Origin of the sequence: Thiorhodovibrio winogradskyi (genome assembly GCF_036208045.1) — a bacterium.
GTDB classification, from domain to species: Bacteria; Pseudomonadota; Gammaproteobacteria; order Chromatiales; family Chromatiaceae; genus Thiorhodovibrio; species Thiorhodovibrio winogradskyi.
This window is the reverse complement of sequence record NZ_CP121472.1, coordinates 684,829-850,000: the sequence shown is the minus strand read 5'-3', so window position 1 is coordinate 850,000 and position 165,172 is coordinate 684,829. Positions and strand designations below refer to the sequence as shown.

At 62.3% G+C, this 165,172-nt stretch carries 136 protein-coding genes and 1 pseudogene (2 of these 137 running past the window's edge); 76 read left to right on the top strand and 61 right to left on the bottom strand.

What is annotated here, in order from left to right:
• On the top strand, positions 1–1,302 hold the 3' portion of the coding sequence (locus tag Thiowin_RS03840; RefSeq protein ID WP_328986419.1) for a peptidoglycan DD-metalloendopeptidase family protein. It extends 501 nt beyond the left edge of the window; the window shows 1,302 of its 1,803 coding nt (coding positions 502–1,803); the start codon falls outside the window, past its left edge; it ends in the stop codon at positions 1,300–1,302.
• 77 nt (positions 1,303–1,379) lie between these two features.
• Here the strand turns inward: Thiowin_RS03840 and erpA are convergent, their stop codons facing one another.
• The 5 genes from erpA to Thiowin_RS03815 all read right to left on the bottom strand — a co-directional run bounded on the left by erpA (position 1,380) and on the right by Thiowin_RS03815 (position 4,692).
• A complete protein-coding gene (gene erpA, locus Thiowin_RS03835) occupies positions 1,380–1,736 on the bottom strand; it encodes an iron-sulfur cluster insertion protein ErpA (RefSeq protein WP_328986418.1) in 357 nt (118 codons plus the stop codon).
• A gap of 202 nt (positions 1,737–1,938) precedes the next feature.
• Positions 1,939–2,703 (bottom strand): DUF6776 family protein, encoded by a 765-nt coding sequence (locus tag Thiowin_RS03830; protein WP_328986417.1) that lies wholly within the window; start codon positions 2,701–2,703, stop codon positions 1,939–1,941.
• Positions 2,704–2,803: 100 nt separating this feature from the next.
• A complete protein-coding gene (gene argC / locus Thiowin_RS03825; protein ID WP_328986416.1) occupies positions 2,804–3,874 on the bottom strand; it encodes an N-acetyl-gamma-glutamyl-phosphate reductase in 1,071 nt (356 codons plus the stop codon).
• A 130-nt stretch (positions 3,875–4,004) separates the two neighbouring features.
• Positions 4,005–4,373 (bottom strand): HesB/IscA family protein, encoded by a 369-nt coding sequence (locus Thiowin_RS03820; protein WP_328986415.1) that lies wholly within the window; start codon positions 4,371–4,373, stop codon positions 4,005–4,007.
• A gap of 154 nt (positions 4,374–4,527) precedes the next feature.
• Positions 4,528–4,692, bottom strand: coding sequence for a rubredoxin (locus Thiowin_RS03815; RefSeq protein WP_328986414.1), 165 nt, complete (start codon positions 4,690–4,692; stop codon positions 4,528–4,530).
• A gap of 322 nt (positions 4,693–5,014) precedes the next feature.
• On the opposite strand from Thiowin_RS03815, the gene thiD reads away from it, so the two are divergent.
• The 3 genes from thiD (at position 5,015) to Thiowin_RS03800 (ending at position 9,431) form a co-directional block, all read left to right on the top strand.
• Positions 5,015–5,923: a bifunctional hydroxymethylpyrimidine kinase/phosphomethylpyrimidine kinase gene (gene thiD, locus Thiowin_RS03810; protein ID WP_328986413.1), complete on the top strand. Its 909-nt coding sequence runs from the start codon at positions 5,015–5,017 to the stop codon at positions 5,921–5,923.
• Between the two features lie 51 nt (positions 5,924–5,974).
• Positions 5,975–7,261: a glutamate-1-semialdehyde 2,1-aminomutase gene (hemL, locus tag Thiowin_RS03805; protein WP_328986412.1), complete on the top strand. Its 1,287-nt coding sequence runs from the start codon at positions 5,975–5,977 to the stop codon at positions 7,259–7,261.
• A gap of 85 nt (positions 7,262–7,346) precedes the next feature.
• Positions 7,347–9,431: a VTT domain-containing protein gene (locus tag Thiowin_RS03800; RefSeq protein ID WP_328986411.1), complete on the top strand. Its 2,085-nt coding sequence runs from the start codon at positions 7,347–7,349 to the stop codon at positions 9,429–9,431.
• On the opposite strand, the gene Thiowin_RS03795 is transcribed toward Thiowin_RS03800, so the two are convergent.
• The 4 genes from Thiowin_RS03795 to lnt form a co-directional block, all read right to left on the bottom strand.
• Positions 9,346–10,008, bottom strand: a complete 663-nt coding sequence (locus Thiowin_RS03795; RefSeq protein ID WP_328986410.1) for a flavin prenyltransferase UbiX — start codon at positions 10,006–10,008, stop codon at positions 9,346–9,348. The two genes, Thiowin_RS03800 and Thiowin_RS03795, sit on opposite strands and share 86 nt — an antisense overlap.
• A complete protein-coding gene (gene mpl, locus Thiowin_RS03790; protein WP_328986409.1) occupies positions 10,005–11,414 on the bottom strand; it encodes a UDP-N-acetylmuramate:L-alanyl-gamma-D-glutamyl-meso-diaminopimelate ligase in 1,410 nt (469 codons plus the stop codon). The genes Thiowin_RS03795 and mpl overlap by 4 nt, the downstream gene beginning before the upstream one ends.
• Positions 11,415–11,461: 47 nt before the next feature.
• Positions 11,462–11,980, bottom strand: coding sequence for a hypothetical protein (locus tag Thiowin_RS03785; RefSeq protein ID WP_328986408.1), 519 nt, complete (start codon positions 11,978–11,980; stop codon positions 11,462–11,464).
• 178 nt (positions 11,981–12,158) lie between these two features.
• Entirely contained in the window at positions 12,159–13,652 is a 1,494-nt protein-coding gene (gene lnt, locus Thiowin_RS03780; RefSeq protein WP_328986407.1) for an apolipoprotein N-acyltransferase, read from the bottom strand.
• A 522-nt stretch (positions 13,653–14,174) separates the two neighbouring features.
• On the opposite strand from lnt, the gene Thiowin_RS03775 reads away from it, so the two are divergent.
• Both Thiowin_RS03775 and Thiowin_RS03770 read left to right on the top strand, forming a co-directional pair.
• Positions 14,175–15,158 carry an aldolase catalytic domain-containing protein gene (locus Thiowin_RS03775; protein ID WP_328986406.1) on the top strand — a complete coding sequence of 328 codons (984 nt, stop codon included), beginning with the start codon at positions 14,175–14,177 and terminating at the stop codon, positions 15,156–15,158.
• A gap of 214 nt (positions 15,159–15,372) precedes the next feature.
• Positions 15,373–17,109, top strand: a complete 1,737-nt coding sequence (locus Thiowin_RS03770) for a SulP family inorganic anion transporter (protein WP_328986405.1) — start codon at positions 15,373–15,375, stop codon at positions 17,107–17,109.
• Between the two features lie 202 nt (positions 17,110–17,311).
• On the opposite strand, the gene rpsT is transcribed toward Thiowin_RS03770, so the two are convergent.
• Complete coding sequence (rpsT, locus tag Thiowin_RS03765; RefSeq protein ID WP_328986404.1) at positions 17,312–17,578, bottom strand: 30S ribosomal protein S20; 267 nt, start codon at positions 17,576–17,578, stop codon at positions 17,312–17,314.
• A gap of 219 nt (positions 17,579–17,797) precedes the next feature.
• Between rpsT and murJ the strand changes: the two genes are divergently transcribed.
• From murJ to Thiowin_RS03735, 6 genes are all read left to right on the top strand, one after another.
• Complete coding sequence (gene murJ / locus Thiowin_RS03760) at positions 17,798–19,528, top strand: murein biosynthesis integral membrane protein MurJ (protein ID WP_328986403.1); 1,731 nt, start codon at positions 17,798–17,800, stop codon at positions 19,526–19,528.
• A 259-nt stretch (positions 19,529–19,787) separates the two neighbouring features.
• A complete protein-coding gene (gene ribF / locus Thiowin_RS03755) occupies positions 19,788–20,762 on the top strand; it encodes a bifunctional riboflavin kinase/FAD synthetase (RefSeq protein WP_328986402.1) in 975 nt (324 codons plus the stop codon).
• 152 nt (positions 20,763–20,914) lie between these two features.
• The gene (ileS, locus tag Thiowin_RS03750; RefSeq protein ID WP_328988197.1) at positions 20,915–23,785 is read left to right on the top strand and encodes an isoleucine--tRNA ligase; all 2,871 of its coding nucleotides are present in this window, start codon (positions 20,915–20,917) and stop codon (positions 23,783–23,785) included.
• A gap of 47 nt (positions 23,786–23,832) precedes the next feature.
• Positions 23,833–24,318 carry a signal peptidase II gene (gene lspA / locus Thiowin_RS03745; RefSeq protein ID WP_328986401.1) on the top strand — a complete coding sequence of 162 codons (486 nt, stop codon included), beginning with the start codon at positions 23,833–23,835 and terminating at the stop codon, positions 24,316–24,318.
• Positions 24,315–25,220 carry a 30S ribosomal protein S6--L-glutamate ligase gene (rimK, locus tag Thiowin_RS03740; RefSeq protein ID WP_328986400.1) on the top strand — a complete coding sequence of 302 codons (906 nt, stop codon included), beginning with the start codon at positions 24,315–24,317 and terminating at the stop codon, positions 25,218–25,220. The genes lspA and rimK overlap by 4 nt, the downstream gene beginning before the upstream one ends.
• A gap of 21 nt (positions 25,221–25,241) precedes the next feature.
• Positions 25,242–26,276 carry a succinylglutamate desuccinylase/aspartoacylase family protein gene (locus Thiowin_RS03735; RefSeq protein ID WP_328986399.1) on the top strand — a complete coding sequence of 345 codons (1,035 nt, stop codon included), beginning with the start codon at positions 25,242–25,244 and terminating at the stop codon, positions 26,274–26,276.
• Between the two features lie 75 nt (positions 26,277–26,351).
• Here Thiowin_RS03735 and Thiowin_RS03730 read toward each other — a convergent pair whose 3' ends face one another.
• From Thiowin_RS03730 to Thiowin_RS03675, 13 genes are all read right to left on the bottom strand, one after another.
• Positions 26,352–29,189 (bottom strand): PAS domain S-box protein, encoded by a 2,838-nt coding sequence (locus Thiowin_RS03730; protein ID WP_328986398.1) that lies wholly within the window; start codon positions 29,187–29,189, stop codon positions 26,352–26,354.
• Between the two features lie 94 nt (positions 29,190–29,283).
• Positions 29,284–29,940, bottom strand: a complete 657-nt coding sequence (gene bchJ / locus Thiowin_RS03725; RefSeq protein WP_328986397.1) for a bacteriochlorophyll 4-vinyl reductase — start codon at positions 29,938–29,940, stop codon at positions 29,284–29,286.
• Positions 29,941–29,957: 17 nt separating this feature from the next.
• Positions 29,958–31,313, bottom strand: coding sequence for an oxygen-independent coproporphyrinogen III oxidase (gene hemN / locus Thiowin_RS03720; RefSeq protein ID WP_328986396.1), 1,356 nt, complete (start codon positions 31,311–31,313; stop codon positions 29,958–29,960).
• 8 nt (positions 31,314–31,321) lie between these two features.
• Positions 31,322–31,690 carry a hypothetical protein gene (locus Thiowin_RS03715; protein ID WP_328986395.1) on the bottom strand — a complete coding sequence of 123 codons (369 nt, stop codon included), beginning with the start codon at positions 31,688–31,690 and terminating at the stop codon, positions 31,322–31,324.
• 251 nt (positions 31,691–31,941) lie between these two features.
• A complete protein-coding gene (puhE, locus tag Thiowin_RS03710) occupies positions 31,942–32,730 on the bottom strand; it encodes a putative photosynthetic complex assembly protein PuhE (protein WP_328986394.1) in 789 nt (262 codons plus the stop codon).
• An 18-nt stretch (positions 32,731–32,748) separates the two neighbouring features.
• Positions 32,749–33,261, bottom strand: a complete 513-nt coding sequence (gene puhC / locus Thiowin_RS03705; protein WP_328986393.1) for a photosynthetic complex assembly protein PuhC — start codon at positions 33,259–33,261, stop codon at positions 32,749–32,751.
• Positions 33,262–33,289: 28 nt separating this feature from the next.
• Complete coding sequence (puhB, locus tag Thiowin_RS03700; RefSeq protein ID WP_328986392.1) at positions 33,290–34,021, bottom strand: photosynthetic complex putative assembly protein PuhB; 732 nt, start codon at positions 34,019–34,021, stop codon at positions 33,290–33,292.
• Positions 34,018–34,794, bottom strand: a complete 777-nt coding sequence (puhA, locus tag Thiowin_RS03695; protein ID WP_408034157.1) for a photosynthetic reaction center subunit H — start codon at positions 34,792–34,794, stop codon at positions 34,018–34,020. Before puhA ends, puhB begins: the two co-directional genes overlap by 4 nt.
• A 26-nt stretch (positions 34,795–34,820) precedes the next feature.
• Positions 34,821–35,141 carry a PucC family protein gene (locus Thiowin_RS25180; protein ID WP_408034262.1) on the bottom strand — a complete coding sequence of 107 codons (321 nt, stop codon included), beginning with the start codon at positions 35,139–35,141 and terminating at the stop codon, positions 34,821–34,823.
• A gap of 16 nt (positions 35,142–35,157) precedes the next feature.
• On the bottom strand, positions 35,158–35,358 hold the full coding sequence (locus tag Thiowin_RS03690) for a hypothetical protein (RefSeq protein ID WP_328986390.1): 201 nt from the start codon (positions 35,356–35,358) through the stop codon (positions 35,158–35,160).
• Positions 35,355–36,059, bottom strand: coding sequence for a magnesium protoporphyrin IX methyltransferase (gene bchM / locus Thiowin_RS03685; RefSeq protein ID WP_328986389.1), 705 nt, complete (start codon positions 36,057–36,059; stop codon positions 35,355–35,357). The genes Thiowin_RS03690 and bchM overlap by 4 nt, the downstream gene beginning before the upstream one ends.
• Complete coding sequence (gene bchL / locus Thiowin_RS03680; protein WP_328988196.1) at positions 36,060–36,902, bottom strand: ferredoxin:protochlorophyllide reductase (ATP-dependent) iron-sulfur ATP-binding protein; 843 nt, start codon at positions 36,900–36,902, stop codon at positions 36,060–36,062.
• A 155-nt stretch (positions 36,903–37,057) separates the two neighbouring features.
• Entirely contained in the window at positions 37,058–40,861 is a 3,804-nt protein-coding gene (locus Thiowin_RS03675; protein WP_328986388.1) for a magnesium chelatase subunit H, read from the bottom strand.
• Positions 40,862–42,177: 1,316 nt separating this feature from the next.
• Between Thiowin_RS03675 and pufB (Thiowin_RS03670) the strand changes: the two genes are divergently transcribed.
• From pufB (Thiowin_RS03670) to Thiowin_RS03600, 15 genes are all read left to right on the top strand, one after another.
• Positions 42,178–42,321, top strand: a complete 144-nt coding sequence (pufB, locus tag Thiowin_RS03670) for a light-harvesting antenna LH1, beta subunit (RefSeq protein WP_328986387.1) — start codon at positions 42,178–42,180, stop codon at positions 42,319–42,321.
• A 76-nt stretch (positions 42,322–42,397) separates the two neighbouring features.
• The gene (gene pufA / locus Thiowin_RS03665) at positions 42,398–42,628 is read left to right on the top strand and encodes a light-harvesting antenna LH1, alpha subunit (protein ID WP_328986386.1); all 231 of its coding nucleotides are present in this window, start codon (positions 42,398–42,400) and stop codon (positions 42,626–42,628) included.
• Positions 42,629–42,734: 106 nt separating this feature from the next.
• A complete protein-coding gene (gene pufB, locus Thiowin_RS03660) occupies positions 42,735–42,860 on the top strand; it encodes a light-harvesting antenna LH1, beta subunit (RefSeq protein ID WP_328986385.1) in 126 nt (41 codons plus the stop codon).
• A 56-nt stretch (positions 42,861–42,916) separates the two neighbouring features.
• A complete protein-coding gene (pufA, locus tag Thiowin_RS03655) occupies positions 42,917–43,087 on the top strand; it encodes a light-harvesting antenna LH1, alpha subunit (RefSeq protein ID WP_328986384.1) in 171 nt (56 codons plus the stop codon).
• A gap of 156 nt (positions 43,088–43,243) precedes the next feature.
• Entirely contained in the window at positions 43,244–43,786 is a 543-nt protein-coding gene (locus Thiowin_RS03650) for an ATP-dependent zinc protease family protein (protein WP_328986383.1), read from the top strand.
• Positions 43,787–43,830: 44 nt separating this feature from the next.
• Positions 43,831–44,601 (top strand): 1-(5-phosphoribosyl)-5-[(5-phosphoribosylamino)methylideneamino]imidazole-4-carboxamide isomerase, encoded by a 771-nt coding sequence (gene hisA, locus Thiowin_RS03645; RefSeq protein ID WP_328986382.1) that lies wholly within the window; start codon positions 43,831–43,833, stop codon positions 44,599–44,601.
• Positions 44,598–44,921, top strand: coding sequence for a phosphoribosyl-ATP diphosphatase (locus tag Thiowin_RS03640; RefSeq protein ID WP_328986381.1), 324 nt, complete (start codon positions 44,598–44,600; stop codon positions 44,919–44,921). Before hisA ends, Thiowin_RS03640 begins: the two co-directional genes overlap by 4 nt.
• 184 nt (positions 44,922–45,105) lie before the next feature.
• A complete protein-coding gene (tatA, locus tag Thiowin_RS03635; RefSeq protein WP_328986380.1) occupies positions 45,106–45,387 on the top strand; it encodes a Sec-independent protein translocase subunit TatA in 282 nt (93 codons plus the stop codon).
• Positions 45,388–45,417: 30 nt separating this feature from the next.
• A complete protein-coding gene (gene tatB / locus Thiowin_RS03630) occupies positions 45,418–45,756 on the top strand; it encodes a Sec-independent protein translocase protein TatB (RefSeq protein WP_328986378.1) in 339 nt (112 codons plus the stop codon).
• Positions 45,753–46,946 carry a twin-arginine translocase subunit TatC gene (tatC, locus tag Thiowin_RS03625; RefSeq protein WP_328986377.1) on the top strand — a complete coding sequence of 398 codons (1,194 nt, stop codon included), beginning with the start codon at positions 45,753–45,755 and terminating at the stop codon, positions 46,944–46,946. The genes tatB and tatC overlap by 4 nt, the downstream gene beginning before the upstream one ends.
• A 650-nt stretch (positions 46,947–47,596) precedes the next feature.
• A complete protein-coding gene (locus Thiowin_RS03620) occupies positions 47,597–47,977 on the top strand; it encodes a helix-turn-helix domain-containing protein (protein WP_328986376.1) in 381 nt (126 codons plus the stop codon).
• Positions 47,978–48,242: 265 nt separating this feature from the next.
• Positions 48,243–49,583: a lytic transglycosylase domain-containing protein gene (locus Thiowin_RS03615; RefSeq protein WP_328986375.1), complete on the top strand. Its 1,341-nt coding sequence runs from the start codon at positions 48,243–48,245 to the stop codon at positions 49,581–49,583.
• On the top strand, positions 49,583–50,152 hold the full coding sequence (dcd, locus tag Thiowin_RS03610; protein ID WP_328988195.1) for a dCTP deaminase: 570 nt from the start codon (positions 49,583–49,585) through the stop codon (positions 50,150–50,152). The genes Thiowin_RS03615 and dcd overlap by 1 nt, the downstream gene beginning before the upstream one ends.
• A 24-nt stretch (positions 50,153–50,176) precedes the next feature.
• The gene (locus Thiowin_RS03605; protein WP_328986374.1) at positions 50,177–51,949 is read left to right on the top strand and encodes a glycosyltransferase family 39 protein; all 1,773 of its coding nucleotides are present in this window, start codon (positions 50,177–50,179) and stop codon (positions 51,947–51,949) included.
• Entirely contained in the window at positions 51,946–54,666 is a 2,721-nt protein-coding gene (locus Thiowin_RS03600) for a glycosyltransferase (protein ID WP_328986373.1), read from the top strand. The genes Thiowin_RS03605 and Thiowin_RS03600 overlap by 4 nt, the downstream gene beginning before the upstream one ends.
• Here Thiowin_RS03600 and lgt read toward each other — a convergent pair.
• The 3 genes from lgt to nikR all read right to left on the bottom strand — a co-directional run bounded on the left by lgt (position 54,655) and on the right by nikR (position 58,734).
• Positions 54,655–55,518, bottom strand: coding sequence for a prolipoprotein diacylglyceryl transferase (lgt, locus tag Thiowin_RS03595; RefSeq protein WP_328986372.1), 864 nt, complete (start codon positions 55,516–55,518; stop codon positions 54,655–54,657). The genes Thiowin_RS03600 and lgt overlap by 12 nt on opposite strands.
• Positions 55,519–55,995: 477 nt before the next feature.
• Positions 55,996–57,714, bottom strand: a complete 1,719-nt coding sequence (locus Thiowin_RS03590) for a diguanylate cyclase (protein WP_328986371.1) — start codon at positions 57,712–57,714, stop codon at positions 55,996–55,998.
• A 561-nt stretch (positions 57,715–58,275) separates the two neighbouring features.
• The gene (gene nikR / locus Thiowin_RS03585; protein WP_408034156.1) at positions 58,276–58,734 is read right to left on the bottom strand and encodes a nickel-responsive transcriptional regulator NikR; all 459 of its coding nucleotides are present in this window, start codon (positions 58,732–58,734) and stop codon (positions 58,276–58,278) included.
• A 154-nt stretch (positions 58,735–58,888) separates the two neighbouring features.
• Between nikR and cbiE the strand changes: the two genes are divergently transcribed.
• The 6 genes and pseudogenes from cbiE (at position 58,889) to Thiowin_RS03555 (ending at position 64,355) form a co-directional block, all read left to right on the top strand.
• Positions 58,889–60,166: a precorrin-6y C5,15-methyltransferase (decarboxylating) subunit CbiE gene (gene cbiE, locus Thiowin_RS03580; RefSeq protein WP_328986369.1), complete on the top strand. Its 1,278-nt coding sequence runs from the start codon at positions 58,889–58,891 to the stop codon at positions 60,164–60,166.
• A 10-nt stretch (positions 60,167–60,176) separates the two neighbouring features.
• Positions 60,177–60,959: a precorrin-6A synthase (deacetylating) gene (gene cobF, locus Thiowin_RS03575; protein ID WP_328986368.1), complete on the top strand. Its 783-nt coding sequence runs from the start codon at positions 60,177–60,179 to the stop codon at positions 60,957–60,959.
• Positions 60,960–61,095: 136 nt separating this feature from the next.
• Positions 61,096–61,875: a Uma2 family endonuclease gene (locus Thiowin_RS03570; protein WP_328986367.1), complete on the top strand. Its 780-nt coding sequence runs from the start codon at positions 61,096–61,098 to the stop codon at positions 61,873–61,875.
• 67 nt (positions 61,876–61,942) lie between these two features.
• Complete coding sequence (locus Thiowin_RS03565) at positions 61,943–62,575, top strand: precorrin-8X methylmutase (protein ID WP_328986366.1); 633 nt, start codon at positions 61,943–61,945, stop codon at positions 62,573–62,575.
• Positions 62,562–63,323, top strand: a pseudogene (locus Thiowin_RS03560) (precorrin-2 C(20)-methyltransferase); the annotation flags it as partial. The gene Thiowin_RS03565 and the pseudogene Thiowin_RS03560, both read left to right, overlap by 14 nt.
• The gene (locus tag Thiowin_RS03555) at positions 63,306–64,355 is read left to right on the top strand and encodes a precorrin-3B C(17)-methyltransferase (RefSeq protein WP_328988194.1); all 1,050 of its coding nucleotides are present in this window, start codon (positions 63,306–63,308) and stop codon (positions 64,353–64,355) included. The pseudogene Thiowin_RS03560 and the gene Thiowin_RS03555, both read left to right, overlap by 18 nt.
• Before the next feature lie 34 nt (positions 64,356–64,389).
• Here the strand turns inward: Thiowin_RS03555 and Thiowin_RS03550 are convergent, their stop codons facing one another.
• The 7 genes from Thiowin_RS03550 to bchF all read right to left on the bottom strand — a co-directional run bounded on the left by Thiowin_RS03550 (position 64,390) and on the right by bchF (position 72,767).
• Entirely contained in the window at positions 64,390–65,139 is a 750-nt protein-coding gene (locus tag Thiowin_RS03550; RefSeq protein ID WP_328986365.1) for a cobalt-precorrin-6A reductase, read from the bottom strand.
• A gap of 125 nt (positions 65,140–65,264) precedes the next feature.
• A complete protein-coding gene (gene tcuB, locus Thiowin_RS03545) occupies positions 65,265–66,446 on the bottom strand; it encodes a tricarballylate utilization 4Fe-4S protein TcuB (protein ID WP_328986364.1) in 1,182 nt (393 codons plus the stop codon).
• Positions 66,430–67,818, bottom strand: a complete 1,389-nt coding sequence (tcuA, locus tag Thiowin_RS03540) for an FAD-dependent tricarballylate dehydrogenase TcuA (RefSeq protein WP_328986363.1) — start codon at positions 67,816–67,818, stop codon at positions 66,430–66,432. Before tcuA ends, tcuB begins: the two co-directional genes overlap by 17 nt.
• Before the next feature lie 44 nt (positions 67,819–67,862).
• The gene (locus tag Thiowin_RS03535; protein WP_328986362.1) at positions 67,863–69,302 is read right to left on the bottom strand and encodes a BCD family MFS transporter; all 1,440 of its coding nucleotides are present in this window, start codon (positions 69,300–69,302) and stop codon (positions 67,863–67,865) included.
• 45 nt (positions 69,303–69,347) lie between these two features.
• Positions 69,348–70,964 carry a ferredoxin:protochlorophyllide reductase (ATP-dependent) subunit B gene (gene bchB / locus Thiowin_RS03530; RefSeq protein WP_328986361.1) on the bottom strand — a complete coding sequence of 539 codons (1,617 nt, stop codon included), beginning with the start codon at positions 70,962–70,964 and terminating at the stop codon, positions 69,348–69,350.
• A gap of 13 nt (positions 70,965–70,977) precedes the next feature.
• Positions 70,978–72,285, bottom strand: a complete 1,308-nt coding sequence (locus Thiowin_RS03525) for a ferredoxin:protochlorophyllide reductase (ATP-dependent) subunit N (protein WP_328986360.1) — start codon at positions 72,283–72,285, stop codon at positions 70,978–70,980.
• Complete coding sequence (gene bchF, locus Thiowin_RS03520) at positions 72,282–72,767, bottom strand: 2-vinyl bacteriochlorophyllide hydratase (protein ID WP_328986359.1); 486 nt, start codon at positions 72,765–72,767, stop codon at positions 72,282–72,284. The genes Thiowin_RS03525 and bchF overlap by 4 nt, the downstream gene beginning before the upstream one ends.
• Before the next feature lie 662 nt (positions 72,768–73,429).
• On the opposite strand from bchF, the gene ppsR reads away from it, so the two are divergent.
• The 15 genes from ppsR (at position 73,430) to Thiowin_RS03445 (ending at position 95,709) form a co-directional block, all read left to right on the top strand.
• Positions 73,430–74,899 (top strand): transcriptional regulator PpsR, encoded by a 1,470-nt coding sequence (ppsR, locus tag Thiowin_RS03515; protein ID WP_328986358.1) that lies wholly within the window; start codon positions 73,430–73,432, stop codon positions 74,897–74,899.
• Positions 74,900–75,008: 109 nt separating this feature from the next.
• Complete coding sequence (gene chlG / locus Thiowin_RS03510) at positions 75,009–75,911, top strand: chlorophyll synthase ChlG (protein WP_328986357.1); 903 nt, start codon at positions 75,009–75,011, stop codon at positions 75,909–75,911.
• 59 nt (positions 75,912–75,970) lie between these two features.
• Positions 75,971–77,251, top strand: a complete 1,281-nt coding sequence (locus Thiowin_RS03505; protein ID WP_328986356.1) for a geranylgeranyl diphosphate reductase — start codon at positions 75,971–75,973, stop codon at positions 77,249–77,251.
• An 86-nt stretch (positions 77,252–77,337) separates the two neighbouring features.
• Positions 77,338–80,250: an EAL domain-containing protein gene (locus tag Thiowin_RS03500; RefSeq protein WP_328986355.1), complete on the top strand. Its 2,913-nt coding sequence runs from the start codon at positions 77,338–77,340 to the stop codon at positions 80,248–80,250.
• 12 nt (positions 80,251–80,262) lie between these two features.
• Positions 80,263–82,140 (top strand): methyl-accepting chemotaxis protein, encoded by a 1,878-nt coding sequence (locus tag Thiowin_RS03495; RefSeq protein ID WP_328986354.1) that lies wholly within the window; start codon positions 80,263–80,265, stop codon positions 82,138–82,140.
• Positions 82,073–83,224 (top strand): chemotaxis-specific protein-glutamate methyltransferase CheB, encoded by a 1,152-nt coding sequence (cheB, locus tag Thiowin_RS03490; protein ID WP_328986353.1) that lies wholly within the window; start codon positions 82,073–82,075, stop codon positions 83,222–83,224. The genes Thiowin_RS03495 and cheB overlap by 68 nt, the downstream gene beginning before the upstream one ends.
• The gene (locus Thiowin_RS03485) at positions 83,221–84,726 is read left to right on the top strand and encodes a CheR family methyltransferase (protein WP_328986352.1); all 1,506 of its coding nucleotides are present in this window, start codon (positions 83,221–83,223) and stop codon (positions 84,724–84,726) included. The genes cheB and Thiowin_RS03485 overlap by 4 nt, the downstream gene beginning before the upstream one ends.
• 2 nt (positions 84,727–84,728) lie before the next feature.
• Positions 84,729–86,978: a hybrid sensor histidine kinase/response regulator gene (locus Thiowin_RS03480; protein WP_328986351.1), complete on the top strand. Its 2,250-nt coding sequence runs from the start codon at positions 84,729–84,731 to the stop codon at positions 86,976–86,978.
• A 144-nt stretch (positions 86,979–87,122) separates the two neighbouring features.
• Positions 87,123–87,515 carry a response regulator gene (locus Thiowin_RS03475; protein WP_328986350.1) on the top strand — a complete coding sequence of 131 codons (393 nt, stop codon included), beginning with the start codon at positions 87,123–87,125 and terminating at the stop codon, positions 87,513–87,515.
• An 8-nt stretch (positions 87,516–87,523) separates the two neighbouring features.
• A complete protein-coding gene (locus tag Thiowin_RS03470) occupies positions 87,524–88,060 on the top strand; it encodes a chemotaxis protein CheW (protein WP_328986349.1) in 537 nt (178 codons plus the stop codon).
• Positions 88,061–88,080: 20 nt separating this feature from the next.
• Complete coding sequence (locus Thiowin_RS03465; RefSeq protein ID WP_328986348.1) at positions 88,081–88,494, top strand: hypothetical protein; 414 nt, start codon at positions 88,081–88,083, stop codon at positions 88,492–88,494.
• A 79-nt stretch (positions 88,495–88,573) separates the two neighbouring features.
• Entirely contained in the window at positions 88,574–90,301 is a 1,728-nt protein-coding gene (locus Thiowin_RS03460) for a GGDEF domain-containing response regulator (RefSeq protein WP_328986347.1), read from the top strand.
• Between the two features lie 186 nt (positions 90,302–90,487).
• Positions 90,488–91,618 carry a GNAT family N-acetyltransferase/peptidase C39 family protein gene (locus tag Thiowin_RS03455; protein WP_328988193.1) on the top strand — a complete coding sequence of 377 codons (1,131 nt, stop codon included), beginning with the start codon at positions 90,488–90,490 and terminating at the stop codon, positions 91,616–91,618.
• Positions 91,611–93,098 (top strand): RimK family protein, encoded by a 1,488-nt coding sequence (locus tag Thiowin_RS03450; RefSeq protein WP_328986346.1) that lies wholly within the window; start codon positions 91,611–91,613, stop codon positions 93,096–93,098. Before Thiowin_RS03455 ends, Thiowin_RS03450 begins: the two co-directional genes overlap by 8 nt.
• Positions 93,099–93,294: 196 nt before the next feature.
• Positions 93,295–95,709 carry a GspE/PulE family protein gene (locus tag Thiowin_RS03445; RefSeq protein WP_328986345.1) on the top strand — a complete coding sequence of 805 codons (2,415 nt, stop codon included), beginning with the start codon at positions 93,295–93,297 and terminating at the stop codon, positions 95,707–95,709.
• Between the two features lie 66 nt (positions 95,710–95,775).
• Here Thiowin_RS03445 and Thiowin_RS03440 read toward each other — a convergent pair whose 3' ends face one another.
• The 3 genes from Thiowin_RS03440 to Thiowin_RS03430 form a co-directional block, all read right to left on the bottom strand.
• Complete coding sequence (locus Thiowin_RS03440; RefSeq protein ID WP_328986344.1) at positions 95,776–96,627, bottom strand: HDOD domain-containing protein; 852 nt, start codon at positions 96,625–96,627, stop codon at positions 95,776–95,778.
• Between the two features lie 165 nt (positions 96,628–96,792).
• Positions 96,793–98,778 carry a GspE/PulE family protein gene (locus Thiowin_RS03435; RefSeq protein ID WP_328986343.1) on the bottom strand — a complete coding sequence of 662 codons (1,986 nt, stop codon included), beginning with the start codon at positions 98,776–98,778 and terminating at the stop codon, positions 96,793–96,795.
• A 161-nt stretch (positions 98,779–98,939) separates the two neighbouring features.
• Positions 98,940–99,371: a phosphate-starvation-inducible protein PsiE gene (locus Thiowin_RS03430; RefSeq protein WP_328986342.1), complete on the bottom strand. Its 432-nt coding sequence runs from the start codon at positions 99,369–99,371 to the stop codon at positions 98,940–98,942.
• 287 nt (positions 99,372–99,658) lie between these two features.
• Here Thiowin_RS03430 and Thiowin_RS03425 point away from each other — a divergent pair, with 287 nt between their 5' ends.
• Together Thiowin_RS03425 and Thiowin_RS03420 are read left to right on the top strand one after the other, a co-directional pair.
• Entirely contained in the window at positions 99,659–100,345 is a 687-nt protein-coding gene (locus tag Thiowin_RS03425; RefSeq protein ID WP_328986341.1) for a hypothetical protein, read from the top strand.
• A gap of 102 nt (positions 100,346–100,447) precedes the next feature.
• Positions 100,448–101,362 (top strand): alpha/beta fold hydrolase, encoded by a 915-nt coding sequence (locus tag Thiowin_RS03420; protein ID WP_328986340.1) that lies wholly within the window; start codon positions 100,448–100,450, stop codon positions 101,360–101,362.
• Positions 101,363–101,407: 45 nt separating this feature from the next.
• Here the strand turns inward: Thiowin_RS03420 and Thiowin_RS03415 are convergent, their stop codons facing one another.
• The 7 genes from Thiowin_RS03415 to Thiowin_RS03380 form a co-directional block, all read right to left on the bottom strand.
• The gene (locus Thiowin_RS03415) at positions 101,408–102,979 is read right to left on the bottom strand and encodes a GTPase family protein (RefSeq protein ID WP_328986339.1); all 1,572 of its coding nucleotides are present in this window, start codon (positions 102,977–102,979) and stop codon (positions 101,408–101,410) included.
• Positions 102,980–103,033: 54 nt separating this feature from the next.
• Positions 103,034–104,182: a GTPase gene (locus Thiowin_RS03410; RefSeq protein ID WP_328986338.1), complete on the bottom strand. Its 1,149-nt coding sequence runs from the start codon at positions 104,180–104,182 to the stop codon at positions 103,034–103,036.
• Positions 104,179–104,472, bottom strand: coding sequence for a DUF3096 domain-containing protein (locus Thiowin_RS25175; protein WP_408034155.1), 294 nt, complete (start codon positions 104,470–104,472; stop codon positions 104,179–104,181). Before Thiowin_RS25175 ends, Thiowin_RS03410 begins: the two co-directional genes overlap by 4 nt.
• Before the next feature lie 2 nt (positions 104,473–104,474).
• Entirely contained in the window at positions 104,475–105,353 is an 879-nt protein-coding gene (tssL, locus tag Thiowin_RS03395) for a type VI secretion system protein TssL, long form (RefSeq protein WP_328986337.1), read from the bottom strand.
• 10 nt (positions 105,354–105,363) lie between these two features.
• Complete coding sequence (locus Thiowin_RS03390) at positions 105,364–106,122, bottom strand: MotA/TolQ/ExbB proton channel family protein (protein ID WP_328986336.1); 759 nt, start codon at positions 106,120–106,122, stop codon at positions 105,364–105,366.
• 222 nt (positions 106,123–106,344) lie between these two features.
• The gene (locus tag Thiowin_RS03385; RefSeq protein WP_328986335.1) at positions 106,345–111,375 is read right to left on the bottom strand and encodes a transporter substrate-binding domain-containing protein; all 5,031 of its coding nucleotides are present in this window, start codon (positions 111,373–111,375) and stop codon (positions 106,345–106,347) included.
• Between the two features lie 131 nt (positions 111,376–111,506).
• A complete protein-coding gene (locus tag Thiowin_RS03380) occupies positions 111,507–112,649 on the bottom strand; it encodes a two-component system response regulator (protein ID WP_328986334.1) in 1,143 nt (380 codons plus the stop codon).
• A 428-nt stretch (positions 112,650–113,077) separates the two neighbouring features.
• Between Thiowin_RS03380 and Thiowin_RS03375 the strand changes: the two genes are divergently transcribed.
• Together Thiowin_RS03375 and Thiowin_RS03370 are read left to right on the top strand one after the other, a co-directional pair.
• The gene (locus Thiowin_RS03375; RefSeq protein WP_328986333.1) at positions 113,078–115,060 is read left to right on the top strand and encodes a hybrid sensor histidine kinase/response regulator; all 1,983 of its coding nucleotides are present in this window, start codon (positions 113,078–113,080) and stop codon (positions 115,058–115,060) included.
• 33 nt (positions 115,061–115,093) lie between these two features.
• On the top strand, positions 115,094–118,216 hold the full coding sequence (locus Thiowin_RS03370; RefSeq protein ID WP_328986332.1) for an ATP-binding protein: 3,123 nt from the start codon (positions 115,094–115,096) through the stop codon (positions 118,214–118,216).
• Positions 118,217–118,278: 62 nt separating this feature from the next.
• Here Thiowin_RS03370 and Thiowin_RS03365 read toward each other — a convergent pair whose 3' ends face one another.
• From Thiowin_RS03365 to Thiowin_RS03340, 6 genes are all read right to left on the bottom strand, one after another.
• Entirely contained in the window at positions 118,279–120,318 is a 2,040-nt protein-coding gene (locus Thiowin_RS03365; protein ID WP_328986331.1) for an ATP-binding protein, read from the bottom strand.
• A complete protein-coding gene (locus Thiowin_RS03360; protein ID WP_328986330.1) occupies positions 120,318–122,528 on the bottom strand; it encodes a PAS domain S-box protein in 2,211 nt (736 codons plus the stop codon). Before Thiowin_RS03360 ends, Thiowin_RS03365 begins: the two co-directional genes overlap by 1 nt.
• Positions 122,529–122,554: 26 nt before the next feature.
• Complete coding sequence (locus tag Thiowin_RS03355) at positions 122,555–124,210, bottom strand: cobyric acid synthase (RefSeq protein ID WP_328986329.1); 1,656 nt, start codon at positions 124,208–124,210, stop codon at positions 122,555–122,557.
• A 242-nt stretch (positions 124,211–124,452) separates the two neighbouring features.
• On the bottom strand, positions 124,453–127,716 hold the full coding sequence (locus Thiowin_RS03350; protein WP_328986328.1) for an efflux RND transporter permease subunit: 3,264 nt from the start codon (positions 127,714–127,716) through the stop codon (positions 124,453–124,455).
• Positions 127,709–128,869, bottom strand: coding sequence for an efflux RND transporter periplasmic adaptor subunit (locus Thiowin_RS03345; protein WP_328986327.1), 1,161 nt, complete (start codon positions 128,867–128,869; stop codon positions 127,709–127,711). Before Thiowin_RS03345 ends, Thiowin_RS03350 begins: the two co-directional genes overlap by 8 nt.
• 93 nt (positions 128,870–128,962) lie before the next feature.
• A complete protein-coding gene (locus Thiowin_RS03340; RefSeq protein ID WP_328986326.1) occupies positions 128,963–129,274 on the bottom strand; it encodes a hypothetical protein in 312 nt (103 codons plus the stop codon).
• Between the two features lie 281 nt (positions 129,275–129,555).
• Here Thiowin_RS03340 and Thiowin_RS03335 point away from each other — a divergent pair, with 281 nt between their 5' ends.
• The 3 genes from Thiowin_RS03335 to Thiowin_RS03325 all read left to right on the top strand — a co-directional run bounded on the left by Thiowin_RS03335 (position 129,556) and on the right by Thiowin_RS03325 (position 134,319).
• The gene (locus Thiowin_RS03335; RefSeq protein WP_328986325.1) at positions 129,556–130,959 is read left to right on the top strand and encodes an HD domain-containing phosphohydrolase; all 1,404 of its coding nucleotides are present in this window, start codon (positions 129,556–129,558) and stop codon (positions 130,957–130,959) included.
• Positions 130,960–131,007: 48 nt separating this feature from the next.
• Positions 131,008–133,671: a type IA DNA topoisomerase gene (locus Thiowin_RS03330; protein WP_328986324.1), complete on the top strand. Its 2,664-nt coding sequence runs from the start codon at positions 131,008–131,010 to the stop codon at positions 133,669–133,671.
• An 87-nt stretch (positions 133,672–133,758) separates the two neighbouring features.
• Positions 133,759–134,319 (top strand): hypothetical protein, encoded by a 561-nt coding sequence (locus Thiowin_RS03325; protein WP_328986323.1) that lies wholly within the window; start codon positions 133,759–133,761, stop codon positions 134,317–134,319.
• 116 nt (positions 134,320–134,435) lie between these two features.
• On the opposite strand, the gene Thiowin_RS03320 is transcribed toward Thiowin_RS03325, so the two are convergent.
• The gene (locus Thiowin_RS03320) at positions 134,436–135,134 is read right to left on the bottom strand and encodes an HAD hydrolase-like protein (protein WP_328986322.1); all 699 of its coding nucleotides are present in this window, start codon (positions 135,132–135,134) and stop codon (positions 134,436–134,438) included.
• Positions 135,135–135,259: 125 nt separating this feature from the next.
• Here Thiowin_RS03320 and Thiowin_RS03315 point away from each other — a divergent pair, with 125 nt between their 5' ends.
• Positions 135,260–136,000 (top strand): MBL fold metallo-hydrolase, encoded by a 741-nt coding sequence (locus Thiowin_RS03315; RefSeq protein ID WP_328986321.1) that lies wholly within the window; start codon positions 135,260–135,262, stop codon positions 135,998–136,000.
• Here Thiowin_RS03315 and Thiowin_RS03310 read toward each other — a convergent pair.
• Entirely contained in the window at positions 135,985–136,437 is a 453-nt protein-coding gene (locus Thiowin_RS03310; RefSeq protein WP_328986320.1) for a VanZ family protein, read from the bottom strand. The two genes, Thiowin_RS03315 and Thiowin_RS03310, sit on opposite strands and share 16 nt — an antisense overlap.
• A 20-nt stretch (positions 136,438–136,457) precedes the next feature.
• Between Thiowin_RS03310 and Thiowin_RS03305 the strand changes: the two genes are divergently transcribed.
• The 4 genes from Thiowin_RS03305 to Thiowin_RS03290 all read left to right on the top strand — a co-directional run bounded on the left by Thiowin_RS03305 (position 136,458) and on the right by Thiowin_RS03290 (position 140,041).
• The gene (locus Thiowin_RS03305) at positions 136,458–136,889 is read left to right on the top strand and encodes an OsmC family protein (RefSeq protein WP_328986319.1); all 432 of its coding nucleotides are present in this window, start codon (positions 136,458–136,460) and stop codon (positions 136,887–136,889) included.
• 123 nt (positions 136,890–137,012) lie between these two features.
• Positions 137,013–137,633, top strand: a complete 621-nt coding sequence (locus Thiowin_RS03300; protein ID WP_328986318.1) for a LysE family translocator — start codon at positions 137,013–137,015, stop codon at positions 137,631–137,633.
• Positions 137,634–137,678: 45 nt separating this feature from the next.
• A complete protein-coding gene (locus Thiowin_RS03295) occupies positions 137,679–138,446 on the top strand; it encodes a competence/damage-inducible protein A (protein WP_328986317.1) in 768 nt (255 codons plus the stop codon).
• 647 nt (positions 138,447–139,093) lie between these two features.
• The gene (locus Thiowin_RS03290; RefSeq protein WP_328986316.1) at positions 139,094–140,041 is read left to right on the top strand and encodes an Rpn family recombination-promoting nuclease/putative transposase; all 948 of its coding nucleotides are present in this window, start codon (positions 139,094–139,096) and stop codon (positions 140,039–140,041) included.
• Positions 140,042–140,338: 297 nt separating this feature from the next.
• On the opposite strand, the gene Thiowin_RS03285 is transcribed toward Thiowin_RS03290, so the two are convergent.
• A complete protein-coding gene (locus Thiowin_RS03285) occupies positions 140,339–140,464 on the bottom strand; it encodes a hypothetical protein (protein WP_328986315.1) in 126 nt (41 codons plus the stop codon).
• 186 nt (positions 140,465–140,650) lie between these two features.
• Between Thiowin_RS03285 and Thiowin_RS03280 the strand changes: the two genes are divergently transcribed.
• Entirely contained in the window at positions 140,651–141,049 is a 399-nt protein-coding gene (locus Thiowin_RS03280) for a hypothetical protein (RefSeq protein ID WP_328986314.1), read from the top strand.
• A 34-nt stretch (positions 141,050–141,083) separates the two neighbouring features.
• On the opposite strand, the gene Thiowin_RS03275 is transcribed toward Thiowin_RS03280, so the two are convergent.
• The 3 genes from Thiowin_RS03275 to Thiowin_RS03265 all read right to left on the bottom strand — a co-directional run bounded on the left by Thiowin_RS03275 (position 141,084) and on the right by Thiowin_RS03265 (position 143,196).
• A complete protein-coding gene (locus Thiowin_RS03275) occupies positions 141,084–142,265 on the bottom strand; it encodes a Bcr/CflA family multidrug efflux MFS transporter (RefSeq protein WP_328986313.1) in 1,182 nt (393 codons plus the stop codon).
• Positions 142,262–142,741, bottom strand: coding sequence for a hypothetical protein (locus tag Thiowin_RS03270; protein WP_328986312.1), 480 nt, complete (start codon positions 142,739–142,741; stop codon positions 142,262–142,264). Before Thiowin_RS03270 ends, Thiowin_RS03275 begins: the two co-directional genes overlap by 4 nt.
• Positions 142,742–142,833: 92 nt before the next feature.
• The gene (locus Thiowin_RS03265) at positions 142,834–143,196 is read right to left on the bottom strand and encodes a cupin domain-containing protein (protein WP_328986311.1); all 363 of its coding nucleotides are present in this window, start codon (positions 143,194–143,196) and stop codon (positions 142,834–142,836) included.
• A 656-nt stretch (positions 143,197–143,852) separates the two neighbouring features.
• Here Thiowin_RS03265 and Thiowin_RS03260 point away from each other — a divergent pair.
• On the top strand, positions 143,853–145,049 hold the full coding sequence (locus tag Thiowin_RS03260; protein WP_328986310.1) for an RtcB family protein: 1,197 nt from the start codon (positions 143,853–143,855) through the stop codon (positions 145,047–145,049).
• 31 nt (positions 145,050–145,080) lie between these two features.
• On the opposite strand, the gene Thiowin_RS03255 is transcribed toward Thiowin_RS03260, so the two are convergent.
• The 4 genes from Thiowin_RS03255 to Thiowin_RS03240 all read right to left on the bottom strand — a co-directional run bounded on the left by Thiowin_RS03255 (position 145,081) and on the right by Thiowin_RS03240 (position 149,859).
• Positions 145,081–145,305 (bottom strand): hypothetical protein, encoded by a 225-nt coding sequence (locus Thiowin_RS03255; RefSeq protein WP_328986309.1) that lies wholly within the window; start codon positions 145,303–145,305, stop codon positions 145,081–145,083.
• Between the two features lie 530 nt (positions 145,306–145,835).
• A complete protein-coding gene (locus Thiowin_RS03250; RefSeq protein WP_328986308.1) occupies positions 145,836–146,951 on the bottom strand; it encodes a hypothetical protein in 1,116 nt (371 codons plus the stop codon).
• 167 nt (positions 146,952–147,118) lie between these two features.
• Complete coding sequence (locus Thiowin_RS03245) at positions 147,119–149,353, bottom strand: AAA family ATPase (protein ID WP_328986307.1); 2,235 nt, start codon at positions 149,351–149,353, stop codon at positions 147,119–147,121.
• 80 nt (positions 149,354–149,433) lie between these two features.
• The gene (locus tag Thiowin_RS03240) at positions 149,434–149,859 is read right to left on the bottom strand and encodes a hypothetical protein (protein WP_328986306.1); all 426 of its coding nucleotides are present in this window, start codon (positions 149,857–149,859) and stop codon (positions 149,434–149,436) included.
• Positions 149,860–150,464: 605 nt separating this feature from the next.
• Between Thiowin_RS03240 and Thiowin_RS03235 the strand changes: the two genes are divergently transcribed.
• From Thiowin_RS03235 to Thiowin_RS03190, 11 genes are all read left to right on the top strand, one after another.
• On the top strand, positions 150,465–150,710 hold the full coding sequence (locus Thiowin_RS03235) for an antitoxin (RefSeq protein WP_328986305.1): 246 nt from the start codon (positions 150,465–150,467) through the stop codon (positions 150,708–150,710).
• Complete coding sequence (locus tag Thiowin_RS03230) at positions 150,694–151,095, top strand: type II toxin-antitoxin system VapC family toxin (protein ID WP_328986304.1); 402 nt, start codon at positions 150,694–150,696, stop codon at positions 151,093–151,095. Before Thiowin_RS03235 ends, Thiowin_RS03230 begins: the two co-directional genes overlap by 17 nt.
• Before the next feature lie 213 nt (positions 151,096–151,308).
• Positions 151,309–152,244, top strand: a complete 936-nt coding sequence (locus Thiowin_RS03225; protein ID WP_328986303.1) for a hypothetical protein — start codon at positions 151,309–151,311, stop codon at positions 152,242–152,244.
• Between the two features lie 5 nt (positions 152,245–152,249).
• The gene (locus Thiowin_RS03220) at positions 152,250–153,650 is read left to right on the top strand and encodes an RNA ligase RtcB family protein (RefSeq protein WP_328986302.1); all 1,401 of its coding nucleotides are present in this window, start codon (positions 152,250–152,252) and stop codon (positions 153,648–153,650) included.
• Positions 153,647–154,261 carry a peptide chain release factor H gene (gene prfH, locus Thiowin_RS03215; RefSeq protein WP_328986301.1) on the top strand — a complete coding sequence of 205 codons (615 nt, stop codon included), beginning with the start codon at positions 153,647–153,649 and terminating at the stop codon, positions 154,259–154,261. The genes Thiowin_RS03220 and prfH overlap by 4 nt, the downstream gene beginning before the upstream one ends.
• A 119-nt stretch (positions 154,262–154,380) precedes the next feature.
• A complete protein-coding gene (locus Thiowin_RS03210) occupies positions 154,381–154,560 on the top strand; it encodes a hypothetical protein (protein ID WP_328986300.1) in 180 nt (59 codons plus the stop codon).
• Positions 154,554–154,850, top strand: a complete 297-nt coding sequence (locus tag Thiowin_RS03205; protein ID WP_328986299.1) for a type II toxin-antitoxin system RelE/ParE family toxin — start codon at positions 154,554–154,556, stop codon at positions 154,848–154,850. The genes Thiowin_RS03210 and Thiowin_RS03205 overlap by 7 nt, the downstream gene beginning before the upstream one ends.
• A gap of 547 nt (positions 154,851–155,397) precedes the next feature.
• Complete coding sequence (locus tag Thiowin_RS03200; RefSeq protein ID WP_328986298.1) at positions 155,398–156,504, top strand: DUF4214 domain-containing protein; 1,107 nt, start codon at positions 155,398–155,400, stop codon at positions 156,502–156,504.
• Positions 156,468–156,590: a hypothetical protein gene (locus Thiowin_RS25170; RefSeq protein ID WP_408034154.1), complete on the top strand. Its 123-nt coding sequence runs from the start codon at positions 156,468–156,470 to the stop codon at positions 156,588–156,590. The genes Thiowin_RS03200 and Thiowin_RS25170 overlap by 37 nt, the downstream gene beginning before the upstream one ends.
• Before the next feature lie 325 nt (positions 156,591–156,915).
• The gene (locus Thiowin_RS03195) at positions 156,916–157,116 is read left to right on the top strand and encodes a hypothetical protein (RefSeq protein WP_328986297.1); all 201 of its coding nucleotides are present in this window, start codon (positions 156,916–156,918) and stop codon (positions 157,114–157,116) included.
• Entirely contained in the window at positions 157,116–157,370 is a 255-nt protein-coding gene (locus Thiowin_RS03190) for a ParE family toxin-like protein (protein ID WP_328986296.1), read from the top strand. Before Thiowin_RS03195 ends, Thiowin_RS03190 begins: the two co-directional genes overlap by 1 nt.
• Before the next feature lie 140 nt (positions 157,371–157,510).
• On the opposite strand, the gene Thiowin_RS25165 is transcribed toward Thiowin_RS03190, so the two are convergent.
• A complete protein-coding gene (locus tag Thiowin_RS25165) occupies positions 157,511–157,633 on the bottom strand; it encodes a type II toxin-antitoxin system RelE/ParE family toxin (RefSeq protein WP_408034153.1) in 123 nt (40 codons plus the stop codon).
• A 165-nt stretch (positions 157,634–157,798) separates the two neighbouring features.
• Positions 157,799–158,047: a type II toxin-antitoxin system ParD family antitoxin gene (locus Thiowin_RS03180; RefSeq protein ID WP_408034152.1), complete on the bottom strand. Its 249-nt coding sequence runs from the start codon at positions 158,045–158,047 to the stop codon at positions 157,799–157,801.
• Positions 158,048–158,288: 241 nt separating this feature from the next.
• Between Thiowin_RS03180 and Thiowin_RS03175 the strand changes: the two genes are divergently transcribed.
• From Thiowin_RS03175 to recB, 3 genes are all read left to right on the top strand, one after another.
• Complete coding sequence (locus tag Thiowin_RS03175) at positions 158,289–159,305, top strand: helix-turn-helix transcriptional regulator (RefSeq protein ID WP_328986295.1); 1,017 nt, start codon at positions 158,289–158,291, stop codon at positions 159,303–159,305.
• A gap of 77 nt (positions 159,306–159,382) precedes the next feature.
• Positions 159,383–162,631: an exodeoxyribonuclease V subunit gamma gene (gene recC / locus Thiowin_RS03170; RefSeq protein ID WP_328986294.1), complete on the top strand. Its 3,249-nt coding sequence runs from the start codon at positions 159,383–159,385 to the stop codon at positions 162,629–162,631.
• A protein-coding gene (recB, locus tag Thiowin_RS03165; RefSeq protein WP_328986293.1) for an exodeoxyribonuclease V subunit beta crosses the window boundary here: on the top strand, positions 162,628–165,172 show its 5' portion. It continues 1,115 nt past the right edge of the window; only the first 2,545 of its 3,660 coding nucleotides appear in the window; the start codon lies at positions 162,628–162,630; the stop codon falls past the right edge of the window. Before recC ends, recB begins: the two co-directional genes overlap by 4 nt.

The following is a 165,172-nucleotide window of genomic DNA, read 5'->3' as shown; positions in this document are numbered from 1 at the left end:
GCATTGGAGTTCAACAGCGACGCCGCGGCACTGATGCAGCCGCTGGGAATCGACCAAGCCACTTTCACCCAATCGGGGTTTGACCAATCGCCTCGTCTAACCGCGCTTCCGCCGACCCTGAGAGAAGGCCCCTTTCGCTTCGACTACCGGGTTCAGCCGGGCGACACCCTTGGTACCATTCTTGAGTCGCAGAACCTCCCTGGCCGACTGGTTTACCAGATTCTTGACCACGTCTCCAATGAGCATCGCCATCGCCTTGAGCACATCCGCCCCGGCGAGACCATCCGTCTGCATTTTGACCAGGCACTCGATCTGCACCGCATTGAGTTCAAGCTGAGCGCCACCGAACGCCTGCTGGTCTCCCGCGCGGGCAGCATTCTCAGCACCTCGGTTGAATCGGAGCCAACCGAGCCTCGCCGACAATGCCTAACCGCCGTCGTTGATCGCTCTCTCTACGGTGCAGCCAAAACCGCTGGCATTCCTGATCAGGTCACCCAGCGCGCGATTAACATTTTCCGCCACCAGGTGAATTTCGCCCGACAAACACGCAAGGGGGACAAGCTCTCGGTGCTATTCGAGCAGATTTATGCCGGCGACGAACCCATCAAAACAGGCCCGGTGCTCGCTGTGGAATTCACCAACGGAAACAAGCATTATGCCGCTGTCCGCTACACAACGTCCAAAGGCGTGACGGATTACTACTCAGCCGATGGCAAACCCATCGATAAAGGCAAAAACAGCTTCCTGCGCACACCACTTGATTACACGCGGGTCAGTTCCAAGTTTAGCATGAACCGCTTGCACCCGATTCTTCGCAGAGTTCGACCGCATCCCGGTGTCGATCTCGCGGCACCTGCCGGACGTCGCATCCTGGCCGCAGCCGATGGCCGGGTCCATTTCAGAGGCCGCAAAAGTGGTTATGGCAATATTGTCATTCTACGCCACGGCTCACGCTACGAAACGCGATACGCCCACCTCATGCGTTTTGCCACGGGTATTGCAAACGGAAGCGAGGTCAAGCGCGGGCAAACCATCGGGTATGTGGGTCAGACTGGACTCGCGACTGGCCCACATCTGCACTACGAAATCCACATCAATGGTCGGCCAGTCGATCCGCTGACGGCCAAACTTCCCTTCCTGAACGAGTTTGATGATCGCGAAAAAGCGCGTTTCCGCAAGCAGACTCGTCCGTTACTAGCAGAACTCCAACGCACCAAAGATCGCACGCTACTGGCGGATGCACGCAGTTTTACTTTGACGGACAGTGGTCTGCCAACCGCCGAGGGGCAATCGCGACATTAAAGCGGATTTGCGCACTTGGCTTTGGGCCCCGCAGGAGCCCGCACAACAAACAGCGAGAGAATCGGTTGCAAATGCGCTCAGACGCCGAAGGAGGATCCACAACCACAGGTGGTCGTCGCATTCGGATTGCGGATAACAAATTGTGCCCCCTGCAAACCCTCACTGTAGTCAATCTCAGCCCCCATCAGATACTGGACGCTCATCGGATCAACCAGCAGTTTGACGCCATCGGTCACCACTTCCGTATCGCCGTCCTGCACCTGCTCATCGAAGGTAAAACCGTACTGAAAGCCAGAACACCCCCCTCCTTGGATGTAGACCCGCAGCATCAGATCCTCGTTACCTTCTTCCTTGATCAAGTCCGCAACCTTGGCGGCAGCCGAATTGGTGAAGACGAGCGGAGCATCCCCGGTCAGATCAGTTGTCGTTGTCATGGTATGGATCTCTTGAGGTTGGAATAGTCCGGAGCATCCGGAATCGCTTAATAAAGTAAGAGTGCGATCACCGCGGGCACGAATCAAGACCCAAGTAATAGGGTCACTCCCGCCTCAGCCCATCTCTCGGTCACCCTCGCCGCAGAAAATCATCGCGCATCAGTCTTCCTGCTTGCTGCCCCGTTACTCCCCGATTGTCCTTTCACCCTGGCCCCACTCCATCCGGCTGCGTCAATTGGGGCACATCCCCTGGCTCCGGGTTCCAAGGCTCGGGTTCCCAGCCGAAGGTGCGGGATGAAGAAATCAAATTTTTCACTGTTGGCTCAATCTCAACCGTGAGCGTCCGCGGCTGCAGATCCTCCGGTAATTTGATCGCGCCACTGAAGTGCTGGAAAAACTCGAATTGCATCCGATGAACGGCCGGCTTCGCACCTTCGAGCTGGTCGGCGGCCCGCTCAACGGAGTCGTTCTCGACCGTTTTCCCTGCCAGCCGAAGACTCACCCGTCCCAACGTCTGACCGAATTCAGGAATCAGTTGCGTGACCGTGAAGCTGTAACCAAACTCGCGGGACTGGCCGGTCTCCCAGAGCTTGAAGTCCTGAACCTGCACCACACCACCGCCACCTTCGCGAATCAATCGCTCCAGCACCGAAACTTGTTTGGCATATTCATGCCGCTCATGCTGCAGTTCCTCAAGTTGCGCCTGCGCAAGGCGTTTGGCCTCGCGGTCAATCGACTGTGCTTGCTCAAGCCCGGCAATGCGTTCCTCGGCAGTCATCAAAGCCTCGCGCAGTGATTGCCGATCTGCCTTGAGTTGCTGCATCTCGATTAGGGTGTTTTCAGCATCGTGATAAGCAAGCTGGTAGCCGAGAACAAAGGCGGTTCCGATGACCGCGAGCCAGCCAAGGGTGACAAACAGCCGAAAGGCTCCTCCAGATGCGCCAAAGCCCACCCCAGAAGAGCCCATATTTGGATTCCATCCCATCTCGGCGCTTCGCTTTTAGAATCAACTAAGACTGATGTTTTAAACGAACAAATGGATGATCGCGCACTTAAAGAGCAAACTGCTAGGGCACCCAGGCCAAGTGGGACAAGCCGGTGCCCTCGGCCAGACCGAACATCAGATTCATGTTCTGAACTGCCTGACCCGCAGCACCCTTGACCAAATTATCGATGACCGATTGCACCACCAAGGTCTGTCCCCGCTCCGCCGCCTGAGCCATCGGCACAGTCACCGCCAGACGGCACAAATTGGTCCCACGCACGGATCGGGTTTCCGGCGCCGAGCCCTGAGGCATCACATCGACAAAAGACTCATTCTGGTATCGATCTTCAAAAAGAGACTGCAGCTGCTCAGCACCCTGAACTCCCGCACTCGGATCAAGTCGCGCATAAAGCGTTGCCTCAATGCCACGTATCATGGGAACCAAGTGGGGAACAAAGGTCAACTGGATGGCCGGCGCCCCTTTGGGCTGCACTGCGCGCAATGTCTGGCAAATCTCAGGCTGGTGGCGATGCCCCGCCACGCTGTAGGCCTTGAAGCTTTCTCCCACCTCTGCCATGAGCAAGCCGGTCTTTGCCTGCCGGCCCGCGCCGCTGACGCCGGATTTGACGTCCGCCACCAAAAACCCCGGATCAACAAACCCGGATTCGATCAGGGGTAGAAAGCCGAGCGCCACCGCGGTTGGATAACAGCCGGGATTCGCCACCAGACGCGCTCCCGGCAGAGCCGCGCGATTGACCTCCGGCAAGCCATAAACCGCCTCGGACAGCAGGTCGGGGCAGGCGTGCGCCATGCCATACCAGGAAGACCAGAGCTCGGCATCGCGCAGCCGGAAGTCCGCCGCGAGATCGATCACCCGCACACCAGCTTCAAGCAGGGCCGGCGCCTCCAGCATGGCGGTGCCATTTGGCGTGGCGAAGAAGACCAGATCGCAGCTGTTCAGCAGAGGTGAATCGGCGGGCGCGAACTCAAGCGGGCAGACACCTCTGAGCGCGGGGAAGTAGTCGCTGACCGCGCGTCCTGCCTCGGCACGTGAGGTCACGGCGATCAACTCCACCTCCCGATGGCGCAGCAACAGCCGCAAGAGTTCTGAGCCGGTGTATCCCGTGGCCCCAACAATGCCGACGCGAATCATGGGGCCGCGACCCGGAGGCAATCACGCCAAACCACGCCAGGGCCTTGGCTGCATGGCGCACTCCAAGGCGCGCTTGCACGGTTGCTAATCGGGCCTTTGGGTCGGGCAGCGTCCAGACGTAGCCTTTCCATCAGGAGGAACAGCCACCGCCGTTGGATGAACCACAGCTACCACAGCCCCCACCCATGCTCGGCAAGTTATTGAATACGAAAGTTGCATTGCCGTCACCCTGGTCGACAAAATCGATCTCGACCCCGCGCAGGTAATCAAGCGTGCCATCATCAACGACCAGCTTAAAGCTATCGAAATCCCGCACACCATCCTGTGCATTGATTTCGTCGGTGAAGGTCATGCCAAAGCTGACGCCGCTGCAGCCCCCAGGCGCGGCATAAACACGCACGCCCCGCACGCCCTCTTCGACCTGGGCGAAGAGCTCCGTCATCTTCGCGACAGCCGGCTCTGTCAAGTTCACTTCAGATTCTGTCAACGCGGTAGACATGAAGGCTTCTCACTCCAATTCGCTGATTGATTGAATTGCGACCATAGCACGAAGATCGCGGCCAAATCCAGGACGAAAGACAGGGATTCAGCGCCGCGGATCTGCACCTGGGCCTCAGCGCACCGGTCTTAGCAAGCGGGCCACGGGGCTGGCATCAAAGTTCGGTCATCTCGAAGTCATCCTTGCCCGCGTTGCATTCAGGGCACACCCAATCCTCGGGCACATCCTCCCACTTGGTGCCAGGCGCGATGCCATCCTCCGGCCAACCCTTTTCTTCGTCGTAAACCAGTCCACACAACAGACAAACGTATCGCTTCATGATGATTACCTAACAACTTTGGCAAAAAACGAATGTTGGTCGATATTGACAGCTTTGAAAGACCCATCCTGTGATGGGCTTGGAAAATGCATCCGAGATCAACCGGGGAACCACTTGGGGATCGACTGGGCGGATCGACTGGGCGGATCGACTGGGCGGATCGACTTGAGGGATCAACTGAACAAATCAGTTAGGAGGGATGAGCAAGCAGGGCCCAATTGGGCATCGACCGGAAGCGTTGCATGAAATCCGAGGGCAAAAGAAGGCCCGCAGGCCACATCCGCGATTTCGCTTGTTCCCGGATTCGGCGACAATGCCGGTCATGATCAAAGCATCCCCTCGTCTCAGCGATCCCGTCCTGCTCGCCATCGGCGGCCATGACCCCGGCGGCGGCGCCGGCCTGCAAGCCGATATCGAAACCGCCGCGGCCCTGGGCCTGCATTGCTGCAGCGCCGTCACCGCCATCACGGTGCAGACCTCCTGCCGGCTGACGCAGCTGGTCGCGCAACCGGCGGAACAGCTGCGTGATCAATGCCTGGCCGTTTTTGAGGATTACCAGGTCGCGGCTGTCAAAATCGGTCTGATTGGCCACTCGCACCTGGTGCAAACCATTGCCGCCCTACTCAAGACCCATCCCAATCTGCCGGTGGTGTTCGACCCGGTACTTGCCAGCGGGAGTGGCGAGCGCATCGCCGATGCCGCGCTGCTCAATCAACTCAGGCGTCATCTGCTGCGGCGCTGCACGCTGATCACGCCCAACCTGCCCGAGGCGCGGCTGCTGGCCGACGCACCGGGGCGCGATCAAGCCGCCCGGCGGCTGCTGAACCTAGGGGCGAAGGCGGTGCTCATCACCGGCACCCACGACAGCAGCGACCAGGTCATCAACACATTCTACCCCGGCGACGGCGCGCTCAGCCAATGGGAGTGGCCACGCCTGACGGGCAGCTTTCATGGCTCCGGCTGCACCCTGGCCAGCGCCATCGCCGCGCGGCTGGCACTCGGCCAGGAACTCAAGTCAGCCGTGGCCGAGGCGCAGGCTTATGTCATGGACACCCTGCGCCAGGCGCGGGCGCTGGCCCGCTGTCAGCTGATTCCGCGCCGGCTGCCGCCGCCCGCATCCGAACCCGAACCGGAACAATCAACCGAACAAGCCAAAACCCAGCCCCACGCCCTGCGCACCCTGGTTGCGCCGACGGCGACCAAACCAGACAATGAGCGCCAGCCAGACTAAGCGCCAGAGATTTTCTCCGCGTTTGACTTCACCCATCAGGAGAACCCATCCATGAGCCGATCCCATGACCTTTTCGCCGCCGCCCAGCAGCACATTCCCGGTGGCGTGAATTCCCCGGTGCGCGCCTTTCGCGGCGTTGGCGGCGACCCGATCTTTTTCGAGTCCGCCGCTGGTTCCAAGGTGACCGACGCCGATGGCAAAAGCTACATCGACTATGTCGGCTCCTGGGGGCCGATGATCCTCGGCCACGCCCATCCCGAGGTGATCGCGGCCGTGACCGAGCGCGTCGCCAAAGGTCTGTCCTTCGGCGCCCCGACCGAACTCGAAACCCAAATGGCCGACAAGGTCTGCGAGTTGGTGCCGAGCATTGACCTGGTGCGCATGGTTAGCTCCGGCACCGAGGCCACCATGAGCGCCCTGCGCCTGGCACGCGGCTTCACCGGTCGCGACAAGGTGGTCAAGTTCGAGGGCTGCTACCACGGCCATGTCGACTCCCTGCTGGTCAAGGCCGGCTCCGGCATGTTGACCCTGGGCGAACCCAGCTCCCCCGGCGTACCCGCCGCGCTCGCGGAACTAACCCTGACGCTCACTTATAATAATCTCGACGGTGTGCGCGAGACCTTCGCCAAGATGGGATCAGAGATTGCCTGCATCATCGTCGAGCCAGTCGCCGGCAACATGAACTGCATCCCACCACAGCCGGGCTTTCTTGAAGGGCTGCGCGAGATCTGCGATCAATACGGCAGCGTGCTGATTTTCGACGAGGTCATGACCGGTTTCCGTGTCGGCCTCGGCGGCGCCCAGGGCCGCTATGGCATCAAGCCGGACCTGACCGCGCTCGGCAAGGTGATCGGCGGCGGCATGCCGGTCGGCGCCTTCGGCGGACGGCGCGACATCATGGAGAAGATTTCCCCGCTCGGCCCGGTCTATCAGGCCGGCACCCTGTCTGGGAACCCCATCGCCATGACGGCGGGCCTGAAGACATTGGAGTTGATCTCGGCGCCCGGCTTCTTCGACCGGGTCGAGGCCAGCACCACCCGTCTGATCCAGGGTCTGAGCGAGCTGGCCACCGCCGCCGGCGTTGGTTTCAGCACCAATCAGGCCGGCGCCATGTTCGGGCTCTTTTTCACCAACGCAGGCCCCGTGACCAACTACCAGCTGGCGACTGGCTGCGATCAGGACGCCTTCCGCGCCTTTTTCCAGGCAATGCTAGAGCAAGGCGTCTACCTCGCGCCCTCGGCCTTCGAGGCCGGCTTTGTCTCCTCGGCGCACAGCGATGCCGATATCGACGCGACCCTCGACGCCGCGCGCACGGCTTTCGCCAAACTGGCCGGCTGAGCAGAACGCGCGCCACCACTGGCGGCATGCCCGCCAGCGGCGGCACCTTGCGCTGACAGCCAGCGATCGCGACATGCACTGACGCATGGAGGCAGGACTACGCGCGTTGCTCGACACCATCGGCGCCTATCCGGGGGCCGCCTACGCCGCGGTTTTCGCCGCGGCCCTGGCCGAATCCCTGGCGGTCATCGGTGCGGTCATGCCCGGCGTGCTCATCATACTCGTCGCCGGTGCGCTCATTGCCGACGGAGTCCTCGGGTTCTGGCCGGTCTGCCTGCTGGTCATCACCGGCGCCGTCCTCGGTGATAGCTTGAGCTTTTGGCTTGGGCGACGCTACAAACGGCAATTGCGCTCCCTCTGGCCGTTGAATCGCCACCCGGCACCGCTCGAACGCGGCATGGCGTTTTTCGCCCGCCACGGCGCCAAAAGCGTGGCGCTGGGGCGCTTCGTCGGCCCGGTGCGCGCCATGGTGCCACTGGTCGCCGGCATGATGGACATGCCAACAGGGCGCTTTGTCCTCGCCAATGTTGGCTCGGCATTCCTGTGGGCACCAGCCTATCTCGCACCAGGCATTCTCTTTGGCGCCTCGCTGAAATTGGCCAGCGAGGCCGCCACGGGGCTGGTGTTCGTCACCCTAAGCCTGATCGCGCTCTTCCTGGCCACCATTTGGATCAGCCAGCGCCTGGTGCGCTGGGCCAGCGCCCGCGCCAGTGTCTGGGTGGGGGCACTGCTGCGGTGGACCGATCAGCTACAGCGGGGACATCCGCTCATGGCCCATATCGCCGCCGCCCTGGCCGACCCGCGCCACCCGGATGCCGGCACCCTGGCGGGACTCGCCCTGGCGCTGCTGTCCGCCACCCTGGTCCTCGGGCTTAGTTTGGGTTTGGTGCTGCTCGGCCCGGAGAACCTGGGCATCAATCAGTTCGCACGCGACCTTTTCCTCAGCCTGGAGTCGCCCCATGCCGATCAGAGTCTGGCGACCCTCGGCGCACTGGGGGATCCAGCGCTTCTGCTCGTGCTGGTCGCCGTGGTCTTTGTCTATCTGCGCTGGCACGGACGCGTGCGCGACGCCGCCTACTGGCTGGCCGCGGCCAGCTTCGCGCTCATCGCCAGCCCGCTCCTTGGCCTGCTTATCGGCACCACGCGCCCGTCCCCGGCGAGCGCCGCGGACTGGCCACTGCTCTGGCCCTGGTCCTTTCCCACTCCCTCCGTGCTGGGCGCCACGCTGGTCTATGGCTTTCTGGCGCTGCTCATCGCCCGCGCCCTGCCGGGGGCGACCCGCTGGCTGCCCTTTGCCCTGGCCAGCAGCCTGGTTGGCGCGCTCAGCTTCGCACGGCTATATTTTGGTACTGAGTGGCTGACCGACATCCTCGCCAGCTTTACCCTGGCGCTGGTATGGCTCGCCGCCCTCGGACTTGCCTTCGCGCGTCACACCCGCCCCGAGCCCTGCACCGGCACCCTTGCGTCCTTGGTGCTCATCGCATTGCTCGCCTGGTTACCCGGTTATGGTCTGCTGAGCCTTGATGGCCAGACACAGCGGCTCGCGCACCTGCGACCCGAACAACCATTGACCCACATCCCTCCCGCCCAATGGCTGACCGGGGAGCCAAGCACCCTGGCCAGCGTTCGCCAGGATCTGCGCCACCAAAACCACCAGCCTTTCGACATCCAGTACGCCGGACCACTACCGGCCCTGGCCAGCGCCCTGTCCGCCAGCGGCTGGCAAGCCGGCGAGCGGCTCGGCTGGCACAATGCCCCACGGTTGCTCTCGCCCTCGGCGGCACTGTCCGAGCTACCCTTGGTCTCCCATGTGCACCAAGGCCTTCACGAGCAACTCATCCACACCCATGATCGGCCCGATGGCCGACGTTATGTGCTTAGGCTCTGGCCGACTCGCTATCTGATCGACGACATCGGCCCGCTCTGGATTGGCGACATCACCGAAGTCACCAAGGAACGCGTCGCCGGACTCTTTGCCCTGCCCATCACCCTGGCTGGCACCCAGTATGACGAGCGCCGCGCGCTGGTGCGGGAACTTGGCAAGCACGCGGAGATCGCGCTGCATCGCAACGGACTGCTGCGCATCAGTCACCTTGCGCCGGTGGCTCGCCCCAAGGCGGCAGCAGCCGCTGCGGCACCCGCAAGTGATCCAACACCCGCGCCACCATGAAGTCAATCAGCGCATCAATGCTTTGCGGCTGATAATAAAACCCCGGATTGGCCGGCATGATCACCGCCCCGGCGCGCGCCAGGCGCAGCATGTTTTCCAGATGAATGGTCGTGAAGGGAGTCTCGCGCACCACCAAAATCAGTGTCCGACGCTCCTTGAGCACCACATCGGCGGCGCGCTGAATCAAGTCCTGACTCAGGCCGGCGGCCAGGCTGGCCAGGGTTCCCGTGGTGCAGGGGCAGATCACCATGGCCTCCGGCGGATGACTGCCGCTGGCCACGGGCGCCGTCCACTGCTGGCGGCCAAACACCCGCAGCTGTCCCGGAGCAGCCCCGAAACGCGCGCTGAAAAACCGCTCGGCCTCGGCCGGTCGCGCCGGCGCATCAATGCCCGCCTCCATCTTGAGCACCACCTGCCCGGCCTGGGAGATCAGGAGATAGACCCGCACCCCGGAATCGATCAAGCAATGCAGCAGCCGTAAACCATAGTGAATGCCGGAGGCACCGGTCAGCGCCACCGCGATGGTGCGCGGCCAGACCGGCTCGTCACAGCGCTCATCCGGGAGACGCTCGCTCACGCCAGACCCGCGGAAAACCGCGCCGTCAAGGTATCGAGCAGTCGCTGATGAATGCCCTGAAAACCGCCGTTGCTCATCACCAGCAGATGATCGCCCGGCTGGACAGCCTGGCTGATCCTGGCCACCAAGGGCTCGATGGCCTCCATCACCCGCGCCCGCTCGCCCAGGGGTGCCAGGACCGCGGCCGCATCCCAGCCAAGATCCGCGGGCGCGAACAGAAAGACCAGATCGGCTTCTCTCAGCGAGGCGGCCAGGGTGTCGGCATGGACACCGGCGCGCATGGTGTTGGAGCGTGGCTCCAGCACCGCGACAATGCGCGCCTTGCCGACAGACTGGCGCAGCCCGTCGAGCGTGGTGGCGATGGCGGTTGGGTGATGGGCAAAATCATCATAGAGGCGCACGCCGCCGACCTCCCCGCGCAGCTCCATGCGTCGGCGCACGCCCTGAAAACGACTCAGCGCCGCCATGGCCGCTCGCGGCGCCACCCCGACATGGGCCGCCGCCACGATGGCGGCCAACGCATTGGATGCATTGTGCCGACCGGTCTGATTCCAGGACCAGGATCCCAAGGCGGTCCCGTCGCGATGGAGTCGCACCTCGGTCCCGGCCGGGTTGAGCAATTCCGCGCACCAGTCAGCTCCAGGCTGTCGCGGCTGGTCCGCCAACTCAGGCCCGGCGAGCGCCAGCGTCTGCCGTGGCGTCCAGCAGCCCATGGCCAGTACCTGTTCGATACTCTCCACCCCTCGCGGATGGATGATCAGCCCGGAGCCGGGCACAGTGCGGACCAAATGATGAAACTGGCGTTGAATGGCGGCCAGATCGCCAAAAATATCCGCGTGATCGAACTCCAGATTATTGATCACCAGGGTGCGCGGGCGGTAATGCAGGAACTTGGAGCGCTTGTCGAAAAAGGCCGTGTCGTATTCATCCGCCTCGACCACGAAGTAGCGCCCGCCGCCAAGTCGCGCCGACTGGCCAAAATTGCCCGGTACCCCGCCGATCAGAAACCCAGGCTCGAACCCTGCATCCTCCAGCAGCCAGGCCAGCAGACTGGCGGTGGTGGTCTTGCCATGGGTTCCGGCCACCGCCAACACATGGCGCGCACCCAGCAGATGCTCCGCCAGCCACCGCGGCCCCGACACATAGGGCAACCCCTCATCGAGCAGGTATTCCACCGCCGGCACCCCGCGGGTCATGGCATTGCCCACCACCACCACATCGGGCGCCGGCTGCAGATGAGAGGCCGCGTAACCTTGCGCCAGCCTGATGCCGGCCGCCTCCAACTGCGTGCTCATGGGCGGATAGACATTGGCATCGGAGCCCGTGACCCGATGGCCCAGCTCGCGCGCCAGCAACGCCAGCCCGCCCATGAAGGTGCCGCAAATACCAAGAATGTGCAGATGCATGAGATGAAGGGATCCGCAAGACAGAGGCGACAATCCAGGGGCGACGCCTAGCTCAGGCCTTGGGTCAGGCCGCCAATGACAAAAAATGCCAGCACATCGTAAGCAATGGCAAGAAAGACGCCCTGCATCAGAGGAATCTCAAATGCATGGCGCAGAATATGCGCGCTGGCCAGCACGCCCCAGACCACCAGCCCCATGAACAAAAAACCGGCCAGCACCAACAGCCCGCTGGTTTCATCCGCGCCAGCCGCCAGGCTAAGCGGCAGCAGCGCGACCAGGCCAATCAGGGTATCGGCGCCAATGAGCGCGGTGGCGGTTTGCAGAAAGCGCGCGGGCTTATCCACCAATCGCAAGATGACATGAAGCAAAGCCGCCATGAAGGCGATGTCCAGCAACCCCTGCAAAAACCCGACGAGCGCCTTCTCCCCCGCGCTCAGGGCCAGCAGCATGGAACCAAGCGTGCCGGCAACCACCACCAGGGCAAAGATCACCGACGAGGCGGGCAGATCCTGGGGCGCGCGGCGCAACAGGCAAAGATCGATAAAAAAATGAAGTATGGCGAGCACGGACATTCGTCGGCCTTTGGCAGAATATCAAGCCTTGGCATCATACCGGGTGGTGGATGTCGACGCCAAAATCATCCGCCCCACCCAGGCGCGCCTGGGTGGGGATGTTTGCGACTGCTCGCGGGTGGGCGCGGCTGTTCGCGGCTGAAGCCGCTCCCAACGGGCACTAACGCCAGTGTCATGCGCGTCGCCCTAGTCGTCCGAGCAGCAGGGAGGCCAGCAGCATGATCAGAGCAAGACTAATGGGCACCAGGCTGCCGAGGCGCGAGAAGGGCGTCTCGCCGCTAAAAGGCCGCACCTCGCCCACCAGGGCGCCGCGCTCGAAGGCTGGCAGCACGGCGGTCAGGCGCCCTTTCTGATCGATAATGGCGGAAATGCCGGTATTGGTGGCACGCACCAGATAGCGGCCGTTCTCCAGCGCGCGCAGGCGGGCGAACTCCAGATGCTGCGCGGGCGCGAGCGAATCGCCAAACCAGGCATCGTTGGACACATTGACCAGATAATCCGCCGCCGGCAGGGCCTGGCGCACCTGGTCGGGGAAGACATCCTCATAGCAGATGGAGGCACCGGCATGATGTGGGCCGACGCGCAGCAGCGGCTGCTCGGCACGACCGGGACTGAAGGAAGACATGGGCACATCGAACCAGTCCACCAGCGGTCCAATCAGAGCGCGCAGGGGCAGATACTCGCCGAAGGGCACCAAGTGGCGCTTGTAGTAGCTGTCCTCCGCCGTACCGATACTGAGCAGCCCGTTATAGTAACGCCTGTCGCCTTCCATGATGGGCACGCCAATCAGAATCTCCGAGCCCTCGGCGCGAGCACGCTCGGCCAGGGGCTCGATCAACGACAGGCGCACCTCGTGCAGAAAGCTGGGGATGGCGGTTTCCGGCCACACAATCAGGCCGACGCCCAGATGCTGGCGCGTGAACGCCAGATGGGCTTCGAGATTGGGCTCGAGCGCCTCCGGCTGCCATTTGAGCGAGGGGGCGATATTGGCCTGCACCAAGACGGCGGTGAAAGGCTCGCCCGAGGGCTGCGTCCAGTCGATCATCCGCAACAGGCCGCCGCCCGCCCAGATGACAGCCAGCACAATCAGGGCCGCCGGGCGGGCGCGGCACCGTGCCACGGACAGCCACAGCAAACCGGCCGAGAGGGCGGCCAGCAGACTGAGCCCATGCACGCCCAGGATCGGGGCCCAACCGGCAAGCGGCGAATCCACCTGGGTATTGCCTAGCAGCAACCAGGGAAAGCCGGTCAAAACCCAGGAGCGCAGCCATTCGCTCAGCACCCAGACTGCCGGAAGCAGCAGCATGGGCCCGGCCCAGTCGAAGCGCTGCAAAACCGGTTGGACCCGCCCAATCAGCCAGCCCGCCAGCCCGTAGTAAAGTGCCATGGCGGCGACGAACAGCAGCATCATGCCGTTGGCGGCGACGGCTGGCAGATTGCCGAATTCATTCAGGCTGATGCGAATCCAGGCGACACCGACACCCAGGAGGCCCGCGCCATAAAGCCAGCCATGCACAAAGGCGTCGCGCCCGGTGCGCCCGCGCAGACACTGATACCAAAGAACCAAAGCCAGAATACCAAGCGGATACCAGCCGAAGGGCGCGAAGGCCAGAACGGTGGCGGCACCGGCGATGGGTGCGAGCAGCCAGCACCAGGGCGATGCCAACCTGCGGGCTCTCCACTCGCGCGCGCCCTGCCCCTGAGTTGGAGCCAAGGCCGGAGCCGGAGCCGGAGCCGGAGCCAGAACCGAAGTCGGAGTCGGAGTCGGAGTCGGAGTCGGAGTCGGAGTCGAGCTAGTCATGCTTTGATGTTAGCGGCAGGGGAAGGAACCTTGGCCTGATCAATCAGCAGGGGTGATTATGCCACACGCAATGACGGCAAATTGCACCAGCCCTGCTGACACCGCGGCTCCAAATTTGAGTCGCTCGATTTAGTGGAACAACGGGCCGACGACCAAGTACTGAAAAACGGAATTTGGAATTGCTGGCAGCGGACTAATGGATCTCCGGTAGGGAATAGAATCCTCATCTAGGCTAGACTAGCCGAACAAGCCGCCCGCGCGCCGCACCCGAGGGTCCACCATCAGCCACTGGCCTGAAAACCGGCCAAGATGGCGGATCAGTCCGGTATCGGATTGGCGCCGCGAACCAACCCTTAGCCCGCCCGCTTTTGCGTCTGGAGAACCCCAATGTCCGAAAAAGCCCCTTGGATCACCTACCGCCCCGAACTCAAGGTACTTGACTGCACCGTGCGCGATGGGGGGTTGATCAATGCGCATCAGTTCACCGATACCTTTGTGACAGCCGTTTACCGCGCCTGCCTGGCCGCTGGCGTCGACTACATGGAGATCGGCTACAAGAACTCCAAGAAAACCTTCCCCAAGGAGCAATTCGGCCCCTGGCGCCATTGTGACGAGGAGGATATGCGACGCGTCGTGGGTGACCATGACAGTGCCACCAATGGCCTGAAGCTCGCCGCCATGGCCGACGCTGGCAAAAGCGACTGGAAAACCGAACTGCTACCGGCCGCCGACAGTGTGCTCGATGTGATTCGCGTTGCATTCTACGCGCACCAAGTCTCGGAGGCGGTAGAGATGATCTCCCATGCACACGCTATTGGCTATGAGACTACGGCTAATCTGATGGCGGTCTCCAACATCACCGAGTCGGAAATCGACACCGTCCTGGAGGCTATCGCGCCGACTCCGGCCTCCACCATGGTAATCGTGGACAGCTTTGGCTACCTGTACCGCGAACAGGTCGACCGCCTGTACCACAAGTACGCGGCGGCCATGGCCGACAGCGGCAAGGAGATTGGCATCCATGCGCACAACAATATGCAGCTTGCCTTCGCCAACACCATCGAGGCCATCATTCTTGGCTGCAATCGCGTGGATGCAACTATCTTCGGCATGGGCCGTGGCGCCGGCAACTGCCACACCGAGCTGCTGCTGGGTTTCTTGCGGAATCCTAAGTTCGACGTGCGCCCCATCATTGAGGTGATTCAGCACCATGTCATGCCGTTGCGCGGTCAGATCGAGTGGGGTCCGCTGGTGCCCTACAATATTACCGGTCAGCTCAATCAGCATCCGCGTGCGGCGATTGAGTGGCGCGAGGGTTCAACGCCGGACGATTTTCTCGCCTTCTACGACAAGGTAGTGGCCGAGATCTAAGGGGCGCCATCCATCAGCAATCGCTGATCCGGGGTATTGCCAACAGCGATTATTCAGAAACCGCTGAAGTCGCCATACTTACCGTGAATCACATGGATTCATCACCCGGGGTGACCGGGACCATGAGCGTTAGGCCGGTTTCGCCCAAGCCAGAGCCGTTCAAGCCTAGGGCCAAGGCCAGTATCTGGATCAGGATCAGAACAGGGAACTCGTGATGCGCGTACTCAATACCATTGACTTCAACAACCTGCGCGGCGACCTCTTCGGCGGCGTGACCGCCGCCGTGGTGGCCCTGCCGATGGCGCTGGCCTTTGGCGTGGCCTCGGGCGCCGGCGCCGAGGCCGGACTTTATGGCGCCGTGCTGGTGGGCCTGTTCGCGGCCCTGTTCGGCGGCACCCCAACCCTGATCTCCGAGCCCACCGGCCCAATGACGGTAGTCATGACAGCGGTCATCACCAGCATCCTGGCCGCCAATCCCGAAGGCGGCATGGCCATCGCCTTCACCACCGTGATGCTGGCCGGGCTGTTTCAAATCCTGTTCGGCATCCTGAAGCTCGGGCGTTATGTGACCATGATGCCCTACACCGTCATCTCGGGCTTCATGTCGGGCATTGGCTTCATTCTGATCATTCTGCAATTACCCGCGCTACTCGGCCATCCAACGCCGGGCGGTGGTGTGCTCGGTTCTTTACAGGCACTGCCGGAGCTGGCCGCCACCTTTCAGCCCGATGAACTGCTGCTCGGTGGCATTTCACTCGCCATTTTGCTGCTGATGCCCAAACGCCTGCGCCGCCTGCTGCCACCCCAGTTGCTAGCACTGGTCGCCGGCACCCTAATCGCGGTACTGGTGATCGGCAGCGGTGCTTACCGGGAAATCGGCGCCATCCCCTCCGGCCTGCCTTCACTGCATCTGCCGACACTAACGCCTGACCTGTGGCAAAGTGTGCTTGTTGACGCCCTGGTGCTGGCCATGTTGGGCTCCATCGACGCACTGCTCACATCCGTGATCGCCGACAGTCTGACGCGCACTCAGCACGACTCGGACAAGGAACTCATCGGCCAGGGGCTTGGCAACCTGGCCTCGGGTCTGTTCGGTGGCCTGCCCGGTGCTGGCGCCACCATGGGAACAGTGGTCAATATACAGACCGGCGCGCGCACGGCACTCTCCGGACTCACCCGCGCCATCATCCTGGCTGTGGTGGTTCTCTGGGCCACGGGGCTGGTCTCAATGATTCCGCTCGCGGTTCTTGCTGGCATTGCCATCAAGGTTGGCCTCGACATCGTTGATTGGGATTTTCTCGGGCGCGCGCACCGGGTCTCCCCGCGTGGTGCGCTCATCATGTACGGCGTCATCGCCCTGACCGTCTTTGTCGACCTAATCACAGCTGTCGGCATTGGGCTCTTCGTCGCCAACATCCTGACCATTCGCCGCTTGGCGGACCTGCAGTCAGAAGGGGTACGGCTGTTCGGAGGCGGTGCGAACGCGGCGGACATGGACTGCCCCAAGGCAACCAATGAGGAGAAGAAAATCATCGGCGACCCGGACAACGGCATCGCGCTGCTGTGCTTAAGCGGCCCGCTGATCTTCGGCGCGGCCAAGGCTATCACCCGCCAGCAGACCGAGATCGCCAATGCCCGCAGCCTGATCCTCGACCTGACCGATGTGCCCCACATCGGCGTGACCAGCTCAATGGCGATTGAGACCACTGTGACCGAGGCCACCCAGCACGGCTGCCGGGTGTATTTTGCTGGCACCCAGCCGGCCGCGCGCAAACGACTCGAGAGTCTCGGCCTGCTGAAACTGGTACCAGAGGAAAACTGGATCGACAACCGCCCGGATGCGCTGAAAACCGCCATCGCCGACCGCGCTGGGCAGCGTCAAACCCAAACTCAGCCCCAGGCGGACCCGAAACCCCACCCCAGGGCGAGCAATGAAGGATTGACCAGTTAAGTCAAGATCCGATCACCTGACATGAAACAATAGATCCATCAGGCGAACTTGCTTTCACGCTAAGGCAACCAGGGTTTTGCGCCAGGGTTTTGCGAAAGCACAAAAAGCCGATGCGAGAGACCAGCTCGCATCGGCTTTTTTACCTATTACGGCCCGCCCGATCAGCCTTCAGTCAGACTTCAGACTCTGGCCGGGTCTGAAGTCAGGACGCCATGGCACGCAGACGCGCATTGAGCCGGCTTTTGTGCCGTGCGGCCTTGTTACCATGAATCAGTCCTTTGTTGGCAGCCCGATCAATCACCGGCACTGCGGATTGATAGGCAGCGGTTGCGGCCTCCTGGTCGCCCGCACCTATGGCCTTGAGTACTTTTTTCAGGGCGGTGCGAAACTGACTGCGCTGCGCGGCGTTGCGCTGGCGATGTGTCTCGGCCTGACGAGCGCGCTTGCGGGCTTGAGCGGAATTAGCCAAGGGAATCCTCTCGCGAAAGTCTGTTGGATGAGACCGTTATAATCTTCTCGGTCATGTTAGCTGATCAATGCTAATGTGTTGCGCTCACCCTGTCAATCCACAGTTCAACCAAGCAGCAATTCCAAAATTCGTTATCCAGCGCCCGATTGTTGGCCCGTTTATCAGTAGACGCGCCATCTTGGCGCGTCATGAAGCGGCTGGAAGCCGTTTCTACACCAGATGAAACAGCCAGATTTGGAATTGCTGTCAACCAAGCTCAGCTCGACCAAGCTCTCCATGTCTCAAGCCGAGTCCTCCGCATCGCTCGCGGGTGCTGTTGCCCAGGTCGGCGGCGGCACACTCCTCTCGCGCCTGCTCGGATTCGCGCGCGATTTTTTAATTGCGCGTTTGTTCGGCGCCAGTCAGGCGACTGATGCCTTCTTCGTCGCTTTCCGGCTTCCCAATATGATGCGACGGCTGTTCGCCGAGGGTGCTTTTGCCGCCGCCCTGATCCCAGCGCTGACACGCACCGGCGGTCAGGGCTGCGACCCTCATGAGGCCAGGCGCAAGCTGATCAGCGAGTTTGCCGGTTCGCTCACCGCACTGCTGCTGCTGATCACCGGCTTGGGCCTACTCGCGGCCCCGGTGCTGGTGTGGCTGCTGGCACCCGGCTTTAGCGCGGACGGCCAACAACTGCAATTAACCAGCGCGCTCTTGCGCCTGACGCTACCCTATCTGCTGTTCATCGGTCTCACGGCCCTGGCCGGCGCGGTGCTCAACAGCCTTGAGCACTTCGCCGTCCCTGCCCTGACCCCAGCGCTGCTGAATCTCTCTCTGATCGGCTGCGCCTTGCTGCTCGCACCCAGACTCGAGCAACCGGTTTTTGCCCTCGCCTGGGGTGTTCTCTTCGGTGGGCTGGCCCAGCTTGCCCTGCAACTGGCCGCACTGGCGCGCCTTGGGCTGCTAGTCACCCCAAGCATCAGCTGGCACAACCCGGAACTGGCCCGCCTGCTGGCCGCCATGGGCCCCACGCTGATTGGCATGTCCGTGACGCAAATCAACCTGCTGCTCGACACCCTGCTGGCGTCCTTTCTGCTTGCCGGCAGCATTTCCTGGCTCTATTACGCCGAGCGCCTGATGGATTTTCCGCTTGGTATTCTTGGTGCAGCCCTGGGCACTGCCATACTGCCGCGACTCACGCGCATCCACGCGACCGGGCGTTCCGATGACTTCAACACCACACTCGACTGGGCGCTGCGCTGGGTGCTGTTGCTTGGCTTGCCAGCGGCCACCGGCCTGTTGCTGCTGGCCGAACCCATGATCGCAACCCTGTTTTCTTCCGATCATTTCGATGCGGCGGATGTCCACCAGACTTCGCGAGCACTCATGGCCTACGCCTTGGGCCTGCCTTTTTTCATGGCGTACAAGGTGATCGCCCCCGGCTTTTTCAGCCGCAACGATCTAACAACGCCGCTGCGCATCGGCCTGATCAGCCTGGCTACCAACCTAGTTCTGAGTGTCCTGCTGATGAGGCCTTTTGGGCATGCGGGTCTCGCGCTCGCCACATCAGTCGCAACCGCCCTAGGCGTCGGATTACTCCTCCGAGCCATGCTGCGCGCGCAGCATGCCAAGCTACGACCTGGCTGGTCCGGACTGCTGCTGCGCTCAGCCCTCGGCACCGCCGTCATGGCACTGTTGATCGCGTGGATAGTAACAAGAATGCCAGTCTCAAGAGACCCGGGCTTCGCCGACGGCATATTACCGCTGACAGGCCTGATCCTAGTCGGCGCATCAGTCTATCCACTGACGCTTATAGTGCTGGGATTTCGGGGAAAGCATGTCCGCCCGGAACGGCAACCTTGCGCTCTACCCACCCCAGCAGACCAGGATTCAAACAGCAGAGCTGATCAGGCCAGGCCGCGAGACGAGCAAAGTTGGCCTGAGCCAACTCGCTCACGACCTTCACTATGATGCTCTTGAAATCGATGCTCTTGAAATCTCGCAAGACCGACCACGTCTTTGGCCTTGTTTTCCGCTAAAATGTCGAGCTCCATCAAACAAACGTCAAGGCAGGCTTTGGTATTGCGCCCCTGCGGGGACTTAAAATCCGAGGGCGCTGCCCAATTAGAACCATGCCCCCGCATCTCACCGAAGCCGAGTTTCCATTTCAACAAGGCCGACCGCATCACCGGTCCCCAAACTGCCCGCTTCCACCATCTCTCAGACCCCCATGCGCCTAATCCGCGGCCTCCATAATCTGCGTGCCTCCAACCGCGGCTGTGTCGCGACCATTGGTAACTTCGATGGCGTGCATCTTGGCCATCGGGCCGTCTTCCGGCGGCTGCTTGAGCTTGCCCGTGGCCACCAGGTGCCGGCGACCGTGATCACCTTCGAGCCGCAGCCGATGGAGTTTTTCGCGCCCGCGCGGGCGCCGGCACGACTGACCCGGCTGCGCGAGAAGGCGCGAGTGATGGCCGCGGACGGCATCGAGCAATTGGTGGTGCTGCGCTTCGACCGGACGCTGGCCGATCTTGCTCCCGAGGCCTTCGTCTCCCGCCTGCTAGTTGATGGGCTTGGCATGCGTTATCTGCTGGTGGGAGACGATTTCCGCTTTGGCCGTCAGCGCGCGGGCGACTATCACATGCTCAGCGATTACGGCCAAGCCCATGGATTCGAGGTTGCGAATCTCGCCACGGTGCGCGATGGTGAGGAGCGCATCAGCAGCACCCGGGTGCGCGCGGCGCTGGCGGATGGCGATCTGGCCCTGGCGCGCCGGCTGCTGGGACGGCCCTACTGCCTGCATGGCCGGGTCGCCCATGGCGACAGGCGCGGGCGCGAACTGGGTTTTCCAACAGCCAACATTCACCTGCACCGGCATGCCACGCCGCTGAGCGGTGTCTATGCGGTGCTGGTGCATGGCCTGAAGCATGACCTGGCCCATGATCTAAACCATGATCTGACACGGGTACGGGACCGGGACGCCCTGCCGGGCGTGGCCAACGTTGGTGTTCGCCCCACGGTCAATGGCACCAAGGCCCGACTTGAGGTGCATCTGTTCGACTTCGCGCGCGACATCTATGGCGCGCACCTGCGGGTTGAATTTCGCGCCTGGCTGCGCCCGGAACAGAAGTTTTCATCCCTCGCGGCACTGCGCGAACAGATCGCTCGCGACAGCGCGGCGGCCAGGGCGGTTTTCGCGCCCTAGGGCCAAGCTCCTTTACCCATCCACATTCAGCTTCAAGAACTGATTCGCCACGACAAGGCGAATCGACGATAACGACCAAGGACAGCAACCCCGTGACTCAGTCCGACACCGACTACAAAGACACCCTGAATCTCCCCAAGACCGAGTTTCCGATGAAGGGCAATCTCGCCCAGCGCGAGCCAGAGATGCTCAAGCGCTGGGAGCAGAGCGATCTTTACGGCCAAATTCGCGCCGCGCGCGCCGGAGCGCCCAAGTTCATTCTGCACGATGGTCCGCCCTATGCGAATGGTGCCATTCACATCGGCCATGCGGTGAACAAAATCCTCAAGGACATCATCGTCAAGGCTCGCACCCTCGATGGCCTGGACGCGCCCTATGTGCCGGGCTGGGACTGTCACGGGCTGCCGATTGAGCTGCAGGTGGAGAAGAAAAAGGGCAAGCCGGGTCATCGCATCACCGCCACCCAGTTCCGCGATGCCTGCCGCGACTACGCGGGCAAACAGGTTGATGGCCAGCGCGAGGACTTCAAGCGTCTGGGCGTGCTGGGCGACTGGGCCAATCCCTACCTGACCATGGCCCCGGCCTTCGAGGCCGAGATCGTGCGCTCGCTCGGGCGCATCATTGAGGCCGGGCATTTGCACAAAGGCGCCAAGCCGGTGCACTGGTGCATCGACTGCGGCTCGGCCCTGGCCGAGGCCGAGGTCGAATACGCCGAAAAAGAATCCATCGCGGTGGATGTGCGCTTCCCGGTGCAGGAAGACGACGCCCTGTTCGCACGCTGCCATGCGGTCCCAGACGGCCCCAATTCCAAGCGGGGCGAAGGCCCCATGTCAGTGGTCATCTGGACCACCACGCCCTGGACCCTGCCGGCCAATCAGGCCGTCGCGCTCAATCCAGATCTGGAATATGCCCTGGTGCAGGTGGAGGATGGGCCAAACAGCCCCCATGGCGGGCGCGAACGCCTGCTGATCGCCGAGGGGCTGATCAAGGACGCCATGGATCGCTGGGACATCGCCCATTACCGGGTGATTGCCTATGGTCCCGGCCATGCCTTCGAGGGCATGAAACTGGCCCATCCTTTTTATGATCGGGAAGTGCCGGTCATCCTGGGCGAGCATGTCACCCTGGAGGCCGGCACAGGTGCGGTGCATACCGCGCCCGGTCATGGTCTGGAGGACTATCTGGTCGGCAACCGCTACAAGCTGCGGGTGGATAACCCGGTCGGCGGCGATGGGCGTTTTATCCCCGGCACCCCGCTGCTGGCGGGCGAAAATGTCTTTGATGCCAACGAACAGGTGGTGGAAATCCTCAAAGCCCGGGGCGCCCTGCTGCGTGCGTCGCGCTTCAGCCACAGCTATCCGCACTGCTGGCGACACAAAACGCCGGTGATCTTCCGCGCCACGCCACAATGGTTCATCGGCATGGAGCAACGCGGACTCAGGAAGGCGGCGCTGGAGGCCATCGATGCCGTGCGCTGGTTGCCCGACTGGGGCCAGTCACGCATTCACGGCATGGTCGCCAACCGACCCGACTGGTGCATTTCCCGGCAGCGCACCTGGGGCGTGCCCATCACCTTGCTAGTGCACAAGCACAGCGGCGACCGCCATCCACGCACGCCGGAACTGATCGAAGCCGTTGCCAGGCGCATTGAACAGGGCGGCATCAATGCCTGGTTCGAGCTGCAGGCGGGCGACCTGCTGCCGGCGGCCGAGGCGGCGGACTATGTGAAGGTGACCGACACGCTTGATGTCTGGTTCGACTCAGGCGTGACCCACGCCTGCGTGCTCGAACAGCGCGCGGACCTAACGGCCCCGGCCGATCTTTACCTCGAAGGCTCAGACCAGCATCGCGGCTGGTTCCAATCCTCGCTGCTGACATCCGTTGCCATGCACGGACCCGGTACGGGCCCTGGCGTGAATCCTGGTGGAAGCGGGGCACCCTACAAGACCGTCCTGACCCATGGCTTTACCGTGGATCAGCAGGGACGCAAGATGTCAAAGTCCCTGGGTAATGTGGTCAGCCCCCAGCAGGTGGTCAAGACCCTCGGCGCTGATATTATCCGCCTGTGGGTGGCGGCAACCGACTATCGCGGCGAAATGAGCGTGTCCGATGAGATCCTCAAGCGCACCGCCGATGCCTATAGACGCATTCGCAATACCGCGCGCTTTCTGCTGGCCAATCTCGACGGCTTCGACCCCGCGCGGGATCTGGTCGCCCCGGGTGAGATGATCGCACTTGATCGCTGGGCGGTGGCGCGTGCCCAGGAGCTGCAGCAGGAGATCACCGGCGCCTACCAGGAGTATCAGTTCCATCTGATCTACCACCGGCTGCACAATTTTTGCGTGCTCGACATGGGCGGTTTTTACCTGGATGTCATCAAGGACCGCCAGTACACCACGGCCACCGACAGCCTCGCGCGGCGCTCCTGTCAGAGCGCCATGTACCACATTATCGAGGCCATGAGCCGCTGGCTCGCACCCATCCTGAGCTTCACCGCCGATGAACTCTGGCAGTACATTCCTGGTCGGGAGCCGGGTCGCGATCCCCATCGGGAGCCTCCATCAAGCGTCTTCACCGCCACCTGGTATGACAGCCTGTTCGCGCTCGATGACAGCGATCCGCTCGACACGGCGGCCTGGAACCAAGTGCTCGAGTGCCGCGCGGCCATCGGCAAGGCACTGGAAGAGGCGCGCAAGTCCGGACTGATCGGTGCGGCCCTGGATGCTGAGATCGCGCTCTACTGCGCGCCCGAGCTGGCCGGCATCCTAAACCGGCTGGGCGATGAACTGCGCTTTGTCTTTATTACCTCCGAGGCGCGAGTGCATGCCCTCGACCAGGCACCGGCGGACGCGAGCGAAGCCGCCGATGGGCTGCGCGTCCAGGTACGCCCAAGCCCGCACCCAAAATGCGTGCGCTGCTGGCATCATCGCGCCGATGTTGGCGCCCATGCCGAGCATCCGCGGCTGTGCGGGCGCTGTGTCGAGAACATCGCCGGCGCCGGCGAGACCCGGCGCTTTGCTTGATGATGGGCTTGATGATGGGCTTGATGAGGGATCTGATCAGGGGCAGCATGTCTGGATTCAACCCGAGCCGAGCGCATTGGCTGTGGCTGTCCGCCATGGTGATCGCGCTCGATCAGCTCAGCAAAGGGCTGGCCGAGCGCCTATTGCCGCTGCACGAGCCGGTCGCGCTCATGCCCCTGCTCAACCTAACGCTGATGCACAACGAGGGCGCTGCTTTTAGCCTGCTGGCCGACGCCGGCGGCTGGCAACGCTGGCTCTTTGCTGGCTTCGCGGTACTGGTGACCATTGTGCTGGTGAGCTGGCTGCTGCGCCTCAACGCCCGCGAGCACCTGACCGCGGCGGCACTGGCGCTTCTCATTGGCGGCGCCATCGGCAATCTGATCGACCGCCTGCGCACCGGGCGGGTGGTGGATTTCATCGATGTCCATTATGGTGAATGGCACTGGCCGGCTTTCAACCTGGCTGACAGTGCCATTACCCTCGGCGTGATACTGCTGTTGATCGAGACCCTGCGAGCGGGAAGAGACGCATGAAAATCGCCATCCTTTCGCGCAATCCCAGCCTCTACTCGACCCGACGCATCCTCGAGGCCGCGCGCGCGCGTGGGCATGAGGCGCGGGTGATTGATGCGCTGCGCTGCTATATGAACATCACCTCGCACGCGCCCTCGATTCATTATCGCGGCGAATCCCTGTCGGGCTTCGATGCCGTGATCCCGCGCATTGGCGCCTCCGTGACCTTCTACGGCACGGCGGTACTGCGCCAGTTCGAGATGATGGGCGTCTATCCGCTCAATGAGTCCGTCGCCATCACCCGCGCGCGCGACAAACTGCGCTCGCTGCAGTTGCTCTCGCGCAAGGGCATCGGATTGCCGGTGACGGGCTTTGCGCACGCGCCCGACGATGTGCAGGATTTGATCAAAATGGTCGGCGGCGCGCCCCTGGTCATCAAACTGCTGGAAGGCACCCAGGGCATCGGCGTGGTGCTGGCCGAGACCCAGCAGGCGGCCGAGAGCGTGATCGAGGCCTTCATGGGGCTGCGTGTCAACATTCTGGTGCAGGAATACATCAAGGAATCACGCGGGACTGACATCCGTTGCTTTGTTATCGGCGACAAGGTGGTGGCGGCGATGAAGCGCCAGGCCAAGGAGGGTGAGTTCCGTTCCAACCTGCATCGCGGCGGTAGCGCCAACCTGATCCGCATCACACCCGAGGAACGTTCAACGGCCGTGCGCGCGGCGCGCATCATTGGGCTCAATGTGGCCGGCGTGGATATCCTGCGCTCCAATCACGGCCCTTTGGTGATGGAGGTCAACTCCTCCCCCGGGCTCGAAGGCATCGAGGCCGCCACCAACAAGGACATCGCTGGCATGATTATCGATTTTCTGGTCAAGGACGCTATCGCCGGAAAAACACGCACCCGTGGCAAGGGTTAGGCGCGCCCGGCACACCGCGGCATGACTCCCGCGCCTCTGAAGATCTCCGATCAGCTGATCGCCCCAGGTAGTCGCACCCGTGTCGACATCACCCTGCCAAGCCTGTTCACCCAGAACCCCGTTGTCCTTCCGGTGCATGTGTTGCATGGACGCCGTCCGGGGCCGCGACTGTTCGTCACTGCCGCCGTGCATGGCGACGAAATCAACGGCATCGAGATTATCCGCCGGTTGCTCGCCATGACCGCGCTGCGCCATCTGCACGGCACCCTGCTCGCCGTGCCCGTGGTGAATGTCTATGGCTTTATTCGTCTGTCGCGCTATCTGCCTGATCGGCGCGATTTAAACCGCAGCTTTCCCGGCTCCGAAAGCGGCTCCTTGGCCGCGCGCCTGGCCGCCATTGTGCTCAACGAGGTGGTGAAAGACAGCGATCTGGGCATCGATCTACACACCGGCGCCGCGCACCGGGAGAACCTGCCGCAGCTTCGCGCGGCCCTGGATGACATCGGCCTGCTCGACTTGGCCAGTGCCTTTGGCGCCCCGGTGATTATTAATTCTGAACTGCGCGACGGCTCGCTGCGCGCGGAATCCGCCGCGCTCGGCGTGCCGGTGCTGGTCTATGAAGGTGGCGAGGCACTGCGCTTTAATGAATTGGCCATTCGCGCCGGTCTGCGCGGCGCGCTGGGCGTGATGCGCCACCTCGGCATGCTGCGGCGTTCCCGGCGCGCACCATCCACCCAACCAGCGCTGGCGCGTTCGACCCAGTGGGCGCGTGCCGGTCAGAGTGGCGTGCTTGGCCAGGTCAAGCGTCTTGGTGCGCGCGTCGGCCGTGGCGAACAACTCGCCACTATCTCCGACCCCTTTGGCGACAGCGACACGCCGGTCAATGCGCCGGTGAGCGGCATCATCATCGGACGCACCAATCTGCCGTTGGTCACCGAGGGAGAGGCACTCTTTCATATCGCGCGCTTTGGCCAAACGGACGCGGCAGTCGAGTCGGTCGAACAACTCCAGAGCCTGCTTGATCCACCGGATGATCTCTTTGTCGACGCGACCTGAGTCCAGGCGCTAACAGCCCGCGCTGAACCCAGCGCAGAGCAGACAAGTCAATCAGGCCAAATCAGGCCTGCCAAATCAGACAGTTTCACGCAGACGCTCAATGAGAACCTCGCTGACTTCGGCCTTACTGATTGCATCCTCGGCGCCGGCGTCACGCATCTCCGCCGCCCAGCGCTCGTCCTCTTGCACCGAGAGACCAATCACCCGCACCTGCCTCCAGTGCTCGCGGATCAGGCGCGTTGCAGCAGGTCCGTCGAGTTCGGGCATGGTGAAATCCATGATCACCACATCGGGCAGAAGTCGCTGCACCAGCTCAATCGCCTCGAATCCGTCGGACGCCTCGCCCACGACCTGCATATCGGGCTCGGCATTTAGCAAAGTGGCCAGTGCCTGACGGATCATGACATGATCATCCGCGAGCAGAATCCGCAAGCTCCGCGTGGTCCTAGACGCATTAGGTAGCCGATTCGCGCGTGCAACTCCGGCCAAGTGCCGAGGCACAACCACTTCTTCCTGACTGGTCTTGCTCAAAGGCACGCGCAGCGCAACTCTTGTCCCGCGCAGACCCGCCCCGCTCGCGACTGTCAGCCTACCATCGAGCAAGGTCAAACGCTCGTGAATGGCCACCAGACCAAGCCCCATGCCTGCATCGGACGCGCCGTCGTCGAGGCCGAATCCACACCCGGCATCTTCCACTCGCACCAGCACGCCCCCACCCTGTTCGAGCCTGAGCGTCACAACTGCCTCGCTAACCGAGGCATGCTTGACTACATTCAACAAGAGTTCGCGCACTGATTCAAAAAGCAGAATACGCCATTGTTCCTGTTCGAAGCGCAGGTCTAGCTCAACCCGCAGGTGCACCTGCAATCCATGACGAGCACGGAAACGCTCCGCCAACCAGCCCAGGGCAGCGCCGAAGCTCCCGTGATGCAACAGCGGTGGATTCAAGTCGGCATTCAGCGTGCGACCGGTGGATATCGCCTGATCAATCAGCGCAATGGCCTGCGCCAATCCCTCCTGTCCAACCAGACTTGGATTCGCGGCCAGCTTGGCCAGTTGAAACTTGACCGCCACCATGTCCTGCTGCAAATGATCGTGCAACAGGCAGCTGATCCGCAGCCGCTCCTGCTGCTCAGTCAGGGTTAGCTGCAACGTTAGGCGCGCCAGGCGTTCGGCCCGTTCGCGCAACTGATCGCGGGATTTGCGCAATTCCGCCTCCGCGCGGCGGCGCGCACTAATATCCTGCATGGCTCCCACCAGGCCCAACACCTCACCGCTGCTAGCGCGATGCGGCGCGGCTGATACCTGCATCCAGCGCCATTCGCCATCGCGGTCTCGCACCCGACATTGCATCTCGAAGCCCGACGGCTGATGCGCGTTGGCACGCAAAGACTCTTGCAGGGAATGCAGATCCTCGCGATGCAACACCTGCGACCACAGCTGACCAAGCGGCCCAGAGGCTTCTGCGGGCAGTCCAAAAAACTGGCGAAACACGGCATTGGCAAACTCAAGTTCGCCATGCTGATCGGCCACCCACAAAATCATTGGCACACCATCGGCCATGATGCGAAAACGGCGTTCACTCTCGCGCATGGCCAGCAATTCTTGTTGCGCCGCCTCGGCAGACCGGCGCAGGGTAACATCCTCAAGGGCGACGACCACGGCCCGCGCGCTTCCTGGCAAAGGGGCTGCTGTGACATTCAGCCACAGCAGGCTGCCGTCAGCGCGCAGACAGCCGAGAATCTCATCAGCCACCAGACATCGCTCGCGCAACGCGCGCACCATTGGCAAGTAGCTGGTCGTCAACGGCTGCTGATTGGCATCGACAAAGGCCCAGGCTGGATCTTCGATTTGCGGCCCCTGATAGGGACCAAGATAACTGTTAAAGCCATGCTCGAGTAATCGATGCGCAACCGGATTGGCCTCGGCAATATTGCCCAACGCATCAATCAGCAGGATGCCGAGCGGGAAGTGCTCGAAGACCACTCGAAACTTCTCTAGAGCCAGTTCGACTTGATCGCGCGCGCGCCTCAGCGCCGAATTGTCCCGGCCGGTCACCGCGGCCCCTATCACCTTGCCAGCGTCGTCCCGGTAGGGCCGATAGGTCATCGACATAAAGGAACGACTGCCGGGCTGCAGCTCAAACCAGTCATCGAAGGTGACGGTTTCGCCCTCGAAACACCGGTCCAGGCGATGTTTGATCTGGTTGTTGAATACCTTTTCACCAAGGATGTCCGATACCCGGTGGCCCATGATCGCGACACGCGGCTTCCCAATGAGCCGCTCATAGATTGTATTGACGTAGCGATACACGTAGTTGGTATCCACCAGGGATACTGGATCGCCGACGCTGGCCAGAATGGACTCGGTTTTGCGCAGTTCCTGCTCAACGCGTTTGCGTGCGCCAATGTCGCGCCCCACACCAATGATGGACGAAGCCGCCCCCTTGTCAGCGGGCAAACGGGTATAAGACCAGCCAAACCAACACCATCCAGCCAGGGTGAACAGGCGTTGCTCGGAGTAAAGACGCGGGCGCGCGCCCAAAGGTTCAGGCATGAGCCTCTCAACATGCTCGGCGTCGGCGTCCTTCAGCCATTGCAGAACCTCCATGACGGCACTCTGCTCATCTGGATGCACAAAGTCGAGCAGATTGCGTCCCAGCAAAGCGGGACTCTCGATACCAAGGAGTTCCTGAAACGAGGGGGAAGCAAAACGCAGCTCTCCTTCACCGTCCAGCACAATGACCGACTCCGCCAAATGATCGATTAAGCTGGACGACGTCCACAGGGGCGCGTCAGAACGCCCCACGGAAGACAGGTGACTCTTTTGTCGATGGCGTGCGCCCAGCCACAGGCCCGGCAGCAGGGCACCGAGCAGCAGAGCTGTGAACAGAGATGCCAGGGAAGGCAGCATGGGATGCCGTGAATTGAGAAGGACTGGACGTGAGCGGTCGAAACGAGACCCCGAGGAGTGGAGACTGGGGCCAACCGACCGAGGGACGGAATACTCAGCGCCGCCAGTCGATCTCGAACTGACAGGCTGCGGCGCCAAGCGCTTGGCACTGGGTTTCGCGCACTTGCGCACGCGGACTGACCAGGCTTTGGCACAAGCGCTCGAAGGCGCCGGCGTAGAAATCGCAGACCGGAAAACTGGCTGTGGCATCGCGGCAGATTGGACACTGGGCGATGGAAACCCGCACCGGGCGCCCCATCTCAAATCCATAGTGACCGCTGCCGACAAAGGTCCAGGCGTTTTTCGCCACCGCTTTCAGCAGCATGCGGCAGGCCGGCCCCGGAGGGAGCAATTTCAGCACACGCTGGGCCGGCTTGGGGATGCGGTGCGCGAGCAGATAATCCCCGGTGCGTAGCCCGGCATCGCGCGAGACAGCAGCGGCGGCATCAACCGGGAGCTCCGCGCGCAGGGCCTGCTGCAATGCAATCACCTCAGCCTCTGGCACCATCTCCGAGGGCGGAGTCTGACGATAACGGGATAGACCAGCAACGGCGAAAATTCGCTCCGCCACCTCGGCGTTCTCGAGTGCCAAGAGCGCCTCGCCAACACGGATAATCGCATTGGGCCCAATGCGCGCTGGCTGTTCTTTATCAGGCTGTGAGTGCAGCTGGGAATACAACTGGGAATCTGGCTGGAAATCTGACTGGGACATGTGGCTTCACAAAACGCTCACAGGGATCTGGAAAAATGCCAGCGGGCACGATCCCAGGCGAAGTAGGCCTCATGCTCGGTGCACAGGTGGCGGAGCAAATAGCGACCGGTCGGGGTGATGCGCAGCTTGTTATCCTCGACATCGACCAGGCCATCGCTGGCGTAGGCCGCCAGACGCCGGTATTCCTCGTCAAAGCAACCTTCGGCCAGTTCCAGCGGAAGTTCGAGATTGCAGATGAGATAGCCGATCGCCTCGCGACGGCGGCGGTCGGTTGGATTGAGCAGATGCCCACGGGCAATGGGAAATTCTCCACGCTCGATCATCGCTTCCCATATCGCGAGATTAGGCTCGTTCTGGACGCAGTGACCGTGGACTTCACCAGCGGCCCCCGTCCCCAGGCCAATGGTATTATCCGCTTTCATTGTGGTATAGCCGATACAGTTGTGCCCCAGCCGCCCTTCATCCTGAGCGATGGCCAGTTCATCGGTATCGAGGACAAAGGTATCCAGCCCGACCCACACATAACCGGAGGCCAAAAAGGACTTGACAGCCTGTTCGAACAAACGCTGCCGCTCCATGTCATCGGGTAGCCGGTGGATATCAATCGCGTGCTGGTGCATGGCAAGACTGGTTCCACGGGAATAACCGAAGCAGGCCACCCGGTCAGGCGCCATCTCGATCACGGCATCAAGCGTGGACTGAAAGCTCGCGGCCGTTTGCTCGGGCAGACCGTAGATAAGATCAAAGCCAATGGAATCAAAGCCAATCTCGCGCGCCATCCAGTAGACATCACGCACCAGATCAATGGACTGAATACGACCGATGGATCGCTGCACTCTAGGCTCGAGATCCTGCACACCAAGTGTGACGCGCCGAAAACCCAAAGCGTGCAGTAACTCGAGTTGCCCGGCAGAGGTGCGCCGCGGATCGCACTCAATCGACGCATCCGTCTCCGGCAGGATGCGGAAACGGCTGCTAACCAATTCCACCAAGCGCGTGAGTTGAGCATCGTTGAGATAATTTGGCGTGCCGCCGGCGACATGAAGTTGCAGCACATCGCGTCCGGTTCCGATGGCGTCCCCAACCATTCCAACCTCGCGCTCAAGTGCGTCAAGGTAGCTGTCGATGCGTTGGCTATTGTGGGTGACGGTCGTATTGCAGCCGCAGTACAGACAGCGCCCGGGACAAAAGGGAATGTGTAGATAGAGCGCCAGGGTCTCGTCCGGATGCCGCCCCACTTCCTTGAGTGTCCTGCAATAATCCTCCCCACTAAAGCTTTCGGCCCAAGCATCGGGTGCGGGTGGGGGCATGCCGGGACGGTCAAAACGGCTAAATCGGGTCAACAACTCTGGCGAAATTTCAACAGGCATCATGCTAGTCATCAGGCGGCAACCTCGGAGCGGTTCAGCGGCAACATGTTGCCCAAATAGTGAAAACCTTCCGGCCAGGTACCTCGATCAAGATAGCAGCACCACCGAGAAGGGCGCCACCATCCTGTCCTAGCGAAAAGCGCAAAACCAAAGACTTGAGGAGAAGCAGTATTGTCGGAGGAAATAAGACGGGGAAGCAAAGAGCGAAGAGAATGCAGAACCCTGGCACGCAACGCAGCCGCGAGAGCCGGGAAATCAAGACCTGGGTCTCGGAAAACAGAAGCGAGAAAAAGATCCAGCGTACCGGCATCGCGATGGACATATGCGCCGCGTTGAAAAGTTGCCAACCAACTCATAACGTGCACCAATGAGATACGCATGGGCGTCCTCCGAGGCTTCTCCAATGGCGGCATGGCCAGTCAGAAAAAATCACCCATCGGCTGGGAACTTTAACCCAACTCCAAGGCACGGCGTTTGGCTAAGCTTAACCCCCTTTTGGCTGCTTTGCCAGAGTGCCGGACCAGCGGCATCGCAAGCAAGACATTTTTGGTGCATAAGCAGAGCCGACACAGAAACCGTCTAAACAATATGCTCCAAGCAACAGTTATTGCGTAGAAGTCGCTGAGTGGGATTATTCTTGCTCCGTGCCAGCGCGCGACGCATCAACGGGTTCAAACACCCAATCCCATAGCGCGGCATCGGCCACCGGCAACACCAGAAACCAGTGCTCAAGGATGGCCAGCGCAAGCAGACTGGCTGCCAATACAGCCGCCTGCGCGGTAAAGCTACCTGGGGGAAAATCGAGTGCATGCTCGATCAGCAGCGTCATCACCACGGTCGCCACCGTCACCGAGACCGGGAATAGCAGATTCATTGGCCGTTTGGCCAGATAACTGGTCAAAAACCGCAGATGCCCGGGCAGCCAGTCCTCATTCAGATTGGGCACCCCAAAAAACAGATTCAGCTTGGCGCTCCAGCGCATCCACCAAAGCACTGCAAAAGTCCAGGCCGCCATTTGGTTGGCTTGCCCGAAAGTCACAGCAAACAGCAGCAGCCCAACAGCCACAATGGCCAGCTCATGATAAAGGCTGGTCTGAATCGCCAACCAAAAACGCTGCCGACGATGACAGTCGCGCGGACAAGCAACCTTGCGCGGACCTGTGATGGCATTCATGAAATAGGTCATTTCAAGCCAACCCCAGATCAAAACGCCACTGGTAAAGCCGGCATAGGCGCCAAGAGTGTCAGCTCGATCCGCGACCCAAACAGCCACCACCACCGATGCACCACCTAGCAAGGTGGCGCCGAGCAGACTAAAGCGATAAGTTCGCGGCGGCAGGCGGTCCAGAAAAAGGATCACACCAGTACTGAACCACCACAAAAAAAGCGCGTAGAGAATCGCGAGCGCAAGGCTCAGCATGTGCAGAAACGGCTGAAGTTAGCGAGCGGGGTCTGGCTGCCCTGGCAAACCAGTTGCCGGAACCGCCACGGAAGGAGAAGTGGACTCTTGATGCCCGGCTTGCAACAACTCGCGAAAGGCGGAGGCGTTGTCCGCGCCGTAGGCTCGCAGATCAAGTTGTTCACCAGTTGTCGGATCTTCAAGCACCAGGCGCCCATCAACGCGCATGGACACGATATAAGGGCGATCAATATCAGCTTCGCTGACCTTGCGATGATGCCCAAGCCCGCGCAGCACGCCAAAGATAAAGCCATCCTCATTGGAATCAAGCAGAGCAATACGCTGCCCTTCGGCAATCACCTCAATGGTACTCGGATTGATCTCGCGAAAATGCAATTCGCGCTCGGCCGCGATTGCGGCAAACTCGTTTTCGCTCTTGCCGATGCCGGTCAGCCGCACAAAGGCCGCCACGGCAATGGTAAAGCTGATTAGAATGGCCGCGCCAATCAGTACGGGACGCGGAAAACCCCGTCCCTCGAATGGGTCACTCAAGGATCCTACCTCCTGTTGCGCAGTCTGTTCAGGGCGACGGTGATGTCGCCAAGGATTCGGTCGCTCTTGCCTCGGCCCCAGAGGAGGAAGTCACGGACTCCAGTTGTCTTGAGTCGTCATCCTGCCGATCTTTTTCGGAGCCGGACTCGGAGCTATAACCGGACTGTGCATTGGCTTCGGCAGCGGAAGCGGCTTTGAGCGCGTCGGCCAGCAGTTCGGCGACTGATTCGATCTCGGGAAGAGCGCGCAGCATCGGTTGCGCCTTGGAGAAATGCCAGGGCCTAACATTCGGCCACATGATCAGAAAATTAACCTTCTGCGAAGGGACAAGCGCCAGCGGAATATCGCCCGAGCCATCATTGTAAACACGCAGACCGGCACTCTCGATACTTTTGAATGGCAAATTCACCGCCATGGGCACCACCACCCCAAAACGAATCACCACCCGTCGGCTAGTGATGCTATAGATGGTGGAACGTGCATAGAGCCAGGCAAGCAGCGTCAAGATGGAGCCAGCAACCAACCCAAGGAATCCGAGCCAGAGGGCGGATTGCAGCGCAACGACAAATCCATCGCCATCGGCGAGAATGAAAGCGCACCGCAGCAGGATCAATATCCCGAAGTAAATCAGCACCGAGCGAACATAAAACGCCCGCTTGGCAAGCGGCACCCACAGCGGGGTGCCCTGCCAAAGCAGCTCCTCCCCCTCGGGGAGGAGCCCAGGCAAGCCGGGAACCGGCTCGACTTCGTACTCACTCACAGAAAGGGCTCCGCCCGATCAGGAGTAGCATAGAGGGTGCCGCCGCCATAGTAGGCTGTCACCTTGTCCTCTTCAGCCAGGCTAATTTGGTCGTAGCTGGCCAGGGTGGGAGCATCGTTAAAGTGCGCGCCATTGATGGATTGGACTTTCACTTGCTGCTTCTTGCCCTTGACCACGCACATGTTGATTGGCAGCAGCACCTTCTTCTTGTTGCTGGTTTCGAGCTCGAGGTAACGCACCTGAGGCTCGGAGCGATCCACCCAGATTTCGGTGACCTTACCACCAACTTCACCGTCGGCTCCGATCACGGTCATGCCGCGCGGATCCGGATCCTTATCGACCACGGAAAAATGCTTGGCCACTCGCATGGGCACAATGCGCGGCTCGCCGCCGTGGGTAAGGTCCGGCTTATCGGAACGCACGGCATAGGAGCCCGGACCAACGCCAGCCAACATGGGGTTACCAACCGGCCGAAATGCAGCGCCGGGGAAGTTGTCGACCGGCTCCAGCTTAAAATCGTACTGCGGACGATCTGGGCTGGGTTTAACGACCTCACCACCATTGTGTGGCAGCACAAAGGTCTTGGGCTTGGGCAGCGGAGGGAAACCCTCCATCATTTTGATCGCGCCAAACATGCGCTGGGATTCGACAGGATATCCTTCGCGCTTATCCTCGCGACGGATAAAATAGACAACACCAAAAAAGAAAAACCAGAAAGCCCAGAGCGTGAGCTGAGCGACGTCGATATACTGCGTAATAAAACCAGATGGCATCGGATGTCCTCCGTGTGCGGTTTGATTTAGGGAAGCCCAGGCAAGCCAGGCCCCGTTGGTAAAGACCGCGTCTGGGTGGTGCCCATGCGCCGCATGAGCGGCCCCACGGCGATCATTGTAGCGAAAAGTAAGACAGCCTCGAGAGAAGAAACGAACCCATTGCCGACACTTGACCTGACCAAGGCCGGCCCCACCAGCGCACCATCGACCGGCCACTGGAATAAATGATCGCACAGTGCACCGCAGGGCGCGATCAACCACCCAAGCGCGGTCACCTGCACCGCGGCCCAGGTTCCCAGTGCCAGTCCGCCGTGACCGCTAAGCGCACTCCCTATCAGCGCATCCATCATCTCAGCGCATCCATCATCTCAGCGCATCCATCAACGCGGTCAAAGCTCCGACGGCAAACAGCCCGCCGCCGAATCCCATCAGCGCCGTACCGGCGCGTAAAAACAGTGCCGAGCCAAGCGAGCGCCCGCAAGCCACACTATCATCGGCAAAAACCCGATCTCGCGGCATGACCCACAGCCAGCGTAGCGCACTCGGGTGACAGGGACGCATCATGATTTGGCAACCAACTCCAGCCCCTGCGAAGTATAAAAGCCGCGAATGATGCGCTCGGAACGACCGACCCGCCAGTTTTGTAAACCATCATCCTGTTCAATCAGACCCTGCAGCCGTTTCTCCGCGATGGGCACGATGGCCGGGGAGCGATCACTGCGCGGAAAGAACTGACCGACCGCATGCATCAGCGCCAGCGCCGGCGTGCGGGGCGCGAAGGTAAAGATCACCGCGCGCCGCGCTTGGGCGGCAAAACCTCGGATCAACGCCAGCGCATCCTCGGGCTCATAGTGGATGAGCGAGTCCATGGCGACGATGTAATCGAAGGTGCCGCGCTCGGCATCCAGCATGTCGCCCACCGAGAAAGCGACCGAGCCGCTGTTGAGATCGACTGGCACTCGCTCGCGCGCGAGATCAATCAGGGTGGCGGATAGATCCACTGCCACCACCTCCGCGCCACGGCGCGCGGCCGCGACACTGAGCAACCCGGTTCCGCAACCAGCATCAAGCAGGCGGCAGCCGGACAAATCCTGCGGCATCCACTCAAGCAGGGTCTGGCGCATCAGCTCTCGGCCCTGGCGCACCGTCTCGCGAATACGCCCGAGCGGTGCATCAGAGGTCAGGCGTTTCCAGGCATCGGCGGCGGTGCGGTCGAAATAGGTTTCGATCTGGCCGCGGCGCTGCTGGTAGGAGGGATTGGCCATTTAGTCGAATCCTAAAAAGTCGAACAGATCGCGGTCTTTCATCGGGCTGACACATAAGGGATCAACCCCATCCCAAAGGGCTTGCGCCAGATTCATGTACTGCTGTTTGGCTGCTTCGAGTTCGGGCGTGGAGTCCAGCTCAAACAAGGTCGATTTCTTCAGCCGACTGCGGCGAATGATATCGAGGTTGGGCAAATGCGCCAGGGTTTTCAGCCCGACCGCCGCGTTGAAACGATCAATCTCGTCGGTCTGATCACTGCGATTGGCGATCACCCCGGCGAGTCGCACTTTATAGTTCTTTGCCTTGGCAAGGATAGCCGATGCGATGCGATTCATCGCGAAAATCGAGTCGAAATCGTTGGCGGTGACAATGACCGCGCGATCAGCATGCTGCAGGGGCGCCGCGAATCCACCACAGACCACGTCGCCGAGCACATCGAAAATCACCACGTCGGTGTCGTCCAACAGGTGATGCTGCTTGAGCAGTTTGACCGTCTGCCCCACCACATAACCGCCACAGCCGGTACCGGCCGGCGGTCCGCCCGCCTCGACACACATGACCCCGTTGTAACCCTCGAACACAAAGTCATCCAGGCGCAGTTCCTCGGGATGAAAATTGACCGTCTCGAGCACATCGATCACGGTCGGCACCAAGGACTTGGTCAGGGTGAAGGTGGAATCGTGCTTGGGATCGCAACCGATTTGCACCACCCTTTTGCCCAGCTTGGAAAAAGCCACGGACAAATTGGAGCTGGTCGTGCTCTTGCCGATGCCGCCCTTGCCATAGACGGCGAAGACCTTGGCCTTGCCGATCTGGATGCTCGGATCAAGCTGCACCTGCACGCTGCCCTGGCCATCAAGCGGCGGGTGCTGGGTAGAATCCTGGGTGGAATCCTGGCTGGAATCCTGGGTGGATTGTTGCGAGGCTGCATTGGCAAGGGGATCGGCATTGGCGCCGTTTCCGCTGCCAAAGAGTCCCGGGGGAAGGCGATCCAAACTCACGCGGCCGCCACTCCCTCGGTAATGCCCTCAAGCCTATCTTCAAGCTCCTCACCCGCGCGACGCAAAGCCTCCAGGGTGCTGGCATCGGGCGTCCAGTAGTTACGTTCATGGGCCTCGAGCAGGCGGTTGGCGACCTTGGCCGAAGCGGTTGGGTTCAATGCCGCCAGGCGCTCGCGCATTTCCTCATCGAGCACAAAAGTTTCGGTCATGCGCTGATAGACCCATGGTGCAACCTGCCCGGTGGTGGCCGACCAGCCCATGGTGTTGGTGACATGGACCTCGATCTGGCGCACGCCCTCGTAGCCGTGCTTGAGCATGCCCTCGTACCACTTGGGGTTGAGCATGCGCGTGCGGGTCTCGAGCGCCACCTGCTCGGCGAGGGTGCGCACCTGACCGTCGCCACGGGTCTGGTCGCCGATGTAGACCGGCACCTCCTTGCCCTTGGAACGCCCAACCGCGCGGCTGATGCCGCCCAGGGTATCGAAATAGTGATCCACCGTGGTGACGCCGAGTTCGACCGAGTCCAGGTTTTGGTAAGCCAGTTCCACCTCGCCCAGCACGCTTTTCAGTAGCTCGGCCTGGCGCACCGGCTTGCCGGCGCGGCCATAAGCGAAGCACTTGCGCTGGGTATAGGTCTCGGCGAGTTCGTCCTCCTCGTCCCACCGGCTGTTGTCGATGAGATGATTGACATTGGAGCCATAGGCGCCATCGGCGTTGCTGAAAACGCGCAGCGCGGCGGTATCCATGTCGCAGCCGTGCTCCAGCTGATAGGCTAGGGCGTGCTTGCGGACGAAGTTCTGCTCGATAGGCTCATCCGCCGTCGCGGCCAGGTAGCTGGCTTCGGCCAGCAGTTGGGTCTGGAGTGGCAGCAGATCGCGGAAAATGCCCGACAGAGTCATGACCACATCGATGCGCGGGCGGCCAAGCTCTTCCAGGGAAGTCAGCTCGGCGCCGCACACCCGCCCGTAGCTGTCGAGCCTGGGCTTGGCGCCGATCAGGTGCAGCGCCTGGGCGATGGGGCCACCTTCGGTCTTTAGGTTGTCCGTTCCCCAGAGCACCAGGGCGATGGACTCGGGCAGCGGATGCCCGTCCTGACTGTAGCGATCCAGCAACTGCTGGGCGTGGCGTCCGCCCTCCTTGAAGGCGAAGGTGCTGGGAATGCGGAAGGGGTCGAAACCGTGTAGATTGCGCCCGGTGGGCAGAATCTCTGGTGTGCGCAGCAAATCCCCGCCCGGTGCCGGCCTGACAAAACGCCCGGAGAGCGCGCGCAGAATGGCCGGGGTTTCGTGGTCCTCGCTCAGCAGCTTGTTGTAGTTGGCCAATTCGCTGTAGCGGGCGACCTTGTCCTCGCTGGCCTCGAGACCGGCGGCCTTCAGCGCTTGCGCCGGGCTGGCGCCTTCGGTCAGAGCCTGCACGGCATCGCGGCTAACCTCGCCGGTGACGCTGGACTCGGCCACCGCCATCAGCAGATCCAGACGTTCCTGGCCATTGGGCGGCTCGCCGACCACATGCAGCCCATAGGGAATCAGAGTGTATTCGAGCTCGAGGATTTCATCATTCAGGCGCTGCACATGCCCCTCGGCCGCGCTCATCTCCCACTGTGGCTCGGCATCACACAGATCCAACTCGGCCGCCTGAGCCTGAATCAGCTGCGCCAGATCACGGCGTTCGTCTTCCGGGGCTTCTGGCGTCAGTCCACGCCAGTGCTCAATGGAGCCTTTCAGGTCAACCAGGCCGCGATAGAGGCCAGCATTGGCAATCGGGGGCGTGAGATAGCTGACCAGGGTCGCGGCGGCACGGCGCTTGGCGATGGTGCCCTCGGAGGGGTTGTTCGAGGCGTAGAGATAAAGATTGGGCAGGTCGCCGATGAGCCGATCCGGCCAACAGGCCGCACTCAGGCCCGCTTGTTTGCCAGGCATGAATTCCAGCGCGCCATGGGTGCCGAAATGCAGCACCGCATGGGCGGCGAAGTCTTCCTTCAGATAGCGGTAGAAGGCCGAGAAGGCATGGGTGGGCGCAAAGCCTTTGTCGAACAACAACCGCATGGGGTCTCCTTCCCAACCGAAGCTCGGCTGGATGCCGACGAAGACGTTGCCGAAGTGCTCGCCCAGTACAAAAATCGAGGCGCCATCGCTTTGCTGCTTGCCGGGCGCCGGACCCCACTGGCTCTCGATCTCGGCCAGATAGCGCTCACGGCGGACATGGTCGTCGCTCGCGATGCGCGCCGCCACATTGGCATGGGCGCCATGCACGGCGGCATTGCCGTAGATAACGCGCTCGCGCAAGTCATCGGCATTCTTGGGCAGCTCGACCTTGTAGCCGTCGGCCTTGAGCGCCTGCATGGTGCGAAACAGTGATTCAAATACCGACAGGTAAGCGGCTGTTCCCGTATTCCCCGCGTTGGGCGGGAAGTTAAACAGCACGGCCGCGATCTTGCGATCCTTGGCGGGCGTATGGCGTAACCGAACCAGGCGCTCGACACGCGCGGCCAGGGTATCCGCACGCTCGGGCTGGGGCTGCATGTCACGCGCGCGATCCACCGCCGCCTCGGCCGAGCGACCACCGAAAACCATGGGTCCGGTGGAGCCATCCAGCTCCGGGATGGCGACCATCATGGTGGCCTCGACCGGCATCAGGCCGCGATCAGAGGCCTGCCATTGCTCCAGGGTTTGGAACTCAACCGGGTGCGCGGCCAGATAAGGCACGTCCAACCGGGCCAGCAGCTCCTGCGCGGCGGCGGAGTCGTTATAGGCCGGACCGCCAACCAGGGAGAAGCCGGTCAGGGAAACCACCGCATCAACGCTGGGCTTGCCCTTATTGAAGAAAAACTTTTCGATCGCCGCGCGCGCGTCCAGGCCGCTGGCGAAGGCCGGAATCGCCCGCAGGCCACGGGCCTCGAGCGCCTTGATCACGCCATCATAGTGGCCGGTGTTGCCCGCCAGCACGTAGGAGCGCATCACCAGCAAACCGACCTGACCCTTGATCTCGGCATTTTTGGGCAGCTTGGCTGGCAATTTCGCCAGCTTGTCGCTGATGCGACCGCGCAGGCGCGGGTGATAAAGGCCCACCTCGGGATATTCAGTGGGCGCCGGAACCTTGAGCGTGCCGCGCAGCGCCGAGCGCGGGCCATCGGCATAGCGGTCAATGAGTTGGCGCACCAGGTTGGCGACATTCTCGTCCGAGCCAGCCAGCCAGTATTGCAGCACCAGAAAATAGGCCCGCACATCCTGGGCAGTGCCAGGAATAAACCGCAGGATTTTCGGGATACGGCGCAGCATGGCCATTTGTTTGGCGCCGTCGCTGGCGTTGCTGGACGCGCCACCGGAAGACTGGCCTTCCTCCTGCTCGGCCTTGCGCGAACTGCCGCGCAAGCGCTTGAGCAGCGACATGACGCCGCCCTGTTTGGCGGTCATGTCAAACTTACCCATACGGGTCAGCTTGGTCACCTCGCCGGCGGACATGCAGCCAACCAGGGCATCGCAGTGATCGCGCCGTGCCTCCAGTGCCGGCAACACCGCCTTGATATGATCGTCCATGAACAACATGGTCGAGACAATGATGTCGCCCTGGGCGATATCCTGGCGGCAGCGCTGCAGCGCCTCGGGGTCTTGCTCCCACTCGGCCGCCGCGTGCAGCGTCAGGCGCAGACCGGGGATTTCATTTTTTAGTAGCGCTTGCGCGCGCTCGGTGGCACCGGCGAGGTGGCTGTCCAGGGTAACGATCACGACATTGACGGGCGTTTGCGCCGTCACTGACTGACCGCCTAATTTTGAACCCGAAGTCGACGTCTTTGTTGCCATCTTTGCTATTCGATCTCTCTGACCCGCCGCGCATTGGCGTTTGTCGATGCGCGCTGGCATGCATGCTTACCGGGCGAGGCGCGGTTGTTACCGCGGCGCTCCGCCGAACCTTAACCCGCTATATTAAGCCGCTAGGCGCGGAATGCTCAATAAGCAGTCGATCATCGACGGTGGCCGCCGTGCCTATTGCCGAGGATAACGTCCTGACTGCCACCTTGGTACGAAACCGCGGATTCATCCGCCGGGGTGGTGCCGCAGGATGAGAATTTTGGAGCCTGAATCCCGGGAATGACTTCAGCCTGATGGACAACACCTGAGCAACATCATTTCAAGTGATCCACATTGGACGATCCGCGAAGCCAGAGGTGACTTCGGGTCGCTAGGCCCGGCTGAGTCGCGAATGCATCCGCCGGCCAGCTAACTAGAATCTAGTCGGCGACGGGCTATCTGTCAATATTTCTTTACGTTAAGTAGAGTTGACAGTCAGGATCGCAGCCGGGCTCCGCCGACGCCAGGGCGCTTAGATCAATGCCGCATTTGGCCCCACTACCCCCCTAGCCTTCGGTCTTGACAGCCGCGAGATATCGAAATCCCTAGAAACCTGCAGGCGCCCATGAAGCTGACATCCGTTCGAGCACCGTCAGGATGCTTGGTGAATCTGCATGACCCGGCCCAACAGGCGCCCCAAAGTTCCCGCGTCCCTTGCTGATCCGAAGGATCTTAATTTAATGGCAGGCCTGATGGCGCGGGCGCCATTAGGCCGTGCCAATCCGCGGTCACTGGCCCACAAATCCAGATTTCCAGCTGCGATGGCCCTCCCAAGTTCACCTAAGCAGCTCGACGGAAGAGGATTGGAAAAACAATAATTACTATATTAACAAATACTTAGAACTCGTTTTGCCCGCAAGGCAGCGCCGTTCCCGGCACGGGCAAAAGCGCCGACAACCAGCCTAAGACCGCCTTATTAATAACTAAAACAAATGGTTAAGAGACCGCTTGCACCTGATATTGAGGCGGCACGAACGCCGCCAGGGGCATCGAAAAAAAAACTGTACATCAGTGTTGACATTTATTTCTGTCAGGCTAAACTGACACCCATGGATCGAGCAGGGTTAACGGATTAATCGCCCAGTTTCGCCAACAAGCTTCGCCAACAGGCCTTTACCACTTGGTCTTTGCCATCCGGCTCTCGGCTTCAGGTACAGCTGGGCAACGCGGTCATCGCACCAATCAACTCATTAACGAGCCTGGCACGATGAATTACGCCGCACGATGAGCGGCAACCTTACTATTAACTCTTAACGGAGAGTCTACTGATGGCAGAGTCCAAAGGCGTATCTGGTCTGACGCCCGACCAAGCAAAAGAATTCCACGAGCAATTCAAAATCACCTACACCGCATTTGTCGGTCTGGCTGCAGTTGCTCACATCCTGGTCATCGGCGCCCAGCCTTGGTTCTAAAGAAACCGCACCTTAAGGCACCTCCTTCATCGCGAAGGTCGCGTCAAACCAGGCACGGTTCCAAAGGAGATCTCACATGCAAGACGTATTTAATTACAAGCCCAACGAGCAAGACTATCGCATTTGGCTGGTCGTTAATCCTTCGACCTGGCTGATGCCCATCATGCTGTCTCTGCTGGTTCTGGGTATCGCTGTTCACGCAGCTGTTTTCAGTGTCGCACCTGAAGGCATGCTATTCGTGAATGACGCTCCTCCGGCTGTTGCTGCTCCGGCTCCTGCCGCGGCGCCTGCTCCTGCTGCTGAATAAGCAGAAAATTGGCTGAAGTGATCATCGCTCAAGCGGCCTATTCAGTAGCCTAGTTGACAGATCGCGCTCAGCTCTCATACAAAACCTCATATTGGAGGCTTAGAGAATGTCAGGTCTTACCCCCGATCAAGCAAAAGAATTCCACGAGCAATTCAAAATCACCTACACCGCCTTCTGCGGTCTGGCAGCAGTTGCTCACATCCTGGTTATCGCTGGCAAGCCTTGGTTCTAATTGAACCCCCCTTGTTCCTGCGTCCCTAATTTCACTCTTTGACAGAGGACCATATCATGGCCGAAATCGCTAGACCCCAAAACCCCCAAGACGACTGGAAAGTGTGGTTGGTTGTTAATCCTTCCACTTGGCTGATGCCGATGATGTTCTCCCTGCTGGTGCTCGGCATTGCCGTTCACGCTGCAGTGTTCGCCATTGCTCCTGCTGGCATGCTGTTCGTCAACTAAGACGTAGCAGACAGGCAGCGCCAAACCAGCAGCCTCTTCGCGGCTGGTTTGGCGCACTCCTCACCGCGATGCGGTGACTCAACCATCAGATTCCGCTCATCAGGCTCCGCAAGGGGCTTTTTTTATGCCTGATCAATGCGCCAAGATTTCATGCCCATGCCAAGACCTGACGCATCCGCATCCTCGCCTACCGGCTCACCCAGCGGCTCACCCAGCGGCGCGCGGCTCGGCATCCTGGGCTGGCGCGAATGGGCCAGCCTGCCGGAGCTTGGGCTGCCGCTGATCAAGGCCAAACTCGACACAGGCGCGCGCACCTCCGCCCTGCACGCCTTCGATCTGGACACCGAGAGCGACAGTGAGGGCCACCTTTGGGCGCGTTTCGCGGTCCATCCGCTGCAAGACCGCCTGGACCTTGTTATCCAGTGCCGCGCCCTTGTGCTGGACCAGCGCCTGGTGTCGGATTCCGGCGGCCATCGCGAGCAGCGCTTGGTCATTGCCACTCAACTGCGACTGGGTCGAGACTCCTGGCCCATCGAGCTAACCCTGACCAATCGCGATACCATGCGCTTTCGCATGCTCATTGGACGCACCGCCCTAGCCGGGCGGGCGCTGATCGATTCAGGCCACTCCTTCGCGCTTGGTCAGCCCCAGGACGCCATCGGTTATTATCAGTCCTTGCCCGATGAGACCACGAATTAACACAACGAATCCCCAGGAACCTACTCACAGGGAGGCATGAAGCCATGCTGCTCATTCCCGCCATCGACCTCAAGGACGGCGCCTGCGTGCGCCTGCGCCAGGGGCGCATGGACGATGAAACCCGTTTTTCCGACAACCCGGTCGAGACCGCCGGGCGCTGGTCGGCCGCCGGCGCGCGTCGCCTACATCTGGTTGACCTCAATGGCGCCTTTGCCGGCACCCCGGTCAATGGCGAGGCCATTCGCGCCATCGCCACCGCCTATCCAGAGCTGCCCATTCAAGTCGGCGGCGGCATTCGCGATCTCGATACCATCGGCGCCTACCTAAACGCAGGCGTGCAATTCTGCATTATCGGCACCCAGGCGGTGATCGAGCCTGAGTTCGTCGCCCGCGCCTGCCTGTCTTTCCCCGGACATATTTTGGTCGGGCTGGACGCGAAGGACGGCCAAGTCGCCATCCGCGGCTGGGCCGAGACCACCGAACACAGGGTGGAAGACCTGGCGCGACGCTTTGCCAGCGACGGCATCGGCGCCGTGATCTACACCGACATCGGCCGCGACGGCATGCTGACCGGCCCCAATCTCGAGGCCACCGCGCGCCTGGCCGAGGCCATCGAGGTGCCGGTGATCGCCTCGGGCGGCATTACCAGCCTCGAGGACGTGCGCGCCCTGGCCGAGATTGCCGCCCAGCTCACCAAAGGCGGCATCAGCGGCGCCATCACTGGACGCGCCATCTATGAAGGCACTCTGGATTTTACTGAAGGCCAGCGCTTGGCCGACAGCCTGAGCGCCAGCGCGGGAGATTCCCCCTCATGAGCGATCTTCTCGAACGCCTCGCCGAGGTACTGGAGGCACGCAAGCAAGCCGAGCCGGACTCCTCCTATGTGGCCAAGCTCTACGCCCAGGGGCTGGACGCCATTCTGAAAAAAATCGGCGAGGAAGCAACTGAAACCGTGATGGCGGCCAAGGATGGCGATCCCGAGCATCTGACCAAGGAAGTCGCCGACCTCTGGTTTCACAGCCTGGTTCTGCTCGCTCACCAGGGACTGCACCCCAATGCCGTGCTGGATGAGCTCGACCGGCGTTTTGGTCTTTCCGGCCTGAGCGAAAAAGCCGCGCGCAAACCGCCAGCTTAAGTCAAAATAATGCCCTTTGGCCGCACCTGGCTTCATCGCCTTGGCGCGGGCACTGCAGCGCACCGGGCGGTTGCGGTATGATTCGCCGCTGCTTGCATCACAGCTTCAACCACAGACACACAAGTCTGCCCCACTGCCTGGCACTCGCTGCCTGGCGAACTGGACAGACACAGGGGAGGATTTCATGGGAATGGGTGGCATCAGTATCTGGCAACTCCTGATCATTCTGGTCATCGTGCTTTTGCTCTTCGGCACCAAGAAGCTGAAAAATCTCGGCTCGGACCTCGGCGGCGCTGTCAAAGGCTTCCGTTCGGCAATGAACGACGGTGACCGCGCGGGTGATAAAGACGATCAGGCCACGGATCAGGCCGAGGACCAGTCTGGCGCCCAACTCTCGGCCCAGACCGGCGAGCCTGGCTCGCAAGCGGCCAATCAGCCTGCTGGCGAAACAACCAAGACATCCTAACCCAGCCACTAAGCGCGAGAGCACTGTTTCATGTTCGACGTAGGCGCCCTTGAACTGGTGGTGATCGCGGTGGTGGCCCTGCTGGTGGTGGGGCCCGAGCGCCTGCCGCGCGTGGCGCGCACGGCCGGGCGCTGGGTTGGCCGCGCGCGGCGCGCGCTGCTGTCGGTCAAGGACGAGATTGACCGCGAAATCAAGGCCGAGGAATTGCGCGAGATTCTGCGCCGTCAGAACGAGCGCAAGCCGCTTGATCAAATCATCGAGGAACAGCTCGAACCACGCACGCCAGCGCGCCCAGCAGACCTTGCGGCTGACAAGGGATCGCCGACCGACAACAGCGGCACTGAAGCCAAGCGAGACCCCCGCCCATGAGCGCACGCCAGCCGGCCCCGCCACTTGGCGCCGACAACGGCGGCATTGAGCAGCCCTTTATCGACCACCTCATTGAGTTGCGCGACCGGCTGCTGCGCATGGTGGTGGCCATCGCGATCATCTTTGTAGGGCTCTTCCCCTTCGCGAACAACCTCTACACATGGATCGCCAAGCCGATTCGCGCCCAGTTGCCCGAAGGCGCGACCATGATCGCCACCCAGGTGGCCTCGCCCTTCCTGACGCCCTTCAAGCTGGCCCTAGTGGTAGCGGTGTTCATCGCCATGCCCTATATCCTTTATCAGCTCTGGGCTTTTATCGCGCCCGGACTCTACCGCCATGAGAAGCGCCTGGCGGTGCCCTTGCTGGCCTCAAGCATCGTGCTCTTTTACCTGGGCATGGTGTTTGCCTATTTCGTTGTTTTCCCGCTGGTCTTCGGCTTTTTCACCTCGGTCACGCCCGAGGGCGTGCAGCAGATGCCGGATATCGCCTTTTATCTGGAGTTCATTCTCAAGCTGTTCTTTGCCTTCGGCATCGCCTTCGAGATTCCCATCGCGACCATCCTGCTGGTGGCTGCCGGTGTTACCACCCCGGCCGCGCTGAGACAAAAGCGTCCCTATGTCATCGTCGGCGTCTTCATTGCCGGCATGCTGCTCACGCCACCGGATGTCATCTCCCAGACCCTGCTGGCCATCCCGATGTGGCTGCTTTATGAGCTTGGCATTCTGTTCTCGCGTGTCTTCCAGCAAGACACCCGCGCCAAAATGCCAGCGGAACTCGATGCATCGGACGATAGCCCAGCGGCAGAATCGCGGGAACCCGCATCGCCAAGCGGATCAGGCCCCGCTCAAATTGTGGTGGGCCATGAAATTGATAGCGGCGACATCAACGATCCTGAACGCTTCCGTCCGCTCACGGATGATGAAATGGAAGCCGAGCTTGACGCCATTGAAGCCGATGAGTTGCGTGCGCATCAAGACAGCACTGACACCGGCGGGATCAACGCTGATGGTTCTATTGGCTCTGGTGCTGGCTCGATCACAGCCACCGCCGCCTTGCTGCAACAGGCTAACCAGCGTCGTGCTGAAGGTAACCTAGTTGCCGCTCGCCATCTGCTCTACCGCGTCCTTGAAGACGGGAATATCGACCAACGCCGCGTTGCACGCAATATTCTGAGCGACCTCGACAGCTGACTCCCCTCTTTCCCAGGGCACATCTCGCCCGCCCCCGGACACTCGCTCCACCACCTCATCAGCGTTTCCAAAGCGCATGAAGAGCACAGGCGCCTGGATCTTCAGGCGCGCCCACCATACCCGAGGCGCCACCCCTCAAAAAGCAACAACCGGTAGCACGCCAGCTTGGTCCCGCACCCGCAACCCACTGAGCTAAAAGCAGTATCGAAAATCAGCAGCACCAGCGACACAGGAACAGCTCAGCCCTTTTTGTCCGTGACGGGCCTGATTCCTGTCTTTCCGTGATCATTATCCGGCCGCGGCTTTCGGCGCTGGTCAAATCACCCCCAGCATTTCCGCGTCACCAAGGCTCTGTAATGCGCGGCACACCGGAGAAGCCTACACCCAAAACCACGATGAATTCTTAATTCTGCAAGCCCCGCAGTGGTCACCAGCTCACCAATTCTCGCTTCCAAGCACCTCACGTCCTGCGCTCTTCATGCAAGCTAGACCAAGAGGATCGGGACTCGCATCGTTATCGATGAAAAAAAACCCTTGACCTTCGCAGCCTCCAGTGTACGATAGCGCCCAGGGGCATTTGTAGGGGATTTCCTTACAAACGTCCACTGAACCAATCTTCCCACGCCACTGCGAGCTAACAGGAGCAAAAAATGGACGAAGAAAGCATTAACCTCACCAAGAAAATTGGCCAACGCCTGCGTGCCGCGCGCAATGCTCACGGCTATAGCCTGGCCGAGCTGGCCGCGCGCACCAACTCGTTGTCCAAATCGCGCATCAGCAACTATGAGCAAGGCATCCGCCGCATGGGCCTTGAAGAAGCCGCCGAGCTTTCCAACGCTCTCGACGGTCTGACGCCGACCTATCTTTTGTGCCTGGACGACAAATCCCCTCTCAGCAAGACCGAGTGGAAAATGATCGATGCCTTCCGCAATAGCGACGAACGCGGCAAGGACACCATCCTGCGCGTTTGTGAAGTTCAGCGGGAATACTCAGTCCCAGCCATGCGCAGCCGCCTTGAGATGGCCGAATAGGCGATGGCCGAGTAGGCAGCGCAAGGTGCAACCACCGGCGAGTCTTTTCGCCGGTGGCCCACCCCAGTGCCGCTTACTGGCGGACCTCGGCAAAGCTTCTTTTGACGCCATCGTGCATTGACCTTAAAGTTCGCGGTGGCGATGGCCTGCCATGGAATGCGGATCTCAGGCGTCTCCCCCGGCCTATGGAACTGCCATTGGCTCGGTCTTTTGTGCAACACAGCCACCCAGGCCGAACCTCACCAAATCAATTCAAGCTGTCACCATGCGCCACACTATCCGGCAATGGCTGCCAAATCGCGCAGCCCTGCTTTTTGTCACCATCCTCCCGGTGCTGGCCCTGGCACCATCAGGCTGCACAACCCTTGTATCCACGTCGGATTTCTCCGCCACCCAATATTTTCCGGTTCCCGCCGGCCTGGTGCCCAGTGTCGAATTCTGGCGCAAGGTCTATGCCGAATGGAGCCGCGCTCAGGTGGTGGTACATGATGACCGTTATTTGGACCTCATCTACCAGGTCGCCGAACTTCCTGGCCCGATCAAGGCATCCTATACACCGCGACAGCGGGATTTCGTCGATAGCCTGAAGGCAAGTTGGCAGGCGCGTCTGCAGGAACTCTCGCGCAAACTGGCCAGCAAGGCTCCGCTCACCAGCGAGGAACGGGCGCTTAAAAACAAACTCAGCGCGGCCGGTGGCGGCGCGGCCCTGATTGATCCGGCGGCCAGAGTCCGCACCCAGCGCGGTCTGCGCGAGCGTTTTCGACGCGGACTCGAAATCAGCGGGGGTTACGAGCAGGCTTTCCGGGAGATCTTCCGCCGTCATGGGGTTCCGGAGGATCTCGCCTTCCTGCCGCATGTGGAGTCGTCATTCCAACTCAACGCCCGCTCAAGCGCCGGAGCAACTGGCATGTGGCAGTTCATTCGCTCAACCGGTCGGCAATACATGAGGGTGGACAACCAGATCGACGAGCGGCTCGACCCCTTCATTGCCGCCGATGCCGCCGCTCGCTATCTTGCCCAGGCTTACAGCAAGCTTGGCAGTTGGCCGCTGGCAATCACATCCTATAATCACGGCGTCGGCGGCATGAGCAATGCTCGCGCGATCCATGGCGATGACATCGCCAGCATCGTTAAACACTATCGCGGACGCTACTTCGGCTTTGCATCGCGTAATTTCTATGCGGAATTCATCGCCGCCCGGCATGTCGCCAAGCACCCGCAAGAGTACTTCCCAGAAATCCATTACGAAAAACCCATCGCGCAGCGGCGGGTCAGCATGACAAAAAGCCAAAGGGTAAACGAGGTTGCGCGCGAGCTGGGTGTACCCGTGTATGAGCTGATTCGCGCCAATCCAGCCTGGCTTGGCCCTATCCGCGATGGGCGCGCACCCATTCCAGCTGGCAGCACGCTTTGGCTGCCAGGCGGGCAAGCACCAAGCAAGGATAAGCAGCAAAGGGCCATGGATGCCCCCCTATTCGGAGCGCATCCCGCCAGCGACCTGAACCCAGAACTTGCACCAGATCAGAACAAACACCAAACACCCGGGCGTCCACCCCGTTCCGATAGTCACATGCCTGGCAGCTTTTGGCGCCGCACGGAGGCATGATGGCGATAAAATCCGACCGCTGGATCCGCCGCATGGCCAAGGACACCGGCATGATCGATCCTTTCGAGCCAGCCCAAGTGCGCGAAACACCAGAGGGCGGACGCGTCATCTCCTACGGCACCTCAAGCTACGGCTACGATATTCGCTGCGCCGATGAGTTTAAGATTTTCACCAATATCAACTCGGCCATCGTCGACCCAAAAAGCTTCGACGCATCCAGCTTTGTCGATTTGCGCGCCGATGTCTGCATCATTCCGCCCAACTCCTTCGCATTGGCGCGCACCGTGGAGTACTTTCGCATTCCGCGCAATGTGCTGACACTCTGCCTGGGCAAGAGCACCTATGCGCGCTGCGGAATTATTGTGAACGTGACGCCACTCGAGCCTGAATGGGAAGGCCATGTCACACTCGAATTTTCCAACACCACCCCACTTCCGGCAAAAATCTACGCCAACGAGGGGGTTGCCCAGATTCTGTTTTTCGAGTCCGATGATGTCTGCGAGCATTCCTATCGTGACCGCAAGGGCAAGTATCAGGGCCAGCGCGGCGTGACCCTACCAAAGCCCTAGGCCCACGCGGCTCAATCCATTCAAATGCGTAACGCGCCGCGACTGGCCGTCCCGCGACAGCCGGTATCCGCTCGGCGGCACAAGGCTGCCACCCTAGCCGCTATCCTGCCCTGGCTGCTCGCTGGTCTGATACTGGCGCTGAGTCTGTGGCGCCTCGTCGGGCTTGACCACCTGCTAGTCTGGCACGACGAAGTCTTCACCCTGATCCGGGTACTGGGTCAGACCGCGCTCGAGGTCAACCAACGCCTGTTCAGCGCCACCTTGCTGTCACCCGCGCAAGTGCTGGCCTTTCAACAGGGTTCAGCCAATACCTGGACAGCCACCCTGACCGCCCTGATGCGCCATCCCGAGCATCCACCGCTTTATTACCTGCTCGCCCGTGCCCTGATGGCGCTGCCACTCGACCCGGTGATCGCCATGCGCGGCGTCTCGGCCGGCTTTGGCATGCTGCTGCCGCTGGCGGCCTTTTGGCTGATGCAAGAAGTCTTTGGTGCTGGCAAAGGCGAGCGCGCATGGCTACGGCCATTGGTCTGGCCTGCCCCCTGGCTGGCGGCTCTGCTGGTCGCCGCCTCGCCCCTGCACCTGCTTTACGCCCAGGAAGGCCGCCAATACGCACTTTGGACACTATTGGTCGTGGTCGCGAGCGCGACCTTGATGCGCGCCCTGCGCACTCGACAGCAGCTTGCCTGGATCGGCTATGCGGCTGCGCTGTCGCTCGCGCTCTACACACATCTGCTATCCCTTCTGCTGATCCCGCTTCACGCGTTCTATGGACTCCTTGCCAGCACCCGCGAAACGGGCTGGAAAATCGACTGGAAAGCCGGTTGGAAATGGGGCTGGCGGCAGGCAAGGCAGCCTTTGGTCCAGCGCTTCGCGCTGGCTGTCGGCGTCGCACTGCTGCTGTTTTCTCCCTGGCTAGTCCTGATGGTGGTCGCCGCCGATCAGGTCAATCAGTTTACATCCTGGATGCAACGCCCCATCACGCTCGAACAGATCCTTCTCGCCTGGCGTGATCACCTGACGCGGGTCTTTATCGACATTCGGACCATGACCACCGGCTCTGGTGTTCCGACATGGACCGCGCTGATGCTGCTGCCTGTCGCCTTGGCCCTGGGGCATTATCTATACAGGGCGCCACGACCAGCGGCTTGGTTTCTACCGCTGCTGGCACTGGTCTTTATCGGCGTGGTGCTCGGTCCGGACTTGTTGCTTGGCGGGAGCCGCTCGCTGCATCCGCGCTACGCCCTGCCGAGCTTGCTCGCGTTGCAGTTAATGCTGGCCTGGAGCCTTGGCCAGGCACTGACCGGCGCATCCACCCTCTGGCGCGCCGGTGCCGGCATCGCGCTGGCCAGCCTGCTTGGCGCCGGGCTCTGGTCCTTCACCGTCATTCACCATGCCGAGACTTGGTGGAACAAGAACTTCAGCGCCGGTAATCGCGCTGTTGCCCAACGCATCAACCAAGCCCCCGCCCCGCTGGTTTTAGTGAGCCCAAGCAGCGTCGGCACGGGTGAACTTCTCTCGCTTGCCTATCATCTGGCGCCCCAGGTGCGCATCTGGGGTGAACTCCAGACTGGTGATGGGGCGGATACCGGGACTGGCGCCAGCCGGCTTCTTCCCGACGGCTTTGCGAGCTATTTCGCGCTGACCCCTTCAACCAACCTGAAAACCGCCGTGCAACCGCTTGGCCTCAAGCCACTTCCCGGCCACTGGCAATGGTTTCAAGCGCTGCCATCGTCCGCCATGCCTGGCGAGACCCGCAACCTGACACCCGAGCAAGGATCCCGATCCCAAGAATGAAACGCGTCGCGACCCTCCTTATTCCAGTGCTGATGGCGCTTCTGACCATTGCCATCTGGGGGTTATTGAATCAGCCCTCGCAGGAGCCACCCTGGCCGGCGCGCATTCAGGGCTTTTCCTTCTCGCCCATCCGCGCCGACCAGGATCCCACCAAGAAGGATTTCCCAACACCCGAGGAAATCGACAGCGACCTGGCGCTACTTAAAGGCCATGCCCATGCGGTCCGTACCTATTCAGTGGAAGACACACTCGGCCTAGTCCCCAGCCTCGCTGGCAATCATCAACTCAATGTCGCCCTGGGAGGCTGGATTGGCCCTTTTCCCGACGCCAATGAACGCGAAATCGAGCGTTTGATCGGCATTCTGCGCGAAGGACATCGCAGTGTCGTGCGGGTCATGGTTGGCAACGAGAGCCTTCTGCGCGACGATCTGCCAGTGGAGGATCTCATCGATTACATCGAGCAGGTCCGCAAGATCACCGACTTGCCGGTCGGCACCGCCGAGCCCTGGCACATCTGGCTGAAGCATCCGGAACTCATCAAGCATGTCGACTTCATCGCCGTCCACCTGCTGCCCTATTGGGAGGGGCTGCCGATCGACCACGCCGTCAGCTACGCCTTCAATCGCTTCAAGGAGGTACAGGACGCCTATCCAGACAAGCCCGTGATCATCGGCGAGGTTGGCTGGCCCAGCAACGGCCGGCGCAATCGCGGCGCGGAAGCATCGCAGGCGAATCAGACCCGCTTTCTGCGCCGCTTCCTCGCCGAGGCCGAGAAGGGCGGATACATCTACTATGTAATGGAAGCCTTTGACCAACCCTGGAAGGCCAAGATCGAGGGTGCCACCGGCACCTATTGGGGCGTTTACAACGCCGAGCGCGAACCCAAGTTCAACTTCACCCAACCGGTTGTGCGCATTCCTCAATGGCAGGAATTGGCCGCGCTTTCCGTCGGCATGGCCGTGCTCTTGTTGCTGCTGCTCTATCGCGACAGCGCTTCCTTGTCCTCCTCGGGCAAAGGCTTCCTGGCACTCGTTACCTACGCCATTTCAACCGCCGCCGTCTGGATTATCTACGACTACACCCGCCAATACATGACGCCGGCGACCGCCGTGGTCGGCGCCCTGCTGCTGGTCGGGGGCATCGGCGTCATTGTGCTGCTGGTGGCCGAAGCCCATGAATGGGCCGAGGCACTCTGGCTCAAGCAATGGCGGCGCCCCTTTCCGCGTCATGGCAAGAACGACCAGGATCTGCCCTTCGTTTCCATTCATGTACCAGCCTACAACGAGCCGCCGGAACTCTTGATCGAGACCCTGGATGCCCTGGCGGCACTGGATTACCCACGTTTCGAGGTGCTGGTAATCGACAACAACACCAAAGACCCCGAGGTATGGCAACCGGTGCGTGCCCATTGCGCGCGCCTGGGCCAGCACTTTCGCTTTTTTCATGTCGATCCGCTGGCGGGATTCAAGGCGGGGGCGCTCAACTTTGCATTGCGCGAGACCCATCCCGAGGTGGACGTGGTCGCCGTGATCGACGCCGATTATGTGGTCTTGCCCGACTGGCTGCGCGATCTGGTTCCAGCCTTTACCGATCCGGACATTGGCATTGTGCAGGCGCCACAAGACTATCGCGATGGCGATCAGAATGCCTTCAAGGCCATGTGCCTGGCCGAATACCGCGGCTTTTTCCACATTGGCATGGTCACCCGCAACGAGCGCAACGCGATTATTCAGCATGGCACCATGACCATGATCCGGCGCGAAACCCTGGCCTCGGTTCAGGGCTGGGCCGAATGGTGCATCACCGAGGATGCCGAGCTTGGCCTGCGGCTGTTCGAGCAGGGTTACAAGGCGCTTTATATTCCCTGTACCTATGGGCGCGGGCTGATACCAGACAGCTTCGCGGATTTTCGCAAGCAGCGCTTTCGCTGGGCCTATGGCGCGGTGCGCATTCTTGCCCACCACTGGCGCGAACTGCTGGGCTGGCGGCGCACCGAACTCTCCGCCGGGCAGCGCTATCACTTTGTCGCCGGCTGGCTGCCCTGGTTCGCGGACAGTTTTAACCTGCTGTTCAATTTCGCCGCGCTGGGCTGGGCTATCGCGATGGCGCTTTACCCGGATCGGGTCACCCCACCTTATATGACGGTGGCACTCATCCCCTTGGTGCTGTTCGTCTTCAAAATGCTCAAAAGCCTGTTCCTTTACCGCCGCCGCGTCGCCGCCACCTGGCGTCAGAGCCTTGCCGCCGGCCTGGCTGGCCTGGCCCTGTCGCACACCATTGCTCGCGCCATTCTGGCGGGCCTTGGTTCAGGCAAGATGCCCTTTTTGCGCACGCCCAAGCTGGCGAGCTCCCCAGCCTTGATTCGCGCACTGCTCGATGCCCGCGAGGAGGCCTTGTTCGCGCTCGCACTCTGCTTGGGCGCCTTTAGCGCCGCGCAACGCGAGGACGCCTACATGCTGGACGTAAAAGTGTGGATTAGCGTTCTGCTGGTTCAGGCCATTCCCTACCTGGCGGCCGTCCTGGTCTCTTTGATCAGCGCCTGGAACCGGCTACCGGCGGGACTGGTTGGCACCATGACGCAAATGGACGCCGCAGTTGCCAATGCGACCCCAGGCACCAGACTGTCAAAGACAGCCGCGAGCTCGACCCGCTCGACCCAAGACCAACCACCGGCACAACCGCCGGCACAACCACCGGCGCCCAAGTCAGTCGTCTGAGTCCACCCGGACTCTTCCGCGCCAGAGGGCCAAGAGCAAGAGCACAGCCCCACCAAGCAGCATCGGCAAGCTCAGCAACTGGCCCATGGTGAGCCAATCGAAGGCAAGATAACCAATGTGCGCATCCGGCTGACGCAACCATTCGACGCTGAATCGGAACAGGCCGTAGAGCAACAAAAAGAGCCCGGACACCGCCATGGTTGGCCGAGGGCGGCTGGAGAACAGCCACAGCACGACAAAGAGCACCAGCCCCTCCAACACAGCCTCATAAAGCTGGGATGGATGCAGCGGCACCGACCAGATCGCACCCGATGGCAACCCCTGGCAGTATTCAGGAAAACGCGCACAAGGCAGGCGCATGCCCCAAGGCAACGAGGTCGCGTGACCCCAGAGTTCGCCATTGATGAAATTACCGATGCGGCCGGCCAACAACCCCAGAGGCACCAGAGGCGCGAGAAAATCGCTAACTTCGAAAAAGCGCATGCGGTACTTGCGCGCGAACAGCCAGATGGCCAGCATCACGCCAATCAGACCGCCATGGAAAGACATCCCGCCCTGCCAAACTTTGAGCAGGTTCAGCGGATTGTCGAAAATCTGCTCCTGACCGTAGAACAGCATGTAGCCCAGGCGCCCGCCGGCAATGGTGCCAATCACGCCGTAGAAAATCAGATCGTCGACCATCTCGGCCGACCAGCCCGAATCCAGACGGGAGCCGTAATGACTGTGCGCCGCCCGCCAACGCCCGAGCATCCAGGCGAGCGCAAAACCCACCAAGTACATCAACCCGTACCAGTGGACTTTCAGCGGCCCGAGCGAGAGCGCGACAGGATCGATCGTGGGGTAGCTCAACATGGGTCGGCAGTCTAGCACAGAGCTTCGCGAACACGAATATCACAAGAGCGACCGAATGCTACTCGCGATAATACTTGCCACTTCGTGAGGTCGCCGAGGGCGCGACCGCTCGGGTACTGTTTTGCGGGACTCACACCCGGGGACAAGCTTGGCGGCCACCTGTTCCCCCTTAACCGATGCTAGCGCGGCGGTAGGAAAGCCCCGAGACTGTCTCAGTTAGCTATCCTTAATCCTTATCTTTGTCGCATTCGTGTTCGATGCCACCATATCCACCGCTGTCGTTGTCCTCATCTCGGACTTTCCTGCGCGGATCGTCGATGAAGACTCCGATAACGCGGGTGCCTAGTCTCGGCACTTCCGCGGCGATGGGCTAGCCCGCTGGCGCAAGCCATCCAAGAACAGGTTCTCGGGGACGCGAGGGAACAGAAACCTAGCCTTGACGCTGACTAAGGCGGTTACAGTCATGCACCAGGCTCATTAACAGGAGCGTGCCGAATGCGGCCATCTAGGGTCTGTTGGCACGCCGAGCAAGTAGCCTTGCCCCCAGTCCAGGCCGAGATCGACGACCAGATCCAGGGTGCTTGGGTTCTGGATTTGCTTGGCGATGGTGGTGATACCCAAGGCATGGGCGGCCTGTTGCATCCGCGCGAGTGCCGCTCGGGCGCCATCGGACTCCAGGGCTTTCTGCACCAGACAGGGATCGAAGGACAGGAAACTGAAGGCAAGGTCTTGATGCAAAAGCTCCAAGGCGCTGTCGTGATTTCCGTAGCCGGTAATCGAGAGTTTGCAGCCGAAATCGAGCATGGGTTGCAGGCTGTCAGCGACCATTCCGCGGTGCTTGATGACCAAGTGCTCATTCAGCACCAGCACCATGGGGAGCATACCCGATGACCGCGCTGCAAACTCAGGATGCTCGTTGATGGTTCTGACCATTTCATTCAGGGTGGCTGGATGTCGGATGAGATCCTCGGAGATGTGCACGAAGGTGAGCAGGGAACCCGCGTCCTTCCCGGGGCAGACTGCATTGGCTGGCGGGTAAGCGATGCGTTCGAGCGCGGCATCGAACAGCATCTGATCGATGCGGTGCAGAAGCTTGAGTTGCAGCGCGACCTCGATAAACGCCGAGGCATTGAGCAGGCGTGAACCGTTCTCCATGATGCGGGAAAAAGCCTCCTCGGCGACAGGCTGGCGGTCGCGGAGGCGCACCACTGGCTGAAAGACCGGGGTCACGCGCGCCATGCGCACGGCGTCCTGAACCAGAATTGCGAGCGACATGGTGCGGTTGTCGGTGGACAGGCTACTGCCATGGACGCGATTGCAACCATCCTTTTTGGCGCGATAGAGGGCAAGGTCCGCGCGCGCCAGCGCCTGCTCGGCGCTGTCCATGAGAGGACGCGCGGTTGTAACTCCGGCGCTCAAGGTCACCTGAATCGCTTGCCCGTCGATGCGGGGCGGTTCATTGGTGATCATTTGGCGGGCGGCGTCGATGTGTTTTACCAGGGCAGCCTCGTTTGTATCTGTCGCGATGGCAAGAAACTCATCGCCACCCCAGCGCCCAATGGTGATGTTTTGCAGTCGCAAGTGCGCATCCAGGCGCGCGCCCAAGGCCGACAGCAATTGATCACCCACGACCGTACCATGCATATCGTTGATATCTTTCAAGTGATCGATATCCAGCAGGGCTATCGCGCAATCGCGTTGACTTACCTGCGCGTGATGATGCGCTTGCTCGACAAGCCGCCAGATGCCATGGCGGCTAAGCAACCCGGTTAACTGGTCATGAGAGGCAAGCTGCCGCAGCGGAGCGACAACGCCTGTTAGATCAATGTGGACGCCCGCGATCCAAAGTCGTTCCTGGTCGATCAATACCTGTCCGCGGTCCAGCATGGGGACAGACTCGGTGGAACCGCGACAAATGAGAATGCACAGTTCGAGCTGGTCGCTGAGCCGACAGCGGATAGCCTGGAGTGCCGTCTGATAGCGGCGGCGGTCTTCCTGATGGAGTTGCTCCAGAAAAGCCTCAAGCGCGAGTCCGTCTGCCTCTGGCGGGTAACCCAGCAGACGAAAATACCATGCATCCCCAAAAATGCGACCGGCGGACAGATCCAGCCGATAGGTGCCGATTCTCGCGGCGCCCAGAGACTGCCAGAGATGCGTCGCCCCGCGGTTGGATGCCGATCCGCGCTTCTCATCCATGGACGTCTCGCCCATGAGCGGCATGGAGCGCCCCGGATCGGTTGGACCCGGACGGGAAACGACAGGCGACGAAGAGACAGGGGCTCGCACTCCAGATCGCGGAGAGTCTGCGACTTGCTTCCTCATGAATCGCTCCGCCTTTCAATGCAGTCACACTCTGACCCTTCGCGCCAAAGAACCCTTTTGCGCCAAAGAACCCTTTTGCGCCACCTGCCCCTTCGGCCACATGTCGGGAAGAATGCACGAAACAAGACAAGGGCGCGGCCTAGACGCGGGTGAGTGCCTCTCATCTTAATTAGCGCCTAAAAATGCCATCCCACACAATCCGCTATTGTTTCTGGACCGCCCCCTTTCACCTGTTGCATAGGATGACCGGCTCTGATGCGTGTGTCAACTGGTCGAAATCACGCAAAGCCGGCAGGAGCTGGGGTGTCGCCGGGAAACCTTGGCGTCAGATCAAGGAGGGAGCGGACTGAGTTGGGTGGGATTAGATCTGAGGCGGAGATGGAGAAGCCAAAATGACAACAGTCAAATTATCGTCACGGCATTATCAAAACACATTCAAGACATCGGCTCCAAATGTAGATGCCGTGCTGATCCTTCAGCATCGCCATGACCGTGAGCCAACTCGGACGCTCTGACGGGCAGCAGGAACAGCCGCGCGTGGCGCACGCCGGTTTCGGCGCGGATCGCGTCCGCAAATGCGCGCACCCGCTGCGCTAGCCCGCGCAACACCACGGTTTCCAGGCAGTTGTCATGGTCTAGGTGCACGTGCAGGGTAGACACAGACAGATCATGATGCTCATGCGAAAGCCGGGTCATGCGCGCCGCCAGCTCGCGCTGTTGGTGGTTGTAAACGTAGGTCAGAGTGGCGAGACAGTCACTTGCCTCCGGCCGGTCGAGCTCCTCGGCACCGAGCCGGTCGCGGATCAGATCCCGTAGCGCCTCGGAGCGGTTGCCATAGCCGCGACTTGTCCGATAGGTCTCGAATTGCTCGGCCAGGTCATCGTCGATCGTCATGGTGATTCGCTGCATTTGTCGTCGCCGCTCCGTTCCGGCTGTCATTGTCTCAGGTGTCTTGGGTTCTCATTATTCACGATCCATGCGGCTCCTTGGTATTCGGTATCCTTGGATCAACTTGCACATCTGGCGGCACGACAACATCATCTCAGCCATGAAGAGCCCATGCCCCAAAGAGATCCCTACCCCCTGGCTCCGCGTCATCGGTATCGGCGAGGATGGCCTGGCCGGCCTCGGCGAGGCCGCGCGTCAGACTCTGTGCCAGGCGCGCGTGCTGTTCGGCGGCGCGCGCCATCTGGCCATGGTACCGTCACACCCGGATCAGATTCGGCAGACCTGGCCAAGCCCTTTCTCCGCCGCTCATGATGCCCTGCTGGCCTATCGCGGCCAACCGGTGGTGGTGCTGGCCAGTGGCGACCCCATGTTCCATGGCGTCGGCGCGACTCTGGCGCGCTGGTTTGGCGCCGCGGAGATGCGGGTGCTGCCGGCGGCCTCGGCTGCGTCCCTGGCGGCGGCGCGCCTGGGGTGGGCGCTGCATGAGATTAAGGTCATTCCCGCCCATCGCGAGCCGCTGGAAGGCCTTGCCCTGCATCTGGCACCTGGGGCCCGGCTGCTGGTCTTGAGCCGCGATGCCGACACCCCGGCGCAACTGTCCAAGTTGCTGGTGGCACATGGTTATGGCGAGAGCCAGCTGGCGCGCCTGGAGCGTCTGGGCGGACCCGAGGAAGGCATGGCTGAAAGCCGCGCGAACGCCTGGTCCCATCCGCCGGGAGCCGCGCTCAATCTGGTCGCGGTCACTTGTCGGGCAGACGCGGGTGCACGCTGTCTCTCCCGGCGCGCCGGCTTGCCGGATGACGCCTTCGAACACGACGGACAACTCACCAAGCGCGACATGCGCGCCATGGTGCTGGCACGCCTAGCCCCCGCTCATGGCGAGCGGCTGTGGGATGTCGGTGCCGGTTGCGGTTCCATCGGTATCGAATGGCTGCGCACGGGCAACCGCTGTCAGGCCATCGCCGTAGAATCCCACCCCGGCCGCTGCGCGCTGATCCGCGCCAATCGCGCGCGACTGGGTGTGCCTGAGTTGGAACTGATTGAAGGCCGGGCGCCCGCTGCCCTGGCGGGACTGGAGAGGCCGGATGCCATCTTCATCGGCGGCGGTTTAACCCGCCCTGGCGTGGTCGAGCACTGCTGGGAGGCACTCAAGCCCGGCGGTCGCCTGCTCGCCACGGCCGTGACCCTGGAGAGTGAGCTGTTGTTGACCACGCTGTATCAGCGCCACGGCGGGGAGCTAATCCGCGTCGCCCTGGCCCAGGCCGAGCCGCTCGGCGGCTTTCAGTCCTGGCAGCCGGCGCGGCCGCTGACGCTGCTTGCTCTCACCAAGGTCACGCCGGAGCAGACCCCTTGCACCCCGGAAGACGGCAGGCGATGATCCACTCAGCATGAAAACCCTATCTCTGATCGGCATAGGCCCAGGCGGTCCGGACCTCGTTACCCTGCAGGCCATAGATGCCATGCGCGCGGTGGACGTTTTCTTTTTGCTCGACAAGGATGGCCCCGGCAAGGAGAGCCTAATCGCGGCACGCGAGGCGATCATGGCACGCCACCTTGAACCCGGCAGCTATCGCGTGGTGCATGCGCCGAGTCCGCCGCGCGCACGCACCGCCGATGGTTATCTGGAGGTGGTGCGCGACTGGCACGCGCGCAAACGAGCGCTCTTTGCCGAGCTGATCGCGCGCGAACTCACTGACGGCCAAACCGGCGCGTTGCTGATCTGGGGCGACCCCTCGCTCTACGATCAGAGCGTCAGCCTGTTCGCCGAACTGGTCAGCGAACAGCCGGCTGACAGTCCGGACAGGCTTCGTCTCCAGGTCATTCCCGGCCTGAGCGCGGTGCAGGTGCTCACCGCCCGCCATGCCATCCCGCTTAACCGCGTGGGCGAGCCCATTGTCATCACCACCGGCCGCCAGCTCGAACAATCCGATCCGGCCAGCATCGACAACACCCTGGTCATGCTCGATGGCCGGGGCGCCTTCCGCCATTGCCTTGGCCAGGGACTGTCCATCTTCTGGGGTGGCAATCTTGGCATCCCAGAGGAGGTCTTGATCGCCGGCCAGCTCGATGCCGTCGCCGAGAAGATCCTCGCCACCCTGGAGCGCCTGCGCGCCGCACGCGGCTGGGTGATGGATACCTATCTGCTGCGCCGGCTGAAGCCGACTGACTGACAGCGGCAGCGAGCGGGCGGTCTTGTTGCCCCAGCCCGCCTCCTGGCTCGTCCCTCCAGCCCGGCAAAGGATGTCGTTCCTAGCCTCATGCTATGCTGTGCCATCTCTTACCCGTCCGCAATGGAGCGACCCCATTATGTCGGTGACCGCGGAACAATTCGCAGAGCTGATGCCCGCACCCGGACAACTCTTGAGCGATGAACCGGAAATGGAAAGCAGCCTGCATTATCAGCAGCTCGCCTTGCTGGTGAGCTGCCTCGAGTGGTATTGGCGCGAGCGTCAGGACTTTTTCATCGGTGCCAATCTGACGGTCTACTACAGCCAACAGCAATTGAAGCAACGCGATTTTCGCGGACCGGATTTTTTCCTAGTCCGCGACACCGACCGGACCCCGCGCAATTCCTGGGTGGTGTGGGAAGAGGGCGGCCGCTACCCGGATTTGATCATCGAGCTGCTCTCGGATTCCACCGCACGGGTGGATCGCGGCGACAAAAAGGATCTGTATCAGAATGTTTTCCGCACACCCGAGTATTTCTGGTTCGCGCCCGACACCTTGGAATTCGCCGGCTTCCGCCTGCTGCACAAGCGCTACCGGCCCATCACGCCAAACAAGCGCGGCCAACTCTGGAGCAGCGTACTGGGACTCTTTTTAGGCATCGAGGACGGCCAGTTGCGCTACTTCGAGCGTTCAGGCGACCTAGTGCCCAGCCTGCCCGAGTCTATTCTGTGCGAACGCGCGCTGCTCGAGGAAGAGCGCGCGCGCGTTGCCGAGGAACGGGGAAAATTCGAGCGCGAGCAAGAACGCGCCAAACAGGAACACGAGCGCGCCAAGCGAGAAAGTGAGCGCGCTGATAGCGAGCGCCTGCGCGCCGAGCAGCTTGCCGAGCGCCTGCGCGCCTTGGGCGTGAATGTTTAGTTGTTCGTCTTGGCTCCGACACCCAACTAAGCTAACAAACAACGAGCAACTAAAAACCAACCACTCGATGCACTACCAACGCGATCCCGACGCCATCTACCGCGAATCCTTCGCCATCATCCGCGCCGAGGCGGATCTGTCCCGCATCCCGCCCGATCTCAAAACCCTCGCCGTGCGTGTTGTCCATGCCTGCGGCATGCCGGACATCATCGACGACTTGGAATTCTCCACCGATGCTGGCAGCGCCGGGCGCGCGGCCCTGGCCGCTGGCGCGCCCATTCTGTGCGACAGCCGCATGGTCGCCCATGGCATTACCCGCGCGCGCCTGCCGGCGAACAATGCCATCCACTGCACCCTGGATGATCCGCGCGTGCCGGAGCTGGCGCGAACACTGAACAATACCCGCACCGCCGCCGCGCTCGATCTGTGGCAGGAGCACCTGGAGGGCGCCCTGGTCGCCTTCGGCAATGCCCCCACCGCACTCTTTCGGATGCTGGAAATGCTCGACGCCGGCTGCCCACGTCCAGCGCTCATCCTGGGCTTTCCGGTCGGCTTCGTCGGCGCCGCCGAGTCCAAGGCCGAACTGGCCGCCAACAGTCGCGGGGTGCCCTTTGTCGCCGTGCGCGGGCGTCGTGGTGGCAGCGCCATGGCCGCCGCCGCCATCAATGCCTTGGGTCAGGATCCTCATGCCAGTGCCTGATCACCCGCGGGAGGAGAAGACCCGTCTCCAGCCGGCGCCAGCACCAGGCCGCCTGATCGGTCTTGGCGTCGGTCCCGGCGACCCCGAACTGATGACGCTCAAGGCCCTGCGCCTGCTGCGCGCGGCACCCCTGGTTGCCTACTATGCCGCCGAGAACAAAGGCGGCAATGCCCTGACCACCGTGAGCGAGTATCTGCGCCCGGAGCAACGCCTGATTCCGCTGATTTATCCCATCACCGGCAAAATCCCACCGCCCCCCTTCGACTACGAAGGCGTCATGCGCGCCTTCTACGACCAGAGCGCTGAACGGCTCGCCGAGCAGTTGGCCGCTGGCATCGATGTCGCGGTGCTGTGCGAGGGCGATCCCTTCTTCTACGGCTCCTTCATGTACCTGCATGATCGTCTGGTCGGGCGCTTCCCAACCGAGGTCGTCGCCGGCGTCTGCTCGGTCGTGGCCAGCGCCTCCGCGCTGCGCACGCCTCTGGTCTACCGCGACCAAAGCCTGCTGGTTCTCTCGGGCACCTTGCCCGAAGCCGAGCTGCGCCAGCGCCTAAGCGGCTGCGAGGCGGCGGCGGTGATGAAGCTCGGCACCAATTTCGCCAAGGTGCGCCGGGTAATCACCGAGCTTGGCCTGCTGGATCGGGCGCGCTATGTCGAGCGCGCCACCATGGGCGAGGAACGCATCCGCGCGCTGCCGCGGATCGAGCCCGCGAGCGTGCCCTATTTCGCCATGATTCTGATTCCGGGCGAGACCTGGCCGGCCATCGCATCCGGCGCGGCACTGGTTCCGGTGACCAGCCCGGAGGAACAGCTTCCAGACTCTGTCGACGAGCCTCCGATCACGGAAGCTGACCTGAAAGATGATGGAGCAGAGTATCGCGCGACGCACCCGCCCTTCGACTCCCGCGCCCCCCTGGACCCCGTTGCACCAGAGCCCTCGGGCCCGCCTCAATATGCCGGCACGCGCGGCGGTCACCTAGCGGTGGTGGGTCTGGGGCCCGGCGCGCCAGAATGGCTGACACCCGAGGCACGCGCGGCCATCGACCAGGCCGAGGACATTCTCGGCTACGAGACCTATCTGCGCCTGGCCGGGCCCTTCCGCCCCGATCAGCGCGTGCGCCCCTCCGACAACCGCCAGGAACTGGACCGCGCCCGCGCCGCGCTTGATCTCGCCGCCAGCGGCCGTCGGGTGGTGCTGCTGTCTTCCGGCGACCCGGGTATTTTTGCCATGGCCAGCGCGGTGCTTGAAGTGCTCGACCGCGGTCCGCAGTCCGAGTGCGAGCCAGAGCCAGAGCCAGAGCCAGCGACAGACTCACCCTGGAACCCGGCCTGGCAAAAGGTCGCGCTCAAGATTCTGCCCGGCATCTCAGCGGCTCAGGCCCTGGCCGCGCGGGTCGGCGCGCCCCTGGGCCATGATTTCTGCGTGCTGTCGCTGTCCGACAATCTCAAACCCTGGAGCTTGATTGAACGGCGCCTGCGCCTGGCCGCCGAGGCGGACCTGGTCATCGCCCTGTACAACCCGCGCTCACGCGCGCGTCCTGACAGCCTGGGACAAGCACTGGAGATCCTGCGCGCGCTGAAATCTCCGACCACCCCAGTCGCCCTCGGCCATGACGTCGGCCGCGCCGCCGAGCGCACCCAGGTGCTGACCCTGGCCATGCTCGACCCGGACGCCGTTGATATGCGCACCGTGCTGATCATTGGTTCCTCACGCAGCTGCGTCATCGCTCGCGCCTCAGGTGGCAAGTGGTTCTATACACCGCGCTGGAGCGGGGAGTGAATCCCGGGGTGTCTCGGTGAATGGATGCGCTGAATCAGGCGTCACGCGCGAGCCAATCAAGCACGGACTCTACGCTCGCCACCACGGGGACCTTCGGGCGCGGCGGCCGCTCGCGCATGATGACCGCGATTCCCAGCTCGCGCGCCGCCGTCAGCTTGGCGGCGGCGCCCTCGCCGCCGCTGTTGCGGCAGACGATGGTGTCTATTGCATGCCCGCGCAGCAGGTCAAGCTCCTGTTCCAGGGAAAAAGGACCGCGCGCAACCAGCAACTCGGCCGCGGCGAAGGGCGGCATGGGATCGGGGCGGGTCACCGTGCGCGCTAGAAACCAAATATCATCCAACGCGCTGAAGGGTGCCAGCTCGCGCGCGCCCAGTGCCAGCAACACCCGGCGCGCGCCCTGGGTTTGTAATAGCGCCACCGCCTGCTCCCAATCCGCCACCGGATACCAACGATCACCGGGCTTGGCCTCCCAGGCGGGTCGCTCCAGACGCAGCAGCGGCACTTGCGCCTGATCACAGGCCAGGGCCGCGTGCTGGCCCATGGTGTCGGCGAAAGGATGGGTGGCATCCACCACGGCATCGATGGCACCTTCGAGCAGAAAGGCGCGCAGGCCCTCCACACCACCAAAACCGCCGATGCGGGTTTCTCCCACCGGCGGGCGCGGATGCTGGGTGCGCCCAGCCAGTGAGCTGATCGGATGAAAGCCCTCCTGATCGGCCAGCGCCTCGGCGAGGATGTAACCTTCGGTGACACCACCGAGAATCAACACCTTCTTGGTTTTCATACCAGATAGCTCTCCAAAAAACCTGTTCTGAAGCGAATCATGGTCAGTCATCGCCGGGAAAGCCTGTGCCCGAAGCTCGGGCAGGTCATGTCAGATCAGATCAGATCAGATCAGATCAGATCAGGTTAGGTCGGGTCAGTCCTGGCCAAGGCCTTTGGCTCCAGTCGCAACCGCGACACAGCCAGCAGCCGATAACCGGCATGGACGAATTTGCTCGCCGGCAACAGCAGAAAAAACCCATAAACCGCGCCCAGATGAGCCAGTAACAGGAGCCCCATGGCGGGGGTGGCGCGTCCAGCCAAGAGCGCCAGACCGCTCAGCACCACGGCCAGCAGCCACAGGGTCGCCGAGGTCTCGCCCCCTTGCATTTCCGGCGCCAATGTCAGCGGGTTGGTCCGACGCCTGAGCCACCAAAGGCCCAGTCCGGCCGGCAGCATCAGCAGCCCGCCGAGCAGGCCAAGCACCACCGGCAGACTCGCTGCCGCATAGGGCGCGGCCCGCCCCAAACCATGGTGCCAGACGGCGGCCACCAGAGTGGCGGCCAGACACAAGAGGAAGCCGAGCACCAGCAGTTGGTGCAGCCAGCGGCGCATGGGCGCCAGCGGAGTATGGGAGTCGGTGCAACCCGGACCGCCGCCGTCAAGATGCCGCAGGCTGGCGATGTCCCATAGAGCCGCGCGCAGACCGGACCAAGTCAAGCGCGCCGGCGGACGCCCGAGGCTGATTGCGCGCCAGAAGTTGATCAGGCTGATGCCCATGGACAGGAGTGCCCAGCCGAGCGTCAGCAGGCCCAGCCCGACCATGACCGAAAACGGCAGAATACGATAAAAATCCCCTGGAGCCAGCGCCCCTTGCATAAGCCGCGACCAGGGCAACCACCAGAGACCTAGCAGCATCGGCAGCAGCATGGCCAGGGCTGGCGGCAGAAGGGGCAGCAAAAAAGGCGTCGGACCCACCCCGGGCCGCCGCGCACCGACACGGGCGCGGAACAGGGCAGCCAGTGCCCTGGGCCAGGCGAAGTCGGCATAATTCCGCCAACGCAGCCGCTCCAGGGTGCGCGGCACATTCACGCCAAATGCGTGCGGCGGCGCGTACTGGCAAGCATCCAGGCAATTGCGGCAGGCATGGCAGAGATGGGCCAGATAGGCCAGGTCGCCCGCGCGCAAGGCTGGGCGCTCGCGCGCGGCGTCGAACACCGGGCAGAAGCCGTTGCAATAGCCGCAGATATTGCAGATCGCGAGCATCCGCCGGGCCTCCTCGGTCACTGCCCTTGGGTCGGTCGGAAGCGGGTCAGGCACGGGCAACATGCGCGGCCTCCTCGCCGGCGAGGCAGCCAAACACCAGACCGATGGTCAGCATCAGCCCGGACAGATAGCCTTGAGGACAGAGATTGGGCGCCATCAGGGTGCCGGCCGCGAACAGATTGCCGATGGGCTCACCGCTGGCCAGCCGCACCCGCGCTCGGGCATCGACCGCCAGGCCATGGTAGCTAAAGGTCAGTCCAGGGCGCATTGGATAAGCGGCAAAGGGGGGCGTCTCAAGCACGGCCGCTGGCCCTGTCCGGGGCGGGTCGAGCGGCGGCGAATGGAGGGAGGGGCAAGCACGCATGGCCGCATTGTAGGCCAGCCAGGTGGATTCGAGCGCGTCGGCATTAATCCCGGTTTGCCGCGCCAGCCCTTGCACGTCCGGGGCGATCAGCGGCGGATAGAGCGCCGCGGGGGCGGCATTCAGCCCCTTGGCATCCAGCAGCAAATAGCCGATCTGACCAGGATAGTCCGCCAGCCGCTGGCCCCAGAGGGCATAGCGGGTCGAGCCCTGATCGGCGCCCTCGTCATGCCGGCGCCGGCCCTCGCGATCCACCACCAATCCCAGTGGCATCCCGCGAATGCGGGTGACAATGCCGCCATCCTCCGCCGGCGAGCGCGCGTCCACCGCGACCAGGTAAAGCCGCCCCGGATCACCCACCGCTTGGGCGCCGGCCGCCAGCAGTTCGATGAGGATATCTCCGCGCGCATCGGGCGTCCCGCGATTGATGAAGCCTTCCACCCGCTCGCCGCAATGCTGGCGCAGCCAGTGCGCATTCCCCTGGGCACCGCCGCAGGCGAGCACCACGGCATCGGGCGCCACCGTCTCAGCCAGTTGCTGACCCGGATGAGTGGCTTGACAGGCCGAACGCAGATCAATGCCCACCAGCCGGTTGCCGCTCAAGCGCGCTTGACCCGCCGCGCACCCGTAGCGAATCTCCACCCCCAGCCCTTCGGCACAAGCATAGAGCGCATTCACCATCGCCTGGCCGCCACCGAGCAGGAAGGCCGTCTTGGATGAAACCGGCAAGCGTCCCCTGCCGAGCGCTTGCAGCGCCACACCGGCATCGCGCAACCATTGCGGGGCCGCGCGCGAACGCTCGATCAACAAGCGCGAGAGGGCCGCATCCGCGCCACCAGCGGTCGCGCGCGCAAGATCATCGGCGAAGACGTCGGCCGGATAACTCCCGGCCACCAGCGCACTCGGGCGATCATGGCAAAAGCGAAAATTGCGTGCGTGCCGACTGTTACCGCCACGCCGCCAGCGCGGCGCGCTCTCGACCAAGAGCACCCGCGCACCAGCGCGCCGAGCACTGATGGCCGCGCAGAGTCCGGCGATGCCGCCACCAACCACCAGAACGCCCGGGGCTTTCACATCAAGGCTGATGTCTTGATCGCCGCCCTTGACAAAGAGTCCGCCTAGAGCATCTCGGAAATGCCGAACTTCTTGGGTGCGTCCAGATCCGGCTGGTTCTTTTTCCGCATCAGCGGGAAGACCACCACCAGGGTGGCGAGCAGCAGAATGATCTCCAGGTAATAGACCACGCCATAGCTGAAGGCCGGACCGGACATCTCGCTGCCAATCCAACCTTTGTCGACCATCAGACTGACGAGATCGCGAATGGCGCCGCCAAGGAAAATAGCACCGCCCTGGGCCGTGGCCTGCACCGCGCCCCAGGCGCCGAGTGCCAGACCGGTGTGGCCACCTTGCGCGAGCCCCATGGCGGCGGTGAGGGTCCCCACCGCGAACAGACCCCCGCCAAAACCGATTAGACCGGCGCCGCCGCGGAACAGCCAGGGCAGGCTCAGCACGCCAGCAGCGATCACGGCGGCGAAGGCAAAGAGTCCCAAGGCCGCGCCAATGGCGGCCATGCGGTTGGGGTTGCCGCCCTTGGTCAGCAACCAGCCGGCCAGTGAGAAGGCAATCAGGGTGCCACCGGCCCAGATGGCGGTCAGCAGGGTGGTCTGAGACACACTCAGGCCCAACACCTCGCCGCCATAGGGCTCAAGCAGAATGTCCTGCATGCTGAAGGCGGCCGTGCCGAGTCCGACGGCAATCAGCAGGCGCGCGGCATAGCGATCCTCGACGAAGGCTTTCCAGGTGGCGGAGAACTTGGGCGCGCGCACCGGGTTGGCGGCGCGCTTGCGATCAACCGCCTCCTGACGCCAGAGCGCGACGATATTGAGCACAATGGTCGCGGCGGCGGTGGCCTGAATCACCTGAATCAGCTTCACCTGGGTGAAATCGCGCAAAAACAGCCCGTAGAGCACCGCGCTGACCAGCATGCCAAGCAGCAGGGTGACATAAAGCAGCGCCACCACACGCGGCCGGGCCTCCTTGGGTGCCAGGTCGGTGGCCAGGGCCAGACCGGCGGTCTGAGTGGTATGCAGCCCGGCGCCCACCATCAGGAAAGCGATGGCCGCGGCGATATAACCCACCACCGCCATCTGGTTGCCCTCGGCGGACATCAGCAGCAGCGCGAAGGGCATGAAGGTAAAGCCGCCGAATTGCAACAGGGTGCCCCACCAGATGTAGGGTACCCGGCGCAACCCGAAGGCGGAGTGGTGATAGTCAGACCTGTGTCCGATGAGCGCGCGCAGGGGGGCGAATACCAGCGGCAGGGCGACCATCAGGGACACCAGCCACACCGGCATGCCAAGCTCCACCACCATCACACGGTTCAGGGTGCCATTGAGCAGCACGATGGCGGCACCCACCGAGATCTGGAACAGCGACAGCCGCAGCAGTCGTGGCAGGGGCAGATCGTCGGTGGCCGCGTCCGCGAAAGGCAGGAACCGCAGCAACAACTGCATGCCGACCTGTTTGAAATCGTCAAGCGTGGGTTTGTTTGTGGCCATGGGGGTAATCGGTGGTCAATGATTGGTCGTCAGTGGTTGGTGAGGTCAGCGGCCGAAATGGGCTTTCGCGTCGTACAGGGTATCGACGCTGATCAGACTCAGGCCGCGCTCGCGGGCAAAGTTCTCGGTGTTGCGCCTGGCCTTGCCGCGCACGAAAAAAGGAATCTTGCGCAACTCCTTCTCGGCATCGGACTCCCAGCGGACCTCGGTTGCATCGGCGGATTCGCCGGGGGCCGGCGCACCGGCTTCCGCTGGCCTGGGGTTGGGTTCTCCGGCGTCAGCCAGCACTGGCGCCGTGGCTTGCGCTGGTTGAGACGGGCGCTCCGGCACCTCGCCATCATCGAACTCGCTATCCTCGCGAAACATGGTGATCAGGTGCTCTTCGAGCCCCATCATCAGCGGATGCACCCAGGTATCGAAAATGACATTGGCGCCTTCAAAACCCATCTGGGGCGCATAGCGGGCGGGAAAGTCCTGCACATGCACGGGTGAGGAAATCACCGCGCAGGGAATGCCGATGCGCTTGGCGATGTGGCGCTCCATCTGGGTGCCCAGCACCAGCTCGGGGTGCAGCTCGGCCACCCGTGCCTCGACCGCCAGATAGTCATCGGTGATCAGCGCCTCGACACCGATGTCCTCGCCCAGCGCGCGCAGTTCGCGGGCAAATTCGCGGCTGTAGCTGCCAAACCCAACCACATCGAAGCCGAGTTCCTCGCGCGCGACGCGCACGGCGGCCATCACATGGGTGGCGTCACCGAAGATAAACACCCGCTTGCCGGTCAAATAGGTGGAGTCCACCGAGCGCGAGAACCAGGGCAAGCGGGTACGGGCACGCGCCAGCGCGGGCTCGGGATCGAGGCCAGTGAGTCGCGCCACTTCCAACAGAAAGTCGCGGGTGGCGCCAACCCCGATGGGAACGGTGCGCACCCAGGGCTGCTTGAACATGCGCTCCAGCCAGACGCAGGTGCTGTGCGCGATCTCCGGATAGAGGCAAATATTGAAATCGGCCGCGAGCATACCTGTCAGATCGGCCGGCGTCGCCCCGGCCGGCGCGACCAGATGCACATCGACGCCAAGGCTATCGAGCAGCTTGGTCACCTCGGCCACATCGTCGCGACAGCGGAAGCCGAGCGCGCTGGGTCCGAGCAGATTGGCGCGCGGCCGGCGCCCCTCTGCCTGGGCGCGACCAGCGGGGTCGCCAGCGCCCTCGGGCATCGGGCGACCAGACAGGAGCGCGCGCACCAGCTGATGAAAGGTCTCGCTCGCGCCCCAGGACTCCTTGCGCGTGAAGGCCGGCAACTCCAGCGGGATGACGGGAATGTCGAACCCCATGCCGAGCGCTAGGGCGCCGGGCTGATCCTGCAGGAGTTCCGCCGTGCAGGCCTCGCCCACCAGCAGCGCTTGGGGCTTGAAGCGCGCGACCGTCTCGGCCAGACGTGTTTTGACCAGTTGCGCGGTATCGCCACCGAGATCACGCGCCTGAAAGCTGGTGTAGCTGACCGGCGGGCGCGCCGCCGAGCGCGCGATCATGGTGAAAAGCAGATCGGCGTAGCTGTCGCCCAGGGGCGCGTGCAGCACCAGATGCACCGCGTCCATGGAAGCGGCGATGCGCATGGCGCCAATGTGCGGCGGGCCTTCGTAAGTCCAGACGGTCAGTTCCATGTTGCCTGCTCTCCTAAAACCCTAGCCGCTGGCGCCGATTGAGCGGTCGCGCGAACAGCTCGGCCAGATCGGCGGCCTGGTCGAAGCCCTGGATGGGCGTGAAGACCAGCTCAATGGCCCATTTCGTGGTCAGTCCCTCGGCTTCGAGCGGATTGGCCAGCCCGAGACCGCAGACGGTGATATCCGGGCGTTCGGCGCGCAGGCGCTCGAGTTGGGGCTCAAGGTCCTGACCCTCGGTCAGCTGGGTGTCTTTCGGCAACAGGGCCAGTTCGGGCTCCATCAGTCGGCGATCCAGATAGGGCACGCCAAGTTCGCCGAGTTGCATGCCGCACTCGCGCGCGAGAAAACGTCCCAGTGGAATCTCAAGTTGGGAATCGGGCAGGAAGCTCACGCGCTTGCCGCCAAGCTGTTCGCGATAGCGCGCCAGGGCGGTCTTGGCGCGCGCCGCCGGTGCCGCTATGACCTCATCGACCTGTTGGGTCGAGATGCCCCAGGCCGCGGCAATCGCCAGCAACCAGGCGCGGGTCCCCTCGATCCCGAACGGGAAGGGCGCGGTGATGAGCTGGGAACCGCGCTCGCGCAGGGCATCCATGGTCTCGCCAACGAAGGGTTGGGCCGCGATCAGGAAGGTACCCGGGCCCACCGGTGGTAAATCGGCCGCGCGCCTGGGCGGCAGAAAATGCACCGGCCCGATGCCGAGCTTGTCGAACAGCCGCTGGAATTGATCCTCCACCACATCGGCCAGCGAGCCCACCACCAGCAATGAGCGTTGCATGGCCGGCAGCTCCGGCAAGTGCGGCACCAGGGCACGCAGGCAGCTGTCCTCGCCCTGGGTAAAGCTGGTATCCAGCCCGCTGCCACTGTACGCCAGAATGCGCACTCGGCCGCCATGCGCCTGCTGCAAACGGGCAGCGGCGGTGTCAAGATCGAGCTTGATGACCTCGGACGGGCAGGTAGCGACCAGGAACAGGGTGCCGATATCCGGACGGCGCGCAAGGAGCTCTCGCACCACCCGGTCGAGTTCATCGTTGGCGTCGGCCAGGCCGGCGAGGTCACGATCCTGCAGCAGGGCGGTGCCAAAACGCGGCTCGGCAAAGATCATCACCCCGGCGGCGGACTGCATCATGTGAGCGCAGGTACGCGAGCCGACGACCAGAAAAAAACTGTCTTGCATTTTGCGGTGCAGCCAGACGATGCCGGACAGCCCGCAGAAAGCCTGACGCTCACCGCGCTCGTGGCGGACGGCCAAGGAGGAGCCGGCCAAGACATTGGGTGAGGAACTGAATCCAGCGGTGGAGCTGGCGGATGGAATATCCGTCATGCCGCGCCCCCCTCGACCGCCGCTTCACTCGACAGGCGCGCCGCGCGCAGCTTGAGCAGGAACTGGGTCGCATTGACGACATAGGTCGCATAGGCGGCCAGCGCCAACCACATCTGTCCACGCGTATCCAGCCAGCCAGTCAAGAGTGCCGCCAAATAGGCGGTATGCAGCGCCAAGACTAGCATGCTAAACACATCTTCCCAAAAAAAGGCACGAGCGAACAGATACTTGCCAAACACCACCTTCTCCCAGATTGAGCCGGTGATCATTATTGTGTAAAGAAGGAGCGTTTTGATCACAATCGACCAGGTAGCGGCCAACTCACCATTGCCGGTGGCCAAATAGCGCAGCACCAGCACCAGACTGACCAAGAACACCAGAAATTGCAGCGGCGCGAGAATGCCCTGCACCAGGGTCCAGGGTGACTGATCGCGCCGGCGGCGTTCTTCGGGGGTATAAAGAGGTGGAATAGACCTTGGCATGGTGTTTTTTTTCTAAACGCAGGAGGCCGTGGGTTAAGGGGCGCTCGGCGGCAGGTTATCAGGTGGACTGCTCGCAGTGGACGGGAGCTTGAATGCTTACCCATTGCCCGCCTGAAGCGCTTTATCCCGCAATATCGCCTGACACTTCCGCCACCAAATGTCCGACAGAAAAACGCGGAGATGGCGAAACGGCCCATTACTTTACCAGAGGTATCAAGGCGAGGCACCTTGATCCGCGCTCCGGGCGAAAAAATTAAGCCCCTCCCCCGCCTATGTCAACTATACTTAACGTAAACTGGACTTGACATTGATTCTGTCGGGTTTTACTAATTCACGCGATAATCCCTGGCATGGCGACGCGTGCCATCGTCGGCTGAGGCAGCACCAACCGCCAGCGCGTCATCACTGACCTTCGCTTGTTGTCCGCCGGGTCTAACGCCTCGAATTGCCAGCCGGCAGCCAGGCACGCGAGGGTGCAAGGAGTCTCCTCTTACTGGTTCTCGCCTCAGCTGCAACCGGCGCGGACCACGGATCATTCGGAGATCATTCGGAATAGCTCAATGTCGCAGCAAGGGCGCCATGCGCATTCATCACAAGGCGATCACCCCCACCGGCCACTCAGGCCGGCAAGGGCGAGGCGTGCCTGACATTCTGGCGGACTGGTGAAATTGTTCGACGCACCGGAATCGGCCCTGGGAGAGTTGGGCACGGATGCCGCGGCAGAGTTGATCGCCGCGGCATCCGATATTGCGCTTATCATCGACAGCGAGGGGCGGATTCTCGATCTTGCTTTTGGCAACGACGAACTCTCCAACCAGATCGGCGACTGGATTGGCCTAAACTGGGCTGACACGGTCACCAACGACAGTCGCACCAGAGTCGAGCAACTACTTGAACACGCCCGCGCCGAGGAGCAACCACCGCATTGGGAACAAGTCGAACACTTGGCTATCAGCGGCGACGAACTTCCCGTGCGTTATTGCGCGGCCAGTCTCGGCGACCGCCATCGCATCGTCGCCGTCGGTCGCAGCCAGCAGGGCATCGCCGCGCTGCAGCAGCGCCTGGTCGATGCCCAGCAGTCGTTGGAGCGTGACTACTGGCGTCTGCGCCAGCTTGAAACCCGCTACCGGCTGCTGTTTCGCTCCATGTCCGAGGCGATCCTGATCGTCGATCCGGTCAATGGCAAGATTGTCGAGGCCAACCCGGCGGCCAGCCTGCTGCTCGCGACCGATTCCCGCAAACTGGTCGGTCGCCCTTTCCCCGAAGGCTTCGACACTGCCGGAACCGAGGCGATCAAATCCCTGCTCGCCGGCGTGCGCTCGGCCGGGCGCGGCAACGACGTGCGCGCCCGCCTGCGCGAGCCCGAGACCGAATTTCTGGTCTCGGCCGCCCCGGTCCGCCAGGAAAACGCCACCTTGCTGTTGGTGCGCCTGACACCGGTCGAGACCAACACCAATAGCAGCATGATCGGCGAGCCACGCTCGCGCATCTTTAAAATGTTGGAAAAAGCCCCGGACGGCGTGGTCATCACCCGCCAGGACGGGCGCATTTTAAGCGCCAACAATGCCTTTTTGGAGCTCGCCCAACTCTCAACCGAGGAGCAGGCGCGCGGCGAATCGCTTGACCGCTGGCTCGGACGCCCTGGCGTGGACCTGAATGTTCTCATCGCCAACCTGCGCCAGCACGGTGCGGTGCGCCTGTTCGCCACGACAGTGCGCAGTGACTATGGCAGCTCAACCGAGGTCGAGATTTCCGCGGTGGCGGTGCAAAATGCCGACCAATCCAGTTTTGGTTTTATCATCCGCAATGTCGACCGCCGAGTGTCAGCCAGTTCCGGACCCGGGCGTGCCCTGCCGCGCTCGGTCGAGCAGCTGACCGAATTGGTCGGACGGGTTCCGCTCAAAGAGGTGGTGCGCGAGTCCACCGACATGATCGAGCGCCTGTGTATCGAGGCGGCGCTTGAGCTAACCGGCGACAACCGCGCCTCCGCCGCCGAACTGCTCGGCTTGAGCCGCCAGAGCCTGTACGTCAAACTCAGGCGTTATGGCCTAAGCGAATCAGGCAACGAATCAGGGAGCGAATCAGGGAGCGACTCCGGGGTGGAGCCTGGTAGCGAACAAGAATCGAAGTAGGGGCGAATTCATTCGCCCCCAGACTCCCCCCAGACTCCCTCCGGAGATCCCCTCTGGCCAAATTCCCCTATAAAGAACTAGAGCATTCGTCAATGACCGAGATCACCCGATGACCGAGAGCACGAGCAAGGCTGTCCCGCACCGCATCAAACCGGCCGATGTGCTGGAATTCATGCACCCCATCACCTGGTTCCCGCCCATGTGGGCCTTTACCTGTGGCGTGGTGTCCTCCGGTCAGCCCATTCTGGCCAACATCCTGGTGCTGATCGCCGGCGTCATTCTGGCTGGACCGCTGCTGTGCGCGACCAGCCAGGCGGTGAATGATTGGTTCGATCGTCACGTCGATGCCATCAACGAGCCCAACCGGCCGATCCCCTCCGGGCGCATCCCTGGGCGCTGGGGGCTCTATATCGCCATCATCTGGTCGCTCATGTCCTTGCTGTGGTCGCTGTGGCTTGGTACCTGGGTGATCATCGCCACCCTGCTTGGTATCGCGCTAGCCTGGGCCTACAGCGCCCCACCCGCGCGCCTTAAACAAAACGGCTGGTGGGGCAATGCCGCCGTCGGCTTCTCTTACGAGGGACTGGCCTGGGTCACCGGCACCGCCGTCATGCTTGGCGGCATGATGCCGGACTGGCGTAGCCTCACCCTGGCCTTTCTCTACAGCGTCGGCGCCCATGGCATCATGACGCTGAACGACTTCAAAGCCATCGAGGGCGACAAACAGCTCGGCGTGCGCTCCCTGCCAGTGCAGCTTGGCCCCGACCGCGCCGCCTTTCTCGCCTGCCTGGTCATGCTCGTCCCGCAAGCGCTGGTCGTTGCCCTGCTCTATGGCTGGGGCCAATCCTGGCATGGTCTGGCGGTGAGCCTGCTGGTGGCCATCCAGGCCGCCATGATGGTGCGCTTCCTCAAGGCTCCCATCGAGCGCGCCACCTGGCTTAGCGCTTTCGGCGTGACCCTCTATGTCAGCGGCATGATGATCAGCGCCTTCGCGGCGCGCGCGCTGGTCTAAACCGGCCACGATCAATCAAGCCACGCTCATCTCCACCCACTCAATCGCTGGTCATTCACATGTCCGAGATCCAAACCTACGATGTCGTCGTCATCGGCGGCGGCCCTGCTGGCGCCACCGCGGCGACCGATCTTGCCCGCCGCGGGCGTTCCGTGCTGCTGCTTGACCGGCCTGGCCGCATCAAGCCCTGTGGTGGCGCCATCCCGCCCATCGCCATCACCGAATTCGAGATCCCCGAGGAACAGCTGTGCGCCAAGATTCACTCCGCGCGCATGGTGGCGCCGAGCGAGCGGCATGTCGACATGCCCATCAACGGCGGCTATGTCGGCATGGTGGATCGCGGCCCCTTCGATGAATGGCTGCGCGAGCGCGCCGCCGCCGCCGGCGCCACCCGGCGCGACGGCAGCTACAAGCACATCAGCCAGGACAGCGACGGCACCTCCATCGTCCACTTCCAGCCCGAGCCCGAGCGAAAACCGGCGGACGCCCAATCAGGCGCCAAAACAGACACCAAGCCGGCATTGGAGCAGGTGCGCGCGCGCGCCATCATCGGCGCCGACGGGGCCATGTCCAAGGTAGCGAAAGACTGCGTGCCCGGCGCCAAGGAACTGCCCCATGTCGCGGCTTATCACGAAATCATTCGCTCGCCTTCATCCAGTCAAACGGCCGGTCAAACAGCTGGTCAATCGAGCACAGACCACGCCGACTTCGACCCGACCCGCTGCGATGTTTATTACCAGGGCAAAATCTCGCCGGATTTTTATGGCTGGATCTTCCCTCATGGCGAGACCACCAGCGTGGGCGTCGGCACCGAGCAAAAAGGCTTCTCGCTCAAGCAGGCCACGGCCGATCTGCGCAAGGCCGCCGGGCTTGCCGACTGCGAGACCCTGCGCTGCGAGGGTGCCCCCATTCCGCTACATCCGCTCAAGAAATGGGACAACGACCGCGATCTGGTGCTGGCGGGCGACGCCGCCGGCGTGGTCGCTCCCGCCTCGGGTGAGGGGATTTACTACGCCCTGACCGGCGGGCGTCTGGCGGCGGACGCCGTCGAGCAATTCCTGATCACCGGCGATGCCAAAGCCTTGGCCAGTGCCCGCAAGCGCTTCATGAAAGCCCACGGACGAGTGTTCTGGATTCTTGGCATCATGCAGCGATTCTGGTACAAGACCGATAAACGCCGTGAGCGCTTCGTCAGTCTGTGCGATGATCCCGATATTCAGCACCTGACTTGGGAAGCCTACATGCACAAACGTCTGGTGCGCGCCAAACCAGCAGCCCACCTGCGCATTTTCTTAAAAGACACGGCGCATCTCTTGGGGATGACCAAACCCTGGAAATAGCCCGCCCCGCTTAGGCGCCAAGGCCAAGGCACTCGACATCTGACAGGAAAGGGCACTCGCGCGCCCGTCAGCAACAAAGAGACAACATGGACAGTCTTTTCACCAGCGGCCGGATCATTGACCCCATCCTGATCATGGTGCTGGCGGAGGCTGTGCTGCTGTGGTTCCTGCGCCGCGCCACGGGACGCGGGCCAGGGCTAAAACCCCTACTACCCCTGCTCGCCTCGGGTTTCCTGCTGCTGCTCGCGGTGCGCGCCGCGCTGGTCGGGGCGAGCTGGCCGCTGATCGCCCTGCCCCTCGCGGCAGCCTTGGTCACCCATCTTGCCGATCTGCTCCTGCGCTGGCCGCGCGAACCTCCCCCCCCAGCAGTAATGTCTGGTTCAGCCTCTCATACGCTCCCCGCCTCGCACCGCGACAGCGACCAGCGCTTTCGCACCCTGGTGGAAGTCAATCGCGTGGCCATCATGGAGCTTGATACCCGGGGTCGCTTCCGCTACGCCAACCCGGCCGCCTGCCGGATGCTGGGCTATAGCCACGAGCGCCTGACCCAGATGGAGGTCGCGGATCTGCTGCCGGCCGAGGAGGCCGAGCGGTTGCACCGGGATCTGGCCCATTTTGTCGCCGAGCAGCCCGAACCCTTCACCTATACCAACCACAACCGCACCGGGGACGGGCGCTGGATCGAGGTGCAGGTCGACTGGAACTACCTGCGCGATGACAAGGGCGCGGTCATTGGTTTCGTCAGCATTTCCTACGATATCACCGCCTTTCGCTTATCGCAGCGGTTGCTCGACGGGCGCAATGCCGTGCTCGAGCGACTCGCCCGTGGCGCCCCGCTCGAGGAAATGTTGCGGGCCATTGTCGATTACAGTCAGGACATCATGCGCGATGCCTGGATCTCCATCCATCTGCTGGATGCCGAACGCGGTCAGTTGCATTCGGCCATCAGCAGCCGGTTGCCGCCAAGTTACCTGCAGGCTGTCGAGGGCGTGCGCATCGGCCCCAATGTTGGCTCCTGCGGTCACGCCGCCTATACCGGCGAACGCACCATCGCCAGCGACCTGCGCAGCGACCCCAAGTGGGAAGGCTATCGCGATCTGGTCCTGCCGCTGGGGTTGCTCGCCTGCTGGTCGGAACCCATACGCGGGCGCGATGGTCAGGTGCTCGGCACCTTTGCCATTTACCTGCGGGACGCGCGCGCGCCCGAGCAAGCCGACCTGCGGCTCATCGCCTCCGCGGCTGAACTGGCGAGCATCGTCATTGAGCACCAGCAGGACGCCACCGCCCGACGCGCGGCCGAGGAACGCGCCCAACTGCTGCTGAACTCCACGGTCGAGGGTATCTTCGGTATCGACCTCGACGGGCGCATCAGCTTTGCCAATCCATCGGCCGCGCGCCTGCTTGGCGGATCCGGCGACGCTCTCACCACCGATGAATTGATTGGTCAGGATCCACACAGGCTGTTTCACTACGCTACAGCCGATGGCACACCGCTACCACGCTCTGAATGCCGCATCCTGCGCGCGGCACGCGCGGCGCACCAGCAGCATGTAAGTGACGAGGTGTTCTGGCGCCGGGACGGCAGCGCCTTTCCGGTCGAGTACTGGGCCACGCCCACCTATAGAGCCGGGCAGATCGCCGGTGCCGTGGTGACCTTTCATGACATCAGCGAGCGGCGTCGCGCCGAGCGTGAGATCAAGCATTTGGCGTTCCACGATTCCCTGACCGGTCTGCCCAACCGGGCACTGTTTCGCGAAACCCTGAGCCATGCCCATGCCACTTTTCTCCGCCAGGGCCGTCCGTTCGCGCTGCACATGCTCGATCTCGATCACTTCAAGGATGTCAACGACACCCTCGGCCATCCGGTGGGCGATCGACTCTTGTGCGCGGTTGGCAAGCGCATCACCCAACTGTTGCGCGCCAGCGATACCCTGGCCCGTCTCGGCGGCGATGAATTCGCACTCTTGCAGGAGAATATCCAGACACGCGATGACGCCTCGCGCCTGGCACTCAAGATCATCGATGCCCTGAACCAGGAGTTTCAGATCGAGCCGCACCGGCTGCGCATTAATACCAGCATCGGCATCCTGATCGCCAGCCGTGATGAATGCGATGTTGATGAAATAATTGGCCGCGCCGACGCCGCCCTGTACCGGGCCAAGGCCGCCGGGCGCGGTACCCTGGCCTTTTTTGAAAGCGAACTGGCCAAGCACTTGCAACAGGAAATGGACATTGTCAGTGCGCTATCGTTGGCCTTGCAACAGCGGCGCATCCACTTCCATTACCAGCCACAGTTCAACCTGGCCGACACGGCCTTGGTCGGACTGGAAGCACTGATGCGCTGGGAGCACCCAAGCCGCGGCCTGCTAAAGCCCGAGGCGTTTTTTGCCGTGGCGGACAAGCGCGGTCTGCTGCGCGATCTGGCCAACGCCGGCATCCTGGCGGCCTGCGAGCAGGCACGCGCCTGGCGGGATGCTGGTCTGGACTTCAGTCAGATTGCCGTTAATTTGTGCGCGAGCCAGCTCGGCCACCCGGATTTTGTCGCCGATACCACAGGCATCTTCGAGAGCACCGGTGTCGCTCCCGAGTGCTTGACCCTGGAGCTGACCGAAAGCCTGCTTACCCAAGCCGACGCACAGGCGCAACAGAAGCTGCGTGAACTCGCGGCCCTCGGCGTTCGCTTCGCCGTCGATGACTTTGGCACCGGCTTTTCCTCCCTGCGCCATTTGAGCGACCTGCCGGTGGCCAAACTCAAGCTCGATCGCAGCCTGGTGACCAGCCTGCCCGAACGCCGCGATGCCGCCGAGATCGTGAAAGCCAGCATCGCGCTGGGCAAGGCGTTGCACTTCACTATCCTGGCCGAGGGCGTCGAAACCCAGGCCCAAGCTGACTTTTTGCGCGCGCATGGCTGTGATCAGGCGCAGGGCTTTCTGTACGCCGTCCCGGCCCCCGCCAACACCATCGAAAACGACTGGCTGCGCCGCCAGGCCCACGGGTGAGACCGCAACCTGATGTTCAAAAACCAAAGCCTGTCCATTAAACGCCTGTTTCTGCTCTTGGCTGTTGCCGGTGTGCTCTTGGTGCTGCTGTTACTGATCGCGCTATGGACAGCCAGCCAGGCGCAAACCGAACTGGCGCGCGTCTATGAACAGCGCTACCAGTCCTACCTGCTCGCCGATCAGCTGCGCCAAAGCTCGGATGACCTCACGCGCATGGCGCGCACCTATGTGGTCACCGGCGACCCCGGGTTCGAGCGCCAATACTGGGAGGTGCTGGCCATTCGCAATGGCGAGCATCCCAGGCCCGAACATTACGAGCGCATCTATTGGGATTTTGTCGCCGCGGGCGACCAGCAGCCGCGCCCGGATGACGAGACCATCGCCCTGCGCGAGCTGATGCGCCAGGCCGGCTTTACCGAGGCGGAATTCGCCAAATTGGCCGAAGCCCAGGCCAATTCCGATGCCCTGGTCGATACCGAGATGGTGGCCATGAATGCCATGAAAGGCCACTACCGCGATGACAGCGGCGATTTCAGTCAGCGCGACCAGCCCGATCCCGCGCTGGCGCGACGGCTGATGCACGATCAGGACTATCACGCCTTCAAGGCACGCATCATGCGGCCGGTCGATGAATTCTTCGTGCTGCTTGATGCGCGTACCGGCATGGCGGTGGCCGAGGCCCGGGAGCACAGCCGCACCTCCTACCGGCAAGTTATCGTGCTGGTCAGCCTGGGCCTGGTGCTGGGCATTCTGGTGCTCTTTCTGCTCTACCGCTGGCTGCGCGCTCAACTTGGTGGGGAGCCGGCCTATGTGCGCGGCATTGTCGAGACCATTGCCGATGGCGATCTGCAGGCACCCATCAAGCGCCATGCGCGCGACCACGACAGTTTGCTCGCGGCCATGGCCAGCATGCGCGCCAGTCTGGCCAAGATGCTGGGCGACATCGATAACCACACTGAACAACTGACCGACTCGGCCGAGCGTCTGGCCGACACTGCCGGCATCATCGCCCGCTCTGGCGACATGCGCGCGGGGGCCAATCAGTCCATCGCCGCCGCCGTGGAGGAGATGTCCTCCTCGGTGGCCGAGATCACCTCCACCATGGAAGAACTCTCGGCCTCCTCCACCCAGATTGCCGATCATTCCCAAGCCGTGGTGGATGTCGCCAGCCGCACCCTGGACAGCAGCCGCGCCGGCACCCAGGCCATGCAACAACTGCTCGCGCGCATGGCCGAGATTCGCGCCGACAACCAAAAAAGCCTGGATGAAATCCTGGCGCTGGGCACCCGCTCGAAGGAAATCGGCAACTTCATGGACCTGATCGACGCGGTGGCCGATCAGACCAAGCTGATCGCCTTCAATGCCGCGCTCGAGGCCTCCAGCGCCGGGGAGGCCGGCAAGCGCTTCTCGGTGGTGGCGAGCGAAATCCGCCGCCTGGCCGACAGTGTGTCGGAGTCGACGCGCGAGATTGAAGAGAAGATGCAGGACATCCAGGACACCATCTCCCGTCTGGTGGTGGCCTCGGAGAAAAGCTCCACCACTATCGCCGCCGGCATGACCAGTAGCGAATCCACCGCCGCCATTCTCGATGAGTTGGAGCAAGCCGCCGGTCAGACCAGCAGCGCGGCGCAAAAAATCTCCCTGTCCACCCAGCAGCAAAAAACCGCCAGCGCCCAGGTGGTGCAGGCTCTGCATGAGATCGCCGAGGCCAGCACTCACACATCGAGCGCGGTGACCCGTATTTCGGAAATCAGCGCCTCACTGCTGCAAATGGCGACGACACTGCGCACGCTGTTCAAGCGCTTCAAGTTCGCGCGCGGCGATGCTGGCCCAACGACTGGCCCGGAACCCGGCAAGGACACTGGCGGCGGCAACACCCGGGCACGCTGAGCCCATGAGCATCCGGGTGCTGATCGTCGACGACAGCCCGCTCGCGCGCGCTTTGTTGCGCACTATTCTGGAGCGCGAGCCGGATATCGAGGTGATTGGCGAGGCCAGCGATGGTCGCCGCGCTGTTGCACTGGCGCTTGAGCTGCGCCCAAGCCTGGTGACCATGGATCTGGAAATGCCGGGCCTGCATGGCTTGGATGCCATCGCCGAGATCATGCGCACCAAGGCACTGCCTATTTTGGTGGTCAGCAGCGTCGAGGATGCCGCCGTCGCCTGCGAGGCACTTAGCCGCGGCGCGCTCGATGTGATCACCAAACCTGACGACAGCGACGCCAGGATCTCGGCTTTCATCGCCAAGGTGCGCCTGTTGGCTGGTATGGTGGTTGCCACCCGCTGGCGCGCCTTGGGAGCCCAGCGCCCAGCGGGAACACCGGCACCAGAAGCACTGGAGGTAGGAAAACCCCAGACATCACTCCCGCCTCGACCCGCATCCCTTCGCCTCCCCGCCTCTCAACCAGCCAGACTGGTGGCCATCGTCGCCTCAACCGGCGGTCCCCAAGCACTAGCCAGCATTCTTTCGGCGTTGCCGGCGGACTTTCCGGCCACTGTGCTCATCGCCCAGCACATCGCCGAGGGCTTTAGTGCCGGTCTGGCGCAATGGCTGTCGCTGGGTTCGCGTCTGCCGGTGCAACTGGCCAAGGACGGCGAAGCGCCGCGCCCTGGACAGATCTACCTGGCCCCCTCGGAACGGAATCTAGCCCTGAGCGCTCACGGGCGCCTGGAACTGCGTCCGCGCGCCCAGCAGGATATCTACCACCCAAACTGTGATCTGCTGCTGAACTCAGTGGCCGAGACCGTCGGCCGTCGGGCCATCGGCCTGATTCTGACCGGCATGAGCAGCGACGGCGCCCTGGGCATGGCGCGCATCCGCGCCCAGGGTGGCCTGACCCTGGCCCAGGACGAGGCCAGCTCGGTGGTCTATGGCATGAACCGGGTGGCGATCGAGGCCGGCGCCATTGATCGGGTTGTACCCTTGGCCGAGCTTGGCGCCTTCCTGGATCGCGCGGTGCGAGTCGGGTCATGAAAGCGCTTGAACTCGACGCCTTCAAAACCCTGGTGCGCGAGCATTTCGGGCTGGCTTTCGAGCAACAGACCCAACACAAGCTCGCCGGCGCCCTGACCAAGCGCATGGCCGTCTGTGCGCTGCATCTGCCGCGCGCCTACGCCGCGCGCCTGCGCGCCGATACGACAGAACGCCAGGCGCTGGTGAATCTGCTAACGGTGAACGAGACCTACTTCTTTCGCGAGCCCGAGCCACTGCGGCTGCTGATCGAACGCCTGATTCCGCGCCGCCTGGCCGTGCGCGAGGAGGGCGCCCGAGTGCGCTTGCTCAGCGCCGGTTGCTCCTCGGGCGAGGAGGTTTACTCCCTGATCATGCTGCTGTCCGAAGTCCACGGCGAGCACGCAACCGAGCTGTTCGAGGTCCTGGGCGGGGACATCGACAGCGCCATGCTGGAGCAAGCCCGCGCCGGCTGCTATGGGCGCTTTTCCTTTCGCGGTGTCAGCGCGGAACGCCAGAGTCGGTTTTTCGAGCCGCGCGACGCGCACTTTCAGGTCCGAGACTGGATTCGCGCACAAGCGCGCTTTGTGCCTCTAAACCTGAATGCACCGCCCACCAGCCTGGGTCGATTCGACGTCATCCTGTACCGCAATGTCTCTATCTATTTTGATCGGCCCACGCGCGAGCGCGTGTTGCGCCATTTAATCCGCCTGCTAAAACCCGAAGGCTATTTGATCATCGGCAGCTCCGAGACCCTGGGCAACGACATTGGCCTGCTGGAACTGGTTCAAGAAGAGGGGCTGTTTTATTTCATTAACCGACCTCAAAGCGAAGACGACAGCTCGCCACCCAAGAAGGTGCCCCTGGGCGCCGCTCCAGGCGAGGTCAAGCCGCCGCGCCCATCCGGCCTATCCGTCCCATCCGTCACCGAGCGCGCGCCTTCCCCGGATCTGTCCGCCGCCCCCGCCCATCAAGCATCCATCCCGATCACTTCCCAACCGCCCACCGCGTCCTGGTCGCTGGAGCCGGTGCAACAGTTGATCACCGAACAACGTTTCGACCAAGCCCTGGCCGCGGTTGGCGAGCGACTCGCGCAGGCACCGACAGATGCCGATGCCCTGCTGCTCGGTGCCTACCTGCTGCTCGAACGCCGCCAGTTCAACGCGGCCGAGGAACAAGTCCGCCGGGTGCTCGAACCGCACCCCTGGCTGGCGGATGCCTGGCTGCTGCGGGGGCTGATCGCCAAATGGCGCCAACAGACGGACCCGGCCGTGGCGGCTTTCAAGCGCGCCATCTACATTCAACCGGACTGTTGGCCCGCGCATTTTTATCTCGGGGATCTCTACCGTGCCCGAGGTGATGCCCCCTTGGCGGGACGCGCCTGGTCGGCCGCCGCGCGACTGCTGGCCACAGAACCCGCGCCCGCCAGCGGTCTGCGCCTGTGCGTTCTGGAGCCTCCGGCCAAGATGGCCCGCTATCTGTGCGAGCGCCATCTGGCGCCTGACCAAGCATCGAGGCTGGACTAGGCATGGCCATCGACCGGAGCAAATTCATTGGCCGCTTTGTCGAGGAAGCACGCGAGCATCTCGCGCGCCTTGATCGCGGCCTCGCGGACTTGACCCAGAACCCCGGGCGCGTCAGTCAGACTGAGATCGACGCCCTGTTTCGCTCCGCGCACACCATCAAGGGCTCGGCACGCATGCTGAGACTCACGCCCATCTGCGACACCGCGCATGCGCTCGAAGACCTGCTCGGCGCCCTGCGCGGTCGGCAGCTGCAGCTTGATGAGCATCTCGGCGCACTGGTGCAGCAAGGCCTTGATGCCATTGCCAACGCGGTCGAACAACTCGACCGCCAGCCCGATCCGGACGCCTTGCCGCCGCCGGACGGCGAGCTGTGCGCTGCCCTGAGCGCCGCTGCCAAGGGCGCGGATCCTGGCCCGCCTGCCGGGCAGCCGGGCAGCCAATCGTCGGAACAAGCGCGGGAACGGGCGACAGAGCAGGCCATGACACCACAGCCTGATCCAGCGCCGACGGCGACGGCGACGGCGACTCAGGCAGCGGCCACGACCACCACCGAGCCATCGCGCCCGACAGGAACGGAGCCGTCCGCGTCCGGCCTCTCCGGCAGCGACAGTCTGCGCGTGCGCATCGACCAGCTCGACGGCCTGCTCCGCCTGATGGGCGAGATCATCGCCCATCACGAGCGGCTGCGGCAGCACCCGGATGAGGCCCGGCGCCTCGCCCGGCTTGCCGAGCCTGGCATCACCCCGGCCTGTGAGGCTTTCGCCCGCCAGCTGCGCGATGATGTCCAGACCCAGGACGGGCTGATTCGCGAGCTGCATGATCGCGCGCTCGCCCTGCGTATGCTGCCACTGTCGATGCTGTTCGAGCCGGCGGCGCGCAATCTGCGCGAACTCGCCCGCTCGCTCGGCAAGACAGTGCGCTGCACCATCAAGGGCGACAGCATCGCCCTCGACCGCCAGTTGATCGATCAGCTGGCCGAGCCCCTGTTGCACCTGTTGCGCAATGCCGTGGATCACGGGCTCGAACCGCCGGACGAACGCCTGGCCGCCGGCAAGCCAGCCAACGGCTGGGTGCGACTCGAAGCGCGTCGGGATGGGCGCTGGGTGGACATCACCATTAGCGATGACGGCCGTGGCATTGATCTCGCCCGCGTCCGCGACAAAGCGATCCGCAAGGGCCTGCTAAGCGCCGAACAGGCCGCCACGGCCAGCGACAGCGAGATCGTCGATCTGATTTTCACTCCCGGCTTTTCCACCACGGCCCTGATCACCGATATCTCCGGGCGCGGCGTGGGTATGGACGTGGTCAAATCCAGTGTGCTTGACCGCCTGCGGGGCAGCATCCAGGTCGACAACCGCCCCGGCCAGGGCACCCGCTTTCGCCTGCGTCTACCTCTGTCCCTGGCCATGACACGGGTGCTGTTGATCGAAGCCGGGGGCGAGAGACTGGGCTTTCTCGCCCAACATGTGGCGGAGATCCTGCGCGTTTCGCGGGAGAATCTGCTCGAGGTGGCCGAGCGGCGCGCGGTCATCCTGCGCAATGAGTTCGTGCCTGTCATGTCGCTGGCCGAGTTGCTCGATCCCGGGTTCGCGACCACGCCTGCCGCCGCGCCAGCGGCAACCCCCGAGGTCTTGCTGGTCATCCTGCGCGTCGGGCAGGAAAAACTCGCGCTTGAGGTCGACGCGCTCCAGGATGAGCGCGATCTGGTGGTCAAGCCGGTGCCCGAGCATCTGCGCCACCTGCACCTGATTTCCGGCTTCGTCAGCAGTGGCGCGCTGGCCGTGGTCAGCCTGTTGCAGGCACCCGCGCTGCTTGATCTGGCCGCGCGCGCCCGTGGCCAGTCGGTGCGCGCGGGCGCCAAGGCAGCCGCCGAGGCGGGCGAACGCGCCAGTCGTCTGCTGGTGGTGGATGACTCCCTGAACACCCGTGAAATCGAAAAGGACGTGCTCGAAGCTCAGGGCTATCGCGTCACCCTGGCCGAGGACGGCATCGACGGCTTGCATAAGGCAATGCGGGATCCGTTCGACGCGGTGCTGACCGATGTGGAAATGCCGCGCATGGACGGCTTTACCCTGACCGAGCGCCTGCGCGCCCTCGATGCCTACCAGGCCACGCCCATCATCATCGTCACCTCGCGCGAGAAGGAAGAAGACCGCCAGCGCGGACTGCGTGTCGGCGCCGATGCCTATATCGTCAAGGGGGACTTCGACCAGTCCAACCTGATCGCCACCTTGCGCGCCTTGCTTGGTTGAGGCTGATCTCAAAAGGCGGTCCCAAAAGGGATCCTGCAACTGGCTCTCCAGTTGATTCCACGGCGGATTCCACAAGGGCAAAGCCGACATGGTATCTTGCGCTCATCAGCCGCGCCGCCGACTCAGCGCGCAGGAGTCCCCCGCATGCATATTTTGATTGTCGATGATGATCCCCTGGCCGCCGAACTCTCGGCCGCCATCCTCCAGGCCGCGGGCCACCGAACCCTGGTTGCCGAGCAGGCGCTGGATGCGCTTGAACAACTTGAGGCCAACCCGGACCTGGACCTGGTGGTCAGCGACATGCACATGCCGCTGATGAACGGTCTTGAATTGTTTTTGGAAGTTCGCGCGCACGACTATCCCTGTCGTTTTATTCTCCTCACCGGCGACGCGCCCGGGGATCTGCAGGCGCGCCAACCGCGCATCGACGGCTGTTTGTTAAAGGACCACAGCCTTGAGGACAGCCTGCCGCGACTGGTCGCCGACTTCGCCCCCAAAGCTGGCCCCAAAGTAGCTTCCGGTGGTCAGCCGGCCTGATGGCGACAATGTCCGGTCCCAGCCTTGATGACATCCTCGCCGAGCGTCACGCCCGCCTTGGCTCCGGCCAGGCGGGCGAGGTGGTGGATGTGGACGAACCCAGCGTCAAACTGGTGATTTTCACCCTGGCCGAACAGAGATTCGCCTTGCCAGGGGCACAGGTCCGCGAAATCCTCGCCGCCCCCCAGGTCTATCGGGTTCCGGGCGCGCCCGCGACCCTGGAGGGCGTGATCAGCGTACGCGGCGAGATTGAATCCGTGCTGTGCCTGCGCACCCTCCTGCAACTCCCCCCCACGACCGCCGGGAACAAGGCCGTGCTACTAACCCGTGGCGAACGACTGCACACCGGCTTGCGTATCGATGAGGTTATTGATCTTTGCGATCAGCCCGAGAGCGCACTGCAGCCCGCTCCCGATACCCTGCCCGGCAATCTGCGCCCTTATGTACGCCACCTCACCGAGCTTGGTGGGCGCGGTGTCAGCCTGCTCGACCTCGAGGCACTGCTGGCCGCCTACATCGGCTCCGTCGCCCGCGACCCTGCCTGAGCTGAGCCCGCCGCCAAGACATGACAGGCCTTGAATTCGTCTTGTGCCGGGCCGGCGACCATTGCTTCGGCTTCGAGGCCGCCTTGGTGCGCCGGGCCCTGACCTTTGGCTCAGCCGCGGCCACAAGACTCGAAACCTGCCTGGGTCTGTCGGATGATGGAACCCAAGACCGCCATCTGCTGCGCTTGCGGGCCGCGCATGGCGACTGGGATCTGGATGTCGCCGGACCGCTTGAATTGATCTGCCTGCCGAGCAGCCGGATTCAATCCCTGCCGCCGTTGCTCGCCCTGCGATCGCCACTGCCTGGCCTGCGCGCGCTTGCCCTGGTGCCAGCGAATGCGCCGAACGCACCGAACGCGCCTGGGGAAAGCCTGATCTGGCTGCTCGATCCCCGCACTCTGGCAATGCCGGGGAGCGACAATTCGCTACAATGAAGGCTTCACCCATGGCCTGTTCACGACCGCTCCACCCGAACCCTGCCACATCGACCCGGGCCCACCACAGACAATCAGAATGATGGACCAAGATCAACCATCCACTGCTGAGTCACTCGAGGCGGTCAAGGCGCGCCTGCGGCAGAGCTTCGTCGATGGACTGCCAGAGCGCATGGAGCAATGTCGCGCCGATCTGGCCGCGCTGAACGCGGATGACGCCACGGATGAGGACGTCCAGGCGGCGTTGCAGCGTCTGCATCTTAGCTTTCATACCCTCAAGGGCTCGGGCGCATCCCTGGGGCTTGACACACTCGCGCGGTGCGCCGAACCCGCCGAGCAAGCCGTGCGCGAGGCGCTCACGCAAACACCAGAGCAAAGAGCCTCGGCCAAGCAAGGGCTCATCACCACAATGAGCGCGCGGATGGACACCATCGAGCGCGAACTCCTTGACCAGACAGCAAGGCCGCCGAGCGTGCCAGATGCCACGGCCGCCCGGGCCGAGCCTGTCACCAGCTTCACCGAAGCGCACCAGCGCGATCACCGCATGGTCTATCTATGTGACGATGATCCGCATCAACTGCGGCAATTGGCCAATCAACTCGCCTGCTTCGGCTATCCGCTAAAAGCCTTTGACCGGCTCGAGGTGCTCAAAGCCGCGATGCTCGAGCAAACCCCGGCCGCTGTCGTGATCGATATTGTGTTCCCCGAGGGGGAAAACGCCGGCCCCGACATGCTCGCCGCGCTGCGCCAGCGGCTCGACACCCAGGTGCCGGCCATTTTCATCTCCAGCCGCGATGATTTCAGTGCCCGACTGTGCAGCGTGCGCGCGGGCTCAAGCGCCTTCTGTCCCAAACCGGTCAATATCCCGGAGATGGTCGAGTTCCTCGACCATCTGACCAATCCCACGCCACCCGAGCAATTCAACATCCTGATCGTCGACGACGAACCCGAACTGGTTCAGCTGCACGCCGCCACGCTGGAGGCAGCCGGCATGAACTGCCAGGTTGTCACGGCCCCCGAGCAGGTACTTGGCGTCCTCGAGCGCTTCCGGGCCGATCTGGTGCTCATGGATCTGCACATGCCGCGCTGCTCCGGGCAGGAACTGGCCAGCATGCTGCGCCAAATTCCCGGCTACGTTAGCCTGCCGATTATTTTTCTGTCCTCCGAAACCAACCAGGAGCGCCAGTTCCAGGCGCTGCAAGCCGGTGCCGATGGCTTTCTGGTCAAGCCCATCGAGCCCCGGCGGCTGATCGACGAAGTTCGGCTGCGTGCCGAGCGCATGCGCACCCTGCGCTCCCTGATGGTGCGCGACAGCCTGACCGGTCTTTTCAACCACAACACCATCCTGCAATTTCTGGAGCTCGCAGTCGCCAACGCGCGGCGCAACGACAGCCCGCTGTGCTTTGCCATGCTCGATGTCGACCACTTCAAGCAAGTGAACGACACCCAGGGCCACCCCGCCGGGGACCACGTGCTCATGGCGCTCAGCCGCACTTTGCGCTTGCGCTTGCGTGACTCTGACCTCATCGGCCGCTATGGTGGCGAGGAATTCGCGGTGGTGCTGAATGACACCACATTGGAAGACGCGATCAAACTGATCGACGCCCTGCGCACTGATTTCTCCCGCATTCAGTTCCAGGCCAACGGCAGCCACTTTCATTGCACCTTTAGTGCCGGCATCGCCACCTACCCCAACTGCCCCGACCCGCGCCGCCTGACCGAAACCGCCGACCATGCACTCTACAGCGCCAAACATGCGGGGCGCGATCAGGTCGCCAGCCAGGCGTGCGACAGCGCCACTTGGTAAAACCTGCCGTAGTCGACCGCGGAAACCGACACCACTTGAGGAACCGAAGCCGTCTGGCACAAGCAAAGCGCGATCATCCCAAACCCTAAGCATCGCAAAGGCAAACTCTGAACGCATCCGCTTTCCGCACGAAAAGCGCTATGCTCCGGTCGCACAACCAATGAGGAGACCTTCACCCTGTCCTGGCTGATTCGTCCTGCCGAGATCACCGATATTGACGCCCTGCTTGCGCTCGAGCAGGCCGCTTTTGTTAGTGATCGGCTGACGCGCCGGCAACTGCGTCATCTGATCACCCGGGCGCAGGCGGTGTTTTTGGTCGCGGTCCCGGGCGAGGTCGAGTCCCCATCGCCACTGCTGGGAGATGTGTTGGTACTCTTTAACCGCGCGACCTCGGTAGCGCGTTTGTATTCCATTGCCGTGGCCGAGGCTGCGCGCGGGCAGGGTATCGGCCGTGCCCTGGTCGCAGCCGCCGAGCGCGCCACCTGGGCACGCCAGCGCGCCTATCTGCGCCTGGAAATTCGCCGCGACAATCTCCCCTCGCAACGCCTATTCGAAAGTCTGGGCTATCGCCGCTTCGGCGTGCGCGCAAGTTATTATGAAGACAACATGGAGGCGCTGCGCTACGAGAAGACGCTGATGCCCGCGTTGGGGCCAGCCGCGACCGGACCGCGGGTGCCCTTCTACAAGCAGACGCTGGACTTCACCTGCGGCGCCTCCTGCCTGATGATGGCGCTAAAAGCCCTGGATGGACGCCTGCAGCTTGACCGCACCCTGGAACTGCGCATCTGGCGCGAGGCAACCACCATTTTCATGACCTCGGGCCACGGTGGCTGCGGCCCCTTTGGACTGGCGCTGGCGGCGCGCAGAAGGGGCTTTCGCGCCGAGGTATTCGTCAATGATCGGGGTGTCCCCTTGGTCGATTCGGTGCGCAGTCCGGAGAAAAAAGAAGTCATGCGCCTGGTGCACCAGGACATGCTCGCCGAGGTCGAGCGACACTCCATCCCCGTGACCTACGCCACTTTGGATGTTGAAACCCTGCAGGCGCGCTTCACCGCCGGGTCGGTGCCGCTGGTGCTGATCAGCTCCTACCGCATCTATGCCGAGAAATTTCCCCACTGGGTGGTGGTGACCGGCTGTGATGACAGCTTTATCTATGTCCATGATCCCTATGTCGATATCAACAATGGAGAAACCGCGCTCGATTCGATGAACATGCCGATACAACCCAGCGAGTTTCGCCGCATGGCGCGTTATGGCCGTGCTGGGCTCCAGGCCGTGGTCTTGATCTCGTCTCCGGAGTCGCCCGCCCATGGCTGAGCATCTGTTGCTGGTCGAACAGGCGGGTGACTGGAAAGCCCACTTCCCGGCGCTCCCCGTCGTCACGGCGCGCGAGTATCTAAGCCAGGGTGTCGCCCATGGGACTGCCGCGCGGCGGCGGGTGCGCATCATCAACCTGTGTCGCGGTTATCGTTATCTAAGCCTGGGGTATTATTGCTCCCTGCTAGCCGAGGCACGTGGTCACAAGGCCATTCCCGCCGTGGGCACCATGCAGGAGCTATCAAGTCGCAATCTGTATGGGCTGATGACCGACGGACTCGATGCCATGGTTCCGCGGGCACTAAACACGGCACCCACCCCCGGTGCCAGCGCAAGCCGCACCCTGACGCTGATGTTCGGCCAGTGCGCGGAGCGGGAACTTCAGCCCTTCGCTCGGAGAGTGTTCGAGACCTTCCGCTGCCCCATCCTGCGGGTCGAGCTCAAAGCACAACCACAATGGCGCATCACAAGTCTTCGTGCAGTGTCCCTGCACAGCCTGGATGCCGATCAGGAGAGCGCCTTTTTTGCCGCGCTCGAACACTATCTATCACGGCCCTGGCGGCAACCACGAGCACGACCCGAGTACCGCTATGATCTCGCGCTGCTGCATGATCCCAAGGAAGATCTGCCGCCATCCAACCCCCGGGCCTTGCACAAATTCCAGCGCGTCGGTCGTCAGCTCGGCCTGAATGTCGAACTCATCCAGCCACGCGACTTCGCGCGTCTGGCTGAATATGACGCCCTGTTGATTCGCGAAACCACCCGCATCGGTCACCACAGCTTTCGCTTCGCCAAGAAAGCCGCCAGCGAGGGTCTGGTGGTCATTGATGATCCAGACTCCATTCTGCGCTGCACCAACAAGGTGTTTCTGGCCGAACTGCTTGAGGCCAACCAAATACCGCGCCCGCGCACCCTGATTCTGCGCCGCGAGACGCTGCTTGATGCCGAAGCCGCCATCGGCTACCCAGTGGTGCTAAAAATTCCCGAGGGATCATTTTCACGCGGGGTATTCAAGGCCACCAACCGGAATGAATTACTGGAGATGGCGGCACGCCTGTTGCGCGAATCTGATCTGATCCTGGCGCAGGAATTTCTTTACACCGAGTTCGACTGGCGCATCGGCCTTCTCGCCCGGCGTCCGCTCTATGCCTGTAAATACTTCATGAGCAAGGCCCACTGGCAGATCGTCCACCACCATAGCGACGGTCGCCACGACGAAGGCCGGTTCGAGACCCTCGCCGTCGAGCAGGCGCCCACCGAGGTGGTGGCGGTCGCGCTCAAGGCCGCCAATCTCATTGGTGACGGCCTCTATGGCGTCGACGTGAAAGCCACCCCGGGGGGAGCGGTGATTATTGAAGTCAATGACAACCCCAATCTCGACAGTGGCATCGAAGACCGGGTGCTTGGCGATGAACTCTACCGCCGCATTCTCGGGGAAATGATCGCCCGGCTCGAACGCCGGCGCGGTGCTTTAGGCTAAATGACTCGCAGGACAGATCGGCTCTTGCACTTTCAGTACCAGGTCACTGAGCTGATACCGAAAGAGACAGCAGCGAGACGCACTTTCTTGGATAATGGAGCCCATGGCAGCGGGTCGATTTCCACCCAGACACTGCCGGGCGACCAAAAGTCGCGCGACTGGTCAAACCCAGCATCACTGACAGACCGGGAATCCAATGCTCGAGTCGCAAACACAGCCTGGCAACCCTTCCGAGATTCTGACCCATTTTCCCTCGCCATCCCCATCCGCGAGAGAGACCGGCCAACCGGTCCGTCGCGGCGACCATGTCATTGTCAAGCGCGCGGATGGCAGTCAAATCAATGGCCGCCTGATCGACTTCGATCCCGAGCGAGGGCTGCTGCATCTCGAGTCCGATGGCGACCTGCTCGAAATTCAGCTCAGCGACATCAAAATCATGCATCTGCCAAGCTGGCGGCAGTTGTTTCAAGCCACTGCCCGCGGCAACCCTGGAGATCAACCTGTTACCCTCGACTGTCAGCCCTTTGTGGTTCGCTTCAAGGACGGGGAGGAACTTGCGGGGCAGACGGCTGGCTTCCACCATGACCGCAACGGCCTGTACCTCTTTCCCACTCAGAATCAGACCCGTTACCTTCGCGTTTTTATCTCGCGCGGGCAGATTGACCAAGAACGTATCGGGCCATGCACCGAAGAAGGGCCGATGATGGATTCCAGAATGATGAATCAACAGACGGACCAAAGCCAGACGGGCCAGACGACGCAGACCGGGCAACCCTTGGGCGACTTCCTGACGCAAAAGGCGGTCGTCACCGCCACCGACTTGAAGGACGCCTTAAGCAAACAAAAGGAGATGCCATCGGTTCGCCTCGGCTCCATTCTTGTGCAGCAACGGCTGATTACCGAGGATCAGCTCGAGCAGGCCCTGACCGAGCAAAAACAAAGCCGCAACCTCCCGCTTGGCAAGCTACTGGTGGAAATGGGTTTGCTGAAGGAAGCCGATATCCAGCAGGCCCTGGCACGTAAACTCGGTATTCCCTTTGTCGATTTGCGGCGCTTCAAACTCGAGCATCAACTCTTTGAGCTGGTGCCGGAGGAACTCGCGCGAGAACACAATGTTCTGGCCCTCCATGAGCATGGCGACAAGCTCATTATCGCCATCCCCAATCCGCTGGACTGGCACGCGATCGAAGCCGTGCGCTTTGCCACTGGCAAGCAGATCGAGACGGTGATGGCCCCGCAAGGGACCATTCTCGATATCATCGACCACGCCTACGGTTCGCGCGGGCTGGACGAGCTTGCGTTCGATGAATCGCCCGAGGAGGAGGAAGATAACACCAATGACGCGGCCACACAGGACCATGTTGTGGTCAGACTTGTCAACAAGTTGATCCTTGACGCCGTAAGCCTCGGCATCTCCGATATTCACATCGAGCCGCAGCTCGACAAGCGTCCCAGTCGGGTGCGCATGCGCCGGGATGGACAATTGATCCAGCATGCCGAATTTCCAGGCAACTTAAACCGGGCTGTCGTATCACGCATCAAGGTCATGGCCGCGATGGACATGACCAGCAGCATGAAACCCCAGGATGGCAAAATCGATTTCAGCCGTTTCAGCAAAATGAAGCTCGAGCTGCGGGTCGCCACCATCCCGACGGTGAATGGCCGCGAAGACGTGGTAATGCGTTTGCTGCAACGCGGCGACCCCATTCCGCTGTCAGCCATGAAGCTGACGCCAGAAATCGATAAAACGCTAAAAGAACTCATTTTTCGGCCGTTCGGCATGTTTCTGGTCTGTGGACCGACAGGCTCCGGCAAGACCACCACCCTGCACTCGGTCCTGGCCGAGCTGAACTCAACCGAGCGTAAGATTTGGACGGCCGAGGACCCAGTTGAGATAACCCAAGCGGGCTTGCGTCAAATGCCGATCGACACGCGCAAGGGCGTTACCTTCGCGACTGCCCTGCGTGCCTTTCTGCGCGCCGACCCGGATGTGATCATGATCGGCGAGATGCGCGATGACGAAACCGCGCAGATGGCCATCAAGGCATCGCTGACGGGCCATTTGGTCCTCTCCACCCTGCATACCAACACGGCACCAGACAGCGTGGTGCGCTTGTTGGACATGGGGATGGACCCCTTTAACTTTGCCGACGCCCTGCAGGGCATTCTGGCGCAACGCCTGGTGCGCCGCCTGTGCGAGAACTGCCGGGAGTCCTATGCGCCTGGCGAGGATGAGCTGACAACACTGATGGATGTTTATCTCAGCGACTTTGCCCCGAGCGACGATCCGAAGCTGGCGCTTCCGACTCGCAAGGAGCTGATGCAGGATTGGCGGCAAAAATTTGGCGGCGAGGACGGCAAGCTGCACCTCTTCCGCGCCAAGGGTTGCCCGGACTGTAGTGACACCGGGTACAAGGGGCGCCTCGCGGTCCATGAGCTTCTGGCAACCAGCCGGCAGGTGCGTGCCCTGATCGCCATGCGCGCACAGGTCGCCGAACTGCGCACACATGCGATGGGCGAGGGCATGCGCACCCTGCGCCAGGACGGTATCTTCAAGGTGCTATCCGGCATGACCGATCTGGCGCAAATCAAGACGCTGAGCGCTGACTGAGCGCTGACTGAGTGCTGACTGGGCGCCAACCGCGATCCGCTGATCAACCCCGGCCCGCGGCGTACCTCACGAGAGCATGGCATTTGCCTCGGCCACCAGATCCTCGATCATCACTTCGAGTTCCGCGAGCTGGATCTCTTTAAGCCCCAAGGCCTGAGCCTCCGCGGTTGCCGCCAGCACGATGTCCGGATTCGCGTCCTGCCCAACCCCCAACTTGAGGCAGAGGAGATCAAGCAACCGGGTAATGGCCATGAGATGGTCGGTTTCATTGAAGCTGTCCAGGTGATGGTCCCGGGCGGACACCGCGTACAGCTTTGGCAGCTCCCACTTCAGCATCAAGCGGTAGCCAATGTCATTGTGCATGACATCGAGCACCTCGTCGATCAATGCGTCGGTAACCGTCACTGTCACATCGGCGTCCTCCGACAGCCGATCCAGCACCTTGAGCAGAAACAGCTCGCCGATATCGTGCAGCAAACCACACAGGAAGGCCGATTCAGCCTGATCACGGCGCCCGGTTTTCTCGGCAATCCAACGCGAACCTGTTGCACAGACATAGGCCCGCTCCCAAAGCGCGACCAAACGTTTGGCGGTTGTCGCCAGCTTGGACTGATAAGCCATCAGCTGCGCGGCCATCATCGCCAAACTAGCGACCTTATTGACACCCAGCCTCAGAACGGCGCCGCTCAGCGTATCAACCTGCCTCAGCCCACCATAGAAAGAGGAGTTGGCCACCTGCAGAATCCGGCTGGTCAGTGCCTGGTCCTTCATGATGAGGTCGGTGACCTCTTTCATGGTCGCGGTTTCGGACTCCTTGAGCGTCTGCAGATCCAGCGCAACGCGGTTGAATACCGGCAACTGCTGGCTATCGGAGTCGAAACGCTCGTCGATCAGATCCTTTAGGGACTTTTCGCTCATTGTCTTGCTCATTCTCGCGGCGGCCGCGAATGCCCTGGCGCAATAGGACCCAATCCGGATCCATGCGTTGTGATTCGTGACCGCGACATTCAGTGTGTTTGGTTTGCGTCAGCCATGCGCCAACGCGGCGAACCATCCGCCCGATGACGGATCCTTTGGAACTCGCTAACGATTCACCCTGCCCATCATGGCAATAATCTCCCGGCAGGAGCGCGGACGCCCGATGCGCGGCAAATGACCGAGCACCTCTTTCACGCTGGTGAGTCCCTGAGCCGCTTTGGCCAGCCCATCCTCCATCAGCGTCACCAGGCCCGCGGACTCGATACTCAGGCGCCGAATCTCGCCCGAGGAACGCCGATTGAGCACCGCGTCCTTGACGCTATCATTTGGCAGCAGCAATTCGAAGACCCCCACCCGGCCAGCGTAGCCAGTAAAATTACATTGTCGGCAGCCGCGCCCGGTTCGGAACTCGCCGCCCGCGGCATCGGCCTGGGTCCAGCCGATGCGTTGCAAATCATGCGGCGTGGGTTGATAACTCTCCCCACAGTGGTCGCACACCTTGCGCAACAGCCGCTGGGCGAGAACCGCGACCACGGTCGAAGAAATCAAAAAGGTTTCAATGTCCATATTCATCAACCGCAGCAAGGCCCCAATGCTGTCCTCCGTGTGAAAGGTCGAGAGAACCTTATGGCCTGTGAGCGCGGCCTGAATGGCCGATTCGGCCGAAAACTTGTCACGAATCTCGCCTAGCACGATAACATCGGGATCCTGACGCACCAGTGCGCGCAAGGTATCGGCAAAGGTGAGGTTGATTTTCGGATTGACATTACACTGGGCAATGCCGTCAATGACATATTCGACCGGATCTTCCGCGGTTGCAATGCTGGTTTCTATGTCATTGAGCTTGTTGACACAGCCATAGAGCGTGGTGGTCTTGCCCGAACCGGTCGGGCCGGTGACCAGAATGACACCACTTGGCAGTTCGAGCGCATGATCATTGAACCTCTCAAGCATCCGCGGCGCGATGCCGGATTCATCAATATCAAGCAACTCGGCCTTGCGACTGAGCAACCGCAGAACAATTTTCTCGCCAAAAACCGTGGCAAAGAAGGATGCGCGGACATCGCAGCGGCGCCCAGAGCTTGGATCATCGAATCGAAACCCACCATCCTGATGGCGCCGACGCTCGGCAATATCAGCCTTGGCCAGCACCTTGAGTCGACTGGCAATGGCAGGGGCGAGCTCAGGATCAAGCTCAGTGAACACCATCAACACACCATCAATGCGAAACCTGACCCGAAGTGAATGACGCGATCGCTCGATGTGGACATCACTCGCACCCTTGTCGAGTGCGCCAATAATCAATGCGTCAACCTGTCGAGTGATATCCGACTCACTGGTTTCGCTCTTGCGCTGTTTGGCATGCTGCCGACTTGCCTCATAGGCCCGCAGCGCGTCATCAATCGCACGTCGGGTGGCAAAGGCCGGGGTTACACGCCCAAAAACCGTTTCAGCGCCTTGACGCGCCAAGGAATCCAAAGGATCCCCAAACACAACGAGCACGGTATCGCCTTCGCTGCGCAACGGAATGGCGTTCATACGCCGACACCACTCCGGTGTCACTTTTCCCAGGAGCTCTTGGTCAAGCTGCGAGAAGCTTGGCGCCTCGACCTGAAAATCAAGCTGGTCCGCGAGCACTTCAATCAGTCGCTGCTCGGTAATGAGCCCCATGTCGAGCAGGATCTCGCCGAGGCGCTTGTCCTTGAACTCCGGTTCCAGCTGGGCATCCAACGCCGCGCGCAGATCGCGCGGCTTCAGATAACCAAGCTCGACCATCACATCGCCGAGTTGAATTTTCGCTCCGCTGTCGCGCAGCGCCGCACGAAATTGGATGGGATTGAGATACCTCAGTTCGGTCAGAACTCTGGTCAGCGGATAATCCTCACCCAGCTTTGCACGCACACGTTTGGCATGGTGAAGCTGTTCCGGATTGACCAAACCAACATCAAGCAATAGCCGGGAAATCTCTTCCGCGGGTGCGGCGCTTTCCTCTTGTCCCGACTGTGGCTCCTGTCGCCTCTGCAACTCAGTATTCACGGCCAACTCCGATGCTACCAACTTAACATGCAGACGTTCACGACTTGCAGGCATTCATGGTTCCGATCATCCCAGCAGCTGACACTGCTGGTTCAGGTTAACAAGCCAGGCGCTGCAATCTCAATCACCAGCGACGTCCACCGCGCATTCACCATGAGCAGGAACCAGGACTATCGACTGGGCAGATCCGACACGAACACGAAACGGCATGGGCGTTAATGCCGATCTGCCTCGTCAACGCCGGCCTCGGGCCCGGTCGGCGGAATCCGATAACGCTGACTGAAGCGGACCACCAGAATCGCCAGGGATACCAGCAGGATCGCGGCCCCTTCATAAAGCAACAATTCGCCTTCAATTTCCTTGCCCTGCAAGACGACCAGGCGCGACAGGGCGGTCACGGCAATGAACATAGGAAAGGTAAAGGGCACTTCCCGGCGTTGAAAATAAACATTTGCCATGGCCATGATTTCGATAAAAATGAAGATCAGCAGCAAATCCTCAAGGCGAATTTCTCCGCGAGCAGGAATCTCAATGATGATTTGCCCAATTCCAGCCAGCGCCAGCACACCCACGATCAGCAGCACCAACTTTTCGACATAGCCAAAGAGTCGCGAGAGAAAATCATCGATATGTTGATCTGCTGTCATGATGCTTGGAGAATCTAACTTTTCAAAACGACATCCTGATCCGAAGCGCCCGCCAGCGATCCGGTCTCCCGCCTGCCCGAGTCCGGTCGCTGGCGGGTGATGGTATTTAACGGCTTGCGAGCGAGTCCCCGCAGTCTAGCAAAAACGCTTGCAAAGATCGCTTCTCGTGCTGGCGCGTGCCGACCTAAATCATGGCCGCATTGGCAGGTAACGGAAAAGATCATTTTGCCGCAAGCGCGCATTGCTCGATAATAGCCGCCTGACATTCGCTACCCAGACAAGACGTCTTGACGATCGATTCCGCCTGGCTTGCTGAGAATTGCCCTCAACCGGTATTACTGCCGGGGTCGGTATCCGCGCTGGATATCGCCCGGTGGTATGCGCATGATCTGGCCAATTTCCTGCTCGCACCCTCATACTGCGACACCCTGCGCACCTATCTGCCCGTTTGGCGCCTACCGCTGCCGGAACGCTGGTTTTTCGTTCCTCACTCCATCGAGGAAACGGCCATGCACTGCTACCGCTCGGCCATTCGCGAGGCACTTGAGCGCGGTTGCGGCAGCACCGGCGGACATGAGATTGCCCAGGTGCTGGAAGAGTGGGCCGCGGCTCCGGTGTTCAAACACCCCGGGCTCGACGGCATCCTGGCCAGTCTGCTGCCCGACCGCACCTTGGAACTACGCTACCCCGATGCGCTCGATCCCGACCCTAACACCGCCGCCCGCGAGCAATATCGGGTGATTGGGCGGCGGGCGCATCACCGCCGCCTGCCGCCGGATTCAGGCAACGCCTGTTGGGCCAAGGAACCCGACTGGACCCCCTGGATCTGGAATCAGGCCAGCGCAGAGAAGACCGGCGGCAACCAAAAAAGCGGGCAACGGGACAGCTTGACGCAGGGCCGCGAGGATATCGTCAATGCCTTTCTGCGCCACGAGGGCGCCCAGCCCGATGACGCCAATGATGGCAACATCTAGAACACAGACCAGGACAACAGCTGGAGCAGCCCCGGCCCCGGATGCTGCGGCTTCCACCTTACCACGGAGAGCTTGTGCATGACCCTGCCAAAGGACACAACCATGACCGCAACCAATCGCGACTCGCACATCACAGTGGGTCTTGCACCCGCCCTCGATGCCCCGTGCGAACGCATCGCCCTTAGACACCGACCCAGTCTGGCTTATTATTCCGACCAACAGGCCAGCGGCCGCCCACTGGTCTTGATTCACAGCATCAATGCCGCGCCCAGTAGTTTTGAGGTCAAGCCGCTGTTCGAGCACTACCGCCAGCAGCGGCCAGTGTTCAGCCTGGATCTGCCGGGTTTTGGCCAGGCCGGGCGCGGACCCGCGAACTACTCGCCAGAATATTATGCCGAGGTGATCGAAACATTCCTCGCACAGGTACCGGATCAGCCGGTCGATCTGCTCGCACTCTCCTTGAGCAGTGAATTCGCGGTGCGCGCCACGCTGTCGTCACCAGAGCGGGTGCGCTCCCTGGTGTTGATCTCCCCGACCGGCTTTAGCAAGCGCCAGCCACCACCGCGCCCATTCAGCAATTTTATCCACCCGCTGCTGGCCGGACTGCCATGGAATCAACCGCTGTTTGATCTGGTTGCCTCCCGGCGCAGCATCAATTACTACCTAAGCCAATCCTTCATGCAGCAAGCACCTCGGGAGATGGTCGATTACGCCTTTGCCACTTCCCACCAACCCGGCGCGCGCCATGCCCCCCTGACCTTTCTTTCGGGCAAGCTGTTCACGCTCCAGGCCATGACCAAGCTTTACGGCCAGCTGACCACACACCCCACGCTGGTGCTGGCTGATCGCGACCCCTATGTGCGCTTTGAGGGACTGGATAATTTCATCACCGCCCATGCCAACTGGCGCCGCGGCCGGGTGGTGCCCAACATGGGCCTGCCGCACTGGGAGGATCTGGCCGCGACCGTCAAGACACTGGATGAATTTTGGGCGTCGCTTGAATCATCCGCGGACTGAAGGACAACAGGCAAGACCACAGCGCATCACCAAAACCTAACCCTATCAGCGGCGCAAAAAGTGCCGGGCGCGTTCAATTGCGCCCGGCACGCTGCGCAGCAGATCGACACCGGCTTTCACCACCCCCTCGGCACGCCCCAAGCGCTCGAGCCGCTTCTGCTCGGCTTCCGGCCAACGCGCGCGCAAGTGCTGACGCAATGCTGGCAGATTCCATGCTGGCCTGTTCTCACAGAGCGCCACCAGCAGCGCACTTTCTGGCGCTATTCCAAGCGCGCTGCTTGCCGCGTGCAGTGCGCGCGCCATGTTGCGCTCCTTGACGCCTTGCCCCCTGATTGGGTCATAGGGCGGTTGCCAGTCCAGCACCGGCTCCAAGCGATCAGCGTGGGTCAGCACCAATACCAGCGGCACCGGGCGCAGCCGCACATCGGCAGCAACTTGCTCGCGCATGATCTTGAGCGCGCGTTGATCCGGGCCCCGGTCGGCGCGATGCGCCGCCGCCACCCAAATGACCAGATCCGCCTCGCGCACCTGCACAAGCCATGCCGCATCGCCGCACGCCGCGAGCGGCGGGCTGTCGATCAGCTCCCAGGATGGCACCTTGGCGCTCGCCGCTGCATGATTGGCGCTTTCCGCTAGCCCGTCCTGCTCCGCCAGCAGCGGCGGCGCCTCATACACCGTCCAGTCCGAGGTCGATTGCGTCAGGCCGACCGGCGCCAACTCGCGCCCAAGCAAGGCGTTGACCAGACTGGACTTGCCGCTGTTGCGCTGACCGGTGATCAGCACCCGCGCCGACCCTGTGGCGGCCTCGTCCATCCGGCGGGTGGCGCTGCGCGGCGGTGGCTCGGTGCGCTGGCGGTAAGCGCCTGAGTAAAGCTCGATCGCCACCTCGCCAACCTCGCGCACCAGCACGGTCGCCATCACCGCGCGCGCTTCGCGACCCAGCAGGGTAACGCCCTGCTCGATGACCAGGGAGCGCACCTCGGCGATGACCGCACCGAGCGGATCGGCCAGACGCATCACGCGCCAAGCATTGGCCAGCCCACGCGCCGGCTTGAGACCACGTCCGATCAGATCGCTGCCCCGCGCCGCCCAACTCAAGCGCAAATGGCGCAGCACCGGCAGCTCGGTGCTGAGGATATGACGCAGCCGTCGCGCGACTTCCTCAAGCATCAGCAGCACTTCGGGCAGGGTAAAATTCAGCACCGCCGCCTCATCATCGGGCGCATAGGCCGTGGCGACCGCAGTGACAGTTCGGCGCAGCAGCCGGTCAACCACCTCGCGATTGGCCAGATCATCGGCCGAGGTGTCGGCCACCAGTGCCGCCAAGGCCGCGCGTGCCTGGCACTCGGCCGCCGCGGCTCCTGGTCGCGGCGCATCCATCGGCACTCCGGCGGTCGGATCGCGGCGCAATAACCGCAGCAATGCCAGCAGCCCCATGAGTGCCGCGCACAACCCCAGCCACCAGGCCAGCCACCCCTGCTGAGCCAGCCACAGCAGACCAAGCGCGGGCAGCAGGGTAAAGGCCGCCGATACCAGCGTTAGTGTCAGCAGCTCTGGCCAGAGGCGCCGCAGCAGCAGGCGCCAGTGGAGCGGCGAGGTGGTGTTTGGATCGCTCACATGCAAAGCCTGTGTTGAAGAACGGGACAAGACGAGCCAAATGTTCTCTCGCCTCTAGCGACCCAGACCTTCTTCGCCGCGCGCGCGCTGCAGGGCGCTTTTGTAGGCGGCGCGATAATGGGCGCGCAAGGCTTCGCGATCCGGGGTGCGTCCAGCGGCCTGTTCGGCGAACAACAGCATGGCCACTTCGCCAATCGCCCAGGTCAGCGCGAAGGTCCAGCTCGCGGTCAGGGCGCTACCCCAGCCGATGCCGAGCTTAAGCACCTGCTGCGCCAGCCAACTGCCCCCATAGCCCAGCGCGAATCCTCCACCCAGGGTCGAGAGAAGCTCCTTCCAGGCATCACGGCTACTATCGCGGCCCGCCGCACGCGCGATCTGGGCCACCATGGCGGCCTGCAGGCTAGCGGAACCCAGACCGCCCAACACCGGCACCGGGACGGCATTGGCGCTCGCCGCGGCTAGCGCCCAGGGCAGGATCAGCCGGCGGCGACGGCCCTCCTCGCCTGGTTGACAAGCGGCCGTTTTCAAGTCGGCCACCACCTCTGGCAACAGATGCTCCAGCGCCTCCCAAAGTGCGCTGGCACCATAGTCAAGGGGCGCAAGACCCTGCTCGGGGCGGGTAAAATCCAGCGGCACGAACACCGGCGCCGTGCCGGGCAGTTCAGTGAATAACAGCCGCTGGGCGCGCAGCGCGCGCAACAGCACATCGGGCACAGTCGCAAGCGCGAAGTCCGCCTCTGTGCCGGTATAGGGGTAAGGCAGGATATGCCCGCGCCCGCTCGAATAGAGCTGATGCAAAGCACTTTGCGCGACAATCAGCGGCCAACCCGGATGGGCGCGGCGCAACTTGCGCGCGAGCACCAGCAGCTCATCGAGCGCCTGATCCTCGGCCCTGGCGACCAGCAGCAGCACATGCGCCTGACTCTCGGCCGCGCGCAGGTCATCGAAGGGTGCATCAACCGCGGTATCCGCCAGCCCTCGGGTGTCGAGAAAGCGAAGCACTGGGCGTTGCTCGGGAAAGGCATAGAGCCGTGAGTGGGCGGTAAAGGGCTCAAACCCATTGCCGATCTGATCGCGCGCCTGCCCGGTCAGTTCAGCGACGATGCTGGTTTTACCCGCCTGGGTTTTACCGAGCAGCCATATCACTGGAGCATCGGCCTCGATCCAGGCCGCCGCGCGTTCGATCTGGCCGGTTCCGCTCAAAACCGAATCAGCCCCGACTCAAGCAGCCCCATCACAATCAGATAGATGCCGACCACATAGCTCAGGACAGCCGGGCGCAGCAGCACCAAGATCCCAGCGACCAATGAGATGACCGCTTTGAGCGGGAGACTGGCGCCGTAGAAGAACGCCACCAGCCCAAGGACACCAATCGCGATGAGATAGGCCGCCACCATGACATGCAACAGCCGTGGCAAGAGCAGAATCAGCACACCGGCAAGGATCGCCAGTGCTGCCTCAATGGGCCATTGACTCAAAAAAGAGACATCCATTCTTACAGCTCCGATGACGCAGCGGGATCAGCAGGCATCATGCTACGGTAGGGGATATTGATCGCATCGCCGGTAATATCCCGCCCCTCTTCGTCTTTCTTGTTGCGCGCGATCACAATCTCGACGCGGCGATTCTCGGCCCGTCCCTCGAAAGTATCGTTCGTTGCCACAGGCCGGGTGTCACCATGGGCGCGAATCTGCATTCGTTCCGCCAGTTCCGGCTGAACCTCGGTGATCTGATGGACCACAGCGGCAGCGCGGGCTGCCGAGAGCACCCAGTTGGATGGGAACTGCAGCGTGTTGATTGGCATGTTATCCGTATGGCCAGCGACAATCAGGCTGCCCTCAGTCGCCGACAGGGTCTCGGCGATCTTGTCGAGAATCGGGAAAAAGCTGTCCTGCAAGCGCGCGCTACCGGAGGCGAAGGAGCCTTTTTCGCGGATGCGAATCAGAATTTCCTCTCCGACCACCTCGACATCGATCAGGCCTTGCTCGATTTCCTGTTGCAGGGCCGCGGCAATCTCCTGCGCGGCCGCCTCCAACTCCTTGCGCATCTGGTCCGGACCAAGCTGGGTCTTGGTTTCGTCCGTGGTCTGTTGGCGCAACTCCTGGGCCAGGGTTGGCGTGGGCTTGCCGGGGCTAAAGTCAGGGGAAATGACCGTGGTACCCATGGGAATGGCCTGCACGTCGACCTCGCGCTGCACACCAAAGGCCATTTTCATGGAACCGGCAATCTGTTTGTACTTGTGCACGTCCATTTCTGAAAAAGACAGTAGCAACACAAAAAAGCACAGCAGCAACGACATCAGGTCGGCGAAGGTCGCCATCCAGGCCGGCGCGCCTGGGGGTGGACATGAAGTTGGTTTGGCCTTTTCGCTCATGGTGAGGCCTCTATTCGGCGCTTGAGGCCCGTTGACTGCTCGGCAGATAGGTCAGCAGAATCTGCTCCATCACCCGCGGATTGATACCGGATTGAATGGAAGAGATGGCCTCCAGCACCAGATCTTGAATCATGCGCTCCTGCTCACTGACCGCCTTGAGCTTCTCGGAAATCGGCAGCGCGATACCGTTGGCGATCACCGCGCCGTAAAGGGTGGTGAGCAGAGCAACCGCCATGGCCGGCCCGATGGCTTTGGGATCATCCATGTTCGAAAGCATTTGGACCAGGCCAATCAGGGTGCCAATCATACCCATGGCCGGAGAATAGTCGGCAATCGACTTCCACATCGAGATACCTTTTTCGTGACGCTCAATCGCGAGACCGATTTCTTTCGACAGCACGCGCTCCACCGTCTCCGGCGGATGACCGTCGATGCAGAGACTGATCCCTTTCTCAAGAAAAGGATCGCTGATGCTCTGATTCTCCAGCGCCAGGATTCCTTCCTTGCGCGCCACGTTGGCAAGCTGCACAGCCTCTTCGATCAACTCTCGCGGCGAGGGCGAGGAATGCATGATGGCAATTAGCCCAATCTTGAACGAGCCAAAGAACTCGCCAAATGAGATGCGCATCAGGGTGGCGCCAAAGGTTCCGCCAATGACGATAAAAATAGAGGGAATATTGATGAAAACGCCAAGTTCGCCGCCGATCAGAATGGCCCCGATAACGGCCACCATCACGAAAACGAGACCTGCGATGGTTGCAAAATCCATTCTGGCGCGAGTTCTCCAAACCTTGATGAATCTATGATATGCCCGATTCTACGCAAAAATGACGCCTGAGGCGCGAGCGCTTAGGCGAGATCATCGCCAGTCAGCTTCCTGACGACAAAAAATGCACGTACATGGGTTAACCGGTCTTTTTGCCATGACACCAGCTGTGATCACATCGCTATCGCAGACTCCTCCTGTTTGTCAAAGCCGGAGCAACCGCCTTCATTCATTCGACTCTTCATCCATGCTCTGTCGCAGGCGCTCCAGCAGCGGGCGCAAGCGATCAAAACGATAGGTGCTGATGGCATCGGCCAGGGCGCGGAAATCGGCTGCATCCAGGGTCGCCCCCAAAATGGCACGCTGCGCGAGAAAATCCTCTTCAATGCTCGCATCCTTGATCGCCGCCTTGGTGGCCATGTCCGCCAGCACCCTTGCCACCGGCGTCATCCCAGCGCCGTTCAGTTGCGGCCTTGGGTCAACACTTGGCGCGCGGTCCGTGCCATTGGCGCCATTGGCGCCAGCCGCACCGACTGAGCCGAGTTGCTTGGCCATGGTGGCCGAGAGGTGCCAGGCATCGATGGGCTTGCTGATGTAGGCGTTCATGCCGGCCGCCCGTACCTGGGCGATGTCCTCGGCGCGGGCGTGGGCGGTGACGCCAATGATGGGCAGGGCATCGCCCCCGGGCAGGGCACGGATGCGGGCGGTGGCGGCATAGCCATCGAGATTGGGCATCTGCACGTCCATCAAGACCAGATCGAAGGCGTCGCAGCCGTCGCGCTCCAGGCGTTCGACGGCGATGAGACCGTCCTCGGCGGCACTGACCACCAGACCCTCGCGTTCCAGCAGGGCGCGAGCGACCTCGCGGTTCACCGCGTTGTCTTCCACCACGAGCACCCGGTGCCCGGCCAGGCTGACAGGGCGGGCGGGCGTGGGCATGGCGCTGCTGGGCGCACCCGCCCGGCTCGGCGCGCGCTCGAAGCGCAGGGTAACGGTAAAGAGCGTGCCGCCTTCAAGCTGGCTGTCGACAGCAATGGCGCCACCCATCAGGTCGAGCAGCCGCTTGCAGATGGACAGGCCCAGCCCAGTGCCGCCATAACGGCGGGTAATGGAGGTATCGGCTTGCTGGAAGGGCTCGAACAGGCGCGCGCTCAGTGCCGGATCCATCCCGATACCGGTATCCTTGATGCGAAATTCCAAGGTGACCTGGCCGGTGGACATCTCTGCCCCGACGTTGTCGGGACGGTCTGGCTCAAGGCGGCGCTCGACCTCGATGCGCACCTCGCCGCGCTCGGTGAACTTGACTGCGTTGCCGGCGAGGTTGGTCAGAATCTGGCTCAAGCGCAGCGGATCGCCGACCAAGCCATCGGGCAGGCGCTCGGACGGGTTGTCGATACGCTCAATATGAAATGCCAGCCCCTTGGCACGCGCTTGATGGCCGATCACGGCGGCCAGATTATCCAACACCTCACCGAGGGAGAAAGATACCTGCTCCAAGCGCATCTGCCCCGCCTCGACCTTGGACAGGTCGAGAATGTCGTTGAGCAGCCCAAGCAGGTTCTTGGCCGCGGTCTCGGCCCTGTCAAGATAGCCACGCACCTGCTCGCCAAGGTCGGCCTGCAGAGCCAGGTGCAGCATGCCAAGAATGGCATTCATGGGCGTGCGGATCTCGTGGCTCATGTTGGCGAGGAAGTCGCTTTTGGCACGATTGGCTCCCTCGGCGGCCTCCTTGGCCTGCTGCAGCGCCGCCATCACCCGCTCGCGCTCGGTCACGTCGGTGAAGGACCACAGACGCGCGGGCTGGCCATCGACCTCAAGGGGGCGGCTGTAGCGCGAGAACACGCGCCCGTCGCGAAAGCGCAGGATCTCGGTGCATTCCTCGTCGTTCGCATAGAGTTGGCGGACGCGTTGGACAAAAGCGGGCGGATCGGCGAGCTGCTCGGTGACCAAGTGCAGTAGCCCGGCATCATCGCCATGGGCGCTCAGGTGTTCATCGCTGATCCCCCAGAGCTGCTGAAAACGCCGATTGATGCACAGCAGTTGGCCATCGACGGCACTCACCAGCACACCGTTCTCGGTGGCATCCAGGGTGTTGCGTAGCAGGGTTTCGCTGCGACTCAAGATCTGCTCGGCCAGATGCCGGCGCTGAATCTGACGTCTCAGGCTGAAGTTCCAGGCCAGGATCAAGCCAAGCACCAGCGCGGCGGCGGCCAGCACCTGCCACAGCAGCCGGTAATCCAGCTCCGGCGCGGGTAGCTCACGCATCCAACGGCTCTGGATGGCCTCGCGCTCGGCCGCCGGCATGGCCTGCAGGGCCTGATCGAGAATCCCGATCAGCGGCGCCCAGGTCGGCCGCGTGGCCATGGCCAGACGGTAGCTGTAGGGGGTGTCGCCGGCGACGCGAATCTGAAACAGCTTGGCGCGCGCAATCGCCTGGCTGATGGCGAACAGATTGCCAATCAGGGCATCGCCCTGGCCATCGGCCAAGGCCCGCACCGCGCTCTGGGCATCGCGTACCCGCACCAGCTGGATGTCGGGATGATCGCGCTCCAGCCATTCCTGGATGGCGTGGCCCTCGATCACAATCACCTGCTGGCCATGCAGAGTACTCAGACGGTCGATCAGCGGGGTCTCGACACGGGCGAAAATGGCAACGGGAAACTCCAGGTAGGGCTCGGTGAACAAAAACCGCTGCAGGCGTTCGGGCGTGAGGGCCATCGCTGGCAGCAGGTCAATCTGGCCCTGCTCGAGTCCGCTCATGGCCTCGTTCCAGTTGGCCACGGGTACAGGCTCGAACAGCACGCCCAACTGCGCGCCCAGGTGCGCCAGATAATCAGGCGCGATGCCGGCGGGCTGATCGTCGCTGTCATAAAAACCCACCGGCGCCCAATCGCGGCTGACGGCGAAGCGAATGCGAGGATGGTCGGCCAGCCAGGCGCGCGCCTCCTCGGGCAGGTTCAGCCTTGCGCTCGGGCCGGACACTGCGGGCACCTCGCCCAACCACCGGCCTTGAATACGTGCCCACTCGTCGCTGGGAATCTGGCGCAGCGCCTTGTTGAGAATACTGACCAGTTCGGGCCAATCCTTGCGGATGGATGTCACCACCAGATGCTCGCTGCCAGCCAGAATGCCGGTGGGACGGAAGGCGAGCGCGCTGTGCTGACGCCGCCACCATTCCAGATCGACGCTGCCAATGAGGGCATCGACCTCGCCATCGATCAACGCCTTGGCCATGCTGGCATTATCGGCCAGCGGCACCAGGCTGAGATCAGGCACATCGGCGAGGAGTTCATCGACCTTTTTTATCCCGGCCAGGTAGCCGACGCGCAGACCGCGCAACTCCTCGCGCCGGGTCAGGGGCGGATCATCAACGCGCCGATAAAGGCTGAAATAACCCTGGTACAGGGGGTCGGTATAGAGAAAATGCTGATCCCAGATCGGATTGGGCGAGGACACCGCCAGACCGTCAATCTCGCGCGCCATGGCCTGCTCGGTGACGCTGACCCAGTCGCGTTCAACCTTGAGCTTCAGCCGGCCGCCGAGCGGGCCATTGAGCAGCTCGAGAAAGTCCACCACCAGCCCCGACTGGCGGCCATCGGCGCCGATGATGATGTCCGGCTGGAATTGCTCGGTGATGCCCAGAACGATCTCATCGTGCGCATCCAGCCAGGCGCGCTCGGCGGCGGTCAGCTCCAGCGCGGGGATGACGCCCTGTCGCGCGGCTGATTGTTGCTGTTGTTGGCCGGCCTGCTTGGAGCCTGGCTCCAGGCTGCCCAGCCAGCGGTCGCGGATGGCGGCCAGTTCGGCGGCACTGAGGCTCTTAATGCCCAAATTGAGAATCTCGACCAGTTCCGGCCAGTCCTGGCGAATGGCGGTGACGACATCATACTGGCCCTCGCGCAGCACACTGGCGATCCCAAAGCCGACCAGGGTATTCTCGCGTCGCCACCAGTCGAAGGTCCCATCCGCCACCACCCGATCCACCTCTCCAGCCAGCAGCGCGGATGCCAGTGCCTGATAGTCACCTTGGCCTACCACCTCGATATGGCGCGGATACTCGGCGAGCAGCCCGCTAATGTGCCTGTGTCCACGCAGCACACCCACGCGCTGACCAAAAAGCGCGCTGATGTCACCGCCTCCGGTGCTTTCATCATCGCGCGCGAAGACATAGACCTGCGTTTTTAAGAGGGGCTCTGTCAACAGAAAGCGGTCACGCCAGAAGGACATGCGCGCGACCGCCAGCAGACCGTCGAGTTTGCCGACCACGGCCTGTTCGATCACGCCCGCCCAGCTCGGCTCGGCATGAATTTGAATGTTGGTGCCGAGACGGCTATTCAGGCGGTCGAAAATGTCCTTGAGGATACCGCTGAGTTGGCCGTCGCGGTCGCGCATCAGCGCCGGCGCGAAGGCTTCCGAGGAACCTAGAACAATGCGCGGATGGGCATCGAGCCAGGCCCGCTGCTCCGGGCTAAGATTGACGCGACCAAACACCGGCGGCGGCACTAGGTTCCATTTGCGTTGAATGGCCAGCAACTCAGAAGGTTCCATGGCCGCCAATGCGCTGTTGATGAGGCCGCTCAGTTCGGGGTGGTCGCGGTGGATGGAATACAGCAGCGGCTCCTCGCTGCCAGGAACCACAAAGGCCGGCAGAAACTCGCGCTGCGGGCCGGGTTCCGGCAGGGCGAACAAGGGCAGACCGATCAGGAGGGCGTCGACCTCGCCACGCGCGAGCGCGGCGGTCAAGTCCGCGGGGTCAAGGCGCACGGGATCGATCTCCGGCCAGCGCCCCAGGAGTTTTTCATCCACCAGATTGCCGCGCTGGTAGCCCACCCGCCAGCCCTTGAGATCCCTCATGCCACCCGGGACTGGGTTGGCATCCGCGCGCACCAGCACCAGGCGCTTGCTCGTGTGTGCGCTGTCGGTAAACAGAAAATGCTCGGCCCTCTCCGTATGCCGTGCCGAGAGCGCCAGCCCATGCAGCTCGCCGCGCCTGGCCTGGTCGACCATCTCGGACCACTTCCCCAGCACCAGGCGGATATTGGCGCCGGTCAGCGCATTGATGCGCGCGATGATGTCCGCTTCCATGCCCACCACCTCGCCATTGGCCAGGCGCTGCACATAGGGCGCCCAACTGGCATCCGTGCCCAGGGTAATGTCGGGATGCTCCGCCAGCCAGGCTTGCTCGGCCGGGGTGAGAGCCACCTCGGGCGCGGCACTGACGGCCTGTGGCAGCAGCAGCCAGAAAACAGCAAACACGATAAGCTTTAATTTTGAAGCGTGAAGTGTAAAGCCCCTTAGCTCCCCAAGAGAAACTTCAAGACGGCCGAGATGGATGCGCGGTTCTTTTTTCACACTTCACACTTCACACTTCACACTTCACACTTTTTTCACCCACGCACATAGGCCTGGCTCAGCGTCTCGACTTCTTCCGCATGGTCGGCATTGGCCAGGGCGATCTGGCGGAAGTCTTCCTGGCGGGCCAGGAAGGCATCGACCACGCGCGGGTCGAAATGCGCATCGCGACCCTTAAGGATGATCTCGACGGCCTGTGCATGGGGAAAGGGTGGTTTGTAGACGCGACGGCTGATCAGGGCATCATAGACATCGGCCAGCGCCATGAGTCGCGCCGACAATGGAATGTCATCGCCAGCCAGTCCCCGCGGATAACCGGCGCCATCCCAACGCTCGTGATGGCTGTAGGCGATTTCCTTGGCGAAGCGCAAAAAGTTGCCTGGCTCGGTTTCGCCGTGAAAGCAGTGCTCGGCCACGGCGAGAGCCTGCATGCCGAGGGTAGGATGAGATTTCATGACCTCGAACTCCTCCTCGGTCAGACGCCCCGGCTTGAGCAAGATGGCATCCGGTATCCCGACCTTGCCGATGTCATGCAGGGGCGCGGATTTATGGAGCATCTCGATATCGGCGTTGTCGAGCTTGTCAGTGTCGCGCAGTTGCTCGGCCAGCGCCCGGACGTAATTCTGGGTGCGGCGGATATGGCCACCGGTTTCATTGTCGCGGGTCTCGGCCAGGCTGGCCAGGGCGTGAATGGTCACGTCCTGCGTCAAAACCAGCTCGCGGGTGCGCTGGCGAACTGTCTCCTCAAGAATCTGATTCTGTCTGGCCAGCTCCCGCCGCGCCAAGGCCAGCGACAGATGGGTCTGGACCCGCGCGCGCACTTCCGGAATCTCGAACGGCTTGGTCATGTAGTCCACGGCGCCGACCTGAAAGCCGCGCGTCTTGCTGCCGATCTCGGTGAGCGCGGTGAGAAAAATCACCGGGATGTCAGCCGTCGTCGCATCGGCCTTCAGCCGCTCGCAGACCTCATAGCCGGTCATTCCCGGCATCATGATGTCGAGCAGGATCAGATCCGGCGGCGTGCCGTCGGTAATGGCGGTGGCAACGGCCTCGAGCGCCGAGGGGCCGTCCATGGCAACCATCAGCTCATAGTCATTGCCGAGGGTATCCATCAGGACGTCGATGTTGGCCTCGGTGTCATCGACGGCGAGGATGGTGCAGCGGGAGATGGCAGTCATGTTGCTGATGACAGATAACGCAATGATTGAACGTCAGTGTATCCCTTGCAGCCCCAATTGACCAAGAACCGAAAGGCGTCCGCTCCCCCTGTCATTTTTGCTCAGCCTTCTCATCCCTTGGCGTTCCTGACAGACCCGGGATAGAATCCATGCAAATCCTCTGTGTGCTCTGCCTTGAATCCTCATCGCCTGGAGGAGATTTGGACCTACCATTGCTTAGCAATACAGGTTGCCGGCGTCGCGGGATGGGTTCGGACAAGCAAGCGATTCGGCCATGGGCATGGCCTTTTCGGTGATGTCACCGAACCCGGACTATCGGAATCTCATCGCTTTGCGCATGCTCTTCATTGAGTATAATACTCCTTTATGTGTTCTTTCATTTCAATTAGGCGCTGGCATGAGAGCGCTGACGCGAGGGGGTTCCCGCCATGTCCAATCCGCCATCCATTCTGGTTGTTGATGATCAGGTCGACAATCTCAAGCTGCTGTTCAATGCGCTAAAGCCCGATTATCGCGTGCGGGTGGCAAACTCAGGCGCCGAAGCCTTGGAGCTTTTGCACAGCTTCGAGGCGCCAGATCTGTTTCTGCTCGATATCATGATGCCGGAGATGGATGGCTATGCGCTGTGCCAGCGACTAAAAACCATCCCGGCGGCCAGCGAAACACCAGTCATTTTTCTCACAGCGCGTGACCGGCCCGAGGATGAGGAACGCGGGTTCGAGGTCGGCGCTGTGGATTATGTCACCAAGCCGGTGAATCCGCGCCTGGTGCGAGCACGCATCAAGGCGCAACTCGCGCTGGCCGTTCAGCTCAAGCAGGCACAGCGGGCGGTGCAAGCGAGCAACCGGCTGGTAGCGCGGGTGACGCGCGAACGCGACGACCAGCAAACCCAAAATGCCCTGTTGGCGCGCGAAATCGCCGAGCGCGAGCAGGCCGAGGCGGCCTTGCGGGAAAGCCAGGCGCGCTTCGCGCGGCTGACCTCCCAACTGGCCTACCGGCTGTTTTTCTTCACCAACGCGCCCGATGGCGAGCTGCTGTTCGTCACCGAGGGCTTTAAGCGGCTGCTCGGTGGCCTGACGCCCGAGGATGCCATTGGTCTGTCCTGGCGCAATCTGGCCAGCTGGTCGCCGGAGTCACTCGCCAATGTGATCGAGGAAAGCCGGCGCTGGCTCAGCCTGGGGCGCGAAAAAGCCCGCTTCGAGCTGTGTTTTCGCCACCCCGATGATGACTTGCGGCAGTTAGAAATCCACGCCTATCGGATTTTCGATCAAGAGCGCGAGCAGGAGCTGATCGAAGGCATCGCCCTTGATGTGACCGAACAGCGCGTCTTGGATGCGCGTTTGCGCACCTTGGCGCGGGCGGTGGAGCAGGCGCCGGTCACTATCACAGTGACGGATATTGCCGGCGACATTCTCTATGTCAATCCGCATTTCACCCGGCTCTCGGGTTACAGCCAGGATGAGGTCCGTGGCAAGAACTCTCGTCTGTTGAAGTCCGGCAAGCATGACAACGACTTCTACCGCGCGATGTGGGATACCCTGCTGCGCGGCGAAACCTGGCGCGGAGAGCTAATCAACAAAAACAAGCAAGGCCAGCTCTACTGGGTGGAGGCGGCCATTTCCCCGGTATTCGATGATCGCGGTGAGGTGCAAAACTATGTGGCGGTCAAGCAGGACATCAAAGACCGTAAGGAACTCGAACGCATCAAGGAGGATGTCGAGCGCATCATGCGCCATGATCTAAAAACACCGCTCAATGTGGTGATCAATGTGCCGGATCTCCTGTTGATGGACGACAGCCTGAGCGGTGAGTTGCGCGAGGATATCGAACTCATCCGCGAAGCCGGCGGACGCATGCTCGAGATGATCGAGCTGTCCCTGGATCTGTTCAAAATGGAGACAGGGCAACTCAATGTGAGTGCAAATCCCATCGATTTGATGCGCATCATCAAGGATGTCTATGCCTCGGTGGCGCAACCGCTCAAGCGCAAACAGCTCAATCTGACCCTGCACCAAAACGACCAACTCCTGCCGGTGGATATCGCGACCGAGGGTGAACGCCGCCCAGTCATGGTGCTCGCCGACGCCCGGCTATTGGGCTCCATGCTCGGCAACTTACTCACCAATGCCGTGGAGGCCTCGCCGCCCGGCGAGACCATTCATCTCGCGATCCAGGAGCATGACAGCGCCGAATTGGAGTTGTGCAACCGCGGCGCGGTACCGGCCGCGATGCGCCCATGTTTTTTCGAGAAATACCGCACCCATGGCAAGGCAAGCGGCACCGGTCTCGGCACCTATTCGGCCAAGCTGATGGCCGACACCATGGGATTTGAGCTGACAATGACCACCTCGGACGCGGAGGATCGCACCTGCCTACATCTGCGCATGCCGGCGGTGGCGACGGCTGAGTAAAGCGCAGTGCGGCGAGAGGACGCAGTCATGGAGATGATGCCGGCGATCCGCCATTTCTGGTTCGCGTGTCTGCTTCCCTTGCTGACCGGCCTGCTCTTGCTCCTCGGCAGTGGTCAGGCGCTGGCCGCGGGCGGCGCCGATGCCCTGGTCGGCAATCTGTTCGCGGCCAGCCAGGCGATCGCCCACGAGCGGCTGTTTCAACTGCGCGTCGCCGGCGAGACAGCTTACGAATATCAACTCGCCATGGGGGTGCGCCTGGATTGGCCCATCCTGAGCGGCATCCTGGAACGCGCCATCGCCGACATCCCCGCGGGCGAGCGCGAAGCCATTCAAAGTCGTTGGCTCGGCGCCCCGCCGAGCGCGCGCAGCGACTACCGGTTGCTCTGGCAAGCCATCTTGTTGGCCACCCTGATGATCGTGCTGATCCTGGCGTGGAATCTCAGCCTGGCGCGCCAAATCCAGCGCCGCCGCCGCGCCGAGCAGCGCCTCGCCCAGAGTGAGCAGCGTTATCGCGGCATGGTCGAATCGGCGCGCTCGGTCGTGCAGTTCTACGCGCTCGACGTACAGGGCGAGGTGATTGACGCCGGCGCCGGCTCACGCGAGCTGTTTGGCCGCGAGGAAGCGGAACTGGTGGGCATGAACTGGCGCGACATCGCCGCCTGGACGCCCGACACCCTGGAGCGCGGGCAGCGCGCCATCGCCACCTGCTGGCTTGGTCAGGCGCCCGGGCCGGTGGCGCTCAAGTACCAACTCGGTGAGGAGCCGCGCTATCTGCTGAGCTTTCCGCACCCAGTCAAGGATGAAAACAACCGCGTGCTGCGCATCGAGGGGCTCAATGTCAATCTCACCGAGCGCTTGCGACTTGAAGAAGAACTGCGGGAGATGGAAGACAACTTCCGCGGCCTGTTCGAGTTCTCCCCGCTGCCCACGTTGATTTCCAGCGGCGCCGACGAGCGCGTGCTCATGGTCAATCAGCGCTTCCGCGAGGTGCTCGGCTACGAGATCGATGACATTCCCGATATCGAGCACTGGTGGCTCAAGGCCTATCCGGAGCCAAGCTATCGTGCGCGGGTCAAGACGGAATGGCAACAAAAAATGCAGCGCGCCATGGCCGGCCAAAGCGCCCTCGAACCAGTGGAAGCCCGGATTCGCTGCGGCGATGGGCAAACCCGCATCTTCATCGGCCACGCGACCTCATTGCGCCAGCGCAATGTGGTGATGTTTGTCGATGTGACCGAACAGCGCGCCGCTCAGGAAAACGCCGAGGCCGCCAATCGCGCCAAAAGCGAATTTCTCGCCAACATGAGCCACGAAATTCGCACACCCATGAATGCCGTGCTTGGCATGCAGCATTTGTGTCTGGAAACCGAGCTCGACGAACGCCAGCGCCAGTATCTGACCAAGGCGCAAAATGCCGCCCAGGGGCTGCTCGGCCTGTTCAATGACATCCTTGATCTGTCCAAGATCGAAGCCGGGCAGTTGCATCTCGAGGCCCGGCCCTTCGCCTTGTCGCAGGTGTTCGATCAACTGCTCGATATCGTCGGCCGCCAGGCCGAGGACAAGGGCCTGGAATTCCTCCTCGATTGCGCGCCCGAGGTGCCCGATGCCCTGCATGGCGACGCCTTGCGCCTCGGGCAGGTGTTGCTCAATCTGGCCAACAACGCAGTGAAATTCACCGCGCAAGGCAGTGTTCGCATCGAGGCGCGGTTGCAGCAACGCCTGCCGGCGCAAGGCAGCGAGGCGCGGTTGCAGCAACGCCTGCCGGCGCAAGGCAGCGAGACGCGGGAGCGCGTGCAACTGGAATTTCGCGTGCGCGACACCGGCATCGGCTTGCGGGAAGAAGACATCGCCAAGCTATTTAAGCCCTTCCAGCAAGCCGACGGCTCCATCACCCGCCGCTATGGCGGCACCGGGCTGGGACTGTCGATCTGCAAACGTCTGGTGACCATGATGGGCGGCAGCATTGGCGTCGACAGTCGCCCGGGAGAAGGCAGCACCTTCTGGTTCACCGTCTGGAATCATGCCGTGCTGCCTGGGGAGGAGGTCGCCGAAGAGCAACCGCGGACCATGACCCAAGCGCCACCCGGCCTCGCCGGACGCCGGGTGCTGCTCGTCGAGGACAACCCGGTGAATCGCGAAGTCGCCCGCGCCATGCTTGAGCGCGCCGGCATCATGGTCACCGAGGCCGAGCACGGCGCCGAGGCCTTAGCACTGTTGCGCGAACAAGGATGCAAGGCATTCGACCTGGTGCTCATGGACGTACAAATGCCCGAACTCGACGGCCTCGAAGCCACCCGACGCATCCGCACGCTGCCCGACGGCGCCGATCTGCCCATCATCGGGCTCACCGCCCATGTACGCGATGAGGATATCCGCCGCACCCGGGAGGTGGACATGAACGCCCTTCTTGGTAAGCCGCTCGATGTGACGCGTCTGTATGGGGCGCTGGCCGAACAACTCGCCGTGACCCTGGATGGGCGCGCGGCCGACGCAGGCGAGCACCTGCTGGATGCCGCCGCCCTGCCAGCGATTCCCGGGCTCAACCCGGTCGCCCTGAAGACCGCACTTGGCCCTTCCTCATCGCTGTGGTCGAAGTTCCTCATGCTGTTCTCAGACAGTCACGCCACAAGTCTGGCGCGCATTGATGCCGCGCTGGCGCAAGGCGACTTCGTGATCGCAGAGCGCGAGGCGCACAGCCTCGCCAGCGCCGCCGCCAATTTGGGTTTGGTCGAGATTCGCACCGCCGGTCGGGCATTGGAAGACCTGCTCAGAGACCGTCCCCAAGCCAGCCCGGAAGCCAGTACAGCCATCGCCGCGGCACGCACCCAGCTCGCCGCGCGGTTGGAACCGGCCCTGACCGCCATCGCCGCCTGGCGCGACCGAGACACCGCGACACCCGCTCACGCCGCCTCTCCCATCGCCGTGGACCAAGCGCGGGTCGACGACTTGCTCGCGCGCCTGCACATTCTGACCCAAGCCTATGACCCCAGCGCCGAGGATCTCTGGCTTGCCGAGCATGGCCTGCTCCAAGCCGCGCTGGAGGCGGAAGCCTACCGTCGACTGCAGCGCCAAATCACCGGCTATCGCTTCGCCGATGCCACCAAGACACTGGCGCAAGTGCGCAAAAAACCTCCGCAAGACTCGTTGGACGCGTAGGGTGGATCAAGCGAAGCGGATCCACCAAAGCGGATCCACCAAACCAGGACAGAGAATGCCCGTCAAGACTTCAGCGCTTGCAACAGTCGCTTGAGGATGTCGCCGGCTTCCCCGAAACGATATTTGCCAAGCAGCCGCATGAGTTCCTGCATGTCGGCCCGCAGCGGTTCAGGCCAGTCCAGACTCTCGAGCGTCTTAAGGCTGGCATGACAGCGGGTGGCACGTCGCGCGCGGATGTCGGGGACCAGTGCCTCAAGGACTTGACGCAGCGCGTCTGGTGACTGGGGTGATGACGGGAGCGCCGGCGCGGCGGACTGACGCGACTGGCTGGGCGCGGTGTCCTTGGCGCGGCGCTCGGCAGCGGATCGCGGTTGGCGTCGTGCATCGACCAGGGCGCGCGCGAGTTCCGTGGGCAACAGGGGCAGATCAAGCACGGCGCTCAGACCAAGCAGTGTCTGGTCCGCCCGCAGGCGTTCGCGCTCGCGCGGGCGCGCAAGCATGAAAATAGCGGGGCGCTTGGCGTCCGGCCGGTCGCGCAATTGCTGACACAGTTCGGCGCCGGCGGGATCGCCTGGCCGCCCCTCCCCGCCAGGCCATGAACAGAGGACGAAGTCGAAGGCTCGTCCACGCGCGGCGGCAGTCGCGAGGATGGCCAGCGCCTCGCGCCCGCTGCTCGCGCTACCAGCCAGAACCTGCATGGCGTCGAGCATCCGCCCCAGGGCAAAAACGAGTTCGGGCGTGGCCGCGATGATGAGCGCGCGTTGCTGTCGCACCCGCGGCGGCAGTGACCAGGGCGAAGCGTCCTGCCGCGGCGGCGGCGCGAAGCTGAGGCTGACCCAAAAAGTACTGCCCGCGCCCGGCTGGCTTTCAAGCCTGATCTCCCCACCCATGAGGCTGACCAATCGGGCGCTCTTGGCCAGCCCCGGACTCGGATCCGGATTCGGATCCGGACCCAGACCCGGATCAAGACCCAGGCCGCTGCCCTGCTTGCGGGTGCCGGCGCCGTCAGCCCGGGAGAACGACTGAAGCAACTGCTGCTGCCGCGCCGCGCTTATACCACATCCTGTGTCCTCTATAGCAAAGCGCAGCGGTATGCGCTGTGCATCGGCTTGCACTAAAGGATCACGGCCGACACGTAGACGAATTGTACCCGTCTCGGTGAATTTGATCGCATTGTCGAGCAGATGCGTCAGCACGTGCCCAAGGCGGTTGGCGTCGCCAAGCAACCCTTGGGGGACATCCGGATCGATGTGGAACAGGAGCGCGAGATCCTTGTCGTCGGCCCGCGTTGCGAGCGACTCGCGCAAGGACCGGAGCAGATCCTCGAGATCGAAGGGATGCTGACGCTGCTCAAGCTGCTCGCTGTGCAAGGCAAGGTCACGCTTGGCGGCGGCCAAGTCGCGCTCGTTTGCTTCGGTGCGATCAAGCAGGGTATTGAAGTGGCTGCCTAGGCGGCCGAACTCATCCCGGGTTTCAAGCGGCTCGCGCCCGCTGGCATCCTGATCGGCCTGGATGCGGCGCGCGAGCAGCGCGTCGAGCGGACGCAGCAGCCACCGCTGCCATAGCAAGGCGAGCGGGAGAGCAACCAGCGTGGCGATGACCAGGATGCCAGCGGCGATCAGCAGGAAACGGCGCCACAGGCGGTTGAAGTCACCCAGGCTGGCGCGAATCACCACTTGCCCCAAACGCTCGCCATCAAGCGCGATGGGCGCGCCGATAAGCAGCTCTCCCCCGGCGAAGTCGGGCCGCCTGGACGGCAGGCGCGCCGGCAGCGGATGCACTGACTGATCGGGTGCGTCATAGCGGGCGAAGTCGCTGCCATCCGGCGTGCGGATCAGCGCCGTGGTCACCGCCGGCTTGGCCGCCACCGCGGCCAGGCTCGCGCGCGCCACCTCGGGGTCGTTGAACAAGAGCGCGGTGGCGCTGCGCTCGGCAATCCAGCGCGCGGCGCTGTCGAGATCCCGCACCATCACCTGTTCGACACGAAACCGCTCATAAATAACCAGGCCAAGCCCGGCCAACAACAGCATGATCAGGCTGCTGAGCAGGATGGCCAGCGTGAGCCGGGTGCGGAAGCGGGCGAGCTGGGAAGGGGTGAGCATTAGTCGGCTAAACCCTCGCGCAAACGCTCAAGCAACGCCAGCGCCTGCTGGTATTGATAGCGCGCGAGCAGACGCTCAAATTCTTGCGCCTCGGCCGCCAGCGGCTCAGGCCAGTGCAGGGATTGCAGCTTGCGCAGGCCGGCGCGACAGCGGGTGGCGCGGCGCGCCCTGATCTCCGGCGCCAAGTCGTCGAGCACGGCCATCAGGCCGGCGCCTGTCGTTTCCGCGCGGACGTGCGGATCCGGTGCGGGTTTGTCAGGCGTGGGTTGGTCAGGCGTGGGTTGGTCAGGCGTGAGATGGTCCGGCGCAAGATTGAACCAGGCTGTGAACCAGAAGGTACTGCCCTGCCCAGGCTGACTGTCCACGCCCATGGTGCCATCCATGAGTTCGATCAAGCGCTTGGCGATGGTCAGCCCCAAACCGGTACCACCATGGCGCCGGGTAGTGGACCCATCGGCCTGGGAGAAGGCCTGGAACACCTTGGCCTGATCGGCTTCGCTCAGGCCAATACCGGTATCACGCACGGCGACATGCAACCGCGCCCGGGTTTGATCCATCGCATCAAGATGCACGCGGATCAGCACCTCGCCGGCGTCGGTGAACTTGACCGCGTTACCAGCGAGGTGGAACAGCATCTGATGCAAGCGCCGCGGGTCGCCCACCAGGGTCGGCGGTACCTCGGGTGCGACCTCAATGCGCAACGCCAGGCCCTTGGCATCGGCATCGGGCAGCAGGATCTCGCGCACCTGGGCGAGCACGGCCTTTGGCTGAAAGTGGCTCGCTTCCAGATCCAGGCGCCCGGTCTCGATGCGGGAGAAATCCAGAATATCGTCGATCAGCCGCATCAGCGCGCGCCCGGCGTTCTCGATTCTGGACAAATAATCCCGCTGCTGGGGGACAGCTTCAGTGTGCCGCAGCAGATGCGCCATGCCGAGAATAATGTTCATCGGCGTGCGAATCTCATGGCTTATATTGGCGAGAAACTCGGACTTGGCGCGGATGGCCTCCTCGGCCTGGCGTTGCGCCTCCTTCAGTGCGCTGATGTCGACAATCAGGCCGATGAGCCCGCCACGGCGCCCATCCGACAGTGCAAAGCCCGCCACCCAATAGAGCACATCGTGCTCTCCGCCATCGGCAAGCCGCATGCGCAACTCGTGATGGCGCAGGCCAGCCTCGGCGATGACGGCGGTGTCCTCGGCCTGATAGGCAAGGCGCGCCGCGAGTGGCAAATAGGGCAGGTCCATGACCGTCTTGCCGCGCATGAAGGCGCGCGTGGTGCCGAAGGCCTGCTCGTAGGCACGGTTGCAGCCGATGAAGCGCGCCTTGGCATCCTTGATGAATATCGGGTTGGGGATGGTGTCGATCAGGGCCTCCTGCAGGCGCAGTTGATCCTGCAGGGCGCGCTCGTAGCGGCGCGTCTCGGTCACATCCACGAAGCTCGCCACCAGGGACTCGCCGGCCTGGCGCTGGGAGATCAGAACGCTTTTTTCGCTGCCATCCTTGCAGGTGATGCAATATTCGCGTGGGGCAACATCCTGCTTGCCGGGGCCGGCCGCCGCGATCGCCGCGCTCCAGTCGGCCATGGTCGCGGCGCGATAGGCCGGGTCCGGATAGACCTTCACCCACCAGTCGTCGATATGCTTGAGATCGGCGAGGGTCCAACCAAAAGTCTCTGTGAACTTGGCATTGAGACCGATGATCTCGCCGCTCGTGATCATTTCGGCATGGGGGATGGTGGCCGCCTCGAACAGGGCGCGAAAGCGCCGCTCGCTGGCGGCCAGTTCGGTCTCGGCGCGCTTGCGCTCGGTGATGTCCTCCTTGACCGCGCAGAAATGGGTAATCACGCCCTGGTCGTCGAAAATCGGGCTGATCGCCGCCTGTTCCCAGAAAATATCCCCGTTCTTGCGCTTGTTGGCCAACTCCCCGCGCCATACCTCGCCGCCGCGAATGCGCTCCCAGAGTTCGCGATAGAGCTCTGCGTCCTGCAGGCCAGAGTTGAGAATGCTGGGATTGCGGCCCAGCACCTCCTCGGTGCCGTAGCCGGTCACGGCACAGAAGGCGGGATTGACGTACTCAATGCGCCCCTCGGTATCGGTGATCAGCACCGCGCTGGGGCTTTGTTCGATCACCCGCGAGTATTTGCGCAGTTCATGCTCAACGTGGTCGCGAGGGTCAAACGCGGTCGCGGGCTGGGGGTGACAGGGCGACATTCGCATTGTGTCAGTGAGTCAGGCGACTAGCGCGCCAATGCCAGCAAAGCGTCCAAATCCAGGTTGGCTTCGATGTGGTCGGCCAATTCGTCAAGCGCGGCTTCGGTGCGGGCGATGAAATCCAGCGCCGAGGCCTGGGCGCCGACTTGCCCGAGCCAGTGGGCGCGAAAGGCATCGCTGGAGAAAATGCCGTGCAAATAGCCGCCCATGACGCGCCCATTGGCGGAGATGCAGCCCTCGGCACGGCCACGCGCGATGCCCTGCCCGGCGCCTTTTCCAGGGTCGCTGGCGGAGTGGCTGGCGGAGTCGCCGCCCGGCTCGGCCAGCCGTAGCCAGGGCCGCGCCAGTGCCGGGCCGGTGGTGCGGCCCATGTGCATTTCGTAGCCGCTGATCGGGCAGCCGCTGGTGAGTTCTGTGGTGGCGATGTCGAGCAGGCGTTTTTCAGCACCGATCTCGGTGACCATGTCGAGCAGGCCAAGGCCCGGTGTATCGCCGGGCTCGCCTTCGATGCCCAGGGGATCGCGTACCTGGGTGCCGAGCATCTGAAAGCCCGCGCACAAACCGAGCACCCGACCGCCGCGGCGCACGTGGGCAAGAATGTCGATATCCCAACCTTCGCGGCGCAAGGTGTCGAGGTCAGCGCGGGTGGCTTTGGAGCCGGGCAGGATGACGACATCGGTATCGGCCGGTAGCGGCTGGCCGGATTGCAGCCAGCGCAAGTCAACCGCCGGCTCGGCGGCAAGCGGGTCAAGATCATCGAAATTGGCCACCCGCGACAGCCGCGGCACGGCGATCTTGAGCGCCCCGGCACCCGACCAATCCTGTTCCGCCGGCCGCTCCAGCGCCAAGGAATCCTCGGCTGGCAGTCGCGCGGCACCCTCGAACCAGCGCAGCACGCCAAGAAAGGGCCAGCCGGTGTGAGCGGTAATGGTCGCGCAGGCCGGCTCGAACAGCGAAAAATCACCGCGAAACTTGTTGACCATGTAGCCAACCACCCGCTCGCGGTCGGCTTGATCGAGCAGCAGCCAGGTGCCGACCAGGGAGGCCATGGTGCCGCCCTTGTCGAGATCTCCCACCACCACCACGGGCACTTGCGCCTGCTCGGCAAAGTGCATATTGGTGATGTCGCAGTGGCGCAGATAGATCTCCGCGCCACTGCCGGCGCCCTCGACCAGCACCAGATCGGCTTCGGCGCACAGACGCTCGAAGGAATCCAACACCGCCGGCATCAGCCCCTGGCGCATTTCGTGATACACCCGTGCCGGACAGTTGCCGAGTACCCGCCCGCGCAGCACCACCTGGGAGCCGATATTGGTCTGGGGTTTCAGCAATACAGGGTTCATGTGAATGGATGGCGCCACCCCACAGGCACGCGCCTGCAGCGCCTGGGCGCGACCAATCTCACCACGCGGGCGCTCGCCATCCGGACCGGGCGGCGCGTCGCTGTCCTCGGTTACAGCGGCATTGTTGCTCATGTTTTGCGCCTTGAAGGGGCGCACAACCAGCCCGCGTCGCTGGTAAGCCCGGCACAGCCCGGCTACCAGCAGACTCTTGCCGACATCCGAGGCCGTGCCCTGGATCATCAGCGCACGCGCTCGGCGCGGGCCATGGATGGCAAGCGGTGGCAAGTCCAACGTCATTGCAGGAAATTGATGAGAATGATCGGTTAGTGGGGATTTCATAGGCGTTCGATCGCCATCAGAGCTATCTGGAGCATGCACTTAATACAAATCCCCTTTATCTTTCAGTAATTTGAAATATTTTCCGCCGCCAATTTGATGTCCCGGTTATCAGTGGATACACCATAATGGCACAACATGAAGCGGCTTGAAGCCGCTTATACACCAAATTAGAAACCCAGACACCCACATTTGGAATTGCTGCCGCGATCCATGGCCAACTCCACAATACTGGCATCACCCCACTAAGCCGTTGCCGTGCGAATCCACTCCACCCGCTTGCGCATGACGCCATAGTAGACCACCGGGATAACCATGAGGGTTAGGAGGGTGGAGACAAAAAGACCGAACAACAAGGACACGGCCAGCCCGGAGAAGATCGGATCGCCGAGCAGGAACATGGCGCCGGCCATGGCCGAGATGGCGGTCAGCGCGATTGGCTTGGCTCGCACCACGGCGGAGTGAATGACGGCGTCCTCGAAGGCCATGCCCTGGCGCACCGAGAGGTTGATGAAGTCCACCAACAGGATGGAATTGCGCACGATGATGCCAGCCAGGGCGATCATGCCGATCATGCTGGTGGCGGAGAACTGGGCACCGAGCAGCGCATGGCCGGGCATGATGCCAATAATGGTGAGCGGAATGGGCGCCATGATCACCAGGGGCACCACATAACTGCGAAACTGCGCCACCACCAGCAGATAAATCAGCACCAGCCCGACGCCATAGGCAAGCCCCATGTCGCGGAAGGTCTCATAGGTGATCTGCCATTCGCCATCCCATTTAATGCTGAATTCATAGGGATTCTCCGGCGCCCGGGTAAACCATTGGGTCAGCCCAAGGCTGTCGGTCAGGGTACTGGCGAGGGCGAACATGCCATACAGTGGGCTATCGGTGCGCCCGGCCATGTCGGCGGTGACATAGACCACGGGTAGCAGATCTTTGTGGTAGACGCTGCTGGAGCGCTCCGTGTCCAGCACCTCGACAATTTCCGACAGGGGCACCAGGTGGCCGTCCTGGGAGCGCACCCGTAGCGAGAGCACCTGGTCGATGTCGGCCTTGTCGGCCTCGGAATACTCGACCCGGATGGGCACGGCGTATTTCACATTGGCCCCGTGCAGAAAGCTCATATCCTCGCCACTGAGCACGGTTGACAGCGCCTCGGCGATACTGCTTTGGGCCACTCCAAGGCGCGCGGCCTTGGCGCGGTCCACCACCAGGATCAGCTTTTCGGCGGGATATTCGACCGAGTCATCAATGTCGACGATATCGGCCGTGTCGGCGAATTGCGCCCGCACCTGTTTGGCGATGGCAATCTGGCCCTGGTAGTCCAGGCCGTAGACCTCGGCCACCAGAGGGGCCAGCACTGGGGGGCCGGGTGGAATTTCGACAATCTTGGCATTGCCGTCGAAGCCTCGGGCAATCTCTTGCAGCGGTCCGCGCACCGCCAGCGCAACCTGGTGACTGGCACGCTTGCGCCGCGCCTTGTCGGTGAGGTTCACCTGCAGGTCGCCCAGGTGCGCGCCCTCGCGCAGATAATACTGGCGCACCAAACCGTTAAAGTTAATGGGCGCCGCCGTGCCGGCATAGGCCTGGTAGTCGGTCACCTCGGGCACGGTTTCCAAATACTCGCCCATGGCCGCGAGCACCCGCGCAGTCTGTTCCAGACTGGTACCCTCGGGCATGTCGAGCACCACCTGAAATTCGCTCTTGTTATCGAAGGGGAGCATTTTCAGGATCACCGCCTGGGACACCACCAGCGACAGCGACAGTCCAATCAGCAGCAGAATGCCACCGAGCAACAGCCAGCGATTGCGCTGGCCCTTGCCGCCGGCCAAGAAGGGCCGGATCAAGCGCTCGAACAGCCACTGCGGGACGCCCGGCGCTGTCTTCTCCTGAACCGGCTCAAAACCCTGTTGGCCGCTCGCCGGCGCGGCGGCCACATGAGCGAATTTGGGCGCCAGCACTTTGTAGGTTAGCCAGGGTGTGAACACAAAGGCCACCACCTGCGAAATCAGCATGCCGATGGACGCATTAATGGGAATGGGTGTCATGTAGGGCCCCATCAGACCGCTGACAAAGGCCATGGGCAGCAGGGCCGCGATCACCGTGAAGGTGGCGAGAATAGTGGGATTGCCGACCTCGTCGACCGCCCGCGGAATGGCCTCGAGCAGCTTCTTGCCGCCCATGGCCAGATGCCGGTGAATGTTTTCCACCACCACGATGGCATCATCGACCAGAATGCCGATGGAAAAAATCAGCGCGAACAGTGACACCCGGTTGAGCGTGAAGCCCACGGCCCAGGAGGCAAAGAGCGTCATGGACAGGGTCACGACAACCGCCGCACCGACGATCAGACCCTCGCGCCAGCCCAACGACAGCATCACCAGGGCCACAACCGAGATAGTGGCGAAAATCAGCTCCTGGATCAGGCGGCTGGCCTTGGCATCGGCGGTGGCGCCATAGTCGCGGGTCATCAGCACCTCGACGCCTTCGGGGATGAAAGTCCCCTGCAGCTGATCGAAGCGCTCGGCGACAGCCTCGGCGATATCCACCGCATTGGTGCCAGCCTGTTTCGCCAGGGCGATGGTCACCGCCGGGGTGGTGCCGGCCAGGTCCAGATCGCGGCTGGCGGCATCCGGCCCGGCGCCGAGGGTAACGTAAGTCTCGGGAAAGGCCGGACCGCGCGTGACCTGGGCGACATCGCGCAGATACACCGGGCGCCCCTCATGCAGTCCCACCACCAGATCGGCGATTTGCTCCGGGGAGGTCAGAAAGGTCCCGGCCTGAACCGCGATCTCGCGGTTATCGGCGGTGATCTCGATATCGTCGCGGATTAAGTTATTGGCCTGAAGCGCGCGGCGCAGGTCGCTTAAGTCAATGCCAAAGCCGGCCAGCGCCTGTGGGTCGAGCAACACATGGACGATTTGATCGGGCGCCCCCAGGGTGTAAATATCGCGGGTGCCGGGCACGCGCTTGAGTTCCTGTTCAATCGCATGCGCGACCTGGCCGAGTTCAAAAGCGCCAATGTCTGGATTGCGCGACCACAGGGTCGCGGTCACGATGGGCACGTCATCGATGCCCTTGGGCTTAACGATAGGCTGGCCGACACCAAGATTCGCTGGCAGCCAGTCCTCGTTGGCGAACACCTTGCTGAACAGACGCACGATGGCCTGGGTGCGGTCCTCGCCCACTTTGAACTGCACCGTCACCACCGCCATGCCGGGGCGCGAGACCGAATAGACGTGCTTGATGCCCTTAATCTCCGAGAGCACCTGCTCGGCCGGTCCCGCCACCAGATGTTCCACCTCGGTGGCCGAGGCGCCAGGAAAGGGGATAAACACATCCGCGAAGGTCACGTTGATCTGCGGCTCTTCCTCGCGCGGGGTCACCAAGATGGCGAACAGCCCTAGCAGCAGGCCCACCAGTGCCAGCAGTGGGGTGATTTCGGTATTCTGAAAGCGGGCGGCAATGCGCCCCGAGAAACCCAGAGGGGTGGACTCAGCCATGATCCCGATCTCCGCCTTGGTTCCGATCTGCAATCCCAGCACGGGGCCCAGCGCGGGTTTCGGCGCGCACGGCGGCCTGTTCCTTCAAGGCCACGCCGGCGGCGATGGGATCAAGCGCCACCCGCTCCCCCTCGCTCAGGCCAGAAAGCACCCGCAGCGAGCCATTGAGCCGGCGTCCGACGCGAATCAGCCGGAAGCCGATGCGCCCGTCCTCGGCCACCACATAGGCGCCGGTGACCTCCGAGCGGTACACCACCGCCTCGGCGGGAATGGTCAGTTCGCGCGCCTCGCCGGTGACAAAGACCGTTTTCACGAACATGCCAGGGAAGAGCCCAGGATTGTCGCCAGCCAGCGCCACCCGCACCTCGAAGCTGTTGGAGCCGGTCTCGGCGAAGGGAAATACCGTGATGGTACCGGTCTCCACCGGCTCGCCGTCGTGCGCGAACACCCGCACCGCGCCCTGCGCGCGCACCGCCGGAATCACGCTCTGGGGCACATCCACGCTCACTCGCAGCTTCTCGAGCGACACCCCGCTCATCACCGCCTTGCCGGGGCTGGCCATCTCGCCGACCTCGACGAAGCGCTCGGTGACAATGCCTGAATAAGGCGCGCGGATCAGGGTGTAGTCGAGCTGTTCCTGCGCCTGTTCCAGCGCTGCTTGGCTGGCCTCGAGCCTGGCCTCGGCACTTTTCAGCTCGGCGGCGGCCTTGTCCATCTCTGAGTCGGACGCGGTTTTTTTCTTGAACAGCCCCTCGACACGCCGATGCTCCTCGCGTGCCTGCTCCAGCTGAGCGACGGCGGCTTTCATCTCCGCCGCCGCCTGGGCGACCCGGGTGCGGTGCTCGGTGTCGCGCAGCCGCGCGATGATCGCGCCACGCTCAACGAAATCGTCCACGTCGTAGAGAATGTCCTCCACCAGCCCCTGGGTCTGGGCCGAGACGGTGGTCCGGTTGACCGCCTCCACCACGCCATCGAGACGGTATTCCCGCTCGACCTGACGGTAGGTCACGGGGGCGGTATCGAGTTCGATGCCTTGCGCATGGGCGCGGCCTTCCTCATCACTGGCGAGCACGACACCCGCCAGAGCGGTCAGCGCCAGCGCGCCGACTCCATAAGTCAGGCCCCGGTGAAAAAGAGTCTTGACAATGTGCATGATAGCCTGCCTGTTGGAACATTAGATTTTTCTAATATATGGCGATATCCAGTCTCATTCAAGGCGTTATCCGCTGCCCCGCGGCACTATACGTCAGGCCCAGATGCCATCGTGCGGCTCGCTGCGATTGCTCGAGAGCAGGCGCTCGAAACGCGCCGGATCGGTCTTGGCCAAGACCACATACTCATCGAGCAGTCGCGCCCAGTCCGGTCCGCCATGGGTGCGAAACCGCGCCAGGGCCACCAGCAGCAGTTTGGCCGCCGCGCGCAACTCGCGCTGGTCGCCGTCGCCATAATGCGCGACCAACTCGAGATACAGCGCCTCGACGCGCTCCAGGGGCGAGGCAGCCGGTGATGTCGGTGATGACGAATTGGATGTGTGTGGTGGCAGGCGCGAAGAGTTCATGGGCGGAGGGTCTCTCTTATAATTAGGGGAATGTGATAGGGATCAGTCCCGAGAAACCGAGGGCGCGGCCGGTTTCCGAGGCGGTCAGAGCTGGGCGGACACAGACATCATAACGAGAGTCTGACCCCAAGCGCATCCAGCGCGTGAACCTACTCCTTGAATTCACTTTTAACGCGAAAAATCAGCGCCCAGGGTGGTTCATGAACTATGCTCTCAATTGATGGCCGCCTGTTACACTGGCAGCCGTCCAGCATCTTCCCCAGCGATTCATCCATCATCCAATGCCTTCAGTCATTGCCGCATCCCGCTTAAAGCCTGCCCGCTCCGAGCCAGGCTTCTCCCGCCAGACGCTGGTTGAGCAGCTGCGCACCTGGGAGTCCATTGTCAGCCGCTTGCCCGAGGCGGTCTGCATCACCGACCACCTTGGCGTGATTGAGTATGTCAACGCCGCTTTTGAGCAACTCTTTGGCCACCCGGCAGCCGACCTCCTTGGCGACAGCCTAGACAGCCTGGCACTGCTGGATCTACCCAATGGCAAGGACGGCTCCGGGCTGCCTGGATTCGATTACCTTGGCAGTTTGCCACAGTGTGACACGACCGAGAGTTGGCAGGGTGAGGTGGTCGCTCGGCATCGAGACGGTCAGGCTCTTCCGGTACGCGTCAGCACCCTGCCCCGGCGCGCCGGAGCCGGAGCCGGACCCGGAGCCGGTCGCGCGCAAGGCCATGTGAGCATCTTTGTCGACATCAGCGAGACCAAGCGCCGCGAGCGCCAACTCGATGAAATTATTCATCGCAACCCAGATGCCATCCTGATCACCGACGACAGCGGCCGCGTGCGCTTCGCCAATCCCGCAGCGCAACGTCTGCTTGCGCGCGACGAACGCGAACTCGAGAACTTCCCGCTCGGGCTCACTTCCCAAAGCAGCTGCGGCGAAATCGACGTACATCGATCCACGGGCGAACTGGTGCCGGTGGAACTGCATGCAATGGAAACCACCTGGGAGAACCAGCGCGCCCATGTGCTCACGCTGCGTGACCTGACCGACCGCCACCTGGCCGAACAGGAAAAGCGCGCCAGCGCAGAGCGCATCCGCACCGCCCTGGTGCAAACCATCGAGGCCATCTCGCGCACGGTCGAGACGCGTGATCCCTACACCGCCGGTCATCAGCGCCGCGTCGCCACCCTGGGGCGCGAGATGGCACTGGCGATGGGACTGGATCAGGATATCGTCGATGGCGTCTACATGGGCGGCACCATTCACGATATCGGCAAGCTCTATATCCCGGCGGAAATCCTCAACCGGCCGGGCAAACTCAACGATGCTGAGTTCATGCTGATTAAAACCCACTGCGCGGTCGGGCGCGACATCATCGGCGGCATCGACTTTCCCTGGCCGCTGGCGGAAATGATCCATCAGCACCACGAGCGAATCGACGGCAGCGGCTACCCGCGCGGACTCCAGGGCGAGGACATTCTGCTGCAGGCACGCATCCTGTCCGTCGCTGACGTGGTGGATGCCATGAGCTCCCGCCGTCCCTATCGCGAAGCCCTCGGGCTTGACGCCGCCCTTAAAGAGATCGCCCGCGGCGCGGGCAGCTGCTACGACCCGGACGCCGCGGCCATCTGCATCCAGCTGTTTCAGCGCCAGGGCCTGCGCCTTGAGGACCTGGAACCAGCCAACTGAGTCGCGCGCAAAGCGCACAAGGCGCAAGCCACTCAGACCAAGGGCCCCATGGTGACCACCCTGGTTTTGGCCGAAAAGCCCAGTGTCGCCCGTGACATCGCGCGTGTCCTGGGCGCGCGTGCGCGCCACGAGGGTTATCTCGAAGGCGGCGGCTATCGCGTCACCTGGGCGCTGGGGCATCTGGTACACTTCGCCGAGCCGGATGACTACGGAACGCAAGAGCGCGCGGCGGGGGATGATCAGGCCACCTCGGGTGGAACAGTCAATTGGGCCGGACGCTGGTCGCTCGCCCAACTGCCAATGATCCCGGCGCGCTGGCGGTTGCGCACCGACAAAAAGACCTCGGCGCAGTTCAAGATCGTCAAGGCGCTGTTGAATGCCCCGGAAACCGAGCGCCTGGTCTGCGCCACGGATGCCGGGCGCGAGGGCGAGGCCATTTTCCGGCTCATCTACCAGCATGCGCGCTGCACCAAGCCGGTGGAGCGGCTATGGATCTCGAGCCTGACCGACGAGGCCATTCGCGCCGGCTTCCAGGCGCTCAAACCCGGCAGCGCCTTCGATCCACTCGCCGCCGCCGCGCGCGCCCGTGCCCAGGCCGATTGGCTGATCGGCATGAATCTGACCCGCGCCTATACGGTGCGCAACCGCGTGCTCTGCACCATCGGACGGGTACAGACGCCGACGCTGGCGATGATCGTGGCGCGCGATGCCGCCATCGCCGCCTTCCAGAAAGCCTACTTTTATGAACTGGTCGCGCACCTGCGCGAGGGCTTTGACGCCCGCCTGGCGCCGCACTGGCCAGAGGATAGCGAGACGCGCATCGATGATAAGGCCAAGGCCGAAAAGCACCGCGAGCAGCTCGCCCCGCACCACAGCGGCACTGTCGCCGACATCCAGCGCAAGGAACGCCGTCAACGCCCGCCGCCGCTCTATGATTTGACCAATCTGCAACGCGACGCCAACCGGCATTTCGGCTTCACCGCCGCCAAGACGCTTGAACTCGCCCAGCAACTCTATGAGCAATACAAGCTGATCAGCTATCCGCGCACCGAGAGCCGCCACATCAGCGAGGACATGCTGCCCCAGTTGCCGGGTATTCTCGGCGCCCTCGGCCACCCGCTCGCGCCCGTCGCCGCCGAGCGCCTGGCCGCCGGGCACAAGCTCAGTAAAGCCTATGTCGACAAAACGCGGCTGACCGATCACCACGCCATCCTGCCCACCCAGACCCGGGCGCCAACCAGCCTGCCCGAGCCGCTCAAACACATCTATGATCTGGTCTGCGCGCGCTTTGTCGCCGTTTTTCTGCCCGATCAGCGGGTGCTCGACATCCATGTCCGGCTCGACATCGGCGGCGCCTGCTTTCTCGCCCAGGCGGCGCGGGTGCTGGATCCGGGCTGGAAAGCCGCCGAGCTGAAAACCAAGCGCACCGCCAGCGAGCCCGACACCGAGCCGCCCCAGACCGCCGCCCTGGCCGCGCTGGAGCAAGGCCAGACTGTCACTGTCGATGGGCTTGAGGTGGTCGAGAAAGAAACCCAGGCGCCGCGCCCATTCGATGACGCCAGCCTGCTGAACGCGATGAAAAACGCCGGGCGCGAGATCGAGGACGATGCGCTGGCGGCGGCGATGAAGGACAGCGGACTCGGCACCCCGGCCACCCGCGCCGAGATCATCGAGAAGCTGATTCGCACCGGTTATGTGGAACGCCAGCGCAAAACCCTGCGAGCCACCGAAAAGGGCCGGGTGCTGATCGCGCTGGTCGCCGAGCCCCTGCGCAGCCCCGAGCTGACCGCTGAGTGGGAGCAGCGCCTGAAGGCCATCGAGCGCGGCGAGAGCGATGCCGAGGCCTTCTATCGCGACATCTGTGATTTTATCCGCGCGCTCATCCCCCGGGTGGCCGAGGGTGCCGCCATGAGCGCCGAGCAGATCGTCGCCGCGCGCGCGCTCGCGCCGGGCAACAAAGGGAGTACCAAGGGCGGCAAGAGCACGCGCGGGAAAGGCCGGGGCAAGCGCGCGCCCCGGTCTACAGCCGATCTCGGCACTTGCCCCATCTGCCAGCAGGGCCAGATCACCGAGAACTCCCGCGCCTTCGGCTGCGACCGCTACCGGGACGGCTGCGGCTTTACCGTCTGGAAAACTATCGCCGGGCACCAGGTCACCCCGACCGAACTCCAAGCCCTGATCGAGACCGGCCAGACCGCGCCCCTAGGTGATTTCCGCTCCAAAGCCGGCAAGGCGTTCAGCGCCCGCTTGCGGCTTGACGCCAAGGGCCGGGTCAAGCTCGACTTCGATACGCCCTCGCCTCAAACCAGCACAGCACCCGAGACGAGTCCGCGACCTGTCCCGTCGTCAGCCGCGACCGAGCAGCCGGAAGCCCAGTCCCAATCGCTTCCCCTAGCCTCATCCCCCAACCAAACTTCTGGCCTCGGAGCTTGTCCAAAGTGTCGACAGGGGCAAATCATCAAAGGGCGCCGTGGCTATGGTTGCAACCGCTATCGGGAGGGCTGCGACTTCGTCATCTGGCGCGAGCAGTTTGGAGTGCAGCTCGATGAGCAACACATCCGCGACCTGATCGCGCGCGGAGAAAGCGCCCCTATCGATGGTCTGATGGATCCCGATGGCGTGCCGAGCAGGGCCTGCCTGCGACTGGACGCCGAGGACGGCATCCGGATGATCCCTGTCGCGAGCAAAAAATCCTCCACTGGAAACCATTGATCGGCTAGTATTGAAGAGAACAAGCCCAATCATTCTTAAGGTGACCTGGGAGCCAGATTCGCCGGTGCAACCGGCACGGAGACAACCATGAGCGCAATCAGCAGCATTTCCAGCTTTCAACCGCTGAACTACCCGCAACAGAGCATTGGCAACATGTCGTCGGCGGCACTGAGCCAACAACAGGGTTCATCGCCGCTCGAGAACGGCGCGCCCATGCCGGAGCAAACCCAGCTGCAGGATAGGTTGCAAGATCGCTCGCAGAGCCAATTGCAAATCGGGCAGCAAGAGGGTGCCTTCCGCCCGGGCGAACAACCCGGGGCGCGCTCGAGCATGCTGGAATCAGTGCCTGGACAAAATCCACCCGGCACCGAGACCACCAATCCCGCCAGCACGACAGGCCCTGGACGCTCGGACATGAGCGCCGGGAATAATCTCACGCCGACACTGCAAGCCTTGACGCGCGCCACGGGGCCGCTGGAGACCGGCCAGGCCAATCCCGGTGCGGAGAACATCATGAGCGAAGGCGCGCGGGACATGAATGTCAACGAACAAGTGCGCCAAAATGTCACACGACTGATGGATTCCTACGGGAGCCAGTCGCGTGGCGGAGATCCCTCTGCCTTCAGTTCCTTCTCCGGTCGTGCCTAATGCCAGCGCCTGATCCCCGTTTCTGATCCCAGTTCTTAATCCCATTGCTTGACCCGGGCGCTCGATATTGGCCTCACGCGCGTCCGGGCTCGCGCCTGAATCGCAGCCGAGCCCTCTCAGCCATGCGGGGTCAGTACCCGGGCAATGTCCTCGGGACACTCAAACAGAAAATCCGGCTGCAAGGCGCGCAGGGCATCCGGGTGGTTGTAGCCCCAGGCGACGGCACCACTTGCCGCCTTGGCCGCGCGCGCGGCCTCCAAGTCCCGCACCTCATCGCCGATGTAGAGCAGTTGCCCGGGTGCGAGCCGATAACGCCGCCGCAGGGCGCGCAGGCTTGTCGCCTTGCCGCCGAGGCTCAGACCGGCTTCCACCCGCTCAAAGAGCCCGAAGTGACACTCCCCCAGAACGGAGGCGATATTCTCCGGCGCGTTGGAGCTGACGATGGCCAGTCTCAGGCCGTGGGCGCGTAGGCTTTGCACCAGGCTGGGAATGCCGGGAAAGAGCCGGATTTGGTCGATCTCCCGCGCCATCAACTGGCGCAAGGCGCGGGCCACCCGCGGGCGCTTCCACCACGCAATCCCAAGCCGGCGCAAAATGGCCGCCGCGCTAAGTTGGCGCAGCTTGGGCTCCTCAGCGGGACTTGGGGCGCGAAAGCCATGGCGCGGAGCCAACCGATTCAGAGCACCCACCAGCCAGCCGTAACTGTCGGCCAGGGTACCGTCGAAATCGAACGCCACCAGCCCAAAGCTTCCGTCCACCCCTCCGCACCGAGGTGAGCCGGTCGGCGTGGCATCATGCTGGCTTGAGCTGGTCATGGCGCCCGCACGCCGGCAGCCTGGCCCGCGCGGTGACAGATTTCATCGACCGGAGGTCGCCCGGCATGCTGGAATGCCACCCATCCAACCCGCAAGTCTCCTCGACGTCCAAGAAGCCAACCGCGATGACACCTGTGCAACTCCAGATCCTTTACGACAACATCCCGGGCGCGCCTGGCACGCGTCCCCTCTGGGGTTTCTCTGCCCTTATTGAGTTTGGCCTCGCCTTCGGGTCCGAGGGGCCGAGCCACCGCTTGCTGTTTGACACTGGCAGCAACGGACGCGTGCTGCTGGCCAACATGCACGCGCTTGGCGTGGCGCCGACCGACATCGACTGGCTGTTTCTGTCGCATGCACATTGGGATCATATTGGCGGGCTGGATTCGATACTCGAACTTAACCCCCGCATCAAGTGCGTGCTGCACAGCGGCTTCTCCAAACATCTGCTTGGCGATTTGATCGACCTTGGGATCCACTGCCTTATTGCCGATGACGAACCGCTCCAGATCGCCAAGGGCGTGCATTCCACCGGCATGCTCGCAAGCGACCCACCCGAGCATGCGCTGGTGCTCGAGACACCAAGCGGTGCTGCGGTCATCAGCGGTTGCGCCCACCCAGGCATGAGCGCCCTGGTCGCCAGGGCGAACGACTGGCTGCCCGCGCCGGCGCGCTGGGCCATCGGTGGTTTTCATCTGATGTACTCCGACGCGTCGGCCATTGCTGCCGAGATCCAGCGGTTGCGGGATCTCGGCATCACCGATGTGATGGCCACCCATTGCACGGGCGAAGCCGGCATCGCTGCTTTCCATCATGCCTTTGGCGAAAATGCCCATGCCGGCGGCGCCGGGGCTCAATTGCGCCTGTGAGCGCGGCGGCCCAATACCATGGCAAGCATCAGGATCTTCTGTTCGAGCCAGGCAAACAGAGCCCGCGCCCGGGATTGCGCCAGCCAGATGCCAAGCAAAACACCCAAGGCATCGGCCAGCCAATCGGGCAGACTGGCAACACGCACCGGCAGCAGACCCTGCACCCATTCCAACAGGGCTCCGAGCAGAATCAGCCCCAGCAGAGCCAGGCGCTGGTGGCGCGGATAGAGGACGGCGAAGAAAAACCCCAGAACCGCATAAGCCAGCAGATGCTGAAGCTTGTCGCCACCATCAAATCCCGGTGGCACACTGGTCGGCAGCACCGATAGCACCACCACCAGAATCACCAGCAACCAGGCGATGCCGCGCCAAAACTTGAGCCGGATCGGCTGGCCATGCGCTGATGAGGCACCAAGGCAATTCATAGTGTCATTCATTACCCAAGGAGATTCCCAAGATGAGCCAAATTCCCATGCATTATCACACCGCTTACAGCTGGACAGGAGATGGCGAAGGTGGCGATATCGCCATTGACGAGCATGCGACCTTGCCAGTTGGCTCCCCGCACAGCCATGATCGCTTCAGCCCCGAGCACCTGCTGGTGGTCGCGGCCGAGACCTGCCTCGCAAACTATGTGCTGGTCATCGCCGGCATGTCACAACTCGAGATCAAAGACTACCGCTCAACCGCCGAGGGCGAGCTGATCCAGGAGGGCAAGATCGGCTACCGTTTCAAGCGCATTCTGATTCGCCCCGAACTGACAGTTGCCGCCGGCAAAGAGGAGCAGGGACAGAGGATACTGGAAAAATCTCACAAGCTCTGTTTGATTGCACGCTCGCTCAACTGCCCAGTGGACATGGAACCGACGGTTAAGGCAGCCGCTGATTAAGACCTTGAGCCTGTTGGGCGTTCGGAAAAGCGGCTGCTTTATACTGACCAGGCTCGCTTCAGCTGGCGTTTCGCCACTGCGATCCGCTCTTGCCCCGCCTGACACCACGCACCCTGACGAACAATGACTGAGTTCTTCATCCTTGGCCTGGTGCTTGGACTTGCCGCCGGTGTCGCGCCTGGGCCTTTGTTGACGCTGGTGCTGGCCGAGGCGCTGCGCCATGGCACGGCTGCCGGGGTGCGGGTCGCGCTTGCGCCCTTGATCACCGATCTGCCGCTGGTGCTGGCGAGCTGGTTGCTGCTGCGTCAGTGGGCGGATTCCGATGCCGTGCTCGGTGCCCTGTCGCTGGTGGGTAGCCTGCTGGTGTTCGGCTTTGGTTTGCAGACACTGCGCGCGCCGGCTCAGTTGCCCAACCCCAAGGCAGTGCCAGTCGCGCCCCATTCGCTGCGCAAGGGCCTGCTGGCCAATGTGTTTAGCCCCCACCCTTATTTGTTTTGGCTGGGTGTTGGCGGGCCGATTCTGACTCGCGCCGGCGAAACTGGCGCACTAGCGCCAGCGGCTTTTCTGCTGAGCTTTTATGGATTGCTGGTTGGCACCAAGGTGCTGATTGCAATGCTGATGGGCCGCACGCGCGGATACCTGAACCAGCGTGCCTACCGCACAGTCCTTGTTGTGCTTGGGCTCGCGCTTTGCGCCCTGGCGCTTGGTCTGGCGCGGGACGGTCTGCGATTGCTCGGGTGGTGAATCCATTAGGCGAATCCATTCGTCCCTACACAGAAATGTCTTAAGATGTTGGAAACCTGCAAGATCAGTGGACCACTTGACTTCGGACTGATTGTCATCGGCGATGAGGTGCTGAATGGCACCCGCAGCGATGGCCATTTTCCGGCGCTGCGCGAGCGGCTGCTGGCGCGCGGGCATCAGCTGGCCTGGTATTGGATGCTGCCCGATGATCCGCCGACCATTGAGCGCCACTTGCGGCTGTCCTTTGCCTCTGGCGAGCCGGTCTTTTGCTGCGGCGGCATCGGCGCGACCCCGGATGACCATACCCGCGCCTGCGCCGCCGCCGCGGCTGGTACCCCCCTGGTGCAGCATCCCGAGGCGCGCGCCATCATTGAGGAGCGTTTTGGCGCCGAGGCCTATCCGCACCGAATTCTGATGGCCGAGCTCCCCGATGGCAGCACTCTGATCCCCAATCCGGTCACCCAGGTGCCGGGTTTTCAGATCCATCGACATTGCTTCCTGCCCGGCTTCCCGTCCATGGCCTGGCCAATGGCGGACTGGGTGCTCGACACTCTGTATGGGTCCACTGGAGAGCTGTCGGCGCCGCTCGCGGAACAAGCGATTGAGGTACTTGGGGTGCCAGAGAGTCAGCTCATCCCCATCATGCAGGCGCTTGGGGCGGAATTCCCCGCGTTCAAGCTCTTTAGCCTGCCGCACATGGGTGAGGACGCGCATATCCGCTTGGGCTTTCGCGGTCGCGGTGCGCTGGATTCCGCCATGAACGCACTCAAGGCGCGGCTCGGGGCGGCAAAGATGCGTTATCGCGAGCCCTAGCGCAAATCTGACACCTCGGCAACAAAGCGCGACACCGCGCGCTTGCGCGGTTGAATGCCAGCACAACCTGTTCCAGAGACGGATCGGGGGGCAGTGTTTGGCGCTCCTGGATCTCGCCGGTTTTCAAGACCAGGCGGTTCCTTGAGGACAGGAGTTGGAAGCCAAGCGCGACAGCGGCATGGGGCTCGCCGCCTGATTGCGGCTCAACCATCTCGAAGTGCTCCAGTGAAACACGCAAACGCGGGCGAGCCAACAGGTCTTCTGGGTTCTCCACAGGGGCTTATCGCTGATCGCGACGACTGCGCAGCCAATTCAGGTGTCCGACGTCCAATCCACAACAGATGCAACCACTGAGAGAAGCGTTAAAGGTCAAGAGCAATCATCCCAGTTTTCACGCCTTTCGATCATTATTCGGAGGTCTTGGGATTTTCCAGCCGAAAAACATTAAAAGCCGGGCCGGTTGCGCAACTGTTAACCCGCTCGAATGCACAGAGTTTGGCGAATAGCGCAGGTTTATTCAATCTCATCCAGGAAAATGAAACCTAACCTGACCCGTTTGATTGGACCCGTTTGATTACAGTTAGCCTCCGTGGTTGGTCAAGGCTAGCGGTTCGTGGTGACATATGCCTTATCCGAGCGCGAAACCGATGTTGCCCGCCCCTACCATGACCGAGAAAACCAACCGCCTGCTCGATCCGAAAAACGATTACGTCTTCTTCCGCATCTTCTCCGAAGAGCCGGAGTTGCTGATCGATCTGATTAATGCGGTGCGCGCCGACGAACCACCGATTGTCGAGATCACCCTGCTTGATGCCCGCCTGACGCCCGAGCGCATCACCGGCAAGCGCCTGGTGCTGGATCTCAAGGGCGTCGATGAGCGCGGGCGGCGCTTCAACATCGAGATTCAGGTGCAACACTTCACGTTTTGGATCCGGCGCGCCATGATGTACCTCTCGCGCCTCTACAGCGAGCAACTCGAAGTCGGCAAGGACTACCAGCAAGCCCAGGCGGTCATCGGCATCCATCTGCTCGATTTCGACCTGTTCAAAGGCGAGCCCGGCGACAAGAACAATGCCCTGTGGCGCTTTGTGATGTACGATCCCCAGCGCGCCAAGCGCCTTGAGGAAACCATCGAGGTCAACATTGTCGAACTGCGCAAGGCCGACCGGCTCGGCCAACTCCCCGAGCGCCTGTCCGCTTGGATCGCTTACTTCGAGCACTGGAACGAGGAGGCTGTCATGAACAATCTCGCCCACCCCGCCGTTCAGAAAGCCCACGCCAAGCTGCGCGTCCTGAGCGCCGATGAGCAGGAGCGCTATTGGGCCGAAGCGCGCGCCCGTGCGCTAAGTGATGAGGTCACACTGCTGAACGCGGCACGCAGGGAAGGCCACAAGGAAGGCGCTATCGAAAGTACCCGCCGCACGCTGCTGCGCCAACTCCACAGTCGCTTCGGCGAGGCCGCTGCCGAACAAAGCAAGCCGATGCTCGAGCGTATCACCGATTTGGATCGGCTCGAGCAGCTTGCCGACGATGTTGTGCTGTGCACCGATGCCGACTCCTGGTTGGCTGCCTTGCACACCGCCGCCGAGCAGTGATTCGCATCCCTCAAGCGCAGCTATAAGGGGTTTCCGATTGTTAAAGTCATTTTTGTGATCCCCCCTTCTCCAGGCAGGCGGTGTCGCGCGCAGGGAAAATAATGCGAGCCTGGCCCGGTTTTTAAAGCTCAGCCGGGCCGGTTGAGCGAGAGCGAAAACAGCTTCGGTTGGAGCAAAACGTAACGCGATTTGATCGTCCTGGTCTGTTCCCGATATTTAAATCGATCCTGACCCGTTAAATTCGGTTAAATTCGACCCGTTAAATTCAGCGGCGAGCAACGGGTCCGAGCGCGCCACCTAAATGATCTCGGTGAGTGTGAGCGCCTGCTTGAGCCGCTCGCAGGCGAGCTTGGAGCCCTTCCAGCCGAAGGCATTGGCGCGAAAGCGTGATCGAAATTGCCAGGGGTGCTTTGGTTTGGACATAGAACCAGACTCCGATGCGTTGATTATGTCCTCTGATGATCGATTGGGGACTTTGGCAATGATTGCTTGCCCGATGTCGCCCCTGAAAGAGCGTATTGCGATTCTCTGGTTGATCGCGTCGATGAGATCGGAGGAACGCGCGTGCTACACTTTCGCACAGTCTTGATCCAAGAGCGGAGAGGTTCGATGATCCGACAGACAATTGTGGTTGCATTGATGGCTATGAGTCTTGCCGGCGGCAGCGAGAGCGCTCTGGCCTTCAAATGCATGCCCATCTATGGCAACTGGTGCGGGATCGATTGGCCCCAAGCCGGCCATGTTCCGCCACCTATCGACCCCTTCGACGCGGCCTGCATGCGACACGATCTTTGCACCGCCGGTTTTGGCTCCGATATTGCCTGCGATCGTGCCTTTGTGGGTGAATTGCATGCGCTGGCGTTGCGGCATGGTGGTCTGCCGCGTCCGCTGCAATGGGCCGAGTTTGTTATCCGCCTCAAGGCCGGTGGATACCCGTCCGGGATGCCGATGCCCTCGCCCTGGGATGTCATGGGATTGGCGTCCAGCCTGGCCGCCCCCTGTTGGTGAGGGCCTTTGCTCTGACGGCGGAGACCTGCCTGCCTCACTTCCGCGCACCAAGCCAATAGCAACACCCGCCCAGCAAACCGCTCACCCCCATTCCAACCAAGAGCGGCGTGGCGCTGCCGTTGTGCAACAGACTGATTAGCGAGCCGCTGAGTGCGCCCACTGCGAAGCGAACCGCGCCGCCGAAGGCCGAGGCGGTGCCGGCCAGCGCGGCGAAGTCTGCCATGAACCCAGCCATGGCATTGCCCATGATCAGTGCTGTCATGCCAAGATAAGCACCAGTCAAGGGTGCGATGAGCCACAGGCTTGGCTCGGGCACTTTAGTTAACCCCAGCAATAGCACGGCAACGAAGACCTGGACGCCAAGCCCAACGCGCAGCATCCGTTCGGCGCCAAAGCGCGGAATCAGGCGGGCGTTTAGTAGCGAGACCACCAGCGCCGCCGCCACATTGGCACCGAACAACGGGCCGAAGATCTGCGGCGAGATGCCATGCAGCTCGATATAGACGAAGGGCGAGCCCACCACAAAAGCCATTAGCCCCGCGAAGCTGGCCGAGGCCGTGCCCAGATAAGCCAGCGCTCGCCGATGGCCAAGAATGCGCCCATAGTGGCGCAGTTGCGCGCCTAGACGCGGCTGCCGCCGCTGCGGTGGTAGGGTTTCGGGAATAACCCGGGTGAATAGCAGTGCCGTGGCCAGAGTAATGATAAGGAGGGTGGCGAACACCCAGCGCCAGGAGCCCAGCAAGAGCAACAGTCCGCCAAGACTCGGTGCGATGAGTGGAGCCAGTCCCATGATCAACATCACCAGGGTCATCACCCGAGCATAGTCATCATTCGCGAAGCGGTCTCGAACCAAGGCCGGAATCGTCACGGCAATAGCGGCGCCGCCAATGGCTTGCAGACCGCGGCAGAGCAGCAGCAAGCTGATCGACGGGGCCAGTGCGCAGCCCAGCGCGCCGAGGGCAAAGACCAGCAAACCTCCGCCGATCAGCGGTCGGCGCCCGTGCACATCCGATAACGGCCCAAAGAATAACTGTGCGCTGGCGAAGAACCAAAGATACAGCGTCACACTCAACTGCGCCAGGCGGATATCGCTGTCCAGATCGCGCGCAAGTGTCGGCAAGCTCGGTAGGTAAAGATCGATCGCGAAGGGCGTCAGCGCCGCCAGGGCGCCAAGCGTTACGAGCAGCATCGGCGGCAGCGTCGCGCGGTGGATCATGCGAATTCCTTCACGCTAAAACCAGCGCCTGCGGTGCATCCGGGAGCCACAGGCCGCTGCGCGCGGCGATTTCCACCAGCGATTGAGCGGTGCTGCTCATATTGAATCCGCATGGCGTGGAAGTTGTACAGGGAAGCCATGACCGCCAGCACAAAGACCACGTGATTGATGCGCGCGGCTTGGGCACTCACCTCCCAGCCATGCCAGAGGCCGGTCAGCAGATAAAGCAGCCCGGTGCCGAGCAACAGCGCCCCGGCCAACCCAGGCAGGCGTCGCCGCGCGGCCGGTGTGAGTGGGTTGGGCACCGATTTCCCGGCGCCATGCAGTGTGCGGGTGAAGAGGACATAGACCGACAAGGCCAGAGCCATTCCGGCTGCCGCCGCGGAAAAGTCACCGACGGCAAGGGCGCGTTCGGCGGGAGTGGGATCGGGTTGGCGCAGGTCGGGCATGGATTCAGTCGTGCTTGGATCAAGCATCCTTCAGGGACCAAGCGCAGCTTGCTGCTGATAGCTCGCAATGCGGGTGTTAGCGATCATTCGGGCCAGCATCCATTGACAGCATCAGTTTCTTACGCCGCGCCCTCGTGATGCGGAGGCGCACCCTCTATCTCACGGAAGAACACAGCCAACCAAAGGGTGACCTGCTCAGGGTCGGTCCACACAACCCGGTGCCGGCAATGCGCGGGAATCAGAAGATGATCCCCTGGGTTTAGTAGCACCTCGCGCTGATCGTCGAATAATAGCCGTCCCGCGCCTTGCAGCACCAAGACCCACTCATGCTCGTCCTGGTCGTACCAGCCCGTCTCTGGCGACGACTGACCATGGGAGAGGATCCGCTCAATGCGCGCATGACGGGCGCGGATCAGTTCCTCGACAACTTCGCCTGGCAGCGTCGGCGGGATATCCTCGAACAGGTTTCCGATCAATTCCATTCTCGCGTGCACCAAGGGGCATGTGGCCTTCAGCGTTTGAATCGGGTGCCTGACACTCGCGCGCTGGTTAATCGCGAATAGGTGATCAGTGCGCGCAAGGTTATTGCGGCTGGCTCTCCGATCCCCTTGCCAGCGCCCGCGATGCCGGTTCTTCGCCGGTTGCGGGACGAACGCATCGGGTCTAGACTTCTCACTTTCGCGGATGTCTTCAGACAACCGTTTCCATGATGCTTCGCTGTCAGGATAACGCCTTGCGTCCCACCATTCCCACCGTCGCGATCACCCCGACTGCCGCCGATTCCCGATCAGGCGGCATGGTGGTTCTGCGTGCGCGTGATTTCGCAAGCGCGTTCCCCGCCCATCAACGTCGCACATCACCGCGCCGCTGCCACCTCAACCGCCGACCATTCGGCAAAACGCCAGCGCGCATGTGCTGATCGCCTGACCGGTCACCCCGTCAGTCGATCTGGCGGGGTTGAGCAACACCGGAGTGTCCAGGCTTCCGTCCCGAAACCTCCTGTTCGCAACGCCATCCCCGCCGTGGTTTGGCTGCCTTGGCCCGTCAGGGTTAATGGCGGTCATGTCATCTCGGCGTCCCTCTTGTTCCAAGAGGAGCCGGATCAACAAAGCCGCTCAAGGGCGGCGAGGAGGACAACATGCCCATTCGGCAGGTATTCACTGAGGGCGCCAAGCCCGTCAAGGTTTGGACCGACGACATCGATGCGCGCTCACAAGCGCAGCTCATCAACATCTCGACCTTGCCCTTCATCCATCATCATGTCGCCGCCATGCCCGATGTGCATTTAGGGATAGGCGCCACCATCGGCAGTGTGATCGCGACCGACAAGGCCATCATCCCGGCCGCCGTCGGTGTCGACATCGGCTGCGGCATGGCCGCCGCGCGGACCTCGCTGACGGCCGAGCAGATCGATGAAAAGGCCCTGAAAAAGCTGTTCGACCAGATCAGCCGCGACGTGCCGGTCGGGCGCGCGCAGCACAAGGATGATCGCGCGCTCACCACCGCCGCCGAGCCCTTCGCCGCGCCGCTCAAGGCCATGACCGACAAGCACCCGCAACTGCTCAAGGCGTTCGGGCGCTTCTCCAACTGGGTCAACCAGATCGGTACCCTGGGTGGGGGCAATCACTTCATCGAGGTCTGTCTGGATGAGTCCAACCGCGTGTGGGTGATGCTGCATTCTGGCAGCCGCGGGATTGGCAACGCCATCGGCCATTACTTCATCGAACTGGCGCGCCGCGACATGGAGCGCTGGATGATTCAGCTGCCGGATCGGGATTTGGCCTATCTGCCCGAGGGCACGGAGCATTTCGATGACTATGTCGAGGCCGTCTCCTGGGCGCAGGCCTATGCGCGCGAGAATCGTGACCAGATGATGCGTCTGGTGCTGGCCGCGCTCGCCCGGCATCTGCCAGCGTTCAGCGTCACCGAGGAAGTGGTCAACTGCCACCATAACTATGTGGATCGCGAGAACCACTTCGGCGCCAATGTCTGGGTCACCCGCAAGGGTGCGATTCGCGCGCGTGAGGGGGATCTGGGCATCATCCCTGGCAGCATGGGCGCGAAAAGCTACATTGTGCGCGGCAAGGGCAACCCCGAGAGCTTCTGCTCCTGCGCCCATGGCGCTGGCCGACGCATGAGCCGCACCGCCGCCGAGAAGCAGTTCAAGCCGGCCGATCTGGAAGCCCAGACCCAAGGCGTGGTCTGTCGCAAGGACAAAGGCGTGCTCGATGAAATCCCCGGCGCCTACAAGGACATCGACCAGGTCATGACCAACCAGAGCGACCTGGTCGAGGTGGTGCATACCTTGAAGCAGGTGGTGTGCGTGAAGGGATGAGCCAAGCAAGGCGGCTTTGGTGGATGGAGGCTCAATCACCGCCTCCGTCACCACCGCCGTCAAACCAATCCCCGCCATCGCCACCGAATCCGTCGCCAGCTCCTGCTCCGAAGCGGGAGACGAGCTTGACCAGCAGCACAAGGATGGCCATTCCGAAAAGAATCGGACAAAAAGCGCCCCTGAGCCAATCACTGGAAAACAGATCCATGCAGTGAAAGGACCAGGCGGCGATGACAAGCCAGAGGATAACCGCCATGATTGCTTCCCAATGCCGACGAGACACCATCAGCGCGACTGTCTCGCGGGCCTATCTTGCCAAGGACAACCGTGAAAGTCATTCTTCTGGGTAATGCTGGTTCAGGCAAGAGCACCTTCTCCAGGAGGTTGCTCGCCAGCGAGCCAGCCGCTTGACTGTCGCTCGATACAGTCGCCTTCGCGGACGGCCCGACACGGCGTCCGCTTGCGGACAGCATTGCCGTTAATTGGCCTAGGTGCTTCCAGGGGCTTTTCGGAGTGTTGCAGAACTACAGAGCTGAGCCAGCAATTTTCTACAGGCTTTTAAGTCAGTAACATACGAAAAACAGAACCTAACAAAGCAGAACTAATCTCGTTGTCAAACTGCGCGAGAAGGTAACCACGCTTTGGCATTGTGACATTTCCTCATAATTTAGCTCACTTGCGAAAGCTGGGGTGAGGCAGGAACCCCAGCATTTTGCCAGCGACGATGCTGGGGGCCACTACCGTTCACCCCAGCCCACGGGCTTGATGCGCTTGTTTTTTTAACGCTCAAGCGGCTGGGATTTGTTTCTCGGGAATGAGTGACTGACCAAGCCGCTTCAACCACTGCCAAGGTATCCAGGCAACAATACCTAGGCCGCACAGGAGGTAGAGGAGCCAGGTAGGCAGCATGGCAAGGAAACGCGCGATCAAGTCAAAAAAATCACCTTTGTAAGCGATTTTCGAAGCGCGGGCGGAATATTTGATAAAGCGCGTCGGCCCGATTTTGTCCAGCACGCGGAGCCCTTTCACCCCATAGGTTGAGGCCAGCTTGATGCTCTCGGTTCCCAGTTGCTTCGCCCGAGCGGCGGTTTTCAAAAAAGTCGGACCGCCGATGCGATACAGGGTGGCGGTGGAATCGCCAAAGGTTTCAGCTGCTTTCGCCATCCGTCTAAGGGAGGCAGCATCGCTGGTCTTGCTCAACAGATTCAGACCGCCAGGTGTGCGAGCCAGCCGGTAAACATCGTTGAAGAGATCGGTGACGGAATCGAGTTTCTTGGTCTTTTTTACGGTTTGCGCGCTGTTGACGAGCGTTTTTCCAAGCCAAGGCGGCAGTTTGCCGAGCTTGCGGGCGGCTTTCAGGATGGTCACTCCCCCTTTCACCCCCGTCGTACCGGCCGCTGCTGGAGCCGCCGCACCCGCGGTGCCAACCGTGGCCGCCGCGCTGGCGACCTGAGCCGCGGTCGCGACTACGCCGATGGCGGCCAGTGCCGCAACCACCTCATCGACCTCTTCACCCTGCACCCAGTTGGAGCCCTGCGCGGCAAGATCGCGCAGGTCGCCAATAACGAAAAAATCGGTGATCACTCCTGCCGCCTTGCCGATGGCTTCATCGCTGGTGCCCTCAAACAAGCCCTCGCCAAGCTTGCTTGCCCGATAGGAAAGGCTGCCGCGCACTTTTTCGATTTCGGCATGCAACGCCTGTGCGTTTGGGTCGTCCCTGACATAATCGTAGTTCAGGAAAAAATCGAGGTAATCGGCCGCTTCGGCGTATCGCTCCTCGGCGATCAGCGTCTCAACCTCAGGAACCGGGTCAATACGACCCAGCGCCAAAACCGCCAATTGTGCCTGCTGCCAGATCACAGCGGCGGAGATGCAGGCGAGAATCAAGAGAATGATCTTCACGGGAAGTCGGAAAAACATGGTTATTCTCCAAACCAATGCTGGTTACGATTCGTCTTCATTGTAGCAGAGTGATGGTCACTCACTGGAACCTTGCAATCCAAACCGGTGGATCGCCTGTTGCCCTCGGCCAGGCTGCACCCCGCGCACGCGGGGCGAGCCTCGGGCACCTAAGCTGTTTCGCGCATCCCCGTCTCCTTCAACCGACACTCCGCCATCAACCGCCGCAGAAAGGCTTCCGGCTCCAGCCGCTCACCGAGCAGCCGCTGTTGGCGCTTCACATTGGCAAAATCCCCCGGTGTCAGCGACTCCAACCGCTCCAAATGCGAGGCGAGATTGCTAGGCACCACAGCGTGCGCGTCGCCGAGCGCTTCCCGCGCGAACAATCCAAGCCGTTGCTCTGGCTTGAGCACGCGGAAATGCAGTTTGAAGTCGAACCGCCGCAATGCCGCCGCATCCAGACCGCTCATTAAATTGGTGGCGGCGATGAAGATGCCGGGGAAGCGCTCCATCTGCTGCAAGAGCTCATTGACCTGGGTGCGCTCCCAAGGGCGCTGCGCCTGACGGCGATCCGCCAGAAAGCTATCGACTTCATCCAAAAAGAGCACCGACCGCTCTGGGTCAATACTGACGAATAGCCGCGCCAGATTCTGCTCGGTCTCGCCCACATAGGGTGAGATCAAATCCGATGCCTGCCGGGCGATCAGTTCCCGATCCAGCGCCTCGGCCAATACCTCGGCAAAAGCGGTTTTGCCAGTTCCCGGCGGGCCATAGAAGCACAGCCGGGCGCTGCCCTCGCGCTCCAGTGCGCGCACCAGGGCGCTGGGCGCAATGCCGCCGGCCAGGTTCAGATAAGCGACATCAAAATCCGTCGCCGACTCCCGCCGCCGGGGCGCGGGCGCGCCATGCAACAAGTGGCGCATGGCGGCGATGTTGCGCCGCACCGTGGTTTCCTTGGGCGCATCCGGGCGCAAGTCGAGCAGGCGACGCGCCGCACCCAGGGTGGCCGGGGCGAGCTTGTCGTCGGCTGCCAGGTCGTCGAGCAAGGCCGGCGGCAGACCAAGATCCCCGAGATGCCGCTCGGCCATTTGTAAGCGCACCGAGCGCGGCGGGGTGACGAAGGCCACGGGCAGCAGGAAGCGGCGCTGAAAGGCCGGGTCCATGCCGCGGGTCTGGTTGCTGATCCAGATCGCCGGTACTGGATTCTCTTCCAGGATGCGGTTCATCCAGCCTTTTTGCTCGCCGGTCGGGCCGGCACCACCGAGCAGCGCGAACAAGCTGTCCTGTTGGGTGACCACGTCCTCGACCTCATCGAAGATCAGCACCGCGTCCCGGCGCTTGGCCAACAGGCGTTGCGCGACCAGGTAGGCGGACAGGCGCCCGTCACGATCCAGCCCGCCCTCCTGGCCGTCGCGGTTGTCCTCGGTACTGGCCACCTGATAGGCGGTCAGTCCACTGGTTGCGACCAGCGCGCGCGCCAGCTCGGTCTTGCCGGTGCCCGGCGGGCCATGGAAGAGTGCATTGACGCCAGCGACGCCCGAGCGTGCGGCGGCGGCCAGGGTCTCTTGCACCTCCAGCGCACGCTCGCGCAGATGCGGAAAGGCCGCCGGTGTCCAGTCCCCCGCCGGGGCGGGTTCGACCAGGCGGGCGAGCAGCGCGGCTTCATCCTGTGGTTCGGCCTCAAACAGATCGCTCAAGAGATCGCTCGGCTTCAGCAGATCCTCGACATCCGGATGGTTACGACGATAGTCCAGTAATCCGAGCTGGCGCAGCGGAGCGCTTTTCTGCACGGAACGGCGCAGCGCCCGCTCATCGATGCGCAGCATGGTCGCGACGCAATGGCGCACATCACCGCGCACATGCCGATTGATACGCCCTTCGTTCACCAACTCGTCAAAGGCGCTGCTGGTGTCGCGCAGGTCGAGGTACTCGAGGATGCGTTCGGCGGTGGCGTCCAGCCCCAGGGACTGGCTGAGCAGACTGGCCACCGGCGAAATGCAGCGATTGTCGTCGGCCTGATCCAATTGCTTGAGCATCCGGCGTGGCAGGCCCCGGTAAAACTTGCGCAGTGGACCACGGCTAGAGAACAAGTGCTCATTCTCATCTGGCTCGGGAAGGGGGCGCTCAAGCTCCGCTTCCAGCTTCCTGATCAGATCACTTAGGTCCTTGTCATCCTCGTCGTCCTCGTCAGTGTCAGCTGCCTGCGCATAAAGTTCGGCACGGAACCGAGTCGGCAGCAACGTCCCGGTCAGATCCCAAAGCGCGCGCAGAAAATCGCGATCCTCCAGGCGCTCGCGCACGCGCTTGTCGCTAAATAGCAGCCCCAGCGCAAAGCGCGCCAGGCGCAGCTCATGGGCTGTGACAGCGTTTAGGTCGGGGCGCCAGCGGTAAAGGTTGTCAGTCATGCGTTTCTCCTGATGTGAAATTGCCAATGTCCTAACTCACATATGTTTTCACCGGACCCCAAGGGGGCCGGTGCTCAAACTCAGTCGGGCTGCCAGGGTTGAAAGCGGCGACTGTCGTAATGCCAGTTCAGAAAGTCGCCGCGATTCGGCCCTTCATCGACGAACAGCCCAAGCACCAGATCCAACGGCTCGCGGAAGTAGGGACTACCGGCATCCCGTTCGCTGTCGAACACCGGCTGATCGAGCACCTCCAGCACCACCGCTGGCTGGGTGGCACGCGGGTAGCGCTTGTTCATCAGTCCCGGCTTCCAGACCACCAGATCGCCGGGCGCGAAACGGTGCCGCTGCTGCCATTGCTGGAAGCGCTCGCGCAGCGCCGAGGAGGGATCGCCGGTCAGGTTGTCGAGTGGTTCGTCCTCTAATAGCAGATCGTTTTGGCCGTCCTCATCGAGGCCGATGCGCACGAGCCAATCGTGGGAGCTAAGGCGGTCAGTGTTTTTCGGCATGGATGAATCTCCTGCGTGGGTGTTCGACTAGGCGAGAAAACTGAAAGATGACGTCAGCGCTGTTTGCCATTTCGTGCATGAATATCCGTGTTGACGGGCTGTTTCAGCCTGGGGCTAATCCAGAAAAGTCGTCGCCGGGGCGCAATCAACGCCCGAGCGGTCGCAACGCGCGGGGGATGCGGCAGCATTGAATGAATTGTTAAAGAACCAAAATCCAGCCGTCCGGATGTGCCAGAACCCTGTGATATCCGTTAGGCGGCGGTCGCGTTTCCGCGAAAATCGACCGTTCAGGGTTGAAAAACGACCGCTCGTCGGGAAAGACCCGGTTTCGCTGTTGGGGCTTGGCGTCTCGTGCCAATCGGCTTCACGCCGCTGGGCCGACAGCGCGATGATCAATATAGCGGGGACATGCGACGAAGGCTGTCGTATTGGACTCTCATCGGGCTTTCCCCCGGCCAAAAAAAAGGAGACGCGAAAGAGGGGGCGATGCATGGCTAGACTGGTGAAAAATCATCGGGAACCGCCACCGGGAACGGCACGATGGTCGTAAAACCGATCTATACTGATGGTATAGACCGCGCCCATGGCATCCCGGAGGATCATCGATGACCGCAACCGCCAAACTCTTCAAGAATGGTCGTAGCCAGGCCGTGCGACTGCCGGCCGAGTTCCGCATGAAAGGCACCGAGGTTCTGATCGAGAAAGTCGGAAACACGGTGGTGTTGCGCGAGAAGTCCAGCGGGTGGGATGATTTTTTCACCCAGCCCAGCGCAACCCCCGAGGATTTCCTCCAGGATCGCGCCCAAGAGCCACCACAGGACCGAGCGTGCTTCCATGACCTGGATGCTTGATACCAACACCTGTAGCTTCGTGATCCGACAACGGCCAATCGCCGTCAAGGAACGCTTCGATCAAGTCGGACATGACAACCTCGCCATCTCGACCATCGTCCTTGCCGAGTTGCAATTTGGGGCCGCGCTGCATCCAACCCGCGGCACCGCGATTCTGAGCGACATTGAGGATTTCTATCAGCGGCTGAGGGTGCTGGCGTGGACCGAAGCCGCGGCGCGCTGTTACGGACAATTGCGCGCTCAGCTGCAACGCGCCGGCACGCCGATCGGCAACATGGATCTGCTGATCGCAGCCCACGCGGTGGCGGAAAATGCTGTTTTGGTGACAAATAATCGCCGGGAGTTTGAACGCGTCCCGGGCTTGCGCTGCGAAGACTGGCTCTGACCGATTGAGGCCAAGCCCATGTCGATTGATCATCAACGGCGTTCCGAGCGGCTGTCTCATTGGCTCGCGAAATCACCCAGCAACGACGAAGACCGTCTGACTGGTCGGTGATGGCGACCGACGTGCGACAAACTCAGTCGCAACGTCCAGCTAGACTGAAGCCGAGTCGACGACTCTGTCGGCGGAAAACACAATGCACGGGAGGGAGGCAGGATGAATCGCCGTCAATGGCTGCAAGCACTCGGGTCTGGCCTGCTCTGGCCGCTGGGTGGCGCTGGCGTAGGGGCCGCGAGCAACAAGTTCACAACCCTGTTGCGGCCGTTCGAGCCGCACTCGACGGCGACCCGTTCTGAAGAAGCCGGCGGCGGCTTTGTCATGACGGCCCTGTTCCCTCCCTCGCGATCCTGCTGTATCGGCCTTGGTGCCGGTGCGAGCCCCTTTATCCAAACCCTGAAGCGTCGCACCGATGTCGACCAAGTCGAGCTGATGGCGCAGTCGGCACAGGAGCCCCGGGCCGTTACCCATTGGCTGCACGCTCAGGTCGCGCCGGGCGACTACGTCGTGGTGGTGATCGATGCCAGTGATCCGCAGGCCGTTGCTGACCTAGCCCGGCATGCCCCAGGCTGGCGACCGCCGGAATGCGTCTACTGCGTCGCGGTGGTGATCAACCGTCCAAGACACCTCGCCTCAATGCCCTGGAACGCAACGGAACAAGCCGCGTTGGACAGCGCCTTTGATGCCGTTATCGAGCCAGCGCCCGGCATGGCCGCCGCCCAGCGGCTGGCGATCCAACTGCTCATCGACGGCACGCTGCTGTTATCCCGCACTCCTATCGGTTACGACCCGGGCGACATTCGCGAGTGTTTGAAGCGCACGAAACAATTTCGTACCGCTGCCACCCTGTGGCATCGCCCCGATCAGCGCGAGCGCGCGTTGCAGCGGTTGCGGCAGCGCGGACTGGTGCATCCCCCCGGAGACTTGCTCGCCTTCGTGCATGCCGGCAAGGGGCTGAGCATCCATGAATTCTTCGACCTGATGGACGAGCTGGAGATGCGCTTGCCAGTGCGCGATGAAGCCCGGCTGGTCGCGAGCGGCTTCTTGCATGAGGACTGGCCGCGCGACCGGCGGGTGCTGGGTGTGACGGGGTGAACCGGATGCGTAACAGACAGCTCGGCATGACAGAGGAAGACCGGGTCCGCGCGCGCCAGCGACCGCTTGCGCAAGCGACCCTGCCTATCGAAGACACAGACGCCTTGACCCCCGAGGCAATTGCGCGGCGCGCCCGGATGAACGGGCAAAACGGCCATCCAAGTCCGGCCACATCACAGGTCAACCTCATCGCCTCCCCGGACACCTGGATCGAAGGCGAGGCGCTGCGCCAACTGGAGCACACCGCCGCATTGCCCGGCATGCGCGCCGCTGTCGGTCTGCCCGACCTGCACCCCGGCAAGGGTTATCCCATTGGCGCGGCTTTTCTGGCGGACAGGATTTATCCCGCCCTGGTCGGCAACGACATCGGCTGCGGCATGGGGCTGTGGCAGACCGATCTGGCGATGCGCAAGTTCAAGCCCGCCCGCGCCAGCGAGCGCTTGACCGATCTCGAAGGCCCCTGGAGCGGCGACCTCGCGCACTGGCGCGCCGAGCAGGGCTTGGTGCCAACGGATTTCGATGCCTCACTTGGCACCATCGGCGGCGGCAATCATTTCGCCGAATTGCAGACGCTGGCCGAGGTATTGGATCCAGACGCCGTCGCCGCGCTGAATCTTGACTCCGATCATCTCCTGCTCCTAGTCCACAGCGGCTCGCGCGGTCTTGGCGAAGCCGAGCTGCGCGCCGTGATCGACGCGCACGGCCATCAGGGCCTGGCGCCGGATTCCCCCGCCGCGCGCGACTACCTCCAGGCGCACGACCAAGCCATCCACTGGGCCGAAGCCAATCGTCGGCTCATCGCCCGGCGCCTGCTCGACGCCCTCAACGCCGACGGCGAGCGACGGCTCGATGTCTGGCACAACCTGGTCGAACCCACTGACTGGGCCGGCGAGACCCTCCGGCTGCATCGCAAAGGCGCCGCCCCGGCTGATCGCGGCCCCGTGGTCATCCCCGGCTCGCGCGGCACCCTGTCCTATCTGGTCAAGCCCCTGATCCAGTCCGGGCACGAAACCAGCACCACGACCGACACCAGTCTGCGCTCCCTCGCCCATGGCGCTGGGCGCAAATGGAAACGCGGCGACGCCCGCCCGCGTCTTAGCGCCCGCCAGCGTCCCGAGGATCTGCGCACCACCGCGCTCGACAGCCAGGTCATCTGCGACGACAAGGAACTGCTCTATGACGAAGCCCCGGAAGCCTATAAAGGCATCGAACAAGTGGTCGCCGACCTGGTCGCGGCCGGACTCTGCCAGATCATCGCCACCCTGCGACCGGTGCTGACCTACAAGGTGCGACGTGCTGATCGCGCCGGAGCGATCAAAGGGCCGAGCAAAGCGCGCGGCGCTGGCAAGTCCAAGCCAAATTCCGAGCCCAAATCCAAGCGCAAATTCAAACAGGCCCGGCGATGAGCACCCCAAGGCTCTGGCTGCAACTTTCCGCCGGTCGCTATCCCGACGAGTGCGAATGGGTGGTCGGCCAGCTCGCCCCGCGTCAGACCGCCGAGCTGACCGACCGCGGTCTCGCTGTCGAGGAGATCGACCGCACCCCCGGCCAGCACGCCGGCGACGCGCGCTCGGTGCTGCTGCGCGTCAGCGGCCCCGACGTTCGGGCGCGCGTCGCCGATTGGCTCGGCACCATCCAATGGATCGGCGCCAGCCCCTATCGCCCAAATCACAAGCGCAAGAACTGGTTTGTCCGTATCTTGGCATTCACGGAACCGGTGGTCTATACTTGGCGCGAGCACGACCTGCGCATCGAAACCCAGTGCGCGTCCGGCCCCGGCGGCCAGCATGTCAATCGCACAGAGAGCGCCGTGCGGATCACCCATCGGCCGACCGGACTCAGCGTGCTGGCACAGAAAGAGCGCTCCCAGCACACGAATCGGCGGCTGGCGCTGGCGCGGTTGGGGGCATTGTTAAGCCAGCGGGCGGATGAACAAGCGCACGCGGCGGAAGATAGAAAGTGGCGGCAGCACACGTGGCTTGAGCGGGGAATGCTGTGCGGGTTTATCGTGGGGTAAATTGGGAGCGAAGCCGCTGAACATGATCGAGGAGCGCGTCATTCTCAATCCCCCTGCTCGCCAAGCCTAACATTGTCTGTCCTCGATTCTTGATACACGATTACCGGCGGAAATTCACCATGCAAGCCGCAAAACAGGAAGCACTCAGCACCATTGGCCAGTTACCAGAGGACGCCGACATGGATGAAATCATGTACCGGCTTTATGTGCTGGACAAAATCCGCAAGGGCCAGGATGCCGTGGAACAGCGTCAGATCGTCACCAGTGATGAGCTGAAGCGGGAAATCGAATCGTGGTAGTTTGGTCGCAACCGGCCAGGGCAGATTTGCGTTCAATCCATGATTTCATCGCTCATGATTCCCGCTTCTATGCAAAAAAGGTCGTCCAGGATATTCGGGAGAAGACCGATATTTTGGAACGGGTGCCCAGGGCTGGAAAGAAGGTAACGGAGCTTAATGAGGATACGGTCAGAGAACTCTCCCTTTACTCTTACCGGATTATTTACAAGATTAAGGAAGAAGGGATATTTGTCTTAGCCGTGGTGCATAAACGTCGCGATTTGAAGGCAGGTAATATCGAAAAGCAATGATACCAAAGCTCTGCACCGATGTGTTCGCTAATAGATTCAAGCCTTTGAGTTTGAGAGTTGATAAAAAACGCCAGATCCAATCTGCAGAAATTACTAAGCTCTCACACAACTCCACCCACTATCGCGTGCATTACAAGCGCAGAATGAGTTTGTTGGCATACGGACCTTAACGAAATAAGTAGTCTATGAAATCTGAGTTGGTCTGTTCCCTGTTTGGTTTAAATCTATAGAAAACAAATCGAGCCAGGCCCCTTTAATTTCTCCTTTGATTTCTCTACCGGGAGATGAATCGTAGCAGCCAGCGGCGGAGCTACAACTGGAAGGGCTTTGCCGAACTGATCAAGGTGTTCAAGCTTGAGCGACCACGAATCTTCCACAGCTTCTGATTAGTCTGCACGGTTTCCGCGTGCGAAGCGAATCACTTCGAGGAGCCCGGTGCGGTAATTCCGCACGCCGTGATCTGTACGGGGCGGCCGGGTAACTGGCCGTCCTACCGTGATGTGGCGATAAAACTCTCTGTATCAAACCAACATGTAGGTGAAAGAAAATGACAACACACGACTACGTCAACGGAGTAAATATCGGTGATGCCGGAGAAAGCGTCAGCTCCGCCGAACCGGTAACTCTTGATAGTAATAACGAAGCGACCATTACCGGTCATATCGCCGGGGATAATGATACATACCGTTTCACATCACAACGGAGCGGAACTGTCTCAATTGAACTGACAGATTTAGAGGGCCTCGTCGGTTCCAGCATACCACTTCCATCTGTCTATTTAAGGTCTTATGACAGCAACGGAGATTACTTAGAAAAAGAGCTTGGTATTTTTTCTTATGGACCGTACCTAACATACAATCTTAATGCTGGCGAGACCTTTTTTGTCAAGGTTGATCCAGTCGATTTTGCCTCCACAAACTATAACCTTAGCATTCGTGATGCCGACGACTACGTCAACGGAGTAAATATCGGTGATGCCGGAGATGGCATCAGCTCCGCCGAACTTGTAACCCTTGATAGTAATGGCGAAGCTAGTGTCACCGGTCATACCATCGGCGACGATGACTACTACCGTTTTACATCATCAGGGGATGGCACAGTCACAATCGACCTTTCGGAATTAAATTTAACTGCTTCTGGAGAGTTTTATTTCCGTTTGTATGACAGCAACGGAATTGAAGTCGTAGAATCGACTAGCAGAGGCGAGAGCAAGACGATAACCTACAGTGTCAATGCTGATGAGACATATACCGTCAGAGTTGATCCACAAGGTAATATCGCTTCATCATATAACCTGAGCATTGCTGCACCCACCAGAAGCGGCGGTAGCAATCCAGGTAATGAAATCGGGCAGTCGGAGGCAACAAATATCGCGCTGCTCTATGGTGCGGGTCTAGGGAGAGTTCCGGATGTAGGTGGCTTGAATTTCTGGATCGATCAGCATGCGAACGGCATGTCGCTCGGTATAATCGCTGGTGCTTTTCTTGATTCGTCGGAATTCACAAACCGCTATGGCGACGACGATATAATGACGTCGCAAAGGTTCCTCACCGTAATGTACGATATCTTCTGGGCAGACAGCCCGACACGGCGGGTTTTTCTTGGTGGGAAGAGGCGATGGCGCAGCAAGGGCTTTCTCGAGAAGAGGTTCTAATCTTTTTTGCCGATAGCACGGAAAATCGCAGTCAGGCGACCTATGTGGATACGCTATATCAGGTGGGAGACGACTGGTTTTTCTGATCCTAAGCGCAGGTGGAATTCAAAACGTTAACCAAAGGGTAGAGTAGAGAGCAGGTTGCCATTCCTTTAGTCGCGGCTTATCTGTTTCCGCCCCTTTCGTTTGGTGGTGCCTAAATAGCCGAGGCATGGCGCTGACAACCAGCCCTCCCTCATTAGAATTAAAAGGGGTCTGAATTAAAAGGGGTCGAATTAAAAGGGGTCTGGATGAAATTGTTTTCGGGCAGTGAGACAACGCCGAATCAACCGCCTAAAGTTGGCCTTCAGTCCGACCACTCGCTACGCTCGCGGTGGCTGGGGCTGGCGTTAGGCTTAAAGAGGCTCTTTTATGCAGACATTAGATAAAATCAAAACAGAAATAGAAGCACTGCCTCATTGTGAATACATGAAACTCTGGCAATGGTTCTCGGAGCATGATTGGGATGCATGGGACGAGGAAATAGAAAGAGACTCTGCCGCAGGAAAATTGGATTTTCTTATAGATGAGGCATTAGAAGAAAAAGCAAAAGGAAAGCTTGGTCAACTTTGATGCACAAAACTACTGCGCGATTCTGGGCTTGCTTTTATGCTTTGCCGGAACAAGTGCAGAAACTCGCACGAAAGAATTATGAATTACTAAAAGAAAACTCACGCCATCCATCCTTGCGTTTCAAAAAGGTCGGCAAATTGTGGTCGGCTCGTGTTGGAGGCAATCATCGTGCGCTGGCTATGGAGGACGATAAAGGGTACGTTTGGGTTTGGATAGGAACTCACCAAGAATATGATCAATTAATCAATGGTTAATTGGCCTAACAGAATAAAAGGTACCAGGGTCAATTTAATTCCAGGTAAGTGAATGAAATTCAAACTTACCAAGGTACTTCCGTCTTTTCGAGCGGGATAGGCTTAACAGAAAAGTCGGGGACGCACTGAATAAATAAAGATCAACCAGGATTTGTCCAGTCCTCTCGCCTATGACGCACGCGCAGGATGTAAATGTCGTGCTTGCGAATCCTGTAGATTACGATATGTGATCCAGCAGGATGAATGCGGCACGCAGGACTCAACTCTGACCGCTCTGGCGCGGCAAGAGGGTTTTCTGCTAAAAAATTCGCATGCCTGATGCAGCCTTCGGTGATAGCGCCTGGCTTGGTCGAGACCGAATTCTGTCGCGCCTGCGATGTAAATCTGGATCAAGTCTTCTTCGGCCGCTTCACTGAGGACGTAAGGCTTCACTGTGGCGCGGCTAACCTCGCAAGCGCTTCGGCCTCAAGATCCTGCATGGAACGCCGTCCTTCTCTGCGCGCGCCTGCTTCATCGATCAACGCTTGCATCCGTGTAATTTTTGCGGTGCGCTCCTGATCGCGCCGAATTAACTCGCGCACATACTCGCTGCCGTCGCTGTATTGACCGGAGCGGGAGCATTCATCGATCCAAGCGATCATCGTATCCGGTAAAGACAGATTCATTGTTGCCACCATGTCACCTCTATCAGTCGATCCGGATTGTCATTCTTTCCGCCACTGTTGTACGGATTGGTAAGCATGAAGTTAAACAAGGATTTCAATGGACTGTCAAGGTGCGTGGGCGAAAATCCAGACAGCTCGTCTTACCTGGCCGCTGGATTTTCGCCAACGTACAGCCCCCACCTCTTTGCTCAAAGCACTCACGTCAAACTCTGTCCTATACTCATGCCATCCTTTGGCCATGAGAATTTTCGGCATGAGTGCGACCCATCAGGAGCGCATTGAGCGCTTGCAAGCCCTGTTCGCTCGAATCTCGCCACCCCAGACGGCGCCGCAGCGCTGCGTCGATGTTGGGCGGCTCGAGCGGCTGTTGGAGGATGAATACGGCACTGAGGCCTCGGCGGCCGCGCGGCGGCGCCGGCTGCAGCGGGACCTGACCGAGCTGATTCGCGACGAGCGCATCGTCGCGGTCAACCCCGGTGGCAAGCCGTTGCGCTATCGGCGGCGGGCCGAGGCGGGGGACGATGATCCGAACGTGATCGCCTATACCCGCCAGCTGATTGACCAAACGGTGACCGATCTGGTGCCCAAGGGGCGGCTCGAGGCGCTGTGGCGCCAGCTGGTTGTGTCCGACCAGGTGCCAGCACTGAATGATCAGCGCCTGCGGATTCTGTCCGCCGAGCAGCGGCTGATTCCGGCCAAGGTGCACCCGCGGATTCTCAGCACCGTGATCACGGGGGTGGCCGAGCAACGCATCTTGTCCGTTAAGTATCGCAAAGCCACGGGCCAGCTCCGCAAGCCACGCTTGCATCCGCAAGCCCTGGTGCAGCGCGGTCCCGTGATCTACCTGGTGGCGCTGAAGAACAACGAGCCCGCGCATGTGCGGTTCTATGCCCTGCATCGGATGGTGCGCGTCGAGCTGACCGAGGACGCGGCTCGCGCGGCCGCGGGGTTCGACCTGGACCGGGCCATCGCGGAAGGTCTGGTGGACTTCGGCTGTGGCGAGACCATCGCCTTGGAGCTGCGCGTGCGGGGCTACCTGACCGATGTGTTGGAGGCCTGCCCCTTGGCCGAGGGACAGCAAACCCTGCCCGAGCCCGAGGACAGCGACTTCGATTTGCGGTTGCACGCGACTGTCCCCTCAAGCGGCGCGCTGTTGCGCTGGCTGCTGGCGGCCGGGGACAATCTGGAGGTGGTGGCGCCGGATGCGATGCGGCGCAATGTGGCCGCGCAGATCAACAAGGCATCGACGCTTTACGCGAATGTGCTTTAATCCCCAGCCAACCCAAGCCGCACGGCGATCAAGCCATGCGTCCCGACAGATCCGTTGAGTCAGCGGAGGCCAAGCCCATGCTTCGGGTCCATCATTCCAACCGGCTCGAGCAGCTGATTGATGTCCTGGCCACGCAAGAGCACGCGGCTGGCCAGGACCCCTTCGCGCGCGAGGTCATTGTCGTGCCCAATCAGGGCATGGCGCGCTGGGTGTCGCAGCAGCTGGCGATGCGCCGGGGCATCGCGGCGAACATCGACTACCCGCTGCCGGCGAGCTTTTTCTGGCGGATGCTCAAGAGCTGGCTGCCGGAGGCTCCGGAACAAGACGCCTATCAGCAGGGCGCCCTGACCTGGCGGATGTTTCGGCTCTTGCCCGAGATGATCGCCGCACCGGCCTTTGCCGATTTGAAGCGCTATCTGGACGCGGACTTATCCGACCTGCGCCGCTTCGAGCTGGCCGCGCAATTGGCGAGCCTGTTCGATCAATACCTGGTCTATCGCCATGACCTCTGCCTCGATTTCGAGCGCGGAGCCGCGCCCGAGGATTGGCAAGCCATCCTGTGGCGCGCGGTCGCGGCAGGCGTCGGCAGCGCTCATCGGGCGCGCTTGGTGGCGGAGTTCGAGCAAGCCATCACCGCCGGTACGCCGCCTGCTGTCCCCTTGCCCAAGACGGTGAGCTTGTTCGGCGTGGGCGCGCTGGCGCCGGTGCAGGTGCGCATGCTGGGGGCGCTCGCCGATCACACCGAGGTGGTGCTCTACTACCTCAACCCCTGTCGCGAATATTGGGCCGATGTCGAGGACGAGCGCCGGCTGGCGCGCCGCCGGGCGCGGGCGCGGCGGGCTGCTCTGCCCGATCCGACCGGGATGCTGGACATCGGCAATCCGCTGCTCGCCTCCCTTGGCCATGCCGGACAGGTGTTTCTCGATCAGCTGCTGGAGCTGGGTGGCGAGGACAGCGAGCATTTTCTCGAGCCCGAGGGCGACAGCCTGCTGGCCTGCCTGCAGCGGGATCTGCTCAATCTGGCCGACCGCCGTTCCCTGGACGCCACGACCCGCACCAGCATCAGCCCCGACGACCTGTCGTTTCGCGTGCACGGCGCCCATGGTCCGCTGCGCGAGGTGCAGGTGCTGCATGACCGGTTGCTGGATCTGGTCGAGAAGCTGCCCGGTCTGGAGCCGCGCGACATCCTCGTCATGGCCCCAGATATCGATCTCTACGCGCCTTATGTGGAGGCCGTCTTCGGCGCGGCGGAACCGACGCTGCGCCTGCCCTGGACCCTGGCCGACCGCAAGCCCGGCGCGGGCCAATCCTTGGTCGCGGCGATCAAGACCCTGCTCGGATTGCACCAATCGCGCCTCACCGCGAGCGATGTGCTGGCGTTGCTCGCGGTGCCCGCGCTGCAGCGGCGATTCGGAGTCACGGAGTCGAGCCGCGAGCGCCTGGCGTCGTTCATCAACGATGCCGGTATCCGTTGGGGCCTGGACGCGGACAGCCGCCGCGCGCTGGGTCTGCCCGCCGAGGCGTTGAACACCTGGGCCTTTGGCCTTGCGCGGTTGTTTCTTGGCTACGCCATGCCGCCCGAGTGGGCGGACCGACCCTACCAAGGCGTGCGGCCCTATGCGGATATCGACGCCGGCGATGTCGATGTGCTCGGCGCGCTCCAGAGCCTGGTCGATGCCCTGAGCCAGTGGCGCCATCGGCTCAAGCACACGCGCACCGGCGCGGACTGGATGCAGAGGATCAACGCGCTGCTCGAGACCTTTTTCGACGCCGAGGAGGACGCCGAACTCGCGCTGCTCGATGCCGTGCGCGCCACCATGGAACAGACGCTGACCCAGCAGCGGCTGGCCGGCGTCGAGGAGCCCATCAGCAGCGACCTGGTGGGCGCGCTCATTCGCCAAGCACTGGACGAGCCCGGCGGGGCCTATGGTTTTCTGACCGGACGCGTGACCTTCACCAACATGGTGCCCATGCGCTCCATCCCGCACCGGGTGGTCGCGATCCTGGGAATGGAGGCCGATGCCTTTCCACGCGCGCAGCGCCCGTTGTCGTTCGATCGCATTGCCACCGAGCCGCGGCGCGGCGACCGCTCACGCCGGCGCGACGACCGTTATTTGTTTCTCGAATGCCTGCTCGCCGCGCGCGATGCGGTGCACATCAGCTGGGCCGCGCATGGTCCGCGCGATAACAGCCCGCGCGCGTGCAGCGTCGTGGTCGACGAAGTGCTCGACTATATCGACGCCGCCTTCCGCATCGAAGGGGCCGAAACGCCCCGCGACCGCCTGGTGGTGCATCATCCCTTGCAGCCCTTCAGCCCGGCGCATTTCGACGGCGTCCGGCCGGCGGTGGCGAGTTACTCCACGCGCTGGTGCGAGGCGGCGCGAGCCCTGGAAGATAGCCGCCTCGCGCCCTTCATCGAGGAGCCCTTGGCGGCCCCCGATCTATCCCCAAGGCCATCCCCAAGGGAGGTCGAGCTGCATGATCTGCTGGGCTTCCTGCGCGACCCCTCCGGCCATTTTCTGCGCAAGCGCATCGGTCTGCGCCTGCCGCGCTCGGAGGACGCGCCATCCGATGACGAGCCTTTCATTGTCGGCACCGGTCTCGCGCGCTACGGCCTGCGCACGGCGCTGCTGGATAGCCGCCAAGCCGGGTTTGGGGATGACGACATCCTCGCGACGCTGCGCGCCGCGGGCGTCTTGCCGCACGGCACCTTTGGCGCGCAGCAAACCCGGCAGGAACTGGCGCTGGTCGATGACCTGATCGCGCGTCGGACGCCTTTGCTCGGCGAGCCGCTCGACCCAGTGGATGTGGACTTGGAGATCGGCGAGTTCCGCTTGGTTGGCGAGCTGCACCCGCTGACCACGGCCGGCCTGGTGTTGACACGCCCGGCCAAGCTTAAGCCCAAGGATCGCTTGAATGCCTGGGTGCGCCATCTGGTGCTGTGCGCCGCCGCGCCGGCGGGCGTCAAAGCCTCTACTGCCTATGTCGCCGAGGATGTCACCCTGATGCTGGATGCCGTGCAAGATCCCGTGGATCAGCTGGCCGATCTACTCGCGCTCTATTGGGAAGGCCTCAGCCGACCGGTGCCCTTCTTCCCGGCCACCAGCTTTGCCTGGTGCGACCAACAAACCGACGAGGCCGTTGCCAACAGTTGGGACGGGGGCTATTACGCCGCGGGCGAGAGCCAAGAACTGGCGGTGCGCATGGCCTTTCGCGGTCAGGATGCCCTGGCCGATCCCTTCAAGGCGCTGGCGTTGCGCATCTACCAGCCCATCGCTGAGGTGTCGCGGCAGATCAAGGCCGGCGAGGAGCGGAAGTCATCATGAAACAGGCGGACCCCTTGACCTTGCCGCTTCATGGCACCGTGCTGGTGGAGGCCAGCGCCGGAACCGGCAAGACCTTCACCATCGCCACCCTGTATCTGAGGCTGCTGATCGAGGCGGGTCATAGCGTCGATCAAATCCTGGTGGTGACCTTCACCGAGGCGGCCACGCAGGAGCTTAAAGAGCGGGTGCGCGCGCGCATCGGCGAGGCGCTGTCCTGGCTGGCGCAGCCCGACCTCGGTCCGCTTGCCTACAAAGACCCGGTGCTGCATGCATTGCTCGGCGCGGTCAGCGACCCGGCCGAGGCCACGCGGTTTCTGGTCGATCAACTCGCGCGCATGGACGAGGCCGCGATTCATACCATCCATGGGTTTTGCAAGCGCACGCTGGAGGCCTTTGCCTTCGAGTCCGGCATCACCTTCTCAGCCGAGTTCATGACCGATGACCGACCGCTGCGGCGCCAGGGCGCGGCAGACTATTGGCGCGCCCGGGTGGCGACCGCTTCCCCCGAGGATGTGGAATGGATTGCCGCGCACTGGTCGGAAGGGCCAGACCGGCTGCTAGGAGACCTCGACCGCACCCTGGCGAGCGAGGATTTGAGGCTGCTGCCGGATGTCACCGAGGAATCGCTCGAGAGCACGCGTGCCGAGTTGTTGGAGCTGTTGGAGCAGTTTGGGCACGCCTGGCATGCGGGGAAAGAAGAGGTGGCCGCGATTCTCGAGGATGGCAGCGTGATCAATCACCGGTCATACAATCGCAATGTTCGCCAGGCAGCCCTCGAAGCCGGCGACGAGGTAGCAAGGCTCAAGGAGCTGCCGACAAGCCTGCCGACTTCCTTCGAGCGGCTGACCTCAACCATGATCGCCGAGAAGACCAAGCCCGAAGCCGAGATACCCCAGCACCTGATCTTCGACCTGTGCGAGCAGATCCAGAACCTGCATGCTCAGCTGGCAACACTGCCGCGCGCACTCTTCTTGCGCCGCGCCCGCGAGAGCATTCGCGCCGCCATGGAGCGCGAGAAGGGCCAGCTGCGCGCGATGTTCTTCGACGATCTCCTGAGCCGTCTCGATCGCGCGCTTGCAAGCCCGGGTGGTGTCGCTTTCGCCGAACGGATTCGCACCCGACTGCCGGTCGCCCTGGTCGATGAGTTCCAGGACACGGACCCGGCGCAGGCGCGCATCTTTCAGGCGATTCATGGCGGCCGGCAGGATGCCTGCTTGCTGCTGTGCGGCGACCCCAAGCAGGCCATTTACGGTTTTCGCGGCGCCGATATCTTCGCCTACATGCGCGCCAAGCGGCAGACGCCCGAAACCGCGCGTTTTACCCTCGCGACCAATTGGCGCTCGAGCAGCCGCCTGGTCGGCGCCTTCAACCGGCTGTTCCAGGCGGCGGAGAACCCCTTCCTGTTCGACCCCGACATCAGCTACGAGGAGATTGATCCCAGCCCGCGCGCGGACAAGGAACCGCTGTGCATCCGCGGCACCGAGCCCATCCCGCTGGAGATTCGCCATCTGCGGGTCACCGAACAAAATGCGTCAAAAAACCCCAAGGGCTGCATTCGCGCCGTGGCCGCCAAAGCGGCGCTCGCGGCCTATTGTGCCGAACGCGTCGCCGAACTGCTTACCTTGGCGGATGCGGGCCAGGCGACCCTGGGTGATCGCGCGCTGACCTCGGCCGACATTGCCGTGCTGGTGCGCTCGCGCGCGGAGGGCGAGCTGGTGCAGGAGGCGCTGCGCGAGCGTGGCGTCGGCAGTGTCAGCCTGAGCGAGGACTCGGTCTACGACTCCGAGGACGCCGAGGCCATGGGGCTGGTGCTCGAGGCCATCGCCACCCCGGGCGACGAGCCGCTGCTGCGCGCGGCCCTGGCCACCGGCCTGCTGGGCGTCGATGCCCCCACCCTGGCCAGGCTCGCCGAACAGGAGCGCGACTGGGAGGCGGTGACGGCGCGCTTTCTGCGTTATCGGGAGCTGTGGGAAACACGCGGCTTCATGGTCGCCTTCCAGGCGCTACTGGACGGGGAAGCCGTTCCCCGGCGGCTGCTGGCGCGCCCCGATGGCGAGCGGCGCATGACCAACGTCCTGCAACTGGCCGAATTGCTGCAAGTCGCCGCGCGCGAGCATCGCGGCCTGCCCGCGCTGCTGACTTGGTTTCGCGGGCAGCGGGCCGGCGGCGCCGAAACCCGCGGCGGCGCGGAGGACGATCAGCTGCGACTGGAGAGCGATCACGGCCTAGTGACCGTGATGACCCTGCACAAATCCAAGGGACTGGAGTTTCCCGTGGTGCTGATGCCCTTTCCCTGGTCCTATTACCAGGGGGACAACAAACGCAAGCCACCGCCCTTGTTCCATGACCGCGACAAGGGGGATCTGCTGCTGGACCTGGGCTCGCCAGAGATCGACACCCATCGCGCGCTGGCCAGGGTGGAGCAGTTGGCCGAGCAGTTGCGCCTGTTCTACGTCGGCGTCACCCGCGCGGCCAAGCTCTGCATCCTGGGCTGGGGCAAGGTCAATGGCGCGGAAGGCTCGGGGCTGGCCTATTTGCTGC

What these genes read in the sequence shown, in the direction of transcription:
- erpA (WP_328986418.1), bottom strand. Translation starts at nt 1,736, where the DNA reads ATGACAACGACAACTGATCTGACCGGGGATGCTCCGCTCGTCTTCACC.
- Thiowin_RS03830 (WP_328986417.1), bottom strand. Translation starts at nt 2,703, where the DNA reads ATGGGCTCTTCTGGGGTGGGCTTTGGCGCATCTGGAGGAGCCTTTCGG.
- argC (WP_328986416.1), bottom strand. Translation starts at nt 3,874, where the DNA reads ATGATTCGCGTCGGCATTGTTGGGGCCACGGGATACACCGGCTCAGAA.
- Thiowin_RS03820 (WP_328986415.1), bottom strand. Translation starts at nt 4,373, where the DNA reads ATGTCTACCGCGTTGACAGAATCTGAAGTGAACTTGACAGAGCCGGCT.
- Thiowin_RS03815 (WP_328986414.1), bottom strand. Translation starts at nt 4,692, where the DNA reads ATGAAGCGATACGTTTGTCTGTTGTGTGGACTGGTTTACGACGAAGAA.
- thiD (WP_328986413.1), top strand. Translation starts at nt 5,015, where the DNA reads ATGATCAAAGCATCCCCTCGTCTCAGCGATCCCGTCCTGCTCGCCATC.
- hemL (WP_328986412.1), top strand. Translation starts at nt 5,975, where the DNA reads ATGAGCCGATCCCATGACCTTTTCGCCGCCGCCCAGCAGCACATTCCC.
- Thiowin_RS03800 (WP_328986411.1), top strand. Translation starts at nt 7,347, where the DNA reads ATGGAGGCAGGACTACGCGCGTTGCTCGACACCATCGGCGCCTATCCG.
- mpl (WP_328986409.1), bottom strand. Translation starts at nt 11,414, where the DNA reads ATGCATCTGCACATTCTTGGTATTTGCGGCACCTTCATGGGCGGGCTG.
- Thiowin_RS03775 (WP_328986406.1), top strand. Translation starts at nt 14,175, where the DNA reads ATGTCCGAAAAAGCCCCTTGGATCACCTACCGCCCCGAACTCAAGGTA.
- Thiowin_RS03770 (WP_328986405.1), top strand. Translation starts at nt 15,373, where the DNA reads ATGCGCGTACTCAATACCATTGACTTCAACAACCTGCGCGGCGACCTC.
- murJ (WP_328986403.1), top strand. Translation starts at nt 17,798, where the DNA reads ATGAAACAGCCAGATTTGGAATTGCTGTCAACCAAGCTCAGCTCGACC.
- ribF (WP_328986402.1), top strand. Translation starts at nt 19,788, where the DNA reads ATGCGCCTAATCCGCGGCCTCCATAATCTGCGTGCCTCCAACCGCGGC.
- ileS (WP_328988197.1), top strand. Translation starts at nt 20,915, where the DNA reads ATGAAGGGCAATCTCGCCCAGCGCGAGCCAGAGATGCTCAAGCGCTGG.
- lspA (WP_328986401.1), top strand. Translation starts at nt 23,833, where the DNA reads ATGTCTGGATTCAACCCGAGCCGAGCGCATTGGCTGTGGCTGTCCGCC.
- rimK (WP_328986400.1), top strand. Translation starts at nt 24,315, where the DNA reads ATGAAAATCGCCATCCTTTCGCGCAATCCCAGCCTCTACTCGACCCGA.
- Thiowin_RS03735 (WP_328986399.1), top strand. Translation starts at nt 25,242, where the DNA reads ATGACTCCCGCGCCTCTGAAGATCTCCGATCAGCTGATCGCCCCAGGT.
- Thiowin_RS03730 (WP_328986398.1), bottom strand. Translation starts at nt 29,189, where the DNA reads ATGCTGCCTTCCCTGGCATCTCTGTTCACAGCTCTGCTGCTCGGTGCC.
- bchJ (WP_328986397.1), bottom strand. Translation starts at nt 29,940, where the DNA reads ATGTCCCAGTCAGATTTCCAGCCAGATTCCCAGTTGTATTCCCAGCTG.
- hemN (WP_328986396.1), bottom strand. Translation starts at nt 31,313, where the DNA reads ATGATGCCTGTTGAAATTTCGCCAGAGTTGTTGACCCGATTTAGCCGT.
- Thiowin_RS03715 (WP_328986395.1), bottom strand. Translation starts at nt 31,690, where the DNA reads ATGCGTATCTCATTGGTGCACGTTATGAGTTGGTTGGCAACTTTTCAA.
- puhE (WP_328986394.1), bottom strand. Translation starts at nt 32,730, where the DNA reads ATGCTGAGCCTTGCGCTCGCGATTCTCTACGCGCTTTTTTTGTGGTGG.
- puhA (WP_408034157.1), bottom strand. Translation starts at nt 34,794, where the DNA reads ATGCCATCTGGTTTTATTACGCAGTATATCGACGTCGCTCAGCTCACG.
- Thiowin_RS25180 (WP_408034262.1), bottom strand. Translation starts at nt 35,141, where the DNA reads ATGGATGCGCTGATAGGGAGTGCGCTTAGCGGTCACGGCGGACTGGCA.
- Thiowin_RS03690 (WP_328986390.1), bottom strand. Translation starts at nt 35,358, where the DNA reads ATGATGCGTCCCTGTCACCCGAGTGCGCTACGCTGGCTGTGGGTCATG.
- bchM (WP_328986389.1), bottom strand. Translation starts at nt 36,059, where the DNA reads ATGGCCAATCCCTCCTACCAGCAGCGCCGCGGCCAGATCGAAACCTAT.
- Thiowin_RS03675 (WP_328986388.1), bottom strand. Translation starts at nt 40,861, where the DNA reads ATGGCAACAAAGACGTCGACTTCGGGTTCAAAATTAGGCGGTCAGTCA.
- pufB (WP_328986387.1), top strand. Translation starts at nt 42,178, where the DNA reads ATGGCAGAGTCCAAAGGCGTATCTGGTCTGACGCCCGACCAAGCAAAA.
- pufA (WP_328986386.1), top strand. Translation starts at nt 42,398, where the DNA reads ATGCAAGACGTATTTAATTACAAGCCCAACGAGCAAGACTATCGCATT.
- pufB (WP_328986385.1), top strand. Translation starts at nt 42,735, where the DNA reads ATGTCAGGTCTTACCCCCGATCAAGCAAAAGAATTCCACGAGCAATTC.
- pufA (WP_328986384.1), top strand. Translation starts at nt 42,917, where the DNA reads ATGGCCGAAATCGCTAGACCCCAAAACCCCCAAGACGACTGGAAAGTG.
- Thiowin_RS03650 (WP_328986383.1), top strand. Translation starts at nt 43,244, where the DNA reads ATGCCAAGACCTGACGCATCCGCATCCTCGCCTACCGGCTCACCCAGC.
- hisA (WP_328986382.1), top strand. Translation starts at nt 43,831, where the DNA reads ATGCTGCTCATTCCCGCCATCGACCTCAAGGACGGCGCCTGCGTGCGC.
- Thiowin_RS03640 (WP_328986381.1), top strand. Translation starts at nt 44,598, where the DNA reads ATGAGCGATCTTCTCGAACGCCTCGCCGAGGTACTGGAGGCACGCAAG.
- tatA (WP_328986380.1), top strand. Translation starts at nt 45,106, where the DNA reads ATGGGAATGGGTGGCATCAGTATCTGGCAACTCCTGATCATTCTGGTC.
- tatB (WP_328986378.1), top strand. Translation starts at nt 45,418, where the DNA reads ATGTTCGACGTAGGCGCCCTTGAACTGGTGGTGATCGCGGTGGTGGCC.
- tatC (WP_328986377.1), top strand. Translation starts at nt 45,753, where the DNA reads ATGAGCGCACGCCAGCCGGCCCCGCCACTTGGCGCCGACAACGGCGGC.
- Thiowin_RS03620 (WP_328986376.1), top strand. Translation starts at nt 47,597, where the DNA reads ATGGACGAAGAAAGCATTAACCTCACCAAGAAAATTGGCCAACGCCTG.
- Thiowin_RS03615 (WP_328986375.1), top strand. Translation starts at nt 48,243, where the DNA reads ATGCGCCACACTATCCGGCAATGGCTGCCAAATCGCGCAGCCCTGCTT.
- dcd (WP_328988195.1), top strand. Translation starts at nt 49,583, where the DNA reads ATGGCGATAAAATCCGACCGCTGGATCCGCCGCATGGCCAAGGACACC.
- Thiowin_RS03605 (WP_328986374.1), top strand. Translation starts at nt 50,177, where the DNA reads ATGCGTAACGCGCCGCGACTGGCCGTCCCGCGACAGCCGGTATCCGCT.
- Thiowin_RS03600 (WP_328986373.1), top strand. Translation starts at nt 51,946, where the DNA reads ATGAAACGCGTCGCGACCCTCCTTATTCCAGTGCTGATGGCGCTTCTG.
- lgt (WP_328986372.1), bottom strand. Translation starts at nt 55,518, where the DNA reads ATGTTGAGCTACCCCACGATCGATCCTGTCGCGCTCTCGCTCGGGCCG.
- Thiowin_RS03590 (WP_328986371.1), bottom strand. Translation starts at nt 57,714, where the DNA reads ATGGATGAGAAGCGCGGATCGGCATCCAACCGCGGGGCGACGCATCTC.
- nikR (WP_408034156.1), bottom strand. Translation starts at nt 58,734, where the DNA reads ATGACGATCGACGATGACCTGGCCGAGCAATTCGAGACCTATCGGACA.
- cbiE (WP_328986369.1), top strand. Translation starts at nt 58,889, where the DNA reads ATGAAGAGCCCATGCCCCAAAGAGATCCCTACCCCCTGGCTCCGCGTC.
- cobF (WP_328986368.1), top strand. Translation starts at nt 60,177, where the DNA reads ATGAAAACCCTATCTCTGATCGGCATAGGCCCAGGCGGTCCGGACCTC.
- Thiowin_RS03570 (WP_328986367.1), top strand. Translation starts at nt 61,096, where the DNA reads ATGTCGGTGACCGCGGAACAATTCGCAGAGCTGATGCCCGCACCCGGA.
- Thiowin_RS03565 (WP_328986366.1), top strand. Translation starts at nt 61,943, where the DNA reads ATGCACTACCAACGCGATCCCGACGCCATCTACCGCGAATCCTTCGCC.
- Thiowin_RS03555 (WP_328988194.1), top strand. Translation starts at nt 63,306, where the DNA reads ATGATTCTGATTCCGGGCGAGACCTGGCCGGCCATCGCATCCGGCGCG.
- Thiowin_RS03550 (WP_328986365.1), bottom strand. Translation starts at nt 65,139, where the DNA reads ATGAAAACCAAGAAGGTGTTGATTCTCGGTGGTGTCACCGAAGGTTAC.
- tcuB (WP_328986364.1), bottom strand. Translation starts at nt 66,446, where the DNA reads ATGTTGCCCGTGCCTGACCCGCTTCCGACCGACCCAAGGGCAGTGACC.
- Thiowin_RS03535 (WP_328986362.1), bottom strand. Translation starts at nt 69,302, where the DNA reads ATGGCCACAAACAAACCCACGCTTGACGATTTCAAACAGGTCGGCATG.
- bchB (WP_328986361.1), bottom strand. Translation starts at nt 70,964, where the DNA reads ATGGAACTGACCGTCTGGACTTACGAAGGCCCGCCGCACATTGGCGCC.
- Thiowin_RS03525 (WP_328986360.1), bottom strand. Translation starts at nt 72,285, where the DNA reads ATGACGGATATTCCATCCGCCAGCTCCACCGCTGGATTCAGTTCCTCA.
- bchF (WP_328986359.1), bottom strand. Translation starts at nt 72,767, where the DNA reads ATGCCAAGGTCTATTCCACCTCTTTATACCCCCGAAGAACGCCGCCGG.
- chlG (WP_328986357.1), top strand. Translation starts at nt 75,009, where the DNA reads ATGACCGAGAGCACGAGCAAGGCTGTCCCGCACCGCATCAAACCGGCC.
- Thiowin_RS03505 (WP_328986356.1), top strand. Translation starts at nt 75,971, where the DNA reads ATGTCCGAGATCCAAACCTACGATGTCGTCGTCATCGGCGGCGGCCCT.
- Thiowin_RS03500 (WP_328986355.1), top strand. Translation starts at nt 77,338, where the DNA reads ATGGACAGTCTTTTCACCAGCGGCCGGATCATTGACCCCATCCTGATC.
- Thiowin_RS03495 (WP_328986354.1), top strand. Translation starts at nt 80,263, where the DNA reads ATGTTCAAAAACCAAAGCCTGTCCATTAAACGCCTGTTTCTGCTCTTG.
- cheB (WP_328986353.1), top strand. Translation starts at nt 82,073, where the DNA reads ATGCTGGCCCAACGACTGGCCCGGAACCCGGCAAGGACACTGGCGGCG.
- Thiowin_RS03485 (WP_328986352.1), top strand. Translation starts at nt 83,221, where the DNA reads ATGAAAGCGCTTGAACTCGACGCCTTCAAAACCCTGGTGCGCGAGCAT.
- Thiowin_RS03480 (WP_328986351.1), top strand. Translation starts at nt 84,729, where the DNA reads ATGGCCATCGACCGGAGCAAATTCATTGGCCGCTTTGTCGAGGAAGCA.
- Thiowin_RS03475 (WP_328986350.1), top strand. Translation starts at nt 87,123, where the DNA reads ATGCATATTTTGATTGTCGATGATGATCCCCTGGCCGCCGAACTCTCG.
- Thiowin_RS03470 (WP_328986349.1), top strand. Translation starts at nt 87,524, where the DNA reads ATGTCCGGTCCCAGCCTTGATGACATCCTCGCCGAGCGTCACGCCCGC.
- Thiowin_RS03465 (WP_328986348.1), top strand. Translation starts at nt 88,081, where the DNA reads ATGACAGGCCTTGAATTCGTCTTGTGCCGGGCCGGCGACCATTGCTTC.
- Thiowin_RS03460 (WP_328986347.1), top strand. Translation starts at nt 88,574, where the DNA reads ATGATGGACCAAGATCAACCATCCACTGCTGAGTCACTCGAGGCGGTC.
- Thiowin_RS03450 (WP_328986346.1), top strand. Translation starts at nt 91,611, where the DNA reads ATGGCTGAGCATCTGTTGCTGGTCGAACAGGCGGGTGACTGGAAAGCC.
- Thiowin_RS03445 (WP_328986345.1), top strand. Translation starts at nt 93,295, where the DNA reads ATGCTCGAGTCGCAAACACAGCCTGGCAACCCTTCCGAGATTCTGACC.
- Thiowin_RS03440 (WP_328986344.1), bottom strand. Translation starts at nt 96,627, where the DNA reads ATGAGCGAAAAGTCCCTAAAGGATCTGATCGACGAGCGTTTCGACTCC.
- Thiowin_RS03435 (WP_328986343.1), bottom strand. Translation starts at nt 98,778, where the DNA reads ATGCCTGCAAGTCGTGAACGTCTGCATGTTAAGTTGGTAGCATCGGAG.
- Thiowin_RS03430 (WP_328986342.1), bottom strand. Translation starts at nt 99,371, where the DNA reads ATGACAGCAGATCAACATATCGATGATTTTCTCTCGCGACTCTTTGGC.
- Thiowin_RS03420 (WP_328986340.1), top strand. Translation starts at nt 100,448, where the DNA reads ATGACCGCAACCAATCGCGACTCGCACATCACAGTGGGTCTTGCACCC.
- Thiowin_RS25175 (WP_408034155.1), bottom strand. Translation starts at nt 104,472, where the DNA reads ATGGATGTCTCTTTTTTGAGTCAATGGCCCATTGAGGCAGCACTGGCG.
- tssL (WP_328986337.1), bottom strand. Translation starts at nt 105,353, where the DNA reads ATGAGCGAAAAGGCCAAACCAACTTCATGTCCACCCCCAGGCGCGCCG.
- Thiowin_RS03390 (WP_328986336.1), bottom strand. Translation starts at nt 106,122, where the DNA reads ATGGATTTTGCAACCATCGCAGGTCTCGTTTTCGTGATGGTGGCCGTT.
- Thiowin_RS03380 (WP_328986334.1), bottom strand. Translation starts at nt 112,649, where the DNA reads ATGACTGCCATCTCCCGCTGCACCATCCTCGCCGTCGATGACACCGAG.
- Thiowin_RS03375 (WP_328986333.1), top strand. Translation starts at nt 113,078, where the DNA reads ATGTCCAATCCGCCATCCATTCTGGTTGTTGATGATCAGGTCGACAAT.
- Thiowin_RS03370 (WP_328986332.1), top strand. Translation starts at nt 115,094, where the DNA reads ATGATGCCGGCGATCCGCCATTTCTGGTTCGCGTGTCTGCTTCCCTTG.
- Thiowin_RS03365 (WP_328986331.1), bottom strand. Translation starts at nt 120,318, where the DNA reads ATGCTCACCCCTTCCCAGCTCGCCCGCTTCCGCACCCGGCTCACGCTG.
- Thiowin_RS03360 (WP_328986330.1), bottom strand. Translation starts at nt 122,528, where the DNA reads ATGTCGCCCTGTCACCCCCAGCCCGCGACCGCGTTTGACCCTCGCGAC.
- Thiowin_RS03355 (WP_328986329.1), bottom strand. Translation starts at nt 124,210, where the DNA reads ATGAAATCCCCACTAACCGATCATTCTCATCAATTTCCTGCAATGACG.
- Thiowin_RS03350 (WP_328986328.1), bottom strand. Translation starts at nt 127,716, where the DNA reads ATGGCTGAGTCCACCCCTCTGGGTTTCTCGGGGCGCATTGCCGCCCGC.
- Thiowin_RS03345 (WP_328986327.1), bottom strand. Translation starts at nt 128,869, where the DNA reads ATGCACATTGTCAAGACTCTTTTTCACCGGGGCCTGACTTATGGAGTC.
- Thiowin_RS03340 (WP_328986326.1), bottom strand. Translation starts at nt 129,274, where the DNA reads ATGAACTCTTCGCGCCTGCCACCACACACATCCAATTCGTCATCACCG.
- Thiowin_RS03335 (WP_328986325.1), top strand. Translation starts at nt 129,556, where the DNA reads ATGCCTTCAGTCATTGCCGCATCCCGCTTAAAGCCTGCCCGCTCCGAG.
- Thiowin_RS03330 (WP_328986324.1), top strand. Translation starts at nt 131,008, where the DNA reads ATGGTGACCACCCTGGTTTTGGCCGAAAAGCCCAGTGTCGCCCGTGAC.
- Thiowin_RS03325 (WP_328986323.1), top strand. Translation starts at nt 133,759, where the DNA reads ATGAGCGCAATCAGCAGCATTTCCAGCTTTCAACCGCTGAACTACCCG.
- Thiowin_RS03320 (WP_328986322.1), bottom strand. Translation starts at nt 135,134, where the DNA reads ATGACCAGCTCAAGCCAGCATGATGCCACGCCGACCGGCTCACCTCGG.
- Thiowin_RS03315 (WP_328986321.1), top strand. Translation starts at nt 135,260, where the DNA reads ATGACACCTGTGCAACTCCAGATCCTTTACGACAACATCCCGGGCGCG.
- Thiowin_RS03310 (WP_328986320.1), bottom strand. Translation starts at nt 136,437, where the DNA reads ATGAATGACACTATGAATTGCCTTGGTGCCTCATCAGCGCATGGCCAG.
- Thiowin_RS03305 (WP_328986319.1), top strand. Translation starts at nt 136,458, where the DNA reads ATGAGCCAAATTCCCATGCATTATCACACCGCTTACAGCTGGACAGGA.
- Thiowin_RS03300 (WP_328986318.1), top strand. Translation starts at nt 137,013, where the DNA reads ATGACTGAGTTCTTCATCCTTGGCCTGGTGCTTGGACTTGCCGCCGGT.
- Thiowin_RS03295 (WP_328986317.1), top strand. Translation starts at nt 137,679, where the DNA reads ATGTTGGAAACCTGCAAGATCAGTGGACCACTTGACTTCGGACTGATT.
- Thiowin_RS03290 (WP_328986316.1), top strand. Translation starts at nt 139,094, where the DNA reads ATGTTGCCCGCCCCTACCATGACCGAGAAAACCAACCGCCTGCTCGAT.
- Thiowin_RS03285 (WP_328986315.1), bottom strand. Translation starts at nt 140,464, where the DNA reads ATGTCCAAACCAAAGCACCCCTGGCAATTTCGATCACGCTTTCGCGCC.
- Thiowin_RS03280 (WP_328986314.1), top strand. Translation starts at nt 140,651, where the DNA reads ATGATCCGACAGACAATTGTGGTTGCATTGATGGCTATGAGTCTTGCC.
- Thiowin_RS03275 (WP_328986313.1), bottom strand. Translation starts at nt 142,265, where the DNA reads ATGATCCACCGCGCGACGCTGCCGCCGATGCTGCTCGTAACGCTTGGC.
- Thiowin_RS03270 (WP_328986312.1), bottom strand. Translation starts at nt 142,741, where the DNA reads ATGCTTGATCCAAGCACGACTGAATCCATGCCCGACCTGCGCCAACCC.
- Thiowin_RS03265 (WP_328986311.1), bottom strand. Translation starts at nt 143,196, where the DNA reads ATGGAATTGATCGGAAACCTGTTCGAGGATATCCCGCCGACGCTGCCA.
- Thiowin_RS03260 (WP_328986310.1), top strand. Translation starts at nt 143,853, where the DNA reads ATGCCCATTCGGCAGGTATTCACTGAGGGCGCCAAGCCCGTCAAGGTT.
- Thiowin_RS03255 (WP_328986309.1), bottom strand. Translation starts at nt 145,305, where the DNA reads ATGGCGGTTATCCTCTGGCTTGTCATCGCCGCCTGGTCCTTTCACTGC.
- Thiowin_RS03245 (WP_328986307.1), bottom strand. Translation starts at nt 149,353, where the DNA reads ATGACTGACAACCTTTACCGCTGGCGCCCCGACCTAAACGCTGTCACA.
- Thiowin_RS03240 (WP_328986306.1), bottom strand. Translation starts at nt 149,859, where the DNA reads ATGCCGAAAAACACTGACCGCCTTAGCTCCCACGATTGGCTCGTGCGC.
- Thiowin_RS03235 (WP_328986305.1), top strand. Translation starts at nt 150,465, where the DNA reads ATGACCGCAACCGCCAAACTCTTCAAGAATGGTCGTAGCCAGGCCGTG.
- Thiowin_RS03230 (WP_328986304.1), top strand. Translation starts at nt 150,694, where the DNA reads ATGACCTGGATGCTTGATACCAACACCTGTAGCTTCGTGATCCGACAA.
- Thiowin_RS03225 (WP_328986303.1), top strand. Translation starts at nt 151,309, where the DNA reads ATGAATCGCCGTCAATGGCTGCAAGCACTCGGGTCTGGCCTGCTCTGG.
- Thiowin_RS03220 (WP_328986302.1), top strand. Translation starts at nt 152,250, where the DNA reads ATGCGTAACAGACAGCTCGGCATGACAGAGGAAGACCGGGTCCGCGCG.
- prfH (WP_328986301.1), top strand. Translation starts at nt 153,647, where the DNA reads ATGAGCACCCCAAGGCTCTGGCTGCAACTTTCCGCCGGTCGCTATCCC.
- Thiowin_RS03210 (WP_328986300.1), top strand. Translation starts at nt 154,381, where the DNA reads ATGCAAGCCGCAAAACAGGAAGCACTCAGCACCATTGGCCAGTTACCA.
- Thiowin_RS03200 (WP_328986298.1), top strand. Translation starts at nt 155,398, where the DNA reads ATGACAACACACGACTACGTCAACGGAGTAAATATCGGTGATGCCGGA.
- Thiowin_RS25170 (WP_408034154.1), top strand. Translation starts at nt 156,468, where the DNA reads ATGGCGCAGCAAGGGCTTTCTCGAGAAGAGGTTCTAATCTTTTTTGCC.
- Thiowin_RS03195 (WP_328986297.1), top strand. Translation starts at nt 156,916, where the DNA reads ATGCAGACATTAGATAAAATCAAAACAGAAATAGAAGCACTGCCTCAT.
- Thiowin_RS03190 (WP_328986296.1), top strand. Translation starts at nt 157,116, where the DNA reads ATGCACAAAACTACTGCGCGATTCTGGGCTTGCTTTTATGCTTTGCCG.
- Thiowin_RS03180 (WP_408034152.1), bottom strand. Translation starts at nt 158,047, where the DNA reads ATGGTGGCAACAATGAATCTGTCTTTACCGGATACGATGATCGCTTGG.
- Thiowin_RS03175 (WP_328986295.1), top strand. Translation starts at nt 158,289, where the DNA reads ATGAGTGCGACCCATCAGGAGCGCATTGAGCGCTTGCAAGCCCTGTTC.
- recC (WP_328986294.1), top strand. Translation starts at nt 159,383, where the DNA reads ATGCTTCGGGTCCATCATTCCAACCGGCTCGAGCAGCTGATTGATGTC.